The organism is Enterocloster clostridioformis (genome assembly GCF_020297485.1).
Taxonomy (GTDB): domain Bacteria; phylum Bacillota; class Clostridia; order Lachnospirales; family Lachnospiraceae; genus Enterocloster; species Enterocloster clostridioformis.
Genome location: NZ_JAIWZC010000001.1, coordinates 1 through 230,686, shown reverse-complemented (window position 1 = coordinate 230,686; position 230,686 = coordinate 1). Strand labels below are relative to the sequence as shown.

General features: G+C 51.4%; 185 protein-coding genes, 1 tRNA gene, 1 other RNA gene, 16 pseudogenes, 3 riboswitches and 1 other annotated feature (1 of these 207 cut by a window edge). Of the genes and pseudogenes, 49 read left to right on the top strand and 154 right to left on the bottom strand.

Going from position 1 to position 230,686, the window contains the following annotated elements; genetic code table 11:
* From LA360_RS01015 to pheS, 21 genes are all read right to left on the bottom strand, one after another.
* A protein-coding gene (locus tag LA360_RS01015; protein ID WP_112481860.1) for a cache domain-containing sensor histidine kinase crosses the window boundary here: on the bottom strand, positions 1–980 show its 5' portion. It extends 883 nt beyond the left edge of the window; the window shows 980 of its 1,863 coding nt (coding positions 1–980); its start codon is at positions 978–980; the stop codon falls past the left edge of the window.
* The gene (locus LA360_RS01010; protein WP_112481858.1) at positions 970–1,962 is read right to left on the bottom strand and encodes an ABC transporter substrate-binding protein; all 993 of its coding nucleotides are present in this window, start codon (positions 1,960–1,962) and stop codon (positions 970–972) included. Before LA360_RS01010 ends, LA360_RS01015 begins: the two co-directional genes overlap by 11 nt.
* A 142-nt stretch (positions 1,963–2,104) precedes the next feature.
* Entirely contained in the window at positions 2,105–3,394 is a 1,290-nt protein-coding gene (locus tag LA360_RS01005; RefSeq protein ID WP_022201726.1) for a TRAP transporter large permease, read from the bottom strand.
* A gap of 3 nt (positions 3,395–3,397) precedes the next feature.
* Positions 3,398–3,889, bottom strand: coding sequence for a TRAP transporter small permease (locus LA360_RS01000; RefSeq protein ID WP_022201727.1), 492 nt, complete (start codon positions 3,887–3,889; stop codon positions 3,398–3,400).
* 26 nt (positions 3,890–3,915) lie between these two features.
* A complete protein-coding gene (locus LA360_RS00995) occupies positions 3,916–4,944 on the bottom strand; it encodes a C4-dicarboxylate TRAP transporter substrate-binding protein (RefSeq protein WP_002587690.1) in 1,029 nt (342 codons plus the stop codon).
* Complete coding sequence (locus tag LA360_RS00990; RefSeq protein WP_112481856.1) at positions 4,941–5,171, bottom strand: hypothetical protein; 231 nt, start codon at positions 5,169–5,171, stop codon at positions 4,941–4,943. The genes LA360_RS00995 and LA360_RS00990 overlap by 4 nt, the downstream gene beginning before the upstream one ends.
* A gap of 22 nt (positions 5,172–5,193) precedes the next feature.
* Complete coding sequence (locus LA360_RS00985) at positions 5,194–6,846, bottom strand: nucleoside kinase (RefSeq protein ID WP_022201728.1); 1,653 nt, start codon at positions 6,844–6,846, stop codon at positions 5,194–5,196.
* Positions 6,847–6,886: 40 nt separating this feature from the next.
* Complete coding sequence (locus LA360_RS00980; protein ID WP_022201729.1) at positions 6,887–7,696, bottom strand: Nif3-like dinuclear metal center hexameric protein; 810 nt, start codon at positions 7,694–7,696, stop codon at positions 6,887–6,889.
* On the bottom strand, positions 7,683–8,468 hold the full coding sequence (locus LA360_RS00975) for a tRNA (adenine(22)-N(1))-methyltransferase (RefSeq protein ID WP_089776500.1): 786 nt from the start codon (positions 8,466–8,468) through the stop codon (positions 7,683–7,685). Before LA360_RS00975 ends, LA360_RS00980 begins: the two co-directional genes overlap by 14 nt.
* On the bottom strand, positions 8,461–9,585 hold the full coding sequence (gene rpoD, locus LA360_RS00970) for an RNA polymerase sigma factor RpoD (protein WP_002587686.1): 1,125 nt from the start codon (positions 9,583–9,585) through the stop codon (positions 8,461–8,463). Before rpoD (LA360_RS00970) ends, LA360_RS00975 begins: the two co-directional genes overlap by 8 nt.
* Positions 9,586–9,615: 30 nt before the next feature.
* Positions 9,616–11,442 carry a DNA primase gene (dnaG, locus tag LA360_RS00965; RefSeq protein WP_022202728.1) on the bottom strand — a complete coding sequence of 609 codons (1,827 nt, stop codon included), beginning with the start codon at positions 11,440–11,442 and terminating at the stop codon, positions 9,616–9,618.
* A 56-nt stretch (positions 11,443–11,498) separates the two neighbouring features.
* Entirely contained in the window at positions 11,499–12,509 is a 1,011-nt protein-coding gene (locus LA360_RS00960) for a deoxyguanosinetriphosphate triphosphohydrolase (protein ID WP_002575001.1), read from the bottom strand.
* A gap of 201 nt (positions 12,510–12,710) precedes the next feature.
* Positions 12,711–14,468 carry a S8 family peptidase gene (locus LA360_RS00955; RefSeq protein ID WP_022202729.1) on the bottom strand — a complete coding sequence of 586 codons (1,758 nt, stop codon included), beginning with the start codon at positions 14,466–14,468 and terminating at the stop codon, positions 12,711–12,713.
* A gap of 33 nt (positions 14,469–14,501) precedes the next feature.
* Positions 14,502–15,830 (bottom strand): sodium-dependent transporter, encoded by a 1,329-nt coding sequence (locus tag LA360_RS00950; RefSeq protein ID WP_022202730.1) that lies wholly within the window; start codon positions 15,828–15,830, stop codon positions 14,502–14,504.
* Complete coding sequence (locus LA360_RS00945; RefSeq protein ID WP_057571849.1) at positions 15,827–17,122, bottom strand: Na+/H+ antiporter NhaC family protein; 1,296 nt, start codon at positions 17,120–17,122, stop codon at positions 15,827–15,829. The genes LA360_RS00950 and LA360_RS00945 overlap by 4 nt, the downstream gene beginning before the upstream one ends.
* Before the next feature lie 117 nt (positions 17,123–17,239).
* Positions 17,240–18,160 carry a SufB/SufD family protein gene (locus LA360_RS00940; RefSeq protein ID WP_022202732.1) on the bottom strand — a complete coding sequence of 307 codons (921 nt, stop codon included), beginning with the start codon at positions 18,158–18,160 and terminating at the stop codon, positions 17,240–17,242.
* Positions 18,161–18,177: 17 nt separating this feature from the next.
* Positions 18,178–18,915 (bottom strand): ABC transporter ATP-binding protein, encoded by a 738-nt coding sequence (locus LA360_RS00935; RefSeq protein ID WP_022202733.1) that lies wholly within the window; start codon positions 18,913–18,915, stop codon positions 18,178–18,180.
* 214 nt (positions 18,916–19,129) lie between these two features.
* Positions 19,130–19,213: transfer RNA gene (locus tag LA360_RS00930), tRNA-Leu, on the bottom strand.
* Positions 19,214–19,305: 92 nt separating this feature from the next.
* Positions 19,306–19,608 (bottom strand): EAL domain-containing protein, encoded by a 303-nt coding sequence (locus LA360_RS31765; RefSeq protein ID WP_225537254.1) that lies wholly within the window; start codon positions 19,606–19,608, stop codon positions 19,306–19,308.
* A 16-nt stretch (positions 19,609–19,624) separates the two neighbouring features.
* On the bottom strand, positions 19,625–22,057 hold the full coding sequence (pheT, locus tag LA360_RS00920) for a phenylalanine--tRNA ligase subunit beta (protein ID WP_057571840.1): 2,433 nt from the start codon (positions 22,055–22,057) through the stop codon (positions 19,625–19,627).
* A 48-nt stretch (positions 22,058–22,105) separates the two neighbouring features.
* Positions 22,106–23,125: a phenylalanine--tRNA ligase subunit alpha gene (pheS, locus tag LA360_RS00915; RefSeq protein WP_002587676.1), complete on the bottom strand. Its 1,020-nt coding sequence runs from the start codon at positions 23,123–23,125 to the stop codon at positions 22,106–22,108.
* A 151-nt stretch (positions 23,126–23,276) separates the two neighbouring features.
* Positions 23,277–23,548 (bottom strand) — a binding site (T-box leader).
* A 163-nt stretch (positions 23,549–23,711) separates the two neighbouring features.
* Between pheS and LA360_RS00910 the strand changes: the two genes are divergently transcribed.
* Complete coding sequence (locus tag LA360_RS00910) at positions 23,712–24,659, top strand: DNA-3-methyladenine glycosylase family protein (protein ID WP_022202738.1); 948 nt, start codon at positions 23,712–23,714, stop codon at positions 24,657–24,659.
* A gap of 6 nt (positions 24,660–24,665) precedes the next feature.
* Here the strand turns inward: LA360_RS00910 and LA360_RS00905 are convergent, their stop codons facing one another.
* The 8 genes from LA360_RS00905 to hrcA form a co-directional block, all read right to left on the bottom strand.
* Positions 24,666–25,277, bottom strand: coding sequence for a biotin transporter BioY (locus tag LA360_RS00905; protein WP_022202739.1), 612 nt, complete (start codon positions 25,275–25,277; stop codon positions 24,666–24,668).
* A 45-nt stretch (positions 25,278–25,322) separates the two neighbouring features.
* Entirely contained in the window at positions 25,323–25,913 is a 591-nt protein-coding gene (locus LA360_RS00900; RefSeq protein ID WP_112481872.1) for a hypothetical protein, read from the bottom strand.
* Between the two features lie 23 nt (positions 25,914–25,936).
* Positions 25,937–26,821 carry an SDR family oxidoreductase gene (locus tag LA360_RS00895; RefSeq protein ID WP_022202741.1) on the bottom strand — a complete coding sequence of 295 codons (885 nt, stop codon included), beginning with the start codon at positions 26,819–26,821 and terminating at the stop codon, positions 25,937–25,939.
* 108 nt (positions 26,822–26,929) lie between these two features.
* The gene (locus tag LA360_RS00890) at positions 26,930–28,372 is read right to left on the bottom strand and encodes a transglutaminase-like domain-containing protein (protein ID WP_022202742.1); all 1,443 of its coding nucleotides are present in this window, start codon (positions 28,370–28,372) and stop codon (positions 26,930–26,932) included.
* A gap of 152 nt (positions 28,373–28,524) precedes the next feature.
* Positions 28,525–29,676 carry a molecular chaperone DnaJ gene (gene dnaJ, locus LA360_RS00885; RefSeq protein WP_112481854.1) on the bottom strand — a complete coding sequence of 384 codons (1,152 nt, stop codon included), beginning with the start codon at positions 29,674–29,676 and terminating at the stop codon, positions 28,525–28,527.
* Between the two features lie 150 nt (positions 29,677–29,826).
* Complete coding sequence (gene dnaK, locus LA360_RS00880; RefSeq protein WP_002587668.1) at positions 29,827–31,689, bottom strand: molecular chaperone DnaK; 1,863 nt, start codon at positions 31,687–31,689, stop codon at positions 29,827–29,829.
* A 53-nt stretch (positions 31,690–31,742) separates the two neighbouring features.
* Positions 31,743–32,408, bottom strand: coding sequence for a nucleotide exchange factor GrpE (grpE, locus tag LA360_RS00875; protein ID WP_112481870.1), 666 nt, complete (start codon positions 32,406–32,408; stop codon positions 31,743–31,745).
* Positions 32,409–32,426: 18 nt separating this feature from the next.
* Positions 32,427–33,479, bottom strand: coding sequence for a heat-inducible transcriptional repressor HrcA (gene hrcA, locus LA360_RS00870; protein ID WP_022202745.1), 1,053 nt, complete (start codon positions 33,477–33,479; stop codon positions 32,427–32,429).
* 375 nt (positions 33,480–33,854) lie between these two features.
* On the opposite strand from hrcA, the gene LA360_RS00865 reads away from it, so the two are divergent.
* Both LA360_RS00865 and LA360_RS00860 read left to right on the top strand, forming a co-directional pair.
* On the top strand, positions 33,855–34,433 hold the full coding sequence (locus tag LA360_RS00865; RefSeq protein ID WP_112481852.1) for a 3D domain-containing protein: 579 nt from the start codon (positions 33,855–33,857) through the stop codon (positions 34,431–34,433).
* A gap of 270 nt (positions 34,434–34,703) precedes the next feature.
* Positions 34,704–35,432 (top strand): 3D domain-containing protein, encoded by a 729-nt coding sequence (locus LA360_RS00860; RefSeq protein ID WP_022202747.1) that lies wholly within the window; start codon positions 34,704–34,706, stop codon positions 35,430–35,432.
* Positions 35,433–35,537: 105 nt separating this feature from the next.
* Here the strand turns inward: LA360_RS00860 and LA360_RS00855 are convergent, their stop codons facing one another.
* The 6 genes and pseudogenes from LA360_RS00855 to ybaK form a co-directional block, all read right to left on the bottom strand.
* The gene (locus LA360_RS00855; RefSeq protein ID WP_022202748.1) at positions 35,538–37,811 is read right to left on the bottom strand and encodes a SpoIID/LytB domain-containing protein; all 2,274 of its coding nucleotides are present in this window, start codon (positions 37,809–37,811) and stop codon (positions 35,538–35,540) included.
* 91 nt (positions 37,812–37,902) lie between these two features.
* Positions 37,903–39,295, bottom strand: a pseudogene (gene ltrA, locus LA360_RS00850) (group II intron reverse transcriptase/maturase).
* A 477-nt stretch (positions 39,296–39,772) separates the two neighbouring features.
* Positions 39,773–39,949: non-coding RNA, 6S RNA (ssrS, locus tag LA360_RS00845), on the bottom strand.
* A 74-nt stretch (positions 39,950–40,023) separates the two neighbouring features.
* Positions 40,024–41,367 (bottom strand): pyrimidine-nucleoside phosphorylase, encoded by a 1,344-nt coding sequence (locus LA360_RS00840; RefSeq protein ID WP_112481850.1) that lies wholly within the window; start codon positions 41,365–41,367, stop codon positions 40,024–40,026.
* Position 41,368: 1 nt separating this feature from the next.
* The gene (cdd, locus tag LA360_RS00835) at positions 41,369–41,785 is read right to left on the bottom strand and encodes a cytidine deaminase (protein ID WP_022202750.1); all 417 of its coding nucleotides are present in this window, start codon (positions 41,783–41,785) and stop codon (positions 41,369–41,371) included.
* Between the two features lie 101 nt (positions 41,786–41,886).
* Positions 41,887–42,354 (bottom strand): Cys-tRNA(Pro) deacylase, encoded by a 468-nt coding sequence (gene ybaK / locus LA360_RS00830; protein ID WP_022202751.1) that lies wholly within the window; start codon positions 42,352–42,354, stop codon positions 41,887–41,889.
* A gap of 208 nt (positions 42,355–42,562) precedes the next feature.
* Between ybaK and LA360_RS00825 the strand changes: the two genes are divergently transcribed.
* Entirely contained in the window at positions 42,563–43,657 is a 1,095-nt protein-coding gene (locus tag LA360_RS00825; RefSeq protein WP_057571841.1) for a DUF362 domain-containing protein, read from the top strand.
* A 10-nt stretch (positions 43,658–43,667) separates the two neighbouring features.
* Here LA360_RS00825 and LA360_RS00820 read toward each other — a convergent pair whose 3' ends face one another.
* From LA360_RS00820 to LA360_RS00720, 21 genes and pseudogenes are all read right to left on the bottom strand, one after another.
* Positions 43,668–44,447, bottom strand: a complete 780-nt coding sequence (locus tag LA360_RS00820; protein WP_022202753.1) for an alpha/beta fold hydrolase — start codon at positions 44,445–44,447, stop codon at positions 43,668–43,670.
* Between the two features lie 91 nt (positions 44,448–44,538).
* A complete protein-coding gene (locus tag LA360_RS00815; RefSeq protein ID WP_022202754.1) occupies positions 44,539–46,248 on the bottom strand; it encodes a DEAD/DEAH box helicase in 1,710 nt (569 codons plus the stop codon).
* Between the two features lie 392 nt (positions 46,249–46,640).
* Complete coding sequence (locus LA360_RS00810; RefSeq protein ID WP_022202755.1) at positions 46,641–47,504, bottom strand: patatin-like phospholipase family protein; 864 nt, start codon at positions 47,502–47,504, stop codon at positions 46,641–46,643.
* A 108-nt stretch (positions 47,505–47,612) separates the two neighbouring features.
* On the bottom strand, positions 47,613–48,068 hold the full coding sequence (locus LA360_RS00805; protein WP_022202756.1) for a NanQ anomerase/TabA/YiaL family protein: 456 nt from the start codon (positions 48,066–48,068) through the stop codon (positions 47,613–47,615).
* 1 nt (position 48,069) lies between these two features.
* Positions 48,070–48,846 (bottom strand): hypothetical protein, encoded by a 777-nt coding sequence (locus tag LA360_RS00800; protein WP_022202757.1) that lies wholly within the window; start codon positions 48,844–48,846, stop codon positions 48,070–48,072.
* 34 nt (positions 48,847–48,880) lie between these two features.
* On the bottom strand, positions 48,881–51,010 hold the full coding sequence (locus tag LA360_RS00795) for a hydantoinase/oxoprolinase family protein (protein WP_022202758.1): 2,130 nt from the start codon (positions 51,008–51,010) through the stop codon (positions 48,881–48,883).
* Positions 51,011–51,026: 16 nt separating this feature from the next.
* Positions 51,027–52,370: a citrate transporter gene (locus LA360_RS00790; RefSeq protein WP_112481848.1), complete on the bottom strand. Its 1,344-nt coding sequence runs from the start codon at positions 52,368–52,370 to the stop codon at positions 51,027–51,029.
* A gap of 41 nt (positions 52,371–52,411) precedes the next feature.
* Positions 52,412–53,419 (bottom strand): 3-dehydro-L-gulonate 2-dehydrogenase, encoded by a 1,008-nt coding sequence (yiaK, locus tag LA360_RS00785; protein WP_057571843.1) that lies wholly within the window; start codon positions 53,417–53,419, stop codon positions 52,412–52,414.
* A 462-nt stretch (positions 53,420–53,881) separates the two neighbouring features.
* Positions 53,882–54,872: pseudogene (locus tag LA360_RS00780) on the bottom strand (LacI family DNA-binding transcriptional regulator).
* 304 nt (positions 54,873–55,176) lie between these two features.
* The gene (locus LA360_RS00775) at positions 55,177–56,133 is read right to left on the bottom strand and encodes a TIGR03943 family putative permease subunit (RefSeq protein WP_112481842.1); all 957 of its coding nucleotides are present in this window, start codon (positions 56,131–56,133) and stop codon (positions 55,177–55,179) included.
* Positions 56,134–56,153: 20 nt separating this feature from the next.
* Complete coding sequence (locus LA360_RS00770) at positions 56,154–57,239, bottom strand: CobW family GTP-binding protein (protein ID WP_112481868.1); 1,086 nt, start codon at positions 57,237–57,239, stop codon at positions 56,154–56,156.
* A gap of 324 nt (positions 57,240–57,563) precedes the next feature.
* Positions 57,564–58,703 (bottom strand): annotated as a pseudogene (gene ltrA, locus LA360_RS00765) (group II intron reverse transcriptase/maturase); the annotation flags it as partial.
* 143 nt (positions 58,704–58,846) lie between these two features.
* Positions 58,847–59,095: pseudogene (locus LA360_RS00760) on the bottom strand (group II intron reverse transcriptase/maturase); the annotation flags it as partial.
* A 521-nt stretch (positions 59,096–59,616) separates the two neighbouring features.
* Positions 59,617–60,657 carry an NAD(P)H-dependent amine dehydrogenase family protein gene (locus tag LA360_RS00755; RefSeq protein ID WP_022202764.1) on the bottom strand — a complete coding sequence of 347 codons (1,041 nt, stop codon included), beginning with the start codon at positions 60,655–60,657 and terminating at the stop codon, positions 59,617–59,619.
* Between the two features lie 81 nt (positions 60,658–60,738).
* Positions 60,739–61,581: a MerR family transcriptional regulator gene (locus tag LA360_RS00750; protein ID WP_112481838.1), complete on the bottom strand. Its 843-nt coding sequence runs from the start codon at positions 61,579–61,581 to the stop codon at positions 60,739–60,741.
* 291 nt (positions 61,582–61,872) lie between these two features.
* Positions 61,873–62,538: a potassium channel family protein gene (locus LA360_RS00745; protein WP_022202765.1), complete on the bottom strand. Its 666-nt coding sequence runs from the start codon at positions 62,536–62,538 to the stop codon at positions 61,873–61,875.
* A gap of 15 nt (positions 62,539–62,553) precedes the next feature.
* Complete coding sequence (locus tag LA360_RS00740; RefSeq protein WP_022202766.1) at positions 62,554–63,927, bottom strand: TrkH family potassium uptake protein; 1,374 nt, start codon at positions 63,925–63,927, stop codon at positions 62,554–62,556.
* 152 nt (positions 63,928–64,079) lie between these two features.
* A complete protein-coding gene (locus LA360_RS00735; protein ID WP_002587643.1) occupies positions 64,080–64,901 on the bottom strand; it encodes a metal ABC transporter permease in 822 nt (273 codons plus the stop codon).
* On the bottom strand, positions 64,898–65,674 hold the full coding sequence (locus LA360_RS00730; protein ID WP_022202767.1) for a metal ABC transporter ATP-binding protein: 777 nt from the start codon (positions 65,672–65,674) through the stop codon (positions 64,898–64,900). Before LA360_RS00730 ends, LA360_RS00735 begins: the two co-directional genes overlap by 4 nt.
* A gap of 36 nt (positions 65,675–65,710) precedes the next feature.
* Positions 65,711–66,787: a metal ABC transporter substrate-binding protein gene (locus tag LA360_RS00725; RefSeq protein ID WP_057571567.1), complete on the bottom strand. Its 1,077-nt coding sequence runs from the start codon at positions 66,785–66,787 to the stop codon at positions 65,711–65,713.
* Entirely contained in the window at positions 66,774–67,451 is a 678-nt protein-coding gene (locus tag LA360_RS00720; RefSeq protein WP_002587640.1) for an HAD family hydrolase, read from the bottom strand. The genes LA360_RS00725 and LA360_RS00720 overlap by 14 nt, the downstream gene beginning before the upstream one ends.
* 168 nt (positions 67,452–67,619) lie before the next feature.
* Between LA360_RS00720 and LA360_RS00715 the strand changes: the two genes are divergently transcribed.
* Positions 67,620–68,510 (top strand): DegV family protein, encoded by an 891-nt coding sequence (locus LA360_RS00715; protein WP_022202770.1) that lies wholly within the window; start codon positions 67,620–67,622, stop codon positions 68,508–68,510.
* A 35-nt stretch (positions 68,511–68,545) separates the two neighbouring features.
* On the opposite strand, the gene LA360_RS00710 is transcribed toward LA360_RS00715, so the two are convergent.
* From LA360_RS00710 to ileS, 8 genes are all read right to left on the bottom strand, one after another.
* Positions 68,546–69,364: a DUF368 domain-containing protein gene (locus LA360_RS00710; protein ID WP_022202771.1), complete on the bottom strand. Its 819-nt coding sequence runs from the start codon at positions 69,362–69,364 to the stop codon at positions 68,546–68,548.
* Between the two features lie 232 nt (positions 69,365–69,596).
* The gene (locus tag LA360_RS00705; RefSeq protein WP_022202772.1) at positions 69,597–69,812 is read right to left on the bottom strand and encodes a hypothetical protein; all 216 of its coding nucleotides are present in this window, start codon (positions 69,810–69,812) and stop codon (positions 69,597–69,599) included.
* Positions 69,813–70,141: 329 nt separating this feature from the next.
* Entirely contained in the window at positions 70,142–72,595 is a 2,454-nt protein-coding gene (locus LA360_RS00700) for a homocysteine S-methyltransferase family protein (RefSeq protein WP_057571575.1), read from the bottom strand.
* 21 nt (positions 72,596–72,616) lie between these two features.
* Positions 72,617–73,651: a threonine aldolase family protein gene (locus tag LA360_RS00695; RefSeq protein WP_022202774.1), complete on the bottom strand. Its 1,035-nt coding sequence runs from the start codon at positions 73,649–73,651 to the stop codon at positions 72,617–72,619.
* Between the two features lie 58 nt (positions 73,652–73,709).
* The gene (locus LA360_RS00690; protein WP_022202775.1) at positions 73,710–74,360 is read right to left on the bottom strand and encodes a vitamin B12 dependent-methionine synthase activation domain-containing protein; all 651 of its coding nucleotides are present in this window, start codon (positions 74,358–74,360) and stop codon (positions 73,710–73,712) included.
* An 86-nt stretch (positions 74,361–74,446) separates the two neighbouring features.
* Entirely contained in the window at positions 74,447–75,304 is an 858-nt protein-coding gene (metF, locus tag LA360_RS00685) for a methylenetetrahydrofolate reductase [NAD(P)H] (protein ID WP_057571566.1), read from the bottom strand.
* Between the two features lie 74 nt (positions 75,305–75,378).
* The gene (locus tag LA360_RS00680; protein ID WP_022202777.1) at positions 75,379–77,832 is read right to left on the bottom strand and encodes a glycogen/starch/alpha-glucan phosphorylase; all 2,454 of its coding nucleotides are present in this window, start codon (positions 77,830–77,832) and stop codon (positions 75,379–75,381) included.
* Positions 77,833–77,947: 115 nt separating this feature from the next.
* Positions 77,948–81,082, bottom strand: coding sequence for an isoleucine--tRNA ligase (ileS, locus tag LA360_RS00675; RefSeq protein WP_057571564.1), 3,135 nt, complete (start codon positions 81,080–81,082; stop codon positions 77,948–77,950).
* A 534-nt stretch (positions 81,083–81,616) separates the two neighbouring features.
* Between ileS and LA360_RS00670 the strand changes: the two genes are divergently transcribed.
* Positions 81,617–83,074 carry a nicotinate phosphoribosyltransferase gene (locus tag LA360_RS00670; RefSeq protein WP_022202780.1) on the top strand — a complete coding sequence of 486 codons (1,458 nt, stop codon included), beginning with the start codon at positions 81,617–81,619 and terminating at the stop codon, positions 83,072–83,074.
* 66 nt (positions 83,075–83,140) lie between these two features.
* Here the strand turns inward: LA360_RS00670 and LA360_RS00665 are convergent, their stop codons facing one another.
* Both LA360_RS00665 and LA360_RS00660 read right to left on the bottom strand, forming a co-directional pair.
* Positions 83,141–83,887 carry an SIR2 family NAD-dependent protein deacylase gene (locus tag LA360_RS00665; RefSeq protein ID WP_022202781.1) on the bottom strand — a complete coding sequence of 249 codons (747 nt, stop codon included), beginning with the start codon at positions 83,885–83,887 and terminating at the stop codon, positions 83,141–83,143.
* Positions 83,888–84,055: 168 nt separating this feature from the next.
* Positions 84,056–85,348, bottom strand: coding sequence for a galactokinase (locus LA360_RS00660; protein WP_022202782.1), 1,293 nt, complete (start codon positions 85,346–85,348; stop codon positions 84,056–84,058).
* Positions 85,349–85,523: 175 nt separating this feature from the next.
* Between LA360_RS00660 and mnmL the strand changes: the two genes are divergently transcribed.
* A complete protein-coding gene (gene mnmL / locus LA360_RS00655; RefSeq protein ID WP_022202783.1) occupies positions 85,524–86,525 on the top strand; it encodes a tRNA modification radical SAM protein MnmL/YtqA in 1,002 nt (333 codons plus the stop codon).
* On the opposite strand, the gene LA360_RS00650 is transcribed toward mnmL, so the two are convergent.
* The 6 genes from LA360_RS00650 to LA360_RS32080 all read right to left on the bottom strand — a co-directional run bounded on the left by LA360_RS00650 (position 86,444) and on the right by LA360_RS32080 (position 93,539).
* Positions 86,444–87,727 (bottom strand): CapA family protein, encoded by a 1,284-nt coding sequence (locus LA360_RS00650; protein WP_022202784.1) that lies wholly within the window; start codon positions 87,725–87,727, stop codon positions 86,444–86,446. The genes mnmL and LA360_RS00650 overlap by 82 nt on opposite strands.
* Before the next feature lie 20 nt (positions 87,728–87,747).
* Complete coding sequence (locus LA360_RS00645) at positions 87,748–88,608, bottom strand: DegV family protein (RefSeq protein WP_022202785.1); 861 nt, start codon at positions 88,606–88,608, stop codon at positions 87,748–87,750.
* Between the two features lie 351 nt (positions 88,609–88,959).
* Positions 88,960–90,372, bottom strand: coding sequence for a PspC-like choline-binding domain-containing protein (locus tag LA360_RS00640; protein WP_057571563.1), 1,413 nt, complete (start codon positions 90,370–90,372; stop codon positions 88,960–88,962).
* 161 nt (positions 90,373–90,533) lie between these two features.
* The gene (htpG, locus tag LA360_RS00635) at positions 90,534–92,558 is read right to left on the bottom strand and encodes a molecular chaperone HtpG (protein ID WP_022201590.1); all 2,025 of its coding nucleotides are present in this window, start codon (positions 92,556–92,558) and stop codon (positions 90,534–90,536) included.
* Positions 92,559–92,718: 160 nt separating this feature from the next.
* Positions 92,719–93,195 (bottom strand): MarR family winged helix-turn-helix transcriptional regulator, encoded by a 477-nt coding sequence (locus LA360_RS00630; protein WP_002587620.1) that lies wholly within the window; start codon positions 93,193–93,195, stop codon positions 92,719–92,721.
* 140 nt (positions 93,196–93,335) lie between these two features.
* Positions 93,336–93,539 carry a hypothetical protein gene (locus LA360_RS32080; protein ID WP_330411156.1) on the bottom strand — a complete coding sequence of 68 codons (204 nt, stop codon included), beginning with the start codon at positions 93,537–93,539 and terminating at the stop codon, positions 93,336–93,338.
* A 419-nt stretch (positions 93,540–93,958) separates the two neighbouring features.
* Here LA360_RS32080 and LA360_RS00620 point away from each other — a divergent pair, with 419 nt between their 5' ends.
* The 3 genes from LA360_RS00620 to LA360_RS00610 all read left to right on the top strand — a co-directional run bounded on the left by LA360_RS00620 (position 93,959) and on the right by LA360_RS00610 (position 97,623).
* Positions 93,959–95,143: a MalY/PatB family protein gene (locus LA360_RS00620; protein ID WP_112481615.1), complete on the top strand. Its 1,185-nt coding sequence runs from the start codon at positions 93,959–93,961 to the stop codon at positions 95,141–95,143.
* Positions 95,144–95,206: 63 nt separating this feature from the next.
* Complete coding sequence (locus LA360_RS00615; protein ID WP_225537251.1) at positions 95,207–96,631, top strand: FAD-dependent oxidoreductase; 1,425 nt, start codon at positions 95,207–95,209, stop codon at positions 96,629–96,631.
* Positions 96,604–97,623 (top strand): cation:dicarboxylate symporter family transporter, encoded by a 1,020-nt coding sequence (locus LA360_RS00610; RefSeq protein ID WP_225537249.1) that lies wholly within the window; start codon positions 96,604–96,606, stop codon positions 97,621–97,623. The genes LA360_RS00615 and LA360_RS00610 overlap by 28 nt, the downstream gene beginning before the upstream one ends.
* A gap of 344 nt (positions 97,624–97,967) precedes the next feature.
* Here LA360_RS00610 and LA360_RS00605 read toward each other — a convergent pair whose 3' ends face one another.
* The 16 genes from LA360_RS00605 to LA360_RS00530 all read right to left on the bottom strand — a co-directional run bounded on the left by LA360_RS00605 (position 97,968) and on the right by LA360_RS00530 (position 117,927).
* Positions 97,968–99,191 (bottom strand): sigma-70 family RNA polymerase sigma factor, encoded by a 1,224-nt coding sequence (locus LA360_RS00605; RefSeq protein WP_057571558.1) that lies wholly within the window; start codon positions 99,189–99,191, stop codon positions 97,968–97,970.
* Between the two features lie 116 nt (positions 99,192–99,307).
* Positions 99,308–99,799 (bottom strand): DUF5721 family protein, encoded by a 492-nt coding sequence (locus LA360_RS00600; RefSeq protein ID WP_002594440.1) that lies wholly within the window; start codon positions 99,797–99,799, stop codon positions 99,308–99,310.
* A 637-nt stretch (positions 99,800–100,436) separates the two neighbouring features.
* Positions 100,437–101,924, bottom strand: a complete 1,488-nt coding sequence (locus LA360_RS00595; protein WP_112481614.1) for a glutamate synthase subunit beta — start codon at positions 101,922–101,924, stop codon at positions 100,437–100,439.
* A gap of 15 nt (positions 101,925–101,939) precedes the next feature.
* Positions 101,940–106,481, bottom strand: coding sequence for a glutamate synthase large subunit (gene gltB, locus LA360_RS00590; protein WP_022201597.1), 4,542 nt, complete (start codon positions 106,479–106,481; stop codon positions 101,940–101,942).
* Between the two features lie 133 nt (positions 106,482–106,614).
* Positions 106,615–106,881 carry an HPr family phosphocarrier protein gene (locus LA360_RS00585; RefSeq protein ID WP_002564783.1) on the bottom strand — a complete coding sequence of 89 codons (267 nt, stop codon included), beginning with the start codon at positions 106,879–106,881 and terminating at the stop codon, positions 106,615–106,617.
* A gap of 173 nt (positions 106,882–107,054) precedes the next feature.
* Positions 107,055–107,681, bottom strand: a complete 627-nt coding sequence (locus LA360_RS00580) for an epoxyqueuosine reductase QueH (RefSeq protein ID WP_022201598.1) — start codon at positions 107,679–107,681, stop codon at positions 107,055–107,057.
* 155 nt (positions 107,682–107,836) lie between these two features.
* Positions 107,837–108,982 carry an RNA polymerase sigma factor RpoD gene (rpoD, locus tag LA360_RS00575; RefSeq protein ID WP_112481613.1) on the bottom strand — a complete coding sequence of 382 codons (1,146 nt, stop codon included), beginning with the start codon at positions 108,980–108,982 and terminating at the stop codon, positions 107,837–107,839.
* Between the two features lie 100 nt (positions 108,983–109,082).
* Positions 109,083–110,009: a diacylglycerol/lipid kinase family protein gene (locus LA360_RS00570; protein ID WP_022201599.1), complete on the bottom strand. Its 927-nt coding sequence runs from the start codon at positions 110,007–110,009 to the stop codon at positions 109,083–109,085.
* 40 nt (positions 110,010–110,049) lie between these two features.
* A complete protein-coding gene (gene mutY, locus LA360_RS00565; RefSeq protein ID WP_112481612.1) occupies positions 110,050–111,168 on the bottom strand; it encodes an A/G-specific adenine glycosylase in 1,119 nt (372 codons plus the stop codon).
* Complete coding sequence (locus LA360_RS00560) at positions 111,155–112,135, bottom strand: biotin--[acetyl-CoA-carboxylase] ligase (protein ID WP_112481611.1); 981 nt, start codon at positions 112,133–112,135, stop codon at positions 111,155–111,157. The genes mutY and LA360_RS00560 overlap by 14 nt, the downstream gene beginning before the upstream one ends.
* A gap of 11 nt (positions 112,136–112,146) precedes the next feature.
* The gene (locus tag LA360_RS00555) at positions 112,147–112,449 is read right to left on the bottom strand and encodes a DUF6637 family protein (RefSeq protein WP_022201602.1); all 303 of its coding nucleotides are present in this window, start codon (positions 112,447–112,449) and stop codon (positions 112,147–112,149) included.
* A 3-nt stretch (positions 112,450–112,452) separates the two neighbouring features.
* Positions 112,453–113,445, bottom strand: a complete 993-nt coding sequence (gene argF / locus LA360_RS00550; protein ID WP_002587605.1) for an ornithine carbamoyltransferase — start codon at positions 113,443–113,445, stop codon at positions 112,453–112,455.
* Between the two features lie 128 nt (positions 113,446–113,573).
* The gene (locus LA360_RS00545; protein ID WP_022201604.1) at positions 113,574–114,806 is read right to left on the bottom strand and encodes a patatin-like phospholipase family protein; all 1,233 of its coding nucleotides are present in this window, start codon (positions 114,804–114,806) and stop codon (positions 113,574–113,576) included.
* Positions 114,793–115,035, bottom strand: coding sequence for an NfeD family protein (locus tag LA360_RS00540; RefSeq protein WP_002587603.1), 243 nt, complete (start codon positions 115,033–115,035; stop codon positions 114,793–114,795). Before LA360_RS00540 ends, LA360_RS00545 begins: the two co-directional genes overlap by 14 nt.
* A gap of 90 nt (positions 115,036–115,125) precedes the next feature.
* Complete coding sequence (locus LA360_RS00535; protein ID WP_089775665.1) at positions 115,126–115,923, bottom strand: TrmH family RNA methyltransferase; 798 nt, start codon at positions 115,921–115,923, stop codon at positions 115,126–115,128.
* 24 nt (positions 115,924–115,947) lie between these two features.
* Positions 115,948–117,927, bottom strand: coding sequence for an NAD(+) synthase (locus LA360_RS00530; protein WP_002587601.1), 1,980 nt, complete (start codon positions 117,925–117,927; stop codon positions 115,948–115,950).
* Positions 117,928–118,127: 200 nt separating this feature from the next.
* Between LA360_RS00530 and LA360_RS00525 the strand changes: the two genes are divergently transcribed.
* Positions 118,128–118,868 (top strand): tRNA threonylcarbamoyladenosine dehydratase, encoded by a 741-nt coding sequence (locus tag LA360_RS00525; protein WP_022201607.1) that lies wholly within the window; start codon positions 118,128–118,130, stop codon positions 118,866–118,868.
* Positions 118,869–118,939: 71 nt separating this feature from the next.
* Here LA360_RS00525 and LA360_RS00520 read toward each other — a convergent pair whose 3' ends face one another.
* Entirely contained in the window at positions 118,940–119,839 is a 900-nt protein-coding gene (locus LA360_RS00520; protein WP_002587599.1) for a YitT family protein, read from the bottom strand.
* A gap of 30 nt (positions 119,840–119,869) precedes the next feature.
* On the bottom strand, positions 119,870–120,304 hold the full coding sequence (locus LA360_RS00515; RefSeq protein ID WP_002587598.1) for an RrF2 family transcriptional regulator: 435 nt from the start codon (positions 120,302–120,304) through the stop codon (positions 119,870–119,872).
* A gap of 221 nt (positions 120,305–120,525) precedes the next feature.
* On the opposite strand from LA360_RS00515, the gene LA360_RS00510 reads away from it, so the two are divergent.
* Both LA360_RS00510 and LA360_RS00505 read left to right on the top strand, forming a co-directional pair.
* Positions 120,526–120,918 carry a desulfoferrodoxin family protein gene (locus LA360_RS00510; RefSeq protein ID WP_022201608.1) on the top strand — a complete coding sequence of 131 codons (393 nt, stop codon included), beginning with the start codon at positions 120,526–120,528 and terminating at the stop codon, positions 120,916–120,918.
* A 383-nt stretch (positions 120,919–121,301) separates the two neighbouring features.
* Positions 121,302–122,711, top strand: coding sequence for a spore germination protein (locus LA360_RS00505; protein WP_022201609.1), 1,410 nt, complete (start codon positions 121,302–121,304; stop codon positions 122,709–122,711).
* 143 nt (positions 122,712–122,854) lie between these two features.
* Here LA360_RS00505 and LA360_RS00500 read toward each other — a convergent pair whose 3' ends face one another.
* The 3 genes from LA360_RS00500 to LA360_RS00490 form a co-directional block, all read right to left on the bottom strand.
* The gene (locus LA360_RS00500) at positions 122,855–124,522 is read right to left on the bottom strand and encodes a peptide ABC transporter substrate-binding protein (protein WP_112481610.1); all 1,668 of its coding nucleotides are present in this window, start codon (positions 124,520–124,522) and stop codon (positions 122,855–122,857) included.
* A 165-nt stretch (positions 124,523–124,687) separates the two neighbouring features.
* On the bottom strand, positions 124,688–124,966 hold the full coding sequence (locus LA360_RS00495) for a hypothetical protein (RefSeq protein WP_022201611.1): 279 nt from the start codon (positions 124,964–124,966) through the stop codon (positions 124,688–124,690).
* Complete coding sequence (locus LA360_RS00490) at positions 124,947–125,480, bottom strand: ABC transporter ATP-binding protein (protein WP_022201612.1); 534 nt, start codon at positions 125,478–125,480, stop codon at positions 124,947–124,949. The genes LA360_RS00495 and LA360_RS00490 overlap by 20 nt, the downstream gene beginning before the upstream one ends.
* Positions 125,481–125,550: 70 nt before the next feature.
* Between LA360_RS00490 and LA360_RS00485 the strand changes: the two genes are divergently transcribed.
* Positions 125,551–126,270 carry an AzlC family ABC transporter permease gene (locus LA360_RS00485; protein ID WP_022201613.1) on the top strand — a complete coding sequence of 240 codons (720 nt, stop codon included), beginning with the start codon at positions 125,551–125,553 and terminating at the stop codon, positions 126,268–126,270.
* Complete coding sequence (locus tag LA360_RS00480; protein ID WP_022201614.1) at positions 126,260–126,565, top strand: AzlD domain-containing protein; 306 nt, start codon at positions 126,260–126,262, stop codon at positions 126,563–126,565. The genes LA360_RS00485 and LA360_RS00480 overlap by 11 nt, the downstream gene beginning before the upstream one ends.
* A gap of 27 nt (positions 126,566–126,592) precedes the next feature.
* Here LA360_RS00480 and LA360_RS00475 read toward each other — a convergent pair whose 3' ends face one another.
* The 16 genes and pseudogenes from LA360_RS00475 to LA360_RS00400 all read right to left on the bottom strand — a co-directional run bounded on the left by LA360_RS00475 (position 126,593) and on the right by LA360_RS00400 (position 146,143).
* Entirely contained in the window at positions 126,593–127,891 is a 1,299-nt protein-coding gene (locus tag LA360_RS00475; protein WP_022201615.1) for a DUF1576 domain-containing protein, read from the bottom strand.
* Positions 127,892–128,113: 222 nt separating this feature from the next.
* A complete protein-coding gene (locus tag LA360_RS00470) occupies positions 128,114–128,533 on the bottom strand; it encodes a PqqD family protein (protein ID WP_022201616.1) in 420 nt (139 codons plus the stop codon).
* 35 nt (positions 128,534–128,568) lie between these two features.
* Positions 128,569–130,515, bottom strand: a complete 1,947-nt coding sequence (locus LA360_RS00465) for an OPT family oligopeptide transporter (RefSeq protein ID WP_022201617.1) — start codon at positions 130,513–130,515, stop codon at positions 128,569–128,571.
* Between the two features lie 283 nt (positions 130,516–130,798).
* Entirely contained in the window at positions 130,799–131,056 is a 258-nt protein-coding gene (locus tag LA360_RS00460; RefSeq protein WP_057571552.1) for a hypothetical protein, read from the bottom strand.
* 37 nt (positions 131,057–131,093) lie between these two features.
* Positions 131,094–132,061 (bottom strand): annotated as a pseudogene (locus LA360_RS30995) (GGDEF domain-containing protein).
* Entirely contained in the window at positions 132,039–133,316 is a 1,278-nt protein-coding gene (locus LA360_RS00450; protein ID WP_022201620.1) for an extracellular solute-binding protein, read from the bottom strand. The pseudogene LA360_RS30995 and the gene LA360_RS00450 overlap by 23 nt, the downstream one beginning before the upstream one ends.
* Positions 133,317–133,484: 168 nt before the next feature.
* Positions 133,485–133,691, bottom strand: a complete 207-nt coding sequence (locus tag LA360_RS00445; RefSeq protein ID WP_002564818.1) for a DUF378 domain-containing protein — start codon at positions 133,689–133,691, stop codon at positions 133,485–133,487.
* A 116-nt stretch (positions 133,692–133,807) separates the two neighbouring features.
* Positions 133,808–136,624 carry a translation factor GTPase family protein gene (locus LA360_RS00440; RefSeq protein WP_022201621.1) on the bottom strand — a complete coding sequence of 939 codons (2,817 nt, stop codon included), beginning with the start codon at positions 136,622–136,624 and terminating at the stop codon, positions 133,808–133,810.
* Complete coding sequence (locus LA360_RS00435; protein WP_022201622.1) at positions 136,618–138,630, bottom strand: molybdopterin-containing oxidoreductase family protein; 2,013 nt, start codon at positions 138,628–138,630, stop codon at positions 136,618–136,620. The genes LA360_RS00440 and LA360_RS00435 overlap by 7 nt, the downstream gene beginning before the upstream one ends.
* A gap of 114 nt (positions 138,631–138,744) precedes the next feature.
* Positions 138,745–139,689: a cation diffusion facilitator family transporter gene (locus LA360_RS00430; protein ID WP_022201623.1), complete on the bottom strand. Its 945-nt coding sequence runs from the start codon at positions 139,687–139,689 to the stop codon at positions 138,745–138,747.
* A gap of 90 nt (positions 139,690–139,779) precedes the next feature.
* A riboswitch (NiCo riboswitch) is annotated at positions 139,780–139,871 on the bottom strand.
* Positions 139,872–140,116: 245 nt separating this feature from the next.
* Positions 140,117–141,103 (bottom strand): diaminopimelate dehydrogenase, encoded by a 987-nt coding sequence (locus LA360_RS00425; RefSeq protein WP_022201624.1) that lies wholly within the window; start codon positions 141,101–141,103, stop codon positions 140,117–140,119.
* A gap of 114 nt (positions 141,104–141,217) precedes the next feature.
* The gene (locus tag LA360_RS00420; RefSeq protein WP_022201625.1) at positions 141,218–142,837 is read right to left on the bottom strand and encodes a hypothetical protein; all 1,620 of its coding nucleotides are present in this window, start codon (positions 142,835–142,837) and stop codon (positions 141,218–141,220) included.
* A 33-nt stretch (positions 142,838–142,870) separates the two neighbouring features.
* Positions 142,871–143,053: a hypothetical protein gene (locus LA360_RS00415; protein WP_022201626.1), complete on the bottom strand. Its 183-nt coding sequence runs from the start codon at positions 143,051–143,053 to the stop codon at positions 142,871–142,873.
* Positions 143,054–143,138: 85 nt separating this feature from the next.
* A complete protein-coding gene (locus tag LA360_RS00410; RefSeq protein WP_022201627.1) occupies positions 143,139–144,308 on the bottom strand; it encodes a glycosyl hydrolase family 18 protein in 1,170 nt (389 codons plus the stop codon).
* 52 nt (positions 144,309–144,360) lie between these two features.
* Entirely contained in the window at positions 144,361–145,716 is a 1,356-nt protein-coding gene (locus tag LA360_RS00405; protein ID WP_027643567.1) for an MATE family efflux transporter, read from the bottom strand.
* A complete protein-coding gene (locus LA360_RS00400; protein ID WP_112481609.1) occupies positions 145,697–146,143 on the bottom strand; it encodes a MarR family winged helix-turn-helix transcriptional regulator in 447 nt (148 codons plus the stop codon). The genes LA360_RS00405 and LA360_RS00400 overlap by 20 nt, the downstream gene beginning before the upstream one ends.
* 386 nt (positions 146,144–146,529) lie before the next feature.
* Between LA360_RS00400 and LA360_RS00395 the strand changes: the two genes are divergently transcribed.
* The 3 genes and pseudogenes from LA360_RS00395 to LA360_RS00385 all read left to right on the top strand — a co-directional run.
* Positions 146,530–146,889, top strand: coding sequence for a hypothetical protein (locus LA360_RS00395; protein WP_022201636.1), 360 nt, complete (start codon positions 146,530–146,532; stop codon positions 146,887–146,889).
* 179 nt (positions 146,890–147,068) lie between these two features.
* The gene (locus tag LA360_RS00390; protein WP_022201637.1) at positions 147,069–147,647 is read left to right on the top strand and encodes a TetR/AcrR family transcriptional regulator; all 579 of its coding nucleotides are present in this window, start codon (positions 147,069–147,071) and stop codon (positions 147,645–147,647) included.
* A 95-nt stretch (positions 147,648–147,742) separates the two neighbouring features.
* Positions 147,743–148,009: pseudogene (locus LA360_RS00385) on the top strand (MBL fold metallo-hydrolase); the annotation flags it as partial.
* 172 nt (positions 148,010–148,181) lie between these two features.
* On the opposite strand, the gene iadA reads toward LA360_RS00385, so the two are convergent.
* From iadA to dctP (LA360_RS00360), 5 genes are all read right to left on the bottom strand, one after another.
* Positions 148,182–149,339 carry a beta-aspartyl-peptidase gene (iadA, locus tag LA360_RS00380; RefSeq protein ID WP_057571549.1) on the bottom strand — a complete coding sequence of 386 codons (1,158 nt, stop codon included), beginning with the start codon at positions 149,337–149,339 and terminating at the stop codon, positions 148,182–148,184.
* A 169-nt stretch (positions 149,340–149,508) separates the two neighbouring features.
* Positions 149,509–150,648: a glycoside hydrolase family 88/105 protein gene (locus LA360_RS00375; protein ID WP_057571548.1), complete on the bottom strand. Its 1,140-nt coding sequence runs from the start codon at positions 150,646–150,648 to the stop codon at positions 149,509–149,511.
* A 17-nt stretch (positions 150,649–150,665) separates the two neighbouring features.
* Positions 150,666–151,973 (bottom strand): TRAP transporter large permease, encoded by a 1,308-nt coding sequence (locus LA360_RS00370; RefSeq protein ID WP_057571547.1) that lies wholly within the window; start codon positions 151,971–151,973, stop codon positions 150,666–150,668.
* A 1-nt stretch (position 151,974) separates the two neighbouring features.
* On the bottom strand, positions 151,975–152,445 hold the full coding sequence (locus tag LA360_RS00365) for a TRAP transporter small permease (RefSeq protein ID WP_081031159.1): 471 nt from the start codon (positions 152,443–152,445) through the stop codon (positions 151,975–151,977).
* A 15-nt stretch (positions 152,446–152,460) separates the two neighbouring features.
* Positions 152,461–153,483, bottom strand: a complete 1,023-nt coding sequence (gene dctP, locus LA360_RS00360) for a TRAP transporter substrate-binding protein DctP (RefSeq protein ID WP_112481608.1) — start codon at positions 153,481–153,483, stop codon at positions 152,461–152,463.
* 216 nt (positions 153,484–153,699) lie between these two features.
* Between dctP (LA360_RS00360) and LA360_RS00355 the strand changes: the two genes are divergently transcribed.
* Positions 153,700–154,650, top strand: coding sequence for an AraC family transcriptional regulator (locus LA360_RS00355; RefSeq protein ID WP_057571545.1), 951 nt, complete (start codon positions 153,700–153,702; stop codon positions 154,648–154,650).
* A 100-nt stretch (positions 154,651–154,750) separates the two neighbouring features.
* Here LA360_RS00355 and rhaD read toward each other — a convergent pair whose 3' ends face one another.
* The 13 genes from rhaD to LA360_RS00290 form a co-directional block, all read right to left on the bottom strand.
* Positions 154,751–155,578 (bottom strand): rhamnulose-1-phosphate aldolase, encoded by an 828-nt coding sequence (rhaD, locus tag LA360_RS00350; protein ID WP_022201645.1) that lies wholly within the window; start codon positions 155,576–155,578, stop codon positions 154,751–154,753.
* Positions 155,579–155,668: 90 nt separating this feature from the next.
* Entirely contained in the window at positions 155,669–156,919 is a 1,251-nt protein-coding gene (locus tag LA360_RS00345) for an L-rhamnose isomerase (RefSeq protein ID WP_022201646.1), read from the bottom strand.
* Between the two features lie 48 nt (positions 156,920–156,967).
* Entirely contained in the window at positions 156,968–157,336 is a 369-nt protein-coding gene (gene rhaM, locus LA360_RS00340) for an L-rhamnose mutarotase (protein WP_022201647.1), read from the bottom strand.
* The gene (gene rhaB, locus LA360_RS00335; RefSeq protein WP_022201648.1) at positions 157,337–158,761 is read right to left on the bottom strand and encodes a rhamnulokinase; all 1,425 of its coding nucleotides are present in this window, start codon (positions 158,759–158,761) and stop codon (positions 157,337–157,339) included.
* A 229-nt stretch (positions 158,762–158,990) separates the two neighbouring features.
* Positions 158,991–159,959, bottom strand: coding sequence for an AraC family transcriptional regulator (locus tag LA360_RS00330; protein ID WP_022201649.1), 969 nt, complete (start codon positions 159,957–159,959; stop codon positions 158,991–158,993).
* An 89-nt stretch (positions 159,960–160,048) separates the two neighbouring features.
* On the bottom strand, positions 160,049–160,675 hold the full coding sequence (locus LA360_RS00325) for a hypothetical protein (protein WP_225537247.1): 627 nt from the start codon (positions 160,673–160,675) through the stop codon (positions 160,049–160,051).
* A complete protein-coding gene (locus tag LA360_RS00320; protein WP_057571544.1) occupies positions 160,668–161,948 on the bottom strand; it encodes an AAA family ATPase in 1,281 nt (426 codons plus the stop codon). The genes LA360_RS00325 and LA360_RS00320 overlap by 8 nt, the downstream gene beginning before the upstream one ends.
* 80 nt (positions 161,949–162,028) lie before the next feature.
* Positions 162,029–163,831 (bottom strand): beta-glucuronidase, encoded by a 1,803-nt coding sequence (gene uidA / locus LA360_RS00315; RefSeq protein WP_225537245.1) that lies wholly within the window; start codon positions 163,829–163,831, stop codon positions 162,029–162,031.
* A 17-nt stretch (positions 163,832–163,848) separates the two neighbouring features.
* The gene (locus LA360_RS00310; RefSeq protein WP_225537243.1) at positions 163,849–165,975 is read right to left on the bottom strand and encodes an alginate lyase family protein; all 2,127 of its coding nucleotides are present in this window, start codon (positions 165,973–165,975) and stop codon (positions 163,849–163,851) included.
* A 28-nt stretch (positions 165,976–166,003) separates the two neighbouring features.
* A complete protein-coding gene (locus LA360_RS00305; RefSeq protein ID WP_057571570.1) occupies positions 166,004–167,188 on the bottom strand; it encodes a glycoside hydrolase family 88 protein in 1,185 nt (394 codons plus the stop codon).
* 5 nt (positions 167,189–167,193) lie between these two features.
* Positions 167,194–168,030 carry a carbohydrate ABC transporter permease gene (locus tag LA360_RS00300; protein ID WP_022201655.1) on the bottom strand — a complete coding sequence of 279 codons (837 nt, stop codon included), beginning with the start codon at positions 168,028–168,030 and terminating at the stop codon, positions 167,194–167,196.
* Between the two features lie 14 nt (positions 168,031–168,044).
* Positions 168,045–169,118: a carbohydrate ABC transporter permease gene (locus LA360_RS00295; protein WP_022201656.1), complete on the bottom strand. Its 1,074-nt coding sequence runs from the start codon at positions 169,116–169,118 to the stop codon at positions 168,045–168,047.
* Between the two features lie 98 nt (positions 169,119–169,216).
* Complete coding sequence (locus LA360_RS00290; protein WP_022201657.1) at positions 169,217–170,578, bottom strand: ABC transporter substrate-binding protein; 1,362 nt, start codon at positions 170,576–170,578, stop codon at positions 169,217–169,219.
* A 269-nt stretch (positions 170,579–170,847) separates the two neighbouring features.
* Between LA360_RS00290 and LA360_RS00285 the strand changes: the two genes are divergently transcribed.
* Both LA360_RS00285 and LA360_RS00280 read left to right on the top strand, forming a co-directional pair.
* Positions 170,848–172,701 (top strand): sensor histidine kinase, encoded by a 1,854-nt coding sequence (locus LA360_RS00285; RefSeq protein ID WP_112481607.1) that lies wholly within the window; start codon positions 170,848–170,850, stop codon positions 172,699–172,701.
* 1 nt (position 172,702) lies between these two features.
* Entirely contained in the window at positions 172,703–174,334 is a 1,632-nt protein-coding gene (locus LA360_RS00280) for a response regulator (RefSeq protein WP_112481606.1), read from the top strand.
* Positions 174,335–174,560: 226 nt separating this feature from the next.
* On the opposite strand, the gene LA360_RS00275 is transcribed toward LA360_RS00280, so the two are convergent.
* The gene (locus LA360_RS00275; protein WP_112481605.1) at positions 174,561–176,927 is read right to left on the bottom strand and encodes a family 78 glycoside hydrolase catalytic domain; all 2,367 of its coding nucleotides are present in this window, start codon (positions 176,925–176,927) and stop codon (positions 174,561–174,563) included.
* A gap of 715 nt (positions 176,928–177,642) precedes the next feature.
* Between LA360_RS00275 and LA360_RS00270 the strand changes: the two genes are divergently transcribed.
* Positions 177,643–179,625, top strand: coding sequence for a sodium-translocating pyrophosphatase (locus LA360_RS00270; protein WP_022201661.1), 1,983 nt, complete (start codon positions 177,643–177,645; stop codon positions 179,623–179,625).
* A 144-nt stretch (positions 179,626–179,769) separates the two neighbouring features.
* Here the strand turns inward: LA360_RS00270 and thiC are convergent, their stop codons facing one another.
* The gene (gene thiC, locus LA360_RS00265; RefSeq protein WP_022201662.1) at positions 179,770–181,077 is read right to left on the bottom strand and encodes a phosphomethylpyrimidine synthase ThiC; all 1,308 of its coding nucleotides are present in this window, start codon (positions 181,075–181,077) and stop codon (positions 179,770–179,772) included.
* Between the two features lie 158 nt (positions 181,078–181,235).
* Positions 181,236–181,345: riboswitch (TPP riboswitch) on the bottom strand.
* A gap of 504 nt (positions 181,346–181,849) precedes the next feature.
* Between thiC and dctP (LA360_RS00260) the strand changes: the two are divergent.
* A pseudogene (gene dctP, locus LA360_RS00260) lies at positions 181,850–182,539 on the top strand (TRAP transporter substrate-binding protein DctP); the annotation flags it as partial.
* Positions 182,520–183,032: pseudogene (locus tag LA360_RS00255) on the top strand (TRAP transporter large permease subunit); the annotation flags it as partial. The pseudogenes dctP (LA360_RS00260) and LA360_RS00255, both read left to right, overlap by 20 nt.
* Positions 183,033–183,129: 97 nt before the next feature.
* Here the strand turns inward: LA360_RS00255 and LA360_RS00250 are convergent.
* Positions 183,130–184,338 carry a dicarboxylate/amino acid:cation symporter gene (locus LA360_RS00250; RefSeq protein WP_022201666.1) on the bottom strand — a complete coding sequence of 403 codons (1,209 nt, stop codon included), beginning with the start codon at positions 184,336–184,338 and terminating at the stop codon, positions 183,130–183,132.
* Positions 184,339–184,558: 220 nt separating this feature from the next.
* On the opposite strand from LA360_RS00250, the gene LA360_RS00245 reads away from it, so the two are divergent.
* Positions 184,559–185,056: a CD3324 family protein gene (locus LA360_RS00245; protein WP_225537241.1), complete on the top strand. Its 498-nt coding sequence runs from the start codon at positions 184,559–184,561 to the stop codon at positions 185,054–185,056.
* Here the strand turns inward: LA360_RS00245 and LA360_RS00240 are convergent.
* The 4 genes and pseudogenes from LA360_RS00240 to LA360_RS31760 all read right to left on the bottom strand — a co-directional run.
* Positions 185,034–185,516 (bottom strand): NADH-quinone oxidoreductase subunit NuoE family protein, encoded by a 483-nt coding sequence (locus LA360_RS00240; RefSeq protein WP_022201668.1) that lies wholly within the window; start codon positions 185,514–185,516, stop codon positions 185,034–185,036. The genes LA360_RS00245 and LA360_RS00240 overlap by 23 nt on opposite strands.
* Before the next feature lie 100 nt (positions 185,517–185,616).
* Positions 185,617–187,134, bottom strand: a complete 1,518-nt coding sequence (locus tag LA360_RS00235; RefSeq protein WP_112481604.1) for a DUF4454 domain-containing protein — start codon at positions 187,132–187,134, stop codon at positions 185,617–185,619.
* 161 nt (positions 187,135–187,295) lie between these two features.
* Positions 187,296–187,442: a hypothetical protein gene (locus tag LA360_RS00230; RefSeq protein WP_207737719.1), complete on the bottom strand. Its 147-nt coding sequence runs from the start codon at positions 187,440–187,442 to the stop codon at positions 187,296–187,298.
* A gap of 113 nt (positions 187,443–187,555) precedes the next feature.
* Positions 187,556–187,681, bottom strand: a pseudogene (locus LA360_RS31760) (ATP-binding protein); the annotation flags it as partial.
* A gap of 524 nt (positions 187,682–188,205) precedes the next feature.
* Positions 188,206–188,302, top strand: a riboswitch (purine riboswitch).
* 67 nt (positions 188,303–188,369) lie between these two features.
* Here LA360_RS31760 and xdhA point away from each other — a divergent pair.
* The 7 genes from xdhA (at position 188,370) to ltrA (LA360_RS00190) (ending at position 198,145) form a co-directional block, all read left to right on the top strand.
* The gene (gene xdhA, locus LA360_RS00220) at positions 188,370–190,796 is read left to right on the top strand and encodes a xanthine dehydrogenase subunit XdhA (RefSeq protein WP_022201671.1); all 2,427 of its coding nucleotides are present in this window, start codon (positions 188,370–188,372) and stop codon (positions 190,794–190,796) included.
* A gap of 10 nt (positions 190,797–190,806) precedes the next feature.
* Positions 190,807–191,697: a xanthine dehydrogenase subunit XdhB gene (gene xdhB, locus LA360_RS00215; protein WP_022201672.1), complete on the top strand. Its 891-nt coding sequence runs from the start codon at positions 190,807–190,809 to the stop codon at positions 191,695–191,697.
* Positions 191,690–192,190: a xanthine dehydrogenase subunit XdhC gene (gene xdhC / locus LA360_RS00210; protein ID WP_022201673.1), complete on the top strand. Its 501-nt coding sequence runs from the start codon at positions 191,690–191,692 to the stop codon at positions 192,188–192,190. The genes xdhB and xdhC overlap by 8 nt, the downstream gene beginning before the upstream one ends.
* A 27-nt stretch (positions 192,191–192,217) precedes the next feature.
* Positions 192,218–193,558 carry a uracil-xanthine permease family protein gene (locus LA360_RS00205; protein WP_022201674.1) on the top strand — a complete coding sequence of 447 codons (1,341 nt, stop codon included), beginning with the start codon at positions 192,218–192,220 and terminating at the stop codon, positions 193,556–193,558.
* Positions 193,559–193,903: 345 nt separating this feature from the next.
* Positions 193,904–195,112, top strand: coding sequence for a glucose-1-phosphate adenylyltransferase (locus LA360_RS00200; RefSeq protein ID WP_022201675.1), 1,209 nt, complete (start codon positions 193,904–193,906; stop codon positions 195,110–195,112).
* Positions 195,106–196,251: a glucose-1-phosphate adenylyltransferase subunit GlgD gene (gene glgD / locus LA360_RS00195; RefSeq protein ID WP_022201676.1), complete on the top strand. Its 1,146-nt coding sequence runs from the start codon at positions 195,106–195,108 to the stop codon at positions 196,249–196,251. The genes LA360_RS00200 and glgD overlap by 7 nt, the downstream gene beginning before the upstream one ends.
* Before the next feature lie 502 nt (positions 196,252–196,753).
* Positions 196,754–198,145, top strand: coding sequence for a group II intron reverse transcriptase/maturase (gene ltrA, locus LA360_RS00190; RefSeq protein ID WP_089776622.1), 1,392 nt, complete (start codon positions 196,754–196,756; stop codon positions 198,143–198,145).
* Between the two features lie 98 nt (positions 198,146–198,243).
* On the opposite strand, the gene LA360_RS00185 is transcribed toward ltrA (LA360_RS00190), so the two are convergent.
* The 6 genes and pseudogenes from LA360_RS00185 to LA360_RS00160 form a co-directional block, all read right to left on the bottom strand.
* A complete protein-coding gene (locus tag LA360_RS00185) occupies positions 198,244–198,555 on the bottom strand; it encodes an HAD hydrolase-like protein (RefSeq protein WP_022201677.1) in 312 nt (103 codons plus the stop codon).
* Positions 198,494–198,967 (bottom strand): annotated as a pseudogene (locus LA360_RS00180) (metallophosphoesterase); the annotation flags it as partial. The gene LA360_RS00185 and the pseudogene LA360_RS00180, both read right to left, overlap by 62 nt.
* Positions 198,968–199,004: 37 nt before the next feature.
* Positions 199,005–199,274 carry a helix-turn-helix domain-containing protein gene (locus LA360_RS29895; RefSeq protein WP_225537232.1) on the bottom strand — a complete coding sequence of 90 codons (270 nt, stop codon included), beginning with the start codon at positions 199,272–199,274 and terminating at the stop codon, positions 199,005–199,007.
* Positions 199,275–199,477: 203 nt separating this feature from the next.
* The gene (gene ltrA / locus LA360_RS00170; RefSeq protein WP_089776622.1) at positions 199,478–200,869 is read right to left on the bottom strand and encodes a group II intron reverse transcriptase/maturase; all 1,392 of its coding nucleotides are present in this window, start codon (positions 200,867–200,869) and stop codon (positions 199,478–199,480) included.
* Between the two features lie 711 nt (positions 200,870–201,580).
* Positions 201,581–201,874 (bottom strand): annotated as a pseudogene (locus tag LA360_RS00165) (DUF2500 domain-containing protein); the annotation flags it as partial.
* Positions 201,875–201,979: 105 nt separating this feature from the next.
* On the bottom strand, positions 201,980–202,255 hold the full coding sequence (locus tag LA360_RS00160) for a hypothetical protein (protein WP_022201681.1): 276 nt from the start codon (positions 202,253–202,255) through the stop codon (positions 201,980–201,982).
* A gap of 297 nt (positions 202,256–202,552) precedes the next feature.
* Here LA360_RS00160 and LA360_RS00155 point away from each other — a divergent pair, with 297 nt between their 5' ends.
* On the top strand, positions 202,553–203,326 hold the full coding sequence (locus LA360_RS00155; protein ID WP_002587540.1) for an acyl-CoA dehydratase activase: 774 nt from the start codon (positions 202,553–202,555) through the stop codon (positions 203,324–203,326).
* Between the two features lies 1 nt (position 203,327).
* Positions 203,328–204,476, top strand: a complete 1,149-nt coding sequence (locus LA360_RS00150) for a double-cubane-cluster-containing anaerobic reductase (RefSeq protein ID WP_112481603.1) — start codon at positions 203,328–203,330, stop codon at positions 204,474–204,476.
* 65 nt (positions 204,477–204,541) lie between these two features.
* On the opposite strand, the gene LA360_RS30990 is transcribed toward LA360_RS00150, so the two are convergent.
* Entirely contained in the window at positions 204,542–204,637 is a 96-nt protein-coding gene (locus LA360_RS30990; protein ID WP_225537718.1) for a PF20097 family protein, read from the bottom strand.
* Positions 204,638–204,852: 215 nt separating this feature from the next.
* On the opposite strand from LA360_RS30990, the gene LA360_RS00140 reads away from it, so the two are divergent.
* The 3 genes from LA360_RS00140 (at position 204,853) to LA360_RS00130 (ending at position 207,049) form a co-directional block, all read left to right on the top strand.
* Positions 204,853–205,347: a helix-turn-helix domain-containing protein gene (locus LA360_RS00140; RefSeq protein WP_089776580.1), complete on the top strand. Its 495-nt coding sequence runs from the start codon at positions 204,853–204,855 to the stop codon at positions 205,345–205,347.
* Positions 205,317–206,102, top strand: a complete 786-nt coding sequence (locus tag LA360_RS00135) for a transposase (protein WP_112481403.1) — start codon at positions 205,317–205,319, stop codon at positions 206,100–206,102. Before LA360_RS00140 ends, LA360_RS00135 begins: the two co-directional genes overlap by 31 nt.
* Positions 206,103–206,266: 164 nt before the next feature.
* Entirely contained in the window at positions 206,267–207,049 is a 783-nt protein-coding gene (locus tag LA360_RS00130; RefSeq protein WP_022201683.1) for a nitroreductase family protein, read from the top strand.
* Positions 207,050–207,064: 15 nt separating this feature from the next.
* On the opposite strand, the gene LA360_RS00125 is transcribed toward LA360_RS00130, so the two are convergent.
* From LA360_RS00125 to LA360_RS00110, 4 genes are all read right to left on the bottom strand, one after another.
* Complete coding sequence (locus tag LA360_RS00125; RefSeq protein ID WP_022201684.1) at positions 207,065–207,313, bottom strand: apurinic/apyrimidinic endonuclease family protein; 249 nt, start codon at positions 207,311–207,313, stop codon at positions 207,065–207,067.
* Entirely contained in the window at positions 207,314–208,465 is a 1,152-nt protein-coding gene (locus LA360_RS00120) for a metallophosphoesterase (protein ID WP_057572827.1), read from the bottom strand.
* Between the two features lie 19 nt (positions 208,466–208,484).
* On the bottom strand, positions 208,485–208,778 hold the full coding sequence (locus LA360_RS00115) for a LysR substrate-binding domain-containing protein (protein WP_057572826.1): 294 nt from the start codon (positions 208,776–208,778) through the stop codon (positions 208,485–208,487).
* Positions 208,779–209,000: 222 nt separating this feature from the next.
* Positions 209,001–209,924: a helix-turn-helix domain-containing protein gene (locus LA360_RS00110; RefSeq protein ID WP_057572825.1), complete on the bottom strand. Its 924-nt coding sequence runs from the start codon at positions 209,922–209,924 to the stop codon at positions 209,001–209,003.
* A gap of 135 nt (positions 209,925–210,059) precedes the next feature.
* Between LA360_RS00110 and LA360_RS00105 the strand changes: the two genes are divergently transcribed.
* Positions 210,060–210,419, top strand: a complete 360-nt coding sequence (locus LA360_RS00105; protein WP_225537237.1) for a VOC family protein — start codon at positions 210,060–210,062, stop codon at positions 210,417–210,419.
* Between the two features lie 34 nt (positions 210,420–210,453).
* Here LA360_RS00105 and LA360_RS00100 read toward each other — a convergent pair whose 3' ends face one another.
* From LA360_RS00100 to LA360_RS00085, 4 genes are read right to left on the bottom strand one after another with little or no spacing between them, the layout of a single operon-like run.
* Positions 210,454–211,779 (bottom strand): D-serine ammonia-lyase, encoded by a 1,326-nt coding sequence (locus LA360_RS00100; RefSeq protein ID WP_057572824.1) that lies wholly within the window; start codon positions 211,777–211,779, stop codon positions 210,454–210,456.
* A 52-nt stretch (positions 211,780–211,831) separates the two neighbouring features.
* On the bottom strand, positions 211,832–213,178 hold the full coding sequence (locus LA360_RS00095; protein ID WP_057572823.1) for an alanine/glycine:cation symporter family protein: 1,347 nt from the start codon (positions 213,176–213,178) through the stop codon (positions 211,832–211,834).
* Complete coding sequence (locus LA360_RS00090) at positions 213,178–214,488, bottom strand: alkaline phosphatase family protein (protein WP_022201691.1); 1,311 nt, start codon at positions 214,486–214,488, stop codon at positions 213,178–213,180. Before LA360_RS00090 ends, LA360_RS00095 begins: the two co-directional genes overlap by 1 nt.
* Positions 214,475–215,293 (bottom strand): DeoR/GlpR family DNA-binding transcription regulator, encoded by an 819-nt coding sequence (locus tag LA360_RS00085; protein ID WP_022201692.1) that lies wholly within the window; start codon positions 215,291–215,293, stop codon positions 214,475–214,477. Before LA360_RS00085 ends, LA360_RS00090 begins: the two co-directional genes overlap by 14 nt.
* A 248-nt stretch (positions 215,294–215,541) precedes the next feature.
* Here LA360_RS00085 and LA360_RS00080 point away from each other — a divergent pair, with 248 nt between their 5' ends.
* The 5 genes from LA360_RS00080 (at position 215,542) to yedF (ending at position 221,439) form a co-directional block, all read left to right on the top strand.
* Positions 215,542–216,819 (top strand): MFS transporter, encoded by a 1,278-nt coding sequence (locus tag LA360_RS00080; protein WP_022201693.1) that lies wholly within the window; start codon positions 215,542–215,544, stop codon positions 216,817–216,819.
* A gap of 136 nt (positions 216,820–216,955) precedes the next feature.
* A complete protein-coding gene (locus tag LA360_RS00075; RefSeq protein ID WP_225537236.1) occupies positions 216,956–217,114 on the top strand; it encodes a hypothetical protein in 159 nt (52 codons plus the stop codon).
* Positions 217,115–217,411: 297 nt separating this feature from the next.
* Entirely contained in the window at positions 217,412–219,061 is a 1,650-nt protein-coding gene (locus LA360_RS00070) for a Na/Pi cotransporter family protein (RefSeq protein WP_022201694.1), read from the top strand.
* A 376-nt stretch (positions 219,062–219,437) separates the two neighbouring features.
* Complete coding sequence (locus LA360_RS00065) at positions 219,438–220,478, top strand: LacI family DNA-binding transcriptional regulator (protein WP_057572820.1); 1,041 nt, start codon at positions 219,438–219,440, stop codon at positions 220,476–220,478.
* A 334-nt stretch (positions 220,479–220,812) separates the two neighbouring features.
* Positions 220,813–221,439, top strand: coding sequence for a sulfurtransferase-like selenium metabolism protein YedF (gene yedF, locus LA360_RS00060; RefSeq protein ID WP_022201696.1), 627 nt, complete (start codon positions 220,813–220,815; stop codon positions 221,437–221,439).
* Positions 221,440–221,542: 103 nt separating this feature from the next.
* Here yedF and LA360_RS00055 read toward each other — a convergent pair whose 3' ends face one another.
* Together LA360_RS00055 and LA360_RS00050 are read right to left on the bottom strand one after the other, a co-directional pair.
* On the bottom strand, positions 221,543–221,815 hold the full coding sequence (locus LA360_RS00055; protein WP_044918639.1) for a hypothetical protein: 273 nt from the start codon (positions 221,813–221,815) through the stop codon (positions 221,543–221,545).
* 144 nt (positions 221,816–221,959) lie between these two features.
* Positions 221,960–222,283 (bottom strand): reverse transcriptase domain-containing protein, encoded by a 324-nt coding sequence (locus tag LA360_RS00050; protein ID WP_225537234.1) that lies wholly within the window; start codon positions 222,281–222,283, stop codon positions 221,960–221,962.
* Positions 222,284–222,518: 235 nt separating this feature from the next.
* On the opposite strand from LA360_RS00050, the gene LA360_RS30985 reads away from it, so the two are divergent.
* The gene (locus LA360_RS30985) at positions 222,519–222,653 is read left to right on the top strand and encodes a PF20097 family protein (protein ID WP_318258218.1); all 135 of its coding nucleotides are present in this window, start codon (positions 222,519–222,521) and stop codon (positions 222,651–222,653) included.
* Between the two features lie 61 nt (positions 222,654–222,714).
* On the opposite strand, the pseudogene LA360_RS30980 reads toward LA360_RS30985, so the two are convergent.
* Both LA360_RS30980 and LA360_RS30975 read right to left on the bottom strand, forming a co-directional pair.
* A pseudogene (locus LA360_RS30980) lies at positions 222,715–223,873 on the bottom strand (double-cubane-cluster-containing anaerobic reductase).
* 1 nt (position 223,874) lies between these two features.
* Positions 223,875–224,643: pseudogene (locus tag LA360_RS30975) on the bottom strand (acyl-CoA dehydratase activase).
* A gap of 676 nt (positions 224,644–225,319) precedes the next feature.
* On the opposite strand from LA360_RS30975, the pseudogene LA360_RS00030 reads away from it, so the two are divergent.
* The 5 genes and pseudogenes from LA360_RS00030 to LA360_RS00010 all read left to right on the top strand — a co-directional run.
* Positions 225,320–225,613 (top strand): annotated as a pseudogene (locus tag LA360_RS00030) (DUF2500 domain-containing protein); the annotation flags it as partial.
* Between the two features lie 767 nt (positions 225,614–226,380).
* A pseudogene (gene ltrA / locus LA360_RS30970) lies at positions 226,381–227,707 on the top strand (group II intron reverse transcriptase/maturase).
* 202 nt (positions 227,708–227,909) lie between these two features.
* On the top strand, positions 227,910–228,179 hold the full coding sequence (locus LA360_RS29890; RefSeq protein WP_225537232.1) for a helix-turn-helix domain-containing protein: 270 nt from the start codon (positions 227,910–227,912) through the stop codon (positions 228,177–228,179).
* 37 nt (positions 228,180–228,216) lie between these two features.
* Positions 228,217–228,687, top strand: a pseudogene (locus LA360_RS00015) (metallophosphoesterase); the annotation flags it as partial.
* Entirely contained in the window at positions 228,626–228,913 is a 288-nt protein-coding gene (locus LA360_RS00010; protein WP_225537230.1) for a hypothetical protein, read from the top strand. The pseudogene LA360_RS00015 and the gene LA360_RS00010, both read left to right, overlap by 62 nt.
* Before the next feature lie 120 nt (positions 228,914–229,033).
* Here the strand turns inward: LA360_RS00010 and ltrA (LA360_RS00005) are convergent, their stop codons facing one another.
* Complete coding sequence (gene ltrA, locus LA360_RS00005; protein WP_089776622.1) at positions 229,034–230,425, bottom strand: group II intron reverse transcriptase/maturase; 1,392 nt, start codon at positions 230,423–230,425, stop codon at positions 229,034–229,036.
* Positions 230,426–230,686 lie beyond the last annotated feature (261 nt).

Genomic DNA, 230,686 nt, shown 5'->3' with positions numbered 1-230,686 from the left:
GCCAGGAGCATTATCATGAGCACCTTGATATATTCCGCGGAGCGGGTAATGGATGCTTTTGGTATGACGCCCACGATTTTCCAGTCCGTCTGGTTCAGGGTCTGGTAGACCACCAGCTGTCCTTTGTCCTTCAGCACATGGGAGACGCCGTATTCCGGTATTTCACTTAGGTTTTCCTCCACCGTGCGGCGCGCCTTCTCGACTCCATCCCTGTCCTTCCACGGTCCTTCCCCCGCTGTCAGATTCATGATCCGGTTCCGTTCATCCATCAGAAACACATCTCCTGCGCCGCTGACCGCCCTGGCCGCGATGCCGGACAGCTTGTCGGAATCAATATCCGCCAGAACCACCCCCTTTGTCCGGCCCGTTGCCTTATCAATAAAAGGGATTCCCATGGACACATAGGAGGTATAGGGGGTGCTGACCACATAGGAGTTCTCGTGGGGCGGAAACCACTGGGCCTGTCCCGTGGCATGGATGATCCGATACCAGTCCGTGTCCCTGGGATCCGACACCAGGAAGGAGGAGGAATTGCTCTTATAGCGCCCCCCATTATCCCCCAGCACATATACGCCAAAGATATCCCGGTTATAGGAAGGAAGCACCATCATCTCCATGCTCCCCTCCAGGTCATAGGAATACATCTCCTTTATGGACCGGAACTGGCGTCTTATGAGCTTCTGCATGCTGATATTATCATTCATGGCAGAACATACCTGAAACGTCTGGAGAAACAGTTCATTGATATCCTGGCATGCATTGCCCACCATCTGGACCGTGGTGGCCTCCGCCTCCTTAAGGATCCGGGACGCGGTCATATAATAGTGGAGAACGCCGGTCAACACGACAATACCGGTTGATGTGGCGGCAAATGAAAGAATCATCTTCTCCTTCAGCATAAGACGGGCTCCCAGGTCCCGGCATGCCCTGAAGCCTGTCCATTTATTCATATAAACCTTTATGGTTTCCCTAATATGCATCCTCAAACAATTCCTCCGCGTTATCCATGGTATATTCCCGGTGCCTCACCATGGTCTGCCGGTCCGGTTTTTCGCCCCTCTGGTGCCTGTTTATGATGTCAAATACCACATCTCCGTATTCCGGACTGCTCTTTACCGTGGCCAGGTATTCCCGGGCAATGATGGCCTTAAACACATCCTGTATTCCGCCTATGGACACAATGACCACATCCTTGCCTGTTTCCATTCCCGCCAGCTTAAGGGCTTGGAGAACTCCCAGCCCGTCCTCGTCGCTCTGGGCAAATACCGCGTTAAAAACAACGTCCTGGTCCGCGATCACGGACTCGGTCACCTTCTGGGCCGTGAGCCGGTTCCCACTGCTCTCCACACGCTTGGATACGTATAGGTTGGAGTGCTCCCTTACACCGTGCATAAATCCCATATACCGTTCCCAATCCATGGCCGAGGACTTTTCCCCCTGAATAACCATGGTATGGCAGGGCTCAATACCGAAATGACGGGCCAGGATATCCGCGCAAAGCTCTCCCTCCGCGTAATAGTCCGAAGCAACATAGCCCAGTATGTAGTCTTCCCGGTCATACTCCGGCTCCATCTCCACATCCTGTTCTGCCAGTATCACCGGCACTCCCCTCTGCCTGGCCTCCAGCAGTACCTGGTCATAGCCGTTTCTGGCTCCGGGAATCAGGATAAGATAATCAATATCCGAATCCAGAAGTCCATATATATCCTCAATCTGCCACTCCAGGCTCTCCTCCTCCGGCGCATGGTAAATCAGCTGCGCCCCTCTCCTCCTGGCCGCCTCCTTAAAGCTCTTAATCTGAGCTGTTTTCCAGGGCGTCAGAGGTTCTGCCTGGGATAACCCCACTCTCAGTCCCTCATGCTCTGTATTCTGTGCCGCCGGAAGGGACCACCTGTCCTTTACCAGCCATAAAAGGCATGCAAGCATCACCGCAAGGCATGCCGCAATGATTTTCTTTCTCATATACCAATGCCCCTGTCTCATTTGAATCCAATTATACCAGAAAAGCGCGCCAATAGACAGAAAAGATAATATAAGCGGGAAAAACCCAAGGCTGCCGGGGAATAAACCCTTCGGCAGCCTTCCTTGCCCATATTCTCTTATTTTAATAGAACAGGTTTACCAGTCCTGTGGAGAACACCGGCACATAGGCCATCAGCATCATGCAGATAAACAGCATGACATAGAACGGAATGGATTCCTTGATGAACTCCTTTATTTTACACTTGGTAATGCCGCAGGTGACAAATATCAGCGCTCCCATGGGAGGCGTCACGCCGCCGCAGGCCATTGTGAATATATAGACCATAGCAAAATGGATGGGGTCGATGCCGTATGCCTCGGCCACCGGGGCCAAAAGGGGAACCAGCACGATAAGGGCCGCATTTCCCTCAATAAACATGCCCACCACGATGAGAAACAGGATGATGACAAAGAGGAACAGGTATTTATTGTGGATGGTTCCCAGCACCAGCGCCGTAAACTGCTGGGGAATCTGCTCCCTGGTCAGAATCCAGGCAAAGGCAGAAGCGCCGCCCACAATCAGCATAATAGACGCCGTGGTAGCCACGGTCTCCTTAAGGCCTGTGCCGATGTCCTTAAGCTTCAGCTCCTTGTACACAACGCCCAGCACCAGGGAATAGACAATGGCCACCGCCCCTGCCTCCGTCGGAGTAAAAATTCCCAAACGGATACCGCCGATGATGATGACGGGAAGGCACAGAGGAAGGATAGCGCTGGCAATCTCAGGAGCTGCCTGTTTCATGGTCAGACGATCTGTGCGCATGGGCATATATCCTCTTTTTTTGGAGATAAAGTGCACCAGTATCATCATGGCAACACACAGGAGCAGGCCCGGACCGATACCTGCTATGAACAGCTTACCGATTGAAATATTGGCAATGGAACCATAGAGAATCATGGCAATCCCCGGAGGTATCAAGGGTGTAATCATGGATGACATAGCTGTCACCACAGTAGAGAACTGCTTGGAATAGCCGTGGCGCTCCATCTCCGGCACCAGCATCTTCGCCTCCATGGCAGCGTCTGCCAGATTGCTTCCCGACAGACCGCCCATCAGCGTGGACAAAAGTACATTTACCTGGGCCAGTCCTCCGGTCATACGCCCGGTCATCACATTGCAGAAGCCCATGACACGCTTGGTTACGCCGGAATAATTCATAAACACGCCTGCACAGATAAAAAACGGAATAGCCAGAAGCGGAATGCTCTCTACGCCTGCCAGAACTCTCTGGCCCAATATCTTTGTGAAAGGACCCCCTGTCAGGAAAAAATATGCCATGGAACCGGAAAGAATGGAGATGAACACCGGAACCTTCAGGAACAGCAGCACCAGCAGCACTACAGTCGATATTAAAATAATACTTGTCTCCATTATTTACATTTCCTCCCCTTTTCCTGTTAAATCCCTGTATGTATTCAGACATACCTGCACCGCCATGGTCAGACATCCTATGGGCAGCGGCGCGTAGATAAGGCTGTAGGGTATCTTAAGGATGTTTGTCACACGGTCATAGCGGACCATCTGCATGATATACCGGACTCCCTGATAGCCTACATAGCAGAGGATGATGACTGCCGCCGCCGCAATAAGCACGCTCAGTAATTTCTGAAGCGTTTCCGGAAACATTTCAACAATCACATCAATAGCCGCATGGTTCCCGCATACAAATGCATACCTGCCTCCCAGAAATACCACCCAAATAATAAGAGCCAGCTGCACTTCCTCCTGCCATACAAATGGATCTCCCAGACAATAGCGCATGATGACCCCAAAGAACGTAACTCCTACCAGAAGTATCAGGGCCCCACAGGCTGCCAGCACGTCCGCGTTGCGGAGCAGATTCCCAATCTTGTTATCTGATTTCATAAATATTTACCCCTTTCCCGGTACACTTAATCCTGCCTGCCGATGATGGCCTTCATCTCTTCAATCAATCCCTCGGACCACATGGCCTTAATTTGCGGGTCCTCATAAAATGCCTGGCCTGCTGCCTTGAAATCCTCCGGCGTCAATTCACTTACTGTTACGCCCGCTTCCTTTAAAGCCTCCAGCGCTTCCTCATCCGCCTTTTCCAGCTGCTGGCTGTTGAATACACCGGCCTGGTCTCCGCACTCCATCAGAATATTCTGCTGCTGCTCTGTCAGTGTATGGAAGTAATCCGCTCCCATAATCCAGCAGGTCATATCATATGTATGGGCATCCAGCACCAGATTTTTGGCCACCTCCTGGTATGCGCCGTTTAAAATGACCGGAAGAGGGTTCTCGGCCCCGTCTATGGTTCCCTGCTGCAGCGCCGTGTAGATATCGCTCATAGCCATAGGCGTGGGCGTTGCTCCCAGGGACTCAAACACTTTGATCAGTATGGTCTGATTCGGAACGCGGATTTTCCTGCCCTTTAAATCACTGACCGCATTCACCGGTTTTTTTGTGATGGTATGGCGGATTCCGTATCTCCATGTGGTCAATATCTTCAATCCCACATTCTGTTCCAGTTCCTCTGCCTTGCCGTCAAACCAGTCACTATTCACCACCTTGTCCAGGTCCTCCCATCCCTCAAACAGATATGGGGCAAAGAGAACGCCAAAGTCCTGGATTCCCCTGTCCTGGAAAAACGGACCGTTGGCCAGAGTGACCACGCAGTCCCCGTTCACAGCCTGGTCAATGATATTGTCCTTGCTTCCCAGCTGGCTGGAAGGATACAGTTCCACTCTCATGGTCCCCCCGCTCCGTTCCTCCACCAGTCTCTTCCACTCACGGCAGGCCAGGTCAATGGGTTCCCCCGGATTGTTCTCATAGCCAATCATGATACGGACTTTCTTGCCGCTGTTCTCTGCTGTCTGACCGCTGTCCCTCTGGCTGCCGCAGCCTGCCAGGGATACGGCCAGTGTGCAGCTTACCAGTAATGCCAGTATCTTCTTCATTTCTTCCCCTCCTGAATTTTTATTCCCGTGGCACAGCCACCGGATTCATGTTTCCTCGTCTTTAATACCCTTATTATATCGTTGGGGCAGGTGTTTTGTACATTCACTCTCATTCCTTTTTCTTTTAAAATTTTTCCCCCGCAGAATAAAAATAAAATAGACGAATCAAAATACGCAAAAAAAGACCGTTTCCTGTACCGTGATTGTAAGGAAACGGTCTGTCTCATCTCTGTGCCCTCTCTGCGGGCATCACACGTTCAGGCAGCTCCCGCCGATGAACTCCCTGAGAATGGAATTCTTGGGAATATCCTCGCTGCTGACGCCGATAAAATAATCCAGGAACTTAAGGAGCCGCTTAGCCTCCAGCCACTCCTCGCTGTCCCTTGGAATGGCGAAGAGCAGAGGCTGGGCGTACTGCTTCAGCACGGCCAGCTCATAGACAAGGGCGGAATTGAACATGGCGTCCGCCTCCTCCTGGAAGGGGAAGATGTTCTCCTCCTCGCCCCTGCGCACAGAAGGCCACATGCGGATAGTCTCCCGGGCCGAGGAGCCTCTTGTCCTGGCATCCCGCACCATTCTTCTCAGAAGCCGCCCGTCCGTGGTGGGAATGCGGTTATGCTCATCGATGTTGAGCTGTGTCAGGGCGCTGATGTAAATTTTAAATTTGCTGTCTGCCGGAAGGGTGTAGGAAAGCCTGTCGTTCAGGCAATGGATTCCCTCTATGACCAGTATGTCTCCCTCCCCCAGCTGAAGGAAATTCCCCTTATACTCCCTGACCCCCTTTTTAAAGTTATAGTAGGGAAGCTCCACCCGCTTTCCCTCCAAAAGGCCGGTCATATCCCGGTTAAACAGCTCCACATCCAGACATTCCAGAATCTCATAGTTGTAATTGCCGTGTTCATCCCTGGGGCTGTCCACACGGTTCACAAAATAATTGTCCACCGCAATGGGATGGGGCTTTAAGCCGATGGCCTCCAGCTGGACTGACAGACGATGGGAAAATGTGGTCTTGCCGGATGAGGACGGTCCCGCAATCATGACAAAGCGGGCGTTCTTCCTGGCTGCTATCTGCGCTGCAATCTCTGCAATCTTCTTCTCCTGAAGGGCTTCCTGTATCAAAATCAGGTGGGACATGTCCCCCTTTGCAATCCTGTCATTCAGGGCGCCTACTGTCTCCAGATCCATCCGCCTGCCCCACTCCGTGGATTCAGACAGGGTGGCGAACAGCTTATCGCTGGGCGCGAACTTGTGAAGGATGTCCGGCGTATTCCTGTCAGGCATCACCATCACAAACCCGTAGTGGTAAGGAATCAGGTCAAAATGCTTGATGTAGCCTGTATTCTGCACCATGTACCCGTAATAGTAGTCCTCAAACCCGTCAATGCTGTAGATATTGACCCTGGATACCATGCGGTACCGGAACAGCCTGGCCTTGTCATACATCCCCAGCTTCTCAAAGAGCTCGATGGCATCGTCCGTGGACACGCTGCGCTTCATAATGGGAATCTTCCGCTCCACGTACTCCCTCATCTTAGCCTTTACCGCGTCCAGGAATTCCTGGTCCAGGACAAAATTCCCCCTGGCTTCCACAAAGAATCCCCGTCCGATGGAAAAATCAATCATCAGCTTTTCCACATTGCCAGGTCCCGCCACGCTGTAGAATGCCTTCAGCATCATAAGAGACGCGCTTCTCTGGTAGGCGGACATTCCCGGCTTATCCTTTGCGGTGACAAAGGACAGCTCGCAGTCCTTTACCTGTTTATGCAGCTCCTGGAGCTTTCCGTTTACCCGTACCAGCAGGATGTCATATTCATACCCCTTCTGGTGCTCCCGGACTACCTCCATCCACGTGGTCCCCTCCGGGTATTCCTTTGTGATGCCGTGTATCTTAACCTGTGCCATTCCACTTACCTCCCTCATTTTCAAGAATCCGGTTCTCCTGTCACACAATCACGGCGGGCCACTGAGGCGGCGCCTGCTCCAGTTCAACCCGGCTTCCCAGATTCTTCCTGAGAAACTCAGCCATATACGGGATAAAAATACGCTCCAGCCCATAGTGGCCTCCGTCGATAATGGCCATGTTCCTGGCCGCCGCGTCTATCCCCTGATGGTGGCTGATGTCCCCTGTCACAAGGACCTGGGCTCCCCAGGCCAGCGCCCCCTCAATTTCGCTTCCCCCCGCACCGGGGCATACGGATATACGTGAAACCTTCTGTTCCATAAGCTCATCCCCGTATACAAGGGCAAAGGGAAGGCCGAACACATCCTTTACATGGGCCGCCAGCTCCCTTACGGTCACTTCCTCCTTTAAGACTCCGCTCTTGCCGATGCCGTAGGAAACAGCGCCCTCCGGGCCATCCATCTCCCCCAGCGCCTCCAGAGGAACGCAGTCAGACAGGCCCAGCCGTTTTGCGGCCAAATCAGCCATACAGCCGGGAGCGGCATCAAAGTTGGTATGCATGGCATAATAGGAAATATCTTCCTGTATCAGCTTCACCAGCCTTCTGGTGATAAAGTTCTGGTCATTTACCTTCTTGATGGCCTTGAATATCAGGGGATGATGGGTCAAAAGCATATCCGCCCCTGAAGCCGCAGCAGCCTCCACCACCTTGTCCGTGGCATCCAGGGCAATGTATATCTTTCTTACTTCCTTATCGCTTCTGCCTGCCAGAAGGCCGGGATTATCCCAGTCACAGGCGCAGTCTTCCGGCGCCAGTTTCCTGCATACTTCCATGATTTCACTGCATTTCATCTTGTGCCTCCTTAATCCAGGACAGTTCCTTCTGCCTGCTTATTCTGGCCTCCGCCCTGGTCTCTGTGTCGGTAATCCCCTCTTTTTCCTGAAGGGATTCCAGGATTTTCTCTATTCTGAGCGTCTCCCTGTCCAGATATTCCCTTAAGGTAATGTCCTTCTTACCAATCAGGAGCCTTCCGTAGAGATAATGGGCCTGGCTTTCATATTCCATAAAGCCCCTTTTCACGCTCATCACCGTATAATACTTTCCCTCGTCCTTTACCATGGCTTCGTCCTCAATGGCAAAACCATGTCCGGCCAGATAACGCCTTACCTTATCCAAATCCGACTGGGGCGAAAGGATATACTGTTTTACGCTGTCCCACACATGACGGCCCTCGTCCAGGATTTTTATGATCAGCTCCCCGCCCATGCCTGCTATGATGACCGTGTCGGCCTCGCCGGGCTTAAGCTCCTTCAGGCCGTCGCTGAGCCTTGTCTTGATGGGAACCGCCGGAAAATCCTGTCTGCGGGCCCTCTCCCACGCCTGGTATTCCCTTACATGGGCCTGGGCCCTCTCCAGGGGACCGTATCTTACGTCCATGGCCAGGGCAGAGGAAATCCGTCCTGTCTGAGCCAGGTACACAGGTATATAGCCGTGGTCCGTACCCACATCGGCAATGCGGCTTCCCTGTCTCACAAACCCGGCTACGGTCAAAAGACGGGCCGACAGCTTTACGGTTCCCGCCTGTTCTCTTTTATCTCTTGTCTCTAACTTGTCACTATTCATCCAGATAATCCTTTAACTTTTTACTTCTGCTGGGATGGCGCAGCTTGCGCAGGGCCTTTGCCTCAATCTGGCGTATCCTCTCCCTCGTCACATTAAACTGCTTTCCCACTTCCTCCAGGGTCCTGGGACGTCCGTCGTCCAGGCCGAACCGAAGGCGCAGCACCTTCTGTTCCCGCTCTGTCAGTGTCAGCAGAACTTCCATCAGCTGTTCATGGAGAAGGGTGAAGGCTGCCGCGTCCTGAGGCACCAGCACATTGTCATCCTGTATAAAGTCTCCCAGGTGGCTGTCCTCCTCCTCGCCGATGGGCGTCTCTAAGGACACCGGCTCCTGGGACATCTTCATGATTTCAGATACCCGCTCCACCGGCAGGTCCAGCCTGGCCGCAATCTCCTCTGTGGTGGGCTCCCTTCCCAGCTCCTGCAGAAGCTGGCGGGAGGTGCGCACCAGGCGGTTGATGGTTTCCACCATATGAACCGGAATCCGTATGGTTCTGGCCTGGTCCGCAATAGCCCTGGTAATGGCCTGGCGGATCCACCATGTGGCATAGGTGCTGAACTTATACCCCTTGGTATAATCAAATTTCTCCACTGCCTTGATAAGCCCCAGGTTTCCTTCCTGAATCAGGTCTAAAAACTGCATTCCCCTGCCCACATACCGCTTTGCAATGCTGACCACCAGGCGCAGGTTGGACTCTGCCAGGCGTTTCCTGGCTTCCGGGTCGCCGAGCTCCATCTTCTTGGCCAGCTCCACCTCATCCTCCATGCCCAGGAGAGGAATCTTCCCAATCTCCTTCAGATACATGCGCACAGGATCCTCCAGGCTGACGCCCTCGGGAACCGACAGGTCCAGGTGCTCCATATCTATTTCTTCCTCTTCATCCAGTTCCATTTCCTCCTCGATAAAAAGGTCCGGGTCCAGCTCATCCTCTGTCCCCATGCGGATGACGTCCACCTTATTCTGGTCCAGGAACTCAAACAGCCTGTCCAACTGGTTGGCGGCAGGGGGCTCCTGACCAAAATAATTCATGACCTCCTGGTATTCCAATACATTTTTCTTTTTCTTGGCTTCCTCCAGAAGTCCTGCCAGTTTCTCCTCAAACACGTCCGTCCCTTCCATAATTTGGTCCATCCTTCCTATGAAATGCTGTCAATCCAGGGAGATGTGCAGCTGCTTTAAGGCTGCCTGCTGCCTGATAATCTCCTGTAACTGGGTTATATCCTTTGCATTGCGGCTGGCCACATCCAGGCTGTTCTTTCTGACCTTCATCACAGTCTCCGAAAATGCCTTCTTTTGTTCTTCATTGTTCAGGGATTCCTTTAAACTGGCGTTAAACAGGGCCGCCACCTCCTTGTACTGGTCCTCATCGTTAATGAACCGGCTGAGTATGGCCGCGGGGTTTAAATTTCCCTCCCTGTGTCCGTCAAATACCAACTGTGCCACCTGATGGTACAAATCCTCCACAAAATCATCTGCCGTTATGACGCCCTCTATCTTCTCAAACAGGGCCGGGGTCTCTATAAGCCAGGTAAGAAGCAGTCTCTGGGAACGGCGGATTCCATCCTCCTTATCCGGCCGCCTGGGTTTGCGGCTGCCGCCAGATCCGCTTCTGGGGAATACCTCCTCCTCTGCCTCCTGGGGAACCACCCGGCCGGAATGGCTCAGGCTTTCACCTGCCTTAAGCCCCATGGACATGCCCATACGGTTGACCAGACCTCTCAGCTCGTCCGCCGGAATCATCTGCTCCCTGGCCACTGCCTGGAGATAATTTTCCCGCTCCAGGGCCTCGCCAAACTGGAGAAGCTTTCTCGCTGTCTCCTGGTAGAACCTGGTCTTCTGCTCCGGATCATCCATCTCATACCCCCGCCGCAGTACATCCACCTCAAAGAGAAAGCTGTTTTTGGCCTCCTTAATCCGCTGGCGGAATGCCTCTGCCCCCATGTTCTTGATGAACTCGTCCGGGTCCTTATAGGGTTTCATGTTCAGTACCTTAATGGACATCCCCACTTCCTTTAAAATAGGAATGGCCCTCAACGCCGCCTTCACCCCGGCTCCGTCGCTGTCATAGGTAAGGATTACCTGGTCCGTGTACCGTTTCAGCACATTGGCGTGCTGGCTGGTAAAGGCAGTGCCCAGGGATGCCACCGCGTTGGTAAACCCTGCCTGGTGCAGGGATATGACGTCCAGGTACCCTTCACAAATCAGTAGATATCCTTCCCTGGAAAGCCTGGCATAATTCAGGCCGTAGAGATTGCGGCTCTTGTCAAAGAGTTTTGTCTCCGGGGAATTCAGGTATTTGGGTTCCCCATCCCCCATGACACGGCCTCCAAATCCAATGACGCGGTTGTTCACATCCATAATGGGAAACATGACGCGGTTCCAGAACTTGTCCCTTCCGCCCCGTTCCTCCAGCGTCACCAGGCCGGTATCCTTAAGGAAACTGTCCTCGTAACCCTTTCCCTTCAGGTAGCGGTACAGATCATCGCTGGTCTTATTGGAATAGCCCAGGCCGAAATGGACGATGGTCTCATCCGCCAGTCCCCTCTTAAGGTGGAAATAATCATAGGCCGGCTTTCCCTGGGGCTGTTTCATCTGGTAATAGAAATAATTCGCCGCCAGCTTGTTCACTTCCAGAAGCCTGGCCCTCAGCTCCGCCTGCTCTCTGGCCTCGCGGCCGTACTCCATCTTCGGCAGGTTCACTCCGGCCCTGTCTGCCAGGGACGAAAGCGCCTCCTGGAAGGTATAATTTTCATATTCCATCAGAAAGGTGATGACATTTCCCCCTGCCCCGCAGCCAAAGCAGTAATACATCTGCTTTCCCGGCGATACGGAAAAGGACGGGGATTTCTCATTGTGGAAAGGGCACAGGCCGAAATAGTTAGCCCCCTTTTTCTGCAGTTTCACATATCCTGAAATCACGTCCACGATGTCATTCTTCATTCTCACTTCTTCTATGACTTCATCGGGATAGTACATGCAATAATCTCCCTTCTGTATCTTTTAATGCCGGCTGTCCGAACACAGCCGGATTGTCAGTACACGTTCCACCGCTTTGGAACGAATAATTCCTCAAACTGGTCAATGGCATAGATATCGCTCATACCGGCAATGTAGTCGCACACCACCCGGGACTTCTTCTCCCCCTTGTTGACCATGAGAAGCACATACTCCACCGGCAGCTTATCCACATGTCCCATATAATACTCATAGAGCTGGGTAATCATGTTCTGGGCCTTTCCCTCCTCCGCCTTGGGTATATCGTTCTTGTATACATTGTCAAACATCCATTTGCGCAAACCCTGCATGGCCTCCTCCATCCCCTCCGACATGGTTATGGCAGGTTTGTCCATGCTGTTCAGTATGATGTCGTGAATCATGTTGTTGAGACGTTCCCGGACACTGTGGCCCAGCACATCGGTATACACCCTGGGCAGCTCGTGCTCCGTGAACATCCTGGCCCGGATGGCGTCGTCTATGTCGTGATTAATATAGGCAATCTTATCCGACAGCCGGACAATGGCGCCCTCCAGGGTGGACGGATGGCCGGAGGTCCTGTGGTTGCGTATGCCGTCCCGCACCTCCCAGGTCAGGTTCAGTCCTCTCCCGTCCTTTTCCAGCACCTCCACAATACGGACACTCTGCTCATAGTGGGTGAAGCCGTCCTCGCATATCTTATTCAGTATGTATTCGCCGGAATGGCCGAAGGGCGTGTGCCCCAGATCATGGCCCAGGGCAATGGCCTCTGTCAGGCTCTCATTGAGCCGCAGAGTTTTGGCTATGGTACGGGCTATCTGGGACACCTCCAGGGTGTGGGTGAGCCTGGTCCTGTAATGGTCCCCTTCGGGAGCCAGAAACACCTGTGTCTTATGCTTCAGCCGTCTAAATGCCTTGGAGTGCAGGATGCGGTCCCTGTCCCGCTGGTACTCAGGCCGCATATCGCACAGCTGCTCCGGCTTGTCCCGTCCCCTGGTCCTGCTGCTAAGGGACGCATAGGGGCTCATGTACGATTCTTCCAATGCTTCCAGTGACTCCCTGATATTCATCCATCCACTCCCTATCTCTATTATTATATTGCCGGATTCCTGTTTTTACTACAAAAATTTCAAATATTGCGTAAGCAAAAGAGCATCAGACCGGTAAACAGCTGCCTAATGCTCACATTATATCATAAATTCTAACTATTTCCTAGAGGATGTGACGCAGGTCATGTAAGCCGGGTATCTAAGCTGGTCTTATAAACATCCCTACACCGGCAGACTGTCCCTCACACAAAGAGTCCCATACCCCAGCCTCTCATTGGGCCACACATCATACCCCGGCAGGTGCCTGGCCCCTCTGGTAAAATACGCCTTTACCTTCTCCCCGTAAAGGAAGGGGTCGTTTCCCTGCAAAATTCCCCACTGCATCAGCAGGGCCGCGCTGCCCGTGACAAAGGGGGCTGCAAAGGAGGTTCCCGTCACTGCCTCGTATCCGCCTCCCCGCCTGGCTGTGACAATATCCACTCCCGGAGCTGCCAGATCCGGTTTTACCTGCTGCGTCTGGCGGGTGAAACCGCGGCCGGAAAAATCCGCGTAGGCGCGGTAAGAATCATCGTAAGCCCCCACGGATATCACATTGGCAGCAGTGGAGGGAATGGTCAGGGTGGTCTCCGGCACCGGCCTTAAAAAGCGGGTGGACGGGTTTAAAATCCCCCTGGAAGGCAGCCACATATCGTAGCGCCCGGTCACAATCCGCTCCGGCGTCAGGCGGAAGGTCCAGATTCCGCTGTCCAGATAATCCCTCACAGGCAGGAAATCAAAGTATACCTCCTGGGCCCGGCTGAAGGGACTGGGCTTGCCGTAATAAATCAGGATCCGCGTTCCCCCGTAGCGCAGGGTCTGGGGGCCCAGCCGGCTGTCGATAGGCCCGATGACCTCCCCTGACGGCGTGACCAGGCGGATGGAAAACTGGTCCACATAGGACTTCCACAGCTGCACTCCCATTCCCGTCTCATAGGGCGCGATGGACAGCTGCGCATTTTCCTCCTGTCCCATGACCAGACTTCCTGCCCTGTGTCCTGCCCCGGTTCCCTCGTTTCCTGTGCCGGCCACGATAACGTTTCTGCCAATGTTCGACATGTCGTTGATGAAGGTCTCCAGCAGACTGGTCCCGTCATGGGATCCATAGGTATTTCCAAAGCTTATGTTCACAGCCAGGGGCCGGTTCATATCCCGGGCCCGCCGGACCACCAGGTCCAGAGCCTTCATTAACTGGGTGGTCCGCGGAAAGCTGTCCGTCAGGGGCGTTCCCAGTTTCACCACCATGAGCTCGCTCTCATAGGCCACGCCCCGGTAAACACCGTTTCCCTCCCTGCCGTTTCCGGCCGCAATGGCTGCCACCGCTGTCCCGTGGCCGCTGGGGTCTGTGGAAGGCACCAGCTCCAGGGCAGATGACCGGCTCCCTGTTTCCAGGGCAGCGTTGATCTCCTCCCTGGTATAAATCCGGTCCCTGTCCTGGTCCGCCAGCAGCCCGATGCGGGTGGTTCCGTCCGGGTTCCTGAAATCCGGATGAAAGTAATCAATGCCTGAATCAATGACTGCCACCAGCACGCCTCTTCCCGTGAGACCGGATTCCAGGCCGCTTATAACGCCTGCTCCCGCTCCCACGCCTCCTGTTCCTGACCCGCTGCTGGTCTGAATCGTGCTTAGACAGGAGGCTGCCCTTGCCATGTTGCTGGCAAAGAACAGCCTCTTTGGTTTCTCGATGTATACAATTTGCTCCATGGCGCTGACCTGATCTATCCGGCTCTCCGGCACCACCAGGACCGCGTATCCGGCAGCCAGCTCATCCACCCGGATACCCTCGTTCCGAAGGGCCTCAAGTGAGCCATTGTACCTGACTATGAGCTCCCATGTCTTCTCCTCAGGGTCATACCCCACATTCAGGTTCACTGATTTCAGCCGTTCCTCCTCCGTGGCATCCAGGGCCAGGTTCAGCAGATTTTCCCGTTTCTGATTTTCCATATGGGCGCACCTCCTCTACCTATATGTGTATTCCTATCCCCACACAATAGAATAAATACCGGCAAATCCCGTCAAGGTCACAGACGCAACCAGAATCGGGGTGAGAAAACGAATGCAGAATATCCACAGCTTCTTAAGCTTGAAGGTGACCCCGTTTTTCTCCACCTCGTCCACCAGATACTGGGGTTCCCATTTCCAGCCGATAAAATAGCACATGGCCAGGCCGCCAAAGGGAAGGAGGATGTTGTCCGTCACCATTCCCACAAAGTCGAATACACTGTAATTGAGTATGGTCACATTCCCCAGAGTGCCGAAGGACAGAGCGCTGGGAACCCCTGTCAGGAAAATAAGGAGGCCCAGGATGACCGTAGCCTTTTTCCTTGTCCACTTAAGGCTGTCCACTGCAAAGGAAACCACCACCTCCAGCAGGGCAATGGCGCTGGTCACGGCAGCAAACAGCACCAGTGCAAAGAACAGGATTGCAAAGACCGACCCTCCTTTAATGGAGGCAAACACCTTGGGAAGGGTGCCGAATATAAGGCCCGGCCCCTGTCCCGGCTCCAGCCCAAAGGAAAACACCGCCGGAAAGATGGCTATACCTGCCATCAATGCAATGATGGTGTCCAGTCCCGCCACGCTGGCGCAGCTTTTTGGAATATTTTCCTTATCTCCCAGATAGCTTCCGTAGGTAATGGTAATTCCCATACAGAGGCTCAGGGAATAAAATACCTGACCCAGGGCCGCGCTGACCGCCTTCATGTTAAAGGCCGCGCTGCTGGGAATAAAAATGAATTTGAGGCCCAGGACAGCGTCAGGCAGGGTCACGCTTCTCACAATAATTACAATCAGCAGCACAAACAGCAGGGGCATCATGATTCTGCTGACATTCTCGATACCGCTGATGCCGTGATAGCAGACAGCGGTTGTCATGAAGAGGAAGAGGAAATGCCAGAACACAGGCTCCGCCGGCGCGCTGATAAATGCCTCAAAATCCTCCGGAGCGTGGAAGGTGGTTCCATAGCTTACAATATACTTGATGATCCAGCCTCCGATGACACTGTAGTAGGACAGAATCAGAAATGCCGCCGCCACTCCAAACACCCCTGCAATCCTGGCATTGGGGTGGATATCCCCGTATGCCAGCACGGGATCGTGGCGGGTCTTTCTGCCCAGTGACATCTCCAGCATCATCACCGGTACGCCCAGAATGCAGATAAAGAATAAATATACCGCCAGGAAGGATGCTCCTCCGTTTCGTCCCATGAGATAGGGAAACTTCCACAGATTTCCCAGTCCTATGGCCGCCCCTGCGGTTGCCATGATAAATCCAAGTTTACTTGCCCATTGATTCTTAGTCTTCATACCAGTACCTTTCCATGTCTTTTTTTAATGAATATGAATATCAGCCCGCTGACTCCCATGAGGATGGGATAAAAGCAGTAGGGAATGATTTCAAAGGGAGTCAGGCCTGTCAGGCCGGCCGCGGCCAGAAGCTGGGCGCCGTAAGGAATCAGTCCCTGTCCCATGGAGCTGAACATGTCCAGGAGGGACGCGGAACGCCTGGGCGTCACGCCGAAGTCAGCGCTGATTTCTTTTGCAATGGGGCCAGCCATGACAATGGCCACCGTATTATTGGCCGTACACATGTCCACCAGAAGAGCCAGGGCTGCGATTCCCAGCTCTCCTCCCCTTTCCCCGTTGATTCTTTTTTTGATGAAGGAAAGAATGAAGGCAATCCCTCCGTACTCCTTTACCAGGGCCACGATGCAGGCCACGATCACGGATATCACCGTGATATCATACATTCCCGTGATTCCCTCTCCCACATGGGTGAACATTTCCCCCACCCCGAAGGCGCCTGTAGCCACTCCGGCTATCAGGCTCAGCACCGTGCCGGTCATGAGGACCAGAAATACGTTCACTCCTGCCAGGGCGCCTGCCAGCACCACCAAATAGGGCATCACCCGTAACAGGCTGTAGTCAAGGCTGCCCTGTATCTGGAACGAGGCATCCTTTCCCAGGACCAGGAACAAAAGGATCGTGACAATGGCTGCCGGCAGCACGATGAGAAAATTCTCCCTGAACTTGTCCTTCATCTCACATCCCTGTGTCTTTACCGCTGCTATGGTGGTGTCGGATATCATGGACAGGTTGTCTCCGAACATGGCCCCGCCCACCACGGCGCCTGCGCAGACCGCCATGGAAAATCCGGTTTTCTGGCTGATTCCCACCGCAATGGGAGCCAGGGCTGTGATGGTGCCCACCGAGGTTCCCATGGATATGGATATGAAGCACCCAATGAGAAACAGTCCTGCCACAGCCACGTTGGAGGGCAGGATGGAAAGTCCCAGATTAACTGTGGAGTCCACACCGCCGGCCGCCTTCACAGCTCCTGTAAAGGCGCCTGCTGCCAGGAATATGAGGCACATGGTGATGATATTTTCATCCCCTACGCCCTGTGCGGCCAGCTTTATCTTTTCCGAAAAGCCAAGCTCCCGGTTCTGCACAAGGGCCGCCAGAAGCGCAATCAAAAAGGCCACAATGGCCGGCATACTGTAAAAGTCTCCGGTAATGAACCCGGAGCCCAAGAAAATCAACAGAAATATCAGAATAGGCAGAAGGGCCGCTGCCCTTCCCTCACGATCTTCCCCCATGTTTTTGTCCCCCTGTATCATATGCTGCGTACCGCCCGTATCATATACACCGGTACATACGCAAGCTGCGGCCTGTTGGGCCGCAGCAGCTTTATCCATGTTCAATTGTTCTATATACTATTTTAAGAAGCCGTTGACAATCTGGGCTTCCGCCTCTTCCTCTGTAAGACCCAGGGTCATAAGCTTCACAATCTGCTCCCCCGCAATCTTGCCTATGGCTGCCTCGTGAATCAGGGCCGCGTCAATGTTGTTGGCAATCAGTCCCGGAATGGCAAAAATCTTGGCATCATCCATGATGATGGCGTCACACTCCGTATGTCCGCTGCACTTGGCGTTGCCCACGATTTTGGAATTGAAGGTCTGCTTTGAGGTATCCTTGGCAACGGAACGTGACACCACATCCGCGCTGGAATCCTCTCCGTTCAGATTCACGATGTAAGTACTCTCTGCATTCTGGCTGCCGTGGGTCAAAAGGCGTTCCCGCACTATAAGCTTGGCTCCCGCGGCAAGCTCAGCGGAGTTGGTCCTGTTGGTGGAATCCACACCCTCAATCTGGACCATCTCCATCTCCATGTAGCTGTTTTCCTCCATGTAGACTTCCGTGCCCGGATTCAGGATGCGCTTGCCGTTGCCGTCACCCTCGCCGTAATGCTTCTCCACATATTTGACCTTTGCATTCTTTCCCACAAAGAAGCGGTGGATTCCGTCATGCTCTGAATCCTGGTCCCCGCAGTTATGAATGCCGCAGCCTGCCACGATGACCACATCCGAGTCCTCACCGATGAAGAAATCGTTATAGACCATCTCCTTTAAACCGCTGGCGCTGACCACCACGGGGATGTGTACGCTTTCGTTTCTGGTGCCGGGTTTGATGCGGATGTCGATTCCCGGCTTATCCGTCTTTGTTACAATGTCTATGTTGGCCGTGGTATTGCGGCCGGCTGTCTGGCCGTTGGCCCTTATATTATAGGCCCCTGCCGGAACACCGTGAAGGTCGGCCACTTCCTCTAATATTCTCTCCTGGATGCTGTCTGCCATATCGCTCACTCCTCCCCTCACTGCGCTGTCTCGTAAAATTTACTGCAGGCGTCCACCGCGGACGCAGTTCCCATGATCTGAGGCATGATTTCATCCCTGGTGCCCTGGTTCACCACCTTGCCGTCTGCAATCACCACAATCTCATCCGCAATATTTAGAATCCGTTCCTGATGGGATATAATCAGGATGGAACCATTGGTGTTCTGTCTCATGCGCTCAAACACCTGAATCAGGTTCTGGAAACTCCACAGATCAATGCCTGCCTCAGGCTCGTCAAATACGGAAAGCTTGGAAGCCCTGGCAATGACAGTGGCAATCTCGATTCTCTTGAGCTCACCGCCGGACAGGCTGGCGTTGACCTCACGGTTGATATAGTCCTTGGCGCAGAGCCCCACCTCGGCCAGGTATTGACAGGCTTCCGACACCGTCAGCTTCTTCCTGGCTGCCAGACGGAGCAGATCGATTACCTGCACACCCTTAAAGCGGACAGGCTGCTGGAGCGCAAAGCTGATTCCCAGGTTGGCCCTGTCCGTGATGCTCATATCTGTTATATCCTGCCCGTCAAAGAGGACGCGTCCTCCTGTGGGGCGTTCAATTCCCATGATTAGTTTAGCCGTAGTGGACTTGCCGCCGCCGTTAGGGCCTGTTATGACCACAAACTTGCCGTCGCCCACTGTAAAGCTTATATCTTTGATGATACCTATTTCTCCCTTTTCATCATTTACGTCAAAGGAGAGATTCTCTAATGTAAGCATGATGTTCCTTCCTCTCTTCTTTTCTCTCACACACTGTACTGCTTATTTTAAGCCACAACTTACAGTATATACCATTTTCTACTAAATTACTATCAAAACTTTACCTCTTATGGTGGGATTTGTCTGTTGCAAATGCATCAGAAACAACCGGACTGCAAAAAATACCGGAAACGCAAAAACAGGAAGCCATTCAGCTTCCTGTTCCATGAACCAGTGCAGAAGATGGGAGTCGAACCCACAAGGTATTACTACCACACGGACCTGAACCGTGCGCGTCTGCCAATTCCGCCACTTCTGCGTTACGCTGCTCTCGCAAGCAACGTAGGTTATTATAAAGGATGATTTATGATTTGTCAATCATTTTTCGGCAATATTTTTCAAAAAATACATTCATTGGAAGAGGTCTTGAAAAATAGTGGCCCTGACCCGACTCGCAGCCCATTTTCCAAAGCATCTCAAGCTCCCCGGCGGGATGATTCTTCCGTCCTCATGCTGCCGGCGCACCAGTGCCTCTGCACCGATGAGCCCCAAATCATTCAGTCCCACCTTGGGCTGAAGATAAACCTTGAATTCCCCGTGCTTCAACGCGTACTCCATACGGTTTATGATTTCATTATCCCGGTAGCTGCCGAAGCGGGCAATCAAATCGCCTTCCCGGCAGGGCTGTGGTGCAGGGCGCCGGTTCTGTTTCAAGGTATTATCAGCCGTCTTATGCCCTGAGTTCGATACCCAGCCCGCTTAATCCGTTGAGTATCTTATTCATCACAGACGTGACTTCCTTTTCCTCCAGGGTGTGGTCCTTGGCCCGGAAGGTAATGGAATATGCCACGGACTTGTGGCCTGCCAGTACCTGCGCTCCCTCGTACACATCAAAGAGCTTGTAGCTTTCCAGGACCTTTCCTCCCCTCTGCTCAATCACATCCTCAATCTGTCCCACCAGGATATCCTTCGGCACCACCATACTGATATCCCTGGTCACAGCCGGGAACCTGGCTATACCGGTATACTTGCGGTCAAAGGTGGTGAACTCCATAATGGACGGCATATCAATGACGGCAATGTAAGCCCTGTCGCCAATCTTATAGTTATCAGCCACATCCGGGTGCACCTCGCCCAGGAAGCCTACCACCGTGCCGTCATACAGAATGTCGGCCTTTCTTCCGGGATGAAGGTAAGGATGCTCTGCACCGGGGTCATAATGAGGCTTTTTATGCATTCCGGCCTTTTCAAAGAACTCTTCCACCACGCCCTTCATGGTGAAGAAATCGCCGTCCCCGTACATTCCCAGGGTAAACTGCATGCGCTCGTCAGGAAGCTCTGTCAGAGGCAGGGACTTGGGACGGTACACATTGGCCAGCTCGTACAGGCGCACATTCTTGTTGCGGCGGTTGTAGTTAGTGGACAGTGAGGTCAGCATACCGTTTAAGGATGTGGTGCGCATGACGCTGAAATCCTCTCCCAGTGGATTGGATATCTCCACTGTTTTCCTCAGGGCGCTGTCCTCAGGAATCAGCATCCTGTCAAATACCCTGGGGCTCTCAAAGGAATAGGTCATGCCCTGGGAAAATCCGCAGAACTCTGCTATCTCCCTGGCTACCTCCTCTATCTGAAGCTTGTAGGAAAGCTTTCCTGTGGTGGCTTCGCCGGAGGGCAGTGTGGTGGGGATCTTGTCGTAGCCGTAGAACCTGGCCACCTCCTCAGCCAAATCAGCCATGCGCTCCAGGTCCTGACGCCAGGTAGGCGCAATCACCTCTTTTGTCTCAGGGTCATAGCCCAGTTCAATGGTCTCAAAGTAGGAAAGCATGGTTTCCTCCGGTATTTCCGTGCCTAAAAGCCTGTTGATTTTGACAGAGTCAAAGGGAATCCGCTTGCTAGTTCTCTTCTCAGGATAGAGGTCGATGATGCCGCCCACAACCTCTCCCGCACCCAGCTCCTCTATGAGCTGGCAGGCCCGGTTTACTGCTTCCTCCGCCGTATTGGGATCCAGCCCCTTCTCGTATTTTCCGGAAGCATCCGTGCGCAGCCCCGCCTTTTTGGCTGACAGACGGATATTGGTGCCGTTGAAGCAGGCTGACTCAAATACCATGGTCCGTACATTGTCCGTGATTTTTGAATTCTCTCCGCCCATGATGCCGGCGATTCCCACCTCCTTTTCCCCGTCATTGATCATGAGGATGGTGGAATCCAGCTTTCTCTCCTGTCCATCCAGGGTCTGGAACACATCCCCGTCCTTAGCGCATTTCACCACGATTTCGTGGCCTGCCAGCTGGTCATAGTCAAAGGCGTGCATGGGCTGCCCATACTCTTCCATGACATAGTTGGTGATATCCACAATATTATTGATGGGGCGGATACCACTGGCTGCCAGGCGGCGCTGCATCCACCGGGGAGAAGGGGCAAGCTTTATATTCTTTACCATCCTGGCGCAGTAACGGGGACACAGTTCGCTGTTCTCCACCCGCACATTCAGGTAGTCGTGGATGTCCTCACCGTTGCCCGTTGGCGTGACCACCGGTGCGTGGAAGGACTTTCTAAAGGTGGCCGCGGCCTCTCTGGCTATGCCAATCACACTGTAGCAGTCAACGCGGTTGGATGTGATTTCATACTCGAACACCACGTCCCGCAGACCCATGATTTCCACTGCGTCGGAGCCGGGCACGCTGTCCCCCGGAAGGATGTAAATGCCGCTCTCCGGAGCGTCCGGGTACATATCCCTGCTGGCTCCCAGTTCCTCCACGGAACACATCATGCCGCAGGACTCCACGCCTCTTAACTTGCCCTGCTTAATCCTGATTCCTTCCTCAGGAAGGTCGCCTCCGTCATGGCCTCCTGCCACGCGGCCGCCGTCCAGCACCACTGGCACCTTTTCGCCTATGGATTTCTCCGTGATATTGGGGGCGCCTGTGACAATCTGCACCGGCTCTCCCTCTCCCACGTTAACCTGGCATACCACAAGTTTATCTGCATCCGGATGGCCCTTAACCTCAAGAATCTCTCCGACAACGATTTTTTCCAGGTTCTTATCCAGACATGTATAACCTTCTACCTTTGTTCCTGTGAGCGTCATGGCATCCGTGTATTCCTGGGCCGTGACATCCAAATCAGGGACATATGCTTTTATCCATGATAATGCTGTGTTCATGTGTTCTCTCTCCTTCTATGCTATGAATGTTTATCAGGGCGCATGATCTTAGAACTGTTTCAGGAAACGGATGTCGTTTTCATACAGCAGACGCATGTCGTCAATTTCATACTTAAGCAGGGCAATACGCTCCAGTCCCACGCCAAATGCGAATCCGGAATACGCATCCGGGTCAATACCGCACATCTCCAGTACATGGGGGTGCACCATGCCGCATCCCAGAATCTCTATCCAGCCCGACCCCTTACAGAACCGGCAGCCCGAACCGCCGCATTTGAAACAGGTCACATCCACCTCGGCGCTGGGTTCCGTAAAGGGGAAGTGATGGGGACGGAACTTTACCTTTGTCTCAGGCCCGAACAGCTCTCTGGCGAATTCGGCCAGGGTTCCCTTTAGGTCCGCAAAGGTGATGTTCTTGTCGATCACAAGGCCCTCAATCTGATGGAAGGAGGGGGAATGGGTGGCATCCACCTCGTCGGAACGGAACACGCGGCCCGGCGCAATCATGCGGATGGGAAGCTTGCCCTGCTCCATGGTACGCACCTGTACAGGCGACGTCTGGCTGCGCAGCAGGATGTTTTCATTGATGTAGAAGGTATCCTGCTCGTCCCTGGCCGGATGGCCCTTGGGAATGTTCAGCTTCTCAAAGTTGTACCTGTCGTACTCCACCTCAGGCCCTTCCACTACCTCATATCCCATGCCCACGAAAATGCGCTCCACCTCTTCCAGGGCAATGGTGTTAGGATGGCTGTGGCCCACATTGTTCTTCCTGGCCGGAAGGGTGACGTCGATGACCTCCCTTTTTAACTGCTCCTCTCTGGCCTTCTTGGCCAGGGCAGTCCTGGCCTCCTCCAGCCTTCCCTCGATAAGACCCCTGACATCATTGACCATCTGGCCCACCTTTGGCCGGTCCTCCGGGGCAACATCCTTCATGCTCTTTAACAGGTTCGTCAGTTCTCCCTTCTTACCCAGATAAGATACACGGATGTCATTCAGTTTCTCCAGCGCTTCAGAAGATTCAATCTGCCTCAGCGCTTCTTCTTTGATTTTCTCTAACTGCTCTTTCATGGCTTCTCCTTTTCTTTGTAACAAGATAGAATCCTGCTTCCGGGATGGTCCGCCTGCATCAGACTTTCTTTAACGCCCCAATCCCCGGAAAGCATTATTGTTTCACGGGACCCGCGTTCCAGGAAAGAAAAAAGCCCCGTCTCTTCATTGCTGAAGGGACGAGACTGTAAACTCGCGGTACCACCCTGCTTCCTGTATCATCCCCGGACCTGCACCCGGAATATACAGACACTTGATGCACGTAACGTGTGCCAGCGTCACAGACTACCGGAATCCTTCCACAGATTGGTGAAAGCATCCTTTTGCCTGTACGGCTCCGGTGGGAATTTCAACCGTCTATCTGAACCCGGGCAGGCTTTCAGCCGGCGGCCTCCCCTCTCTGATGGAAAATAAACGTCTACTATGCACCTTCATCGCTTTTGAATTATCAAACCTAACCTACATTCTAGTCACATTTTCTGAAAATGTCAAGCGGAAAGCCAGAAAATCACATTTGACTTTGAAAAAAAGAAGGGGTAAAGTTATATTCAGGGATCATTTTGTGCTGGTCCTTCCAAAATCCCATACAAAAGAAAGGCGTACCCATATGATTCATCGTTATGAAGCTCCCTGCATGGACCTGCAGCAGATTCACCAGTCCGGCCAATGTTTCCGCATGGTTCCCCTGCCGGAGGATACATACCCTTCAGAGGCCAAGAACGGTTACCGGCTTATCAGCGGCCTCCGCGTCCTGCGTGCATGGCAGGACGGCACGTCCATCTGCCTGGACTGTCCCCATGAGGACCTTTCCTTCTGGCTGTCCTATCTGGATATGGACCGGGATTACCAGGCTGTCATTGACTCCATTGACCGGGAAAATTCCTATCTTACGGCCGCCGCCATGAGCGGGGCAGGCATCCGTATCCTGCGCCAGGACCCCTGGGAGATGATCATTACCTTCGTGATCTCCCAGCAAAAGACCATTCCGAACATACGTCAGCTGGTGGAAGCCCTCAGCAGCCGGTACGGCACTGTCCTGGAGGACGGACAAGACCAGGGGAAAGAAGATGACCGGGGGAAAGAAAAGGACCCTGTAAGGTGCCTTCCGCCGGCCTGCTCCTTTCCTGCCCCCAGCCAGCTCTGCCTTGCTTCCCTGGATGATTTAATGGGGCTTAAGCTGGGATACCGGGCCAAGTACATCCACAGGCTCTGCCAGGACGCGGTTTCCGGCAGGCTGGAGCTGTCCCATCTGAGTGCCCTGGACTATGAGGGCGCCATGGAATATCTCACCGGATTTTACGGAATCGGAAAAAAGGTAGCCAACTGCGTATGCCTTTTCGGCCTCCACCACATAGACGCGTTTCCAGTGGACACATGGATTGAAAAAATTCTGATGGAACAGTATTTTGACAGAAAAAAATACCGCTGTATCCCCAAAAACCGTCTCTGCGAAACAATCGTAGAGGATGTGTTCGGGCGATACAGCGGCTGTGCCGGCATCATGCAGCAATACATTTTTTATTATGAGCGCAGCGTCAGGCAAGGAAGGGAATGAGCTGTGTCACTCCATAAGCCGCCCCATGGACGGACGCAGGCGTCCTGCCACCGTCACTGCCAGGATGCAGAGTATATAGTCCGGAATCATGGTGGGCAGGCAGTATACCGCAAAAATGGCGCCCCATCCCACTGTGTCGGGAGTCACCGCCACAAAGTGGGTGATGAAGTAAAAGTAAAGGATTCCCATTCCGTAATAAATCACATAGCCCACCGTGGCGCTAAACAGGCAGGCCCCAGGCTTTACAGCGTGCATCCACTCCACTAGCTTTCCCATCACGTAGGCTGCCAGGGCAAATCCCAGCAGAAATCCAAAGGTGGGGCGTATCAAATAAGAGGGGCCTCCTCCCCGCGCAAAAACAGGGATTCCCATCAGTCCGATCAGAAGATAGGTGGACACGCTGAGAAAGGCCCTTCTGGAGCCCAGCAAAAGGCCTGCCAGAAGCACAAAAAACCACTGGAGGGTGAAATTCATGGTGTCCGCCCCCACCGGTATGACAATTTTAATAAAGGCTCCCACTGCCGTCAATGCCGTAAACAGCCCGCATACCGTCAGGTCTTTTGCTATTCCGTGCCGCTGCACCATTGTACGGCTTCCTGTACTGCTTCCCTGTCTCATCTGTTCCACTCCTTCTGTCTCATCAAAATCTGCCTTCCGGACAAATCACATCATGCCCAGCTCAAATATCTTCCATCTCTCCCGCAGCCCGGCTTCCCGGCCCACCGCAAAAACTCTGGTGAACTCGCCGTCCCCCCACTGAGAAGCCTTCTCAAGGGCCTTGGGAGACCATTTCTGGGAAAAGGAAACCCGGACCACCTTATACTCCTTATATCCGTAGGAGGCCGCCAGCTGGTCATAATGGGCTTTATGTTCCTCATATTCCTCCTGGGGCAGGGTCTTAAATTTGTGGACAATGTACTCCTGTATATAATATCCGTCCTTAAAATCCCTGTCCTCCTGGTCAAAGTTCAGGGCTTCCAGCTGATTTTGGGGGAACAGTCTCCTGCACATATCAAACTGCCCCAGGCCCTTATACTTATAAAACCAGGCGGCTGTCATCTGAGGCATGTCCGCGGGCATGGACTCAAATTTCACATGCCTTGGAAGCGCCTCATCCTGCACCGTATATTCACTTACCAGTTTTTCTCCGCCCCTTGCCCTGTTGGCCGCAGCCACACCGAACATGATGACCAGGCATAGCAGGGTCAGGCCGCAGATTCTGACAGCCTGGGACGATATGTTGCGTCTGCTCATATAATGCGTCCTTTCATAGCCTTTTAACACCAGGCCTGGGACATTTCCCTGTGTTCCAGGCAGCATTTGCGTATTCCCTCGGAGGTATTGAAGAACCGTATCCCATGGGACCTGATCTTGTCCGTATTCATGGTCAGATTCCTGGGACAGGAGGCAAAGCGCTCATCATTGCATTTCAATATGCTGCCGGAATCGCTTCCTGCCAATTCCCTGAGGAACAGCCTGGCCGTGTCAAAGGTGTTGTACCGGTTCTCACTTCCAAAGTTATAAACGCCTCCGGGAAGCCCCATGGCTTCTTCCAGATGGCGCACCACTTCCCACACATAGGTGATTCCCCTGTAATCGTGAACAGGGAACTCCACCTCCCGCCTTTCCTTTAACGCGTCTGTCAGCTTCTGCAAAAGGCCCTGGCCGGCTACCCTGCCCCTGGACGGGGCGTCATACAACCATGTAAGCCTGAGGGCCACCGCATCCGGCAGGTATGTGAGCATGGCTTCCTCCGCCCGTTTCTTATCTCTTCCATACACATTTCCCGGCTTTCCCTCGCTGCCCTCACGGTTGGGCTCCAGGGAATGGGATGTGTTGTAAATCTGGTCTGAACTGGTAAATATCATGCGGCTGCCGGCTTTCCTGCACGCCTTGGCCAGATTGACGGTTCCCCTGACATTGACTTTCTCTGAAAGGACAGGATTCCTTTCACATACACCCGTATTTGAAATTGCCGCGCAGTGCAGGACATAGTCAGGCCGGATGGCCTTTACAAAGGCGGAAACCGCCACAAAATCCTCAATATCCAGTTCCCTGTGTGTCACCCCCACTGCCTCATATCCGTCCCTGCCACTAAAATATTCACAAATCCGGGAACCGAGAAATCCCCCGGCCCCGGTTATTAATAAGCGTCTGTTCATTCTGTTTTTATGCCTTTCTACAGATATGATAACATTATAGCCTACTAATTCTTACATTTCTTTACGGATTTCTTAATATTTTAACAAGCTCTTCTTTAATATGTTATGTCAATATGTTATGTCCTCCAGGGAAATCATCTCATATCCCGTGCTGTATTCCTCTTCCAGAAGGCTTCTGTCCCCATATTCCGCCTCCCCCATCTGGTTATCATAGGGGTCGTTTCTCAAATGGGTCATGGGCGGTTCAAACTCATATCCGAACTCCCTGGCTGCCGGAAGACGGAAGGGATCCAGGTTTCCGAAGTAGAAATCCCATCTCTCTGTGTCCCCCTCCCGGTAGGCCGCACCTCCGAAGGAACAGTCCGCGCAACGCCATCCATGGGCGTTTGTATAGAACTGTGCCCAGTCATGGCAGCTGATTTCAAAGGGCGATGTATAGAGTCCCGCCTGCCATCTGGCCGGAATGCCGGTCTCACGGCACAGGGTGATAAACAAAAGCGCCTGTACGCCGCAGTCTCCCTTCATGGACGAGGCCGCATACTGCGGAATGTCGGTCAGGGTAAAATAGCTGCGCACAAAGGAATACATCACATGGGTGGTGATATAGTCATATATTCTTCTGGCCTTCTTTAAGGGATCCTGTTCCTCCCCCACGATTTCAGCCGCCAGTTCCCGGATCAGGGGAGTGAAGCGGATATGGGGCTGCTGCTGCGCCAGCCAGACATCCGCGGGCTCCGCCAAACCATTTGCTCCTTGTTTCTCTCCGCCGTGCTTCTCTTCGCTGTATTCCAGACCGACATGGGAGAAATCCAGGTATGCTTCCCGGTTCTCAAAGGAAAACTCCACCGAATATTTCTGCCCCTTCCTGTGTTTTGTATGAAAACAGATGGTGCGCTGGAAGGCATCTGCCCTCGCAATGGTATACTCCTGTTTTTCGGCTTCCCTTTCCCCGATTCTTACGCTGTGGATTTTCACATTCTTTATCTGGGCATATTCAATTGGCAGGGGCAGGTAGACCTTGATATCTTCACCTTCCCGCTCCGCTTCCTCCTGGATCCCAAGTGTCCCGCGGATGCAAAACCTGCATCCGGCGCCTCCCTTTTCTTTCATGGAAGCAATGGTTCTGTTAAGCAGCCCGAAGTTTTCCGCCTTAGACCGGACCAGTTCCCGGTCCAGTGCCCGGTTCTCATATTCTTTCCTGGTCTTTAAGACATTTTTCAGGAAGCTGCTCCGGAAGCGTACCTCTCCATCCACGTAAATCCAATCCGCGGCATCCTCCTCCCACAGGGTTTCGAGTTCACTGTCCTTAAAATCCCTTACATTGTCCCGCAGCATATCAAGGGCCTCTGACCATGCATAGGGGTATTGTCCCGGCATGCGCTTAAGAATCTCCTTTTCAATCATAAGACGCTTTCTCAAAGCCTGGGAAATATCCCCTTTCAGCCTGCTGTCAATCCTACGGACAGCCCTGTCAAAATCCCCTCTCCACTTTAACTTTTCTATGTCCTCCGGCAGCGGAACCGCCAGAGTCTCAAAATAACTGTTGTCCATTTGAATTTTCCTCTCCTTATCATGACCATTTTCCCTGTCACCGCCCAATCTCTATCATAACCCTTTTTTGCCTTTTGCACAACCGGGAATAGACGTAAAAAGGCCCGGACAGGCTCTGTGTGCTGCCTGTCCGGGCTCATGCTGTTTCCTATCTATTTGAAAATCCCCTTTTTCTTAGGCTTCTCTTCCTCCTGGGACGTGACGCCGTTCATGGCATCGTCAAACCGCCTTAAGGCTTCCTTCTGCGCCTGGTTCATGCGTTCCGGAACCTGTACCACCAGGGTAACATAGTGATCTCCCCTGACACTGCGGCTGCGCAGCGAGGGAACACCCTTGCCCTTTAAGCGCACCTTGGTATCTGTCTGGGTACCCGGTCTTACATCGTACTCCACTTCGCCGTCCACGGTCTTTATGCGGATGGGGCCTCCCAGGGCTGCCCGCGCAAAGGAAATGGGCACCGTGGAATAAATACTGGTATCCTGGCGCTTGAATATGGGATGCTGGGAAACAACTGCCTCCACCAGCAAATCACCGCGCTCACCGCCGCCTGTGCCGGGTTCACCGCCCCCTGCCAGACGCACACACTGACCATTGTCAATGCCTGCAGGTATGGATACCTTGAATTTTTTGCGGACGGTCTTATAGCCCGTGCCGTAGCAGTCAGGACACTTTTCCTTGATTACCTGTCCTGTACCGTTACAGTCAGGACAGGTCTGCACATTCTGTACGGTTCCGAAGAAGGACTGCTGCGTGTACATGATTTTGCCCTTTCCGTTACACTTTGAACAGGTCTGGGGGGAGGTGCCTGCCTTAGCGCCCGTGCCGTGACAGCTGGCACAGTTTTCTTTAAAGTTAATCTCTATCTCTTTATCACAGCCAAATACAGCTTCCTCAAATGTAATCCTAACAGAAGTCTTTATGTTGGCGCCCCGCGAGGGACCGCTCCTGGCCCTCCCGGACCTGCCGCCGCCAAAAATATCACCAAAAATATCGCCGAAGATATCACCCATATCCCCGCCGAAGTCAAAGCCGCCGAAGCCGCCGCCAAAGCCGCCCGCACCGGCTCCGCCCTGTTCAAACGCAGCATGGCCGAACTGGTCGTACTGCTGACGTTTCTGAGGGTCGCTTAACACGCTGTATGCCTCGGAAGCTTCTTTGAACTTGGCCTCTGCCTCTTTATCGCCTGGATTGGCATCGGGGTGGTATTTCTTGGCAAGTTTCCTGTATGCTTTTTTCAATGCATCCTCATCCGCATCTTTGGGAACGCCCAGAACTTCATAGTAATCTCTCTTACTCTCTGCCATGTTGTTTACCTCTTAATCTATCTGAACGCCGCAAAACTGGCCCTGACAGGCAGTTTCAAAAGCACTCTTTATCAGCCACAAAGGGGGTAGTGGCCGGTTTCCCGGCTCCTAAGCCCCCTGTTTGTTTTATCTGGATTTACTTCCTTGGATTTATACTTCCTTGAAATCAGCGTCCACAACGTCATCGCCGCCTGCTGCATTTCCAGCGCCGCCCATGTCCGGGCCTGCCTGGCCTGCCGCGCCGGAGGCCTGCGCCTGCTCATAAACCTTCGCAAACAGCTTCTGGGCGCTGTTCATCAGCTTCTCTCTGCCGGCCTTGATGTCCTCTACCTGTGCGTCTGTCATCTCCTCAACCGGAGCGCGGTTAATGGCTTCCTTCAATGAATTAAGGTCAGCTTCCACCTCTGCCTTGTCGCCAGGAGCAATCTTGTCTCCAACCTCTTCCAGGGCCTTCTCGGTCTGGAATACCATAGAGTCCGCATCGTTCCTTGCATCGATGGCTTCCTTGCGCTTCTTGTCCTGTGCCTCGTATTCAGCTGCTTCCTTCACTGCCTTATCGATATCATCGTCTGACATGTTGGAGCCGGAAGTAATGGTGATGTGCTGCTCCTTGCCTGTTCCCAAATCCTTTGCGGATACATTTACGATACCGTTGGCATCAATGTCAAAGGTAACCTCAATCTGTGGAATACCCCTTCTTGCTGGCGGAATTCCATCCAGACGGAACTGTCCCAATGTCTTGTTATCCCTTGCAAACTGACGCTCGCCCTGTACCACATGGATATCCACTGCCGTCTGGTTGTCTGCTGCGGTTGAGAAAATCTGGCTCTTCTTGGTTGGAATGGTGGTATTTCTCTCAATCAGTCTGGTAGCCACGCCGCCCATGGTCTCGATGGACAGGGAAAGAGGTGTTACATCCAGAAGAAGGATGTCTCCTGCGCCTGCATCGCCAGCCAGCTTGCCGCCCTGGATAGCAGCGCCGATGGCAACACACTCATCCGGGTTCAGAGACTTGCTTGGCTCCTTGCCTGTCAGCTGTTTTACCTTTTCCTGTGCAGCGATCATACGTGTGGAACCGCCTACCAGCAGCACCTTGCCCAGTTCAGAAGCAGTGATGCCCGCATCCTTAAGCGCGTTCTGTACCGGGATGGCGGTGCGCTCTACCAGGTCATGGGTCAGTTCGTCAAACTTAGCCCTGGTCAGGTTCATATCCAGATGCTTTGGTCCCTCGGCCGTTGCGGTGATGAATGGCAGGTTGATATTGGTGGTGGTAGCTGTGGACAGCTCCTTCTTTGCCTTCTCAGCTGCTTCCTTCAATCTCTGGAGAGCCATCTTGTCATTGGACAGGTCCACACCCTCGGCCTTCTTGAACTCGGAAATCATCCAGTTTGTAATTGCATTGTCAAAATCATCGCCGCCCAGACGGGTGTCGCCGTTGGTGGACAGAACCTCGATTACGCCGTCGCCGATTTCAATAATGGAAACATCAAAGGTACCGCCGCCTAAGTCGTATACCATGATTTTCTGCTCTTTTTCATTGTCAAGTCCGTAAGCCAGGGCTGCCGCCGTAGGCTCGTTGATGATACGTTTTACATCCAGGCCCGCAATCTTGCCTGCATCCTTGGTAGCCTGGCGCTGCGCGTCGTTAAAGTAGGCCGGAACCGTGATGACTGCCTCTGTTACAGTCTCTCCCAGATAGCTCTCTGCGTCTGCTTTCAGCTTCTGCAGAATCATAGCGGAAATCTCCTGTGGAGTGTACTTCTTTCCGTCGATGTCTACTCTGTAGTCCGTTCCCATGTGGCGCTTGATGGAAGAGATGGTTTTATCTGCGTTGGTAACTGCCTGACGCTTTGCGGGCTCGCCAATCAGCCTCTCTCCTGTCTTTGTGAATGCTACAACGGATGGTGTTGTCCTTACGCCCTCCGCGTTGGCAATAACAGTTGGTTTTCCGCCTTCCATAACAGCCACACAGCTGTTTGTCGTACCTAAGTCAATACCGATAATCTTGCTCATAGTCTTTTCCTCCTGATTATTTTTAGTGGAATATATTTCTGTTATTGGGTATGTCAATTTGCCACTTTTACCATACTGTGTCTGACCACGCTGTCCCTGTACATGTAACCCTTCTGCAGTTCCTCCGCCACTATGTTCTCTCCCAGGCTATCATCATCCACATGCATCACCGCGTTGTGGTAGTTGGGGTCAAACTCCCGGCCTACTGCCTCAATGGCTTTCACGCCGGCTTCCTCCAGTGTTTTCCGGAACTGCTTATATATCTTCTCCATGCCCTCCGCAAGAGGTGTTTCCTTTGCATCCTCAGGCACAGTTGCCAGGCCTCTCTCAAAATTGTCGATGACGGGAAGGATTCTCTCTATAATGTCCTTGGCTCCCATCTCATACATGGCGGACTTTTCCTTGTCTGTCCGCTTGCGGAAATTCTCAAATTCCGCCATCTGCCGCTTCACCCGGTCAGTGAGCTCCTCTATCTTTTCATCCCTGGGGTCCTTTTTCTTCTTAAAGAATCCTTTTTTTTCTTCCGTTTCACTGGCAGGCGCCTGCTCTGTGCTCTCCTCTGTTTCCTCTGTTTCCTCCGGGGTGCTTTCCTGTGTCTCCGGGATATCATTAGAAGCTTCCGTCTCCTTTGCCTCCCCGGTCCCAGAAGCCTGGTCTTTTCCCCCTGCCCGCTCTGCCTTCAGGGCCTCGTCTTCCTTTTTTAACTCTTCGTCTTTCATATCTTCACTCACAGCTTATCACCTTTCATCTTTTTTAAATGCTGTATCCAGCTGATTCATCAGATTGCGCAGGGTCCCAAGAACCTTTTCATAATCCATTCGCTTGGGTCCTATGATACCGATGGTTCCCCGCAGGCCTCCTCCCAAATCGTAATTGGCAGTGACCACACTGCAGTCCTTCATGGACTGCACCGGGCTCTCGTCACCGATATAAACCTGAATGCCCGCTTCTTCCTCTGTACCGGAATTGACTTCCGCCACAAATTCCTGCAGCACTTCTTTATGTTCCAGTGTATCAATGAGCTGGCTGGCTTTGTCGCCGTCCGAAAGCTCAGGGTACTTGAATATGTTGGTGGCTCCGCTGGTATAAATCTGCAGATCCTCTTCCCCTGCCTTGATGGCTTCCGCCACCTCGTTCAGGACCAGGTCCACCACCTGGCTGTGATTTCCCGCATCGCCCTTCAGCTTGCTGATGACATCCAGATTGATTTCCTCTATGGTCAGCCCGTTCAGGCTGCTGTTAAGCAGGATGTTCAGATTAAGGAGCTCCTCGTCGCTGAGATTATCCTCAATATCAATCATGGTGTTCTTGATGATATTGCCTTCCACCACCACAACCACCAAAAGCTTATGCTTTTCCATCTTGGAAAGCTGGATGAACTTAAGCTTTGTCTTGTGATAACTGGGGCCGCTGATCATGGTCGCGTAGTTGGTATTGGCAGCCAGCACCTGGGCCATCTTCTTTAGAACCAGTTCCAGCTTATCAACCTTCTGGACCATCATCTCCTTAAACTCGGTTACCTCGCTCTCCTTATCCAGCATAATCTGGTCCACATAGAACCGGTATCCTTTGTCGGAAGGAATCCGCCCTGCCGAGGTATGGGGCTGTATGATATACCCCATCTCTTCCAGGTCTGACATCTCATTGCGGATGGTGGCAGAGCTGAGCTTAAGGTCTGAATATTTGGAAATGGTCCTGGAGCCCACTGGCTCTCCGGTTTCCAGATATGTCTTGATGATGGCCTTTAATATAGTGACCTTCCTGTCGTCCAGGAGCGCATCCAATGGCATCTGCTCACCTTCCTTTCTTCAATTATTAGCACTCGACGTTCGGGAGTGCTAACATCTACATTCCATAATATATTCCTTCTGGAGTCATTTGTCAAGAGATAAATCCAAATTCTTTTCATATTATTTGCGTTTTCCCTTCACCCGCCGGCACATCATGTGCCATTTCCCTTTCATATCAACTAGATAATGGAGTTCTCCCTCCACTTTTTACATAAATATTCCAAATTCGCAGCTTTTTCTCTCCACTTTTTATACTCTTGTAACACTTGCTTAATTATTTTAACTTGACAAGTAACATTTTTGTAATATAATGAAGATACAACTTTATAGGACATATAAAACCATAACAATGTCATAAGATTGCGAGGTCGTTGTATGCATTACTTTAAGAAAACCCTTCTGGCCGCAGCCATGGCTGCATTCAGTCTCACGCCGGCCTTTCCGGCATTTGCCGACGAGCCCGTGGGAACGGATGTGACCGTAGTGGAGGCCGGTACATCAGATACGTCTGAGGACTCAGTCCAGGATGTCCAGGAGTCTCAGGAAACCTCCGGTTCCCGGGAATCCAAAGACCACAGAGCCTCTGTTGTTGATGAAGAGGAATATATATCCCAGGGACCAGGCGTCCAAAAAGAAGAGAAGGAGGAAGCTCCGGCCCCCAGGGAGACATCCCTTGGACGGTTTACCATCACAGGATACTGCGGCTGCGAACAGTGCTCCGGCGGTCATAACCTTACCTACTCCGGCATGGTTCCCACCCCAAACCACACCATTTCCGCTGATTTAAATTATTTTCCTCTTGGAACTAAGCTGAAAATCGACGGAACCGTCTACACGGTGGAGGACAAAGGTTCTTTTGTAAATGGTAATATTCTCGATATTTATTACGGCTCCCACCAGGAAGCCCTGGCCAAAGGTACATACACTACAGAGGTATTCTTAGTGCAGGATTGATTTATGATGTGAGGAATAACTACCAGGCGTATAAGCCTGGTAGTTTTTTGCCCTTCTCCGGGAAATGGTTTCTGGAGCAGAAATTTTTACCAAAATCCTGTCATTTTCAGACGAAAATGGTGCTATTTCCATATTTTTCCTTGACAAGGTAAAAAAAATATGATAAAAACTTGTTTATTGCTCATATATTACAAAAGTATTACATATTATTTATTAATGTGTTAAAAATCTTTTTCTAATTATTACTTGAGCAATAGGAGGTATTACACCATGAAATTAAGACACTTACTGACCGGAGCCATCCTTACCGTCAGCCTGCTTGCGGCTACTGCCATCACAGTCCTTGCAGCAGCGCCAAAGGGAAGGTTCAAAACAGTGAACAGCACCACCATCAGCGGTTGGGCTTACAACAGCAGCACACCTGATGATGCGCTTAACGTACGGATATCCATCAAAGATAAGAATACAGGTGAGGAAGTTTTCTCTCAGAGAATGACAGCCGGGGAATACAGCGACGAGCTGTACGGCAGCGGCAAGGGCAATGGCTGCCACGCCTTTACCCTCAATATGGACTGGAGCACCCTGCCCGATGGCGTCTATCTGGTAGAAGGCTATGTGGGAGACAGTGATTTCTCCAACCCCAGGACCTACACCAACGGCAATCCCGATGCCAGACAGGAAGCCCCTGCTGCCGAGGCCCAGAACCTGATTCCACTGGGCGTATTCAAGACAACGGGGTATTGTCCATGCGGGGCCTGTTCAGAGGGCTGGGGACGCCACACCTGCACCGGCGCCGTGGCCACTGCCGGCCACACCATTGCCGTGGACCCCCGGGTAATTCCCTATGGCTCCAAGGTAATGATAAACGGCGTGGTCTACACAGCGGAGGACCGCGGCGGAGCCGTCAGAGGCAATCACATTGACATCTTCTTCAACACCCATGCCGAGACACGTCAGCACGGCACCCAGAACGCAGAGGTCTATCTGGTCCAGTCATAAGGCATTCTTTTAACCAAAAACATAATTTACAGAAATGAAAAGAACAACCCGGTAAGAGTCTTTAAGGCTTTTTCCGGGTTGTTCTTTTCATTTCCAAAACACGGTCTAGCTCTCACTGCACTCCCGCAGCTCCGTGCCGTGATAGAAAAAGTCTAAGATCTGCTTGTAACCTTTTCCTGTCTTTGCCATGCCCTGAGCCCCATTCTGGCTCATGCCCACTCCGTGGCCGAAGCCGCCTCCATATATATGGAAGGAAACGCCTCCATCCTCCCCCGTCCTCTTCTCAATGGCGATAAAGGCGCTGGGAAGAGTGGCGTTTCCGGTCATGGTCCCCCCGTCCTTCTTGGTGATAATCAGGGACGGATTTCCCAGTGTAGCGCGTATGGAGGACTGTCCTTTGATTGTAACGGTACCGTCAGTGCCCGTGACTGTAAGCTCGCCTGCTATGCCCCCCGGTCCCCTGTCTGTTATGGTCATATCCTGTATCTGGCCCGCTCCGCTTATCTGGGCGGAAGCCACGTCGGCCGGAAGGTCTGTCTGCCAGCGGAACATGGGATAAGAGGTGTCATAGGCAATCACATCCTCCCTCTTAATATAGGATTCAAAGCCATCGTTATCTTCCTTTCCCAGGCTCTTTCCTCCCTCTTTTACCTCCGCGGCCCTCAGATAGGGATATTTTCCGCTGTCAGTACCCCAAACGCCGGCATCCGCCGTACGGCCGCAGGAGGTGGAGAAATAAAACGCCTCAATGGGTTTATCCTCGTAAAACAGCATCTTTCCGTAAGTCTCCTTTACGGCCTGGGTGGATTTATCATCGGCAGAGGTATTATTATAGACCTGGAAATTCGTGCTGTCATCCACATGGGCGCCATACTGGCTGTAAGTATTGCCCTGGATCTGCCGGTAGGCATAGGTCCTGGCACACACGGCCTGGGCCTTCAGGGCCTCCTTTTCATAGGATGGGGGCATCTCGCTGGGCACTACCTTTGTCAGGTAATCCTCCAAATACAAATCATTGACCAGAACCAGCCCTTCCGGCATTCCCTTGATTTCCAGACTCCCGCTGTAAACCGGCGTGCCCTGGCTCCGCTCAATGGAACGGATGGTGATTGCCTCCGGTTCATCCGGCGTGATGATCATGCGTCCAAACTCCAGATAGGGGCTGTCAGGACCAACCGTAAGCTGCGTACCTGCCTCCAGGCGCTCTCCCACCATCTTTCCCTTGGCATTCTCATATTCCAAATCAGCGCCGCTTCCCAACACCAGGTCCGCGGACGCATGGAACACACTCTTAAAGCCCGTGTCCATCAAAAGGACGCGGATGGTCTTGGCGTCAAATTCCCTCTCCAAAAGTGCTGCGCACAATTTTCCGTCTGCCGCCACAAATTCCTGAAGGTTATAGCCCACCAGTATGTCCGACGCCTTCAGCACCTTAAAATCCCCATATACCTTATATACATGGAAATTAGGAGCCAGGGGAATCTCCCCGTAGCCTTCTATCTCAATGGCATCCTCTGTTACGGACAGCACCTTGCCGCTTAACCGGTCCCGTTTCATAGTAATTTTGACCAGCTTGCCGTCCTCCATGTGAAGGTCAGCCAGATTCCCGGCCATTCCGTCTTCCCCGCCAAGTTTGGCGCTCACCGGAAACTCCCGGTAGGCCGTACCCAGATACGCCTTAAAATGTCTGCCGTCACTTTCAGCCAGCCAGACATTCTCATAGACCACATTTCTGGACACGAGACTGGAAGTTATCATCTCCCCGCCCCTGGCCAGAAACCGTATCTCACAGTCCAGGAACGCGTCCAGAGCAAGTCCCTGAAACCCGAAGTTGCCGGCTGTGGTATAGGCAGTCCAGCTCTCGGCCTGTTCAAGATTGGACGGGGTGCCGTAGAGCACGGCCTCCGTCTCCTCCACTTTCCCCTCCGGATCTGTCTCCCTCAATATGGAATCGTACAGTTTCCACCAGTCCTCCTCCGGAAACGCCTGGTCTCTGTTTTTTCTGGTGGAACCGGTCTGAAGCTTCAGCTTGCCGGACACCTGGGCGGCCATGTACGAAGCCTCTGCGTATGTAAGATATCCCTGGGCAGCGGCCAGGGAAGCAGGCGTAAGCTCCGGGTCCAGATAGCCCTCATCATAGAGATAATCCATATATTTGACAAACCAGTTGTCCTTTTCCTTTGCAGAAAAATGGGAGGTTTCCCGTTCCTCTGCCCTCTTTTCACACTCTTCCTTGTCTGTAAGGGCCAGAGCCATGGCCTTCATTGCCTGGGCCCTTATGATTCCGTCCCTGGGCGGCTCCATCTTTACGATTATCACCATAAGTGTGACCACCACCAGTATCACGCCGCTTACCCATGCTATCATCCTGTTCTTCATATTCGGTCCAACTCCTGTAATCGAGTAGGAGGCGGTGATTAACCGCCGTCCTCTCACAGCACCGTACGTACGGTTCTCGTATACGGCGCTTTCAATAGTTGGTGTGCAGAGACTGATAGGCTGCGGCTAAGTCATAAAAGCCCCAGTTTATCAGTCTTTCTTTACTTAATGCCCAGTTGACCGCCTTGTTTCCGGCATTGAACCAGTATCCCTTGCGGTCGTAGGCTATTGTTGCCGCATAATGGCTGTCTACTCCCAGTCCTATGAGTTTCCTCATTCTGGTTTTGGGCAGTTTCCACTGTTTCCAGATACACATCCGTATCCGGCGGTACAACCATCCATTCAGGCTTTCGATGTTTTTTCTTCATGTCCGCTATCCCATAGTAGTTCAGCCATCCTCTCATGTAGACTTTTATCTTTTCCATGGTTCGGATGATACTCCCGCACCTGCTCCGGGAAGTAAGCCTGCGCAGTTTCTCCTTGGCTTTCTTCCATGACGTTCCATGGACACGGATATAGGTCCCTGTTCCGTTCTTCCCAAAACAAAAACCAAGGAACTTAAAATTTTGGATTGCGAACACACTGACCGTTCGGCTCTTTTCCCGATTCACTCTCAGTTTCAGCCTTGCCTCCAGATATTTCGTGCTGGATTCCAGCAGTCGTTCTGCCGCCCGTTCGCTCTTTGCCAGCAGTACGATGTCGTCTGCATAGCGGATACACGGTACGCCCCGTCTGTGGAACTCCCAGTCGAACTCATTCAGATACGCGTTTGCTAAGAGTGGGGATAGATTTCCTCCCTGCGGGGAGCCTTCCTTCGTTTCTGTCACAACACCGTTTTCCATCACTCCACTTTTCAGGTACCGCTTCACCATCTGCACCACTCTTTCGTCTTTTACTTGTTTCCTCAACAGGTTCAGCAGTATCGTATGGTTCAGCGTATCAAAGTATTTCGATAAGTCGAGAACTACTGCCCTCGTGTATCCCTGTTCGATATACTCCTTTATCCTGAGAATGGCGTCTTTTGCTCCTCGTCCCGGACGATAGCCGAAGCTGTCTTTCGAGAACAATGGTTCGTAGATTGGCATGAGCTGTTGAAGCATTGCCTGCTGGATGATACGGTCTATTACGGTGGGGATACCAAGCTTTCGTATCCCTCCCTCCGGCTTCGGAATCTCCACACGCCTGACTGGAGATGGGGTATACTTCCCCTTCCTGATTCTCTCTACCAGTTCATAGTTATTCTCCCTCAGCCATGGTAACGCCGCTTCAATGGTCATTCCATCCACTCCCGGCGCTCCCTTGTTTGCCTTCACTCTTTTGTAAGCCCTGTTCAGATTTTCCTTGTTCAGTATCTTACTTAAGATGTCTGGCTCTGCACTGTCTCTTTCCTTCCATATCCGGTTGAATGAGCGGTGCGCTCTCACATACCCTTTGCGTTCCGCGCTATCTCTTTGCGAGCAGCTTTCTCTGTTTTCTGTACCCATCTGCCCATTCCTCCTTTCCCTGTCGTACTAAAGACTCCTATTGATTCGGTCCTTCACTGAAAACAGCTACTATGACCTCTGCTGACTTCTGTACGCTCAGCATTACCTCTCGGCAATGGTTACTCCTTTCAGAGCATTCCGTACAGACCTCCCTGGGTACCACACGTTTCTTTCCCTCCATCTATCTGCCGCATTTACTGTACACGATTCCGTGTAGCTATCGGGCTTCATCTTGTGTTGCAGACTTACCCTCATGTACAGCCTTCTATACGGTTTCTGTCCGTCAGACCAGAGGTTTGCCCATGGGTTCGTTCCCCACATCCGGCTTCCTTCAGATTTGCAGTCACCTGCAACACCCTTGCCTTCGGCTATATCCTTCCCGCTACCAGGTGGATTCAGGACTTTCACCCGTTAGAAACGTGCGCCGCCAGGCGCACAACGAAGTAAAGCAGCGGGGTAACCGCTGCTTTTATCATGTGTAACCCCAGAATGCCGTCTCTTACTTATTGACGCCTAGCAATGCTAGGTGGGCAACCTCACTTAAACATCTGCCTTCCACTCGACGGAGGCCTGACATCCGCTTAAAAATATTGGAATCCCTTTTGTCTAATGTAGGTTCAAAATTGGTAAGAGTATCGAACACCCCAGGAAATTACAATTCCACTTCTTTTATCTGGTGTTATTATACCCCAAACACTTGGGTTTTTCAAGTTGATTTTTCTGAACATTTATGGAATTTTTTCCTCGATGGTCCCTCTTTCCACACCTGCGTCAGAAACCCTTGCAAATATAAGGGGCTCCGGTTCCGGTTTCTGTTTTCCCAGGGTACAGGAGGCCAGGAATTTTTCCGCTGCCGGTCCAAACAGTTCCTCATGAGAGGCGTAAAGGACTGCCATGGTCTCTCCTGCTTCCACACGGTCCCCATACTTTTTCCGCAGAAGGATGCCTGCGCTGTAATCAATGGTATCCTCCTTCTTATTCCTGCCGGCTCCCAGCATCACGGATGCCACTCCGATTCCCTCTGTATCCATATGAGTGATACAGCCTGCCTCAGGAGCCCTTACCTCCCGGCTCAGGGGCGCCTTCGCAAAAAGATCCGGATGTTCCACGTAACGGCCATCCCCGCCCTGGCTCTCAACCATGGATTTAAGGCACTTAAGGGCACTTCCGTCCTTCATAGCGCCTTTGGCAAGCTTCCTGCACTGCTCCATATCCCCCTTTCCTGCCATGTGAAGCATGTTTGCAGCCAGTTCCAGGGATACACAGGTCAAATCCTCCGGTCCGCGGCCCTTCAGGGTCTCAATGGCTTCCTCCATCTCCAGGGAATTGCCGATGGCATGGCCCAGCGGTACGTCCATATTGGTTATGAGGGCGCAGCAGCGCCGTCCGGCCAGGGTTCCGATGGAAACCATCTCCCGGGCCAGGCTGATGGAATCCTCCAGGGATTTCATGAAAGCGCCGCTTCCCGTCTTTACATCCAGGACAATGCAGTCGCTGCCGGCCGCCAGTTTTTTGCTCATGATGGACGAGGCGATAAGGGGAATGCTGTCCACGGTGGCCGTCACATCCCGCAGGGCATAAAGCTTTTTATCCGCCGGCACCATGTTTCCCGACTGGCCGATAAGGGCCAGGCCGTTTTCATTGACAATACGGAAAAATTCGTCCCTTGGTATGGCAGTCTTAAACCCTGGAATGCTCTCCAGCTTATCCACGGTTCCTCCGGTGTGTCCCAGGCCCCGTCCGCTCATCTTGGCCACCTTGACGCCGCAGGCAGCCACAATGGGGCCTGTCACCAGGGTCGTCTTATCCCCCACGCCGCCGGTGCTGTGTTTATCCGCCTTGATTCCCTCTATGGGCGTCAAATCCACCATGTCCCCGGAATGCGCCATCTCCAGTGTCAGATCTGTTATCTCCCGGTCATCCATGCCCTTAAAATAAACGGCCATCAGCATGGCTGACATCTGATAGTCGGGAATGTCTCCGGCCACGAATTCACGCACCATATAGGCAATCTCCTCCGCGGAAAGAGAACCGCCCCGTTTCTTCTTTTCAATCAGGTCATACATTCTCATGTCACACACCTCCCAAATGGTCCGGTCCAAAGCTCTCCGGAAGCAGCTGGGCCAGAGTATATTCCCGGTATTCCTCCGCGCTTTTAGCCAGGATAATGCAAAATGAATCCGGTTTACAGAACTCCCGCATGACCTGCCGGCACACTCCGCAGGGCGGACAGTAATCCCCGGCCTTTCCATCAGGACCCCCGCATATGACAATGGCCTCAAACTCCCTCTCACCCTCGCTCACTGCCTTCGCAAAGGCGCACCGCTCCGCGCAGATACCGGGACTGTATGCTGCATTCTCTATGTTGTTGCCTGTGTACACCTTCCCATCCCTGCAAAGCAGGGCTGCCGATACATGAAAATGGGAATAAGGCGCATAGGAGCGCCCAAGACCGTCCAGTGCTGTCCGTATCAATGCTTTTCTCTCCAAATTACCCCTCCTTCTGCCCGGACCAGCCGGATCCCCGGACGCTGCCGGCGGTCCGGTCCCTGGCCGGATGTTCTCCTTCTATTATAATATAAGCCAGCCGCTTAAACAAGGGAAACAAACTGCCCCTCCACATAGCTTCTCAAATCCTCCGGCGACAGGGTGACCTGTACGCCTCTCTGTCCCGCGCTGACCATAACGGTGTCGTAAAGCTGGGCCATTTCTTCTATATAAGTGGGGAAATGCTTCTTCATGCCGACAGGAGAACACCCGCCGCGTATGTAGCCGGTGATTCCCAGCATATCCTTTACATGAATCATCTCCACTTTCTTCTCCCCCGCGGCCCTGGCAGCCTTCTTAAGGTCCAGCTCCTCATCCACAGGAATACAGCACACCAGGTATCCCTTTTTTTCCCCCTTCAGCACCAGGGTCTTATACATCCGGTCGTGGTCCACCCCCATAAGATCTGCGGCGTGGCTGCCGGAAAGGTCGTTTTCATCCACCTCATAGGTCCCTGTCTTATACGCTATATGAGCCGCGTCCAACAGACGCATCACATTTGTCTTAACCATATCAAGCACTCCTTTTCACCGGCCCGGGTTTTACCCGCGGACCATGTTTCAGGAATATCATACTCTTTTTTCCACTGCCCGTCAATCAATCCCGGACAGCGTCCCCAAAAAGCCTTCAAAAGAAAGCTGCATGGAGTATTCACAAAACAATATTATACGGTTATAATGGGAAATAAATACACAAAGGACAGGAAAGGAAATCTCATATATGGAAAAGAATGATATCTTCATCATACACGGAACCGATTACAAAAACATGGCTAAGCGGGTCCTGGAACAGGCGGGCGTGGCGGCAGATATTGGTGATACAAATAAAAAGGTGGCATTAAAGCCCAATCTGGTGACTGCCAAGGCGCCCTCCAGCGGAGCCACCACCCACGGCGAACTGCTGGCCGGTGTCATAGAATACCTCCAGGAACACGGCTTTCAAAACATCACCATCATGGAGGGTTCCTGGGTCGGAGACCACACGGAAGACGCCTTCCGGGCCGCAGGATACCATCAGGTGTGCAGCCGGTACGGCGTACCCTTCGTGGATTTGCAGCGCGATACCTGGAAGGAATACGATGCGGGAGGAATAAAAATCAAGCTGTGCGACAAGGCAGCTGCCGTGGATTACATGATAAACATGCCCGTGCTGAAGGGACACTGCCAGACCACCGTGACCTGCGCCCTGAAAAACAACAAGGGCGTGATTCCCAACTCGGAAAAGCGCCGCTTCCACACCCTGGGGCTTCACAAGCCCATTGCCCACCTAAACACCATTGCCCGCAACGACTTCATCCTGGTGGACAATATCTGCGGTGATTTGGATTTTGAGGAGGGAGGCAATCCCGTGGTCATGAACCGTGTGCTGGGCTTTAAAGATCCGGTGCTCTGCGACGCCTTTGTATGCGACTGCATGGGCTACTCGGTGGACGATGTGCCTTACATAACCATGGCCCGGAACCTGGGTGTGGGAAGCACGGACACGGCCCATGCCAACATGATTTATCTGAACAGGGCAACAGAGGCCCACAGCAAATTCCGCATGACCAGGCGCGTACAGCACCTGGCCGCCTACACGGCCCCGGAGAATGCGTGCAGCGCCTGCTACGGTTCCCTTATATATGCCCTGGATCGTCTCAACGACATGGGATATCTGAGAAAGGGCCTGCCTCCTGTGTGCATCGGCCAGGGCTACAAGGGACAGGAGGGCGCCATCGGCGTGGGCCAATGTACCTCCTGCTTTGCCAAAACCCTGGGCGGCTGCCCGCCTAAAGCAGCGGATATCGTGGAGTTTTTGAGCAATCAATGGCAATAGGCCTGTTTTCTTAAAGCCCCCGTTCCCTGAGCCAGGCCATAATGTGGGCCCCATATGCCTTTTCCTTCTTAAGAAGGGTAAAATGGTCCGCTCCCTTGACAAACACCACCTTTGAATCGGGAATCTGTTCCCCCATCCACAGGGAGTGGCGGGGGCGGATCATATCCCCGCGGCCCGTAAGAATCAGGACCGGCGCCTGGATGCAGGACAGCTTCTCCTTGTCCAGCCTGGGCCATCTGGCCATAAGGCCGAACAGCTGGCGGCTTTTAACCGCCTTATCCCTGACGCCCCGCGGCAGCGGTACCTTCTCCAGACCGCGCCACAGGGCGTATTTTAATTTCACCTCCAACAGCGAGGCAGTGCTCATGCCTCTGGGCAGGGCATTTCCGCTGACTGCCACCACGGCGGACACACGTCCCGGATAACAGCTGGCCGTCTCCAGGGCCACGTTTGCCCCGTCGCTGAATCCCAGTATCACTGCCCTGGGCACATGGAGGAATTCCATGACCTGAACCACATCCGCCGCCATATCCGGGATGGTCAGCTCTCCCCTGGCAGCATCTCCCCTCATAAGAGAGGACCCATGGCCCCTGCTGTCCATGAGAATCACCCTGTAATACCGGCTCATAAGCTCTGACAGCCTGGCAAATATCTCGTGGCTCTCACCATTGCCGTGGAGCATGATGAGAGGCATCCCTTGGCCCATTTCCTTATAATAAAGGGAAGCAAAACTGTTGTCCACATATCCTTCCTTCATTGGCTCAGCCTCCTTCCTGTTGACCTTCACCATATCACACCTCCGGAAAAATGTAAATACAGGCACAGCCCGGCAGATAGAAGTCCTGCCGGGCTGTGAGCATACGGGTCTGTAAGACCCGCTCTTATCTTCTGTTAGTATTGGCTTTTTCCACGTGAATATTCTTTCCCTTAATCTTGGCATGGGCCATGGCCTTCAGCACATCATCGGCATAGCGTCCCGGCACATCCACAAAGGTATATCCGTCATACATGTCAATGCTTCCCACCATGCGTCCCGGAATTCCTGATTCCCCGGCAACCGCTCCCAGAATGTCTCCTGGGGTGATTCTCTGGGCCTTGCCGATGTTGATGAACAGTCTTGCCATCTTCTCGTCCCCTTCGCCCAGCACGTAATCCACAGCAGCGCGGTCCGTTGCTCCCTTGCGGCGGTTTCCGTAGGAGCTGCGCTCACGGCCTCTGCCGCGGCTGCTTCCCCGTCCAAAGCTGTCCAGTTCATCGAGAGAACGGGCTGTCTCAAAGCTGTCGATGATGTCTTCGCTCTCGTCTCCCATACTCATCCTGAGAAGGGCCGCGGCCAAATCCATGGAGGTATAATCCTCCTCCATAAGCTTCTTCTCAATGATGTTCACCATCTTGGTCAGATCCGTGTCATTTAACACTTCCTGCACCTGGTCCAGAATCTTCTCCACCTTGATTTCCGTGATATCATTTAAAGACGGAATGGCCTGAGGAATGATTTTAGTCTTGCAGTAACGCTGGATATCCCTGAGCTTATAGACCTCCTTGCCCATAACAAGGCTGAATGCCTTCCCTTCCCTTCCCGCTCTGCCGGTACGGCCGATGCGGTGTACGTAGTACTCGTCATCCTGAGGAATATCATAATTGAACACAGCTTCCACATCCCCTACATCTATGCCCCTCGCAGCCACATCCGTGGCCACCAGAATGTCGGTGCGCCCGTTACGGAAGCTGTCCATGACACGGTCACGCTGGACCTGCTTTAAATCTCCATGAAGTCCTTCCGCAAAATATCCTCTTCCCTGCAGCTCCTGCACCAGGTCATCCACCTGACGCTTTGTATTGCAGAACACAATGGAAAGCTTCGGCGCATACATATCCAGCAGACGGCTCATAACCTCCACCTTGTTCTTCGGCTTAACCTCATAATAGTACTGGGTCACCTTAGGCACGGTCAGCTCCTTCTTAATCACGCGAACCGTCACCGGATCCTTCTGGAACTTCCTGGCAATCTCCGCAATGGCCTGGGGCATGGTGGCTGAGAACATCAGCGTCTGGCGCTCCTCAGGCAGCTGACTTAAGATAGTCTCCATATCCTCCAGGAATCCCATATTCAGCATCTCATCCGCTTCATCCAGCACCACAGTGAGAACATGGTCAGCCTTTATCGTCTTCCTTCTCATATGGTCCATGACACGGCCCGGTGTTCCCACGATAACCTGTGTTCCGTCCTTTAAGGAACGGATCTGCTTTACGATATCCTGGCCGCCGTATATAGGCAGCACCTTCACACCGTGCATGAACTTTGCAAAACGGCGCATCTCCTCCGCCACCTGGATGGCCAGCTCCCTGGTAGGAAGCAACACGATAGCCTGAAGCTTCTTCACCTTCGGGTCCACCTTCTGAAGAAGAGGCAGACCGAAGGCGGCTGTCTTGCCTGTTCCGGTCTGTGCCTGGCCAATCATGTCCCGTCCCTCCATGGCTACCGGAATGGCCTGAGCCTGAATCGGCGATGCCTCTTCAAACCCCATCTCTGTGATGGCGCGGATAATCCGCTCGTCTAATTGTAACTCGTCAAACTTAACTGTCTCCATATAAAGTTAATATCCTTTCTTCCTCTGCCGTTCCATATAAAAGAGCCTCCGGCAGGCCGCCTTGTGCATATCCCCTGACTCCGCTGCCACGCATACGTCATACCATGCACCGCAATTTATTAGTTTCTTCGTGAAACGAAGTCCTCCACGCGAACAAAAAAACGAGGGATAAACAGGCACGTCTCGGGCCTTTCATCCTCTCGCTTCGTACGATTATTAACTATAACAGATATAAAAGTTAGTGTCAATGGAGGCTCTATAGATTTTTATCCTAATTTTAGGGCCGGTTCCCGTGAAAATGCCGGAATGAAGTGATTTTCACGGTCCAATTCCGCTTTTTTCATGAATTTTCCAGACATACAGCCGATTAAAATAGCTATTTTTACACAATTTCACATTCTATTAAGGGCTTTGCGTATCCGGGGAAGCATTTTCCTGGTGTACTCATAGCCCTGTTCCATACATCCTCCCATCTGTTCAAAGGTCAGAAGACCTGCCTTTGGACTTAAGGGAGGCTTCAGCAGCATCTCCCCAGCGGAAGCGCACTCCTTCAGGCGGCCGCTCATGATGGAAAAGGAGTGGGAAGCCACCTCCATGACGGAACGGTCCGAAGGGGCTTCATAGTCCCCTGCGATGTCCACCGCCAGCACATCCTGGATACCGGCTGCCTGCAGAAGATTTACCGGCAGTATATCCGTGACGCCTCCGTCCACCAGAAGATACCGCCCCACCTTCCTGGGAGCGAATATGGCAGGCACACTGGCTCCGGCCATCATGGCTTCACACAGATATCCGTTCCATTCCCATGTCACGCGCTCCATCTCCCGTACCTGGTCGCTGTTTGTAAAGCAGATGGTATTTCCGCTGACCAGGTCCACTGCCGGTATGACCAACGTAAGCACAGTCTCATCCATATGCCTCCGGCCGGTCAGCTGAAAAAAATAATCCAGCAGCTTATCTCCTTTAATAAGGCCGGACAGGCTTACACCCTTTCCGGCCAGCAGCTGAGGCATGAATGCCAGCAGGCCGCTGTAATCCGGGTCCAGATAATCACCTCCGTGTTTCTCAAGGTGAAGCACTGCCTGTTCCATTTGTGACACGGGCATTCCGGAAGCGATCAGCCCTGCCACAATTCCCCCTGCGCTGGCTCCGGCCACTGCATCAGGGCGCAGTCCCGCCTCCACAAGGGCTTTAAACACCCCCACATGGGCCGCTCCTCTGGTTCCGCCGCCTGCCAGTGCCAATCCATATCCCATAACAAATCCCTCCGCCCTATCCCGTATCAACGCCGTACCGGTAATAGGTACATATGCACCGGCACAGCCGAATATGACAGAGGGAAGCAATGAGGCCCGGTATAATTCCTAAACCCTGACCTTCACTACAATCTTACGCACCTTACAGGGCGCGCCTGCAACGCATCTGGGCTTGTGGGCGTCCTCAGGGGCTACCACGGCGCAGTCCCCAGCCTCCAGGAGGATGGTCCCGCCCTGCTCCGGTTCCTTAAAAAACACAATATCGTCCGCCTCATTGTAAGGAGCATCCTCCAAAAGCCCCGCGCGTTTGACGTAGCCCAACTGCTCCTGGCCTTCCACCACATACTGTATATCAAAATACCGGTTGTGGGACTCATACTTGCAGGTATCCGCGGGCATGGTGGTATATTCCTGCACCGAAGCAAAGACCTCATCCCCGTCAATGTCAGCGCGGCCCAGGGGCAGCGCCTTTAAATCCGTTTTTCTTAAGAACTCATAGCCTTTTTTGAATTTTTCTTCCAGGTAATCATATTTCTGGATTAAATCAATACTTGTGGCCAGCATATCAACCTTCCTTTCCTTTACCGTCTCCGGCAAATGCCGCGATCTCTTCATAGAGGGCCGTGGCTGCCTCCTTGTCATAGCCGTACATGAGCAGCACATCCAGGACATATGGAGTATAGGGGATTCCGGTCAGGCGGCGGGCAAACTCCATGCCCCCAATCTCTCCCAGGCATATCATACGGGAACGGTTGGAAAATGGCTTTCTCCACAGCTCCACCTTTTCTGTCCGGGTATATATGGTATCCTTTTTCCTGTACTCCGTCACGTGGAACAGCTCATGGGCCAGCAGTACATCCTCCACCGCCTGTTTACCCAGAAGCCCCTCCAGCCTTTCTCTCCGAATCAGCTCCTGCGCCCGCCTGGCGCTGTCCATATAAATGGTGACGGAATCCGGTTCCCGGTATTGGGCGAAAATCACATGGCCTCCGCCCACCGGCACCTGGGGCGTGGATACCTTAAGGCCCATCCGGGCGGCAATATCCCAGACATTTGCCCCCTTTTTAAGCAGCTCCGCCTCATTCCGCCCGCACTCTGCTGCCCTGGAGCCGTATGCCAGCTTCTGTTCCCTGGTAAACTTTCCTTCCAGAGGATCCCTGGACCAGGCGTAGAGGTGCCAGACCGAATCATCCAGGGACAGAAGGTGTTCCATCATGGAATACAGGGACCGTTCCCTTGTGGGAGCCGCCATCTGTTTCATCATGACCCTTTGCTCTCCTGCCATTTCCCTGCTGTTTCCAAAAAAAGCGTGCAGCAGCTTTCTTCCGTCCTCTCTCTTCACCCCAATACCTCCTCCTCGCCCGTCCTCTTCTATTCTACAACTGATTCTTCGCTCCGACAATCACAATATCTTCCGACGGGTCCACCATCTGCATTTCCACATCCATCAGCATGAGAATCTGCTCCAGCTCGCCTGTGCCGTTAAAGTCCATGACTCTGGCTCCCACGCACAGATAGTAGTCGGGCCGCAGAATGGCATCCGCCTTGAAAATGGCCATTTCCTCCCACATCCCGGAAACAATGCTGCGGTATGAGGACGCCTTGGCAAGGACTGCCTTCCCATCCGTCCTCTGTACCTTGATAAATCCCTTCTTATCCAGAATACGCAACGGTCTGCGTCCTCTGCTGTCCATATTATAGACATAGAAGTTAGGCGTCTGGCCCACCAGGTTCAGTTCTCCCAGTTTTGCCCTTAAATCCTCTGCCGCCAGGTTCCTGGCCTCCTCCTCGGTGCACTCCTTAAGCAGGTCCGTTGTCTTGACCTCCGTGGAACCCATGGCAATGGCAGTGAGCTTGGAGGTCTGGGGGTCAATTTCAATGTGGACCTCCACGGAACCGGGCGCGGCGCCGCTCTCCACCGCCTTTTCCGCAGCCTCCCCCTTAATGCTCCTTATATCCTCAGGCGTGGGATTGGGAACCACCCGCTCCACCACATCCCGGACCATGGCCAGGGCCACGCCGATGGAGGAAATGACCTCTGCATTCTCAGGCACGCTGTACTTAATATTCATCTTATTGGCGCAGAACCCAATCAGGGATGTGGCGCCGCCGCCCACGCCCACAAGGGATATCTGATCGTGCTCCAGGCGGTACTTGTCAGCCAGCTCCATGATAATGGGTTCGATCTTCTCATAGGCCCTGGTGAGAATCTGGGCAGCCACATCCTCCACCGTGGTGTGCAGATAATCGGCAATGGGCTTCATGGCCTTTCTGGCCGCATTCACATTTCCGTAGGAAAAGTCCTTTGGGTTCACCAGGCCCAGCACATTGGCCGCGCAGCTGTTGGTGACGGTGATGCGCTTGCCGCTCTTTAAACGGATGGCCACGTAATCCTCCGGATCCCCCTCCTTCGGGGAGAAGAACTCCAGCCGGGGCTCCGCGATTTCATCCTCATCCGTAAATACGGCGTAATCCAGCCCCGCAATATGGGCGGAACGGGGACCCACATCGTGGACGCCGCTCTTGTTCACCCGAATCATGCTTCCTCCTGCAACGCCCAGCACCCGCACATCCAGGGAACTGATATATGTCCTGTGCCCGCCCACCACAGAGTAATCAATGGCAGGGCGTCCGTTCTTGATAACGCCGATATTGGTGGTGGTGCCCCCCACCTCAAAGTACACGCCGTTGGACGCCCTTAAGTACATGAGAGAGCCCATGACGCTGGCAGCCGGGCCGGAAAGCATGGTCAGTACCGGCCGCTTCTTCATCTCATTGATTTCCATGACGCCGCCGTCTCCGCGCATAATCATGAGAGGCACATCCACGCCGGCCTTCCTGACACTCTCCTCAGTGGAGTTGGCCGTGTTCAGCATCTTTGGCAGGATGCTGGCGTTGATGGCCGCTGTCCTGGTCCGTCTGGTCAGGCCGTAGAGCTTGGTAATGTCCGAGGCAACGGTTGTCTCCATGCCCATCTCATCGTGGGCAATCTCAAACACAAACTGTTCCCCGGCAATGTCGTCCACCCCGTAAGCATCTGATGCCACCAGTACCTGGGCGCCCTCCGCCTTAAGCTCCTTTACCGCCTTCCTGACCGTATCCTCGTCCTCTTCACTGTCGCTCAAATAGCGGTTCTTTATCCGGATGCTTCTGCCGGATCCCAGGTCGATATCCTTAAGGCGGGTCTGGTGCTTTGCCAGAAAGCCCTCCATTCCTCCTGGCCCCATGCCCAGCACGCCCACGCAGGCCACATCCCCTTCTATCAGGGCATTGGTGGCCTGGGTAGTGCTGTGGGCCACGAAAATAACATCCTCAGGGGCAATATCATTTTCCCTTAAGCAGTTCTGGAATGCCTTCACCACGCCGGCCGCCACGCCGTATCTGTCATCGTGTGTGGTCTTGACAGAAGATTTTCCTATGATTTCATGTGTGGCGTTGTCAATCGCAACCGCCTTTGTATGGGTTCCTCCAACATCGATTCCCATTCTCACCAGTCTGTTTCCCATGTTTCTTCTCCTCCCGTTAACCAAACATGATAAATGTAATAACCTGCAGGATGCAGCAGATAATCCAGCCGCACACCACGCTCATCTTTAAGAATTCCTTGGTAGATACCTTTGCGTAGCTGATGCCCCATACAATCCATGACTGGGTGATGCAGCAGGACACGTTCATAACCGTGGTGGCGGCAATCATCAGTGGAGCCAGGAAGGCCACCTCAAAGCCTACCCCCTTTAGGATGCCCAGGGTGGCCGCGCCGCAGCCGTAAAGGGTGAAGGGGCCCCTGAACATTCCAAGCGGCGCCAGCACACAGAAGATAACGGTGATAAATAAGGTGCTGTGTGGAATGATATTGCCCAGCAGCGCATTGAAATAGGGGATGCACAGCTCCGCCGCCTTGTTGAACATAGGGACCACCAGCAGGAACCCTACCAGGGGAGCCGTGTCCACCACGCCGTCAAAGAAGTCCTTGTTAAAGGTCCTGCAGGCAGCCCGGAAGCTTTTTAGTTTTCCGCATACAAACAGCGCATAGAAGCCGCCGATCAGAAAGCCCATGATAATGGGAACCTTGAATACAATCAGAAGGAACACAGGGATAAAGGGTGTCAGCAGGGACGGCGTGGGAGCAAAATCCAGTTTACGCCGGACCGGTCTTCTGGCTGCCCAGGAGTGAACCGATTTCTTTCTCATGCAGAACAGAATCAGGATGATGATAAATACCAGCTGTACTGCCAGCGCAATGCCGCCCCATTTCACATACTGCTCATAGGGGTACAGAACCTTGCCGTCCCCATCCAGAAAGAATGCGGTGTACTGCCCGAAGAGCACCGGGTTCAAAAACATGCCCGCGCCGATGCTCAGCATGAAGGATACAACGGACAGCACCTTGGGAATTCCCAGGGACATAAAGATGGGAAGGATGATAACGCCGATGGCCACCACTGCGCCCGCCCCAAACAGGGAGGAAAATATGGCAGCCGTAACAATGCATAAGAGAATGCAGGTGATGGCCGGCTTGTCACCGCCCAGCTCCGTGGTCTTGCGGATAAGGGTTGCCGCGATGCCTGTTTCTAACAGCACCCGCCCGAACCACGCGCCAAACACTACATTCACAAGCACTGAGCCCCATCCCTCAGGACCGCTCTGGAACACCTTGGAAAATGCCTGTATCCATGTGATCCGGATGCTGTCCCCATTTGCCGCGATAAAATCAGGATTGGACGCCAGAAGGTTGCCGGTCATGGGAAGAATGGTCCAGAGAATGGCCATAACCAGCATTCCCATCATCAGGTTGCCGCCCCTGGCCGCGTAGACGGCCAGGCCAAAGAACGATGCTAAAATCAGTATTCCTATGATATATTCCATGAGTTAAATCTCCCCTCTATATTGCTCTTAAACGTTACCTTCTAGCGCTCAAGGCTGTTAAGCGTTTCCCATACCTCGTCAATGACCGGAATTCCGTCCCTTGTATTGTTTTCCCTGGTGATAAGTTCCAGTTCTCCCGGATAATACACCTCCCCGCCCTCTCTGATTGGCTCTGAGGACTTGATGTCTGCCAGGATTTCATCCACTATGGAGTCCGTTTCCTCCGGAGTGTTGAATCTTAAGGGGTCAATGGCTATCATAATCTGGCTCAGTCCCACCTCGTCTCCAAAGGTGCCAATCCTGCTCACGGAATTGCCGTTTGTCAGAACAGTTGCTATCAGGTCCAGCGCAATGGAGATGCCGCTGCCCTTCCAGTATCCCATGGGAAGCACCCTCCATGTCTTCTCAATCTCAGCCGGGTCTGTGGTCAGGTTGCCCTTTGTATCATAGCCGCCGGGAACCGGAAGCTGCTGTCCCTTCAGCTTTGCTTCCTCAATCTTTCCGTAAGAGAACTGGGATACAGCGCAGTCAATCACGGCATGTTTCCCGCTGCTTCTGGGAATAGACATGATAAATGGATTGTTTCCGATCTTTCTGTCCTTTCCGCCCCAGGCAGGCATGTTGGGCATGGTGTTGGACCAGCAGATACCGATGCATCCCTTGTCCGCTGCCTGCCAGCCGTAGCTGCCGCCGCGCATCCAATGGTTATTATTTCCAAGGGCCACCACGCCCACGCCGTACTCCTTTGCCAGCTCCACGGCCCGGTCCATGGCCAGCTTTGCATTGAGGGGGCCGAAGCCTCTGTGGCCGTTCCATCGCTCAATGGCTCCCATGGAGGATTCACAGGATGCAATGGCTCCGGAATCAATTTCTCCCTTATCCAGATATTCCACCACCCTGGGGAAGCGGTTCACACCGTGGGAATATACGCCGTCCAGGCTATTGTTTGCAAATACGGTGGCCGCGTCCTCTGCATGCTTTCCTGAAAAACCTCTGCTCTCCAAAATCCCCTGAAACTTCTTTAACAAATCCTCATACTGTACTCTCATGGCTCTCTCCTTTTATATTAGCTTTCTTTTTTAAGAAAGCGCTTTCTCATGACACCATTATAACATCAATCAGATTTGTGTCAATATTCAAGTGTGTATCCCCTTTATTTTTATGCATAATGTACTATTTATCCATTGTTTTTTTGTGCATTATAATTGTGTTTTTTATTCTTTATAAAAGCGTTTTCTCATTTTGGCAAAACTAAAAGGAGCCGGAACAAACATAACTTTGTTTTTACCAACTCCAATTATAAAAAAGCGCTTTTCTATATACAGTTATACCGAGCCCTGTACCGCGTTATATGGGCAATTGCATATTACAAAAACAAATCACAAAAGCAGATTCCCCCCTGCCGGCCTCAGCCCACAGCACAGCCGGCTGTATGCCGTGTGGATATACGCAGACCGGGCGTCTGATATCCGCGGGAACCGCCGCAATGCAGCGCCGGCTTATCCGCTCTCTCAAAATGACGCGGACCCCCGCACCACCAGCTCCGGCTGGATGGCCACGCTTGTGGCCGACTCCTTTCCTTCCATCCTGTCCCTGAGAAGGGAAGCGCACATTCCGCCCAAAAGCTCCGGCTTGTTGTCCAGGGTAGCCAGCTCAGGTTCGCATATTCTGGAATCCGGCGAATTATTACAGCCGGTAATGGCTATATCCTCCGGCACCCGGTATCCCCTTTCCTTAAATTCCTTCATGAGGCCGATGGCTGTGATATCCTCACCACATATCACCCCGTTGACCGGCATGCCGGTAGAGAGAATCTTTCCGGCGGCATTTCTTCCGCCCTCCAAACTGCTTTCGTCCACAATCACCACCCGGTCGTTTCCGTCAGGCACATCCCTCAGCTTCATGGCCTCCAAAAAGCCCTGCCGCTTTGCCCTGCCGCTGTCCGTGGCAATGTCAAAGACATAGAACAAATCCATGCGCCCATGGTCAAACATATAATCCGAAGCCATGCGGATTGCCTTTGTATCATCTACCAGAACCGAATAAAAATTAGGCAGCTTCACCTGTCCGTTGGCAATGACTACAGGCGTATCCTTTATCTTGGCAGTAATCTCAGGATATTTTATCAGTTCATTGAATACAGATCCAATAAGCACAATTCCGTCCGTCTGCTTCTCTGACAGTATCTCAAAATACCGGTCGCACTCCTGTACGGAGCCGCCTGTATTGCACACGGAAACATTGTATCCCAGATTGCTGAATTCCTGTTCAATCACGTATATCATCCTTGCATAATGCGTCACCCGCACATCCACCGTCAGGATGGCAATATTCTTCATGGTCTTGGAAACCATGCCCCTGGCTATGGCGCTGGGCTTATAGTCATACTTTTTAAGAACCGCCTCCACCCTGTCCCTTATCTTGGGATTCACATTCCCCTTATTGTTGAGCACCCGTGAAAATGGAAGTCCCCGCCTCGGCCGCAATATCATAAATATTCATCCCTTCACCCCTTTTATGGATTAACGCTTCTGTACTTTCACCCCTTATTCTGCTTCAGTTTTTTGCGAAAGCCCTTTCCTTATATTGTAATGGACTTTCCCGGATTTTGCAAGATAAATGTCCTGCGGTTTCTTGTCGGTTTTAGCCGGTTCTGGCCGGCTTTGAATGCGATATAAAATCGGATATGGAATGGATGTGATGCTAAAAACAGCAGCCGGCCGCATCCCTCCCATACAGGATTCCCCGTTCCGCTGCTGTTTCTCAATGCCCCTAAGGCCAGTACCAAAACTGTAAATTATTATTCCTAAAACTGCACAACGTCCTTTATCTCTTCTGCCCGTTCCACATGTTCGGCATAAAGGACAGGCCCTTCACCGTGATAATCCTTCTGGTATTCAATGCCTATCTTTGCCCGGACCTTTACCCACTGCTTTGTCTTGTAATCCTCCGCTCCGGGCCATTTGCACATGAAGCCCAGAAACGTCATGTCCGCCTCGCAGCATGTCATGGCCATGCGGCCAGGCACAAACTGGCCCTTGGGGAATTTGGGAGACTTAAGAACCATGGCAGTGAATTCCACCACCTTGTCCTTATAGCGCTCTGCCTGGTCCATACAGTCAATATACCAAATACCGTAATCCTCGGGCTTAATTTCAATTACATCCGCGCCAAGGTCATAGGGGAGGTCCTCTTCCAGAGCAGCCTGTTCAATTTCCCCCTCCTTGTCCTCCAGGACAATCTCGCTTTCCCGGCTCATGGCACGTATGGTCCTGCGGTACGCGGTCAGCTTGTCGTCCGGAATTCCGTCGCACCGGTTCACGATGACCAGCTCCGAGCCCCGCAGCATGGCCCCCAGAAGCGGCTTCATATTCTGCACGTAGAGCTCAAAGGTAGAACCGTCAATAATGGTAATCTGCTGATAAATGGTCCAGTCATCCGGCAGCTTTAAATCATCCTGGTTCCACATGCCGTTCCACTCCATCAGCACACGTTCCGGCTGATAGATAACCTCCAGTTCATTGAGATACTGGGGAGTCAGCTTTTTCATGTCATCCACAAACACCGCTGCCGTTTTATTCTTCTTTAACTTTTTCTCGTCATATTCCGTATCACCTTCCTCACACACAATGAGGAGGGTCTTTCCCTCTGTTTTAAAATAGTCCTGCTGCATGGTAAAATCCAGAAACTGGGTCTTACCGGCCTCCAGGAAACCATTGATCAAAAACAAGGGCATGATATCGTCTTCTATCTCATAAGCCATGTCTGTTTCCCCTTATCCAATCAGCCTCTGCCGAATACGCTGTTCAGCTCTTCCTCTTTCAGGCTGGCGCCAATCACGCATACCTTGCCTGTATAATCCGGCTTGCCCTGGCGGATTTCATACTGTTCCGGCACCAGATCAAAATACAGCCACTCGCCGGGATTCTCTGTGGGGAGCATGCCCTTGGCCCTTAACACATCTCCCAACTCCCTGGTGGAGGAAAGGCGCTTCAGGATATCCTCCAGCTGTTCATAGGTCACCGGTACAATGGTTTCCATTCCCCAGCTGGTAAACACCTCGTCCGCATGATGATGGTGATGGTCGTGGTGGTCATGACCGCAGCCGCAGCCATCGTGGTGATGGTCGTGGCATTCCTCACCATGGTCATGGTCGTGGTGCCCGCAGCATTCCCCGTCGTGGTCATGATGGTGATGAGCAAAGCTCTCCTCACCGTGGTCATGGACATGGCGGCTCTCCCGCACCTCTGCCAGCAAATCATCCAGCATGGTATCCTTCTTCTCAATAATTTCCAGAAGCTGGCTTCCGCCAAGCTGGCCCAAAGGAGTGGTGATGATGACAGCATTGGCGTTCTTCTCCCGAATCATTTCCACATCCTTCTGTATCTTAGAAGCATCGGTAATGTCCGTACGGCTCAGTACGATGGTTCCCGCATTCTCTATCTGGTTATTGAAGAACTCTCCGAAATTCTTCATGTACATCTTGCATTTTGCCGCATCCACAATGGTCACAGCGCTGTTTAGCTCCACATCCATGTCAGCCGATACGTCAATGACTGCCTTCATCACATCTGACAGCTTGCCCACGCCGGATGGCTCAATGATGATACGCTCCGGTTTGTATTGTGTCAGCACCTCAGCCAGGGATGTGCCGAAGTCGCCTACCAGGGAGCAGCATATGCAGCCTGAATTCATCTCCCGGATTTCAATGCCTGAATCCTTCAGAAAACCGCCGTCAATTCCAATCTCGCCAAACTCATTCTCAATCAGGACAACCTGTTCTCCGGAAATGGCCTCCTCCAGGAGCTTCTTAATGAACGTGGTCTTGCCAGCTCCCAGGAATCCGGAGATAATATCAATCTTTGTCATTTTATTCTTTCCCTCTTTCTCAATATCAGAAGCCCTGCCAGGCTCTAAAGCAAGCAAAACCATCCGCCGCCCCGTCCTGACAAAGCCCTGGTTGTAAAGCCTGTCAATTGAATATTGTGGCACATTCACTGGATAAAGTCAAGACATATGGCCCTATTCTATTGTCATTCTGTTTCTATTCTGCTGTATCACACTTTCATTTTACCCATATTTTAACCGTTCCAAAGGGTTATGTAAGAGTTTTTGATAAAAATCGAGTAGGAGGCGGTGATTAACCGCCGTCCTCTCACAGCACCGTACGTACGGTTCTCGTATACGGCGCTTTCAATAGTTGGTGTGCAGAGACTGATAGGCTGCGGCTAAGTCATAAAAGCCCCAGTTTATCAGTCTTTCTTTACTTAATGCCCAGTTGACCGCCTTGTTTCCGGCATTGAACCAGTATCCCTTGCGGTCGTAGGCTATTGTTGCCGCATAATGGCTGTCTACTCCCAGTCCTATGAGTTTCCTCATTCTGGTTTTGGGCAGTTTCCACTGTTTCCAGATACACATCCGTATCCGGCGGTACAACCATCCATTCAGGCTTTCGATGTTTTTCTTCATGTCCGCTATCCCATAGTAGTTCAGCCATCCTCTCATGTAGACTTTTATCTTTTCCTTGGTTCGGATGATACTCCCGCACCTGCTCCGGGAAGTAAGCCTGCGCAGTTTCTCCTTGGCTTTCTTCCATGACGTTCCATGGACACGGATATAGGTCCCTGTTCCGTTCTTCCCAAAACAAAAACCAAGGAACTTAAAATTTTGGATTGCGAACACACTGACCGTTCGGCTCTTTTCCCGATTCACTCTCAGTTTCAGCCTTGCCTCCAGATATTTCGTGCTGGATTCCAGCAGTCGTTCTGCCGCCCGTTCGCTCTTTGCCAGCAGTACGATGTCGTCTGCATAGCGGATACACGGTACGCCCCGTCTGTGGAACTCCCAGTCGAACTCATTCAGATACGCGTTTGCTAAGAGTGGGGATAGATTTCCTCCCTGCGGGGAGCCTTCCTTCGTTTCTGTCACAACACCGTTTTCCATCACTCCACTTTTCAGGTACCGCTTCACCATCTGCACCACTCTTTCGTCTTTTACTTGTTTCCTCAACAGGTTCAGCAGTATCGTATGGTTCAGCGTATCAAAGTATTTCGATAAGTCGAGAACTACTGCCCTCGTGTATCCCTGTTCGATATACTCCTTTATCCTGAGAATGGCGTCTTTTGCTCCTCGTCCCGGACGATAGCCGAAGCTGTCTTTCGAGAACAATGGTTCGTAGATTGGCATGAGCTGTTGAAGCATTGCCTGCTGGATGATACGGTCTATTACGGTGGGGATACCAAGCTTTCGTATCCCTCCCTCCGGCTTCGGAATCTCCACACGCCTGACTGGAGATGGGGTATACTTCCCCTTCCTGATTCTCTCTACCAGTTCATAGTATAACTCGATTTAAATAAGCTTACAATTTAAGCATTGGTAGTAATCTGATTTCTTGGCTTACGTGTCCGTGCTTTGGGCGCACGTTTCCCTTGGTTTTCAGGATAATAATGTAAACTTATTAAAATTGAGTTATAATAGTTATTCTCCCTCAGCCATGGTAACGCCGCTTCAATGGTCATTCCATCCACTCCCGGCGCTCCCTTGTTTGCCTTCACTCTTTTGTAAGCCCTGTTCAGATTTTCCTTGTTCAGTATCTTACTTAAGATGTCTGGCTCTGCACTGTCTCTTTCCTTCCATATCCGGTTGAATGAGCGGTGCGCTCTCACATACCCTTTGCGTTCCGCGCTATCTCTTTGCGAGCAGCTTTCTCTGTTTTCTGTACCCATCTGCCCATTCCTCCTTTCCCTGTCGTACTAAAGACTCCTATTGATTCGGTCCTTCACTGAAAACAGCTACTATGACCTCTGCTGACTTCTGTACGCTCAGCATTACCTCTCGGCAATGGTTACTCCTTTCAGAGCATTCCGTACAGACCTCCCTGGGTACCACACGTTTCTTTCCCTCCATCTATCTGCCGCATTTACTGTACACGATTCCGTGTAGCTATCGGGCTTCATCTTGTGTTGCAGACTTACCCTCATGTACAGCCTTCTATACGGTTTCTGTCCGTCAGACCAGAGGTTTGCCCATGGGTTCGTTCCCCACATCCGGCTTCCTTCAGATTTGCAGTCACCTGCAACACCCTTGCCTTCGGCTATATCCTTCCCGCTACCAGGTGGATTCAGGACTTTCACCCGTTAGAAACGTGCGCCGCCAGGCGCACCACAGCAAACAGCCAGGCAGACCCTCATGCCTGCCTGGCTGTTGTCCCGATTCCGCGGGGCTCTAGCCCATTCTTTGCTCCTTCTTAAATATCCAAATACATATGCATCGGATAGGAAAGATACTCCACAACCTCCAGCTTCTCCACCGTAATATAACCTGCCGGCGCGTTTAGGATGGTCGGAATGCGGTTTACAATCGTGGCGCAGGTGTGCTCCACGGTGGCCGGCTTCTGCACAAAGAACGTGGTGTCCGGTTCTCCTATGATTTTCCAGTCGCACAAATCACCGTCATCCGGCCCGTATACCTTACCGATGCACTGAGTCTCAATAACCGGCCCCTGGAAGGTTTCGGTGGTCACCACGGCGCTCATGCCGATGCAGTTTCCCTTTGGTATGGTCGTTCCCATGGTCTCTGAATACAAGTCCGTGGGGTAAAAATAAGGCACGCACTTCTGTGACTGGGACTTGATGGTCCATCCCATCTTATTGCACAGAGCTTCATTGGAATTCCAGACATAACAGGGCTCCAGTGTCTCCGGATGAGCAATCCGGGCCTCAAACTCCTCCGCCGTAAGCCCCACGCCGTGGGCCTTTGCCAGGGCCAGCCCGTAATCCTCAACGTTATAGCTGGTGGCTCCCTCAATCCTGTCTATGCGGTGTACACCTCCTGCCACACAGCCAATCATGTTAATCCAGAAAATGTCCTGCATACCGGCGCCTACAACGGTGCAGCCGTTTTCCTTGGCCAGCTTATCCAGCCTGTTGGTGATGGCTGAGGACGTGGTCCATGGATAGATAGCCTCCTCGCAGGTGGTTACTACATTGATTCCTCTGGACACGCACTTCTCAAAATGGGGATATACGTCCGTCATGAAGCTGAACAGGGTTATAATGGCAATATCAGCGTCGCACTCGTCCAGGACCGCGTCGGCGTCGTCTCTTATCACCACGCCCAGCTTTGTCCCAAGCCCCGCAAAGTCACCTACGTCCATTCCTACCACGGCCGGATTCACATCGATTGCCCCTACAATCTCAGCTCCCTTCTCATAGAGATAGCGCAGAATGTACTTGGCCATCTTGCCGCAGCCATACTGTACCACACGGATTTTCTCGCAATTCATCATGGTTCTTAAACCCCTTTCCTGAAAATAAGTTACGTGTTATTAGCTTCTGTTAATAGTATAAAGCTTATACACGGTATCAGGTCAAGGGTTATTTTTCCTGAAAGATACCGGCACCTGAAGGCGCAGAAACATACCTCTCTCCTGCATATCCATGGGCACCTCCGCCACCACCTCGCAGATGTAGTCGCCTGTCACCTGGTAATCCCTTGTCCTGATTTCCTCCACCAGACGGCCCATATACTCCTTTTCCTTTTCAAAGCCATTGCAGTAAATGCACAGGTATGTACTGGCCGGTATCTCCGTAATCAGGCTGTCTTTTACAAAGCCCCGGTCCACCAGCACAAATATTTCCGTGGAATAATACTTCCTCTCCATCAGATATTCCCTGCGCATCACGGTGCCTGCGTTGTAAAAATAGATGGGGGAGAGCTGGTTTGCAATCAGGTTCTCCTTCAAATCCCTCAGTATCTTTTCATACACATCAATGTCATAATCATAGAAATTCACCCCAGAATCCGTCATATACGTCAGTCTCCCGGGTATGTATTCCAGTACAATGGTTCCGTCCGGCGGCGCGTTTTCATACCATTCATAGCTTTCAAGTGTCCGCTCTATGGCCCTTCTCTGGTACATCAGCTCCCTGGATCTTAACTCCAGCTCCTCCAGGTTCCGGTGCAGGATTGTCTTGAACATGTCAAGTTCAAAATGAGTCAGCTGCTCCCTGATATCCTTCAGCGACATGCCCAGAGCCTTCATGTGCTGAATCATATCCAGCTGGGCGCTCTGGCGGATATCGTAGTAACGGTATCCATTTTCCGCATCCCGGTACATGGGTGAAAACAGCCCTGCCTTGTCATATAGCCTCAATGCCTGCTCTGACAGCCCGTTCAGCCGGGCCATCTGTCCTATTGACAGTTCTTTCACAGTATGCACCACCTTTTCATTATGTATAACTTCCAACTAGCGCGTATTTTTCTAGTTTCATATAGCATAATTATACTAAAAAAACCTTATACCGGCAATAATGTTTCGGATGTATTGTCAAAAATTTGTCTTACAATTAACACTTAAGGAAATCATCCTCCAGTCTTCTTTGGCAGACTTACAACCACCGCGAAAAAAGCCGGAGAAAGAAAAAAGCCGGAGAAAACAGCAGCCTGTCAGCACAGGCAGCCATTCCTCCGGCCAGATTATCCGCTGGACTTGTCATCCTTCTTATACATTCTTGGTGAGATGCTTCACGATTTTCTCCGCATCCTCCTGTTTTCCAATCACCATCAGGTGGGTATCACCTGCTATGACATGGTCGGCGCCGGGCATGAACCTCATGTGTCCGTCCGGACTCTTCACCGCAATGACCGATATGCCGTACAGCCGACGGATATCGGAATCCTTTATGCTCTTTCCCACCCACTGGGGAAGGGGTTTGATTTCGTAGATGGAAATACCGTCTGCCAGTTCCGTATAATCAAACACATTGTTGGCGCTGTAACGCACCGCCACCTTCTCGGCCACATCCCGGTCCGGATAGACCACCTCGTCCGCTCCGTTCTTTAGCAGCAGTCTGGCGTGAATATCTCGGTTAGCCTTGCTGACAACGTACTTTGCCCCTATCTCCTTAATCAGACTGGTAACCTCCAGACTGTTCTGGAAATTATTCCCAATACATATGAAGCAGATATCGAAATTGCCGATTCCCAGGCTCTTAAGCACTGCCTCATTGGTACAGTCTCCAATCTTGGCGCTGACCACATAGGGCAGGACAGGCTCCAGCTTTTCCTCCGATATGTCCACTGCCATGATTTGATTATCATGCTTGGCCAGATTCTCACACAGGTGCTGGCCAAACCTTCCGATTCCGATAACAAGTATTGATTTCATTTCTAATACCCCTCTCTATCCTATGGTAATCCGCTCTGCCGGCAGCTGCACATGGGGCTTGCGGTTGGACCTGGTAAATGCCAGGGCAAAGGACAAGCTTCCGATTCGTCCGCAGTACATAAGCAGTATAATAACAATCCGCGAAAATGAGTTCAGGCTCCTGGTAACTCCCGTGCTCATTCCTGAGGTTCCAATGGCCGAACACGTCTCAAAGAACACATCCGACATGGGCAGGTTCTGGGATACCATAATGGCTATGGTGGCTGCCAGCATCAGCCCCAGGTTGATGGTCAGGATACAGGCTGACTGCCTGATGGACTCGTCCTCCAGCCTTCTTCCGAATATCTCCACCCCGTATGTCTGGCGGATATTGGAATGGACGTAAAGCAGAAGCACTGCCAGGGTACTTGTCTTGATACCGCCGGCCGTGGACCCCGGACTTCCTCCGATAAACATGAGAATGGCTGACAGGAACTTGCTCCCGTCTGTCAGGGCCGCCGTGTCTACATTGTTGAATCCCGCTGTCCTGGGAGTGACCGCGCTGAAGAAACAGGCCAGGAATGTCTCGGAACCATTCAGTCCCACTAGGATATTGCCACGCTCCATCAGGTAAAAGAGTATGGTGCTTGTGATCAGAAGTACCGCCGTTGTAACCAGCACGATTTTGGTGTGAAGCATGTAGTGGCGGAAATCCAGTTTCTTCCTGGACAAATCATCCCAGACAATGAATCCGATGCCGCCCGTGATAATCAGGAAGGATATGGTTCCTATGACCACCCAGTCCCCCTCATAATTGCAGAGGGAAATATATTGGCTGGTGTGTCCCATCAGGTCAAAGCCCGCGTTGCAGAAGGCTGAAACAGAATGAAATATTCCATACCAGGTACCACGGACCAGACCGTACTCCGGAATAAACCGGCAGGACAGTATGACAGCGCCTGCCCCCTCAAATATAGCTGTGCCGATAATGATTTTCTTAGCCAGCTTCACCATGCCGCCAATCTGCAGGGTGTTGACGCTTTCCTGCATAAGCCCCCGCTCCTTAAGCCCGATTTTCCTTCTCAGCACAATGGAAAGGAAAATGCCGATGCTGATAAATCCCAGACCGCCCAGCTGAATCAGCACCAGCAGCACCATCTGGCCGAACAGGCTCCACTGGGTCCAGGTATCCGCCACCACCAGTCCCGTCACGCAGGAAGCGCTGGCGGCCGTAAACAGACAGTTGAGGAAAGGCTCGCTCTGACCATCCCTGCTGGCAATGGGAAGCATCAGAAGCAGGCTGCCTGTCATGATGATCAGGAAAAATCCATAGGCAATGAACTGGGTCTGTGATATATGTTTTTTTAAACGGTAATGTTTTGGTTTTTTTCCAAACAACTTCTCATTCATGTTCCCCTCATTTTAAATCCCACAAGTTATTTTTATGGCGAATCGCTCCGCATAAAGAGCATTTTAGCACTTTAGCCCCGGACTGTCTACTGAAAAACAGGAAATTACCGGCCGGTGAAATAACCGGCCGGTAAAACAGCCGGCCGGAGACATCAGCCTCTCAGGCGGCCCAGTGACTGCCACGCCATAAACAGCAGGAAGGCGCACAGGTTCACCACCACCACGCTGGCCCCGGCCGGTATGGAAAACTGGTAGGATGCCACCATGCCCGCGAAAAAGCAGGCCAGGGACAGGATACCTGAGGACACCATGACGCCTCCGAAGCTTTTGAATACCCGCATGGAGGAAAGGCAGGGAAATATCACGAGGCTGGAGATGAGCATGGCCCCCATCATCCTCATTCCCAGTACAATGGTCACTGCCGTGAGAACGGCTATGATGATATTGTAGCGGCCCACATTGACCCCTGTTGCCTTGGCAAAATTCTCGTCAAAGGTCACCGCAAATATGCGGTTGTAGCATATCACAAACAACCCCAGCACTACCAGGGACAGCACCACGCTGAGCCATACATCCTCCCTGCTCATGGCCAGGATGCTCCCGAACATATAGCTGCTGACGTCCGTGGTCATGCCCGTTGTCAGTGAGGTGACAATGATTCCTAACGCCAGGGCGCTGGCTGATATAAGGGCAATGGCTGCATCGCTTTTAATCCGGCTGTTCTCCGTAATCCGGAGCAGGAAAAAGGCGGCCAGCACCACCACGGGAATGGATATCCTGAGAGGGGACCAGCCCATGGCCAGGGCAATGGACAGGGCTCCAAAGGATACATGGGACAATCCGTCCCCAATCATACTGTACCGCCTGAGCACCAGGCTCACCCCCAGCAGAGAGGCGCACAGGGATACCATCATGCCGCCCGCAAGAGCCCTCACCAGAAACGGATAGGAAAGCATTTCACGTATCAGATTCATGATTTTTCCTCCTTGTGCATATGCAGCTTCACCGCGTGGCATCCGGCTGTTGGCTTGCATCTGCCCTGCTCCTTCTCATGGAAAAAATGACCGGCTGCCTGGCTGTTCATATAGTCATGGGCCGGTCCGTAAAACAGGACCCTTTTTTGCAGGTGAAGTATTTTATTTGCCTCCTCCACCGCGTTTCTCAGGTCATGGGACACCATAAGGATGGCCACCTTATCCTCCCGGTTCAGCCTCCGGATCATGGCGTAAAACTCCTGAATAGCCGTGGGATCTAACCCCGTGATGGGCTCGTCCAATATCAGCAGGGATCTGGTGGCGCACAGGGCCCTGGCTATGAGCACCCGCTGCTGCTGCCCGCCGGACAGCTCCCGGTAGCACTGCTTTCTGAGGGGCGTAATACCCAGCTTCTCCATGTTCCTGTCCGCAATCTCTTTTTCTTTCTTAGAATAAAACGGAAGCATTCCCCTGCGGTTTAAGCAGCCGCTTAATACCACTTCTGAGACAGTGGCAGGAAAATCCTTCTGAGCGGCAGTCTGCTGGGGCAGATAACCGATACCGGTCCTCTTTAGCTCCTCCGCCGTTACAAGCTTCCCGCCGGCAGGCTTGATTAAGCCCAAAAGCCCCTTCATCAGAGTACTCTTGCCGGAGCCGTTCTCACCCACGATACACAGATAATCCCCCGGGTCCACTTCCATATTTACATCGATTACAGCATCCTGGTTATCATATCCGAAATCCACATGCTGGCATTGAATTAATGGTGACATATTTTACCTCTTTTACATTGGTTGTTCCGGCTCAGGTTATTCCAGCCCATACCGCAGGTTCTCCACATTCTGTCTCATGAGCTGGAGATAGGTGACGCCCTCGTCGAACTGCTTCCTGGTCACGTTGTGGCAGGAATGGAGAAGAAGGGGCGCTGCCCCTGTTTCCTCCTGAATGATTTCCGCTGTCCTGTGGCTGGAAAGTTCCAGGTAATAGACGGCCGGAATCCGGTCCTCTTTTACCTTGTCTATCAGATAGGCAATGGTACTGGCGCTGGGCTCCGTGTCCCCGCTGCACCCGGAAAAGGCAGCGCGGTAGGAAAGGCCGTACTCATCCGCGAAATAACGGAAAGGAAACTTGTCCGCCACCACAATCATGTGGAGGCGTCCCTGGTCTGCCACCTGTCTGAACTGGCTGTCCAAGTCCTCAAGCTCCTGCAAATACGCCTGGGTATTGGCCTCAAAGCGGCTTTGCTCCCCAGGGGCCGCCTCCGCCAGGGTCCGGCTTATGATTTTTACGATGGCCTGAGCGTTGACCGGCGAGGTCCATATATGCTCATCGTATTCAATGTGCATCTCATGGCCGTCTTCCTCCTCATGGTCATCCTTCTCATGACCATCCTCCTCATAGACGTCCTCATGGTGGTGTTCGTTCTCCTCCATGCCTTCCACATGCTCTTCCTCCACCACATCCACATAATCCATCATGGTCAAAACCTTCATGTGGCTGGTGTCCAGGGAGCCAAGCACCTTCTTCACCCACTGCTCCATCTCGCCGCCGTTGCAAATCAGCACATCGGCCTCCTGCATGGCGATCATATCTGCGGGCGTAGGTTCAAAGGAATGGCTGTCCATACCCGCGGGCACCACCAGCTTAAGCTTCACCCTGTCCCCCGCAATCTGACGCACAAAATCATAGTAGGGAAAGATGGTAGTCACCACGAGTAGGCGTTCATCCTTGCCCTCCTGGCTGAGGACAGTTGTGTTTTCTGATTCAGGCGGTCTCTGTCCGGCAGCGCATCCCCATATACTTATAACCATGACCACGGCGCCAAGCAGTGCCATGAGCCACGTAATCCCCCTGTATCCCACGGGCATTCTGTCACTCAATTCCATTCACATCCTTTATATACTGAACAACCCGGGACGGATGGTCCGCAATAAGCGCCGGATGAAAGGCCATAAGTTCTTCCCTGGTCCGAAATCCCCAGGTCACGCCCACTGTATCCACCTTTGCATTGTCCCCGGTCTCCATGTCCGTGTTGGTGTCCCCCAGATAGAGGATTTCACTCTTTGAAAGTCCCAGTTCCTCCGCTATGGCCCATACGCCGTCAGGGCAGGGCTTTTTCCTGATTCCCTTATCCTCCCTCTCGCCGTAGACCAGATTAAAATAGCCTTTTCCAAACACGCCCTCCACATTGTCCAGGGTCCTGGGATGTGGCTTGTTGGACAGCACGGCAATCAAAATGCCCTGTGACTTTAAGAACTCCAAAAGCTCCCTGATACCCTCGTATGCCTCCACACGGTACATGCAGCATTTCCGGAATATATCCTGATACCGATCCACCGCTTCATCATAATGGGCCAGCTCCTTATCCCCGCAGGCAATAAGGGACCGCTCCAGCAGCTTCTTATAACCGTCTCCCACATAGAGCCGGCTCTCCTCCACACTGATTTCACGCATGTTCCAATAACTCAGGGTATCATTCACAGACTTCTGGATGGCATAGATAGAATTTACAAGGGTCCCGTCCAGGTCGAATATACAGCATTTATACATTATGGTTACCATTCCTTTCCATGGATATACGTAAATCTGTCTTGACACAACCTACATCATAGCACAGTTCCTTCTGTTTTTCCACTGCATTTGACACCGCACCCCTGGCATGCTATACTTTTTTCAACACAAGACAGCTAAATTTTCCCACATTAGAAGGAGCAAACCATGACGAATTCCTATATGATTACCTGCTGTTCCACAGCCGATCTGCCGGCGTCTTATCTGACGGAGAGAGGCATCCCCTACTCCTGCTTTCATTTCCGTATGAACGGCATGGAATATGACGACGACCTGGGAAAGTCCATTTCCATTGAGAATTTTTACGAGAACATCAGACAGGGCGCCATGCCCACCACGTCCCAGGTGAACCCGGAACAATACGAAGCCATGTTTGAGCCCATATTAAAAGAAGGAAGGGATATCATCCATATGACTCTCTCCTCCGGCATATCGGGCACCTATAATTCGGCGGTCATTGCCAGGGATGAGATGCTGGAGCGTTATCCGGACCGGCGGATTGCCGTCATTGACTCCTGCTGCGCATCCGCGGGCTACGGACTTCTGGTGGACACGGCCTGGGAGAAGATGCAGGCAGGTGCGGAATACGAAGAACTTGTGTTCTGGATTGAGGAGAATAAAAAAAGAGTCCATCATTGGTTCTTCACCTCTGATTTGACCCATTTAAGACGGGGCGGACGCATCTCTGCCTCAGCTGCCTTCTTTGGCAATATGCTCAACATATGTCCCCTGATGAATGTGAATGTGGAGGGCAAACTGATTCCCCGTGACAAGTACCGGGGCAAGAAGCGCGTGATCCGCGAAATGGTGGAGCGGATGAAGGAACACGCACAACAGGGCACTGCCTATAACGGCAAATGCTTCCTGTCCCAATCTTCCTGTCCCGAGGATGCCGGTGCAGTGGCCGGCCTGGTGGAGGAAACCTTCCCCCAATTAAACGGAAAGGTTTTCATCGTGGATATCGGCACTGTCATTGGTTCCCATACCGGTCCCGGCACCGTCTGCCTGGTTTTCTGGGGAGATGAAAGGACCGTGTAGCTTGCGTCTGAAAATCACTTTCTGACACGCTCGCATTAAGCCTTCTGTTCTTTCATGGACATCACATACAAGGCTCCGAAACCGGCAGCTCCGGCCGCAAGACTTGCCGCCAGGTCCACGCCCGCGGGAATGCCGGGAAAAAGTTCAGGCAGGGAACCGAACATGAATCCCAGGATTATCAGATAGGTGGGCTGGGGATGACGGGACATCAGCCGCTCCAGCACCTTTGTGGTCAGGAAAATGCCGCCCAGCACGCCGGCTCCCAGCGGTATCAGGGGAAGGATGTTCAGGGAGCTGATATTTCCTATGATGGTCTCATAGATTCCCAGCATGTAGAGCATCTGTGACACGCTGATTCCGGGCAGGACCAGCCCCACCGCTATGATGAATCCCCCTGCCAGCTGAAGGACCAGGGCGCCGGGCCCGAAACTTCCGTCCGGTGTAAAAATCCCCGGGGGAATCAGGGCCAGGAGCACCACCCCCAGGATGCCTATGACAGGGTAGGCAACCGCCCCCAGGTCCAGCTTTTTCACGCCTGCTTCCCTGTATATCATGGGAACACCTCCGGCCACTGCTCCCAGGAAGAAAAACCGGAGAGGCACATCGGCCCTGGTGGTGAACAGATAGCTGATGAAGCGCGAGAACAGCACCATTCCGATTCCTGCTCCCAGGACGAATTTGAGCAGGAAGGCCATGCTTTCTGCAGGTTCCTTAAAAAAAGAGCTGATGGATGAAATAAGCCTGTCATAGACCCCCATAATCATGGCCATGGAACCTCCGCTTACTCCGGGAACCGTCATGGTTCCCCCAATCCACATTCCTTTTAATATGATATTCATATTGTCACGATTCATTGGATATACTCCTTTTCACCTTCTGTAGCCTTACTGCACACGCGCCCCTTCCGGGACAGCAGTAACGATATTCTACCCCATGCAGCAGGAAAAGTGAATTAATTTTCTGTATATATTTATGACCGGATACGGCTTATTATTGCCCCGGACATGAAAATAATCCCGGAGTACAGGCTGGCACACCTTTCTCCGGGATTTATTTTTTGAGGAATATGATTATGTAATAATACGCTTAATTAATGCCGCACTGGGAATTTCCCGGCATCATGCTGACACCCATCTGTGACAGCATGGAATTCAGGTCCTGGCCGCCCTTCTGGTACTGTACTGCCTGGGGACAATTTCCCGCATTGTAAAGCGCTGCATTGCAGTCATTTATATTTGCCATATTGGTGCCGCATGCAGAGCCCAGCATTGCAGCAAGTGCCATAGATGAAACTGATAACATAGTATGTCCTCGCTTTCTTTATTACAGATGTTACAAATCTGTTTCTTTTTTGTTACAAAACTATATTATCACATTTTAGGCGCTCTGTGTCTGGGAGTTATTGGAAAAACTACGATCTTTGTCTTTTTTGCGGATTTTTCATGACCTTGGTAATATTTTCCTATCCCTCATCCGGGGACCATTTCCACAAGGCGGAGGATGAGCTTGCCATCATACAAATTCTCTGTCTGCCACATTACCCGTCAGCTGAAACAGCTGGGGCAGATGGTTCCTCAGGTGGATGGGGATTCCCGTGTAAGTCCGTGAAAACAGAGGAGCTTCCCGGCGCTCTAAGCGCCAAAGATCTGCTCCGCATAATTTACAGATGCCATGGCATCCCTGCAATAGGCGTCAGCGCCTATGGTCCTGGCATAATCCTCTGTCAGCACAGCGCCTCCCACCATCACCTTCACGGTGGCGGACGCGGCTCTTAACTGGCGGATGGTTTCCTCCATGCTGGGCACGGTGGTGGTCATGAGGGCGCTCAGGCCCACCAGGGCAACCTGGCGCTCCACGGCCTCCTTTACAATGGCCTCCGGAGGCACGTCCCTTCCCAGGTCGATGACCTCATAACTGTAATTTTCCAGCAGAACCTTCACGATATTCTTGCCGATATCATGGATGTCACCTTTCACCGTCGCCAGGATGATGGTCCCTTTCTTTTCCTGGGTCTGTCCGCTTCCATCCATAGCTGCCTTGATGACCTCAAATGCAGCCTTGGCAGCCTCCGCGCTCATAAGAAGCTGGGGCAGGAACACGGTGCCCTTCTCAAATCCTTTTCCCACACGGTCCAGGGCCGGTATCATCTCACTGTTGATGATATCTAACGGTTCCCGCTCCTTTAACAGTGCGCTCACCGCGTTGTGGGCTGCTTCCTTAAGGCCTCTCTCAATGGCTGCTGACAGGGCCGGCCCCTGGCTTTCCCCGGCCTCTCCTGACCCGGATTGATGGTCTGCCTTTGTCCCGTCCTGGCTGCCGCCCCTTCCGATGGTCTGGCCCAGGCCCGCGCTCTGGCCGCTGTACACACTGATATACTGGCCGCACTGGGGATCCCGGTCCATAAGCGCGTTAAAGCTGTAGTAAGCACGCATCATGGCCTCGGAGTTGGGGTTTATGATGGCGGCTCCCAGCCCACATTCCATTGCCATGGTAAAGAACGCGGCATTGATGATTTCCCTCTGGGGCAGTCCGAAGGATATGTTGGATACCCCCAGCACGGTTCCCACTCCCAGCTCGTCCCGGATACGCCGCAGCGTCTCCAGGGTGGTAAGGGCCCCCCTGCTGTCGGAACTGACCGTCATGCAGAGTCCGTCCAGAATGATATCCTCCGGTCCGATTCCGTACTCCGCTGCCCGGTCTATGATTTTCCTTCCCACGGCCAGACGTCCCTCTGCCGTATCAGGAATACCGGACTCGTCCAGACAGAGTCCCACTGCCACCCCGCCGTATTTTGCCATCAGCGGAAAGACGCGGGTCATGGACTCTTCCTTGCCGTTGACAGAGTTAATCAGCGGTTTCCCGTTGTAGATGCGCATGGCCCGTTCCATGGCTTCCATGTCCGAGGTGTCGATTTGAAGGGGCAGGTCGATGATGGCCTGAAGCTCCCTTACAGCCTCCTCCATCATGGATGGCTCGTGGATTTCAGGTAGTCCCACGTTCACATCCAGCACATCCGCTCCGTTGTCCTGCTGGCTGACGCCCTCTTTCAGGATATATTCCAGATTGTGGTCCCGCAGGGCCTGCTTGAATTTGGACTTGCCGGTGGGGTTTATGCGCTCCCCGATGATGATTGTCTTACCACCCACAGTCACTGCCTTTGCATAGGAGGACACCACGGTGCGGTGTTTTTTCTCCGGCCACACCACAGGCATGTCCTTACACCGCTGCGTCATCAGGCGTATATGCTCCGGGGTGGTGCCGCAGCACCCTCCCACTACCACGGCGCCCATGGACACAATCTCCTCCATGACAAGGGCAAAGCCCTCAGCGTCTATATCGTACACCGTCTTTCCGTTTTCGCTTCTCGGAAGGCCCGCATTGGGGTTTACCAGCACAGGAAGGGAGGATACCCTCAGAATTTCCTCCAGGATTCCCTTCATCTGCACAGGCCCCAGGCCGCAGTTGATTCCCAGTGCATCCACCCTCAGTCCCTCCAGCAGGGCCACGGTGGACTCCACGTTTCCGCCGGTCAGAAGCTTTCCCTTTTCATCAAATATGACGGTTGCGAACACAGGCAGGCGTTCCCCTGTATCCGGCCTGAATCCGGCCTCCCTGGCAGCCAGCACCGCGGCCTTCAGCTCATAGCTGTCGCTCATGGTTTCAATCAGGACCAGGTCCGCTCCCGCCCTGGCGCCTATGGACACCACCTCTTTATAAAGCTTCACCGCGGCCTCAAATTCCAGGTCCCCCAGAGGTTTGAGAAGCCGTCCCGTAGGGCCCAGGTCCAGAGCCACGTATCCGTGGCCTGCCTCCTTAACCGCGGTCCTGGCGTTCTCCACCGCGGCTGTCACGATGGGTTCCAGATCCTCCTTAAATTTAAGCCCGTTGGCGCCAAATGTATTGGTGGTCATGATGTCCGCGCCGGCCTCCAGATAGGACCGGTGTATGGATATGAGCACATCCCTGTGGGTCAGGTTCCACCGCTCAGGAAGCTCTCCCGGTTTCAGGCCCCGGGCCTGGAGCAGGCTTCCCATTCCGCCGTCGCAGAACAGGCGGCGCAATTTCATCTCTTCTAATATTCTCATGGTCATTCTCCGCAAGTCCTCTTAACTGTTCAAAATGTCGTTTACCAGGATGTCCACCTGTTCCCCGCTGGTAATCCAGCTGGTGCAGAGGCGGATAGCCGTATGACTTTCATCCACCCTTCCCTGGTTGGTGTAACTGTACTTGTCCTTCCACGACTCCAGCAGGGAATCCGGCATGATGGGAAATACCTGGTTTGTGGTGTTTTCCACCAGGAAGGGGTATCCCTTTTTGGCACAGGCGCAGCGGATCTTGTCTGCCAGCCTGTCCGCGTGGGCTCCCAGCTCAAAATACAGGCCGTCCCGTAAAAGCTCTCCAAACTGTATGCCCAGAAGACGTCCCTTGGCCAGCATACCGCCCCGCTGCTTGATATGGTAGCGGAAATCCGCCTTCAGCTCGTCGTTCAATATGACCACAGCCTCCCCGAAAAGCGCCCCCGCCTTGGTTCCGCCGATATAGAATACGTCACATGCCGCCGCCAGGGACTTAAGGTCCAGGTCATTCCCCTCTGCAGCCAGGCCGTATGCCAGACGGGCGCCGTCCACAAACAGGTACAGCCCGTACTTTCTGCACACCTCATACAGGTTCTCCATCTCAGACCTGGTATAAATAGTGCCCAGCTCCGTGGGGTTGGAGATGTATACCATCTTTGGCTGCACCGTGTGCTCAAAGCTTTCGTCCCGGATATGGGCCTGGTACAGCTCCTCCACCTGCTCCGCAGTAATCTTGCCGTCCTCAGAGGGCAGAGCCAGCACCTTGTGACCGGCGGCCTCTATGGAGCCTGTCTCATGTACATTGATGTGAGCCGTCACAGCACCCGCCACTCCCTGATGGGAACGCAGGGCAGACGCAATGACTGTCATATTGGCCTGGGTGCCTCCCACCAGGAAATGGACCGCTGCGTCCTCCTGGCCGCAGAGGCTGCGGATGATGCCCGCGGCCTCTGCGCAGTAATGGTCCTCCCCGTATCCGGGAGTCTGCTCCAGGTTAGTCTCAGCCAGTTTCCTGAGTATGCGCTCATGGGCGCCTTCGCAGTAATCACAGTTAAAACGAATCATAATATAATTCCCCTTTTTATTTTATTTTTATACCGCCGCCTTAAGGGGCTGTCCCTTGTTATCTCCGGTAGGGGCAGTCCGTCTTGGCACAGGCTTCACAGCCTTTTACGTCACAACGGTATGGTTTCCTGCTGGCTCCCATGACCGCGGAAACAGATTTGGAGGGCAACATGAGAAGACTGTCCGTCAGCTTGATGCCGATGCGCTTTCCCGCCTCCAGGGCCTCCAGAAGCATTCCCTGGCATTCCAGCGGAAAATCCCCGTAACCGGGGCTGAACCTGGGGCGCAGATACCGGCCTTTCGCTTCATATTCCGACTTTATCACGGTACACACCTGATCGCAGTACTCCTCAATCATGGCCGCTGCCGCTGCCTGCATGACCACGGCCCGGCTCATCTGGAGACGGCTGTACTTCTGAATCAGATGGTCGGCCCCGCAGCCAAGGGTGGCCGCAAACACGATTATCTGGTCACAGTCCTTCAGATTTCCCCACAAGTTCCTGCTCCTGGCCTTGAAACACCCCCCGTCAATCCTGTAATCCTCTCCCAGAGACAGAGGATATTCCCGGTACAGATGCCTGGGCGTGGCGGCCTCCCATAATTCCGCCATGGACTGCTCCACCATGGCCGTCACTGCCTCGTCCGCCTCCTGCCCCCTGTATCCCAGATAGCGGAGGACCTCCCTCCTGTCTACGTCATGTATGTCCATATGTTCATTCTCCCGATGTTTTTCTCCCGATGTTTTTTCTCCTGAGATTCATTCTCCCGCTCTGTATCCGGCCCTATAAAATCTCCCTATAAAATCTCCGACAGGTTTTCCTTTATCTTCATGGCCACATCCGGCTTATTCATGGAATATACATGGATGCCGTTGACCCCGTTGGCAATCAGGTCAATGATCTGGTCCGTGGCATAGGCTATTCCGGCCTGCTTCATGGCCGCCGGATTGTCCCCGAACCGGTCCACAATGGACATAAACCTGGATGGCAGGCAGGTCCCCGACATCTGGGTAATCCGCCGTATCTGTTTTGCGTTGGTAACAGGCATGATACCGGCAATCACAGGCACCTGGATTCCCTTTTCACGAATGCGGTACAGGTAACTGTAAAGGATGCTGTTGTCAAAAAACATCTGGGTGGTGACAAAATCGCATCCGGCCTCCACCTTCTGCTTCAGGTAATCCATGTCCACAGACTTGTTGGCTGATTCCACGTGGCCCTCCGGGTAACATGCAGCCCCGATGCAGAAATCACCTGCCTTCTTGATTTCCCGTATCAGCTCGGAGGCATAGTGGTATTCCTTTGGCGTACTGCCATCCTGGGGAATATCCCCCCGCAGGGCAAGTACATTTTCAATACCGCGCTCCTTTAACTCGCCCAGTACATGGTGCACTTTTTCCCTGGTGGATGACACACAGGTCAGATGCGCCAGAGGCGTCACTCCGTACTCCTCCTTGATGGCAGAGGCGATTCCCACCGTATAATCGCTGGTTCCCCCTCCTGCCCCGTATGTAACGCTCATAAACGACGGCTTCAGCTTTGCAATCTTTGCGGCCGCCTTTTCCACGGAATCATATGCATCCTCTGTCTTTGGGGGAAACACCTCAAAGGAGAGGGTGGGCTTTCCTACTGCCAGTATCTCACGTATTTTCAATCTTCTTTCCCTTCCTTCTGCGTCATCCAAAAAAGCTCCGGCACCCCAATAATCAGGATTGCCGGAGCAAGCATTTACATTTCTACGGTCACTTTCTTCAGATGCCAGATATCCTTCACATACTCCTCAATGGTGCGGTCAGATGTGAACTTTCCGCAGTTGGCCATGTTAAGGATGGCTGCCTTAGCCCACCATGCCTGGTCCCTGTAAGCCTTATCCACCCTCTGGTGCGCCTCGGCATAGGAACGGAAGTCCTTGAGGATAAAGTAAGTGTCAGCCCGGTCGCTGCTCTTGGTGTTCAGAAGAGAGTTGTAGATATCCCTGAACAGCTCTGGGTTATCCGGCGCATAGTAGCCGTTAATCAGCTGCATAAGCACACGGCGTATTTCCTGGTCATTGTTAAAGATATCCATGGGGTAATAGCCGCCGTTGTTCTCGTAGTTAATGACCTCGTCGGAGGACATACCGAAGATAAAGGCATTGTCCGCACCCACTTCCTCCACGATTTCCACATTTGCCCCGTCCATGGTTCCCAGGGTAAGGGCTCCGTTGAGCATAAACTTCATGTTGCTGGTACCGGATGCCTCCTTGCTGGCCGTGGATATCTGCTCGCTGACATCGGCTGCCGCAAATATAAGCTCTGCGTTGGATACGCGGTAATCCTCGATGAACACTACCTTAATCTTGCCGTTAATGGACTTGTCATTGTTGATGACATCCGCCACGGAATTGATGAGCTTGATGGTCAGCTTAGCCCGCTTGTAGCCTGCGGCTGCCTTTGCGCCGAAGATAAAGGTTCTGGGAATCATATCCATATCCGGATTATCCTTCAGCTGGTTGTACAGATACATCACATGGAGAATATTCATCAGCTGGCGCTTATACTCGTGAAGCCGCTTGACCTGCACGTCGAAAATGGAGCGCGGATCCACGTCAATGCCGTTATTCTCCTTGATGTATCTGGCAAGACGCAGCTTATTCTGGTACTTGATGTTCATAAACTCAAACTGGCACTTCTCATCCTCTGCAAAGAGTTCCAGCTTCTTGATATGGGGAAGGTCGGTTATCCACTCATCTCCAATCTTGGAGGTGACCCAGTCTGCCAGAAGCGGGTTGCCGTGAAGCAGGAACCGTCTCTGGGTTATTCCGTTGGTCTTGTTGTTGAACTTCTCCGGCATCATCTCATAGAAGTCTTTTAACTCCTGGTGCTTAAGGATTTCCGTGTGAAGCCTCGCAACGCCGTTGACGGAAAAGCTGGCTGCAATTGCCATGTAAGCCATCTTCACCTGGCCGTCGTAGATAATGGACATTTTGCGCAGCTTTTCCTGGTTGCCCGGATACATGGTCTGTATCTGGTTCTGGAACCTGCGGTTGATTTCCTCCACAATCTGGTAGATTCTGGGCAGAAGCCGTGAGAACAGCTCGATGGGCCACTTCTCCAGCGCCTCTGACATGATGGTGTGGTTTGTATAAGCGCAGGTCTTGGTGGTTACCTCCCACGCCTCATCCCATGTGAGTCCCTCCTCGTCCAGAAGAATCCGCATCAATTCAGGGATGGCAACCGTCGGGTGGGTGTCGTTCAGCTGGAACACTACCTTTTCATAGAATTTTCTGATGTCATCGTGCTTCTCTTTATACTTTCTCACCGCCCTCTGTACGCTGGCGGAGATAAAGAAATACTGCTGCTTCAGACGCAGTTCCTTGCCCGCGTAGTGGTTGTCGTTGGGGTAAAGGACCTCCACAATGGTCTTGGCCAGGTTCTCCTGCTCCACGGCCTTCTGGTAGTCTCCCCTGTCAAAGGAATCCAGATTAAAGGTGTTGATGGGTTCCGCGTCCCAGATACGTAGGGTATTCACCACATTATTGCCGTATCCGATGACCGGCAGGTCGTAGGGCACCGCGCGGACAGACTGGTATCCGTCCTGTACGAAATGGTTCACTCCGCCCTGGTTCTCAATGCGCACAAAGCCCCCGAACTTAACCTCGGCTGCATACTCCGGCCTGCGGATTTCAAAGGGGTTGCCGTCCTTCAACCAGTTATCCGGCACCTCTACCTGGTAACCGTTCTCAATCTTCTGCTTGAACATGCCGTAGCGGTAACGGATACCGCAGCCGTAGGCCGGATAACCCAGGGTTGCCAGCGAATCCAGGAAGCAGGCCGCCAGACGTCCCAGGCCTCCGTTTCCCAGGGCAGCGTCCGGCTCCTGATCCTCAATCACATCTAAATCAAAGCCCATCTCATCCAGGGTTTCCTTAATCTCATCCCTGGCGCAGATATTGATGATGTTATTGCCCAGGGCACGGCCCATGAGGAACTCCATGGACAGGTAGTATACTGTCTTAACATCCTTTTTCTCATATTCCTTGTGAGTGGCAATCCACTCGTCAATGATGACATCCTTCACAGCATAGGCCACTGCCTGGAATACCTGATGAGGGGTCGCTTCATCAATGGTCCTTCGGAACATATTCTTTACGTTGTCCACCACGCTGCGCTTGAAGGTTTCCTTATCAAATCCTTTATTCATCGGCCATTATCCTCCTGCTTTCAGTTCCGCTTTTATACAGAACTATTGTATGTAAATCATTCCCAAATTATCAGACGGGGCGGGGTTTTATACGCCCCGCCTCACAATCTTACCATTATTTCATGGTCTTTTCAACACCGAGCATTACATTTTCGCCGTTAATGTTCCACTCTTTGACAAAGCCGGACATGGCTCCAATGCTGATATGGTCTGCCATGACCTCTGTTTTGATCTCGTCCGCATGCTCCTTAATCAACCCGGCAATCCGGTCATTTCCATCCTGGAATACACTGATATGGTCCATGACCTCAAATCCGGCCTCCTTGCGCATGGTCTGAATCTTGCTTATGAGCTCCCTCACAAAGCCCTCCTCAATCAGTTCGGGCGTCAGGTTGGTATCCAGCACAACGGTCACATAGTTGTCTTCCTCTGTCACATAACCGTCCTTCTGGGATACATCGATCAGCAGGTCGTCCTTTGTCAGTACCACTTCCTGGCCGTCATAGTCAAAGGTAAGCTGTCCCTTTTCATTCAGGGTGTCCATGGCGGCGCTGCCGTCAATATCGGTCAGGGTACTCCGGATCCGGTTTAACAGCTTGCCGTACTTTGGTCCCACTGTCTTTAACTGGGGCTTGAAGGTATAGGAGGTGAATTCCCTTACATCGTCTGAGAAAATCACCTGCTTCACATTCAGCTCTTCCTCGATAATCTGCACATAGAACCTTGACAGCTCGTGGTCAGCCTTCACATACATCCGGGCAATGGGCTGTCGGTTCTTGATGTTGGCCGCATTCCTGGCCGCACGTCCCATGACAACCACCTTAAGCACTTCATCCATGTCGGATTCCAGCTCAGTATCAATCCAGGACTCATTCACCCCCGGGAAGTCGCACAGATGTACGCTTTCAGGCGCGTTTCCATCCACCTTTCTCACGATATTCTGGTAAATCTGCTCTGTCATGAACGGAATCATGGGAGCTGCCGCCTTTGCCACGGCCACAAGGGCCGTGTACAGGGTCATGAAGGCATTAATCTTATCCTGCTCCATTCCCTTTGCCCAGAAGCGCTCACGGCTTCTGCGCACATACCAGTTGCTTAAATCATCCACGAACTCCTGGAGGGCTCTGGCAGCCTCAGGAATCTGGTAATTCATCAGACTGTTATCCACTGTCTTTACCATGGAATTCATCTTGGACAACATCCAGCGGTCCATGACGGGAAGCTTGTCGTATTCCAGGGTATATCTGGTGGGGTCAAAATTGTCAATATTGGCATACAGCACCCAGAATGCATAGGTATTCCAAAGGGTACCCATGAATTTGCGCTGTCCCTCGGTCACTGCCTTATCCTGATAGCGCTTAGGAAGCCAGGGCGCGCTGCAGGTGTAGAAGAACCAGCGGATGGCGTCCGCGCCGTGGGCTGCCAGGGTATCGAAGGGATCCACCGCATTGCCCTTGGACTTGCTCATCTTCTGTCCGTTTTCATCCAGCACAAGCCCCATGACAACTACATTTTCATAAGGCGCCTTGTTGAACAGCAGGGTGGACTCCGCAAGAAGGGAATAGAACCATCCTCTGGTCTGGTCCACTGCCTCGGAGATGAACTGGGCCGGGAACTGTGACTCGAACAGCTCCTTGTTCTCAAAGGGGTAATGGTGCTGCGCAAACGGCATGGCGCCGGAGTCAAACCAGCAGTCAATCACCTCAGGCACACGCTTCATTGGCTTCTGGCACTTGGGACACCTGATGTTTACCGCGTCAATGTATGGACGGTGAAGCTCAATTTCATCAGGGCAGTTATCGGATAAGCTTTTTAATTCCTCAATGCTTCCGATGGAATGCTGGTGTCCGCACTCACACTCCCAGATATTGAGCGGGGTGCCCCAGTAGCGGTTTCTGGAAATGCCCCAGTCCTGGATATTCTCCAGCCAGTCACCGAACCGGCCCTTGCCGATGGAATCCGGAATCCAGTTAATGGCATTGTTGTTGCGGATTAAGTCATCCTTCACGGCAGTCATTTTGATGAACCAGGACTCTCTTGCATAGTAAATGAGAGGGGTCCCGCAGCGCCAGCAGTGGGGATAGCTGTGCTCAAAGCTGGGAGCCGAGAAAAGCAGTCCCCTGGACTTAAGGTCCTTTAACACCATGGGGTCCGCATCCTTCACAAAGGTGCCTGCAAAAGGAGTTTCCGCCGTCATATCGCCCTTGGCGTCCACCAGCTGTACAAAGGGAAGGTCGTATTTGCGGCCAACGTTGGCATCATCCTCACCAAATGCAGGTGCAATGTGTACGATGCCGGTACCGTCTGTCAGTGTTACATAGTCAGCGCAGACCACGTAGTAGGCTTTTTTGTGCTGCTTCTCGCACAGGGGCACGGAGCAGTCATAGAGGGGCTCATATTCCTTGAACTCCAGGTCCTTGCCCTTGTAAGTCTCCAATACCTCATAGTCCCCGCCCAGCACGGTATCTGCCAGGGCCTGGGCGATATAGTAGGTATAGCCGTCGCCTGTCTTTACCTTTACATAGTCTTCTTTAGGGTTCACGCACAGGGCCAGGTTGCTGGGAAGGGTCCACGGCGTGGTGGTCCATGCCAGGATATATGCATCTTCTCCCTTTGCCTTGAAGCGGGCAATGGCGGAACGCTCCTTTACATCCTTATAACCCTGAGCCACCTCATGGGAGGACAGCGGGGTGCCGCAGCGCGGGCAGTAGGGAACCACCTTAAAGCCCTTGTACAAAAGGCCCTTGTCCCAAATCTGCTTAAGAGCCCACCACTCGGACTCGATAAAGCTGTTGTCATATGTTACATAGGGATTGTCCATATCGGCCCAGAATCCAACGGTGTTGGAGAAATCCTCCCACATGCCCTTGTACTTCCAGACGCTTTCCTTACATTCCTTAATGAACGGCTCCAGACCGTACTGCTCAATCTGCTCTTTGCCGTCCAGTCCCAGCTTCTTCTCAACCTCCAGCTCCACAGGCAGGCCGTGTGTGTCCCATCCGGCCTTTCTCGGCACCATATATCCCTTCATGGCCCGGTATCTGGGAATCATATCCTTGATTACACGGGTCTCCACATGGCCGATATGAGGCTTGCCGTTGGCAGTTGGCGGTCCGTCATAAAATACATAAGGCCTGCAGCCCTCCCTCATCTTGATGCTCTTTTCAAAGATGTGCTCTGCTTCCCAGAATTTCTCCACTTCTTTTTCCCGTTCCACAAACTTAAGGTCTGTGGGGACTTTGTCATACATAACGTCTTCCTCCGTTCCATTCATGATAGATTTCTATTCTGGTATGTGAAAAAGATTGTATATCCTTCCATGAAGCAAAAAAGGCTTCCGTCCCGAACAGGACGAAAGCCGTAAGCCGCTTCGTTTAACCACCTATTACTGCATACCATCATATGAGTTCCCTTAACGCGGGAAACGCGTCCCGGCCTATCATGCGCTGCTGACGCATCCCTTCAGCCGGACAGCTCCGGAGTGATTTTCAGTTCTGCATTACTTACACCGGTTCCCACCATCTCCGGCTCTCTGTAGCGTTCCTGCAGGCCTACTGTCTCCATCTAAGCCTTTTCCATTTAACCTCTTTATTATAATAACCCGCACGTAAAATGTCAACCGTGTATCTGATTTTCGTTTGGATTGTTAATATTTTATCATTTCGTTTGCCTTTTCCAGAATATGTGTTATACTACTAACCAATATTACTGCACAGCCGTCAATATCCTGCCGCACCGCATACTCTGCGTACAGCACACCGGCTGCGCCCAGGGAGGAACCTATATGGAGCAGAGAAATCTTACCTTACTCACAGACCTGTATGAGCTAACCATGATGCAGGGATATTTCAAAGAAAAAGATGCCAATGAAACCGTTGTATTCGACATGTTTTACAGGACCAATCCCCACGGCAACGGCTTTGCCATCTGTGCAGGATTACAGCAGGTCATTGAGTACATTGAGGACCTGCATTTTGACGACAGCGACATTGAATACCTGAGAAGCCTGGATATGTTTGAGGAGGACTTCCTGAGCTATCTCCACGAATTCCGCTTTACAGGCGATATCTACGCCATTCCGGAGGGAACCGTGGTTTTCCCCAGGGAACCTCTTGTCAAGGTTATTGCTCCCATCATGCAGGCCCAGCTCATCGAGACGGCACTGCTTAACATCATCAATCACCAGAGCCTCATTGCCACCAAGACAGAGCGCATCGTCTATGCGGCCAAGGGCGACGGCGTTATGGAATTCGGACTGCGCAGGGCCCAGGGACCGGATGCCGGCACCTACGGCGCAAGGGCAGCCATGATAGCCGGATGCATCGGCACCTCCAATGTGCTCTGCGGAAAAATGTTCGATGTCCCGGTAAAGGGAACCCATGCCCACAGCTGGATTATGAGCTTTCCGGACGAGCTGACCGCCTTCCGCACCTATGCCAAGCTCTATCCCTCCGCCTGCATCCTGCTGGTGGATACCTATGATACCTTAGGTTCCGGCATCCCCAATGCCATCCAGGTATTTAAGGAGATGAGGGAAGCCGGTATTCCTCTTACCTTCTATGGCATACGTCTGGACAGCGGCGATTTGGCCTACCTGTCCAAAAAGGCCAAAAAGATGCTGAACGAGGCCGGATTCCCGGACGCAGTGATTTCCGCCTCCAACGACCTGGATGAAAACCTGATCAACTCCCTGAAAATGCAGGGCGCCACCATCAATTCCTGGGGCGTGGGCACCAACCTGATTACAGCCAAGGACTGCCCGTCCTTCGGTGGCGTATACAAACTGGCTGCTGTCATGGACAAGGCCACCGGCCAATTTGTACCCAAAATCAAGCTGTCCGAAAACGCCGAGAAAATAACCAATCCCGGCAACAAAACCATACAGAGGATTTACGATAGGGCCACCGGCAAAATCATAGCAGATTTGATTTGTCTGGTGGGCGAGGAATTCGACACCCGCAATTCCCTCCTTCTCTTTGACCCCTTAGAGACATGGAAAAAGACCATGCTGGCACCTGACAGCTATACCATGCGGGAACTGATGATTCCCATTTTCCTGAACGGAAGATGCATGTACCAGTCGCCGAAGGTAATGGATATCCAGGCCTACTGCAAAAAAGAGCTGGATACCCTGTGGGATGAATCCAAGCGTCTCATCAACCCGCACACAGTCCATGTGGACTTGTCCAATGAGCTGTGGCACACAAAAAACCAGCTGCTGGATTCCTTCCACAGGAAATAAACAGGCCGGAACGTGTAAAGGCCGGAACCGCCTCCTCTCAAATTAGGGGATGCGGTCCCGGCCTTCTTATATCTCTCCATCCACCAGAAGGGGAAGGACATTCTGCGGAAGGTCGTATATGACCATATCGGCCTTCTCATCCAGCGGCCTGGGTATCCGGTGGATAATGACCATCTTTCTGCCCTGGAAATATCGTATGTAGTTGCTGTAAACCTCTGACCGCAGGCTGGTTCCCAGTACCAGGAGCACGTCGGCCCTGGCTATCTCCTCCGTGGTGCGGCTCATGATACTGCTGTCCACCATCTCCCCGTAGAGAGAGGTACCGGGACGTATCATAGTCCCGCAGTCCTTACAGCGGGGAACATGGCTGGAATCCCTGATTTCTTCCATGGAATACAGGCGGCTGCAGTGGGGACACCTGTTCTTGTAAATGCTTCCGTGAAGGTAAATCACATTCCTGCAGCCCACCTGTTCCGGCAAATCAAAAATATTGGTGGTGACAATACACTGAAGCTTGCCCTCTTCCTCCATCCTGGCCAGCGCCCTGACAGACGGAGTCATGTTGGGAATCTTTTTCAGTATCTCCTCGCGGTAAAATTCATAGAAACGTTCCGGCCTTCTGGACAGACAGGAAATATGAAACAGTTCCTCCGGTGATTCCGAATATTTCTGTTCGATCTCATATGCCCGTCCTTCCTGCTTAAGTCCCAGAATGCCTCCCTCTTCCATCATCCCGGAACCGCAGATGGCAACCGTATAACTGCTGTCTGCCAGAATCTGCTTCAGGAGTTCCAATGTTTTTTCGCCAATCATACCCGCTCAGTCCTCCTCTTATTCTGATTGTTCCAGAGCGTGTCCAAAACCCACACACTCTGACATCATTATACCGCAAATCCCCCCGCCTTACCACAAGGATCCGCGGGAACTGTAAGCGTCAGCCCCGTAAATCACGGCGTTTTATGTCGAAAAAACAGAACACAGCTAAACCAGGTCATTGAAACAGATGGCCCCGTGGGGGCGAATGCTCATTCTGTAGGCGCTTCCCTCCCCTGTACATTTTTCAATGTAGTGTATGAATTCGTCCACCAGCTCATTGGGCAGCACTGCCATGATGACGCCGGCAAAGCCTCCTCCGTGAATCCTGCATGCCCCCCTCTGCTTTTCTGCTATAAACAGCTCCGTAAGGGCCAGGGTAACTGTGATTCCCTGCTCCTGGTAATTGCTGTTGGTAAAGCAGTTCTGAAGCCATTTCCAGGAGGAATTGCCGGACGCCGTTATATTGGTTAAGAAATCTTGAAAACGGTTCTCCTTAAGGGCAAGCACCTCTGCCTCCACCCTCTTATTCTCCTCAAAGAAATGCAGGGCCCTCAGCACGGATCGGTCCCCGGCAAATTGCCGTACCTCTGCCAGGTTATCTATCACCTGTTCCTCGGATACCTGGGACAATACCTCTTTTCCAAAATACCGGGCCACCTTTTTCATCTCGGCGGGAACCGCGGAATAATCCGCGCTTAAGTCAGCGTGGCCCTTGCCGGTCTGTACAATAATCAGGCTGTGGTCTTGGGAACCAAAGTCAAAGTCTATCTTTTCCACCTCAGGTGTCAGCGGCTCCATGAAATCAATGGTGATAAGACCGCCCACGGCACATGCCATCTGGTCCAGCAGGCCGGACGCCTTGTCCCAGTAATTATTTTCAGCGAACTTGCCGATATGGGCATAAGCCACGGTGCTCATGCGGCTTTCATTGAAAAATGTGTTGAGCATGGAGCACAGCAGCATCTCAAAGGAGGCAGACGAGCTGACCCCGGCTGCGCTTATGACATTGCTGGTGATATATGCGTTGAATCCTCCCACGCTGTAGCCGGAATCCTTAAATCCCTGGAGAAGGCCCTTTACCAGGTCCACGGTTCCCGCTTTTTTCTCGCTGGGTTCCAGATGGTTCAGATCAATGGTAAAATCCTGGTTATATGTCTCGCTGACAATATGTACCTGGTTGGATTCATTCTTTCCGGCCACGCCCACACAGTCCAGGTTAATGCTGCCTGCCAGCACCTTGCCGTGGTTGTGGTCCGTGTGATTGCCGCTGATTTCCGTCCTGCCCGGCGAGGAGAACAGCATCACATCCCCTTCCCCGCCAAACATCTTCTCATATCCGGCCAGCAAATCCTCATAGCGCTTTACATTGGCCTCTACCCCGTCTTCCCCGTAGAGCTGCGCCATAAGAGTCCTGGCGCCGTCACTCTCCAGCAGCTTTACCGTCTCGTTTACCTTCATGATTTACCTCTCCTATCTTTTCTGAAACTTCTGAATTCAGTTTATCACACCCGGGGCAGAAACAACAATACAATATTCTCCTGTCTTTATACTTTTTTTAAATGGGGATGACATAGGGCAGGCTTTGCTGTTATAATCTCTTAAACAGTATCATGTAAGAAAGCAGGTATTCACAATGGAATGGAACGGAAAACCCTATCACTCTCTGGACTATGAGCTGAGGCAGCAGTTCGGCCAAAAAATCTATAAGCTGTCCCTGGACGGAGGCATGACCTGTCCAAACCGGGACGGTACCCTGGGAACAGGGGGCTGTATCTTCTGCAGCGAAGGCGGCTCCGGTGATTTTGCCGCTCCCAGACAGACGGCTGTCTCCCGGCAGATAGAGCAGGCCATGGCACAGGTAAAGAGGAAGATGCCGGACGGCTCACAGGGTTCATATATTGCCTATTTCCAGTCCTACACCAATACGTACGCTCCCCTGCCCTATCTGAAGCAATTGTTTGGGGAAGCAGTCTCCCATCCCGCCATAGCCGCCCTGTCCATCGGCACCAGGCCCGACTGTCTGGAGCCTGAGGTCGCGGGCCTGTTAAAGGATTTAAACCGCGTGAAACCGGTATGGGTGGAGCTGGGTCTCCAGACCATCCATGATTCCACCTCCGCCTTTATCCGCCGGGGCTATGGACTGCCGGTGTTTGAGGACGCCCTCAGACGCCTTAAGGCAGCCGGCCTGACCGTCATCGTCCATGTCATATTAGGCCTGCCCGGCGAGACCAGGGACATGATGGCGGAAACCGTGAATTATCTGGCCCAATGTCCTATAGACGGAATCAAACTCCAGCTTCTCCACATTTTAAAAGGGACCGGTCTGGCAGATTACTTCCAGGCCAATCCCTTTCCCATATTCACAATGGAGGAATACATTGATTTTGTTATAGACTGTGTGGAATGCCTGCCCCCTGAACTGACCATTCACCGCCTGACAGGGGACGGTCCAAAATCCCTTCTCCTGGCTCCTCTGTGGAGCGGAAGCAAACGGCTGGTGTTAAACACCCTCCACCGCCGTTTTAAGGAGAGAAATACCTGGCAGGGAAAATATTATATCCCGGATTCCTCCTGCTCTGCCGCGTTTTCCTCCCCCGGCGCCACAATTCCGTCCTCCCCAACTGTCACGCCGTAGGAAATGGATGTGATATACTGATAAAAACCTGCTTTTTCGCCTTCATCTGTCAGCATCCTGGTATATCCTCCTGAGGATGTGCCGGGCACCAGCCTAAGCAGCGCGTCCTCCCCATCCCATTCCACCTTCAGAAGGGCCGTCTTCGGAATACTGCTGCCGAACACAAAATTACCAAGGCTGTATACAATGGGCTTTCCCTTGTAATATTCCAGCCCCTGCATCACATGGGGATGGCTCCCTACCACAAGGTCAGCCCCTGCATCTATATACTGCTGTCCCAGAATTCTCTGATACTCCTGTGGCCGTTCGTCACGTTCAATCCCCCAGTGCACATATATCACAAGGTAATCGCAGGCTTCCCTGGCCTTTTTGATCTCCTCCAAAAGCTGGGACGGGTCATAAGTGGTAAGCATGCCCGGTCCCTTGGAAGTAGCGTTCCAGGAGTCCTCCGGTATGACTCTGGAAGCGCCCAGGAAGCCGATTTTGCGGCCCTTTGCCTCCATGAATACCGTTTTTTTTGCCTCCTCCAGATTGGCTCCGGCTCCCACCCGCAGGATTCCGGCATCATCCAGAGTGCTGCATGTATCCAGCAAGGCATCCGTACCGAAATCCAGGGCATGATTGTTTGCCAGTGTCACGATATCAATCCCCAGCTCCTGAAACATGGATACCTTTTCCGGGGGAAGCCGGAAGGTAAACTGCTTATCCGCAGCAGCCGTGCCGCGTCTGCTGAATGGAAATTCCTCATTTGCCATGAAAATGTCGCTGGCGTCAATCACCTGGCGGAATCCGCTGTCCACCACTCCCCCTATATTGCCGGCCTTCTGGTATGCGTTCAGCACATGGTCTGACAGGAGGATATCACCCGCAAATACGAATTGCAGAGGCGGGTCCTTATCCTCTGTTCCTGTTTCAGGGTCCTGTTCTTTAACGCCATTTGGAGCATCCGATAGGCCGCCATCCGCTGCATCCGGGCCGTCTGTTCCTTGAACGCTGTCCGGATTTGCGACGCCGCCTGCTCCGCCTGTTTCCTCCTGGACCGGCTCCTCTGCGCCGGCAATGCCCACACCTTCCGAGGCGCCTGCCATCTCAGCCCTGACATATTTGTCCTGTCCTGAGTGCCATATAAAATATCCCGTAATACCGGCCAGCAGCAGCCCTAATAATAAGGCTGCTGCCACAATACATCCTGTTCTCTTCATAAAACCTCTCCTGACAGACATCAGACTGCCAATACAATCCCTCCGTCATTGGCATATACAGTGGCCACGCCTGCCGCGTTGGTAACCACAATCTTCTTGAATCCCACCCTTTTAGCCAGCTCATTCTTTACGTATTCAGCCCGTTCAGGGTTATTCACATGGCAGACAACCGCAATCTTGCCGGCCGCGTCCACCACTTCCTTTACCGCAATGTCGCACATTCTATGAAGCGCCTTGTTCATTCCCCTGGCCTGGTCCAGCTTGATGATGGTTCCTGTATCCGCGCCCATGACAGGCTTGATGTTAAGGGCTGTGGCGAAAAATGCCTGCAGGCCTGACAGACGCCCGTTCTTGCGGAGCGTATCCAGGCTCTCCAGCACAAAATAAGTATTCATGCCGTCCCTGTATGCCAGGGTTTTCTCCACCACCTCATCAAATTCCAGTCCTGAATCGCACAGGTTCTGGATAAAGAGGGCGATGTTAAGCTCTCCTGAGGACGCGGAAAGTGAGTCAATGACAGCCACTTTCTTTGCCTGTTCCGCCATCCCCTTTTCTGCCATTTCCTCCTCATACAGCTTCTTTGCCACTGCCGCTGAATTATAGCTTCCGCTGAGGTGGCTGGACAGGGTGATGACAAACACCGCTTCCGCATCCGCTTCCGCAAATGCAGCCTTAAAAGTCTCCGGCGACGGACACGCTGTCTTTGGGCACTCCGGGCACGCCTTTACCATCTCTATAAACCGCTTCTGGTCAAATGTCTCATCATCCACTACCTGGGCACTGCCTACCTGCAGTGTCAGCGGTATCATCTGAAATCTGGGATCCTTCTTCATATCCTCTGTCAAATCGAGACAACTATCCCCGATAATCTTATAGGTCATAATTATGTCCTCCGGTTTTTCTTATCCATGTGTTTTCACATGTAGTATTCATTACTACTTATTATAACAGTATGGATGGTAAAATGCAATGCTTATGTGTTTCCAGTTTTATGGAGTTTTTTGGGGAGTTTTTTTGGCAGAGGAGGACGAGGACGGTGGTTGTGTCCGTTCGTGGGAACGGGTGAGCGGGGGAGGCATGGACGGGCTGCGGGGCAAGAAGGTCTAAGGCCCTGTAGATGCCCGTCCCCCGCCCGCCCGTCCCTTCCCCGCCCACCCGCTCCCTCCCATGAGGTTTTCTCCGTCCGGTGGCTGGTGTTGGTGTGATTATTTGTGTGAAATTTCAGACACACTCTAGTGCACCTGCTCTATAGCTGATAGTATCTGGTCTATGGTGGCTTGGCGGTCGCCGGTGTATTCGATGGAGATTTCCATGAGCTTGCCGTCTATCTGGCGGAAGTAGGTGTCCTCGTGTTCTGTGGTGCCGTCGCTGTTTTGGCCGGAGGTCTTTACATACTTGTATTCATAGCCGCCCATGTTTACTGTGCCTGTGCTGTCAACGGCGTAATCATAGTAGCCCGCATATTCGATGAGCCATTCCAGGTAACGGTCCAGCTGCTGGGTGGAATCGGTGTAGTCTACGGTGAACAGATAGCCGGTTCCGCCGTCGTACCAGTAGTACATATTCTCGCCGGCCTCCAGGGGATAGCTGTAGTAGCTTCCGTCGCCCAGCATCAGTTCTGCCGCCTCAGGGAACTTCATAAACAGATTGGCCCAGCGGTTGCTGTAGGTCTTTCCTGATATGGCGCCTGTCTCATAGGCCGCGGCCGGCCGCTCGCTTCCCTCTACCATGTAACCCTGGGCATCAAAGGTGTATTGGCTGCCGTCTATGGTCTTGGTCAGATTGGTCACCATGTGGCCGAACTCATCCACGTATTTCCATCTTCCGTTTTCTTCAATCCAGGCTTTGTACATGATTTGGCCGCTGCCGTCCAGACGGTATGTAAGGCCGTTCTCGTCCAGAGCCCATTCGTTGGTCCCGTAGGTGCCGTCTCCGTGGAGATACTGCCAGCCGCCTGCTTCCGTATAGTTCCAGCCGCCTCCTGCGTACGGGCGCATCTGACTCAAGAGCAGGGCCGCCGTTCCTGCCTGATCACCGGAATAGATCTGGACCAGCATGTAGCAGTTTCCGCTAATCTCCCTCATGTAGACATCCAGGAACATGCTGGCGGCCAGCTTACCCATATAGGCGTCATACTTCTGCCTAGCCTCCGGGGTCATGTCGTAACTGCCTATCCAGGCAGACATATACTGTGCCATCAGGGCTCCGTAATTGATCTTGACAGAGTAATAACCAGCCCCTGCTATACCGGCCGTCCCCATGGATACATAGGAACCATAGGATGCGTCCTGGCCCAGCAGCTGCAGCATCTCCTGCATTATTCCCTCCAGGCTCTCACCTTCCAGGTCTGCCACAATGCCGGTCATGGCAAGGAAGCTCTCATTCTCCTCGTCAATGGCAGAGGCGATGAAATCAATCTTCACCCCGTCCTCCTCCATATAGGACAGATAGTCTAACCCCAGGTTTCCTCCATATCTTCCCACCTCATAACCGGCTGGAAATGTGGCCTCAAATCCGGCCATGCTGCTTCTCACCGTGCTTCCCTCAATGGAACTGAGCCCCGTGGGAAGCGCCCAGGCTGTCATTGCGCCTGCGGCTGTAAGCACTGCGCTCAGCAGCGCTGACACGAAACGTTTACCTCTCATACAACTCCTCTCCTTTCTTCATACTAGTAAGATATTTCCAGTATAACCGATTTAGAATGTCCGTGCAACGCAAAAAGAGACCGGTTTCAAAAGTTTCCTCTTGAAACCAGTCTCTTATTCTTTTGTAACGCTCCTGTTACGATTTTATATGTTTCGCAGTATTATTCCGCTTTTTCGGATTCTGTTTTTCCGCCGGCCATAATCATCATGATTTCATTGCTGCGGCTTACAAATGCCGTCATGCGATCCGGAGCCAGAGGGCCGTGGCTTAAGCTTGCCAGGTCATACAGCTGTTCGCAGATTTTGGATGTATTGGCATCATCCTTATGTCCCAATACATACTGCACAAGAGGATGGTTTGCGTTGAGCACCAGTGTCTCACCTGTTCCACCGAACATACCCATATCCATGCCGCCCATGCTGTACATCTTCATCATATCCTGCATACGGCGGGTGTCCTCGGACACGGTAATCATGGAAGCCACGCCCGCATTCTTCATCTTTTCAACCTTGATGTCCAGCTTATCATTGTTCAGGGCTTTTTTGAAGCATTCCGTCAGCTCCTCAGATGTTTTCTTGAACTCCTCGTCGTCTTCCTTTACATCTTCCTTGAACGCGGCGTTAAGGTCCGTATCAATACGCAGGAACTTGAGGCCTTCCTTCTTCTGCTCCACATGTGAGATAAACGGGCTGTCTATGGCAGCGGGCATGATGACAGCGTCGATTCCCTCTTCCTTAAACATGTTGATGTACTGGCTCTGTTCCTTTTCATTGGTCACATAGAAAATAGTATTCTCATGCTTTTCCTTGTTCTCATCCAGACAGTCCTGAAGAGTCAGGTATTTGCCTTCCAGGTTCTTGTACAGGATAAAGTCTCCCATCTTCTCAGCAAACTTCTCATCCTTGATATAGCCGAACTTGATGAAGGGCGCAATGTCGTCCCAGTATTTCTCATAATTTTCCCTGTCTGTCTTGCACATACCGGAAAGCTTGTCTGCTACCTTCTTCGTGATGTAATCAGATATCTTCTTCACGAAGCCATCATTCTGCAGGGCGCTTCTGGATACGTTAAGAGGCAGATCCGGGCAGTCGATAACGCCCTTTAAAAGCATCAGGAACTCAGGAATTACTTCCTTAATGTTATCCGCAATAAAAACCTGGCTGTTGTACAGCTTGATGGTTCCCTCCAGGCTGTCGTACTCCATGTTGATTTTCGGGAAGTACAGGATGCCCTTCAAATTAAATGGATAATCCATGTTCAGGTGTATCCAGAACAGAGGCTCCTTGTAATCCCTGAACACCTTGCGGTAGAAGCTCTTATAATCCTCCTCGCTGCACTCATTGGGATGCCTGTTCCACAGAGGGTTGGTGTCATTTAAGGCCACCGGACGCTTGTTGATTTTATATTTTTCCCTGGAAGGCTCGATTTCCACGACTTCCTTGGTACCGTCTTCTTTTTCCTTTTCCTCGGTTTTGGCCGGCTCAATGACGGTCTCGACCACTGTATCCTTGCCGGTGAGCTCGTCCTTCTCAATGGTCTCATACTGGGGCTCGGCTGTCTCATTGTCCAGGAAAATGTTCACAGGCATGAATGCACAGTACTTCTCAATGACTTCCCTTGCCCTGTACTCGTTGCAGAACTCGGTGCTGTCCTCGTTCAGATATAAGGTGATGGTGGTACCCACCTCAGCCTTATCCCCTTCCTCCATCTCAAAGTCAATGCCGCCCTCTGATTCCCAGTGGACCGGCTTGGCATCCTTCTGGTAGGACAGGGAATCAATGGATACCTTGTCGGCAACCATGAACGCAGAGTAGAAGCCCAGGCCGAAATGACCGATAATCTGGTCCTCATTGGCTTTGTCCTTGTACTTCTCCATGAAATCCTGGACGCCGGAGAATGCAATCTGGTTAATGTACTTGTCAATCTCATCCTCGGTCATGCCAAGTCCGTTGTCTGTGATCTTGATGGTCTTGTCATTTGGGTTCACGGACACCTGGATTTTGTACTCCAAATCCTCCGGTCTTTCATACTCGCCCATGAGTTCCAGCTTCTTAAGCTTGGTAATGGCATCGCTGCCGTTGCTGATCAGCTCCCTGTAGAAAATGTCATGGTCAGAGTACAGCCATTTCTTGATTACCGGGAAAATATTCTCGCTTGTAATTGATAAACTGCCTTTCTTTGCCATCTTTCATCCGCCTCTTTCTTATATAATAATTAGTTCTTCATGTTTTGCAATGTTAACTCACAAACTACATTTTAGTACGAGACGAATAAAATGTCAATAAAAAATTAGCACTCATTTTTGTTGAGTGCTAATAAACAGGGGCGGGGACTCCAAATCCAGGTTACAGTTCCTCTTTGAGAAGTTTGGTGTATTGTTCAACGATTCGATAAAAGGCCTCTAAATCAGCCTCGCTGCATTGTTCGATAAGATAGGCTGTAGTTTGTGTAATATCTGCAATATCATATGCTTTGTGAACACTGGAAAGCCGTTTTCCTTTTTCGGTCACATATAAACGGGCCGTTTTTTCATTGTTTTCCATATAACGCTTTTCTACATATCCGGATTCGATTAGCTTTTTGATGGTCTGTGATATGGCACTCTTGCTTTTGTGCCAAATTTTAGATAACTGGGTAGCTGTAATACCGGGACAATCATCAATAAAGGTAAGAGTGTGTATTTGCATCATATTGCAATTTTCAGCCTCATAGGTGTGTTTTCCATAGATATAATTGTGATATAAAATTACAAACTCATACAGCATATTGGCCCTAGCGGTTATCTTGCGGTATGCATTGTCAATGTCTGTAAAGTGGGTCATATAAACTCCTTTTATTCTTACATATTCATACATTTAAGACATTATCAATAATATCATATTTAAAATTATGTTGCAAGATTTTAAAACAACACCACTTTACAACTTTTATTAATAATTGAACCGCTGCTGATTAAGCCGTTTCAAAGCATTTGAAACAGCTCTGCGTGTCCCAAGTAATAACTACCAATCTTCTCGTTGGAAAGTGTAAAATCGACCTCTGGTGAAAGACGTTTTCCATGTTTTGCCGGTCTTCCTCTTTTCCCTGTTGGCTCAGGGGCAAGATCATACATGACAGAGTCAAATCTTGCATTGCAGCTCACATCCAGATTGGGATATTCATCCACAATGGAGAGCAGACCTTTCTCTGTATACCAGCTGTCTCAGAGGATAATCACATTTTTCATGGAAGAAAAGGCAGGCATCACCTGGCGTACCATAGATGCCGCAAGCTTTAGCTTGGATACTCTTTTTGCCACATACGGTATCCGAGAGGGACAGAAAGATAGACCATCCTATTGCCGTTCCAAACAGGAGCGAAAAAGCATCAGAACGTCCTGTACGATATTTTACGGTGTCCAATGCAAGCCATTCTCTTAAAATAGTTAATTAACAAAACAATATTAAATCAAAACTAGGTTTTCTATGTGTAAAACAGCGAATTATCAACTTATATAACTTGATATATTGACAATAGGCACAATATATAATATAATATTGTTCAGTTTCGAAACTATATTATATGTGTCAGAAAGGTGGTATCTGGATGGACTTTGAAAAGTTCTGTAGAGAAAATTGTGTTGAGCGAAGGGGCACCGGCACTTTAAAGTGGGACTCACTGCAGGAAATCTTCGGAGATGCTGATTTGCTTCCGTTATGGGTCGCTGATATGGAGATTCAATCGCCGGCAGCAGTCCGTGAAGCACTGACAAAGCGTGTGGAACACGGTGTGTTTGGCTATGGTAAAGTAGAAGATTCCTATTATGATGCATTTTTTGCATGGCAAAAGAAACATCATGGTATAGATTTGGTCAAAGAAAATGTACGGTTTGCCACAGGCGTGGTAGGCTCACTGTATACTGCAATAAGAGCATATACTAAGGAAAATGCATCCATAATAATCTGCCCTCCTGTATATTATCCATTCTATGATGCAATACTTAACACCGGAAGAAAGCTGGTAACATGTGACCTGGATAATAACAAGGGCCATTACAGCCTCAATCTTGACAAGTTCGAAAAAGAAATATCAGATAACAATGTAGAGATGTTCATACTGTGTTCACCGCATAACCCTGTGTGCCGCGTATGGTCAGAAGAAGAACTGAATGCTATGTTAGATATCTGCCACAGACATGGAGTGCTGGTAGTATCAGATGAGATTCACCAGGATTTTACATATGGAGAAATTCCTTTCATATCTTCAGCTATTGTTAAGGGCGGAAAATATAGGGATATGCTGATTATCCTAAATTCCGGATCTAAAACTTTCAACTTAGCCGGTTTAATTCACTCTCATGTGATTATTTACGACAGGAAGCTGATGGAAACCTATGATGCCTATATAAAGAGTATAGGCTCTCCGGAAGTTAACTTGTTGGGAGTTACAGGTATGGAAGCCGCATTTCGTAATGGCGAAGAGTGGTTTGAAAACGTAAAATCACTGATTTGTCATAATTATAACTATATGAAGCTGGAATTTGCCAAGGAGCTTCCTGATGTTGTGGTGACACCTCTTGAGGGAACTTACCTTTCATGGCTTGATTTGCGCAGCTATGTGCCTGAAAAAGAAACAGCAAGCTTTATCCAGAATAAATGCCGTCTGGCTTGTGATGTGGGGGAATGGTTCAGCTTTACAGGACATGGTTTTATACGTATTAACCTTGCAACAGATACAAAAAATATCAGGACTGCTGTGGAGAGTATCGTTACAAACATCAAAGCACTATGATTACCATTTTCGTATCTGATAGAAATAACAACAGTATAATTGAATTGTAAAGGAAGTGAAAACATGGGAAAACGTGTGCTGGTTGTAGGGGGAGTTGCTGGCGGCGCCTCTGTGGCAGCCAGAGTTAGGCGTCTGGATGCAGATGCGTGCATAACCATATTTGAGAAAGGAGAGCATGTATCCTTCTCCAACTGTGCCCTTCCCTACTATTTGAGTAGAACTGTGGAGGATAAAGATAATCTCACACTGATGACACCGGAAGACTTTAAGACTTCTTACAATATCGATGTGCGAATCAACAATGAGGTGTGCGGTATAGACCGTGTCCGCAGAAAGATTCAGGTGAACAATCGAATCACGGGTCAGAAATATGAAGAGGCTTATGATGAATTGGTTCTGTCACCTGGTTCCGCCCCTATTTGCCCTAAGCTGATTAAAGGAGTATCTCTTCCACACGTATTCACTGTACGTAATGTAAGCGATATTGTTAAACTAGATCGATATTTAAACCGGGAGAACAGCTGCGATGTGGTTGTAGTTGGCGGAGGCTTTATTGGTCTTGAAGTGGCAGAGAACCTTAAAAAGGCTGGAAAGAATGTTTCTGTAGTAGAAGCAGCCGGTCAGGTTATGAATCCTTTTGATTATGATATGAGCCAAATCCTGCATAAGGAACTCTGTGATAATGACGTGGAATTAATTTTAAGAGATGGTATAAAGGCTATCACAGAAGACAAGGTAATCCTAAACTCTGAGAGGGAACTGCCGGCTGATGTAGTAGTACTTGCAATTGGAGTACTGCCTGAGACTACGCTTGCGAAAGAGGCCGGACTGGAAATTGGTGAAACGGGCGCAATCAAGGTTACACCAGATTTCCGTACCAGCGATCCACATATTTATGCAGTGGGAGATGCCATTGAGGTGTACCAGAGCCTAACACACAAGCCAGTCAGGCTTCCTCTGGCAGGACCAGCTTTGCGCCAGGCGAGGGCTGCCGCTGATGCCATGTATGGTATGCATGGGATTAATAAAGGTGTGATTGGTTCCTGTGCAGTCAGAATTTTTGAACTTAATGCAGCAGCCACGGGGCTAAATGAAAAAAATGCAAAGGCGAATAATATACCTTGCGATTCTGTTTATACCATTGCAATGGATAAAGTAGGACTAATGCCAAATAGTTCTCCTATCCATTTTAAGCTCGTATTTGAAGTGCCTACTGGAAGAATCCTGGGCGCTCAGGCCATTGGAAAAGGTAATGTGGACAAACGGATTGATGTCATCGCCACTTTGATTGCTATGAACGGTACACTGGAGGATTTAAAAGAATTGGAGCTTTGCTATTCCCCTTTGTTTGGCACGGCAAGAGATGTAGTAAATCTGGCTGCACTGGTAGGTCTTAACATTCTGCATGGTGTTTTCAAACAGATACATGTAGGTGAGGTCAGAAACCTATCATCATTACTATGGGCATGGTTTTGGTTGCTTCTGTAACTGGCATTGTGATTGGCATGCTGTTTGGCATTGGTAAGGGAGCCACCTTAGTTGAAGGAGGTGCTGCAACAGCAAAAGAAATCACTCCTGTAGCTACCACAATTAAGAACCTAATTCCAGGAAATATTGTTGGAGCTATGGTAGACAGCAACATCATTGGTCTTGTTATTTTCTCTGCTTTTCTTGGTCTGGCAATCTGGTGGATAAATTATGAGAGCAAGGAGGCCGCAAAACCCTTGTATCATCTGATTAATGCGGCTCACAAAGCGATGATTAATATGGCTTTGCTGATTCTTGATTATATGCCATGGGCAGTCATTGCTTTATTGGCAAATACCATCGCTCAAAGAGGTCTGTCCTCTATCCTTGAGGTTGGTAAATTCATCATCGCACTTTACGTTGCAGCAGCCGTGCAGTTTACGATCCAACTAATCCTGCTGGCAGTGAATGGTTTGAATCCTATGACTTACGTAAAGAAATCTTACGCAACAATGTTAATGGCATTTACCTCTCGTTCTAGCGTTGGCTGCCTTCCAATGACGATTGAAACTCTGACTAAGAAACTGGGGGTAAACCAAGGGACGGCAAGCTTTGTGGCTGGTTTCGGCACGACTGCAGGTATGCAAGGGTGTGCAGGTATCTTTCCATCTCTGTTGATTATCTATGTATGTAACGTAACTGGAACTCCAGTCGATATTACCATGATTGTAATGACAATCTTCGTTGTAACCATCGGTTCATTAGGTATCGCAGGTATTCCAGGTACTGCAACTATGGCGGCTTCCGTAGGCCTGTCTGGCGTGGGTATGGGTGCACAGTTTGCAATGGTAAGTCCGATTCTGGCTATCGACCCAATTATCGATATGCCAAGAACAATGCTTAATGTAACGGGTTCTCTGACCAATGCGCTTGTTGTAGATAAATATATGGAAAGTTTGAATATGACAGCTTACAATGATATGAGTCTGAATCAGCAGGAGAAAAGGTCATAAGATGAAGAGTTATGGAAGGTGATTAAAAAGACATAGGAATAGTGTACGTTTACCCTGGAGAAGCTTGATTTTGTAGGTTCCATAAGGATACCTTCAGATTTGGGATAGCGGTATAGCATGACAGTGTTATACCGCTTTGCCATATATACATTGACCTTTAAGATGGAATGAGCGCACCGCAGAGGTAATAAATAAGCCCGTGAATATGCGATGCAGCTACATACTCATGGACTTATTCAGTTGTACAAATATTCAATTTTCAATCATCATGTCAAGGCTCAATTTTACACCATTTTTTACACCATTTTCCCGTCTGGATACAACGGGCTATAATGAATTCCTTTTTATGGGAGAAAATCCCTGATTTTCTTGCTCTTGGAGGGATTGCGAAGCTTTCTGAGAGCAGCTGTCTCAATCTGGCGGATACGCTCCCTGGTTACGTTGAACCGTTTTCCCACTTCCTCCAGGGTCAGGGGATGTCCGGTCTCCAGGCCAAAACGCAGAATGATGACATCACGCTCCCGGGGATTCAGCCCCTGAAGCATGCTGTCAATCTCCTCCCGCAAAAGAAAGCTCTCCGCCTTGTCCTCTGTGGAAGCATTGGTGTCGTCCGCCACAAAATCCCCCAGATTGGAGCCCTCCTCGTCACCTACCGGTGTTTCCAGGGATACGGTATCACCCGATGCCTGAATCAGCTCCGTCACCCGTTTCTCGGACATGTTCACTTCCTCAGCCACTTCCTCCATGGACGGCTCCCGTCCCAGTTTCACGGACAGGCTGCGCTGGGCACGGCGGATTTTGTTCACCGCCTCCACCATGTGGACCGGAAGCCGGATGGTCCTGGACTGGTCCGCCAGGGACCTGGTAATGGACTGCTTCACCCACCATGTGGCATAGGTGCTGAGACGGTAACCTTTGGCATAGTCAAACTTCTCCACTGCTTTCATAAGCCCCAGGTTTCCCTCCTGAACCAGGTCCAGAAAACTCATTCCCCTGCCGGTATATCGTTTGGCAATGCTTACCACCAGGCGCAGGTTGGCCTCCACCAGCCTGCGGCCCGCTTCCACATCGCCTTCTGACTTGCGTCTTGCCAGGTCTGATTCCTCCTCTGGTGTAAGCAGCGGAATGGAGCCGATTTCTTTTAAGTATTCACGGATTGGATCGGCTGTGGATACACCTTCCAGAAGCCGCTCCTGGCCATATCCGTCGTAGTCCTCCTCTTCCTCTTCTTCGCCTCCGGAACCTATACTGCCCCCGTCCAGCATATCATCCTGGTCCAGTCGGTCTCTTCCCCAGCGGAAATCTTCCTTAACCAGGGACAGCTGTTCCAGCTCGGCATCATCGTCTAAAAGAAACTCCCCCTCCGGCAAATCTTCTTCCGGTTCCTCGGGAGCCTGTATGTGGACACCTTTGCGCTCCAGCTTCAGATAGACTTCCTCCATCTCCTCCGGTGTCATCTGAACATCCCGGAAATGATCCAGCACCTGGGTCATCTCCAGACGTCCTTCCTTGGAGGCCGCCTCACTGACCAGCTGCCCCACTCTCTTAGACAATTCCATTTTATCCATATGTTATCCTCCCCCTTCTCCTGGGACATACTAAATATAGGTACTGTATTGCGTAAATCCCTCTTTGAACAGCGGGGCTTACGCAGCACAGTACCGTTATTGAGTCTGCGGGTACGTTAGGTACATATTATTTCATGGGAACGCATGAACTTTGCCACCGCCTTGTCCCACTCATTTTCCAGGGCCTTGTCCATGGTAAAAAAGTTCAGCGAAGTTCCCGTCACACAATATAATGCTCCGTCTTCGTAACGGATATTCAGATAAAGTCCCTGTATCTGTTCACCGCTTATACCGCTTCCGGAAGCGGAAGCGAATTTTTCTGTGTCCGAAGGAGGAAGCAGCAGGACAATATGGAAGCTCCCCGGCAGCTTTTTTCCTTTAATCAGCGAAAAACATACGGGGCGGAGCACCTTCCAGGAGGAAAAGGACTCAATCCGGTTCTCCTCCAGCTCCTCGTCTGTATAATATCCCTGCCTGATGTGTCCGTCGATGGTAAAATTATTATAGGTGACAATGTTCACTTCCTTAACCAGGAAGCTGTCAAAATCTTCCTTCAGGAAAAGTTTGGATGTAAATGTCTTCACATCCTCTGCTTTTAATGCAATCATATTATTCTCCTGCCCTGGGTTACACCACAGGTTTCCAAATTCTTACTCAATTATACAGTTTTTGACTATTGACGTCAAATAGAAACTGTGTGGATTTTTCTGATAATATCAGGAAGTGTTTTAGCGGTTCTTTGGCGGCGCACGGACGGTTTTCCGGCGTTTTTCCGGCTGCTGTTTTCTGCGGAATGCGTTTGACAGGATTGGTATGCGGAGGGGGAGGTTAGTGTCAGGATACTCTGATATTGTCCGATATGCACTGATATTATCTGAGATGCTCTAATATAGTCTGAGATGCTCTGAGATAATCTGAGGTGTTCTGATTGCTTTACTCTAACATATTCTTCCTCTTTTTCATAGTGTCTGAATATCGACTATATCTCATCCAGCGGACTTCGTTTCAGCACGAAATCCATCATTTTCTTGGCCGCCTTCCCGTGATATCTCAACCTGTGGTATGTGAGATAAATATATCTTCCCTTATCAAGCCGCTCCGGGCGTGCCAGTCCGATTCGGTAAAGGTCCGCTGCGCTCCTTCAAGATGGACGGCTGGCACCGTATGCATAGAGTCACGCAAGGCCGGGAAGGTAAGCGAGCTTGCCTTCCCGGCCTTCCATGCCTCTATGCGCACTGCCTGCAGCTAGGACAGGTTTGTATACCCCATCATATCCCTGTCTACGGCTTTGGCGGCTTCGCGGCCTTCTTGTATGGCCCATACTACCAGGGACTGGCCTCTGTGCATGTCGCCGGCTGTGAATATCTGTTGCGCACTGGTGCGGTAGGCGCCGGGTTCTGCAGCTACGTTAGTCCTGGCGTCCAGCTCTACGCCGAAGGCGTCTGCTACGTAGGCTTGGGTTCCTGTGAAGCCGGCGGCTATGAGTACCAGGTCGGCCGGAATTTCACGCTCGCTGCCTTCCACGGCTGCCATGACGGTGCGGCCGGTTTCCTCGTCTTTCCTGGGTACCAGGTTTGTGATTATGGCCTTGCATACCTTGCCTTCCCCGTCTTTTATGAATTCCTTCACTGTGGTCTGGTACTGCCTTGGATCTGAGCCAAACACGCTTATGGCCTCCTCCTGGCCGTAATCTGTCTTGAGGATTCTGGGCCATTCAGGCCAGGTATTATTCTCCGCCCGCTCCACGGGAGGTTTGGGCATCATTTCCAGTTGGGTGACTGAGGCGCAGCCGTGCCGGATGGATGTGCCTACACAGTCATTTCCAGTGTCTCCGCCTCCGATTACCAGCACATGCTTATCCTTTGCCGATATGCAGCTTCCGTCCTCCAGCCCGGAATCCAGCAGGCTCTTGGTGGCGGCTTTCAGAAAATCTACTGCAAAGTATATGCCTGCGCTGTCCCTGCCCGGCACATCAATATCCCTTGGGTTGGAGGCCCCGCAGGCCAGGATGATGCGGTCAAATTCCTTCCTTATTTTGTTGACCCGGTAATTCCTGCCCACATCCGCTCCCGTCACAAAGGTGACGCCTTCCTTCTTCATCACATCCACTTTGCGGTCAATAACCCATTTTTCCAGCTTCATGTTGGGTATTCCGTACATCAGCAGGCCGCCCACACGATCGTTCCGCTCAAATACAGTGACACTGTGCCCCCGTTTATTCAACTGGTCCGCAGCAGCCAGGCCCGCGGGACCGGATCCGATAACCGCCACCTTTTTGCCGGTGCGGATGGAGGGAGGATTTGGGAGGGCATATCCGCTGTCGTATGCCTTTTCGATGATGGCCCTCTCATTTTCCTTCACGGTCACCGCATCCCCGTACAGGCTGCAGGTACAGGCCGCCTCGCAGGGGGCCGGGCATACCCTGGAGGTGAACTCCGGGAAGCTGTTGGTTTTCTTAAGACGGTTGTAGGCCTGTTTCCAGTTGCCGGTATACACCAGGTCGTTCCATTCCGGCACCAAATTGTGCAGCGGGCATCCGCTGACCATACCGCCAATCGTCATGCCTGACTGGCAGAATGGTACACCGCAGTCCATGCATCTGGCCCCCTGGCGTCTCTGTTCCTCCTCACTTAAGGTTGTGTGAAACTCATTCCAGTTTTTAATCCGTTCCTCAGGAGCTTCGCCCCTTCCCACTTCTCTCTCATATTCTAAGAATCCTGTTGCTTTTCCCATGATTGTTCTGCCTCCTTAACCTCTTAAATTGGCGTAAAATGCCTCAATCTGCGCCTGTTCGCTGTTCAGTCCCTTTTCCTCCATCTGTACAATGGCATTCATCATGCGCCGGTAATCATGGGGAACAACCTTCTTGAACCTGGGCAGATATTCGCTGAAACGCTCCAGGATCCGCCTGCCTTTCAGAGAGTTGGTGCAGGCCACATGTTCTTCAATCAGGCCCTTCAGTTCCAGTACATCGTATTTGTTGGTCACCTCCTCAAAGGATACCAGCTCCTTATTGAGACGCTTGTAAAAGCTGCGGTCCTCATCCAGCACATAGGCAATGCCGCCGCTCATGCCGGCCCCGAAGTTTTTGCCCGTGGTTCCCAGCACAACCACGCAGCCGCCTGTCATATATTCACAGCCGTGGTCTCCCACGCCCTCCACCACGGCGGTTGCTCCTGAATTTCGGACACAGAAGCGCTCCCCCGCGATTCCGTTTATGAACGCCTTTCCGCTGGTAGCTCCGTACAGGGCCACATTGCCGATTATGATATTCTCCTCAGCCTTAAAAAGCACGCCTTTCGGGGGATACACCACCAGCTTGCCGCCGGAAAGTCCCTTGCCGAAATAGTCGTTGGAATCCCCTGACAGCTCCAGAGTCAGTCCCCTTGGGATAAATGCCCCAAAGCTCTGTCCCCCGCTTCCATTGCAGCTGACGGTAAACGTATCATCAGAAAGCCCTTCCGGATATTTCCTGGTTATCTCGGATCCGAATATGGTTCCCAGGGTGCGGTTCACATTGGACACTTCCACCTGAAGACTCTTTTTCTGGCCGCTTCCAAGGGCGCTTTTGAATTTTCTTAAAAGCACCTGCTCATCCATGGTGTCCTCCAGGTGGAAATCAAAGACCTGTTTTCCACTGTAACCTGCCACATCCCGGCCTTCATAGGGGTTATCCAGTATCCTGCTTAAATCCACCTGAGAGGCCCGGCCAAGGGGAAGGTTCTCACGCCTCTTTAAAAGGTCCGTGCGGCCCACCAGCTCATCCACGGTGCGCACCCCCAGCCTTGCCATATACTCGCGCAGCTCCTGGGCTATGAACTGCATAAAGTTCACCACATACTCCGGTTTGCCTCTGAAACGTTTTCTAAGCTCCGGGTTCTGGGTGGCGATGCCCATGGGACATGTGTCCAGGTTGCAGACGCGCATCATCACACAGCCCAGGGTTACTAACGGTGCGGTGGCAAAGCCGAATTCCTCCGCTCCCAGCATACAGGCCATTGCCACATCCCTTCCGGTCATAAGCTTTCCGTCTGTCTCCAGAATCACTTTGTCGCGAAGCCCGTTCATAATCAGGGTCTGATGGGCCTCTGCCACCCCCAGCTCCCATGGAAGCCCTGCATTGTAAATGGAATTCCTTGGGGCTGCCCCGGTTCCTCCGTCGTATGCGGAAATAAGGATTACCTGAGCCCCTGCCTTGGCCACGCCGGCGGCCACAGTGCCCACTCCTGCCTCTGATACCAGCTTGACGGATATCCTGGCCCTGGTGTTGGAATTCTTTAAATCGTATATGAGCTGGGCCAGGTCCTCAATGGAATAGATGTCATGATGGGGCGGGGGCGAGATAAGACTTACTCCCGTAGTGGAATGTCTGGTCTTTGCCACCCACGGATAGACCTTTCCCCCGGGTAGCTGGCCGCCCTCGCCCGGCTTTGCACCCTGTGCCATTTTTATCTGTATCTCCTGTGCGCTTACCAGGTAGCGGCTGGTAACCCCGAAACGGCCGGATGCCACCTGCTTGATGGCGGAACAGCGGTTGTTCCCTGCCGGTCCGGGAATCAGGCGGTCCAGGCTCTCGCCGCCCTCCCCAGTGTTGGATTTGCCGTGAATACGGTTCATCGCTATGGCCAGGCATTCATGAGCCTCCTGGGAGATGGATCCATAGGACATAGCCCCTGTCTTAAACCGCCTGACAATGGATTCCACGGGCTCTACCTGGTCCAGGGAGATGCCTCCGTCCTCTGGAAAGTCAAAATCCATCAGGGAACGCAGATGGTACATCTTATCTTCTCTGTCCACCTGGGCCGTATATTGTTTAAAAATATCATAATTACCTGTCCTGGCCGCCTCCTGAAGGAGGTGGATGGTCAGAGGATTATAAAGGTGATCCTCCTCACCGGAGCGGGACTTGTGACTGCCCACGCTTTCCAGGGTCAAATCCACATCCAGCCCCAGGGGATCAAAGGCAGCGGAGTGAAGGGCATCCACATCCCCTGCAATATCCTTCAATGTAATACCGCCCACACGGCTCACCGTATCCGTAAAATATTTATCCACCACATCCTTTGAAATGCCGATGGCCTCAAATATCTGGGCGCCCTGGTAGGATTGGATGGTGGATATGCCCATCTTGGAGGCAATCTTCACAATGCCGTGGAGCACAGCCAGATCATAGTCGCAGACAGCCGCGTAATAGTCCTTATCCAGCATGCCGGAGGCAATCAGGGAACGAATGGACTCGTGGGCCAGATATGGGTTGACGGCACAGGCCCCGTACCCCAGCAGGGTGGCAAAATGGTGGACCTCCCTGGGCTCACCGCTTTCCAGTATCAGAGCCACGCCGGTGCGTTTCTTGGTCCTCACCAGGTACTGCTGCAGGGCCGACACAGCCAGCAGGGACGGAACGGGCACATGGTTCTCATCTATATCCCGGTCTGAGAGTATGATGATGTTGGCGCCGTCCTTGTGAGCCCGGTCCACCTCCAGGAACAGGCGGTCAATGGCCTTTTCCAGGGATGTGTTCTTGTAGTAGGTAATGGGAATCACCTCCACCTTGAAACCGGACTTCTTCATGTTCTTAATTTTAAGCAAATCCGTCTCTGTCAGGATGGGATTCTCCACTTTTAGGATTTTGCAGTTTTCCGCTGCCTCCTCCAGTATGTTGCCCTCCTCGCCCACATAGACTGTGGTGGAGGTCACGATTTCCTCACGTATGGCGTCAATGGGCGGATTGGTTACCTGGGCAAAGAGCTGCTTAAAATAGTTGAACAGAGGCTGGTGCTTCTTAGAAAGCACGGCCAGGGGAGTGTCCACACCCATGGCGGACACTGCCTCCGCCCCGTTAAGGGCCATGGGAAGAATCATGGTCTTATACTGTTCATAGGTGTAACCGTATGTTTTCTGGAGTCTCAGACGTTCTTCGTCCTTCATGGCGGGAATACATTTGTTGGGAACCGGAAGGTCCTTTATACTGCACAGGTTGGAATCCAGCCACTCCCCGTATGGGTTGCGGGACGCGTAGTAGTGCTTAAGCTCATCGTCATCAATGAGCCTTCCCTGCCTTGTGTCCACCAGCAGCATTTTGCCGGGGCGCAGGCGGTCCTTTTTCACCACCTTTGTCTGGTCAATGTCTATGGCGCCCACCTCGGAGGCCAGTATCATGTAACCGTCCTCTGTTATGTAGTACCGGGAGGGACGAAGCCCGTTTCTGTCCAGCACAGCCCCCACCACGTCGCCGTCCGTGAAAAGGATGGAAGCAGGACCGTCCCACGGCTCCATCATGGTGGCGTAATATCGGTAGAAATCCTTTATTTCGCTGTCCATATACTTGTCATTTTCCCAGGGCGCGGGAATGGTGACCATGACAGCCAGAGGCAGATCCATACCGCTCATAACCATAAATTCCAGGGCATTGTCCAGCATGGCGGAATCAGAGCCTTCCTGGTTTATGATGGGCAGCACCTTGTGCATGTCGTACCTGAAATACTCGGATTCCATGTTCTCCTCCCTGGCCACCATCTTATCCACATTGCCGCGGATGGTATTGATTTCGCCGTTGTGGACAATGAAGCGGTAGGGGTGGGCCCGCATCCAGCTGGGATTGGTGTTGGTGCTGAATCTGGAATGTACAATGGCAATGGCCGACTTATAATCTTCATCCTGGAGATCTGAAAAAAACAGCCTCAGCTCACCCACCAGAAACATGCCTTTATACACAATAGTCCTGCTGCTTAAGGATACCACATAGGTGTCCTCGTTGCTCTGCTCAAATACGCGGCGGGCTATGTAAAGCTTTCTGTCAAAATCCAGTCCTGCCTCCATTCCGGCGGGCTTACCCACAAAGCCCTGGGCAATATAGGGCATCACGTCCAGGGCCTTCTTTCCGAGAATCTCAGGCGCGGTGGGGACCACCCGCCATCCCAGGAATGTCATACCCTCCTTGCGCACAATAATCTCAAACATCTTCATGGCCTGGCTGCGAATCAGTTCATCCTGGGGAAAGAAGAACATGCCCACGCCATACTCCCTCTCGCCTCCTATCTGAAAGCCCAGAGGTTCTGTCACCTTCTTAAAAAATCCGTGGGAAATCTGGAGCATGATTCCCACACCGTCCCCTGTCTTGCCCTCGGCGTCCTTTCCTGCCCTGTGTTCCAGATTTTCAACAATATGAAGGGCCTGGTCCACTGTGTGGTGGCTCCTGATACCCTTAATATTGGCCACGGCGCCGATGCCGCAGTTGTCGTGTTCAAAACGTGGTTCATACAGTCCGGGCTGTTTCTGTTTGGATTCCATAAATATTTCTTCCTTTCTTTGTATAAATGGGGGATTTTATAAACTAAATTCAAAAAAAGACGGCACCTGTCTCTAGGTACCGCCTGCGGTCATTCTCGTGAATTTCATTTAATTATGTTGCTGCAAAAGCAGATTACATCTCGCCCAATCCGCTCTCAATGGCCTCGGTCAGGGTCTTCATGGCCTCTTCCTCGTCCTCGCCGTCACAAATCAGGTTAATCTCAGTGCCGCACTTAATTCCGGCTGCCATAACGTTCAGAACGCTCTTAGCAACAATCTTCTTCTCCCCACATTCAATTGTGATGTCGCTCTTGAACTTCATAGCTGTCTGTGAAAGAACTCCTGCTGGTCTTAAGTGCAATCCGGATGGATTTACAACCGTTAATGTTTTGCTGATCATAATACACTCTCCTTATTCACTATTTTGTACTCTTGGACACTGCCCATGTCCCTTATGAAAGATTCTATTACATCTGACTTCCTATGTCAAGTTAATCGGAAAAATCCTAAGCAACTTTTTCACAATCTCAGGGTCAGAAAAAAGCGCCGGCATTATTCCCGCAGCCGCGATTTTTACGCTTCAGCCCGTGAATAGACACAGCCGCAGTAATCCTGACGGTAAAGTCCGTACAATGCGGATAATTCCACAGAACGCTTATAGCCGTTTTTCTTCTTAAAATCCGAAACCAGATAAGGGATTCCATACTGGCCGGCCAGTCTGCATCCGATGTCATTGAGCCACCGGGCATTCTTTAAGGGACTGATGGATAGGGTGGTCGTGAAAAAATCAAAGTCCCCTGACGCGGCCTCTCTGGCGGCGCGGTCCAGACGCAGTTCATAGCAGCGGTGACACCGCTCCCCTCCCTCCGGATCCTTCTCATGGCCCCTGGCAATAGAGAAAAATTCCTCCGGTTCATAGCTGCCTGCCAGGAACCGGACCGGCCTTGCAGCAGCCATTTCCCGTATCAGCCGCTCCTGTTCCTTCACCCTGGCCTCATACTCCGCCTCAGGAAAAATATTGGGATTGTAATAATACACGGTCACATCAAAGTATTGGCTCAGATATTCCAGCACATAGCTGCTGCAGGGAGCACAGCAGCTGTGCAGCAGCAGCTTAGGGATGCGGCCCTCTCTCTGCAGTCCCTCTATGAGCCTGTCCAATTCCTTCTGGTAGTTGCGTTTTTGTCCCGGCTGTGTCATTTCTTTGCCATCCTTTCCTGAATCCACTGTTATTTTTACCTGCCAAAAAGAGAGGCCGCCCGTTTACGGCCTCTCTTTTGAATTGCTCCCGAATTTTCTGACCATAACAAACACACCAGAAGCCTTTTGAGTCAGAAGCACCTGTATGGTAAGACCTACAGGAAATCCCTGATTCGTTTGCTTCTCACCGGATTGCGCAGCTTTCTGAGAGCCTTGGCCTCAATCTGGCGGATGCGTTCCCTGGTTACATTGAATTCCTTGCCCACCTCCTCCAATGTACGTGGATGGCCGTCCTCCAGTCCGAACCGCAGCACAATCACCTGGCGCTCCCTCTCCTTAAGATCTCCCAAAAGGGCGTCGATGTGTTCCCGCAGCATAACGGATTCCACATTGCCCTCCGGCGTCACCACGTTGTTGTCCGCCACGAAATCACCCAGGTTGGAGTCGTCCTCCTCACCAATGGGCGTTTCAAGGGAAGCCGGCTCCCTGGCAATCTGCATGATTTCCATAACCTTATCTTCCGTCATATCAAGAGCCTCTGCCAGTTCTGTAACGGAAGGCTCATAGCCCAGCTCCAGCGTCAGCTTTCTCTGCATCTTGGACATCTTGTTGATGGTCTCTACCATATGCACCGGTACTCGGATTGTCCTCGCCTGATCTGCCAAAGCCCTTGTAACGGACTGGCGGATCCACCATGTAGCATATGTACTTAGTTTGTAACCCTTTGTATAGTCAAACTTTTCCACGCCCTTGATCAGTCCTAAATTGCCCTCCTGTACCAGGTCCAGAAAGCTCATGCCCCTGCCTGTATAGCGCTTTGCAATGCTGACCACAAGACGCAGGTTAGCCTCGATTAACCTTTCTTTTGCAAACTCATCGCCGTCAGCCTTACGCTGGGCCAATTCAAGTTCTTCGTCTGCCGTAAGAAGGGGCACGGTGCCAATTTCTTTGAGATACATGCGGACCGGGTCCTCTGTTCCGATTCCCTCTAACAGGTCCACTGCATCCAGGTCGATTTCTTCCTCTTCTGCATCTTTAATGAAGCTGTCGTCGTCTAAATCCAGGTCCAAATCAATGTCATCAAGCAGAACAGTGTCCTCGGTAAGCATCGCTTCGTCCAGTACGGGAACCACATCAATGCTGCGGCCCTCCAGGTAACTGTAAATTTGGTCCATCTGTTCCGGTGACAGATTATCCCCGGTAAAAAAATCGTTAATCTCCCCTGCATCCAATGTGTTGTGTTTGGTTTTTGCATGTTCGACCAGCTTTTCCAGCTTCTTTAAAAAATCGTCCTTTTCCACTGATAAACGTCCTTTCGCTTAAAGGTAAATGTGGAAACTCCCACAACTTATCATTATATACTATCGAAAACCTTATTTCAACAATTTTCGACATTATTTTTTATTCTATCTGTTTCCGCCCTGATTCCTCTTCCGGATGATTCCTCAACAGAATCTGTACGTTCTCCCTGATATTTCCAATGGTGACCTCGGTCCTGGAGCCGCCGTATTCGCCGTCCAGCACCCAGTCCACCTCCTGTTCCGAAGTAAGGCGTATGGATGATGTCTTGAACTTATGCACATACTCATTTGGTTCTTCCCTGAGAAACATATAGGAGATAATATTGCTCAAATCCACCGGTGTCCTCGGCATCCGTATGAGCAGCACCTCAAAGAGACCGTCATTGAGAGCCACAGACTGATTCACCAGTCCCTTAAACCCGCCCACACTGATGGTATTGGTCACCATGCCAAAGGCAAAATCCTCCTCCAGCACCTGTCCGTCCCACTCCACCTTCATATGATAGGGCTTCAGTCCTGCCAGACTCTTTACACCTTCCAGCATGTACGCCTGGTGTCCCAGGAGGTTCTTCCTGTCCTGGGATGTCAGATAGGACACTTCCGTAAAAGCCCCAAAGGCCGCTATATACATAAAATTCCTGTCTTCACAAAAGGTTCCGGTGTCAATGGCAAAGGGGGTTCCCTCCACGATATCCCAGGCAGCCAGAGGCATGCGCTTGGGTATTCCCAGGCTGGTGGCAAAGTCATTGGTGGAGCCGGCAGGAATATAGCCCAAAAGCGGCATTTTCTTAAGCTTCATCATCCCGGATATGGTTTCATTGAGGGTGCCGTCTCCGCCGCTGCACACCACCACATCCACCTTTTTGCCCAGCCTGGCCACCACGTCCATGGCATCCTTCTGCTTTTGGGTCACATGGACGCGAAGCTCGTACCCGGCCTTGGTGAAGATGTCCAGTATTTCCATCAGCTGTCCCTTAATCTGTTCCTTACCGGAACGGGGATTGAATACAAACAACATTTTTTTCATCCTGCATTCCTCCCTTTCAGTGTAACCATTTTTGTCAATCTTATCCAATCAGCTTTGTATATGCATTAAATGCATTGGGCAAAGCGTAGGTTTGCTCCAGGTCCTCCCTGGATACCATGAAGCAGGACAGAGGGTTCTCCTCCTTTGAGAGAACCACCCTGTACCCGGTCATGTGCCACTCCACATGGGAAAACACATGCTTTGCCTCCGGCAGCTGCTCCACCGACTCCACTTGCTCCCGGTCAAGTCCCAGCACCTGCGGCACTGCCTCCCCGGAAGCCTTTCCCTCAATGTTGGGAAGCTCGTAGAGGGAAGCCAGCAGCCCCTTGGGAGGGCGCTTGCGTATGGCCACCTTATCCTGGTATTCTATGATAAAAACGGTCCGTTCCTCAATCTTCCTCGCCTTATCCGGAGATTTGTACGGAATCTCCTTCCACCAGCCGTTTTTTCTGGTAAGGCAGATGGATGCCAGGGGACACTGGCTGCATCTGGGTTCGCCGCCCGGTATGCACACCAGGGCTCCGATTTCTATGAGTCCCTGGTTGTAATGGCTGGCCTCATCCCGCGGCATCACGTCCTTAAGCTCTGCCTCGATGCCAGCCTTCACAGAGGCCTTTTTTATATCCTCCCTATCCCCCAGGACCCTGGATATGACGCGGAGCACATTGCCGTCCACAGCCGGCAGCGGAATGCCGTAGGCGATAGAGGCAATGGCCCCCGCTGTATAGCTTCCGATTCCCGGCAGCCGGATCAGTTCATCAAAGGATGCAGGAAGGCAGCCGCCGTATTCTGACATAATCATCCGGGCCGCTGCCTTTAAATTTCTGGCCCGGTTATAATATCCCAGGCCTTCCCACATCTTCATGAGATAATCATCTTCTGCCTGTGCCAGATGTGACACAGTGGGAAACGCTTCCATGAAGCGCTCAAAATAGGGCTTGACCGCCTCTACCCTGGTCTGCTGGAGCATGATTTCCGATATCCATACCCGGTATGGCTCCGGGTCATCCCTCCAGGGAAGGGAACGGGCCCTGGATGAATACCAGGCCAGCAGGGGGCGTTCCATGAAGCTGAGCCGTTCCCTGCGTCCAAGGGGCATCTCCTCCCTCTCCAGTACCTGGAGGCGGTCATACAAATGTCCTGTATCATACATATCCATATATACCTCTTACCGATACCTCTCCTGAAATGACGGCTGATACATTTCCGTCCTCCCGTCTGACCAAAAGGCTGCCTTCACCGTCAATGCCCAGGGCCTTTCCTTTATATTGGCCTCTGGGGTCCAGTACCAGAACCTCCCTGCCCAGATTGACAAGTGACTTATTGTAGTCATCCCTAAGACCTGACATATCGCATGTTTTCATGAAGATATCATAATAATATTCAAAATTATCCGCCACCGCGGCAATGACTAAGCTGCGCTTGATGCTCCTGCCCGCTTCCAGCTTAAGAGAGGTGGCAGTGGCCTTGATTTCCTCCGGAAAACCATCCATATTCACGTTGATTCCGATTCCCGGAATCACATAGCGGATGCATTCCACCTCCGTGCTCATCTCCGTAAGGATTCCGCATATCTTTTTTCCATTCAGCACCGCATCGTTGGGCCATTTAATCATAGCCTCAAGTCCCGTACTCTCCTTCACACCCCTGACCACTGCCAGTCCTGCGATAAGAGTCAGCATGGATGCGCTCATAGGAGACATGGACGGCCTGAGCACCATGCTCATCCATATGCCTGTGCCGGCCGGGGAGACCCAGCTTTTTCCCCTCCGCCCCTTTCCCGCTGTCTGGCGGTCTGCCACCACCAGTGTTCCGTGGGGGGCTCCCTCCTCCGCCAGTTTTCTGGCCCTTGTATTCGTGGAATCCGTCTCATCAAAATATACCAGCCTGGTCCCAATCCACTGCGTATGAAGCATGGATGCAAGCTCAGCCTGGGTTATGACATCAGCACCTTCCACAAGACGGTATCCCCTGTTCCGGACCGCCTCTATTACATATCCTTCTTCCTTCAGTTCACCTACTGCCTTCCAGACAGCAGTGCGGGAAACTCCCAGCATCTCACACAGCCGCTGTCCGGACAGGTAATCCCCGGTGCTTTTAAGCATCCGTAAAATTTCTGTCTTCATATGCCGCTCCTCTATGCCCAGATACTGACGGCGCTTAAAATGCCAAGGACCATAAGTCCTGCCGCCAAAGCCAGCTGCAGGATGCTGGCGCCAAACTTCTTCTTATCCCTTCCTCTGGTCTTAAGCTCAAATATTCCGTTTACCGCGTTTAACAAGGCTGCCAGTAAAAACACCAGAGGGAAAAGCATATGATTTCCCTCCGGGTTAATGAATGACAGCACAGCCAGGATTACAATGGCAATCCCAAGCATCAGGTGTACCATGTCCAGGAATACCCCGGAATGGCGTTCACTCCGTCCTCTCTGTCCCTGCATATATTATGATTCTCCTAACGTTGCCAGCATAACTGCTTTGATGGTATGCATCCGGTTCTCAGCCTCGTCAAACACCACAGACTGGCCGGACTCAAATACTTCGTCTGTTACCTCCAGTTCGGACACATGGAAACGTTCTCCCATCTCCTTGCCAATCTTGGTCTTAAGGTCATGGAATGAGGGCAGGCAGTGCAGGAAAATGGCCTTAGGTCCAGCCAGGTCCATGACAGCCTTTGTCACCTTATATGGAGTCAGGTCCTTAATTCTCTCCTCCCATACCTCGTCAGGCTCGCCCATGGATACCCACACATCCGTATCAATGATATCCGCTCCCTTAACAGCTTCCGCCACATCCTCGGTGAGGGTAACGGAACCGCCGCTGGCCGCCGCATAGGCCTCGCATTCCTTGACCAGGGATGGATCCGGGAAATACTTAGCCGGAGCGCAGGCCACGAAATGCATGCCCATCTTTGTGCAGGCAATCATCAGGGAGTTACCCATATTATAGCGCGCATCTCCCATATACACAAGCTTTAAGCCTTTCAAACATCCCAAATGCTCGCGGATGGTCAGAAGATCCGCTAACATCTGGGTAGGATGGTCCTCATTGGTCAGGCCGTTCCATACAGGCACACCGGCGTACTTTGCCAGCTCTTCCACGATTTCCTGTCCGAAACCACGGTATTCAATACCCTCATACATCCTTCCCAAAACCCTCGCCGTATCTGCAATGCTTTCTTTCTTTCCAATCTGTGACCCTGACGGATCCAGATAGGTGGTACCCATACCCAGATCATGGGCCGCCACCTCAAAGGCGCACCGCGTTCTGGTACTGGTTTTCTCAAAGATAAGGGCCACATTCTTTCCGCGCAGCGAATCTGCCAGCACTCCCTTTTTCTTTTTATCCTTCAGGTCCGCTGCCAAATCCAGCAGGTATGTAATCTCCTCCGGTGTATAATCCTTCAGTGTCAAAAAATGCCTTCCTTTTAAATTCATAGCGTCCTCCCTATTCCGCCACCCATGTCCTGCCATGGATTCGGCTTGTTTTTCTGCAATAAATAAACGTGCATTCCTGTTTAAAAACGCATAGTTATTTATATTTATGCATCTTTATGCATAATATACTACACCTGAGTGCCGCTGTCAAGTACCGGAATCATGGCTTTTAATGCCGCGGTACCGGCTTTTTTGTGAATCAGGCGCAGAAGTTCCTCCACTGTATAAATTTTAAAACGGCTTATGCGGTACTGTTTTGCCAAATCCTCCAGTATGGACAGGTAAAGCTCCTTATAGTCCCACCCCTCCTTCAGTTTCAGTTCCTTTGCCAGCCGCGGAAATATCTGCTCTGTGTATACGCGGTATCCCGCGATGGTTTCCTTCTGCACCTCCCGTCCGGTTTTTACCTCCCCTGCCGCTTCCAGCTCCGGCTTCATGTAAGAGAGGAGGCTTTGTATCTCTGACATCATCTTGTCAAGGTAATATGGTTCACCTTCCGGCGCGTCAATATAATAGACACGTCCCGCCAGACCATAAAGCATACGTTTTCCGTCAAAATATCCCAACAGCATGTTTCTTCTCGCCCGGCGTCTGTCAAACTCCAGAAGGCCGCCCAAATCCCTCCGGGGCGCCACATGGTACAGGTTTACCCCTCCCGGTACCTCCAGCTTCTTTTCCGTATCCACGCCATAACCATATATCCGCAGGACAATCACGTCCTTATATCCTCTGTCCAGCAGCACATCCACCGGCACATTATTGATTCCGCCGCCGTCCATATAATACTTGCCGCCCAGCCGTTCCTGGCGGAAGCCCAGCAGATAGGCGCTGGCCATAAGCAGGTCCGCCACCGTGCCTTCCGGAGCCTCCTTTACATTGGCAATCAGGGGCTGCCGGTCAGAAATGGAGTAGGTTACCACATACAGCTCCCTGTCCGAGTTTCGTATTTTCTCCTCGTCCACCACATCCTCAATCAAAGCCCTGAGGGGAGCGATATCAAATCCGCCGTCCCTCAGGACCCGTATGGCCCCCGTTATGAGTTCCCCCACATTCAGGGATGCCAGACTGGAAATATCCTTAAGGCTGAACTTTCTCAGACGCTCCATAAGCTCGTCGTCCACATCCATGACCCTGGAGTAGCTGATATTCTCCCAAATGCGCTCCGCCTTTTCAAAATCATCCATGCAAATAAGGGCACCGTTCAAGGCGCCAACGGAGGTACCCGCGGCGCCCTTTATCCGGATGCCCGCTTCCCGGAGGGCACGCCAGGCCCCCACCTGATAAGCGCCTTTGGCGCCTCCTCCCTCCAGGACAATTCCATATTCCTTACTCAAGTCCAGCCGCAGCTTAATGATGTCCACCTGCCCTTTCCCGTCTGCCCAGCATAAATGCCACAGGACGTATAAGAATAAGCGTAAGGAATGATACGGCCACAAACACTGCCAGCTGCGCCTCCATAGGCAGCCCGGCCAGGGCTGCCGCAAATCCGCCTATGGCCCCTGCGGCAAACCACAGGGACGTCAGGCAGCCAAAGGCCAGCTCCACTCCCAGAAAAATCAAAAATGATACAAGCCATCCAACTGATAACATATGCACCTTCTCCTTCCTGCGGGCAGATATGGCCGGAAGTCCTTTCCTTACGCTGTTTCCACCGGAACGCTCATTCCTGACGCGGTTCTGTCACTGCCGGCAGCTTCTTCTCTGTCTGGCAGTCTCAAACATAAGAACGGAAGCAGCAACCGCCGCGTTCAGGGATTCCACCTTTCCCTCCATGGGAATCTTCACCAGGCAGTCTGCCAGCGAGGCGGTTTCCTCCGTAAGACCATTGGCCTCATTTCCAATTAAAAAGCCCACATTGTCAGTATAATCCTCCTGGTCATAATTATTCATGCCTTTCAGATGGGCCGCAAAAAGACGCACACCCTTATTTTTCATGAGCAGGCAGGCATCCTGCAGATCATCCGCATACACAAAGGGCATTCTGTATATGGACCCCATCGTAGAGCGTATAACCTTTGGATTATATAAATCTGCCGTAGCATGATTCATAACAATGCCTGTGATACCGGCGCCCTCCCCTGCCCGGATAATGGTTCCAAGGTTTCCGGGGTCCTGAATGGTCTCCAGGACCATGATAGCCAATGGCCTGACGCCTGACGCCGGTCTCACAATGTCATCCATGGTATAGCGCTTCTGCCTCACCACGGCCAGCACTCCCTGGGGCGTCCGCGTATCTGCCATAACATTCATGGCCGCATCGCTGACTGTCTCCGGCCGGAACCGCTCCATCCATTTCCTGTTATCCCGGTTCCCTGCAAAATTCTCCGTAACATACAGGGCATCCACATCCTCCGGGTTCAGCTCCCTGCACATTCTGAGGCCCTCCACCACATACATGCCCTCTTCCCGCCGGGCCTTTGCTTTGCTTCTCAGGCTCACAACACGCTTTACCTGCTTGTTCGATGTACTGTTAATCATCCGTATCCATTCTCCTGACACTGCTTATTTGATGCCTTCCAGTTCCTCCAGCCACAGCCTGCCCGATGCATCGCTGGGCATCCTCAAATCCCCTCTGGGAGAAACCGCCACAGAACCTACCTTAGGCCCGTCCGGAAGGCAGGAACGCTTAAACTGCTGGCTGAAGAAACGTCTGTAGAACACGTTCATCCATTTTAGGATAGTCTCCCTGTCATACTGTGACTTAAACGCCTGGAACGCCAGACGGTAAATCTTGGACGGGGCATATCCGTATCTGAGTATATAATAGAGATAAAAGTCATGAAGCTCGTAAGGCCCCACCAAATCCTCTGTTTTCTGAGAAATCCGGCCGTCCTGCGGGGGCAGAAGTTCAGGACTCACAGGTGTGTCCAGCACATCAAGAAGCACATCCGCCAGCTCCTTTTCCCTGCATGTATCCGCATAGTAGCGGACCAGATGGCGGACCAGGGTCTTGGGAACCGACCCATTGACACCATACATGGACATGTGATCGCCGTTATAGGTAGCCCATCCCAGCGCAAGCTCCGACATGTCACCGGTTCCTATTACCAGACCTCCCACCTCATTGGCAATATCCATGAGGACCTGGGTTCTTTCCCTGGCCTGGCTGTTTTCATAGGTCACATCATGCCTGTCCATATCATGACCGATATCTTCAAAATGGCGTGTCACCGCTTCCCTGATATTAATTTCACGAAGTTCCGCCCCCACCTTTCCCGCCAGAGTGCAGGCATTATTATAAGTCCTGTCCGTGGTCCCGAAGCAGGGCATGGTTATGCAATGTATGCCGGACCTGGGTATCTTAAGACTGTCAAATGCCCTCACGGTCACCAGCAGAGCCAGCGTGGAGTCAAGTCCTCCCGACAATCCTATCACTGCTTCACGGCATCCCGTGTGCTCCAGGCGCTTCTTAAGGCCCATGGCCTGAATGGAAAGAATCTCCTCACAGCGCCTGTTTCTCTGTCTCTCATCCCTGGGCACAAAGGGAGCCGGGTCCACATACCGAAGCACATCACCGCCTGGCTGTGAAGAACCCGCGGCCTGGGCATTCTGGCTCCCGGGGCTGTCCTCCAAAACCGCGTCAAGGTTAAATTCCACAGCCAGATATCCGCCTTCCTCCCTGGCAGCCGCCGGGTCCGGAAATGTGCTCATACGTCTGCGCTCACTGTCCAGACGTTCCAAATCCATGTCAGCACATATACTCTCGTTGATAAACCGTCTGGACTCTACCAGGCATGTCCCGTTTTCAGCTATAATATTCTGGCCTCCAAATACCAAATCCTGGGTGGATTCTCCCTCCCCTGCATTGGCATAGACATAACCGCACACCAGCCTGGCCGACTGACTGCATATCAGATCATGGCGGTACATGTCCTTGCCTGTGGTCTCATCACTGGCAGAGCAGTTCACCACCACTGTGGCCCCGGCCAGCGCGTGTCTGATACTGGGCGGGCATGGCACCCACACGTCCTCGCATATTTCAGCCGCCACCGTAAGTTCCGGCATGTTCTTACACTTAAACAGGAGGTTTGTGCCCATAGGAACCTTTTCTCCATTCCAGTTTGTCATCACTGCCCGCTCATTGCCCGGGCAAAAATTCCTGGCCTCATAAAACTCCGAATAATTAGGCAGGTTTCTCTTTGGCACTATGCCTAGAAGCCTCCCTTTTTGGATGGCTGCCGCTGCATTGTAGAGCTTGCCATCCCGCTCCCAGGGAAGCCCCAAAAACACCAGAATATCCTTTCCGTCCGTAAACCGGACAATACGGTCCAGTTCTTCCCTGGCCTTTCTTAACAGGGCCTTCTGGCCAAACAGGTCCGCACATGTATACGCAGTAAGGCAAAGTTCCGGAAATACCATAAGCTTCACTCCCCTGCTGTATCCCTGGCCAATCAAATCCATAATCTGCTGTGCATTATATTGTGGGTCAGCCACCCTGACCTTTGGCGTGGCAGCTGCTACCCTTAAAAATCCATCTTTCATCTCTGGCCTCCATTGAAAATAATTGTTTTGATTTAATATACCACAGATTGGCAGAAAAATATAGGGAGGAATTGGGCCGGATGGGCACTGGGACCCTGTAAGGTTTCGGTGTATGGTTTTGGGGGAAAATCCCCATTTACATCCCGCCAATTCTATTATACAATCATAAAAACAAATAAAATACAGGAGTTATTTCTATTATGATAAATGAATTTTCCAGAACTGAAATGCTCATAGGCGCCGAAAAAATGAATACCCTTAAGAACTCCACAGTAGCCGTATTCGGGGTGGGCGGAGTTGGATCCCATGCAGTGGAGGCCCTGGCCAGATGCGGCGTGGGCCGCCTGATTCTTGTGGACAATGATACGGTCTCCCTTACAAATATTAACCGGCAGAGTATTGCGCTCCACAGTACCATCGGACAGTTTAAGACCCGGGTCATGAAGGAAAAAATTGCCGACATCTGTCCCGGCACACAGGTTATTACCTTTGAGGAATTCGTACTACCCGATAATATAGAAAGCCTTTTTGAACATATGGAGCTCCAGATGGGGCAGGGCAACTCTGTGGATTATATCCTGGATGCCATCGATACAGTGACCGCAAAGCTGGCCCTGGCAGGCTTTGCCGCCTCCCACGGTATCCCTGTGATTGCTTCCATGGGTACCGGCAACAAGCTTCACCCGGAACTCCTCCGGATATCCGATATCTCCCAGACCTCTGTGTGCCCTCTCTGCAAGGTGATGCGCAAGGAATTAAAAGCCAGGAATATCTCCGGACTGAAGGTCTGCTGGTCACCGGAGCAGCCCCTTACGCCCGGACAGACGGCGGAGGATACCGGGTGCCGCCGCGCCACTCCCGGAAGCATATCTTTTGTGCCGCCTGTGGCAGGACTTGTGATTGCCGGAGCAATCATAAGGGATATCTGCGGGCTGGAATGAATTTTTAAACACATTCTGGCATAGCCGCAGATATCCCTCTGCTCTCTTTTTATAATTATTCATCCCCAGTCCTATTCCAAGGGCGCCCGGTAAAACCTGCCTACAAACTGCTGTGTCCTCAGCACATTGATGATGATATGCTCATCTGCTTCCTGCATGATGTGGATGGCGTTGTTTACCTCATAGGCTGATATGACTGTATTTAACAGGTACATTTTCTTTTTGCTGTACCCTCCCATGGCTTCCACACAGGACATTCCATGGCGGAAATGACTGATATAGGCATCCACCACTTCCTGTCCTTTTATGGTAGTTGCCTGAAGAGTAACCAGCTCATAGCGGTGATGGAAGGCGGAAATCATGCGGGTGGAGATAAACTGGAAAATAATGGAATATCCCGCGTGCTTCCAGCCAAAAATAGCGCCGTAAAAACAGTACATGACAGCATTTCCAAAAAACACATAGGACCAGATGGAAAGCCCGGTGCGGTTGGATACAAAGAGGGCTATAAAATCCGTGCCTCCGGTGGAGGCGTTTCCCCGGAGGGCAATGACGATTGCACTTCCAAAAATGACGCCTCCAAAAATAACATTCAGCACTTCATCTGTAAAGATGGGGCTGAAGTTAAATATCTGCAGGAAAATACTGCTTAAAAATACCTGGACCAGGGAAAATATTGTAAAACGGATGCTGATTCCCTTACAGCACAGGATTGCCACCGGAATATTCAGCAAAAGCATGGTGACCTGCATGGGAATATTAAGCCCTTTCAATTCCCCCAGCCGTTCCACAAGCATGGCCATGCCAGTAAATCCGCCGGATATGATACCGGCCGGCCGCACAAAAACCTGCAGCGCATAAGACTGGATAAGCGCGGATACAAACACCGCAGCCACTGTAATGCAGGTTCTTACCCTCCTGTCTTTCTTCCACTGATTGATAAAAGCTGAAATTCTCAGAATCTGTCCCATAGGAAATTTCGCTCCTGTTTCATTTAGTTATCATATCACATAATTATCCTTCATGCTTTTCTGCCACTGGACCAAATCCTCCAACGTATATTTATCCACCACTCCGCTGATGGCCTCATCCAGCTCGCGCCACAGGCGCAGGGTCACACAGTCCATCTGCCTGGCACAGGGGTTCTCATCCCCGCTTAAGCAGTCCACCGGGGCCAGGCTTCCTTCTGTGATTCTCAAAATAGAACCCACTGTATAGTCCGAAGACGGTCTGGCCAGGTAATATCCTCCCTGATTTCCCCTGATGCTGCGCACAAAGCCGGCCCTGGATAAGATGGAGATAATTTGCTCCAGATATTTGCCGGATATTCCCTGACGGTTGGCTATGTCCTTTATTTTAACAGGCTCGCCGTCTCCGTGAATGGCTAAATCCACCATGGTGCGGAGGGCATAACGGCCTTTTGTCGATACAAGCATATATGTTCACGTCCTTTATCTTACAATTTATCCTGACATGAGTATATCATACTATTCCCGTAGGAAATATGTCAATAGCAAGTTATTGTTCCTGCCAGGTCTGTTGGATTGCTTTATGAATAGAGTGCGCCATTTTCGGGAAAATAATATGGAAACTGAGAAAAATTGCAGGCCTGATTCCATGTAGCCGGCCTGCTAATCATTGAGAACGGAGGATTTTCATGAAGAATGAACCGGTATTCCTGACTGACAAAAACCACAACATAGTGTTGGAGGCCCTTTCACCGGCTCCCAATGCAGCTCTCCCCGATTCCTGCAAACCCTTTGAAATCCTGGAGCCCACAACCGCTGAAGGCGCAGCGGAAAAACATCTTCCGGTAGTGGAGCAGAATGGACTCCGTGTGACAGTCAAGGTTGGAAACATTTTCCATCCCATGGACCAGGAGCACAGCATCGGATGGGTGTGCCTTGTGACGAAAGCCGGCTGTATCATGCGCGTTCCACTGACCCCTGATTGCGAGCCGGTGGCATCCTTCACCCTGGAGGAGGGGGATGCTCCTGCTGCGGCTTACGCTTACTGCAATCTCCATGGGCTGTGGAAAAAATCAGTCTGATTTTGCCCGCCTTTGTTTCCCGGGCAAAGTGCCGGAAACATCCGGACAAAAATGAGAGCCGCCCTTCCCCCACAGAAGGCAGCTCTCAGTCACGATCAAAAACCGTCACACTATTAGTTTATCTGGCATCCCCATACCAAACAAAAACCTGTAAGGCACTCCTTTGTGCTTCTTACATGGACACTATACCACCGCTTCCATGATTTGTCAATCATCTTTGTGCATATTAGTGAATTTCTTTCCCCTATAAACAAGTTTTTATATAAAATTCTTCCATTTTTCCACAGTTCAAAGACAAATGTCTCCTGTATATTTATCTTTCATCGGTACATACTAACTTAAGCCATAATTTTTATCTGAAGTCACACAGAAAGGAAGAAACCATGGAATTTTCCCAAAATTTAAAGGACAACATTACTTACCTTCACAAGAAGCTGAATGTACAGACAAATTTTGACGTGGTATACCGCGTAGTCCACATCGGCGGCCGGGAAGCATGTCTTTATTTCATAGATGGTTTTACAAAGGATGAATCCCTGTTAAAAATTCTGCAGGTATTCTCCACCATCAAGCCGGAGGATATGCCAAAGGACGCCCACGGCTTCTCCAAACAGTATGTTCCTTACGGCGAGATTGGACTGCTTTCCAATGACCAGGATATGACCGTCCAGCTGTTGTCCGGTGTGTCCTGCCTCTTTATTGACGGTTATGATAAATGTATTACGATTGACTGCCGCACCTATCCAGCCCGCGGCGTCAGCGAACCGGAAAAGGATAAAGTCATGCGTGGATCCAGGGATGGCTTTGTGGAGACCCTGATTTTTAATACTGCCCTGATTCGCCGGAGAATCAGGGACCCCAGGCTTACCATGGAAATCACATCCGCCGGAGAGAGCTCCCACACCGACATTGCCATATGTTATATGGAAAACCGGGTGGATAAGCAGCTTCTGGATAAAATCAAGAAACGGATTCAGAATCTGAAGGTAGATGCGCTGACCATGAATCAGGAAAGCCTGGCAGAGTGTATCTTTCCCCATAAATGGTTTAATCCATTCCCCAAATTCAAGTTTTCAGAACGGCCCGATACCGCTGCCGCCTCTATTTTAGAAGGAAATATCATTATCCTGGTAGACAATTCCCCTTCTGCCATGATACTTCCCTCCTCTGTCTTTGATATCATAGAGGAGGCAGATGATTACTACTTTCCTCCTATTACAGGCACGTACCTCCGTCTGTCCAGGATGACCATATCCCTGCTGTCCCTGCTTTTAACCCCTACATGGCTTCTGTTTATGCAGAATACGGAGCTCATACCGGACTGGCTGGCCTTTATCCAGCTGTCAGACCCGCTTAATGTGCCTTTAATCTGGCAGCTTCTTATACTGGAATTTGCCATTGACGGCCTGCGGCTGGCGGCTGTCAATACTCCCAATATGCTGACCACCCCCCTCAGTGTGATTGCCGGTATTGTTCTGGGGGAATACGCGGTAAAATCCGGGTGGTTCAACAGTGAGACCATGCTCTACATGGCCTTTGTTACCATTGCCAATTACTCCCAGGCCAGCTTCGAATTGGGATATGCCATGAAATTCATGCGCATCATCATTCTAATACTGACAGCCATCCTGAATATATGGGGATTTGTCATCGGAATCATCCTGTCGGCCTGCGCTATCATATTCAACAGAACCATTGCCGGCAAAAGCTATATTTATCCGCTGATTCCATTCAGCCTTTCAGAATTAAAAAAACGTTTTCTCAGAGGGAGGCTGCCTCATACAGAAAAGTGATTGTTCTATTCCTATGGTAACACAGTATAGAGAAGCAGCGAACCGGCCTTTTGGCCGGTTCTGCTCCCTATCTTATATTGTTATACATATCAAAATAGGCCCCCGCCTCTTCCAGGTCATCTTTTATAAGGGCTTTAATGCCTTCAAAGTTTATCCGCATTTCTGAACAGGGTATGGCCATTGGCGTTTTTCACCAGACCAGTCACATCAGGCTTTGCCAGGATAACGGCATTCAGATAATATAGAGGTATAATGGGCATCTCATCCATCAGGATGGACTCCGCCTCCTTAAATATCTCCATACGCTTACTGTTATCCGCCAGGTTGCGGCATTCTTCTATCATGCTGTCATACTTCATGGCATTGTCTCCGCTCCAGCGGTTCTGGTTGTAGGCGCGGGCCTGGGTAAAGCAGTTCAGATTGGTGTCCGGATCCAGGTAGTCACCGGTCCATCCGTCAAAGCAGACGTCAAAGTTTCCGGCCTTCTGCTCATCCCAGTACACCTTGGACTCAAAGGTAACAATATCTGCCTGTACTCCAAGGTTATCCTTCCACATAGACTGGATTACCTGGGCAATTTCTTTGTTCTCTTTTGTGTTGGTAACGATGAAGGTCAGAACTGGCAGTCCCTCTCCATTGGGATATCCCGCGTCTGCAAGAAGTTTCTTTGCAGCCTCCACATCCTCTTTAATCAAGTCGCCTGACACGGTGCGGAAGTCGTCAGAGGAGCCTTCATATGGTATCCCATAAGGCACGAATCCGTAGGCTGGCTCAGGCTTAGACGGAACAATGGACTCGCAGATTGTCCTGCGGTCGATAGCCATGGCCAGGGCTCTTCTCACATCCGGATTGGACAGATACTCCCTGGAACAGTTGAAATCATAATACCGGGTTCCAATTTTGTCATATCCCTTCAGTTCTTCCGTGTTCTCATACTGGTCAATGGCCTGGGAAGTTACCAGGTTATCGCCCATTGCGTCAATTTCACCTGCATTATATGCAGACAGGGCTGACTCCGGAGACTGGATGATTACGATTTCCACTCCGTCCAGTTTAACGGAGTCCGCGGCATAGTAATTGGCATTTTTCTTCAGTACATAGCTGCTCTGGGGATTTATCTTCTCAAGGGTAAATGCACCGTTGCACACATAGGTATCCGCGGATTTGGTCCATGGCTCCTGTCCCTCCACCACATCCTGCTTAACAGGGAAAAAGTTGCTGGATGCAGTCAGATAAAGAAAATATGGCGTAGGTGCTTTCAGGGTTACCTCCAGGGTTTTATCGTCCAGAGCCTTTACCCCTACATCCTGGACAGAACCGCCCTGTGTGTTGTACTCTTCCCCGCCCTTCAGATAGTGCAGTTCCCATGCGGCCGGGGAAGCCGTATCTGGATTCAGGACGCGTTTCCAGGAATATTCAAAATCTCCTGCCGTCAAATCGCTTCCATCGGACCATTTAAGTCCGTCTTTCAATGTAAAGGTGTAGGTCAGTCCGTCTTCGCTTACCTCATATGTGTCACACATGGCATTGCTCAGGCTTCCGTCTGCCTCCAGCTGGAACAGACCGCAGAACATATTCTGCAGGAAGGTGGACGATGTGCTGTAGTTATTCAGGGTGGGGTCCAGTGTTTCCGGTTCCTCCATCACCGCATAGGTAAGGATTTTCTCTCCTTCTTTTGACCCGGCAGCCGCATCTGCCGAAACCTCTGTGCCGGCATCTGACCCGGCAGGACCGCTCTGTGTTCCTCCGCAGCCGGCCAGGGTGGTGGCAGCCAGGGCTGCACACAGTAACAGGCTTAATTTTTTCTTCATAGATTTCCTCCTTTTTCCGGATTCCCGTTGAGCAGAATCCAATACAGAAAATTATACCTGTATTCTCCGTGGAAAGTCAATACATGGAAAGCAGTTTGACAGAGCAGGCCTTGTCACCGCCCCGGCCCGGCCGCCGTCCCGCCTCTCCTGTTCAGACCTTCTCACCTACTCCAGCTCCAATCCGCCTGTATACAGCTGGTAATACATTCCCCTCTCCTTTATCAGGCTCTCGTGGTCTCCCGTAAGCATGGTATCATATCCTTCCGGAAGCATCTCTATGAACTGGCCGGCATTGGCCAGCTCCGCGGCATCGCAGATCTCCCTGCCCGCGGCATTTTTATTGCCCCACCGCAGGTTATCACGGATGGTGCCGCTAAACAGGATATTTTTCTGCAGAACCACTGTCACCTGATCTCTCAGGGCCTTAAGCCCATACTCCTTCACATCCCGTCCCTCCCAGGAGACCTATGGTTTCTCCTGATTTAATATGGATATCCACATCCTTAAGGGCCAGCTTCTCCTTATCCCCTATGCAGATGAAGGACACATGTTCAAAGTCAATGCTTCCGCCCGCCACCTCCTGTACCGGGTCGTCCGGGTCTGACAGGCTGCTCTGTTCATCCAGCACCTCCACGATACGCTCTGCCGAGGAACGGGCCATGATGACCATGCCAAACATCATGGAGAGCATCATCAGGCCGGACAATATCTGGACCGCGTAGATAATCATGCTTGTCAGCTCGCCTGTGGTCATGCTGCTTCCCACAATGAGTCTGGCTAAGACGGTGCCGCCCCGTGGCAGCCATAGGCCCTTTCGCTCCATCAGCTTCAGAATCTCCGTGGCTGTGGGGCGGCGATAAGGCGGACGGTTGGATTTAATTGCAACGGCTCCGGCAGCAGACAAGACAGACCCCGGAGGGTTTCTGGGAGTTTCCCCTGGATTTGATAAAATGCGCATTTACAACCTGGATTTTCCTGCTATAATTGGTAGGGGTGTCTTATCCCAATTCATATTCTGAGAGGTTATCATGAAATACAATTCACATCAATTTCATTGCGGACTAAAAGATGGCGTACCCATCGGGCTGGGATACCTGGCCGTTTCCTTTACCTTTGGAATCATGGCAAGGGGAGCCGGCCTAACCACTCTCCAGTCCGTTGTCATGTCCTTTACCAACCTGACAAGTGCGGGGCAATTTGCAGCCCTGGGAATCATACAGGCCGGAGCCCCCTTTATGGAAATGGCAATGGCCCAGCTCATCATCAACCTGCGCTACTGTCTCATGTCCTGCTCCCTGTCCCAGAAGCTGAGCGCAGATATGCCCTTCTTCCACCGTTTCTTCATGTCCTATGGGGTTACGGATGAGATATTTGGCGTGTCCGTATGCCGTCCTGGCTGTCTGAGTCCCTTTTACAGCTATGGGCTTATCTGCGTTGCCGTACCCGGCTGGACCCTTGGCACCCTGCTGGGAGCCGTTTCCGGGGAACTGCTTCCGGCGCGCCTCTTAAGCGCCCTGAACGTGGCGCTGTACGGAATGTTCCTGGCTGTGGTGATTCCGCCGGCCAAGACAAGCAGGATTCACACCGGCGTCATCCTGGCCTCCATGGCTTTAAGCCTTGTGTTTGCTCATGTGCCGTTCCTGGCAGGTCTCTCATCCGGCTTTAAAATTATCCTGTTAACCATCCTGATTGCCGGCGCGGCAGCCATTCTGTTTCCTGTAAAGGAGGATAATGAACATGAATCATAATGTGTACCTATATATCCTTGTGATGGCAGGCGTAACCTACCTGATTCGTCTCCTTCCGCTGACCTTGATTAAGAAGGAGATAAGGAACGTATATATAAAGTCCTTTCTCTATTACGTCCCCTACGTCACCCTGTCCGTCATGACCTTTCCTGCCATCCTCCACGCCACTGCCTCTGTGTGGTCCGGCGCAGCAGCCCTGGCAGTGGCTGTTATCCTGGCCTGGAAGGGCAAGAGCCTGTTCCAGGTGTCCCTGGCCGCATGTGCCATGGTATTCCTGCTGGAACTGTTCCTGTAAGCAAGATCCTTTCATTTCCCAGAACTCCTACAGCGACAATCCGCCTCTTGCCCTTGCCCGCCTGTCCATGACAGACTGGATGACCGGAACCATGAATATTGCAACAATTCCGCCTGCATAACCGTTATTATACAGGTTCATGCCTCCATACACGATTCCCACATTGAGGGCAACGGAGGAATGCAGGTAACCTGCCACGATTCCGGCCACCACGCCAAACTCCCCGGCCACCGGCGCAAGGGTGGTGGAGAATAAAAGGGCCAGCATGGGAGAGGGCTGATAAATGTTCCATGTCTTGGTGAAGCTGGCCAGATATACCCCCATCATCACCGGAGCTATGTTCCTCAGATGTTTTCCCGTGGCCCCAAAGCCCACAACGGTAAAGATACCGCAGATGGTGGGTCCGTTCAGCTCACCTCCCACTGCCAGCACGAAATAGGTGGCGAACAGTCCATTGACTCCCATATTGAACACGGTGCTGGCGCCGCCTTCATCTCTCAGATAATCCGTTCCGCCGATTCCATAGGATTTGATGATTCTTTTGTACGATTCCCAGATACTTCTGCCCCGCACCGCAACCCCAAAGACGATCATTCCGCCAAACAGTACAGACAGCACGATACCAAAAACCTCATTGTTTCCCGTGGACCAGATGAGCCTGGATTCTATCTCCACTCCAAAGGATTTTAGCACTGACACAATGACTGTGGCTATGATGCCCGCGGCAAACCCCACATTGTACAAAGAGTATCCTTTGTGTGCAAAATGCACATGGGTGGAAAGGGGCGGCAAAACAAAGCCTATAACCAGCCCCACGGCCAGAGCTATGGCCAGCCGCATCACCAACGGCAGGTTGCCCACCTGCATCATCTGGGTGATGATTGGCGAAAGACTGGTTCCGTACAGGCCGATGTAGATGTACCTGCGCATGGACGTCTTGTGGTACCTGGCGTACAGGTACACTCCGGCCAAAATGGCCCAGATGTTAAGCAGATTTTTGCCAAACAGTGAGAAGCCGAACATCAGGCAGCTGGATGTGATGGTGTGGCCGTCCATATCCATACCCATAAAGTAGATGATACCAATGCTCATAAGCGTCAGTGCACCGGCGTTAATAAGGGCCGCCCCCACACCGCCCACAACGAAATAATCCGTAATCAGAAAATCGGGCTCTTTTATCAGACGCACGATTCCCGGACCTATTTCCTGGATTGGCTGCAAAAACAGCCCAATGACCATAAAATAAACAGGAAGCAGGGACAGAAGAAAAAACTTCTGCTTCCTGGTCAGGGATTTCAGTTCATGAAAATGTTCCAGATGTTTCATAAATACCTCCCAATCAGCATTCTTTTTCTATCATAACTGATAGACCCCCGGTTGGCAAAGACATTTTTTACTTCTGTTGGAAAATTTATTATTACGGGCCGGGTCCGGCATGTCCCGGTATATTTACGGTTCAGGTACAGAAAGGCAGTCCAGGGATATCTTTCAACCGCCGTCCCAAAACAAAAAGCGCCCGGTCACCCGGGCATCCACATCTCACATTTTCTATTTTCCAAATGTCACAAACCGATTATCCCTTAACATCTTCACAAATTCAGCCAGCCGTTCATACAGCGGCTCGGCCTGGTCTGCGAATTCTTCCCTGACCAGCACTCCGATGTCAATGATATTCCTGTTTCCGTCCATCTGCTTCCAGACAAAGCTTCCGAACCGGTCCAGCTTCACATGGCTCACTTTGGGCGTGACCCACAGCTTCTGGGCCAGCTTATCAAAGATTCCCTTGTGCACCATGTCCACGGTCACTATTCCCTGTCCGTCCTCTTTCCACGAGAACTCGGGGTTTCTGACCGGTACCTTTTCCAGATAATTATGGTCCTTTTTCTTATTGAAGCCCAATGTAATCCTTCCTTCCATCTCCGTCATATCATAAGCATACACAGGGCGCCGGAATACCTGACACCCCATGCACGCGGAACTCACACCATGTTATACCAGTATGCTTATTTCCTGTTCTCTTTATGCCAGATGGTAAATTTGCACATGGTAAGCATCAGCAGAGCAAAGACAATGAGTGATACAATCTTTGCTGCCGGGCTCACAAGGAAAGCGCCCAATCCGTTATCCAGGGCAGACAGGTTGATGAAATCGCCCAGATACCCGCCTCTTGCGCTTGAAAGAGGGATGATGGCAAATACGGCCAGCATGATTCCCACCAGACCTTCTCCCGCAATCATACCTGATGTATAGAGCACGCCCCGGTCAATAGCCTCTTTCTTATCCTCTTCCTTTGCGTATTTACGCTTTTCATACCAGTGGCGAATAAGTCCTCCCACCATGATGGCTGCCGTGGTCCTCAGAGGCAGATATAAACCTACCGCGACCGGCATTACCGGAATCCCAAGGATTTCGATAACAACGGCAATGGCCGCGCCTGCCAGAATCATGTTCCATGGAAGGTTGCCGTCCATAACGCCCTCTACCACGGTCTTCATAATCATGGCCTGGGGAGCAGGAAGCTCTGCCGAGCCATAGCCCCATGCCTGGTTCAGAAGGTACAGTACGCCTCCGATGGCAATGGCGGAAGAAACCACGCCAATCAACTCGCCCATCTGCTGGTTCCTTGGTGTGGAACCTACCAGATAACCTGTCTTTAAATCCTGGGAGGTATCCCCGGCAATGGCCGCAATGACGCAGATGACACCGCCGATGGAGATAACGCCCATCATGCTCTCATGGGTGGCTCCGGACACAGCTTTAAGCACCAGCGCTGATACCAGCAGAGTGGCAATGGCCATACCGGATACCGGGTTATTGGAGGAACCAACCAATCCCACCAGACGTGAGGACACGGCCGCAAACAGGAAACCGAACACGGCAATCAGCAGAGCGCCCACAAAGCTTACAGGAACAGCCGGCACCAGCCATATGATTACCACGGCAATGAGGACGCCTATGAGTACCACATTCATAGGGATATCCCTGTCCGTACGCAGGGTGGAAACCTGACGTCCGCCCTTCAAGTCCCGCATAGCATCCCTGAAGGTATTTACAATCATGGGAAGGGACTTGATCAGGCTTATGATACCTGCCGCTGCCACAGCTCCGGCGCCGATGTAACGGATATAAGAGCCCCACATAGCCTGGCTGCTCATCTCGCTGATCAGCACATCTGCCGGTGCAAAGGGCGTTGTGAGCCCGCCTCCGAACAGCTTAATAATCGGCATCAGAATCAGCCATGATATAATGCCTCCCGAAAACATGTAGGAGGAAATCTTTGGACCGCAGATGTAACCTACTCCCGCAAGGGCGGGGAGTACGGAAATTCCCACGCCGCCGCCGTATTTGCGGATATCATAATCCACATCGCCGGGGAACAGCTTCAGGCCGTCAGCCACAAACTTGTACAAAGCGGCAATTCCCATACCCGCAAATACAACGCCCGCTTTGGAACCGCCCTGCTCTCCTGCAATCAGTACCTCGGCACATGCCTGTCCCTCCGGATAAGGAAGAACCCCATGCTCCTTGACAATCAGCGCCTGGCGCAGCGGAATCATAAACAGCACACCCAACACGCCTCCGCACAGCGCAATCAGCGCAATCTCAACCAGGGAAGGCGCGCCCTCTCCCCAGTCTCTCATCCACATAAACAGAGCCGGCAGGGTAAAGATAGCTCCTGCTGCCACAGATTCACCGGCAGAACCAATGGTCTGCACCATGTTGTTCTCCAGAATGGAATCCCTTCTGAGGATGACCCGGATAACGCCCATGGAGATAACTGCCGCAGGTATGGACGCGGACACGGTCATACCCACGCGAAGGCCCAGATAAGCATTGGCAGCGCCAAAAAGGACGGCCAGAAGGATACCCAGGATCACGGAAACCGCAGTGACTTCCGGAACCACCTTGTCAGCCGGTATAAATGGTTTGAAACCATTTTCATCTTTCATGTATCTATCGCTCCTTTCGTATTGACCACATAAAAACCAAATATTTTGGCTCTTACGTGAGATACAAGCCAACCCTGCCTAAACAGGACGGCTTGTATCTTATCCCCGTAATTATAGCATCCTTCAGAAAAAATTTCCACATTTTTTGCGAAAATGGTATGAATTGCATTAATTTTTTTAATTTTTCCATCATTTTCATTTAATAAAACGGCCACACAGCCTTACAAAACAAAGTATTTTCTCTGTTTTGTGGCTTGTGGCCGAAAAAAAATTCCGAAATCCATTATTTTTCACAATCAAATACAAGTCCCCAGGAGGCCCGTATATCGTCCATGAGCCTCAGGATGTCCAGAGTATCTTCTTTTTTATGTACATCTTTAAGTACATCTCTGGAGGACATGCCCAGCCGGACGCACCGGTTCACCTCCTGTATCTGATACTCAAAGCCGTTTACCTCAAAGGGAAAGTCCAGAACATATTCCTCCCCCTTCATTCCATTTACCGTGTCAGCGAATTTTGCCGCTATGATTCCGGTTGCCAATATTCCAATTTACTATGAAACGCGTCCGAAACACGCTCTAAGTATCCGCTCTGGCCAGCGTGCTCTCCAGGCTCACATCCTTACCCGGGTCAAAGAAGGCATAGCCTGCTGCAATGCCAGCCGGAAATACATTCCCGTCGCTGTATGCCTTCACGGCCCTTTCCATGGCCAGGATTCCACGGAATACCTGATCCTGCCCCAAACCGTCTAACTGTACCACAAACTCATCCCCGCCAATGCGGAACAGGGGCGCCCCCGGAAATGCTTCCCGTATAATGTCCGCGGACCTGCGGATGTATTCGTCCCCCCTGTCATGGCCGAAGCGGTCATTGACCCCCTTTAAGTCATTGAGGTCGCACATGAGGAAACCGCTGCCCGGTATCTCCTCCGTATGGCTGTTCTTGTGCCGCAGCATGTGTTCATAAGCCAGCCGGTTTCCAACACCCGTGAGTCCGTCCCTGTCACGCTCCACCTTCAGCGCCTTGGTCTCAAGGATTTCATCGGTCACATCCTCCACCACACAGCGGATGGGATGGGCCGCTGTTTTACATGTTATTCATTCTGGCTGCTGTTGCGGTCCGGATTGTTATTCCTGAAATACAGGGCGGTCAGAGAGCCGTCCGTCTCCCCTTCGTCCGGCAGTATCAGGAACACGCCTGTGGTCTTTGTGTCGTACAGGGCATCCAGGACCTCGGGTGCCAGCGCCTCCAGCAGGCGGTCCGGCTGTCCCCGGTATTCCAGCCCGTCCGGACTGTCAAAATACCGGCTTATGGTATCTGTATGATGGCTGAAATTAGTCCAGACATTCTTCATCTGGTTCTCCAGATTATTCCTGCGGCCCTTTACCTTTTCCGCAAATATACGGTACTGGTTGGCCTCTGCCTGTTCCATGACTCCCCCTGCCACCATGAAGGACACCAGAAGAACACTCTGCAGTACCAATAATACCACAAATGCTATGCTCAGCTTAAATGCTATGGATTTACTTCTGAATTTTCTGTCCATCTGTCTTACCAGCCATTTCCTTTAGGAGTGTTTCATACCAACGGTTAAGATGCTCCTCGTCCAGCAGCTCCCTTTCCACCGACTCCCTGCTCTCACCTTTTTCCATCCGCTGCTTCAGGGTTTCCAAATCCGCGTTCATACAGTTCTCCAGCGATACGGAAAATATCTGGTCCATGTCATAAGACCCCTGAAAGGTTTCGCGGACATATACATTATGGTTTTCCAGGGCATCAAATGAGGTCCGGATGCTCTTCTCCACTGCCTGGACATTGTCCCGGCTTTCCACATGGGCCACCGGGTCTGATACGGATTCCAGCGTCTTCTCCTGCACTGGCAGATATCCTGTAGCCATTGCAAAGCGTATATTCTGCTCCGGCTCAGTGAACCATTTAAGGAACCGGACCGCGGCCTGCTGGTGACTCTCATCCGTGGAAAACACCGCCATGTTGGCCCCTCTCTGTCCCATATAAGACGTACCGCCCTGAAAAACAGGATAGGCATAGCTGCCGCAGGCGATGGGATGGGACTGTTTTTCATCCTCAATTACCACCTGCGGAAAGAAACCCGCGCCTGCCGAGGAACCGATATAGTGGGCGGCTGTCAGAGAGGCAAAGTCATTGAATGCGTTCATCCCCAGGAACGGACTGCCCCCGGACCATTCATAATACATGCCCGCTGCCTGTGCCAGGCCCTCCCAGGTTTTAAGCATCTCTTTGTCCGCTCCTGTGTCCCCGGCAAACCGTTCCCAATCCGTTTCATTGAGATAGAGAATCTCCGTGGATTTTGCCACCGGAATCATCCGGCAGATGCCGTCCCCCTCCCAGATTCCCTCCTTCAGGAATTCAGGCCGGTAAGCGTCCAGTTCTTCTTCCGAGAAATAGTCATCCAGATGGACCAGGGGCACTATCCCGTCCAGCCTGTGGGCGCTGTCCGGATAGGATGCAAATATATCCGGCAGCGGATCTGAGCCGATGACATGGCTGGCGGACGCGTACAGCACATCATCCAGTTCATTGCCGGAGCCATATCCCACCGGTTCCACTATGATTCCCTGTTCCATGCCCACAGTCTCGTTAAATTCCATCACCAGGTCATCAAACGCGCTCTTGGCCACTGCGTTATGGGCATGCCAGAGCACTACCACCGCAGGTTTTCCCTCATCTTCCTTTTTTCCATCTCCGGCCATGCATCCGCCAAGCCCCAAAACAGCGGCCACGACAGCCGCCAATATGTATACGTATGGTCTGCGATTCATAATGAATTTCCTCCCCGTGCGGTCTTTCCATGGCAGACACAGATGCCGCCACACTCCGAACACGCCACATCTTAAGTATAACACGAGAAACAGCCTGCTGTCTATTCTGGTTTAATAAGGAACATCCCAAAGAAAAAGACAGGACTCCCTGGTCCTGCCTTGTTCTTTTTATGCCTCTCTGCCTGAATGTGAGTAAAATGTAATCAGATACAGACCACACAACCCTACCAGCGCATAGATGATCCTGGTCACCCAGGAGGCTGTTCCGAAAATCCATGAAACCAGGTTGAAATTAAAGAATCCTACCAGCCCCCAGTTCACAGCCCCAATCAGGGCGATTGTCAGAGCGGTATAATCCAATGCCTTATTACCCATTGCATGCTACCTCCTTGTCATGAGCATTTCGTGTCTGCTTTCCAGACACATATGCAGCTTGCTATACGCTGGTAGTATGTACCGGTTTGTGGAATTCCATACATTTTTTGCTTATTTTATCGCGATTCCTGTTTTCCGGCCGATGAAGGCGCTTCTGCCGGCGGATCCTGATTATCCTCCCCGGCCGCCTCTCTCATCTGCCGGATTACCTCCTCCGGAAGTATGTCATACAGACGGTTCCGCTTAAGAGGGGGCTGTTCCAGATATTCTTCCCTCAGCATGCCGTTTACCCGGTCCAGCTCCTCCTTAAGCTCCCTGGCCGATATCAGGCGGCATCCCTGACCCAGTATGATGACTTGTTCCACTCCGTCTGAGGTTGCCACGGACACATCGAATCTGCGGGCATTTTCATGGGCAAACTTCTCTATATACTGGTCCGCTGTCTCTGCTTCCTTTGTGTAGACCACCCGGATATTGTGGTATTCGGAAACCTCTGTGACATGTCCCGCCACGCGGTAGGCGTCAAACACCACCATGAGACAGCACCTGCGTATGGCCTGATAGTTGCAGAGCAGATCCATGAGCCGTCCTCTGGCTCCGTCCATGTTATCCCGGGCCAGCTCCCGCAGCTCCTCCCAGGCAAAGATGATATTGTAACCGTCCACCAGCAGATATTCCTGTCTGGCCTCCTGTTTCTGGTAGGTTCGGGTCACCGGGCCGCTATAGGTTACGGCGTTCCTGCTTTCTCTGCTCCTGCCGGGATATCCTTTGCGCGGTGACTTATCCCGGCTGTTGGAATAAAAGGTGCGCTCCAGTATGGCGTCAATCTCATCCGTGCCCAGCCATGCTTCCACGTGTTCTTCCTGTCCGGCAGAGGATTTTCCCGGATTCCTGCAAAAAGCCAAATCCCCTTTTTCATCCATTTCCTCCCCATCCGGGGATTCTATTACAAGACCGCTGTCCACATGCATATACTCCTTCACCCGGTCCCAGCTCACCACGAATCCGGCCCCGTGGGCGCAGAACACGGAGCCTGTGGGATTTTCCGTATCTCTCTCCGGATCATAGCCGGTCTGCTCAATGATTTCCCGGCTGTTATGGCAGGGCTCGTATCCTTTGAGCGTACATGCCAGCCTCCCCTGTCCCCTGGTGTACGACATGACCTCTGACTGATACCCACGCATGGAGGCAACCGGCGCCTGTCCCGTGAGAACGGCCTGTCCCTGCCTGTTTTCCTCGATGACACAGGTCCCGCACCGCTTCTCAATATCGGTCATGGCGCGCCCGATGGACGCCTCAGGCACTTCCAGACGGAAGGTATACCACGGTTCCAAGAGGATACAGGCCGCCTCCATAAGCCCCTGGCGCAGGGCCCGGTAGGTGGCCTGCCTGAAATCCCCTCCCTCTGTATGCTTGTTATGGGCCCTGCCCGCCACAAGGGTGATTTTCATATCTGTTATGGCTGCTCCGGTCAGAACCCCCCGGTGCACCTTCTCTTCCAGGTGGGTCAGCACCAGGCGCTGCCAGTTCCTGTCCAGGTCATCCTCGCTGCATCTTGCCTCAAACTGGAGTCCGCTTCCGCGTTCTCCCGGTTCCATAAGCAGATGGACCTCCGCATAGTGGCGCAGGGGTTCAAAATGCCCCACCCCCTCCACGGCGCCCGCGATTGTCTCCTTATACACGATGTTCCCTGTGCCAAATTCTGCCCGAACTCCGAAACGTTCTTCAATCAGGCTCTTCAGCACCTCAATCTGCACTTCTCCCATAAGCTGCATGGATATCTCTTTCAGCTCCTCATTCCATACCACCCGCAGCAGTGGATCCTCCTCCTCCAGCTGGCGGAACTTGGGCAGCATCACAGCCCCGTCGCAGCCCTCCGGCAGTTTTACCTGATAATTGAGCACAGGCTCCAGCACCGGGAGCATGGAATCCTCCCCGGCTCCCAGTCCCTGTCCCGGATAGGTCCTGGTAAGGCCGGAAACAGCGCAGATGGTTCCTGCCTCCGCCTCAGGCACAGCCTCATACCGGTCCCCGGAATATACACGGATCTGGTTTACTTTTTCCTGCCATGCCTCGGATGGCTTTTCGGTATTCCCGCCGGATACGGTTCCCTTTACCTTAAGTCTTCCGCCTGTAATCTTTAAGTGGGTCAGACGGTTTCCCTGGTCGTCCCTGGAAATCTTGTACACCTTCGCCTCGAACTCCTGCGGATATTCCGGCATCAGGGCCCATCTGCGGATTCCATCCAACAGCTCCTCCACCCCGGTGAGTTTAAGGGCAGAGCCAAAGAAACATGGAAAAAGCCTGCGTTCCTTAATCAGGCGGCGGATCTCATCATCCTCCACATCCCCGGTCTCCAGATACCGCTCCAAAAGCTTCTCGTCGCACATGGCTGCGTGTTCCATGAATTCTTCTGTCCCCGCACCGGCAAAATCCACACATCCGTCGTCCAGACGCTTCTGCAGCTCCCTCATCCGCTGCTCCCGGTCCGTGCCGGGCTGGTCCATTTTATTGACAAAGAGGAATACTGGTATCCTGTATTTTGCCAGCAGACGCCACAGGGTTATGGTATGGCTCTGTACTCCGTCCGCGCCGCTTATAACCAGAACCGCATAATCCAGTACCTGAAGCGTTCTCTCCATTTCCGCGGAAAAATCCACATGGCCCGGCGTGTCTAACAGCGTCATGGGCATTCCCTCCCATGTCAGGGCCGCCTGCTTTGAGAAAATGGTGATGCCCCTGGCCCTCTCAAGGGCATAGGTATCCAGGAATGCGTCCCTGTTGTCCACCCTTCCCATCTTACGTATGGTTCCCGCCAGATACAAAAGCGCTTCCGATAATGTAGTTTTCCCGGCATCCACATGGGCCAGAATTCCAAGTACTATTGATTTCATATCCTGTCTCTCTTCCTGCTGTCTTGTCTCCCTTAACATGGCCGCACATCCACCGTATTGTCGTTAAGGGTGGTGGCTGCTCCTATATCGGACAGCCGTTCATGGTGGAGGGCGTTGACCAGAAGCCCGTCTTTTGTAAAGGTCCTGTTGTAAACGCCCCCGGCCGCAACCGTTCCTTCCGCCACCACAGGCGTGATTTTCGCGGTAAACTCCACCTTTGCCAGCTCATTGAAGGCTGTAACGTGACTGCCGTCCGCGATTTTTCTCGCCGCCGCGTCTCTTGGATGGAGCATCAGCGTCATGGGGCCTCTGCCTGAGCTTAAGTCCTCCCTGTCCATAAAGACCGAATTCAGCGTATACGCGCTGGGCACTGCCACCAGCCGCAGAGGGTATGCTCCCCCATGGCTTTTCATATATCTGGGCATGGCCTCTTCCAGGTTTTCATTATAAATCATCATTTTACCGGAAGGCGTCCTGAAGCTTCCGTGGTCTGCAAAGGCCGTGGATATGACTCCCCCTTCCCTTAATATGCGCCATTCCTTCTCTGAGATACGGGTTAATCCCTCCATGGGATGGGCCAGCAGCTCCTCAACCATTTCTTCCTCTGTCCTTTTAAAGTATTCCTCCCCGTATCCCATGGCCCGGGCCAGCAGGCGGAAGGTGTTCCAATTGCTCTTACTCTGCCCTGCCGGCTCGACGATTTTTCTGGCTGTCCCAAAGGTACAGTATCCGTATGCCGTGTACACATCGGTCTGCTCCACGGAAAATGTGGCGGGCAGAAGAATGTCCGCGTACATGGCCGTATCTGTCATGAACCGCTCGTGGACCACCGTGAACAAATCAGGGCGCAAAAGGCCCTCCAGGATTCCCTTCTGGCAGCAGACAGAGGCCACCGGATTGCCTCCGTAGACGTAAAAGCTGCGTATGGGCTTCTCTCCCCTGCTTCCTGTAAGGGCGGAGGCAATCTCATTGATATTCACCCTGCGCCCCGGTTTCTTCCTGAAATCCGGCCTGGTGACCAGCCGGTCGTCCACATAAGGACCCGCCCCCGGATTACAGCCGCACAAACCGCCGCCCGGACGCCCCCACGCGCCTGTATAAGCGGACAAAATGGTGATAAGCCGTGTGGTCATTCCCCCGTTGCCATAACGGGAGGGACCGCTTCCCAAAATGATGGCCGGAGCCGGAGCCGAGGCGTATTCCCTTGCCAGGCCAGCAATCACCTCTGCGGGGATGCCCGTCTCCTCTTCCGCCCAGGCAGAGGTATATGGGGCAAGGGTTTTCCTGAACGCCTCATACCCATTTGTCCGATGAGCCAGGAAATCCCTGTCCGCCAGGTTTTCTTCCTCCATCACATGCATCATTGCCAATGCCAGGGCTCCGTCTGTGCCCGGACGAATGAGAATGGTCTGATCGCAGTAGACATCCATATCTGCTGCGCAGGATTCTATGAGCACCACCCGTTTTCCCTGTCTGCGTGCCTGAATCAGCGCCGGCATGGACTGAAGCCTGGTGGCCTTCATATTGCTTCCCCACACCAGGTAGAAACTGCTGTCCTTAAGCTCCCTTGGATCCAGACAGCCGGTCTGGCCCATGACCGCCTCATAGCCCGCTCCCTTTGCTGAAGAACAGAGTGTTCTGACCATGTCACAAGCCCCCATCCGGTTAAAAAAGGCATCCCCGCATTTGCGCTGCAGGACACTCATGACCCCTGAATAATACATGGGCAGGATGGCATCTGCGCCGTCTTCCTCCAGAATACGGCTCCACCTGCCGGCAATCTCCTTTACCGCATCATCCCAGGTCATGGGTACAAACCTTCCCTCTCCCTTGGCGCCCACCCGTTTCATAGGTATAAGGATGCGCTCAGGTGAATGGACAGACTTCTCATAGTGCCGCATCTTCCTGCATATCAGCCCCTTTGCCGCCGGATGGTCCGGATCGCCTTTTACGCCCAGAATCCTGATTCCGTCTGTTTCTGCCAAAAGTCCGCAGGACGTGGGACAGTCGTAGGGACAGATTGTTTTTCTTATATATGATGCCATCTTATGTCACTCCCTCTATTACTGCGCCCGGTACACAGCCCGGCCTGGTTCTTCCCGTATTCCGGACGCTGTTATCTGATATTAAGTATAGCCAGCAATCGCTTTTCCGTCAAACTAATTTTCCTTTCCCTCCAGGCCCGTGCTGCCTTCGGGACTTACCTGCACCGAACAGTGTTTAACCTGGGGAAATCTTTCTTCTATGGTATCGTGGACCTCCTTGGCGATTCCAAAAGCCTGCTCCAGCATAAGGCTTTTATCTGCTTCAATCTCCAGGTCCACATAAATCCTGGAACCGAAAAGTCTGGTTTTCATGGAACCCACCCGTTCCACGCCCCGGGTGTCCAGCACCGCCTGTTCTATGGACCTGACCGTCTCATCGTCACACGCCTTATCCACCATCTTATCCATGGAATCCCTGAACACATCCAGAGCTGCTTTGACTATGAAGATGCAGATGATGAAGCTGGCCAGCGGGTCCATGACCGGCATTCCCATTCTGGCTCCCAGGATACCGATTAAAGCGCCCACTGAGGACAGTGCATCGCTGCGGTGGTGCCATGCGTCCGCCATCAGAGCCCCTGATTTTAATTTTCTGGCAGCAGCCCTGGTATACCAGAACATCCATTCTTTTACCACTATGGATATAACCGCGGCCCCCAAAGCCAGCGTTCCGGGAATCACCCCGCCCTTTTCCGGCCCGGAACCAATGGTTTCCACAGCGCTCACCCCGATGGCGATACCTGTGGCAAATAATACGGCTGACAGCAAAAGGGCCGCCACGCATTCCATCCGCTCATGGCCATAGGGATGTTCCCTGTCTGACTTCCTGGAAGCCATGGTGATTCCCGCCATAACAATCAGTGTGCTGAACACATCCGAGGCTGAATGGATCCCGTCCGATATCATGGCACCTGAATGGGACAGGATGCCCGCACCCACCTTAAAGGCGGAGAGCACTACGTTGATGACGATGCTGACACAGGACACCTGCATGGCCAGACCCGTACCGTGACGTCTTATCGCTTTTTCCAATATATTCTTTTCATTTCCTTCTCCCATCTGCCTTTACCTCCCCTATCTATGGCAATCACCCAATCTTTCATCCTGCCCCAAAACAGAAAAAACGTCTGTGGGCCAATGTAAGTAAACCACTGTCCCACAGACGTTACGGTCTGCTGCCGCTGTTCGCGGCCCGGCTCCCAAGGCTTTTTCCCGCCTCCGGCCTGCTCAGTTTGTACTGTAGATTAGATATGCAGCGCAAAGAGTGTCTTTCTACAGGCTAATATGAAAGTCTGTTACTGATAGGATATGAGGAATGGTTCTGTTTGGTGCGGTAACTATTCTGCATTCACACAAATCAAGCCGTAATAAACCGGCAAAAAAACAGCCCTATGCGCAGAAGGGAGCATATCCGTGCCCCTGCAAGCCTGCCCATGTGGCTGTTTTCCATTATCTGAATACTCAGTATGTATTTTTCAAATACGCTCTAAAGCAGATGTTTCCTAAGCTCTGCCCCATCCGCCGGGCTCAGATAAGCCGGCGCAATGTCGAATACGGTCCTGCACCCGGACTGTCCTTCCCTGCTCAGGCGGTATGCGGCCCTGGCATAGGCCACGATGACAGATGCCGTAAATTCCGGGTTGGAGTCCAGCTTCAGGCTGTATTCAATCACATGGCCGTTCTCATCATTCCATCCGGTGCTGCCGGTGCGGATGACAAAACCGCCATGGGGAATCCCGGCATGGTCACGCATCAGTTCTTCCTGGCTGATGAAATGCACCGTGGTGTCATAATCGGCAAAATAGTTAGGCATGGTGACGATTGCTTCCTCGATGGCCTTTAAATCAGCGCCCTCCTCCGCCACCACAAAACACTCCCTGGTGTGTTTATCCCTGGTGGTAAGCTCTGGCGCTTTTCCACTTCTCACAGCCGTAAGGGCGGCCTCCACCGGAATGGTATACTGCCTTGCGTCCTTCACGCCTTTGATTCTGCGGATTGCATCGGAATGGCCCTGGCTCACGCCCTTGCCCCAGAAGGTATAGTCACTGCCGCCCGGCAGGATGGCATTGGCATAGAGCCTGTTTAGGGAGAACATGCCCGGATCCCAGCCAACGGATATGATTCCCACATGGCCGCTTTCCTTTGCCGCCTTGTCCACTGCCTCAAAATGCCGGGGGATATTGGCGTGGGTGTCAAAGCTGTCTATCACATTGAAATGTGCTGCCATTTCCGGGGTCTGCGCGGGAAGGTCCGTGGCGCTTCCCCCGCAGAGTATCATCACGTCAATCTCGTCCTTCATGGACAAGGCTTCCTCTGCCCGAAAAACCTTTGCCCCCTCTGTCAATATGCTGAGGCTGTCCGGGTTCCTCCTGGTGAACACTGCTTTCAGCTCCATGTCGGGATTGTGCTTAACGGCACACTCCACACCCTTTCCAAGGTTTCCATAGCCTAAAATTCCAACTCTGATTGCCATACTTTTATTCTCCTTTGTAACGTAATAGTGTGGGTTTTTGGTTTTTGTAGATTATACTACAGCCTTCTTTCCTTGGCAAATCATTTTTTATCGCCGCACCTTGACGCCGCGCATTTATTTTCGCTTTCTCCGGCGGAAACAGACAACTCCGCAGCCAATCATCACAGCGCAGAGGACAGCGCCTGCATACCATTTTAATCCCGATATACCAGAATCTTCCCCTTCCCGCACTTCCCCCTGTGACGGGTCCGGCTCCGTATCCATGATTTCATCCTCTTCCCCCGTCTGACCGGCTGTATCTGTATCCTCCCATCCGGCGGCTGGCTGGATTTGCGAATCACTGTCCCCATCCTTTTCGCCCGGGCCGCGGGCCTCCGAAGGCGTGGCCTCTTGAATCATTTCCTCTGTGGTCCGTCCGGCGGCTGTTCCTCCATCCTTATAGCCGGGGACGGAATACGGGGTATAGGAATCCCTCCTGCGGCCTCCCCGGCCTCTCACCGGTCCCTCCGGCGCGTCAGACTCCTCCTGCGTGCCTGGCTGGGTGGAGGAATCTCCCCCTGATGTACTGCCTCCTCCATACCCGCCGAAACCGCTGCCGTAGCCGCCTGCGTATTCTCCTCCATAGCTGTAGCTTCCTCCGCCGTATGAAAAGGTGAGGCCCTGGCCAACGGTCTCCGGTATGGCAATCTTTACTTTGTCCGTCTCATAGCTTCCTCCGGGCCACTCGATGCCGGCCTTCACATAAAAGGAGCTTTCCCCTGACTGGAATCTGTATATGAGATAACCGTCCGCTACAATACTTGTATTCAGCGTGTTTCCTGTCTCCTTCAGGAAATTTTCGTACTCCACTGTCTCCTGTCCGCTTTGTGAGGACGCGGCCGTCACCTTGTTCTTTTCCTTTTTCCAGGAATGTCCGCTTTCACTGCGCAGTATGTAGAGGGCATTGATATCAGAAGGCAGGTTCTTAAATTCCAGTCTGGCAGAGCCGCTGCCGTCAGCTCCAATATTCAAAAGGACCGCCTCTGTCAGCTGGGGCTGTGTGCCGCCATATTCCGGCCCTGTCTGGCTCTCACCGGGCGGAACCGGCTCCGGGGGATCTATGCGCTCGTCACGGATGTCGGTTTTCTTAAGCCCCTTGAAGTCCTTTCCTTCCTCCCATACCAGCGTTCCCTGATTTCTCAGGATGATGGCCGGTTCATCTGACGCGTCCCTCTGTATCTGTCCCCGTTTCAGTGTCAGGCATCCTTCCCCCTCAACCGATATCATGCTTTTAGTTCCCGTTATAAACAGATTCGGATTGTCAATGACAACGCCTGCCTGGGCCAGGTTTTTAGGCGCCAGGATTTTTATGGGTCCCTCAGGTATCCTGATTTCAACAGGGCTGATATTCGTCCGGCCGTCAGGAAGCCCCAGGGTAACAGGTTTGGTAATTACCATGTTCTTTGGCAGGACTCCTATGCTGTCTCCTCCCGTTAAACGTTGGTCGTACCATTGCTTCAGCTGGTCTTCATCGGCAATGTTCACCAGTGTTTCCCCTGTCCCGGCAGATGTATCCGCATTAGAGCCGCGCGCATCGGCCAGGGCTGTAAAGGCAGTGAGTCCTGTCACTCCCGGTTCCCCGCGCGCAGCGTTTACGCCGCTTAACACGCACAGCAGCCACACCACGGCAGCCAGCCTTACGATCTTCCCGCCTTTCTTCCTGCCTCTCCTCTTTCCCCCCGTGTCTCTGTCCATTCTTTTCATCCTTTAAGTTCCTTTCACACTGTATCACAAAGGGAGCAGCTCATCCTCCAGCAAAATTCCAATCCTGCCGTTGGACGACAGGATGTCCGACGGACCGGACAGAGCCGCCGTCCCTTTTACCGTTATCCCGGATGCCCTCTCATGGTCCATGAAAAGGAGCCTGACCGATTTTACCAATTCAATGACTCTGCCTGTATCTGTCTCCATATGTCTTACCTCCTGAAGTCCCATAATCCGGGACATATTTCACTTAATGGCCTGCTACAGAAGGATTATACCACAGAAACAGCTTTTATGACATATCTTCATACTCCATAAGAGGCCAATCCCGCTCAATGTAAAACATATCATCCATCAGCAGCCAGTTGGCCCTGAAAAACCGCATGAGCTGCCAATAACCGGCCCCATACAGATTGAACTCCTTAATAAGGTCAAACTTTGCCCTGATGCTCCTTGCATCCTCATACCATACCTCGTGCTGGATACCGTACTGCCAGTACCGGAAATAGGGCGACATGGCAGTTTCATCAAACCGGATATCCACTCCAAAGTCAACTGCCAGCTTCACCGCCTCCAGGGTTCCCAGGGACCTGGCTCTGGTTACTCCCCGTTCAAAAGGAAGGGGCCAGTCATAGCCGTAGTTAGGGATTCCCAGAATGATTTTCTCAGGCGGAATCTCGCTCACTGCATATTCCACTACCTTTCTCACCATATTGATGGGGGCCACAGCCATGGGAGGCCCCTGACTGTATCCCCACTCGTAGGTCATCAGCATGACATGGTTAGCTGCCTCCCCCAGCAGCCGGTAATCAATACCCTCATAGAGAAGCCCCCTCTGCTGAGCCGAAGTCTTAGGCGCAAGGGCCACCGTAACCGTATAGCCGAAGATGTTAAGGACCCGGGTAGCCCGGCGCACAAAATCAGCATACTCCACCCGGTCTTCTGCCAGCACATACTCAAAGTCAATGTCCAGGCCCTCGTATCCCTTTTCCTGCATCGTACGTCCCAGCTCCCAGATAAGACGCTGCTGGTTTTCCTGGCTTCTCACCAGGGCTGATACCAGATTATTGTTAAAGCGCCCGTCCTCTCCCAGGGGCGTCAGAGTAAGTACCGGGCGGACGCCCCATTGCAGCGCCTTTTCTATCATCCATGTGTCATCCTCCATGGGAAGAACCAGATTTCCGTTCTCTGTAAAACCATAGGAAAATACATTGATGGCGCTCAGATAAGGCAGGGTTTCCTCCAATACCCCACTGTCAATGAAGGGGTATGCATAACCGCTGGAAAACAGTGGCCTTCGTCCCTCCCCAGTCTCCCCGTCAGAAATATAAAGAGCCTGGCCAACGGCCAGGCGGTATGGGTATTCTATCTGATTTGCCCAAACAAGGGTCTCTACGGGAATCCCCTGTGAATCTGCGATGGAGTCAACACTGTCTCCCTGTTTCACTACATATATTTTCATGCATTTCATTCCTCAACCTGAATTTATACAATATATGCAGCACAGTCAATCTTTAATCCACCAGTCTCTTTGCCATCCACTTCCCGCTCCTTACGCGCAGGAAGGAGAACAACGCGCCGATAGCCCATCCTGTAGGTATGGACCACCATATGGCGCTGGAACCGATAAAATGCGCCAGCAGGTAGGCAATGGCCACGCGGGAGAACAGGTTTACCACGGAGCTGAGCATAAACGCCCCCATATCTCCGGCTCCCCGCAGCAGACCGTTGCTTACAAACAGGGCTCCCATCAGTATGTAGAACACGGATACGGTCTTCATGTAACTGAGTCCGTAGCTCATGGCGCTTCCCTCAGACCCCTGTTTCAGGAAAAGTCCCAGAAGCTGCGGCCCGAACAGGAAAATGATACTGGTAATGATAAGTGAAAATATCACCACCATGAACATGCTGGCCTTGTATCCCTGCTTCACACGGTCCATTTTCCTGGCTCCAATGTTCTGGGCCGCATAGCTGGACATAGCATTGGAAAAGTTCATATTGGGCATCATGGCCAGGGTATCAATCTTAGTGGCAGCCGTGTAACCGGCCACAAACACCTTTCCGTAGGAATTTACCAGCCCCTGCATCAGCATCATGCTGACGGAGACAATGGACTGCTGGAGCATGGAAGGCACGCCCACCTTGGCAATACGCTCAGCTGAGGACATGTCGAAAAAGGTAAATGCCTTTCCTCTGGCTTCTTCCTCATTCTCCATCTTCCTCAGGCGGGCAATCAATACAAAAAAGGAAAATACAGCACACATTCCCTGGGAAATAAGGGTTGCCCAGGCCACACCTGCCACACCCATGTTGAATTTAATGACAAACAGCAGGTCCAGGACAATATTGGTCAGGGCGGATACTATGAGGAACTTAAGAGGTGTCTGGCTGTCTCCCAATGCATTGTAGATACCATTCAGTGAATTATACAGGAACAGGAATACGGCTCCCCCGAAATATATCCTCAGATAGGCAAGGGAGTCAGCCATGATATCCGGGTCCGTTCCCAGAAGAGACAGCAGAGGTCCCGCGATGATTTCCCCGATTCCCATGATAATAAGTCCGATGACCCCCAGCGATATGAGGGCCGTTGAAACAGTTATCTTCATTTCAAGTATCTTACCTGCCCCGAAGAACTGGGAAATAACCACGGTACATCCCATGGACAGGCCCGCCGCAATGGCTACGGACAAAAAGACCACAGGGAAGGATGAGCCAACGGCTGCCAGGGCATCCTCCCCCACAAAACGTCCCACCACCATGGAATCCACCATGTTGTAGAGCTGCTGGAACAGATTGCCCACTACCATGGGCATTGCAAAGAAAAACAGCAATTTAAGAGGTTTTCCCTCAGTCAAATTGTTTACCATATGTACATTCTCCTACTCTGTGTTTATATTCAATTGCATTTTCAGCAATCCGCCGCAGATAATCCTGCTGCTGCCTGCGCTCTTCCTCTGTGAATCCCGAAAAACAAATCTCGTCCCATCTGCCGGATATGCGGTGTATCTCTTCCAGGACCTGATTTCCCCTGCAGGTGAGACTTACAAACTTCTGCCTTTTATTCTTCTCGTTGATAAGACGCCGCACCAGTCCCTTTTCCTCCAGCACAGACAGATTTCTGGCAATCCTGCCCTTGTCCAGGTCAAAATGTGCGCCGATATCCTCCTGGGTACACTGGTTGTCCTGAAGAAACATGATGATTTTCCCCTCCAGGGGCTGCAGTCCAAACTGCTCCAACTCCCTCCGGATAAACCAGAGCTCACAGCGCCGGTATATTCCCGTATATTGATTCATTCCGTTCTCCCTGCTATTTCTATTGTATTATACAACTGTTGCATCAGTCAACTATTATACACAGCATCCACGGATTTGTCAACCTGCGGCTTATATCCCGGAACTATCATTCCCGGAACTTTCCCTGAGCTGTCCCAAAGCTGTCCCAAAACTATCCGCGCCCGTCTGATGCAGCAGGCATCCAATGCTCTTTCCTCAGAACTTCTGAACATGAATTTTTTGCGGTGATTCCCCATTGCGGGAATCATTGTTGTCTGAACTGTTACAAAAGAGCGGTCCTGATATATAGGACAAACCTATATGACAAACCATATGTTTAAATTGCAAATGTCGGACATTTATGGTAAAATATAGGTAAATTTCAGAAGAAAGCGGGGCTATCAATTATGGATAAGGTAGTATTAAGTTTCATCGTTGAAAAAACTCACGAATTAATGAATGCAGCATCATGCAGCAAAGAGGCAAAGGCATCAGCCCAGACCTGGCTGGATGCAGTTGGCACTGAGAACGAGGCCGCAGCAACAAAAACATACATTGCTGAGCTGGAAACAGACATCATGCCGGTTGACGGCCTGATTGGTTTTGCTGAATCCGATATGTGCGCCCAGGTCTTCGGGGCAGACAAGGCCAAGGACGTGGCAGCCCATGCAAAGGAACTCAAGGCCGCAGGGGCAAAATACTGTGATTGTCCTGCCTGCGCAGCCGCAGAGGCAATTCTTGAAAAGAAGGATGACATTCTTAAATAAGAATATCGTTTCAGACATGCAGTATATCAAAAGAGCATCCGGCAGAAATGACGGATACTCTTTTTTTGGCTTCGCGGCGATGCAGGAACTTCCTCATTGACTTTCCGACGCATGTGTCGTATATTAAAAACAGACACGAATGTCGGAAATAGGCAGGATAAAAGGCAGGTGGTAGGCCCATGGGCAAAAAAGGGGACAAAACAAAGACAGCCATACGGAAAGCGGCACTGGTTTTATTTGTCCAAAAGGGATTTAAGGATGTTACAATGAAAGATATCTGTGAGGCAGCAGGACTTAGCCGCGGCGGATTATATACGCACTACGGGAGTACCGGTCAGGTATTTGCTGACATCATAAATGAACTTATGTCGGGCCTTAAAAGCCAGGTTGCTGAAAAGATGGAAAGGGACCTGCCGGCAGCCCTCATATTGGATGAATTATTAGAGCGTTACCAGTCCGAGATGCTTGACAGGAGCGGTTCGTTAGGACTTGCTTTCTATGAGTATTACAGCGGCATGCCATTATCAGAGGACAACGCCATGCTGAAGCAGTATTACATTTCAAAGACAATGCTTTGCAGCCTGATTAAATACGGCATTGACAAAGGCGAGTTTAAGCAGGCCAATGTAAACGCGGTTGCGGATTTGCTGCTATTCTCTTATCAGGGCGTACGGATGCTGAGCAGTATCATGCCGCTGGACGACGATAATATACCAAAGGGCATGATCAGCGAAATCAGGGCGATGTTAGTAAAATAAAAAATGACGCCAGGAGGTGAACACGGATGAAGTTGAAGATTGTAGGAAGCGGCGGAATGTTTCTAATTCCCAATCCTTTTTGTAAATGCTCTGTCTGCTATGATGCGGATGTTTTAATAATCGGGCTTGTTTCCGACGACGGCATACTTAAAGACGGGTCAAAACTTGATTCCGCACCTTTCAGAGACGATATGTTCACCTTGGATGAGATGATGGAGATCAAGCGCGCATACAGGATAAAGCGCATTATCATTACTCACATTGATGAGTATTGGGGCAAATCCTATGCTTACTACCGGGAATTTGAAAAAAAACTGGACAATGTATCATTTGCCTATGACGGCATGGAAATTGTCTTATAGCCATCCCAGGTCTGGCAGAAGCCGGCCAAAACCTCCCTGCCTCTTTTTTTCTTGCCGCATGAGGCAGGTGGGAACGGAAAATACATATAAAAATCACGTGCGCCCCTGTCTGGGCTGCATAAGTAAGCCCGGCCATGAATCCGTACCCTGCCGCAGTTAAAGACCAACTTCCCTATTCTTCAAACGTCCCCTTCATAATAACTTCTTTATCCCACACAGCCTTCCTGCCTCCGGCCATGACGTGGAGGATATCCATGGAATCATCGTACACCACAAAGTCAGCGTCCGCGCCTTCTGCCACGGTCCCCTTGACTCCAGTCAGTCCCAGCACTCTGGCAGGGTTCTTCGTCAGAAGGTTCAGCACCTTTTCCAGGCTGGCTCCTCTCTCGCACACCAGCACCTTCAGCTGTTCATGCAGGCTTTTGGGCGACGCGTAGGTAAGGCCGATGCATTCCATCTTTTCATTGAACCTGGGCGCGCTTCCGTATGCGTCGCTGGACATGGTCATGTTAAGCCCCTCCGGGTCCTGCTTAAGATAGCTCAGAATCTGGTCCGCCGTCTCCTCCAACTCCTCCCTTGTAAGTCCGGCCGTCATATCAATGGTTCCGCCGCGCTTCACAAATTCCAGGCCCTGCTCAAACAGCTCCCGGGTGCGCCCCATATGGGTTGGAAGGAATTTCTGAACGGGCACATCGCTGTTGTCGATTGCATAGAACAGAGGATCCAGCCTGGCCTTTCCGCTTCCCATATGGATGGTCACATAGCCGCAGCACCCGGAGAGCATACCGGCCCTTCGGGCCTGGGTTGCCAGTGAAATCAGCTGTTCTCCTGTCAGATTGGAGCTTCTGTGGTCGCTCATGGCGATTTTAACACCCACCATCAGGTCAATAAGAGCTATATCCCGCTCCACGCTCCCTGTGATGGTGGGGGACGGGTATCCGTATGCCCCGGTGAGGATACGGCAGGTGATTCCCTCTTCATTGAAAGCCCTTGCCTTTGCCAGAAGGTTCTCCAGGCTTCTGGTTATCCCGTCTGTGCCCAAAAGTCCCACCACCGTTGTAATGCCGTTTCGGACCAGCACGCTGAGGCTTGCCTCCGGCACCCTGGTGGCGGGTCCGCTCTCGCCGCCTCCGCCTGTTATATGGACATGGATATCCATGTATCCCGGCGTCAGAATGCGCCCGCCCAGGTCCACCTTCTCCACCTCCTCTATCTGGTCGTATTCGTCTATGTGGTCCGCTATCCTGGCTATCCTGCTTCCTTCTATCAGGATATCCTTCCTCCCCAGATGCTCCGGCGCATATATATCTCCCTGTTTCAATACTTTCATGGATTCATTTCCTCTCTTTCAACAAAATCATCACAGCCCGGCCGTAATATACATGTGCCTATTATATTATCAATATAGAAAAAAAGAAAGTGCCTGTTGACGGTTACAGACACTTTTCATGAAACTCATATAACTTTTAATAAGGCTTCCCGCTCACGCCAGGCAAATATCAGTCCAGGTGCAGCAAGGCCTCTGCCAGCGCCAATATGGTCAGCGACTGCCCATAAGCCATGGGTGCAATCAATATATTCTTATAGTGGTCCGCGTCATACCCCATGCCGGTGCCGCCGGACACATTGAGCACAGTGCCGTCCCTGTCAATGCTGTCCAGAATGGCTTCCACTGCCTTCCAGGCGCAGGGCAGATAGGAATCGTCCAGGATTCCGTACCGGATTCCCTTGAGAATTCCCGCGGTGATGGCGGCGCTGCCTGACACTTCCTCATAGCTGTCCCCGTCGGTCAGCACCGTGTGCCACAGGCCGCTTTTGCCCTGAAGTCCCTTAAGGGCCTCCACCTGGGCCTTATATGTATCCACCACAAACTCCTTTACACCGGCATTCATGGTACCCTTAAACATATCGATATAATCCAGTATTCCTAAGGTAAACCAGCTGTTTCCCCTGCACCAGAAGATACCGCCGAAATTATTCCTTTCATTGAAGGTCCATCCATGGTAGAACAGTCCTGTCTCCTTATCCCACAGATACTTGATGTGCATCAGCACCTGGTGGATGGACTCGTCAATCCATGACTGGTTCTGGTATTTCTGCCCCATCCGGTTAAGAAAGAGCACTGTCATGAAAATGGTGTCAATCCACATCTCGTTTTCATTGAGCCTCACTCCCTGACGGTCCCCGTTGGCGCTGGTCACATGCTGGAATCCCCTTTCCATGGTCCTGGGCAGGCAGTTCATGAGCCAGTCCGCCCATTTAAAGCACAGCGCTTCAAATTCCTGGTCGTGATAATACTCGTTAAGCTCTGCCAGGGTGAGAAGGGGCGTGGTGGTATTGATATTTTTTGAGGGAAGGCCTTCCCTCATGTTGTCCTTGAACCACTGGTACAGGAACTCCTTATAATCTTCGTTTTTCCGGGCCTGCATGATTCTTAACAGGCCGTACAGTCCCACGCCCTGGGGCCAGTCCCATTCCCGGATTCCAAAATCCCGTTTGAAAAAGCCAATGGCCTCACCGCCCTCAGCCAGCTCCTCCCCGTTCTCCGGTCCGCCCAGATTCATGAGCTTTTCAATGACAAGGTCCAGCTTTTCCTGCACTCTCTTTTTATCTGCCGTCCTCATTTTTACACTCCTCATTCTGATTTCCTATCCTCCTATTTTAACAATCCCAGGACACCGGGCAGCCACATGCTGAATCCGGGCACAAAGGTTATGAACATCAATGCCGCGACAATCGCTGCAAAGAACGGAAGCAGCTTTTTCATCACGTCCTCCACCTGCAGTCTGGCAACGCTGCAGCCCACAAAGAGTACATTTCCCACCGGAGGCGTGATGGTGCCGATGGACAGGTTCATGACAATCATGACGCCAAACTGGATGGGGTCCATTCCCAGACTCTTTACAATGGGAAGGAAAATAGGCGTAAATATGAGCAGGGCCGGGGCCATGTCCATAAAGGTTCCCACAATCAGCAGCGTTATATTGATGATTAACAGTATGACAATCCGGTTATCGGAGATTCCTAAAAGCAGGCTGCTGATGGCCTGCGGCAGTCCTGTGAAGGACAGAACAAAGGACAGCACAGAGGACGCGCCGATAATCAGCATGACGATGGCAGTCATAACCGCCGTGTCCACCAGTATCTTGGGGATATCCTTAATCTGAATACTCTTATAAACAAATACCGACAAAAGGAAGGCGTACACAACTGCCACGCCCGATGCCTCGGTGGGTGTGAAATAGCCGGAAAGGATGCCGCCAATGATGATGACGATGAGGAACAGGCTGGGAATGGCCTCCCATATGGTCTTTACAATGACGGCCGCGCTCATCTTATCCCGCTTCATCACATATCCGTGCTTTGCGCCATAGACGCAGGCCACTGCCATGCAAAGGGCTGCCCACAAAAGTCCCGGCACCCAGCCCGCCATGAGAAGGGCCGCAACAGAGACGCCGCCGCTGGCAGCTGAATACACGATAAAGGAGGCCGTGGGGGGAATCAGCTGGCCCACAGGCGCGGTGGCTATGTTCACGGCTGCTGAAAAACCCTTGTCGTATCCCTGCTCCTCCTCCAGCGGAAGCATGACGCCTCCGATGGCTGTTGCCGCCGCAATGCCTGAGCCGGATATGGAACCAAACATGGCATTGCCTGCTATGTTGGTCATGGCCAGGGAGCCGGGAACCTTGCCCAGAAAAAGCATGGCCAGGTTAATCAGCCGTTTTGCTATGCCGCCGCTGCTCATAAGCAGTCCTGCCAGCACGAAGAAGGGCACGGCCAAAAGTGTAAAGCTGTCGATGCCGCTGACAATCTTCTGGGCAGAGACAAACATTCCAAACCCGGGAGTCAGAAACATGATGATGGTCAGCAGTGACGCTGAAATGATGCTGAATGATACAGGTACGCTCATGGCAAGCATGAGAAAGAATACCAGAACCAGAACAATGGCTGCCTGAATTTCCATACTATTTTTCCTCCTTTAATTCCTTTGTAAACATGATGAGACGCTGCAGGCAGTATAACACCATCAAAACGCCGCTTATGGGTACGCAGATGTAATATACCTGCATGGGCAGTTCCATGGCCGGTGATATCTGTCCGGCCGAGTTAAGGGTCACCATGATGCCTCCCGCTATCATCACAAAGACGCTGATGAACAGGACCAGAAATTCGATTCCTATTTTTGTCCTGGTCAGGTTCTTTGGCTTAAATGTCCTGGTAATCAGGTTAATGGACAGGTGGCTTTCCTTGCCGTAGGCATAGGGCACCCCCAGCATGGTAAGCCATATGAGCATGTATCTTAACAGTTCTTCCGTATATTTGCTGGGATTGTGCAGCAGGAAGCGGGTGATTACCTGCCAGAAGCACCCCGCTACCATAAGCGCCGCCAGAAAGGCCAGAACGGTTTCCAGGAATCGGTTCAATATTTTCATCATCTTGTTATCCCCCTTTTACTCTGCATACTTCTGGATATCGTCATACAGGGCTTTATAGCTCTCGCCCTTTGCACAGAATTTGTTATGGATGGGCTGTACCGCCTGTATAAACGCAGTCTTGTCAATGTCTCTGTAAACGTGCACGCCGTTGGATTCAGCCTCTTCCATGGCCTGGTCCATCATTCCGTTGTAGAGCCGCTTGAAGTTCTCGTTGGTCTTTTCAAATCCCTTTACCAGGTAGTCCTGCTGCTCCTTCGTCATACGGTTCCAGGTCTTGGTGCTGATGATGTAGATGTCCGGGGAATACTGGTGCTCTGTATATGTATAGGATTTCACCAAATCCTGATGACCGTCCACGGTAAGGGCCAGCTCTGTATTCTCCGCTCCGTCCACGATTCCCTGCTGCAGAGAGGCGTATGTCTCTCCCGCCGCCATGGGCACCGGGGTTCCTCCCATGGCCTCAATCATATCCATGGAGGTGGTGTTGGGCATGGAACGTATCTTCTTGCCCTTTAATGCTGACGGTTCCACACAGGGCCTGTCTTCCTTCAGATAGAAGTTCCTGGCGCCATTGGCATAGTAGCCTACGGCTATGTAGCCATCGTCCTCCGTGGACATAAACAGCTCTTTCACCTTCTCTGATTTCTGCATGGCATCGTAATAATGCTGCTGCCCGTTAAAAAGATATGGTACGGCAAAAATGGAGTACTCTTCTTTAAACTGCCCCAGGGTGTTGGAGCTGACCTTTGCCATGTCCAGGATTCCCGCCTTCACCATCTCGATGATATCCTTCTCTGTCCCAAGGACGCCGCTGGGATAAATCTGCACCTCCATGTTCATGGACGCATCCTCTGCCGTGATATCTGATATCAGGGCAATGGAATCCGCTATCTCGGAGCCGGCCGCCTGGTTGTGGGCCAGTCTGATTACCAGCTTGTCGCTGGCCTTTGCACTTGTCACCCGGAAAAAGGTCACACATATTACGGCTATACTTAAAAGCGCTGCCGCGATACCGATTGTTTTCCTGCAAGATTTCATGTTCTCTCTCCTTTTCATACGTGATTCATACTGAATTTGCTGCTGTGCTTTTGTTTGACTAGATTGTATCACAGGAAGGCGGCTGTTTCTTATTCCCTGTTGCAGTCTTTTTTAATTTTTCAAACTATATTGCTCTCCTCTGTTGACATGTCTGCCCTTATTTATTACAACTATACTATAGATGGATACATGGGAACAGGAGGATATGACCGGCATATGGAAAAAGTTACATTTTACGGAGAGATTGAGGGCATTTCCCTGGAACAGATGGTCCGGTACGGCAAATTTGACATGCGCGTAAAGCATTTCCACAACCAATATGAAATCTTTTATATCATTGAAGGGGAACGCCTTTTCTTTTTCAATAACAGGGAATATGTGGCCCGCTCCGGGGACCTGATTCTGGTGGACACCAACCTTATTCACATGACAAAGTCCGTCACAGCGGAGGATACGGGCCATAACCGCGTCATCCTGTACGTCAGCTATGACAGAATGAAAGCATTTGACGGGCAGTATCCTTCCCTGCAGCTGGTTCGGTTCTTTCATGAACACTACGGAGTCTACCACCTGGACAAGGAGCAGCAGGCCCTGTTTCTCAATTTCTACCGCAACCTGCGCATTGCCATGACTGAAAAAGCCCATAATTACAAAGTTGGCATTGGTCTTGAGACCCTTACGTGGCTCTTTAAGATAACCTCCTATGTGTCAAAGCAGGAGGGCGCCAGCCCCCACTCCTCAGACCATCCCAAATACCGCACAGCCTACGCCATTGCAGACTATCTGTCCGAGAACTGCGAACAGAACATTTCCCTGGAGGAGCTGGCCGCCCACTTTTATCTCAGCAAATATTATGTCTGCCGCACCTTTAAGGAGATTACGGGATACACGGTCACGGAGTACACCAACATACACCGCATCCGCAAGGCCAAACGCCTTCTGGAGGAAACGGACATGAGCATCTCGCAGATTGCCCATGAGCTGGGTTATGAAAGCCTGACCTACTTTGAGCGGATGTTCAAGTCCTTCATGACCATTTCCCCTCTAAAGTACCGCAAGACCCTGAACACAGTGACCTATACCAATGAACAGACCACAGAATTTGAGGAGGACACAGAGCGGCTTTCCTCTCACCGGCAGTCGTATATCCACCACAACTTTGTATGATTTTCTTCATGCACCAAAAGAAGGAGCGTACTCCCCTTTCAGGAACGCTCCCTCTTTCTTTATTGCCTCAGTGCTGCCTCTTTAATCTTCCCGATTCCGCCTATTTCTCGTACAGGAACTTCTCAGGCAGGTTCACATGGAAATCCACTGCCAGATTTCTGAAATCCTGTGGTGTGATGGTCTGGAGCTTGTCCGGACGGATGCTCAGCACCTTTACCAGAATTTCCGCCGACTTCTCAATGGTATGCATCAGGCCAAAGGTCAAATCAAAGTCCTCGCCCGCGCAGAACAGGCCGTGGTGGGCCCATACAGCTGCGTCGTACTCTTCCATCAGCCTGCTGGTGGCCACGGCAATGTCACGGCCGCCCGGCACCATCCAGCCCACCACGCCTATGCCGGCCGGAAATACCACCGGGCATTCCGTGGCCATTTCCCACAGTTCCCTGGTAAACACCTCGTCTGTCAGCGGCAGGACAAAGGTCAGTGCAATGATGTTGGCCGGATGGGCATGGTAAATCACCCTGTATCTTCCCTCTGTTGCCTTCATCTTCACCTCATGGTTCATCAGATGGGTGGGCAGCTCGCTGGTGGGCATTCCTCCCTTTACAAGCCCCCAGCAGATGCGGTAGTTCTCCCCTGTCTGGTCTACTTCTATGATGCAGCAGTTGGTCTCCGGTTCCAGAATCATGTTGCGCATAAACCTGCCGCTTCCCGACACCATGAAATACTCCCCTGACAGGGCAGGAACACTGGCGCCGACGGGCTGCCACTTCCCGTCATAAGAAAGCTCCTCCTTCACGGACTCCACTTCCTCCGGTTTGATGCGGTAGCTTAAGTTGCCGCCGTTCCTCTCATGCCAGTTCTGGTTAAAACCATCATCACATACACGTATGAAGCCTTTTGCAAAGGCTGTGTCCAATACCTTCATTTTCTAATCCTCACTCTCTTTCTTTTGCTGAGATTCATTCTTCTGAATTTATGTTACAGGGCTTAACCGTCTCCGGCTCCTTGAACCGTATTATCCGCGCTTTGAGAGCACTTCCTTCTCGTAGGCTTCGGCTTCCTTAAACCACTGCTCCTTCACCGGAACCTGGTTTATCTGGCAGAAATAATCCCATACGTCCCCAAATGGATATGTTTTAAGCTCTTCCTGCTCCATTATAAGCTCCGTAAACCTGCGCTCCTCCTGAAGCTTTGCAAGCTTCTCATTTGGCATCAGCAGGGCGTATAAAAGGGCCTTCTGCATGTTTCTCATGCCCACCACCCATGCGCAGATTCGGTTGATGCTGGCGTCAAAGAAGTCCAGGGCCAGAAGCACTCTGTCCGGGTCATTCCTGACGATTTCCTTGGCAATCTCCCTTGTCTCGTCGTCAAAGAGCACCACATGGTCGCTGTCCCAGCGCACGGGACGGCTTACATGGAGGGCAACCTTGTCTGAAAACAGCAGCATGGAGGATATCTTATCAGATATCATTTCCGTGGGGTGGAAATGGCCGCTGTCCAGCAGACACATGATTCCCCTGGCGGCCGCATAGTTCATATAAAACTCATGGGAGCCCACGGTACAGCTCTCCATGCCAATGCCGAACACCTTGGATTCCACCGCGATAAGCACCTTGCTCTTGTCGTAATCCATGGACAGAATCTGGTCCAGGGAATCCTTAAGCCTGGCCCTGGGGCTCATGCGGTCAGCCGGAATATCCTTGAAGCCGTCGGGAATCCAGATATTCATGGAGCAGGGACTTCCCAGCTCCTCGGCAAAGTACTGGGAAATGCGCACACAAGCCCTGCAGTGGTCAATCCAGAATTTTCTGATTTCAGGGTCCTCACTGGACAGGGTGGCATTCTCAGCCTTTGGATGGGAGAACATGGTTGGGTTAAAATCCAGTCCCAGTCCTCTCTTCCTGGCAAACTCCACCCACTTTGCAAAATGCTTTGGCTCCAGTGCGTCGCGGTCCGCTTTTTCCCCATCCGTGAAAATGGCGTAGCTGGCATGAAGATTGATTCTGTGCTTGCCCGGAATCAGGCTCAGCGCCTTGTCAATATCCGCCATAAGCTCCTGGGGATTTCTGGCCTTTCCCGGATAGTTGCCCGTTGCCTGGATGCCGCCTGACAGACTGTCCGCGCCCTCAAATCCCATAACGTCATCCCCCTGCCAGCAATGCATGGAGACAGGGATGTTCTTAAGCCGCTCCACTGCAGCGTCCACGTCAACCCCTAATCCGGCGTAAATTTCTTTTGCTGATTCATATCTTTCCTGTATATTCATGGTTCTCTCCTTTTCACCATCAAATCTTACTCAAATATCGGTCAACTGTTAATTCAAATGAAACACTGGTACAAAATCCACGCATACCGGACTGTTGTCTGCACGGGTTTCCATGATGTCAGCCATATAGTCCCACCATCTGCGGTTTATGGGCGTATCTGCTGATTTGGCCCAGAGCTCCTCGTCCTCCACCTCCAGATACCCATAGAGCACATTGGTTTCCCTGTCCAGAAAAATGCTGTAATTATGTCCGCCGTACTGGTGTATCATCTCTTTCATCTCAGGCCACAGCTCATTGTGGCGCTTCTCATATTCCTCTGCCATACCCGGATTGAGGAACATCTTAAATCCCTTCCTTACCATACGGTTCTCTCCCTTCATCGAATCCTTCAGCGTAACAGCCCGGGCTGTTACCATTTAGCAAACCTTCTCAGACGGTTCATAGGTCTTTATTTCAAATGAGCGGAAAATGCTGTCCCTGGCCTCCTCAAGGCTCTCAAACTCCTTCCCCTCTATCATCTGCACCGCCAGATTGCCGATGGCCGTGGCTTCCGTGGGCCCCGCGTATACGGTCTTTCCTGTGGCCTTTGCCGTCAGGCGGTTTAAGTAGTCTGCGTTGGCCCCGCCTCCAACGATATGGATGCAGTCATAGCGCACGCCTGTAAGGGCCTGGATTTCCCGGCAGCAGATGCGGTAGCAGTCCGCCAGGCTGTTGTAAATCACAGCCGCCATCTCCCACTTAGTCTCAGGAACCTGCTGTCCGCTCTCCTCACAGTATGCCTTCACCGCGCCGCACATGCTCTCAGGAGCCAGGAAACGGCTGTCATTGCAGTCCACAATGGAGGAAATGGTTTCGCGGGAAGCCCTCTCGCATATCTCGCCAAAGGAGTAATCCTCCCCTGATTCCTTCCACTCCTTTCTCACGGACTGAATCATCCACAGCCCCATGATGTTCTTAAGGAAACGGTACCTGTACTCATATCCGCCCTCGTTGGTAAAGTTGGCCTCCATGCTCACCTCCCGGCAGTCAGCGTCCTTAAGCTCTGTCCCCATCAGGGACCATGTGCCGGAGCTGATATAGAGTACATGGCCGCGGTTGGACGGTACGGCCGCCACGGCGGAACCAGTGTCGTGTGTGGCCGGAAGCACCACCCGGCAATCCAGACCTGTCTCTTTCCTCACATCCTCACTGAGCCTTCCCACCACGGTTCCCGGCATGGACAGCCCGCCAAAAAGCTTCTGCGGATATCCCAGAGTTTCAATCAGTTCCCTGTCCCAGGTACGTTCAGAGGGATTGACCAGCTGGGTGGTGGTGGCATTGGTGTACTCCTGTTTCTTTACCCCGGTCAGCAGGAAGTTTAAGTAATCCGGTACCATAAGGAAGCTTTCCGCCTTGGAAAGAATATCCGGCTGTTTTTCCTTTACAGCCATAAGCTGGTAAACCGTGTTGAAAATCTGTTTCTGTATACCGGTCCTCCGGAACAGCTCCTCCCTGGAAATCCGTTCATATACCTTTAAATCCATTCCCTCGGTGCGCCTGTCCCTGTAGCCGGCCGTCTTGCCCAGCACTTGTCCCTGTTTGTCCAGAAGTACAAAGTCCACGGCCCAGGTGTCGATGCCCATGCTCTCCGGGTTGATACCCAGTTTTTTACATTCTCTCATTCCAGCCTTGATTTCCTCAAAAAGCCCATTGAGATTCCAGCACAGGGTACCGTCCACCATTTTCATTCCATTGGAAAAACGGTAGATTTCCCGAAGTTTCATCTTTCCATTCTCCATCCGCCCCAGGATATGGCGGCCGCTGGACGCCCCTATATCCACCGCAAGATAATAACGGTTCACTGTCCTACCTCCTCGTTATGAGCACTTAGCGTCTGTCCTTTAGACGCTTACGTGCGATACATGTCACTGGCACTTAGCGAGGTCTTTTACGAGCTTAGTGCAGTGACTCATTGCTTCCATGATATAACAGATAAAGCAAAAAAATAAGAACGTCATTTATGAAAAAATGCGTCCTTATTTGCACATAAACACAATTTGAAACCGAGGGGCATTTCATCCCCGGGATATTCTATCCTGTCTTTCTGTACTCCCTGGGCGACATACCGTAATAGGTCCTGAATATCCTGTAAAAGTAGCTGGTATTGTCATACCCCACAGCAAAGCTCACATCCGCCACCGGCATACGCGTATTGTGCAGGAGAAAAGCGGCCTGGTTCAGCCGCTTAATCTGCAGCAGTTCCTTGTAATTGCGGCCCAGCAGGCGGTTTATGGCCCGGCTGAGCCAGTACACGTCATATCCCGTCAGGGCTGCCAGCTCTGTCAGGCTGCCCTCCCGGTAATGCTCGTCTATGTAACGCAGCACCTGCAGGGTGAGCTGCTGCTCAAAGGATTGTCCGCTGTCGCGGTTTACCCGGATCCGTCCCGTATAATGCATGAGATGGCGCAGCAGCAGGCCCATGGTGGTCTGGTTCATGGCCTGCATTCCCTCCCGCTCATGCATAAGGGACCACACCAGGTTCTCCACCAGGTTCTGGACCGGCAGCACATCCGCTATCTGGAAATGAAGATAGCGTCCATACCTGGTATCATCACAGAGACATCCCACAATAAAATCCCGCAGCAGGTTCTCCTCCTCCCCCATCATACGGAAGGCCGTGTCAAAGAATTCAGGAAGAATGATGAAGTTCACCGAAATGTCCTCCAGCCCGGCAGACTGGATTTCCTGGACCGCGTGCTGGTTTAAAAACAGCAGCTCCCCTTCCTTAAGCTTCAGCTCCCTGCCGTCCACCACATGGGTGGTCTCCCCCCTGCACATGTAGATTACCTCCACATAGTTGTGGGTGTGCTCCGGAAAATGAACGAAACGGGTATGGGGACGGATGGTAATAAGCTGTCCGGCCTCCAGCAGCTTATCGCTGTCAATGACCATGTCCCCGCGGTCCATATACAGGGTTCTGTCAATATCCGAACTGCCTCCCAGTATCTTCTGTTCTTCTTCCGTAATGACACTTAGGCTTTGAATCAGCTCCTGGTTCATGTAAATCCCCTTTCTGTATTGGAGAAAACTGATAAAAAGCAATTTTCAGACACACATTAGTGCCCCCGGCGTAAATACGCCGGGTAACACTAGAACGCGAAGTCCCGCAGAAATGTATGTTCGAACACATCCTCTGTCACTGCATAAGCTTCTTTGTAAATGTATCCCTCAAGACGCTTCATGAATTCAGGAAGATAATGTTCATGTTTCAGTCTGTGGTTCTTTAACTGCATGGCGTGATGAGGGTTTAATGTCCCACGAAAAACCAATATATATCTGACATGGGTCCGAAAGAATTGGATTGGATTACCATAATCAAATGGAGGATATTCTATGTTTTTCTCCTTCATTGCATACAAGACATCCATCACCGCATAAACATTAGAATAAGCCTTTTTTAACACACCTGTTTTAGCGTTAGACATCTTTGCATCCTTGAATTCAACGAAATACCATTCATCACACTTATTAATTAAAAAGGCGTCAGCCGTATTGATTGAATCAGCTTCACTCAAAGAATCCGGTAAAATTATTTTCCGGTATGCCTTTTTTGCAAAGATATCCATATCCATTACCCGGATGTCACTGTCAACCAACGAAACCTTACTCTCGCCGCTATATGATGTTAACCGCATATCCGAACATATTTCTAATGAAAACCCATGATATGACATATATTGATTCATGAGTTTCATAAAATCATCAAATTTACTCATCCTTTGTATCTTCCATCTGAAATTTCAATTTATCAAGTGCAATACTGGCGTCTACTAGTTGAGAAAGCATCTCGGCTGGGTCCTCTGTCACATTCTTAAATCTACACCCCGATTCAGATATTTCAGACAAATAGTAGGTACACTTATCGTCCCTTTCATACTTCTCAGCATAATACTGCAATGCCTCCACAAAATGCGGACTATGGGTTGTAAGTATTATGGTAAGCTCAAATACTTTCTGCAAAAGTACGATAATCTCCGCATAACGAAGCTGCCAATCCGGATGTAAATGAATTTCCGGCTCATCTAAAATAAGTACATCCTTCTGTTTCAGGCTTCCATTTTCCAATAAGGTTTTTATTATTACAAACGATTTCAACCCTGTGGACAGGTTATTTATATTCAACCTCTCACCAATTTCACGCTCCTTATAATAATAGGAATGGCTCTCATCCATTAAAAGGGTTCCCGATGATATCTGGTTGATTTTCTGCAGTACCTCCTGTACTTTATCTTCAATCAGCTCCAGCTGTACAATATCCTCAACCACATCAGACTTTCTTTGCAGTTTTTTAATTGTATTCCTTTCCGTTTCATCCGTTCTAATCAGAATAGTATTCAAAGAATCCAGTACAAAAGGATTATCCAGATAGACTGCCTCGTTCAATATATTCACTTGCTGCCGCAACTCAGTACAATTGTTATTTGAAAATATAATCGAAATAGTCTTATTGCCAATTACCGCATCAATCGCAGCACTGGCTGATGGCTGATAAATATTATTTATCTCCGAATAAAAAATACGATTGAAATAAGCTGACACTACCGATTTTGTCAATCTCTCTATCGGCAAATGTCTGATCCTGTCAATTTCACCGTTAATGTCCTCTAAAGTTTCATCTTCATTTGTTTTTTTATCTTTTAACATACCAGCAAATTCTTTGAGGATTTGTTGCTTTTCTTCCTCCGAATCCAGTATGGCAAGTTCTTCCGCATAGCGTATCATCCGGTTATGAAATCTGGAAGCCGAACCAAAATACCCGTCACTCTGCATTGATATATCTTCCATTTTTCTCTTCAATACCTGATATATTAAATCCCGTTTCTGCTTTACGATTTTTTCTTCTAAGTTTACCAATGAATTAAACAACGAAAATACAATCTTGCCAATCGTACTTTTTCCTGTATTATTATTACCCGCAATGATAGTGATTCCATTTAACTCCAGGTCCGCTTCTTCTATTTTGGCAACATTCCTAATTCTTAATTTCATCTCAATCTCCTTGAACGGCGCTGTCATTTTGCTTACAAATTAGTATAACAAAAGGCAGACACTTTGAAAAGCCTTTCCTTTTATTTATATCCAAAATTCGGAATCCCATTCCACCTGCGCCTGAGGCCATGGGCTGCCAGCTTGGGAGTACGATCCCTGGTAAAGATTCCCTTGCGGTTGCCGCCCACACGCATGGGCCCTTGTACCGTTACAAAGTCAGCGAAATTCCATATCTGTTCTCCTATGAAGAAGGGACGTTTATCATTCTCACAGTTAATCCGCTCATAGTACTGGTCCTGGTATTCCTCACTGAACATTCCCGGCACCATCTGATGGATGCCCGCCACTGCGTCGGCCCCGTATTCCGTCAGCATAACAGGCTTTTCCTGTTCCGCCCAGAAATCCAGTTCCATGTTCCATCCATTACAGGCAGCATCCAGGTCGCCGCCCAGGTTATACCAGCCATAGTAGCGGTTCAGGCATACCACGTCCATGGTCCTGGTGGTGATATCCTTTGTGTAGTCATTCTGGCAGCACACCAGCGTCACAGGACGGTCCTGGGGGTCCTCTCTGTGGGCCAGCTCATAGAGGGGATGCCAGTAGTCATATGCCTCCTGGGGATAGTGCTCCAGATCCGGCTCATTTCCCAGGCTCCACATCACCACGCAGGGATGGTTCTTGTCCCTCTTAATCAAGTCCTTTATAACCTGCTCATGGTGTTCCCCGGTGCCGCAGGCATAGGGATTTCCATTTCCGCCCATGTTCAGCCCCACCGCAGTTGTCTCGTCAATTATCACGATTCCCTCACGGTCGCACAGGTCGTACATCTCCTCCGCATATGGGTAATGGCTGGTGCGGAAGGAATTGGCCCCCAGCCAGTGAATCAGGTTCACGTCCTTTACATTCAGACAGAGGTCCAATCCCCTCCCCCGGAAAAAAGAGTCCTCATGTTTTCCGAATCCCTTGAAATAAAAAGGCTTTCCGTTGAGCAGGAACTGTTTTCCCTTTACCTCCGCAGTGCGCAGGCCAAAGGGCTGTTCATACATATCCGCTCCATCTTCCCCTGTCAGTGTGACGCGGGCAGTATACAGGTAGGGTGTTCCCGGCCATGGCTCCCACAGGCGTGGCTCCCGGATGGTCATGGTTCCTTTACTTCCCCGGGAGCGGGCGGCCACATTCCCCTCCCGGTCAAGGACCTGAACTTCCACATCTCCCTGTCCCTCTGTCTCTATCTCATATTCCACGTTTCCTTCCAGATCAGGCACCAGAGTAATGTCTTTAATGAACTGCCGGGGCGTGGTGTAGAGATACACGGGTCTGAAAATACCTGCATAGTTGAAAAAGTCAAAGTTTGGGCGGTTCTGCAGCTTCTGCTCCCGCTTGGCCTGCTCCACGCTTGGAATGCCCGCATTGTCAGAACCGAAAAACGCTGTCTCTGTGGGGTCATTTCCGGCAGGCAGGGTGGAATGGTCCAGCCGGTTATCCACTGCAACGGTGAGAAGCAGGCTGCTTCCAGGCTCTGCCAAATCCGTTATCTCTGCCTCAAAGGGCAGAAATCCGCCCTTATGGGTACAGAGCAGGGTATCCCCCAGCCACACCATGGCACTGTGGGCCACCGCGCCGAACCGCAGCCACAGTCTCTGCCCCTTAAGCAGAATGGGCACGGTAAGCGTCCTCTGATAATAGGCCCACCCATAATGGTCCCTGTATTCCATTACATCCTTCTGGTCATTGTAGCTGGCCGGCACCGCCACAGGCTCCCCGTCTCTTAAGAGTCCAGGCATGGGGGCCCGTGCCGCAGAAGTCTCCTGGTCCAGCTTAAAATTCCATATTCCTCCCAGTTCAACGGCCATGCGGCTTTCATTCTGTCTCACGCTTAACATGGTGATATCCTCCTTATCTAATAATCCAGGACTGTTCCGGCCAATGTTTCCCTGGTCCGGTCAAATACGATTATGGTTCCAAATCCCATACAGCCCTCTGCCTCCACCATATCCGTAGGGGAATTCACCTCCTGGTGGCAGATTACAGCCACATAATCCCGTCCATTGCCTTTCAGTCTCACTGCTTCCGCCATGGAATCCGGATATGTGATCCCCTTAAGAGCAGACTTTACAGGCACCTTTTCCACCTCGCAGGGCCTGTAGCCATCCCCGGGACCGCCCTGGATGACCGTCAGAAGGGAGGAAAATCCCTTCCTGTCCGCCTTCACCGTGATACAGTCCCTGTCCACGGCCCTGTTATAATCCCTGGCAATACGGCTGGCGCCTTTTTCTGCCTCCAGCCCGCTTCCCAGAAAGGAAAACAGCGCACGGGTATGACTGGTCCAAAACTCTGCTTCCAGAGACGGCCCTGTTCCTGCTCCTGTTTGCGCCGTGTCCGCAGCAGTCCGGCCCTGCCCGCGTTTATCCGCTGCCCGCAGCGTAACCCGGCCTTTTTCACTGAAATGCCAGTACTGTCTGTATTCGTGGCTTCCCCCTGTGTACAGCTCATCCGTCACAATATAGATATCAGGTTTGATATGGATAATCCTGCGGTTTACCGCCACTGCGTCTTCCCTGTCCATGTATCCCAGGTGAGCGCCCTGTACCAGCTCGTATTGTTCCGTAAATCGGTGCTGCCGCTTCACGGGAGCGCAGAGCTTGGAGCACTCCCAGGAATCCCTGCACACGGTAAAAAACCGGTTGTCCACAGTGATGGTATTGTGGGCCGTAGGGTCCTTAAAGGCGAAGCGGTCCGGTCCCGGCACATAGGTAAACCGGCCTGCGTCTGTCAGCACATCCTCCCCGCCTATAACCAGGTCCACATGGAGCTGGTCTGAATGTCCGTGTCCTGCCCCCATGGTCCCGCAGTGGAAGTGAAGCAGGTTTCCCTCCTCTCCCCATCCGTCCCTGAGGTAGTAATTTCCGCTGTCCTCCAGGGCGGCTGACTGAAACTCTGGCATGGCGGTTTCCATGTCCCGGTATTCCTTTGCCGCCCGGATTCCCAGATCCCATGCCATGTCATACTCCAGGCAGGGCGATGCGCCAAATTTCAGTACCGGGTCGTGAAACAGCCATGCTGCCGCTGAAATGGTGTCCCGTATATCCCCATCATCGCTGTCGCCCATCAGGAACTGCCTGTGGTCCGGTTTTTTCCAGGCAAGATTGGCATAGGCCATTTTCCTGACAGCGGACCGGATGGACTCCGGCACATGGATATGGTTTCTCTGAGCCAGAACCAGCACATCCTCGTAGCAGTGCAGCACCTCATTGTGGTAAGAGGGCGACTGTTCCCACTGTACCCCGTCCCCCATAATCTGAATTCTTGCCTCCATCTCCAGATGGGAAAGGGCAGTGTCCACATACCGTTTCCTCAGTGCGTCATCCGGCATGGCAACGCCTATTTCAAAGAGACCATGGTTTTCAATGACACCCCAGTTGCTTATGTAGCGGTATGGGGAATGCATGCGGATAATGTACTCGGCATGCTGAATCAGGCACTTATAAAACGCGTCCATTACCTGGTCTGTCAGCGCCTGGCTGTCCTTAAAATACCAGATGGCCTTGACCCAGAACTCCCCTCTGAAACCAGCCTCCAGGATTCTCCATGTGGTATTTTCCGTCTCCGGCGTCAGCGTCTGTGTGCCGATCCAGTCCATAAGCAGGTTCACAAACGTTCCGGCGTACTTCTCGTCCCCGGTCATCTGGTAAGCCTGACCTAAGCAGATAAAGAACCTGTGACGGTTAAACTGGAAAATGAATTCCTTGTCATCCCCTGGCATATACCCCCAGTCAATCCTTCCCTCCGGAAATTCCACCGGCTCCCAGGTCCTCTCCAGGTCCTGTTTTAAGTCAAAGAGAAAAGAGCTCCGGCACACCTGGTCTGCCACCCTGAGGATGTGGCTGCATTCTCCGGGCCATTCCCTCATGCAGTAATCCGCTATGGCAGCCGGGTCATCCATGAACATGGTCCCCTGTTTTCTGTCAAAAAATATCTGTTTCGTCATCTGTGTCATTCCAATCTGAGCCATTTCAATCTGAGTCATTTCATATACCTCTCTTGCCGCGCCGGATTTACCAGTAGGGATTCCAGTCCCTGCATATCCTGGTCAGGGCCTCCATGTAGAAATAATCCCCCCACAGATTGCACTCATCTACCCCATAGTGATTGCAGGTATTGTAGGGCGAATGATTGGAGTAGGTGCTGTGGAGCACAAGGCCGTTGGACTTGCTGTAATCCTTCACGGCATAATTGTCGGCCAGGGATTTCATCAGCCTTCTTGCCATACCGGTGTATCCGGCCCCCTCGCCCGGCTCCATGTAACGCGCCATCTCCAGGAGACCGCAGGCCGCAATGGAGGCGGCCGAGGAATCCCTTGGCTCCTCATCCCCATCCCCAAATTCCAAATCCCAGAACGGTACCAGGTCCTTTGGAAGGCGCCTGAAAAAATAATCTGTCACGCCTTTGAACAGATTGACGTAAGACGGTTCCATGGTACACCTGTATCCAATGGCCGTACCGTAGATACCCCAGGCCTGGCCTCTGGCCCAGGCAGAGCCGTCCCTGTAGCCCTGGCAGGTGGCGCCATGGTCCGGCTCCCCTGTTTCCCTGTTAAAGAAGAAGGTGTGCCAGGTGGAAAAATCCGGGCGGATTACATTGGCCAGGGCCGTGCGGATATGGGCCTGGGCTATATCCCTGTATACGGACTTCCCTGTCTCCTGAGATGCCCAGTAAAGAAGGGGCAGGTTCAAAAGACAGTCAATTATCAGCCTGTAATTGTCCGGGGCATTTAAAGGACCCCAGGCCTGGATGAACTGCCCCCGTTCATGGAACCGTGTGGTCAGCTGGTCAGCCGCCTTGACGGCAGCCTCCCTTCCCACGCCGCTGCCTGTCAGTTTATAACCGGCCACGCAGGAGGGCGAGTACATGAAGCCCAGATCATGCGTCTCCACATCCGTCCTTTCATTGATTCGCTTCAGAAAGCTTTCCATCTGAATATCACCGGCAGCGCGCAGGCGGCTGTCCCTGGTGTATTCGTATGCCAGCCATATCTCGCCGGTCCAGAATCCGGGCGTCCAGTCCACATTGTCCGCGGGCGGATAAAATCCGTTCTCGCTGTAGGCCCGGGGGAACCGGCTTGTAAACCGGGGCAATACCCGAAGCACCTGCCCGGTTGCCGCTTCGAGCGCCTCCCTGGCCTCTCCTTCCGTTATCTCCGGCATATCAGCCAATTTGTCCATATCAATCCATTTTTTCATCATGTCTACCCCTTCACGCCGGTGGCTGCCACGCCTTCCACAAAATACTTCTGAAGTGAAAGGAACACAATCAGCACAGGAATCAGGCTCAGGACAGATGCGGCCATGATTAATCCGTACTCAGAACCAAACTGGCTGATGAACATGCGCAGTCCCAGCTGCAATGTCTTTTTTGACTCCGTTGTCAGGTAAATGAGCGGTCCAAGGAAATCATTCCATGTATTTACAAAGGTAAATATGGTGAGCGTGGAAAGGGCCGGTTTCGACAACGGCAGCATAATTTTGCTCCAGATGCGGTATTCGCTCATACCGTCGATTCTGGCCGCCTCACACAGTTCCGTGGGGATTCCCTCATAAAACTGCTTCATCATGAACACGCCAAAAGCCGAAAACGCCTGCAGAAAAATGATGGACAAATGGGTATCTGCCAGTCCCATGGAACGCATCATCATGAACTGGGGAACCATATATACCTGCCACGGCACCGCGATGGTGGCAATGTAGGCCATAAACAGCAGTTCCTTTCCCTTAAAGCTCAGCTTGGCAAAGGCATACGCGGCAAAGCTGCTGGTAAGAAGCTGTAAGAAGGTGACAATCAAAGTCAGCTTCACAGTGTTAAGCACAAATTTCCCCAGAGGTATCCTGGTCCAGATATCCAGATAATTCTGCCATCTGGGGTTGGTGGGAATCCACTGGATGGGAAAGATGAATACGTCCTTATCCAGTTTAAAGGAAGCTGAAAGCATCCACACAAAGGGCACCAGCATGATAAGGGCCATGGCTGTCAGCACGATGTAGAGAACCACCTTAAATATCTTTGATTTTGTATTCTGAACTTTCATTCCGGCTCTCCTCCCTAATTCGCATATTTTTTCTCGCCGCAAAACTGGACCAGGGTGATGGCCAGAACGATGAGGAACAGCACCATGGCAACCGCGCTGGCATATCCCAGATTCCAGTTGCGGAACGCCTCTTCGTAGATATGGTACACCAGGACAATGGCGGATTCGTTCAGCACGCCGGTGTTGCCTCCTGCCAGCATATACACAATGTCATACACCTTGAAGCAGTTGATGGTCAGTATGATGGTCACGAAAAATGTGGTGGGCCGAAGCTGCGGCCAGGTTATGTAGCAAAACCTCTGCCATACATTGGCTCCGTCCAGGCTGCATGCCTCATAGAGCTCTGCGTTGATGCCCTGAAGCCCGGCCAGATAAATGACCATATAGTAGCCCATGTTCTTCCACACTGAAAAGGTGATGACCGTAAACATGACCCAGTCCTTGCCCGCCGACCATTTGGGGAGGGATTTGGCGGCAACACCCAGGTTGTATAAAATCATGTTCACAGGGCCGCTTTTTGCCGGGGAAAACAGCATGTTCCAGACAGCTGCCACCGCAACCAGCGACGCCACGTAAGGGAAGAAGCTCACGGTGCGCAAGAAATTCCTTCCCCTTATTTTCTGGTTCAGGACCACGGCCAGCCCCAGGGCGACGGCCAGGGTCAGGGGAACCGTGGCCACGCAATAGATGATTGTATTTCTAAGGGATGCCAGAAAACGCGTATTTCCAATCATCTTGGCGAAATTATCAAGTCCCGCAAACTGGATGGGACTGTTCCCGTCCCACTGCAGAAAAGCCAGAACAAAGGCAAATATAACAGGTCCCAGGGTAAATACCGCAAATCCTAAGAAATTAGGCGCTATGAAGGAATAGGCCACAAAATCCCTCTTGGTCTGACGGCTGAACCGCTCTCCTGTCTTGGCCTGCCTGATTTTATCCTCTGTCTTTTCTATTTTTTTAATCAGCTTTTTCTTCTGCTTCGGATCCTTTGCCTGCTGTACCTTAAGCTCCAGTTCTTCCAGCTGCGGCCTCAGGACAGCCAGTTTCCTTTCGGCCTCTGCCGGGTCGGTTGTTGTTACCTTGGCCATATCGCTCCTCCATTCCTCATGTTCTTCTTTCTTTAAATGAGGCAGACGGTTGATGTCCCGTCTGCCTCCTGGTGAATCCTGTTTGATGTGATATGGGCCTACTGTCCCAGTACAGCCGCCACCTTCTGTTCCATGTCTGCAATACCTTCGTCTACGGTCATGTTGCCGGTCATGATGTTGTCATGAGCCTCATTCAGCACGATTTCCACCTCAGAACTCTTGGCATTGACAGGCATCTCCAGATAGAGATTGGCAGTCTGAAGCGCTTCCCTGCTGGCATCATCTGTGGGGAATCCGCTGGTAGATGCCACGGTACTTACAATGCCATCCGTCATGATGGCAGGGAAATTGCCTGTGGACGCCAGGACCTTTGCCCCCTCTCCACCGCATACGAACCGCATGAACTTCCATGCCGCATCCTTGTTGGGAGCGCTGGCAGGGATGGCCAGGGATGTAATCTGGGCCGCGGTGGAACCCGGCTCCACGCCCTCAGCATGAGGGTACTTCACAATAGCCCAATTTGCGCAGTCCGCGTACTCCCCGCTTCCCACCTTTTCAATCAGGGTGGAAATGAACCATGTGCCCATGTTCATCATTCCGATGTTTCCCTGTGAAAACGCGCCTGAGTAATGGAGATTGGATGTCTTTAAGGTTGCGTAATCCTGGCAGATTCCGTCCTCCTGCTCCTTTAATATGGTTTCATAATACGGTTTCAGGAAATCATATTTCCCATCCAGGATGGTGTGCTTTCCATCCAGCATCGCAAACATCTGGACCGTACTTCTCCATATATGGTAGTGGGAACCATAGACCTCCTGTCCCGGTTCCGTGTTGGCAATCCTTCCGGCCAGCTCATCGTACTGCTCAAAGGTCATGTCATTTGTGGGATATTCCACTCCGGCCTTGTCAAATATATCCTTATTATAATAAATTACCCAGAAATCGCTCTTGAAGGGCAGCTCATACAATTTACCGTCCACCGCAATCTGATCGGTTAAGCCTTTATATCCGCTTAAGTCCACTCCGTCCTTCTCGATATAGGAATCAAGCGGTTCCAGAATTCCCTTGTTCACCAATGTGGTATATCCGGGTGTATCCTTAATGGACACCACGTCAAAGCCGGATCCGCTGCCCGTAAGCTGCGTGGTCAGGACCGTGTTGTAATCAGAACTTCCCAGGTCCACCATTTCCACCTTAATGTCCGGGTTGCCGCTTTCAAATGCCTCAATCAGCGGTTTATAGTAAGCGGTCAGGTCCTTGTCCCACATAGCCCATTTGATGGTGGACTGTCCCGGGGCATCCTGCGCCTGTGTACCTGTCTGTGTACCTTCCGTGGTTCCTGACTCAGCGCCTGAGGCTGTGCCCGGGGCCGTTGTATCTGCTCCCGCTCCCCCTCCGCAGCCTGCCAGGGAACCTGCCATGACTGCTGCCATCATAAGACTGATTAAACGTTTCTTCATCTTCTTCCTCCTGTCTTTATACAGCTTGTTTGTTATGTCTATATTATAGCTGCCGGGCTCTGGATCCTGAATGGAATATCTGTGAAAAAAGATTTATTTTTTATTCACAAATAAGGACATTTTACAGGAACACCTGGATAATATCTGTATTTTTTTACGATAAACAAGTAATATTTTACAATACATTCAAATAGGCCGCCACGTTTTTTGATTCTATTTGACAAATGATTTTCCATTGTCTATAGTATTGGTGAAAGGCAGGTATTCCTATGATAAAACGAATCATGCCATCCAGCATACGCGGCAAAATCATGCTCTGCACCGGGGCCATCACCCTTTTGATTGCAGCGGTCACGGTATCCATCTGCTTTGTGGTCTTTCAGTCTTTCCTTCGCCGCAATCAGATTCAGTCGGCTGAGTATAACCTTCAGGTGGTATCCCACAATGTATCCAATGACATGGATAATATTATCTACTTCAATAAATGGTGCACTTCCAGCACGGATATCATCCAGTATCTGGAGGGCTTCCAGAACCAGGTTAAAATGCCGTCCATCTCATCCGCAAAGGCGCCCCTGCGCTCCATGGCCTTAAATGCCTATAACCGGCTGAAAGAAGAATTCTTTAAAACTTCTTCCTCCCAGTATATCATCCGGGCCATTGTAAGCCCTGAAAACTGCATGAATTACCTCCAGGTCAATGACAGGGCGGCTGCCTCCATTCCCAGAGCCGCGTCCACAGTACAGGACCTGCCTTATTTTCATGAGCTGGTCACTGCCGGCCAGTATGTCTGGATGGGGTTGGAGGACTTTCTCTATCCAGCCTCCGACTCCTCCCTGTGTATCCCCATGGCACGTCCTGTAAAAAACCAGTACAATACGGAAACCGTTGGCTGGACCTACCTGGCTGTTTCCGACCGCATTTTTCTGGACTACCTGAAGGCATTTCCCCTGGAACCGGACAGTCTCCTTTACATAACCATTGGGACACATTCCTACCAGTACAAGGACGGTCTGTTTACAGAGGCCTCCCCTGACTATACCGCTGTCAGGGAAATAAATAAGGATGTTCTGAACAACAGCACCACGGTGCGTTTAATACGCATGGCAGACAACACCACCCGGAGGATGATATCCCGTCCCCTGTGGGACCAGGGCTGGAGCATTTCCCTGGTACTCTCGGAGCAGGACTACAATGCCCAGAACCAGATGTATCTGCTGCTTATCGGCACCATTGTCATCATCATCGGCCTGATGGGACTGATGCTGGCCTATATACTGAACCGCACCATCAGCCAGCCCGTGAACCAGATTCGGGACAAAATCCGCCTTATATCGGAAGGGGACTTTTCCAGGGATCCGTCCATAGAATGGAAGGACGAGCTGGGAGTTATCGGGCGGGGCATTAACCAGATGTCGGAAAACGTGGTCAGCCTCATGGACAGAAAGGTGGAGGATGAGAAGCAGAAAAAGGACCTGGAATACAGAATCCTCCAAAGCCAGATCAATCCTCATTTTCTCTACAACACCCTGAACTCCATCAAATGGATGGCCACCATACAGAATGCCCCCGGCATCGCGGAAATGACCACTGCCCTGGCCCGGCTCATGAAGAACGTATCAAAGGGAACGGATGTGAGAATTTCTCTCAGAGAAGAGCTGGATTTGGTCAGAGATTATTTTCTCATCCAGCAATACAGGTACGGAGGCAGCATTTCCATTGCATACGAGATAACAGATGAAGCTCTGTACCAATGCCAGATTCACCGCTTCACCCTGCAGCCCCTTGTGGAAAATGCCCTGTTCCACGGTATCGAGCCAAAGGGATGCGCGGGAAAAATCGTTATACGGGCTGAAAAGGCTGCCGTAACCGGCTCCCGCCCCGCCCTCGTCATATCCATTACGGATGGCGGCGTGGGCATGAGTCCGGAGACCATCCGCAGCGTATTAAGCGGCGAAGCATCACCCAGCGCTGATTTCTTTAAACAGGTGGGCATTAATAATGTAGATAAACGGATCAAATACAGCTTCGGACCGGAATACGGAATCCGTATAGAAAGTGTAGTGGATGAATACACCACCATGGTAATCACCCTGCCTTATATGATATCGGAGAGGATATGACATGATTAAAATACTGATAGCAGACGACGAACCACTGGTGCAGATTGGCATCAAATCCATGATAAACTGGGAGGAATTTGGCATTGAGGTGTGCGGCGCTGCCATGAATGGACAGGCTGCCCTTAAAATGATTGAGGAATATGCTCCGGAATTAGTCATCACGGACATCAAAATGCCCATTATGAACGGCCTGGAGCTGGCAAAAAAATGCCGGGATACCTATGGACCCATCCCCCTCTTTATTTTCCTTACCAGCTATGAGGAATTTCCTCTCATCAAGCAGGCTCTTTCCTACGGGGCCGTAGACTATCTGATTAAACTGGAATTGGATGCGGAGGGCCTTAAGGACACGGTGAGAAAGGCTCTGGATCGTCTGGAGGAACTGCGGGCCAGCCAGGCCTACCGCCAGGAAGGGGAAGGCAGGCCCCTGCTGCAGAATTATAACGACAAATTTTTTATGCGGCTCCTCCATAACCTGTTTGACAGCAGGGAGCAGTTTGAGATTCAGGCCAGGGATTTAAAGCTGGACTTTTCCGCCCGCTGTTTCCTGGCCGCCCATGGGGAGATGCACAGTCAAAAGGCAGGAGAGATGAACCCGGACCAGCAGATGAAGCTTTATTCCAGCAGCCTTCAAATGATACGGGAAATCCTCACGAAGTATGCCTCCTGCCATGTCATATCCCTGGACAAACAGCATTTTGCCGCCATCTTCTGTTTGGACAGGCAGGAGGAGTTAAATTCCGGCGTGATGGATGATGCCTGGGAAAACACCTGCCATATGGTCCACAATTACTTTTCTGTGGAGCTCGCCGTGGGCCTGGGAACTCCGGTAGAGGACCCCCTTAAAATCAACGAATCCTACCAGGAAGCCCGCCAGGCATCCGCCATGGCGGACGGCAAAACACCAGTGATATCCTTTGCCGGGATAGCGGAGGACTCCATTAAGAATGCCTTCAACATCGCTATTTTCAGGGAAGACCTGACCAAGGCCTTTGAGGAATTTGACACGGATGTGCTCCATGCCGCCATTTCCCAAATCATAGAGCTTTTTTCCTCCCATCCCATGCGCTACATTCAGGCTCTGGATGGCGCCTGCAACATCCTCTACCTGGCCCTTTCCCTTCTCCCGGACGGTGAGGATACCATGGACCAGGTATTTGCGGGATGCACAGACGGCTACCGGTCCATCTATAAAATGCAGCAGGCAGAACAGATCAACGGCTGGCTGGCCCAGTTTAGGGACGGCCTGTGCCAGGTGTTAAAGAGCCGGAGAAAGACCTATAAGGACCATGTGGTCACCAATGTCCAGAAGTACATCCAGAACCATATCGAGGAACGCCTTTCCCTTAACGAGGTGGCTGCCGTATTCGGCTTAAGTCCCAACTACCTAAGCTCTCTTTTTAAGAAGACCTGCACCATTGGGTTCTCCGAATATATCACCCAGAAAAAGATTACACGCGCCAAGTCCCTGCTGCTGGACCAGGACGTGAAGATATATGAAGTGGCTGACCGTCTGGGCTTTGACAGCGCCTTTTATTTCAGCAAGGTGTTTAAGAAGGTGGAAGGAATCTCCCCAAGGGAGTTTATGCAGTCCCATATGCCGGGGAGCATGGAGGATGACGGGGAGAAATAGAAAAGAAGCACACAGGGACCTCCCATCCTGTTGGATTATCCGGTTCTGCCGCATCTAGCGGCGGCACCGCCACGGAGGTATCCTGTATGCTTTTTTTCATCGTCCCTGCCGCTGTGTCATTAGCTTTCATAAGGATGAATGCGGATGATTCCGGTGATAGCCTTGTCTGTTATTATAGCCCTCCTAACTGCCCGTACCCGGCTCTTACTTTCCATTTGTCTTAGCATTACCGGTGCATCTCTTCCATGGACATATCGTCCTTTATCCTGTAAAACTTTATCTTTTCCCTCCCATTGTCCTTCCTGACCGCATACCGTTTTCCTCTGAACGGCACACTCATTGTGAAATGGCTCAGCTTTGCCGGAATATGTGGAAACAGCCCAAACCCCCGCGCCTGGCCGGGGTCCGGCACAAAACCTGCAATCTCCTCAATAAGCACAGGTATGGGAGCACTTGCCCACGGATGGCAGAGGCTGGTGTTCCACTTCTGCTCCTTGCCCCATGCCTCAAAGCAGGTATCTGCCCCCTCTCTCAGCATATTCACCCATCCATGTTCGGATTCATTCACAATAGACCGGAACACATCTTCATACCGGCCAAGTCTGGCCAGGGCCTTCAGATAAAAATAACTTACCAGCACACCGCAGGCCAGTCCCTTTTTTACCAGAAAATCCCCTATCCCGCCGGAGGCTTCCCCGGGCTCTAATCCATAATAAGCAGCATAAACATTGGAGTGCAGGGCACAGTGGCTGCTTGTCTCACTGTCCGCAAAAAGCCCCTTTTTCGGACGGTAAAATGCCTTTATATAGGAATTCCGCAGTTTTTCCCAATCCATGGAGTGAGCCAAACCCAGTATTTCTTCTATCTCTGTCAGATTTTTCGCCGCCCCGGTATACAGAGCGTTTATGACGTTATGACATCCATAGGCCACCACCGGACGGCTCAGCTCAAAATCATATCCATCCCGCAGATTTTCCGGCCAGTCCACCAGATTCCACTTATCCCCTGCCCGAACCAGCAGTCCGTCCTCCCTGGCATATGCTCTGAAATGCCCCAGCACGCCGGCGGCCGTCCGGTAATGGGACCGCAGGAAATCCTTATCCCCTGTAAACCGGTAGTCAATCAGAAGCAGTTCCAGCCACAGCAATGAAAAGTCCGCAATTTCCTGCATAAAAGAACCGGGCGCCACCGCCATAAGACCGGGGCAAATGTATCTGGTAAGAGCAAACTGTCCTATACACTTGCGAAGCATCTCCACGCTTCCCGTAAGCCATACCTGGGAATGGGCCGTCACCACGGCGTCGCCCAGATACTGTCCCTTTTCCCTGGTAGGGCAGTCCAGGTATCCTTCCTGGGTGCCCAGCCTTACCCCATTTTTACAGATGGCAAATATGCGGTCTAAATTTCCGTCACTGCTCTTTACGGTACAGAGACCTGTGTCCATAGGATAATGGCGCACCAGCCCCTTTATATTCTCGATCCTCACTCCGGTATCCGGTATGATTCTGGCGTAGCGGAATCCTTTATAATCATAAGGCTCCAGGGTGCTTACGCCGTTGTCCAGGGTCCATATCTCCTCGTAACGGCAGTTGCAGCGCATATCATAGCGGACATCCCCGTCCCGGCACTCCTGCGCACATCGTATGATGACCCTGTCCCCGGCCTTCCCCGCTGCCCGTATTACCAGGGCCCCGGTTATCTCCTGTCCCATGTCTACGAACCAGGATGAACGGGATGGATTCTCTTTTGACTGTGGGGACCTTTCTTTGTTCGGTGGGAGTTCTTCCTTTGCCGGCGAGGTTTCTTCCTCTGCCGGTATTGGCTCTTCCTTTATCTGCCTCGGCTTAATCTCATATATATCCAGCATCTTCACAGGCTGTTTTGTAAGCCGGTAATCCGCCCATTCTGCCTGTACCATGTATGGCCAGTCCCTGTCCTCGTACTCAGGAAGCTTCCATCCATCATCCCATTTCCGGCTGTCAAAATTCTCCAGAAATTGTGTATCATATCCGATGACATCTCCTGAGTAGGCATGGCAGATTTGGTATCTCCAGCGCAGACCGCAGTCCGGGAAAGCCGCTCCCGCGGGCTCATCCGCCGCGGTCAGCTCCGCCATCCCATCCCCAGCGGTCAGCTCCGCCATCTCATCCCCAGCGGTCAGCTCCGCCATCCCATCCGCCGCAATCAGTTCCGCCGCCACGCCAAAACGGCCGTCCCCGCTGTTCCAAACCCGGTTGAGCAGGCCCTGGTAATAGAGATGGACGGCCACTATGTTCTTTCCCTGATGAAGGAAAGGCGTAATGTCCAGTGTATTGTAATAATAATGTTCCGGGTATGACGGCGCCGGTCCCTGGGCGATGAAGATTCCGTTGATATATAGTTTATAGTAATCGTCTGCTGATATCCGCAGAATAACTCTCTTGATTCCGTCCCATTCCATGCCGGACCTGGCTAACACATGAAGATTGCGCACAGGTTCATTCTTCTGACTCTTTCTGCTGTCAGCTGATTCATTCTCTTTGTGGTATACGCAGACCGGAATCTCTTTTGAGAATTCAGGAATGGTGTACCATATTGGCCGGAATATCTGCATCTGCTTTTACCTCCTTCAGGGCAAATTCATACTGTGCAGTTAAGCATAACACCAGCCAGTCCAATGAACCATGGCAAAATCCAGGTAAATCATGTAATTTTTCCGGATACATTCTGCATTCCGTTCATATTTTCAGAATCTGATACAGACATAATTCATATCTGCCGTCACTGACTGCTCTCCTCTTTCCTCTGGTATGCCTGCTGCAAAATAAGAAATTCCTCCATCTCCCCCACAAACAAAGGCCTGGAATAATAGTATCCCTGTATCTGTTCCACCCCTGTATCCTATTTGGATAGACCGGTCCTATTGGGGAGTGGTTCATACGCATCAGAGACTCCGCATACAGGAACTGCCTGGTTTCCACAGAATATCTGCCCGTCTTGGCCTGTGACACGGCGTATCCAATGTAACTGACCGCTTCCTCCAATATTTTCACATACTCCGAACGCCGTATAATTCCCATCCTTTCTTTGACTTATTTCTTATACCAGTGACTTATTTCTTATACCGGTATTATAAAATGTGCACAGCGCACCCGCAAGAACGCACTTAAAAGTGGGATAGGTACCTGACAGTGCTATAGTATCTTAAAGATATTGTTTGGTTTACAATTATTTTAAGGTATTCTAATATTTTTTGTTGAAAAATCCCAGTAACTCTGCTACAATCCCATTAAGAAGATCTTATCTTAACCAATAATTAGGAGGGTATTATGGAACAAATGTTATTCTTAGTCCCGGTAGTGGGGCTGCTGGGACTCCTGTTTGCTGTCATTCTAAGGCAGCAGATCGTCAAGGAGGATCCAGGCACTGACAGGATGCGTGAGATTGCCGACGCAATCGCAGAGGGCGCCAACGCGTTTCTGGCTTCTGAGTACCGCATACTGGTCGTCTTTGTAGCCGTGTTATTCTTTGTCATCGGTTTTGGAACACGGAACTGGATTACAGCCGGATGTTTCCTTGTGGGAAGCGGTTTTTCCACCATGGCCGGTTATCTGGGCATGAATGCCGCTATCCGCGCCAACAGCCGTACCGCTGACGCTGCCCGTACATCCGGTATGCACCGTGCACTGGCACTTGCATTCTCCGGCGGAAGCGTTATGGGAATGGCCGTGGTAGGCTTGGGCCTGCTGGGCGTAGGCGTCCTCTACATACTTACAAGGGACGTATCCGTTTTATCAGGCTTCAGCCTGGGCGCTTCTTCCATCGCACTCTTTGCCCGTGTGGGCGGAGGCATTTACACCAAGGCAGCTGATGTCGGCGCCGACCTGGTAGGCAAAGTAGAGGCCGGCATCCCCGAGGATGATCCCCGTAATCCTGCCGTAATTGCCGACAACGTAGGCGACAATGTAGGCGATGTGGCCGGTATGGGCGCTGACCTGTTTGAATCCTATGTAGGTTCCCTGATTTCAGCCCTGACACTGGGCCTTGTATTTTATCAGGAAGCCGGCATCGTTTTCCCGCTTATGCTCTCAGCCTGCGGCATTATTGCCGCCATCATAGGCTCCCTGTTAGTCAAGAGCATCGGCAATTCCGATCCGCACAAGGCTTTAAAGACAGGCGAGTACAGCGCAACCGCCCTGGTAGTGGTCTGCTCCCTTGTCCTCAGCCGTATATTCTTCGGTAATTTCATGGCTGCGTTTACCATCATTACAGGCTTGTTGGTAGGCGTTCTGATCGGAGCTGTCACTGAAATATATACATCCGGCGATTATCGTTTTGTCAAGAAAATAGCCGGGCAGTCCGAAACAGGCTCCGCTACCACCATCATCAGCGGAATTGCCGTGGGAATGCAGTCAACCGCGGTCCCCATCCTGCTGGTATGTGTGGGTGTTCTGATTTCCAACAAGCTTATGGGCCTTTACGGAATTGCCCTGGCAGCCGTAGGCATGCTGTCCACCACTGGAATCACCGTTGCCATTGACGCTTACGGTCCTATCGCTGACAACGCAGGCGGAATCGCTGAGATGGCTGGTCTGGATAAAAACGTCAGGGATATAACTGACAAGCTGGACTCAGTGGGCAATACAACCGCTGCCATCGGCAAGGGTTTTGCCATCGGCTCCGCTGCTCTTACGGCTCTGGCCCTGTTTGTATCCTACGCTGAGGCAGTAAAACTCACCACAATTGACATCCTTAACGCGCATGTCATTGTTGGACTTTTCATTGGAGGAATGCTGACTTTCCTCTTCTCCGCCATGACCATGGAATCCGTATCCAAGGCCGCCCATCAGATGATTGAGGAGGTACGCCGCCAGTTCAGGGAAAAACCCGGCATTCTCAAAGGAACGGACCGCCCCGACTACGCTTCCTGCGTATCCATCTCCACCAAAGCCGCCCTTCGGGAGATGTTCCTGCCAGGTCTGATGGCAGTGCTGGCTCCTCTGGCAACCGGTCTCATCCTGGGACCTTCTGCTCTGGGCGGGCTTCTGACCGGCGCTCTGGTAACCGGCGTATTAATGGCCATCTTCATGTCCAACTCCGGCGGCGCATGGGATAATGCAAAGAAGTACATCGAGGAAGGACATCACGGAGGCAAAGGCAGTGATTCACACAAGGCTGCTGTGGTTGGCGATACCGTAGGCGATCCTTTCAAGGATACCTCAGGTCCTTCCATCAACATTCTTATTAAGCTGATGACGATTGTGTCTCTGGTATTTGCTCCTTTGTTCCTGCGGTTTGGTGGATTAATTTAATCTCAAAGCCGAATTCTTTTTACGGCTACACAACAGTTAATGGGAAGGAAAATCCAAAACTCGGATTTTCCTTCCCATTGTTTTATTAAAATGCTGTTGGCAAAGGGCTGTATCCAGGCGGCAGCCTCCTTCCCTCCAACTCCATTACTCATCAAAAATACTCACTATTTCCCCATCCAATATCCGGTTCATGTTCTTCACGGCGCAGAAATTACCGCACATGGAACAGGTGTCCTCCTTTTCGGGTTTGGCCGATTCCCGGTATTTCCTGGCTTTTTCCGGGTCAATAGACAGCTCAAACATGCGCTCCCAATCCAGTTTTTTCCGGGCCGTACTCATCTCGCGGTCCCACTGTGCCGCACCTTTTATGCCTTTTGCAATATCAGCTGCATGGGCGGCAATCTTGGACGCCATGATGCCTTCCTTAACATCGTCCAGGTCCGGCAGTCTCAGATGTTCGGCCGGCGTAACATAGCACAAAAAAGACGCTCCGCTGGCGGCGGCAAGGGCTCCGCCTATGGCTGCGGTAATATGGTCATAACCCGGAGCAATATCTGTCACCAGAGGACCAAGGACATAAAAAGGGGCTCCCTGGCAGATAGTCTGCTGTATCTTCATATTGGACTGAATCTGGTCCAAAGGCATATGTCCCGGTCCTTCTATGATGACCTGCACATTCTTTTCCCACGCCCTTCTGGTCAGCTCCCCCAGCGTCACCAGCTCCTCAATCTGGGATATATCCGATGCATCCTCAATACATCCCGGACGGCAGGCGTCTCCCAGGCTCAGTGTCACATCATAGGCCTGACAGATATCCAGTATCTTCTCAAAATGCTCATAAAACGGATTTTCCTTTCCCGTCATTTCCATCCATGCAAATATAATAGAACCTCCCCTGGACACAATATTGGTAAGGCGCTTCGCCTTCTTGAAGCGCTCCGCTGTCTGCCGGTTGATTCCCACATGGATGGTCATGAAGTCCACCCCATCCTCCGCATGCATCCTTACGATATCCAGCCACTCCTGTGAAGTAATATCCTTCAGCGGTTTGTGGTAATAAACCACCGCATCATAGATGGGAACAGTGCCTATGATTGCAGGACACTGGGCAGTCAGCTTTCTTCTGAATGTGCGGGTATCCCCCCATGAACTCAGGTCCATGATGGACTCTGCCCCCATCCTCACCGCATCATTTACCTTCTGTAATTCCATTTCCAAGTCCTTGCAGTCCCTTGAAGTGCCGAGGTTTACGTTGATTTTCGTCTTAAGCCTGGATCCGATTCCATTTGGTTCCAGACAGGTATGCAGCCGGTTGGCAGGAATGACAGCCTTCCCCTCAGCCACCAGCCGCATCAGTTCAGCTGGTTCAAACAGTTCCTTATCCGCTACCCTTTTCAGCTCCTCTGTCAGGATACCTTTCCTGGCCGCGTCCATCTGCGTGGTATAATCCATATTTTCCTCCTCTTCGCCCGGAGCCCGCATGTGGTTAAAAGTAATTTTCACATGCAATCTATTAAACCGTGTTCGTTTGCCCGCGTCATGCCGGATATACTTCAGGACACAAAAAAGGCCCATACCGGTAAGGAATGGACCATTCATATCATGCAAGCTTGTACATACTCCATATTTCCCTACGTTGGCATTATCCAAATCAGGTTTAATAGGTCGAAGTTCGATTACTTCCTCTCAGCCTGCCCCACAAGCTCCCTGTTGTAATATGACTGAATACGGCAGTTCTCCCGCTGTATCCGAAAGGCATTTTCACCTCACTCTGTCAGTTTATATGGAAAATATCTGCTTGTCAACCATTATTCTCAATTGTTTATCCAATATTATCCTGCCTCCTCCCTACTATCGCACCTACTGCCTTCCTACCACATCCCCCTGTTTGAGAATAACAGTCAAAGAATTCTATCCATTATAACGTGTACGCTGAGTCATTACAAGAAAAAATACGCCCGCATCTGATATCCTCCCAGGAGCACCGCATTCCTCTCCTCCTTTTTCCCATTATACCATTGATTCCGTCTGTCTGCTATCTGTGCCGTTAATATCACGTTAAAAATCCGTTAAATTATTGCTAATACAATTACTGCTTTATGACAATAATTTACTCTCAAATATTAAAATTTTCCAGTGATTATACACAATTTTGTCGATATAATAAAAACCAGTTACATGTTCTGCAGACATTGACATACGCAAATAAAGAGAGGGATTGGAAATGGTGAGTGTTTTAATGAAAAGGCTTGCAATTGCAGCTGTGGCCGGCGCTGTCATGGTTTCGGCTTCCGGATGCAGCTTGGTTTCCTCAGGTAAAAGAATTATCCGCGTGTCGCACGCACAGTCGGAGACCCATCCTGAGCATCTGGGAATGCTGGCATTTAAGGAATATGTGGAAGAACGTCTGGGAGACAAATATGAGGTACAGATATTCCCCAATGAAATACTGGGATCTGCCCAGAAGGCAATCGAGCTGACCCAGACAGGAGCAATTGATTTTGTTATTGCGGGTACGGCAAATCTGGAGACATTTGCGGATGTCTATGAGATTTTCAGCATGCCCTATCTTTTTGACTCCGAAGAAGTCTACCGGTCTGTGATGGAAGACACGGATTATATGGAAAATATATACAAGTCCACGGACGAGGCCGGTTTCAGGGTGGTGACCTGGTACAATGCGGGAACCCGTAATTTCTACGCCAAGACTCCCATCAACACGCCGGATGATTTAAAGGGCAGGAAAATACGTGTACAGCAAAGCCCGGCCAGCGTGGACATGGTCAATGCTTTTGGCACGGCCGCTGCTCCTATGGGGTTCGGTGAGGTGTATACTGCCATTCAGCAGGGCGTTATAGACGGCGCCGAGAACAATGAGCTGGCCCTGACCAACGTCCATCAAGCTGAGGGAGCTGCCTAAAATTTTCCTGGACAGCGCAGAGATGACAGGCATTATCATCTTCCTTATCGGAGTATCCAGCATCATGAGCTGGGTCATGGCCTTCACCGGCATCCCCACCGCTGTATCGGAAGCCATGCTGGGAATCAGCACCAACCGCTATGTAATACTTTTTATCATCAATATTCTGCTGCTGATTGTGGGAACCTTTATGGACATGACGCCTGCCTGCCTTATCTTCACCCCTATTTTCCTTCCCATCTGCCGGGCGCTGGGCATGAATACCATCCACTTTGGAATCATGATGATATTCAACCTGTGTATCGGCACCATCACTCCCCCTGTGGGAACTACACTTTTCGTGGGAGTAAAGGTGGGAAAGACAAAGATAGAACAGGTTATCCGTCCTCTGCTCTACTACTTTGGCGCCATCTTTATCGTGCTGATGCTGGTATCCTATATACCGCAGCTGTCACTGTGGCTTCCGGGTCTAATGGGTTATGTATAAAATAGATTATGTATAAAATATGTGTATCAGGGAAGGGCCGCGCTGTGCGACATCATATCACAGCGCGGCCCTTCTTTTACCTTGATGAAATTCAGGCTTAAGCCTTCTTTAACCTCTTATCCTCCAGATGGGAAACAATCACTGCGCAGGCAGCGTCCCCTGTAATATTCACCGTGGTTCGACCCATGTCAAACAGGCGGTCAATACCGGCCACAAGTGCAATTCCTTCCACAGGAAGCCCTACGCTCTGAAGCACCATAGCCAGCATAATCATACCGGATCCCGGCACACCGGCCGTGCCCACGGAAGCCAGAACAGCTGTCAGTATAATGACAATCTGCTGGGACAGGGTCAGGTTGATTCCATAACAGGAAGCGATAAACACAGCGCACACACCCTGGTAAATGGCGGTTCCATCCATATTGATGGTGGCTCCCAGCGGAAGCACAAAGCTGGCCACCTCCTTTCTGGCCCCCAACTTTTCCGTGCATTCCAGGTTAAGAGGAAGGGCGCCTACAGAGGACGCGCTGGAAAACGCCATTATCATGGCCGGCGCCATGCCCTTGAAAAACTTAAGGGGTCCGATGCCCGCAAGAGACTTTACGGTCAGCGAATACACCAATGAGGCGTGGAGTATGTACCCGATATAAGCCACCAGAAGCACAAAGGCCAGGCTGCCCAGTATCTGGGGTCCGTTGGCAGCCACCACAGGCGTAATCAGACAGAACACACCGATGGGGCTCAGCTTGATGATGAAGGACATAACTGCGATAGACACATCATTGGCGCTCTCCACAAAGTTTCCAAATACCTCTCCCTTCTTTCCCGCCACAATGGTGCCAAAGCCAAAGAGCAAAGCCACCACGATTACCTGAAGCATGGATGCCTCGGCCATGGGCTGTATGATATTGCTTGGGAAAATGCCAATCAGGGTCTGGATAAAACTGGGCGTTTCCGCCGCCGTGTACTCCAGGGAGCTGGTGGACAGCACCGGAAATCCCTTTTTGAACAGATTCGCTATCAAAAGTCCCATGGTAACCGCAAAAAAGGTAGTGCACATATAGTAGATGACTGTCTTACCTCCAATGCTTCCCACCTTCTTAATATCCTTCATGGAAATAACACCGTTCATGATGGAGAACAAGACAATGGGGACTACGATGAATTTCAGCAGGTTCAGAAACAGGGTGCCAAAGGGCTTGATGTAAATTTCCGCAATGTCCGGCCGGCCCATCAACAGCATACCTGCCGCAATACCCAAAGCCAATCCAGTAAAAATCCATAGTGCAAGCGGTTTCTTTTTCATACGCACAATTCCCCTTTTTTAGTATTTTTGCATAAATGCAATTATAATTATAACACAATCTTAACACTATTGCTACCAAATACAAATAAAGGTAAATTTTTAACAATCTTCCTCCTCTGCCCTCATAACGGACAGGCTGCCGCTTATATCCGCCTACAGGCCGGACATAAAGGTCATTCCACGCTCCATAGCCGCCCCGGTGTAGGCCATATGTTCTTTCATGATATCATCCGTCATCCTGCTCCGTGAACTGCTGGAGCAAGTACAGGAATACGTGGACGGCGCGCTGATATATATACCGAAGACTGCCGGGCACAAAAAACGCTGGGGGGAAGGGACCTCCACCCGGCAGGAGCTTCGTTTCCGCAATCAACAGATATACAGTGATTATCTGTCCGGGCTTTTTATATTCCATCTGTATGTCTCAACCTTATTTATCAAACAAGAATTAGGTTGGTATCCGCCTGTCAGGATGTTACAATCTGATTCACCTGCTTCAGCCGAACCGGTTTCCTCCATCGTCCTGTGGATTGATAATCCATACCCGCTTCCCGTAAGGGCACATGCCATATTAAAAAGTAAACTGCACCTGTCCCAGCGCAGTCTGGACCTGCTGACTGACAGCAGCAGGATTCAATGTGCAGATGGCCGGGAATTGAAAAAAAGCAGGACAGGAAACCATATAAAGCTTTACATCATCGGTGTTTTAGTTCCCTGAGTATGGCCTCTGCATCCAGACCGGAGTACATACGTCCGTCCACCATGACATTGGGCGCCTTCCGGCAGTTCTTCAGGCAGTTCCTGGTCCTGAGACACACGGTCCCGTCCTCTGATATGCCGTTTTTACCCACTCCCAGCCTTTTTCTCAGTTCATCCATGACGGTGAGGCTGCCCTTTGCCGCGCAGTTCCTTCCTGTGCAGAGTATAATTTCATGGCTATAGGGTGTTGTCTTTAAACTGGGATACCGCTTACATATGGCCTGTACCATGGAATCCCGTACCCCGGCCGCCTCTGCTGCCTGCTCCAGCACATAAGGGCTGATGCAGCCATGAACGCCCTGCAGTTCCCTCAGCATCTCCACAATGGCCTCCTGCGAAGAACGCTCCGGCAGCCCGCGGTAGTAGTCCAGAATTTCCCTCGTCTGCTCATCCAGGACTTCATTTTCATTTATCTGCATATGCAAAACCTCGCTTCCAGTATAGCTTTGGGCTTACAGGGCGTTTTTTATTCACAAAATCCGGTTTTTACCGCATCCATTTTTCGCTGCCTCTTTTATATCAATCCCCCAGATAGTATATGGCGGTAAAGTGTCCCCTGGAATTGTAGAAGAGCCGGTTCCCCGTCAACTGGCTGCAGATAACCTGGCCTGTTTCCGGGTCCACCGGACCGGGTAAAATCTCCCGCTGATACTGCGATGCCCTCAAAAGCCCGGTATCCGCGCCAGAGACAGCTCCCTTCATGATATAGATATCTCCTCTGTAGACCGTCTTCATCAACGTATCCCAGCTGGTCTGCCACAGGTGGTATTCATCCGTATTGTAATCCGGCCTGATTCCTGTCTCGTATCCCTGGCCTGCCGGTTCTTCCCCCGCATCATGAAGCAGGAAGCCGTAAGGCGTATCTTCCTGGCCGGGATTCAGCGACAGCATCCGGCTCTCGCCTGTAAGCTCGTCCAGAGTCACTTTTGCCTGGCCGCCCTCCATAACCGTCTGAAGCTGCTCTCTGGTAATGGAAGCCGGAACCGATATCTCTCCCGGCACAGCGTAGTATGCCCCCATATCCCTGGCCTGAGTCAGGTCACCTCTCAGTCCGGTTTCATCATACCTGCCCAGATATGGCAGATAGGACGCCGGTGGAAGGTCCTCCAGGCCATACTGGTTCCGCCCGTCCAGCTTGTCTCTGTCCGTATCATTTTCCATTTTCTGTATTAAGGAAATGTTTCCGGATTCCACATCCGACAGAATGGAATCTGAAAAGGAATCCGGTGCTATGATACCCCTGTACCACCTTTTTTCCGAAAAATACTGGCTCAGCACATCGGATTTAAACTGCCGTCCGTTGGCCGCATAAATTTCATTCCGAAGAAGCCACAAATTCTCCGTGGGCCACAGACAGAGATCTGCCCTGGACAGATAGCGCGAAAACACATCCGGAAAGGTCAGACTGTCCTCAAACAGATAATAGTCGCCGGCCAGTCCTCCCTCACCCTTCACTGAAATATGAGGATCAGCTTCATCATCCATGGCAAATTTAATGGTATATGTAAGCGCCGGGACCCGCGGAACCTCTTCCATGGTCTCCGGTGTTATCTTGTATGTCTTTTTGCCCCTCTCAGTCAGGATTTCCGCGCTTCTCATGCTGTCATAATAGCTGGTATGCATCTCATCCGGAAGGGTAAAGACACATTTCAGCCGCTCTGACTCCCAGCCTTCTCCGGTGAGTTCAAAGGACAGGCCGCACCGTATATCCCCCGCCTTAAAGAACCTGCCTGTTATAAGCTGGTTGCGGGCTCCCAGGTTTTGTACTGCCCTGACAGCGGTTCCCGGCTCTTCCAGTCCGGCGCCTCCGGCTGCTTTGGCATTCCCGGGTGTCCCGGCCCTTCCCGATGCCCCGGCCCTTCCGGGTGCCCCGGCATTCCCGGCCGCGGACTCCCGTGGCAGCCCCTGTTCCGCTTCCGGGTCCTCATGTTTTCCGGACTGGCTGACAGCCTGCTGCTGTTGCGCGGTGCCTTCATCCTCCGGATATGCCTGCCTCGTATCCTTCAGCCGGCAGGATGTCAAAACCAGCAGGACCATGGCGGTCCATCCAGCCCTGTATATCTGTTTCCTAATCACTGTAACCCCATCCCTTCCATTAATTCGGACCGGATATATCCATCATTTCATCCCACCTGTTCTGCCTCTTGAAATCCAAGCAGCCGGACAGGCGGGTCCTCTTTATATCCTCCGCAAAGGCGTCAGCCGTCATGGCGATAATGGACTGTTTCCAGCTCAAATTCAATCAGATCGTCAAAGCGGTCCTCCGGCTCCGGTGCTTTCACCGGAAACCGCTGGTATTTCACCATGTGATAAGTATTCTGTGTCAGGTTAACCGCAATCAGCATCTGGTATGCGGCCTTAGCTGCCGTGGCCAGCCGGCTGATCTACACATTCCGCTCCCGCTCCGGCAGAAGTTCATCCTGGACATCCCGATATACCAGAACGAACCAGCACTTGGTGCATCATTCTTGGTCTTTCTGCGCTGGGAGGCCGAAAAGGCGACCTTACCTCCCTCCTTGGTAAACTTGATGGTATTGCTCAGGATATTGATGAGCACCTGCTGGAGCTTCACGGCTTTCCCTATGGACTGGGACGCTATGGTACTCATGACGATGTCCAGTAAAATAAGAAAAACCATCTCTCCATATTCCCTAAGGAGACAGTGCTTCCAGACAATTGCCGGCTTCCAGCACCTTATATTTGGATGACAGAATTTTCCTTAATATCATTCGGTTTTTTCATTGTCTTCCACGACCAACATTTTCTTCTGTAAAATCATCGCTTCATACTCTTGCCCGGCGTTTATCCGCCGGTGAAACCGCTTATCCCGCGGCAAAACCAGGCTTCCTCTTCATTTCCTTCTTACATATATATCGTGGTTTCACCAAAATAGACGTTCTTTTGACAAATTTCCAATGGTTTAAATATAACAAAAACAGGTAGAAAATGCAATAGGACGCCAAAGAAACCACATTATATAAGTATTCACCTTTTTATTATCCCGGCACCGTTTTGTGCAAATTGCACAACATTGTGTCAGTAATTTTCTCAATTATTGCCGTAGACTAAAACTTTTTTAGGTACTATAATTCTTTTTAAGATAACAATTTAACATTTCTTTTGCCAATATGTATATCCTGGGGATTGGCCCAGAGTCTCTACCAACTACCGCAAAGAGTTGGCTACATATCTTAATGTAGCCAGCTCTTTTTTTCTATTTGTGTAAAGATTCGTACTGAAATTGGCAGGAAAAGTAAGGAGGAAATCAAAAAATGAATATTGTAGGGCAGCAAGTAAAACGTGTAGATGCTTACGGGAAGGTGACCGGGGAGGCCAAGTACACCGCGGACCTGGAACCAAGAGACATCCTGCACGGTAAGGTCGTGCACTCTACCATCGCCAACGGCCTGGTCAAAAGCTTTGACTTGACAGAGGCCTATCAGGTACCTGGTGTGGTGAAGATTGTCACATGCTTCGATGTTCCCGACTGCCAGTTTCCTACGGCAGGCCATCCATGGAGCGTGGAAAAAAAGCATCAGGATATCTGTGACAGGAAAATACTGAACCAGAGGGTCCGTCTGTACGGGGATGACATAGCGGCTGTCATCGCGGAAGATGAGGTGGCCGCAGCCAGGGCAGCCCGCCTGATTAAAGTGGAATATGAAGAATATACTCCCATTGTTACAGTGGAGGCAGCCATGGCAGAGGACGCCACTCCCCTGCATCCGGATCTCAGGAAGGACAATGTAATCGTACACTCCCACATGACCATGGGTGACAGTGATTTCACCTATGAGGACGGACTTAAGAAAGCCGGGTCCTGTTACGGACCGGAGGAAATCATTTCCCTGGAAAAGGAATACGATACCCCAAGGATTTCCCACTGCCACATAGAGCTGCCGGTTTCATGGGCCTATGTGGACACCAACGGCAAGATAACCGTGGTATCCTCCACCCAGATTCCCCACATCGTCAGGCGCTGTACGGCACAGGCCCTGGGGGTTCCAATCGGAAGGGTGCGCATCATAAAGCCTTACATCGGAGGCGGCTTCGGCAACAAGCAGGACGTGCTCTATGAACCCTTAAACGCATTCCTGACCATGTCCGTGGGGGGACGGCCTGTCAGGCTGGAAATCAGCCGGGAGGAAACCATCTCCGGCACCCGCACCCGCCACGCCATCAAGGGAAAATGTAAAGGCCTGGTGACAAAGGACGGACGTATTCTTGCCAGGAAGCTGGATGCCTATGCCAACAACGGCGCCTACGCCTCCCACGGCCATGCCATCTGCGCCAACTGCGGCAATGTGTTCAAGGATCTTTACAGAGATGAGCTTGGCACCGAGGTGGACTGCTTCACCGTATACACCTCCTCTCCCACAGCCGGCGCCATGAGGGCCTACGGCATTCCCCAGGCAGCATGGTTTGCGGAATGTCTCACCGATGACCTGGCAGACGCCATTGGCATGGACCCCTGTGAATTCAGGCTGAAGAACTGCATGGAGGACGGTTTCGTGGATCCGGCCAACGGCATCACCTTCCATTCCTACGGTCTGAAGAAATGCATCGAGGAAGGACGCAGGCACATCCGCTGGGACGAGAAGTGGAGCTCCTACCGGAATCAGACCGGCCCGGTCCGAAAGGGTGTGGGCATGGCTATCTTTTGTTATAAGACAGGCGTGCACCCCATCTCCCTGGAAACAGCTTCCGCCCGCATGATACTCAACCAGGACGGCTCCATGCAGCTGTGCATGGGCGCTACGGAAATCGGCCAGGGAGCCGACACCGTATTCACCCAGATGGCTTCCCAGACAACCGGCATCGCCTTTGACAAGGTCTACATCGTATCCACCCAGGACACGGACGTGACTCCCTTTGACACCGGGGCCTATGCATCCCGCCAGACCTATGTGTCCGGCATGGCCTGCAAGAAATGCGGCGAGGAATTCCGCCTTAAGATACTGGAGTATGCCGCCTACATGCTGAGCCATGATGTAAGCGATCTCTCCAAAACCGTGTACGCGGACGAGGTAAAGGCTGCCTCTGCCCTGCTCCGGGAGACTCTTGGACTTAAGGAAGGGGAACTGGTGTCGGCGGATATGCTGGACATAGAAAACAGCAAAATCGTGGTAAGCGGAGGGGAGCCGGTGCTCTTCGACCTGTCCGTGGTAGCTGACACTGCCTTTTATTCCCTGGACCGCTCCGTACATATCACAGCCGAGGTCACTAACCAGTGCAAAGACAACACATTTTCCTCCGGCTGCTGCTTTGTGGAAATCGAGGTGGACATTCCCCTTGGACTGGTGACGGTGAAGGATATCATCAATGTCCATGACTCAGGAGTACTCATCAATCCTATGACCGCGCGGGCCCAGGTCCACGGCGGCATGAGCATGGGACTGGGATACGGGCTTTCGGAGGAGCTGCTGGTGGATGAAAAGACAGGCAGGCCCTTAAATAATAACCTGCTGGATTACAAGATTCCCACTGCCATGGATACGCCGGACTTAAACGTGGCGTTCATTGAGCTGGAGGACCCAACCGGCCCTTACGGAAACAAATCCCTGGGCGAGCCTCCTGCCATCCCGGTGGCCCCAGCCATCCGCAACGCCATCTTAAACGCCACCGGAGTCCACATGGATGTGACTCCCATGACCGCCCAGCGGCTCATAGAAAAATTCAAAGAAAAAGGTCTGATATAAGGAGAAGGTTATGTTTGATATCAAATCATTTTATGAGGCCAAGGATGTGGCTGATGCCATAAATGCCCTGGTGAAAAATCCTGACGCCGAAATCATAAGCGGCGGCACAGACGTTCTGATTCGTGTCAGGGAAGGAAAGGATGCCGGAAGGTCCGTTGTATCCATCCATAATATAGAAGCATTAAAGGGAGTCCGCCTCCTTGATAACGGCGGCCTGTGGATAGGAGCAGGAACTGCATTTTCCCATATCACCAACGACGCCCTGATCCAGAAATACATACCCATGCTGGGGGACGCCGTGGACATGGTGGGCGGACCACAGATACGCAACACCGGAACCATCGGCGGCAATATCTGCAACGGCGCCACCTCGGCCGACTCCGCTTCCACCATGTGGACACTGGAGGCAGATGTTCTGTTGGAGGGCCCGGAGGGCAAACGCACCGTGCCGGTCTGCGAATTCTATACAGGCCCCGGCCGGACCGTCCGCCAGCGGACCGAGGTCTGTACCGGTTTCCTGGTACACAAAAGCAGCATCGAGGGCTGGAGCGGTCATTACATCAAGTACGGCAAGAGAAAGGCCATGGAGATAGCCACCCTGGGCTGTGCGGTGCGCGTAAAGCTGAGCCGGGATAAAGAACGGATTGAGGATGTCAGGCTGGGATACGGCGTGGCCGGTCCCACTCCTCTGCGCTGCCGTGAGGCGGAGAATGGTTTAAAAGGGCGCGCGGTCAATGACAGGGAAGCAATCCTGGCCTTCGGCAAGGCTGCCCTGAAAGAAGTGAACCCCCGTTCCTCATGGAGGGCGTCAAAGGAATTCCGTCTGCAGCTCATCGAAGAACTGTCCAAACGGGCCCTGGCAGAAGCAATAAAAAAAGCAGGAGGTGCTGTCAATGCTTAAGATTGTACACATGAAAGTAAATGGCAGGGAAGTGGAGCTGGCTGTGGATGAGAGGGAATCCCTGTTGGATACCCTGCGCCAGCGTCTGGGGCTTACATCCGTGAAAAAGGGCTGCGAGGTCGGGGAATGCGGCGCCTGCACCGTACTGGTAAACGGAGAAGCCATAGACAGCTGTATCTACATGACCCTGTGGGCCGAGGGGAAAAGCATCATGACAGTGGAAGGTTTAAAGGGGCCCAATGGGGAATTGTCACCGATTCAGAAGGCATTTATCGAGGAGGCAGCCGTACAGTGCGGCTTCTGTACTCCCGGTCTTATCATGAGCGCGGTGGAAATCGTGGGAACCGGAAAAAAATACAACCGTGAAGAGCTTAAGAAGCTGATATCCGGGCATCTGTGCAGATGCACCGGCTATGAGAACATCCTCAACGCCATGGAGCGCATCGTGGAGGAGGTATACCAGGTCAGCCGCAAAACCAGCGGGGCTGATTAACTATCATTATAACAGGGGGAACCAATTATGAACAGAAATACGAATTGCAGCATCAACAACATATACAGACTGGAGGGCAGGGTGCCCATCGCCAAGGCCATCCCCTTCGGCCTCCAGCACATCCTGGCCATGTTCGTCTCCAACCTTGCGCCTATTACCATCATAGCGGGCGCTGCCCAGCCGGCCCTAAGCCAGGCCCAGACAGCCATCCTGCTCCAGAACGCAATGTTTGTGGCAGGAATCGCCACCATGATTCAGCTGTATCCCATCTGGCGGATAGGATCCAAGCTTCCCGTTGTCATGGGCGTCAGCTTTACCTTCGTCACAGTCCTCAGTACCATTGCCGCCAACTTCGGTTATCCAGCCGTGGTGGGAGCCGTGCTCATAGGCGGTATCTTTGAAGGAACCCTGGGACTTCTGGCCAAATACTGGCGCAGAATCATTACCCCAGTGGTGGCTGCCTCTGTGGTTACAGCCATCGGATTTTCCCTTTTTACGGTGGGCGCCAGGTCCTTTGGCGGCGGATACGCAGACGACTTCGGTTCCGCCCAGAACCTGATTCTGGGTACCATCACCCTGCTGACCTGTCTTTTGTGGAACATCTTTGCCAAAGGATACTTAAAACAGCTGTCCGTACTGGCCGGCCTGATAGTGGGGTATGTCATCGCCATTTTCCTCGGAAAAGTGGATTTAAGCCTGATTATGTCCGGCGGAATCATCTCCTTCCCCCATCTGCTGCCCTTTATGCCTGAGTTCCACGCAGGGGCCATCATCTCTGCCTGCATCATCTTCCTGGTATCCGCGGCAGAGACCATAGGCGACACCTCTGCCCTGGTTTCAGGCGGTTTAAACCGCGAAATCACGGGAAAGGAAATATCCGGATCCCTGGCCTGCGACGGCTACGCGTCCGCCCTCTCCACCGTATTCGGATGTCCGCCCGTAACCTCATTCTCCCAGAACGTGGGCCTGGTGGCCATGACAAAGGTGGTCAACCGTTTCACTATCATGACAGGGGCTGCCTGTATGATTCTGGCCGGACTCCTTCCGCCTGTGGGAAACTTTTTTGCTTCCCTGCCCCAGGCAGTGCTTGGCGGATGCACCATTATGATGTTCGGCACCATCCTTACCTCCGGCGTACAGATGATTGCCAAATGCGGATTTTCCCAGAGAAACATAGTCATTGTCTCCCTCTCCCTGGCAGTGGGAATCGGCTTTACAACAGCCAGTGAAATTGGGATCTGGAACATCTTCCCTGAATTGGTCCAGTCCGTATTTTCAGCCAATGTGGTGGCAGTTGTATTTGTCGTCTCCGTATTTTTAAGCCTGGTGCTTCCAAAAGATATGGATATCAAAGCCCTGGAAGGGTAAAGATTGGCTGCGGAAGCTGCTGCGAAATAGATGAGTCATCATTTATGGAGCAGCAGCTCCTTTTTTATTTCTGTTTTTTCTTTCAGCCATAGTTTTTTGGTTATCGTTATTCTTTTATGAGTATAACGATATTATACAACACTTTCTATTATATGTCACCTTCTTTTTTATATTTTGTAGCTTTGTACTGTCTCTGTCCTGCCTAGCGGAATATTCTTGGCATTTTTTTATATTATTCTCACTTTTTCATCATTTTCTTAATTATTTTGCATAAATCACTGTTTTTTCATTCCAATATATGGTACAATATGTATAAATATCCAACACCAATCAGGGGGAAATATTATGGCTAAAGAAATGATTGCAATGCTTCTTGCCGGCGGCCAGGGCTCCCGTCTCTACGCACTGACCCAAAAACTGGCAAAACCCGCGGTTCCTTTTGGCGGTAAATACCGCATCATCGATTTTCCGCTTTCAAACTGCGTGAATTCCGGAATCGATACAGTGGGCATCCTGACCCAGTACCAGCCTCTAGTCCTGAACGAGTATATCGGCAACGGACAGCCCTGGGATCTGGACCGCCTCTACGGCGGTGTCCATGTACTCCCGCCCTACCAGAAGGCATCCGGTTCAGACTGGTACAAAGGCACGGCCAATGCCATCTATCAGAATATCTCCTTTATTGAACGGTACGACCCGCAGTATGTAATCATCCTTTCAGGAGACCAGATTTGCAAACAGGACTACAGCGACTTTCTTAAATTCCACAAGGAAAAGGGAGCCGAATTCAGCGTGGCTGTCATGGAAGTACCGTGGGAGGACGCGTCCCGCTTCGGACTCATGGTGGCTGACGGAGATGACCGCATCACCGAATTCCAGGAAAAGCCAAAGAATCCAAAGTCCAACCTGGCTTCCATGGGCATCTACATATTCAACTGGGACATCCTCAGACAGTATCTCATAGAGGATGAGGCTGACCCGGACTCTGAAAATGACTTTGGCAACAACATCATTCCCAACCTGCTGCGTGACGGACGAAGGATGTATGCTTATCACTTCAACGGATACTGGAAGGACGTAGGGACCATTTCCTCCCTCTGGGAGGCCAACATGGAGGTCCTGGACCCGGAGCACAGCGGCATCAATCTCTTTGATGAAAACTGGAAGATTTACAGCCGAAACAGCGGCATGACCGGACACAGGATAAGCGGCGATGCCCTGGTGGAGAATTCCATGATTACCGACGGATGCCGTATCAACGGACAGGTCAGGCACTCCATCCTTTTCTCAGGCGTAAAGGTGGAGGCCGGGGCACAGGTGGAGGACGCCGTGGTTATGGGCGGCACCACCATCAAGGCAGGCGCCATGGTAAAACATTGTATTGTGGCCGAAAACGTGGTAATTGGAGAAAACGCAGTGGTTGGAGCCATGCCCTCTGACGGCGAAAAAGGTGTGGCCACCATCGGGCCCGGCATTGAAATCGGACCCGATGCCAAGATTGGTCCCAGTGCCATGGTAAAGAATAATGTAAAAGGCGGTGAAGAACAATGGTAAATTCCAATGCAAATGCCCTTGGCATCCTTTTTCCCAACAGCTATGATTCCCTGGTTCCCGACCTGGTCAGCGAGCGCCTGATGGCCTCCATTCCTTTTGCCAGCCGTTACCGTCTGGTGGATTTCATCCTTTCCAGCATGGCGAACTGCGGAATTGATAATATTTCCCTGATTGTCCGCAGGAATTATCACTCCCTGATGGACCATCTGGGCTCAGGCCGTGAATGGGACCTGACCCGTAAGAACGGCGGCCTTAACCTGGTCCCGCCCTTTGCAGAAAAAACAGTGAGCATCTACAATGGACGCGTGGAAGCGCTGGCCAGCATCCTGGATTTCCTGAAGGAGCAGAAAGAAAAGTATGTGGTCATGGCCGATACAAACCTGGCTGTCAACTTTGATTTCAACGCATTGATTCAGGCCCATATGGACAGTCAGGCCGATGTTACCGTTGCCTACAGGGAGGAACCCCTTCCCGGCGATCTCACCGGACACCGGGACATCGGAAAAAGTCTCTACTATACCCTGGCCATTGACAATGGCCGTGTTACCAAGATGTACATGAACTCCAAAGAACCAGGAGTGCAGAATTTCTCCATGAACATCTACATCATTGACCGGGAGCTCCTGATTGACCAGATAAACACTGCCTATGTGCGCGGACAGGTATTCTTTGAGCGCGATATCCTGGCGCCCCAGATAGGAAGGCTGAACGTGCAGGCATTCCGCTACGACGGATATGTGGCGCGAATCAGCAGCATGAAGAGCTATTTTGACGAGAATATGAAGATGCTGGACGATGCCAATGTTAACGCGCTCTTCTCCGCCGGCAATCCCATCTATACCAAGATTCGCGACGACAATCCCGCCCGGTATATCAACGGTTCAAAGGCCGCCAACATCATGGCTGCCGATGGATGCATCATTGAGGGCGAGGTGGAAAACAGCATCCTGTTCCGCGGTGTGAAGATAGGAATGGGCGCCAGGGTAAAGAACTGTGTGCTCATGCAGGATACGGTGATAGAAGCTGGGGCCAGCGTAGAATATGCCGTGACTGATAAGAATGTGACCATCACAAAAGGCAAGGATATAAAAGGTACTGATACGTTCCCGGTGTACGTGGCAAAGTATCAGATTGTATAGGAAGCAGCTGAATCCGCTCAAAAAGGAGGATGTCCGCTCTGATGGACATCCTCTCTTTATCTGTTGTGCGCCTGGCGGCGCACGTTTCTAACGGGTGAAAGTCCTGAATCCACCTGGTAGCGGGAAGGATATAGCCGAAGGCAAGGGTGTTGCAGGTGACTGCAAATCTGAAGGAAGCCGGATGTGGGGAACGAACCCATGGGCAAACCTCTGGTCTGACGGACAGAAACCGTATAGAAGGCTGTACATGAGGGTAAGTCTGCAACACAAGATGAAGCCCGATAGCTACACGGAATCGTGTACAGTAAATGCGGCAGATAGATGGAGGGAAAGAAACGTGTGGTACCCAGGGAGGTCTGTACGGAATGCTCTGAAAGGAGTAACCATTGCCGAGAGGTAATGCTGAGCGTACAGAAGTCAGCAGAGGTCATAGTAGCTGTTTTCAGTGAAGGACCGAATCAATAGGAGTCTTTAGTACGACAGGGAAAGGAGGAATGGGCAGATGGGTACAGAAAACAGAGAAAGCTGCTCGCAAAGAGATAGCGCGGAACGCAAAGGGTATGTGAGAGCGCACCGCTCATTCAACCGGATATGGAAGGAAAGAGACAGTGCAGAGCCAGACATCTTAAGTAAGATACTGAACAAGGAAAATCTGAACAGGGCTTACAAAAGAGTGAAGGCAAACAAGGGAGCGCCGGGAGTGGATGGAATGACCATTGAAGCGGCGTTACCATGGCTGAGGGAGAATAACTATGAACTGGTAGAGAGAATCAGGAAGGGGAAGTATACCCCATCTCCAGTCAGGCGTGTGGAGATTCCGAAGCCGGAGGGAGGGATACGAAAGCTTGGTATCCCCACCGTAATAGACCGTATCATCCAGCAGGCAATGCTTCAACAGCTCATGCCAATCTACGAACCATTGTTCTCGAAAGACAGCTTCGGCTATCGTCCGGGACGAGGAGCAAAAGACGCCATTCTCAGGATAAAGGAGTATATCGAACAGGGATACACGAGGGCAGTAGTTCTCGACTTATCGAAATACTTTGATACGCTGAACCATACGATACTGCTGAACCTGTTGAGGAAACAAGTAAAAGACGAAAGAGTGGTGCAGATGGTGAAGCGGTACCTGAAAAGTGGAGTGATGGAAAACGGTGTTGTGACAGAAACGAAGGAAGGCTCCCCGCAGGGAGGAAATCTATCCCCACTCTTAGCAAACGCGTATCTGAATGAGTTCGACTGGGAGTTCCACAGACGGGGCGTACCGTGTATCCGCTATGCAGACGACATCGTACTGCTGGCAAAGAGCGAACGGGCGGCAGAACGACTGCTGGAATCCAGCACGAAATATCTGGAGGCAAGGCTGAAACTGAGAGTGAATCGGGAAAAGAGCCGAACGGTCAGTGTGTTCGCAATCCAAAATTTTAAGTTCCTTGGTTTTTGTTTTGGGAAGAACGGAACAGGGACCTATATCCGTGTCCATGGAACGTCATGGAAGAAAGCCAAGGAGAAACTGCGCAGGCTTACTTCCCGGAGCAGGTGCGGGAGTATCATCCGAACCAAGGAAAAGATAAAAGTCTACATGAGAGGATGGCTGAACTACTATGGGATAGCGGACATGAAGAAAAACATCGAAAGCCTGAATGGATGGTTGTACCGCCGGATACGGATGTGTATCTGGAAACAGTGGAAACTGCCCAAAACCAGAATGAGGAAACTCATAGGACTGGGAGTAGACAGCCATTATGCGGCAACAATAGCCTACGACCGCAAGGGATACTGGTTCAATGCCGGAAACAAGGCGGTCAACTGGGCATTAAGTAAAGAAAGACTGATAAACTGGGGCTTTTATGACTTAGCCGCAGCCTATCAGTCTCTGCACACCAACTATTGAAAGCGCCGTATACGAGAACCGTACGTACGGTGCTGTGAGAGGACGGCGGTTAATCACCGCCTCCTACTCGATTATACGCAGACAACTCCCTGTTTCTCTTATTTCTCCTGCTTCAAAGCTTTCAGCAGCTCCTCCAAATCCCAGGCAATACATACATGATCAAAGGGTTCAAAATCCCGGGACGACTTTGTTCCTGTCAACACACCGGCAAAATCCGCACCGGCTCCTGCCGCTGTCTTTGCGTCCACCACGCTGTCCCCTGTGTACAGGACTTCTTTCTGGTCCGTCCCCGGCTGCTTTATGGCAATACAGAACCGCCGCGCCTCCTCCTGGTCCCTGCTTTGTACTTCACGCTGCTCCTCTCTCCGGCCGGAACCTGAGATAATCCGATGAAACCAGCTTATACCCAATTCCGTCCACCTCCCCCAGTAAGAACATAATGAATTGGCTGTAGCCGTCCGCAGCAGCCAGCTCAAAGGAGATACGGAGCCGGTCCAGCTCCCTCCTCACCAGCTCCTCAAAATGTTCCGGGGAATCCTTTCCCTCATAGCAGTACCCCTTTGTCCCCACCAGGGCGTACTCCCTGTAGGCATAAAAATTATTCTGGAGAAAGGACAGACGCCCCCGGAACATCTCATTCAGACGATAGGTTTTCTTGGCATCCCAGAACATGTCGTGATTTCCTCTCAGCAGGATTTTGCGTCCCGGCAGGGACTGGATGAAATCCAAATCAGCCAGGGCTTCCTCCAGATTCAGCCCCCATGAATGGTCTCCTGTGATGACCACCGTATCCTACCCGTGAATCCTTCCCCTCCAGTTTTTCATAAAACATCCGTATCCGGCCGGAGGATGAGCCGGTTTAAATCAGCTCCTCCAGTTTTTCCTTATCCCAATCCTGCATCTCCCGTCCCGTAATCCTGAAATAGCCCTCCTTCTCCATCAGCTTCAGCTCTTGGTTCAGGGAGGACCTGCTGACATGGAGCATATTGTCCAGCATCAGCTGGGAGCCGGGCATGCGGATGGTCTCCGCGGGAGCGATGTCGTGCATTCCCACAATCCAGTAAGCAATCCGCTCACGGATGGTCTGGTAATTGAGGCAGTAATCTTTGTACCCTGGGGATGAATGCACTGGGAAGTCTCGTAGGTCTTTCTTATAAAATAGGTCCTGAACTCACTGTTTCTCCTGCAAAGGTCTGCAAAGGGGACCCTGCAGGACGCTCCGGGAATTGAAAAATGCTTATACATATGACGCCTCCAAAAATCGAGTAGGAGGCGGTGATTAACCGCCGTCCTCTCACAGCACCGTACGTACGGTTCTCGTATACGGCGCTTTCAATAGTTGGTGTGCAGAGACTGATAGGCTGCGGCTAAGTCATAAAAGCCCCAGTTTATCAGTCTTTCTTTACTTAATGCCCAGTTGACCGCCTTGTTTCCGGCATTGAACCAGTATCCCTTGCGGTCGTAGGCTATTGTTGCCGCATAATGGCTGTCTACTCCCAGTCCTATGAGTTTCCTCATTCTGGTTTTGGGCAGTTTCCACTGTTTCCAGATACACATCCGTATCCGGCGGTACAACCATCCATTCAGGCTTTCGATGTTTTTCTTCATGTCCGCTATCCCATAGTAGTTCAGCCATCCTCTCATGTAGACTTTTATCTTTTCCTTGGTTCGGATGATACTCCCGCACCTGCTCCGGGAAGTAAGCCTGCGCAGTTTCTCCTTGGCTTTCTTCCATGACGTTCCATGGACACGGATATAGGTCCCTGTTCCGTTCTTCCCAAAACAAAAACCAAGGAACTTAAAATTTTGGATTGCGAACACACTGACCGTTCGGCTCTTTTCCCGATTCACTCTCAGTTTCAGCCTTGCCTCCAGATATTTCGTGCTGGATTCCAGCAGTCGTTCTGCCGCCCGTTCGCTCTTTGCCAGCAGTACGATGTCGTCTGCATAGCGGATACACGGTACGCCCCGTCTGTGGAACTCCCAGTCGAACTCATTCAGATACGCGTTTGCTAAGAGTGGGGATAGATTTCCTCCCTGCGGGGAGCCTTCCTTCGTTTCTGTCACAACACCGTTTTCCATCACTCCACTTTTCAGGTACCGCTTCACCATCTGCACCACTCTTTCGTCTTTTACTTGTTTCCTCAACAGGTTCAGCAGTATCGTATGGTTCAGCGTATCAAAGTATTTCGATAAGTCGAGAACTACTGCCCTCGTGTATCCCTGTTCGATATACTCCTTTATCCTGAGAATGGCGTCTTTTGCTCCTCGTCCCGGACGATAGCCGAAGCTGTCTTTCGAGAACAATGGTTCGTAGATTGGCATGAGCTGTTGAAGCATTGCCTGCTGGATGATACGGTCTATTACGGTGGGGATACCAAGCTTTCGTATCCCTCCCTCCGGCTTCGGAATCTCCACACGCCTGACTGGAGATGGGGTATACTTCCCCTTCCTGATTCTCTCTACCAGTTCATAGTTATTCTCCCTCAGCCATGGTAACGCCGCTTCAATGGTCATTCCATCCACTCCCGGCGCTCCCTTGTTTGCCTTCACTCTTTTGTAAGCCCTGTTCAGATTTTCCTTGTTCAGTATCTTACTTAAGATGTCTGGCTCTGCACTGTCTCTTTCCTTCCATATCCGGTTGAATGAGCGGTGCGCTCTCACATACCCTTTGCGTTCCGCGCTATCTCTTTGCGAGCAGCTTTCTCTGTTTTCTGTACCCATCTGCCCATTCCTCCTTTCCCTGTCGTACTAAAGACTCCTATTGATTCGGTCCTTCACTGAAAACAGCTACTATGACCTCTGCTGACTTCTGTACGCTCAGCATTACCTCTCGGCAATGGTTACTCCTTTCAGAGCATTCCGTACAGACCTCCCTGGGTACCACACGTTTCTTTCCCTCCATCTATCTGCCGCATTTACTGTACACGATTCCGTGTAGCTATCGGGCTTCATCTTGTGTTGCAGACTTACCCTCATGTACAGCCTTCTATACGGTTTCTGTCCGTCAGACCAGAGGTTTGCCCATGGGTTCGTTCCCCACATCCGGCTTCCTTCAGATTTGCAGTCACCTGCAACACCCTTGCCTTCGGCTATATCCTTCCCGCTACCAGGTGGATTCAGGACTTTCACCCGTTAGAAACGTGCGCCGCCAGGCGCACAACATGAAAGAGGGGCTGCGAAAAACAGCTCCTCTTTTCTCCAATTGTCTGAAGTGACAGGGCGGAAGAACTCAATATCTACCTCGAATATTTTTTCGCTGTTTACGACATCCGTCTCATCATCCGTGGCCACACAGAGTGCTATATCATCATAATAAGGCTAAGTCCCGGCAGCATCAACCACTTTTTTGCCCCGAAGGCACCGGCTCCCGGCACACGGAAGGTCACATTACGATTTCATGGTCCGGCGTTACCTCTATCAGCCTTCCGTCCGCTCCCTCCGGTCACCGCTCTCCACCTGGAACGTCGCGTAATAGCTGGTGGACGTGGTGGAATGGTAGCCATGGGTTCCTGTGGCATCTCCTGCATTGGGATGGCTGTGATGGCTGACATTGGTCCTTTTGGAGACCACGGAAGCTGTTACCGACAGCCTGGGGGACTGATTGTTCTTGTTCCACTGGCTCAATCCCTTTACTGCTGTAACCACAAATACTCCAATGATAATCACAAATACCAGGGTAAACATGATTTCAAAACCGCCTCCCCAGAAAAAGGAATCCATGTACATAAATACCCGCCTCTCTTTTCCGTTGTATATCCCAATATTATCACAGATGCAGCCTTATTTATGGATATTCATACCGGCTTCCCACAGACAGCAGCCGCCCTTTTTTCAGCCTTGGCACGTTACAGGGCCTGGTCCGCATGCTACTGTCAATGGCCGTATCCAGATAGGTCCGGGGCATGTAATAATCGCAGCCCAGTTAATCTGTTCCATTATACGCTTCAGGCGTACCTTAATACAATCTCTTACAAAGGGCGTCTCCCAAAACTCATCCGCCGCCTCAAATTCTTCCGATGGAAATGTACCGATGCGCTGACGGCTGCCACAGAATATAAGCGCGGCATCCTTACTGAAAACAGCTATCTTCATCCTGCATCGGTACATATGATTTCCTCCCCGCAAAACATCAGCTTTTCCCAAATATATATTATTTAATTGTAGCATAAGCAAAATCTTTAATCAACAATATTTACCAAATAGAGCGGCAATTAAAAGGCTGGCGCAAGGCAGGGAAAGGCAATCCAAATTTCCCGGTTCAAATCCTCCTATCCAGGCAGCCCCAAATTCCCCTATATGTTTTTTCAATTTCAAATCAAATCTCATTCAGAATATCAATTGGACTATTTTTTCTCAGTTATTTATACTCAAATAGGTATAAAAGCGAAAAATAAGGGAGTTTCTATGTTTAGTTTAGGGATTGATTCAGGCTCAACCATGACCAAGGGAGTCCTGTTTGACGGAATGAATGTGGTGGGATGCCACATGCTTCCCACTTCCATACGTCCGGGCGAGATTCTAAGGGACATTTACGACCGGCTTTACACGGAGGACACCGGGTTCGTGGTGAGTACCGGATATGGCCGGGAGCTTTTAAAGGAGGCAGACGCAAAAATCACGGAAATCACCTGCCACGGCGCAGGCGCCTCTTATCTGGCCCCCGGCTGTGATACAGTCATTGACATCGGGGGACAGGACTGTAAGGTCATCACTCTTGACAGCCACGGACAGGTAAATGACTTTTTAATGAACGACAAGTGTGCGGCCGGCACCGGACGGTTCATGGAAATGATTATGGCCCGGGTAGGAAGCGACATCTCACATCTGGACGAGTTCGTCCATGGATGCCGGCCCGTACCCATTAACAGCATGTGCGCCGTCTTCGCGGAAAGCGAGATTGTAGGGCTGATGGCCCAGGAGACACCTCCGGGCGACATCGTACTTGGATGTGTCCACTCCATCTGCCACAGGACCGCCATCTTTGCGCAGCGTCTGACAGGCGGACATCCTGATATTTTCTTCTCAGGAGGCCTGGCACAGTCAGAAGTCATGCGGTCCGTACTGGGAGAATATATGAAAACTTCCCATATAACCACTCACCCCCTCTCTCAGTATACCGGCGCCATAGGGGCTGCCGTTCTGGGATATGGAAAACTAAAGAAAAGGAGCCGAAGCTGACATGGAACTGAAAAAAGAACTGCCTGAAATTTTTGAAGAATTTGCGGACGCAAGGAAGAATTCATTTCTTGCAATAAAAGAATTAAAGGAGGAAGGCATACCTGTAGTCGGTGTCTTCTGCACCTATCTTCCCAGGGAAATCCCCAATGCCATGGGCGCCTCTGTTGTGGGACTCTGCTCTGTTACTGACGAAACCATACCTGACGCTGAAAAGGATTTGCCCAGAAACCTCTGTCCCCTCATAAAATCCAGCTACGGCTTTGCCAAGACGGATAAATGCCCCTTCTTTTATTTCTCCGACCTGATTGTAGGCGAGACAACCTGCGACGGCAAAAAGAAAATGTATGAGATTCTGGCTGAGTTTAAGCCCGTTCATGTCATTGAGCTGCCAAACTGCCAGACAGAGGCCGGAATAGGTCTTTACCGCCAGGAACTGATACGTTTTAAGGAGGTGCTGGAAAAGAAATTCGGCACTGTCATCACAGAAGATGCCATCCGCCGCCAGATACATAACAGAAACCAGATTCTCGCGGCCCTTAACCGTCTCCAGTATGTGATGGCCCTGGATCCGGCCCCTGCCCTGGGTCTGGATATCGTCAACATTGTTTACGGCACAGGATTTAAGATGAAAATTGATACATTGGCGGAGGAAGTCAATGCCATCACGGATAAGATTGAGGCTGAGTATGCCCAGGGAAAAAATATTGGAAAAAGGGCCAGAATCCTTGTGACCGGTTCTCCATCCGGCGGTGCCGCCCTCAAGGTGGTGCGCGCCATTGAGGATAACGGCGGCGTGGTGGTCTGTTTTGAAAACTGCTCCGGCATGAAACCCCTGGACCCCATTGATGAGGATAACCCGGACGTATATGACGCCCTGGCCAGGAAGTACCTGAACATCGGCTGTTCCTGCATGTCCCCTAACCCCAGGCGTATGGAACTGTTAGACAGGCTTATTGACGATTTCCATGTGGACGGCGTGGTGGATTTGGTTCTGCAGGCATGCCACACCTACAATGTGGAGACTTCCCTGGTCCGCAAGCTGGTAAAGGAGAAAAAAGGACTTCCCTATACCGTTGTGGAGACAGACTATTCCCAGGCCGACGTGGGACAGCTGAACACCAGGATGGCGGCTTTCATTGAGATGCTGTAATAGCTGTAATGTAAGAAAAATTAAATTTAAAAGGACAGCCTCAGGAAAAGTGAGACTGTCCTTTTTCACATATCATGTTTCTTCCGTCTCAATGCAGTGCAGCGGGCATCTGATGTGAGGAATCCTGATTCCATCTCATTACCACAATAGGGACATTTCATTTCTTCCACTGCCTCCTTGTCTTTCTTTCCATTGAGCATAACACAGATAGAAGAAAAATACAACAAACATCCGCATGGGCCGAAGGATGTGCCGGAGGGAGCAGGGACCGCAGGAATGCCTAGTACAGCATTGCCAAAATAATAATGAATAGACGTTGCTTTTTTATTGTAGTCGGTGCATAATAATTCTATCACTAAAGAATGGATGTGTTATTATGCGAAGGAAAACAATTGATACTATCCCGGTTTTATCTGATGCCATGAAAAACATATTATCTGCTTTTTCAAAAAGCCGCTCCCTTCCGTCAGGACTGGTCAAAAGAGCCAGCATTGTCCTGCTTGCGTCACAGGGGGAACTCAACCAGAATATTGCACCACAGGTCGGGCTTCATTATAATAATGTTGCCACCTGGCGCAGTCGGTTCCTCGCGGCGCTCCCAGCCTTGCGGAGGATTGAAATGGACGACCCGAAAAAGCTTGAAGATGAGATACGGGCAGTCCTGTCCGATAAAAAACGCCCCGGTGCCCCGTCTGTTTTTACGCCGGACCAGATCATGCGGATCATCGACCTTGCCTGCAGCAGCCCAAATGATTTTGGGTACGAAGTAAGCCAGTGGAGTCTCCCGCTGTTAGTGGCAGAAATTAAAAAGCAGGGGATCGCTGAACAGATTTCTGAGAAATCTGTCAGCCGTTTTTTAAAAATGAGGTAGATTTACATCCCCACAAAATCCGTTACTGGCTTCATTCTTCGGAAAAGACGGAAGCCCCGGAATCTTTTGCGCGGAAAGTAAACGAAATCTGCGGCCTGTACCAGAGTGCCCAGGAACAAAGCCGGGAAGGTGCACACATTGTTTCCACGGATGAAATGACCGGGGTACAAGCGCTGGAACATAAATATCCTGACAAGCTCCCATTACCCGGCCAGTGCGCCAAAATGGAGTTTGAGTATATCCGCCATGGCACGACCAGCCTCATCGGGTTCTTTGATGTTGCAACGGGCCGTATGGAAATGCCGTATTTAAACTCCACACGCACAGAAGAGGATTTTGTGGAAGCCGTGAAAGCATTGGTAGGGACAGACCCGCAAGCCCCATGGACATTTATATGCGATGGCCTAAACACCCATAAATCGGAAGCCCTTGTCCGCTTTGTGGCAGAAGCCTGTGCCCTTGGCGTGGAACTGGGCAAAAAAGGGAAAACAGGGATCCTTAAAAGTATGGAAAGCCGAGCGGATTTCCTGCATGACCCTTCCCACCGGATCCGCTTTGTCTATACTCCGAAACACAGTTCCTGGATGAACCAGATTGAGATATGGTTTGGCATCATTAACCGGAAGCTGCTGAAGCGGAAAAGCTACCTATCAATAGAAGAACTGGAAGCAAGCATCCTGCGCTTTATTGAACAATACAATCTTACAGCACACCCATTTAAGTGGACATATGCCGGGATACCATTAGTAATTTAATCACTGATATTTAAGCAATGCTGTACTAGTATTGCAGGGTTTCCCAGGGGTGCAGGGTATCCCAGGTATTAACCGGCTGGTTTCAGGAACCGGTGTTGCAGTGTGATTTTCCCTGGGTTATAATATTTAGTATGCAGAACAAAGAATCAAAGGAGGATATACATATGGTAGAAATTAACAGAGGCGCCTGCACCGGCTGCGGGCAGTGTACCAGGGACTGTATCGCAAAAAACCTGTCTCTGAGAGAAGGAAAAGCAGAGGTTTCCGGGACCTGTATTCTCTGCGGCCACTGCGTTGCTGTCTGTCCTGTAAACGCCGTATCCATCCCGGAATATGATATGGCCGATGTGGAGGAGCTGAGTCAGGAACAGGCCAGGCTGGATTCAGACCGTCTTCTTAAGGCAATCAAATTCCGCCGCAGCGTACGCAATTTTAAGCAGAAGCCTGTCCGCACCGGTGACCTGAATATGCTGGTGCAGGCCGGACGGTATACTGCTACAGCCAAAAACATGCAGGACTGCCGCTTCATCTTTGTCCAGGAGGAGCTGGAAACCTTAAAAGCCCTTATCTGGGACGGAATCGGCCGTATTCTGGACAGTCCTGTCCCGGGGCCGGCCCAGCCATACAGAGGCTTCTATAAGGCTCATATGGCTGATGCAAAACAGGATTATCTTTTCCGCAACGCGCCTGCCGTGCTGTTTATCGCGTCTGAGTCCAATATAGACGCTGGACTGGCTGCCCAGAACATGGAACTGATGGGAGTGTCACTGGGGCTTGGATTCCTCTATAATGGCTATCTGCGCAGGGCTGCCGAAATGAACCACGAGGTGATGGAATGGCTGGGCGTGGGAAAAAAAAGGATAGAGGCCTGTGCCCTTCTGGGTTATCCGGATATCACATATAAAAGGACGGCGCCCAGAAGGACGGCGGATGTGATTCTCCTGTAGCCTCATGGTCTTCCTCTACAGCCGCTTCATAAACTCAATATCCTTCCTGGCGGCTGCCGGATTCATTTCCTCCCGGAGCAGATACATATCCGGTTTATTTTCATGGAGCCATCGGCTGATTTCCTTATACCCCAGGATGCCTTCTCCCAGCTGTTCCGGCTGATATGCACGGTCCTTTCCCAGACTGTAGTCTTTAATATGCATCACGTCGATATACGCTCCGATGCCCTCAAGCCACTGGTTCCAGTAAGTATCCTGGTCCACTTACGGTCCGGCTGGAAGCATGACCAGAATTTCCGCCACCTCATTATCCGTGGCAACCCGCTGGGGCGGTCCCCAGGTTCCTGCGCCTGAGGTAACGATGACCTGGGGCGAATCATCCGATGCCCGGTAATATCCGTAATCCACATCAAATACAGCGTTGGTAATCAGATTAAAAGGAAACATTTGTCCCTGGTGGGTATGTCCGCAGAGAATCAAATCCGTCTCTTCCCCATAGTCCCGGATATTTCCCGGCTGATGGTCCATTACAATGACAGGCAGCTCCCCTGCCTTTGCAGGCAGCGTGAGCTTTTCCCGCTTATCCCCCTGCCCGCCAATGGGAAAGGAATCCTTCCTGCCCGCCAGCACAAAACGGCCGTCTATGACAACCGCCTCATCCCGCAGCACATGAACGCCTGCTTCTGAGAGAAATTCCAGCATGCGGCCATAGCTTGGGCCTGCATCATGGTTTCCAAGGCAGGCGTAAACAGCGTAAACCGTATCCATTTTCAGAAACAATGCCTTAAGAGCTTCAGGGTCAGCCGGGACAGCGGCATCGCCGTCAAATATATCTCCGGCAATACAGACAATATCCGGCTTTGTGGAATTTACCGCGTCAATGACCTTTTCAAGATGGTGTTCTCCTATGACATACCCCAGATGCAGGTCGCTGATTAGGGCAATCCGGAGCGGAGCCTTTTCTGCATCCTTGCCGCCCATCTGAACTTCGTAGGGTTTTATCTGTATTACCGCCCCATGGACAGTACCATATACGGACAGGGCAGCTGAAAGAAACAGCGGTATGGTTCCCGCTGCAATGCCTGCCCGGAAGGACAGGGGTGACGGAAGAATACGCAGCAGTCCTGCCAGGAACACCAGAAATCCTGCCAGATTAACGAACATCACCATGTAGACAATGAATCCAAGGAGATAGTGGTCAGCATAGAAAACAGGCGCAGGTATATGGTTGTTTGGAATACGGCTGACAACAAACGCTCCCAAAATCCCGGTAACTGCCAGACCATAGACAATTCCATACGCCAGGGAACCCATGCCCGGAAAAAGCGGTCCAAGCCACTGGTACAATTTCCGCCCCGCATTGGCAAACAATCCAATTGTGACCGCAAGCGCGGTAAACAGACTTATCAGTTTCATTCTTTACTCCATTTCAGGCCTAATCCCCTGTCCTTTCATGATAGTTCACTTCTTCACACAAATCCATGAACAGCCGCATCAATGGGCTGACCCACTTGTTCCTATGGTATGCGCACACCGCCGAGAGGACCGGACGCCCCAAATCTGTCCTGACTATCTCCAGTTCTCCCTGTTCCAGTTCTTCCCTCACCGTAAATTCAGGCAGAAAGGAAATCCCTACCTCACTTTTTACCAGATTTTTTATGGCAGGGATGCTCCACAGCTCAATGGTATGGTCCAGACGGATGGGACTTTTTAACCTGGGGCGAGGCAACTAAAACAACAGGATATTCTCCCATGGACCTGGTACAGAGTCCTGTGCCAAAGCCTCCTACCGTTTCATAAAACACCCCCAAATCCAGCGTTCCCTTCGACTGACCACCATCCTGAAAATGTGGCTGCGGAACGGATGCCGGGAAACACCGGAAGATATATGCGAAATCATTAAAAGTGAATACGGCAGGTCCATGGAGTAAAACCGCATGGATTTACCTTCTTATTGTCCGCTGCCAGAACTTCCTGCCGTACGTTCTCTTTTCCTGTAATAAAGAGGTGTATATCCCATATATCCGGAAAATGTGTTGGAAAAATGGCTGCTGCCAGAAAACCCGGCTGCCAATGCAATTTCCAGGATACTCTTGTCCGTGTGGGTCAGCAGATACTCTCCCATGCGTACCCGGTAGGAAATAAGATAATCCACAGGGGACTGCCCCAGTATTTCCTTAAAATCCCGGCAGCATTCGCTGGCGCTGACACTGGCTGCCTTTGCAATATCCTCCAGCCGGATTTTTCCGGCATACTCCTGGTGAATGAATTCCAGGCAGGAACGGACCCGCCTGTACTGGACATCGGAAAAGGCCGGCTGCTGCTTATTTCTTAAATCCAGATTTTCATACAGCGTAAGCCCCATCTGCTGCAGCAGAATCTGAAGGCGCCACAGATATCCCCTGGGCCGCCTGCAGTCACACTGATACATGTCATGGATGCAGGACAATGCCTCCCCATGCCATGGACAGGTATTGTCAAACAGAAAGAAATCCCTCTCTGTTTCTGTAATAAGGGAAACATACTGCGTTTCCACCAGTCCCCCGGAAAGGCCGTGGAGCAGATAAGGGGCAGCCAGCACAGCGCAGTAAACGCTGCCGTGCTGCTGGTGGTAGGGCGTGACCATGTGCAGCATATTAGGCGGCAGGAGCCCGCCCTGCCCGGCAGAGAGCACATAGGAACAGCCGCCTGTCTGAAACTCAATGTCCCCCTTCAGCACATAAACCAGCTCCAATTCCTTATGCCAATGCCAGGGTATGACCCGGTTTGGATACAAATCCAGATCATCCAGATATACTTCCATTGGAAAAGCAGGCGTGCCATGACAGGTGACTTCCTCCAGGTTTCCGTTTACCTCCAGATAGTTTAACTGCATATCGAAATCTCCTTTACAGGCAAGACAGGATTCTGTTATTTTAAGCCGTGATTTTATTACAAATATCTCTACAATTCCATTATAATAAAAAAAGGACATATGCAAGGTATTTTGTTCAAAGGAGTGATGATGGAAATGAAATTGACTTATATTACCATCCATACCATGGAACCGGAGATAATGAAAGATTTTTATATAAAATATTTAGGAGCGGTCGTGGATGATGCACGTCCCTTTGACAGGGACGGTTCAGGAAAGGATAACCGTGTGGCGTCCCCCTCGTCATACGGGACCGTATACAGCCTGTCTTTTGACGGAGGAGTAAAATCAAGCTCATACCGGAACAGCCCGGCTCATTGGGAGTCCCATCCGCTGTTTCGCCCGCCGTTCCATCCGTCATACCATCCTTCCCGGAAACCCGGCCTCCTTATGCGGTGCGGCTCACCTTCAGAGCAGGCAGCAGGAAACGTGTCAACGAACGCACCGGCCAACTGATACTGGAAGGCCACGAAGTAATATGTGAACCCCATTAAGCCTGTTTCCATGTATTCAGATACTCTTCCGCCATGTCCTGGGGAACCATGCTACCGCCTGTTGCCCAGGCTATATGGGCGGCCTGTCCCATGCAGTCACAGAGTCCCTTTTTCCTGATGTATCCTTCCATCTCATCCGGATGGAAGAATGCTGCAAAGGAAGCGCATGCAGACGGTTCTATGAATATATTCTCCGTTTTCATAAGCGCGCGCATCAGCTCATACAGTTTTCTGTCCTCAATTGTGCAGATACCTGCAAGGCGCTTTTCAATCACCTTTCCCACAAACGCGGACGGCCTTCCCACTGCAAGCCCGTCGGCATCCGTCCTGCCGCTGATTCCAAAATCCCTGACACTGACCCTGTCGTGCTCGCCTGTGGCCATTCCCACCAGCATGCAGCATGCCTGGGTGGGTTCCATGAAAAAGCAGTGGACATTATCGCCGTAAACCTCTTTCAGGCCATAGGCCACGCCTCCCGGCGCCCCGCCAATTCCGCAGGGCAGATATACAAACAACGGATGACGGCTGTCCACCTGGATTTCCTGTTCCTCCAGCTGGCTTTTCAGGCGCTCTCCCGCGACTGCATAGCCCAGAAACAGGTTGACGGAATTCTCATCGTCCACAAAATAGCTCATTGGGTCCTGGCTGGAACTCTTTCTTCCCTCTTCCACGGCCGCACAGTAGTCGGATTCATACTCCATAACCGTGACTCCCTTGCTTCTCAGCAAATCCTTTTTCCACTGTTTGGCATCCGCCGACATGTGCACAATTACCTGAAATCCCAGTTTGGCACTCATGATGCCGATGCTGAGTCCCAGGTTGCCGGTAGACCCCACCTGAACCTTATACCGTCCAAAAAACTCTTTCATTTCACAGGAAGCCAGTTTCTGGTAATCCTCCTTTTCCGTGAGAAGCCCTGCCTCGAAAGCCAGGTCCTCCGCATGTTTTAACACCTCGTAGATACCTCCCCTGGCTTTTATGGAGCCGGATATGGGAAGATGGCTGTCCATTTTTAAAAACAGTCTCCCGGAGATTCCCGCTCTCCACTCCTGGTTCAGTTCCTGTCTCATGGCCCGGATTTCCCGAAGCTCCGATTCTATCATGCCATTCCGGCCGGCAGTCTCAGGGAAAACCTCCGCCAGATAAGGCGCAAAGCGGGCCAGCCTCCCTGCCGCGTCTTCAATCTGCTCCCCGGATACTGTTTTTTCTCCCTGTCCGTTCTCCGGGCACTCCCTGTCATTTATCCACAGCATTTCTTTTCCGGCAGCAGCCTCAGCCAATGCCGGTATCTGTCTGATGTATGTTTCTATTCTTGAATCCATGATATCATTTCCTTCCTGTTTGTAAATGTAAATGAAATATATATTTGCACCGTTATGTATGATTCTCCTTAAAAAATTCCCTGGTCAGCCTCATGACTACCGGAGACAGCTTAAAAAGGGCCAGCACATTGGGAATGATTAAAAGCCCCAGCATACAGTCCTGGATAGACCACACGATTCCTGCCGTGCTCAGGCTTCCTGCCAAAATCAATACAGGAAACAGCATACGGTAAAACCAGTCCCCCTTCAAGCTCTTTATGTACATCAGACTCACATGTCCAAAATACCACTGGCTCATGATGGAGGTGGAAGCGAATAAAATCAGGCTGACAGAAACCACATATTTCAAAAAAGGAAATATGGTTCCGAATGCCTCCGCTGCCAGGGATGCCGCATTTGCCCCTTCCAGGGGCACACCGCTTGCCAGGATGGAAAAGCCAGTGGTACTGCATATAACCATGGTATCCACCAGCACCTCCGCCACACCGTAAAAGCCCTGTCTGGCCGGATGGTCTACCTGGGCCGCGGAATGGATGACGGCCGCAGAACCTTCGCCTGCCTCGTTGGAATACAGTCCCCTGGCCACGCCGAACCGCATGGCCTCCTTCATTGTCAGCCCTGCCGCGGCCCCCATCCCCGCCTTCATGGAACATGCTTCCCGGAAAATGCGGTTCAGCATGGGCAGAATGGATTCCAGATTGGCAAACACCACCACAGCGCCTCCCACAATATACAGCGACGCCATGATTGGCACGACTTTCTGGGCTGTATCCGCCAGACGTTTCAACCCTCCGCCAATGATAAAAATCATGGCAGCCGCCAATACAACACCGGTACACAGCTTCGGGACCCCGAACACCTGATAGGCTGCGCCTGATATGGTATTGGACTGAATCAGGGTTCCGCCTGCATTCTGGAAAAACAGAAGGACAGCCGCGGCCACGCCCAGACACCGTGTATGGAGTCCCTTTTCAATATAATACATGGGACCGCCGTAATAGCTTCCGTCCACGCCTTTTTGACGGAACACCAGACCCAGTACGATTTCCGCATATTTGGTGGCCATTCCTAAAAATGCAGCCGCCCACATCCAGAACAGGGCGCCCGGACCTCCACCAATCAATGCAGTGGCAACCCCCACGATATTCCCGCTTCCCACACAGCTTGCGATTGCCATATAAAGAGCCTGGACGGAGGACACGGTTCCCTTATGGTTCCGGGATGGTTCTGTTCTATCTTCTTTTTTGCAGAATTCCTTTATAATCCAGGGGATGGACCTGAACTGGATGCAGCCCGTGGCAATGGTATAAAACACGCCCAGCCCCAGCAATACAAACAGCATCCAGTTTCCCCACAGCAGGCCGGCCAGATTCCCCAGAACTGCCTCTGCTGTTTTCATCACTCCAACCGGTTCCTTCCCTCTGCCTGCGGCATATGAAATCCCATGACAGCTGCCAGAGTAGGCGCTATGTCAATCAGCTTCATGGAGCCTATATCGTGTTTCCGTTCTATCCCGCATCCTTCTATCATGAAAGACGCCCTCATTTCCTCGAAGTTTTCACAGTAGCCATGCTGGGCTTTCTGGTGCAGTTTTTCCGTACAGTAATCCCCCTGCACATCGTCCCGTATTTCATATCCCTTTTGAGAGACCAGCACATAGTCAGCCAGAGGGAAACCGCCTCGTTCTATGGCCTGTTTCCGGTCCAGTACCTCCAGAATGCCCAAATACGGATTGGATGACAGCTCCTTCATTACCTGCTCCAGCTTTTTTCCGGCATCTTCATCCTGCCCGTCCTTCAGCCGGATTTCAGACATGCCCCCTGCACGCTGGGACCAGGCTTTCCAGTCCGTTACCCTGCCATTTTCATCTGTAGTGATAAGCCCTGCTTCCCTCAGCTTCACATTAGGCCGGATATTATACCGATTGTCCAGTGTCCCATGGTCGGAAACAACGCAGACAACCGCCTGGTCATCCGTTATTCCATGTACCTTCTCAACCAAGTCTCCCAGCATTCTGTCAATGGCCTCAACCGCATGGGCAGCCTCTTTGCTGTATACCCCATACTCATGGGCCATCTCGTCAAAGGACGCAAAGTAGGCTGACATGAAAAAAGGCTGTTCCTTTACCCTGGGCGCCAGCTTATGGTCCAATACCCACATGGCTGCCTTGTACCGCTGCCTGTCCCCGGCTTCCGTCAGGTCCAGGCCTCCTGCATACCTTCCAATTTCCTCCTCCATCTCCAGAACCATGCCCTGCGGCACGGACATGGCGTCGATAAACCGGCTGTCCAGCTCTGTTCCATCCCACCAGAATTCCGGCGCCATAAAATCTCCCCCGGCAGCCACTGATGTGGGAAATGCCACGCTGGCAGACAGATATCCGTGTTTTCCGGCAGCCTCCCACAGATTTTCCACTTTTCTGCTGGTAAACCAATGCCATGCTCCCATATGCTCCTCCATGGGGTCAAATATTCCATTGTTATATATGCCGTGGACAGCGGGATTGGTACCTGTGATGATGCTCTGGTGGCAGGGATAGGTAAAGGTAGGAAACACACTCTGCACGCCCTGGCCTGCAAAGGTACCATTCTCCACAAAATATTTACTTATATTAGGAAGGCTGATTCCCAGACGTTCCTGTTCAAAAACAAACTCCGGCTTCAATGCGTCCACCGATACCAGCAATACACTTACCTTATTTTGCTCCATGACCTTTATCCCCCTGTTTTTCCGGTTTCTCGACCCTGATGCCTGCCTGTTCAAAGGGCTGTATCTGCTCCTTTGCTGCCTCGGAATCCGTAATAATCATCCCCACCCGGTCGATGTCGCACATCTTTACCAGTGAATTCACGCCCAGCTTGGTACTGTCCGCAATGACAATGGTCTGGTCTGAGGCCTCCATCATCTTTTCCTGCACAATGATTTCATCCATACGCTGGTAGGTGATTCCCCGGTCAACCGAAATGCCGCAGGTGGTCAGAAAAAATAAGTTGATGCTTAATTTGGAAAATATCATGCCTGCAATATCAGACACAAAGGCCAGCTCCTCAGGGCGGTATACGCCGCCCGTTGCAATGAGTGTGATTCCCTTTGCATCAGCCAGTTCATTTAAAATAGCAATGGAATTGGTGACCACGGTCAGTGAACGGAATGTCCTCTTTATGGCGCGGGCCAGCTCATAGGAAGTGGTTCCGGAGTCCAGGGCTATGGACTGACCCTCCTTAATAAAACGGACCGCAAATTCTGCAATCTCCACCTTGCTCTCCAGGTTTTCCCTTTCCCTGGCTGAAAAATTCTGGTATTGGATGTTCTGCTCCCCAGGCATATTTTCCCTATCCGCCAGAAAAGCCCCTCCCCTTGTACGGCGTATCAGTCCAAGGGCTTCCATGTTCTCCAGGTCCCTGCGGACTGTTTCAGGAGAGACTCCCATCTTCTTTTTTAAATCCGCGACCCTGACGCTTCCGTCTGTCTGCATCAGGCTTATTATCTTTTGATACCGTTGTTCTGCCAGCATCCGCAAACGCTCCTTTCTGTTTTGTTTCCCTGCTCACCTCTGGTTTTGCTTAGTTTAACTTATTTTAGCACATGTAAGCACATCATTCAACTATTTTTCTCCGCAAAACGCCACAAATTAACTTATTTATTTTCGTATATATTCCACAAAACAGCTCGTTTTAACTCATCTTAGCTTGACTCAGCTCATTTCGTCACATATACTAAGAGTACGGAAACAAATGGTAAATATAATGAGGAGATGAAAAAATGAAAACAAATGCAGACAACAGTCAATCAAAGAAATGGATTTCATTTGGTACATTGGTATTGGGCGCCGGGACCATTTATAAGCTGGGATGCTTAAAGGACGCGTTCTATGTTCCCATGCAGGAATTCATGGGGCTGTCCCACACACAGATTGGTACGGCCATGAGCGTGGCAGGGCTGATTTCCACCTTCGGATTCCTGATTTCCATCTATCTTACGGACCGGGTATCTAAAAAAATCATGATTCCCATGTCCCTGCTGGGTATCGGATTACTGGGCATCGGTCTTTCCGCCTTCCCGCCGTACTGGCTCTTTCTGTTAATCAACTGCGGTCTTGCCGTCTGCGCGGACATGCTCTACTGGCCCACCATGTTGAAGGCGGTCCGGCTTCTGGGAACAGAGGAAGAGCAGGGGCGCATGTTCGGAATCATGGAAGCCGGACGCGGGCTTGTGGATACCATCATTGCCTTTGGCGCACTGGGTGTCTTCGCATTAATAGGGAGCAATGCCGCCAGCCTGAAGGCAGCCATTCTCTTTTACTCAGCCGTTCCCATGGTAATCGGCATCATCGCCTATTTCCTTCTTGAACCGGATGAGATTAAGGCTGTCAATGCTGCCGGTGAAAAGGTAAGCAAAAACAAGGCTGCCATGGATAATGTCATGCTCGCCCTTAAGAACAGGAACATCTGGCTGGTATCATTTAATGTATTTGCCGTCTACTGTGTTTACTGCGGACTTACATATTTCATTCCCTTCCTCAAGGACCTTTATGCCATGCCCGCTGTCCTGGCAGGCGCCTACGGAATCATCAACCAATATGCCCTTAAAATGCTGGGAGGCCCTGTCGGCGGCTATCTCACCGACAAGGTCTTCCATTCAGCAACCAGATATCTTCGGGTCGTATTCGTAATTACAGGGGCGGCCCTGACTGTCTTCGCTTTCCTGCCTCACAGCAGCATGAACGTATACTTCGGCATGCTCATGACCCTCAGCATCGGCGCCTGTGTATTCAGCATGCGCGCCATATTCTTCGCACCCATGGACGAAATCAATGTTCCCAGGGAGATAACCGGCTCCGCCATGTCGCTGGGTTCCTTCATCGGTTATCTGCCGGGCGCATTTCTGTACTCCGTCTACGGAAACATTCTGGACCGCAATCCGGGTATCAGCGGCTACCGCATTGTATTTCTCATCATGGCTGTGTGCGCCGGCGCCGGTTTCCTGCTGAGCAGTTACATCCTGGGTGTGATTGGAACGAATAAAGCCATCAATAATTAATGCCTTTTACAGCCAGCACTCCGTCGGATACCCCGAATATAATGTTAGGGGTTTCGGATTTCCATTTTCATTCATATAAAACTTGGTTTCATCCGTGATTCCTGCAAATCCGCCCTGGGACCGGGACCAGAATTCGATGCCCCTTCTTCAGCAGATATCCGTGATTCATCACAAGGACCGTTACCTCTCCACCTATACACAGTATTTTCAGGAATTAATACTGAAATATTTCCATGAGGTTGAGCAGATTCCGATTGATGAGCTGGTGAACTCGTCCTCTGTTTCTCTGCAGTGAAAAGCACCAGGCGTAATTATATTGCATTAAAGTATCGTTAATATTCCTCCCATCCCGTTGACATTGTCCCTTTATCCTCATATAATTCCAGCAGGACAGGATATTTCCATATATAAAACACCGGAAGGAAAATGACATACATATGGACGCCACCGTCAACGACGATGACCAAATTTTCACCATAACCACACTTCATATGTTCAAAAAAAGGCATGACCCGCATTCATTCACATGGATGCGGGTCATGCCTTTTTCTTTCCGCACAACACTGTCAAACATGTAAAAGGAGGAGTCATTGTGAGTATTCAATCGTTTTTCAGTCTGCTGGGAGGGCTGGCGTTATTTCTGTACGGGATGCAGATGATGAGCACCAATCTGGAGGCCGCAGCCGGCAGCCGCATGAAGCAGATACTGGAGCGCCTGACTGCCAATCGGTTTTTAGGCGTGTTCGTGGGGGCCGGAATCACGGCAATCATCCAGTCCTCATCCGCCACAACCGTCATGGTGGTGGGCTTCGTCAACTCCCAGCTCATGACGCTTAAGCAGGCTGTCTGGATCATCATGGGTGCCAATATCGGAACCACCGTGACCGGGCAGCTCATAGCCCTGGACATCGGGGCCGTCGCGCCGTTGATTGCATTTGCAGGTGTTGCTCTGATTCTTTTTGTCAAGCAAAAAAAGGTCCAGTTTGCCGGAGGGATTATTGCGGGTCTGGGTATCCTCTTTCTTGGCATGGAAATGATGAGCGCCGCAATGATACCGCTGCGTGATTCCCGGCATTTTGTCAATTTGATGACAAAGTTTTCCAATCCCTTTCTGGGGATTCTGGCAGGAGCTGCTTTTACTGCTGTCATCCAGTCTTCTTCTGCATCCGTTGGTATTCTTCAGGCCCTGGCCGTAAGCGGATTAATCGGACTGGACAGCGCGGTCTTTGTGCTGTTCGGTCAGAATATCGGCACCTGCATCACGGCTGTCCTGGCCTCTATCGGGGCAAACCGCGACGCCAAACGGACCACCCTGATTCACCTGATATTCAATGTCATTGGCACAGCTGTGTTTACTTTGGTCTGTCTGGTGTCACCCTTTACCCAGTGGATGGCCTCGTTCACGCCGGATAATCCCGCGGCACAGATTGCCAATGTGCATACCCTGTTCAACATTGTTACAACCCTGCTTCTGCTGCCCTTCGGCACGCAGCTTGCACGGATTTCCGAAAAGCTTCTGCCGGACAAGCCACAGAATACAACGGATGATGAGCGCTGGTTTGAGGATTTGCTGGCCTCTGAACATGTACTTGGCGTATCTGTCATAGCAAGGAAGCAGCTGAATGAGGACATCGGTCAGATGCTTGCTCTGGCTGCCGCCAATGTTGAAACCAGTTTTCTGGCGTTCGTGCATAGGGATGAGGACGAATTGGAGCAGATTCAAAAACGCGAGGAAGAGATTGACCTTTACAATGCCCGGCTGTCCAGGAGGATTTCCAGGGTACTTGCCGTGGAAAATTCCCCGTCCGAGGTAAATGCGCTTAACCGCATGTTCTCCATCATCGGAAATGTGGAACGCATTGGCGACCACGCAACAAATATCGCGGGCTATGCCCGGACCATGATGGAGCGCAGGCTGGAGCTTTCTTCCCAGGCATCTGCTGAGCTGGCCGATATGAGGACCTCATGCATGGGCGCCGTACGCCTGATTTGCAGCGCCTGCATCGCTGAGTCCAAACCCCGGCCAGAGCAGGACTCCCTTCCGGAACAGGCTCTGCTTCTGGAACAGGACATTGACAGGCGGACAGCCCGGTACCGTTCCAACCAGATTGAGCGCATGAGAAAGGGGAAATGTCATGTGGAAACTTCCATCCTGTATTCGGAAATCCTGACCGATTATGAGCGCATCGGCGACCATGCGTTCAACATTGCCCAGGCGCTTGACAAGCTGGATGAAAATTAACATGTGGATTCTCCTCCTCACGGCAGTCCCCCAGCTTCAGGCATCAATACCTGCTTCTTCCCGGAACCTTATCGCCTTTATTTCAACCGTAAAAGAAAACCGGGTAAACACTCCCGGTCTTTCCATTGACAAATCATATAAGGCTCTATATACTTAAATCAATCATTGTCACGAAGACCATGTCCTTCTCCAAGAGAAGTCTGTTTACGATTTGAAATGAACGCAGCAACATTAAAATAAAATGGATAAAACGCCACGAAGACGCACCGGACTGTTGAAACAGTCTGCTTCTTCCGGCGTTTTTTATGTTCCTGGAGGTTATTATGATTAAACGTACGCCGCTGTTGGCAGATAAGGGCATCTGGAGGCAGATTCCATGACACTGAAAGAAATCGCTGCCGAAGCCGGAGTTTCCGTATCCACGGTCTCCCGCGTAATCAATAAAAGCGGAAAGTCCCCCGCAGGCAAGGAAGTCCGGAAAAGAATACTGGAAATCGCGCAGAGGACCGGCTATACCCCCAATGCTCATGCGCGGAATTTAAAAATGCATTCCGTCCGCGAGAACGGTAATGCATGCCGCTCCATCGCATGCCTGTTCGCCCAGGCTGCCGACATTGGCAGCGAGCTGGCGCGCGCCGTCCTGGTGAAAGGCATGGAGGAGGAAGCACGCATACATGATTACAGCTTGAAATACAGCCTGTCTTCCCTTGACGGCTTCCTTCCCCCGGCTTTTGACATGATGGCAAATTCCAGCGTGGACGGAATCGCCATAATCGGCAGCAGCCTTGCGGACACGGATTCCACCGGGCAATACCTTTCCCAACGGACTCCCCGGCATATCATCTACACGGGCTTTGAATATCTGGACGCCGGCCTGGACCAGATTGTCTGTGACGGACAACGGGCTGCCTCCGATGCAGCAGACCGCCTGATCCTGTCAGGCCACAGGCAAATTGCCTATATAGGCGGCCGCGGATATAGCGTCCCTTTCCTGGGGTACTGCGCGTCCCTGAAGGAGCATGGCATTCCCTGCCGTGAATCCTGTGTAAAGCTTGTCCCCATTTCCATGGAAGGCGGGTATCTGGGGGCAGGCGAACTTCTGAAATCCGGATTAAGCCCCACGGCATGTTTATGCTCCAATGATGTTATCGCAATCGGAGCCATGCGCGCAATCAGGGAATTCGGGCTGACTGTCCCCGGAGATATATCCATTATCAGCATGGACGATATCAATGTGGGGCAATACTTAGACCCGACGCTGACTACCATTCATCTTCCCCTGGCTGAAATGGGACGGATGACCGCAAAAATCCTGATCGACAGGATTGAAGGAGGACATCATCTTCCTATGAAAATCGTACTTCCATACCATATGGTGGAACGCGAGAGCTGCCTCAGCTCCGATGCCCCCGATTAATAACCGTTTGCGGATTTTTAGCGGATTTTCCCGTTAAGTGGGAGTCAACAACCGGCTGCCCTGAATTATTTTTACACGGTTCCGGACGGGGCGGCTCCCGTGCAGACTTACCGGAATAAACTGTACGGAAAACAGGAAACAGAACCGCATCCGTATAGATAAAAAATATAGTTATCTTTTCACTATAGAAAAAATAAATGCAGGCCCTGTAAAGGGGCAAAAGCGTTTGCATACACTTCCAAACCTGCTATAATTAGAGACATGTGATGATAATTTCAAAGCACACTTCCGGGAATAGGAAGAATCAGATACATATTTAAGGAGGATACGAATCATGAAATTAGATGAACGCGGAAAGCAGTGCCCAAGACCTGTCATTGACACTAAGAAGGCATTGGAATCCTGCAATCCGGGAGAGACGGTTGAGGTATTGGTAGACAACGAGATTGCAGTCCAGAACCTGAGCAAGATGGCTGCCAGCAAAGGCCTTTCGGCTGTTTCCGAGAAAATAAGCGATAATGAATTTTCCGTAAAAATCGCAGTTGGCCAGGGAGTAACCCCTGTCTCCGGTGCGGCGGATGATTCAGGTGAGGAACCAGTGGCCTGCCAGCCGGACAGCCGCAAAAAGGGCATGACAGTGGTTCTGTCCTCCAACCTTATGGGTCACGGCGACCCTGAACTTGGAAAGGCTCTGATGAAGGGGTTTGTCTACGCGCTTACCCAGCAGGACGCTCTGCCGGAAACGATTCTTCTGTATAACAGCGGCGCCTATCTTTCCTGCGAAGGTTCCGACAACCTGGAGGATTTGAAATCCCTGGAATCCCAGGGAGTGGAGATTCTCACCTGCGGAACCTGCCTGAATTTCTATGGATTAAGCGAAAAGCTTCAGGTTGGCAGCGTCACCAACATGTATGAGATTGTGGAACGCATGACGGCCGCCAAACTTTTGGTGCGTCCTTAAGCTTCCTGACGTCCAGACTGGCAAAATGATTATAATAATCGGATAGGGGAGATTTTAACCTCCCCTTCCACACCACGTAGCGTACCGTTCGGTACTACGCGGTTCAATAGTTTACTCGGACTTTCAGATAGTGGGCAGTCATATCGGGATAACCAAGTCTGTCCACTATGATTCTTTTGGTGAGTGCCGAGTTGAGCATTCCCGCCGCTCTCCACACTCCCTTTCGGCAGTTCGCCATCTCATGCACCTTCCACTCCGGTAAATGTAACGCCCGCAACATTTTATATCTTGTGCGTACCTTCTTCCATTGTTTCCAGTACACCGCTCGGATTCTGTGGCGCAGCCACTCATCCGTCTGTTCCATCAGGCTTTTCATGTCTGCATATCGATAATAGTTAATCCATCCCCTTGCATAGCTTCGGCGTTTTTTCTTCCCTCTCCTGATTGCTCCATTTGTTCCCTCTGGTTGTCAGCTCCCGTATCCGGTTCTTCATTTTTGCCACCGACTTCGGGTGTATCCTCATGCGCGGCATTTCCCTTTATGCCGGTAAAAGCCGTAGCCCAGGTATTTTATCTTGCTGACGTGGCTCTCTGTCGTTTTCTGGAGATTGACTTTCAGAAACAGTTTTCCTGTGATGAATGGCACAATGTTTTCCATCGTCCTCTCTGCGCTTTTCCTGCTTTTGCACAGAATCAGGCAGTCATCCGCATACCTCACATACTTGTGTCCCCTGCTCTCCAGTTCCTTGTCCAACTCATTCAGCATGACATTTCCACACGAGGGACTTAGCGGGCCTCCCTGCGGCACGCCCTCGGTCGCTGCGTGAAATCCTCCGTCCTCCATTACTCCGGCTTTATTGGCTCACGTAAAACCGGGATAGTATCAATGTTTTCCTTCGCATAATAACACATCCATTCTGTTAGTGATAGGATTATTATGTCACCGACTACAATAAAAAAGCAACGTCTATTCATTATTATTTTGGCAATGCGTACTAGGCATTCCTGCGGTCCCTGCTCCCTCCGGCACATCCTTCGGCCCATGCGGATGTTTGTTGTATTTTTCTTCTATCTGTGTTATGCTCAATGGAAAGAAAGACAAGGAGGCAGTGGAAGAAATGAAATGTCCCTATTGTGGTAATGAGATGGAATCAGGATTCCTCACATCAGATGCCCGCTGCACTGCATTGAGACGGAAGAAACATGATATGTGAAAAAGGACAGTCTCACTTTTCCTGAGGCTGTCCTTTTAAATTTAATTTTCTTACATTACAGCTATGACAGCATACTCAATGAAATAGCCGCCATCCTGGTGTTCAGCTGTCCACCCGTCGGCCTGGGAAAGTCTGTCTCCACAACGTTCTAGGGAAGGTCCTTTTTCTCCTTTACCAGCTTGCGGACCAGGGAAGTCCTCCACCATTGTAGGTGTGCATGCCTGCAGAACCAAATCCACCACGCCGTTCCTACATGGAAATCGTCAATAAGCCTGTCTAACAGTTCCATACGCCTGGGGTTAGGGGACATGCAGGAACAGCAGATGTGTCAGGTACTTCCTGGCACAGGGCGTCATATACGTCCCCGGGTTATCTCATCAATGGGGTCCAGGTTTCATGCCGGAGCAGTTTTCAAAACAGACCACCACGCCGCCGTTATCCTCAATGGCGCGCACCACCTTGAGGGCGGCACCGCCGGATGGAGAACCGGTCACAAGGATTCTGGCCCTTTTTCCCATATTTTTTCCCTGGGCATACTCAGCCTCAATCTTATCCGTGATGGCATTGACTTCCTCCGCCAATGTATCAATTTTCATCTTAAATCCTGTGCCGTAAACAATGTTGACGATATCCAGACCCAGGGCAGGGGCCGGATCCAGGGCCATCACATACTGGAGACGGTTAGGGCCGCGAGAATCTGGTTTCTGTTATGTATCTGGCGGCGGATGGCATCTTCTGTGATGACAGTGCCGAATTTCTTTTCCAGCACCTCCTTAAAACGTATCAGTTCCTGGCGGTAAAGACCTATTCCGGCCTCTGTCTGGCAGTTTGGCAGCTCAATGACATGAACGGGCTTAAACTCAGCCAGAATCTCATACATTTTCTTTTTGCCGTCGCAGGTTGTCTCGCCTACAATCAGGTCGGAGAAATAAAAGAAGGGGCATTTATCCGTCTTGGCAAAGCCGTAGCTGGATTTTATGAGGGGACAGAGGTTTCTGGGCAAATCCTTTTCAGCGTCAGGTATGGTTTCGTCAGTAACAGAGCAGAGTCCCACAACAGAGGCGCCCATGGCATTGGGATTTCCCTGGGAAGATAGGTGCAGAAGACACCGACTACAGGTGTATGCCTTCCTCCTTTAATTCTTTTATTGCAAGAAATGAATTCTTCCTTGCGTCCGCAAATTCTTCAAAAATTTCAGGCAGTTCTTTTTTCAGTTCCATGTCAGCTTCGGCTCCTTTTCTTTAGTTTTCCATATCCCAGAACGGCAGCCCCTATGGCGCCGGTATACTGAGAGAGGGGTGAGTGGTTATATGGGAAGTTTTCATATATTCTCCCAGTACGGACCGCATGACTTCTGACTGTGCCAGGCCTCCTGAGAAGAAAATATCAGGATGTCCGCCTGTCAGACGCTGCGCAAAGATGGCGGTCCTGTGGCAGATGGAGTGGACACATCCAAGTACGATGTCGCCCGGAGGTGTCTCCTGGCCATCAGCCCTACAATCTCGCTTTCCGCGAAGACGGCGCACATGCTGTTAATGGGTACGGGCCGGCATCCATGGACGAACTCGTCCAGATGTGAGATGTCGCTTCCTACCCGGGCCATAATCATTTCCATGAACCGTCCGGTGCCGGCCGCACACTTGTCGTTCATTAAAAGTCATTTACCTGTCCGTGGCTGTCAAGAGTGATGACCTTACAGTCCTGTCCCCCGATGTCAATGACTGTATCACAGCCGGGGGCCTAAGAGATGCGCCTGCGCCGTGGCAGGTGATTTCCGTGATTTTTGCGTCTGCCTCCTTTAAAAGCTCCCGGCCATATCCGGTACTCACCACGAACCCGTGTCCTCCGTGTAAAGCCGGTCGTAAATGTCCCTTAGAATCTCGCCCGGACGTATGGAAGTGGGAAGCATGTGGCATCCCACCACATTCATTCCGTCAAACAGGACTCCCTTGGTCATGGTTGAGCCTGAATCAATCCCTAAACTAAACATAGAAACTCCCTTATTTTTCGCTTTTATACCTATTTGAGTATAAATAACTGAGAAAAATAGTCCCAATTGATATTCTGAATGAGATTTGATTTGAAATTGAAAAAACATATAGGGGATTTGGGGCTGCCTGGATAGGAGGATTTGAACCGGGAAATTTGGATTGCCTTTCCCTGCCTTGCGCCAGCCTTTTAATTGCCGCTCTATTTGGTAAATATTGTTGATTAAAGATTTTGCTTATGCTACAATTAAATAATATATATTTGGGAAAAGCTGATGTTTTGCGGGAGGAAATCATATGTACCGATGCAGGATGAAGATAGCTGTTTTTCAGTAAGGATGCCGCGCTTATATTCTGTGGCAGCCGTCAGCGCATCGGTACATTTCCATCGGAAGAATTTGAGGCGGCGGATGAGTTTTGGGAGACGCCCTTTGTAAGAGATTGTATTAAGGTACGCCTGAAGCGTATAATGGAACAGATTAACTGGGCTGCGATTATTACATGCCCCGGACCTATCTGGATACGGCCATTGACAGTAGCATGCGGACCAGGCCCTGTAACGTGCCAAGGCTGAAAAAGGGCGGCTGCTGTCTGTGGGAAGCCGGTATGAATATCCATAAATAAGGCTGCATCTGTGATAATATTGGGATATACAACGGAAAAGAGAGGCGGGTATTTATGTACATGGATTCCTTTTTCTGGGGAGGCGGTTTTGAAATCATGTTTACCCTGGTATTTGTGATTATCATTGGAGTATTTGTGGTTACAGCAGTAAAGGGATTGAGCCAGTGGAACAAGAACAATCAGTCCCCCAGGCTGTCGGTAACAGCTTCCGTGGTCTCCAAAAGGACCAATGTCAGCCATCACAGCCATCCCAATGCAGGAGATGCCACAGGAACCCATGGCTACCATTCCACCACGTCCACCAGCTATTACGCGACGTTCCAGGTGGAGAGCGGTGACCGGAGGGAGCGGACGGAAGGCTGATAGAGGTAACGCCGGACCATGAAATCGTAATGTGACCTTCCGTGTGCCGGGAGCCGGTGCCTTCGGGGCAAAAAAGTGGTTGATGCTGCCGGGACTTAGCCTTATTATGATGATATAGCACTCTGTGTGGCCACGGATGATGAGACGGATGTCGTAAACAGCGAAAAAATATTCGAGGTAGATATTGAGTTCTTCCGCCCTGTCACTTCAGACAATTGGAGAAAAGGGAGCTGTTTTTCGCAGCCCTCTTTCATGTTGTGCGCCTGGCGGCGCACGTTTCTAACGGGTGAAAGTCCTGAATCCACCTGGTAGCGGGAAGGATATAGCCGAAGGCAAGGGTGTTGCAGGTGACTGCAAATCTGAAGGAAGCCGGATGTGGGGAACGAACCCATGGGCAAACCTCTGGTCTGACGGACAGAAACCGTATAGAAGGCTGTACATGAGGGTAAGTCTGCAACACAAGATGAAGCCCGATAGCTACACGGAATCGTGTACAGTAAATGCGGCAGATAGATGGAGGGAAGAAACGTGTGGTAACCCAGGGAGGTCTGTACGGAATGCTCTGAAAGGAGTAACCATTGCCGAGAGGTAATGCTGAGCGTACAGAAGTCAGCAGAGGTCATAGTAGCTGTTTTCAGTGAAGGACCGAATCAATAGGAGTCTTTAGTACGACAGGAAAGGAGGAATGGGCAGATGGGTACAGAAACAGAGAAAGCTGCTCGCAAAGAGATAGCGCGGAACGCAAAGGGTATGTGAGAGCGCACCGCTCATTCAACCGGATATGGAAGGAAAGAGACAGTGCAGAGCCAGACATCTTAAGTAAGATACTGAACAAGGAAAATCTGAACAGGGCTTACAAAGAGTGAAGGCAAACAAGGGAGCGCCGGGAGTGGATGGAATGACCATTGAAGCGGCGTTACCATGGCTGAGGGAGAATAACTATGAACTGGTAGAGAGAATCAGGAGGGGAAGTATACCCCATCTCCAGTCAGGCGTGTGGAGATTCCGAAGCCGGAGGGAGGGATACGAAAGCTTGGTATCCCCACCGTAATAGACCGTATCATCCAGCAGGCAATGCTTCAACAGCTCATGCCAATCTACGAACCATTGTTCTCGAAAGACAGCTTCGGCTATCGTCCGGGACGAGGAGCAAAAAGACGCCATTCTCAGGATAAAGGAGTATATCGAACAGGGATACACGAGGGCAGTAGTTCTCGACTTATCGAAATACTTTGATACGCTGAACCATACGATACTGCTGAACCTGTTGAGGAAACAAGTAAAAGACGAAAGAGTGGTGCAGATGGTGAAGCGGTACCTGAAAAGTGGAGTGATGGAAAACGGTGTTGTGACAGAAACGAAGGAAGGCTCCCCGCAGGGAGGAAATCTATCCCCACTCTTAGCAAACGCGTATCTGAATGAGTTCGACTGGGAGTTCCACAGACGGGGCGTACCGTGTATCCGCTATGCAGACGACATCGTACTGCTGGCAAAGAGCGAACGGGCGGCAGAACGACTGCTGGAATCCAGCACGAAATATCTGGAGGCAAGGCTGAAACTGAGAGTGAATCGGGAAAAGAGCCGAACGGTCAGTGTGTTCGCAATCCAAAATTTTAAGTTCCTTGGTTTTTGTTTTGGAAGAACGGAACAGGGACCTATATCCGTGTCCATGGAACGTCATGGAAGAAAGCCAAGGAGAAACTGCGCAGGCTTACTTCCCGGAGCAGGTGCGGGAGTATCATCCGAACCAAGGAAAAGATAAAAGTCTACATGAGAGGATGGCTGAACTACTATGGGATAGCGGACATGAAAAAACATCGAAAGCCTGAATGGATGGTTGTACCGCCGGATACGGATGTGTATCTGGAAACAGTGGAAACTGCCCAAAACCAGAATGAGGAAACTCATAGGACTGGGAGTAGACAGCCATTATGCGGCAACAATAGCCTACGACCGCAAGGGATACTGGTTCAATGCCGGAAACAAGGCGGTCAACTGGGCATTAAGTAAAGAAGACTGATAAACTGGGGCTTTTATGACTTAGCCGCAGCCTATCAGTCTCTGCACACCAACTATTGAAAGCGCCGTATACGAGAACCGTACGTACGGTGCTGTGAGAGGACGGCGGTTAATCACCGCCTCCTACTCGATTTTTGAGGCGTCATATGTATAAGCATTTTTCAATTCCCGGAGCGTCCTGCAGGGTCCCCTTTGCAGACCTTTGCAGGAGAAACAGTGAGTTCAGGACCTATTTTATAAGAAAGACCTACGAGACTTCCCAGTGCATTCATCCCCAGGGTACAAAGATTACTGCCTCAATTACCAGACCATCCGTGAGCGGATTGCTTACTGGATTGTGGGAATGCACGACATCGCTCCCGCGGAGACCATCCGCATGCCCGGCTCCCAGCTGATGCTGGACAATATGCTCCATGTCAGCAGGTCCTCCCTGAACCAAGAGCTGAAGCTGATGGAGAAGGAGGGCTATTTCAGGATTACGGGACGGGAGATGCAGGATTGGGATAAGGAAAAACTGGAGGAGCTGATTTAAACCGGCTCATCCTCCGGCCGGATACGGATGTTTTATGAAAAACTGGAGGGGAAGGATCACGGGTAGGATACGGTGGTCATCACAGGAGACCATTCATGGGGCTGAATCTGGAGGAAGCCCTGGCTGATTTGGATTTCATCCAGTCCCTGCCGGACGCAAAATCCTGCTGAGAGGAAATCACGACATGTTCTGGGATGCCAAGAAAACCTATCGTCTGAATGAGATGTTCCGGGGGCGTCTGTCCTTTCTCCAGAATAATTTTTATGCCTACAGGGAGTACGCCCTGGTGGGGACAAAGGGGTACTGCTATGAGGGAAAGGATTCCCCGGAACATTTTGAGGAGCTGGTGAGGAGGGAGCTGGACCGGCTCCGTATCTCCTTTGAGCTGGCTGCTGCGGACGGCTACAGCCAATTCATTATGTTCTTACTGGGGGAGGTGGACGGAATTGGGTATAAGCTGGTTTCATCGGATTATCTCAGGTTCCGGCCGGAGAGAGGAGCAGCGTGAAGTACAAAGCAGGGACCAGGAGGAGGCGCGGCGGTTCTGTATTGCCATAAAGCAGCCGGGGACGGACCAGAAAGAAGTCCTGTACACAGGGGACAGCGTGGTGGACGCAAAGACAGCGGCAGGAGCCGGTGCGGATTTTGCCGGTGTGTTGACAGGAACAAAGTCGTCCCGGGATTTTGAACCCTTTGATCATGTATGTATTGCCTGGGATTTGGAGAGCTGCTGAAAGCTTTGAAGCAGGAGAAATAAGAGAAACAGGAGTTGTCTGCGTATAATCGAGTAGGAGGCGGTGATTAACCGCCGTCCTCTCACAGCACCGTACGTACGGTTCTCGTATACGGCGCTTTCAATAGTTGGTGTGCAGAGACTGATAGGCTGCGGCTAAGTCATAAAAGCCCCAGTTTATCAGTCTTTCTTTACTTAATGCCCAGTTGACCGCCTTGTTTCCGGCATTGAACCAGTATCCCTTGCGGTCGTAGGCTATTGTTGCCGCATAATGGCTGTCTACTCCCAGTCCTATGAGTTTCCTCATTCTGGTTTTGGGCAGTTTCCACTGTTTCCAGATACACATCCGTATCCGGCGGTACAACCATCCATTCAGGCTTTCGATGTTTTTCTTCATGTCCGCTATCCCATAGTAGTTCAGCCATCCTCTCATGTAGACTTTTATCTTTTCCTTGGTTCGGATGATACTCCCGCACCTGCTCCGGGAAGTAAGCCTGCGCAGTTTCTCCTTGGCTTTCTTCCATGACGTTCCATGGACACGGATATAGGTCCCTGTTCCGTTCTTCCCAAAACAAAAACCAAGGAACTTAAAATTTTGGATTGCGAACACACTGACCGTTCGGCTCTTTTCCCGATTCACTCTCAGTTTCAGCCTTGCCTCCAGATATTTCGTGCTGGATTCCAGCAGTCGTTCTGCCGCCCGTTCGCTCTTTGCCAGCAGTACGATGTCGTCTGCATAGCGGATACACGGTACGCCCCGTCTGTGGAACTCCCAGTCGAACTCATTCAGATACGCGTTTGCTAAGAGTGGGGATAGATTTCCTCCCTGCGGGGAGCCTTCCTTCGTTTCTGTCACAACACCGTTTTCCATCACTCCACTTTTCAGGTACCGCTTCACCATCTGCACCACTCTTTCGTCTTTTACTTGTTTCCTCAACAGGTTCAGCAGTATCGTATGGTTCAGCGTATCAAAGTATTTCGATAAGTCGAGAACTACTGCCCTCGTGTATCCCTGTTCGATATACTCCTTTATCCTGAGAATGGCGTCTTTTGCTCCTCGTCCCGGACGATAGCCGAAGCTGTCTTTCGAGAACAATGGTTCGTAGATTGGCATGAGCTGTTGAAGCATTGCCTGCTGGATGATACGGTCTATTACGGTGGGGATACCAAGCTTTCGTATCCCTCCCTCCGGCTTCGGAATCTCCACACGCCTGACTGGAGATGGGGTATACTTCCCCTTCCTGATTCTCTCTACCAGTTCATAGTTATTCTCCCTCAGCCATGGTAACGCCGCTTCAATGGTCATTCCATCCACTCCCGGCGCTCCCTTGTTTGCCTTCACTCTTTTGTAAGCCCTGTTCAGATTTTCCTTGTTCAGTATCTTACTTAAGATGTCTGGCTCTGCACTGTCTCTTTCCTTCCATATCCGGTTGAATGAGCGGTGCGCTCTCACATACCCTTTGCGTTCCGCGCTATCTCTTTGCGAGCAGCTTTCTCTGTTTTCTGTACCCATCTGCCCATTCCTCCTTTCCCTGTCGTACTAAAGACTCCTATTGATTCGGTCCTTCACTGAAAACAGCTACTATGACCTCTGCTGACTTCTGTACGCTCAGCATTACCTCTCGGCAATGGTTACTCCTTTCAGAGCATTCCGTACAGACCTCCCTGGGTACCACACGTTTCTTTCCCTCCATCTATCTGCCGCATTTACTGTACACGATTCCGTGTAGCTATCGGGCTTCATCTTGTGTTTGCAGACTTACCCTCATGTACA

Bases quoted from the DNA above. Each gene is read 5' to 3' on its own strand.
- LA360_RS00560 (WP_112481611.1), bottom strand. From the start codon at position 112,135: ATGAAGACAGAAATTTTACGGATGCTTAAAAGCACCGGGGATTACCTG.
- LA360_RS00465 (WP_022201617.1), bottom strand. From the start codon at position 130,515: ATGAAAGATGAAAATGGTTTCAAACCATTTATACCGGCTGACAAGGTG.
- LA360_RS00540 (WP_002587603.1), bottom strand. From the start codon at position 115,035: ATGTTATCAGTTGGATGGCTTGTATCATTTTTGATTTTTCTGGGAGTG.
- LA360_RS00250 (WP_022201666.1), bottom strand. From the start codon at position 184,338: ATGAAAAAGAAACCGCTTGCACTATGGATTTTTACTGGATTGGCTTTG.
- LA360_RS00660 (WP_022202782.1), bottom strand. From the start codon at position 85,348: ATGAAGGTAAACGAGACGGTAAAGCTGCTGGAGAGTGACGGCGCCAGG.
- LA360_RS00960 (WP_002575001.1), bottom strand. From the start codon at position 12,509: ATGAATATCAGGGAGTCACTGGAAGCATTGGAAGAATCGTACATGAGC.
- LA360_RS00310 (WP_225537243.1), bottom strand. From the start codon at position 165,975: ATGACTCAGATTGAAATGGCTCAGATTGGAATGACACAGATGACGAAA.
- LA360_RS00630 (WP_002587620.1), bottom strand. From the start codon at position 93,195: ATGACCCACTTTACAGACATTGACAATGCATACCGCAAGATAACCGCT.
- LA360_RS00700 (WP_057571575.1), bottom strand. From the start codon at position 72,595: ATGAGAATATTAGAAGAGATGAAATTGCGCCGCCTGTTCTGCGACGGC.
- pheT (WP_057571840.1), bottom strand. From the start codon at position 22,057: ATGAACACAGCATTATCATGGATAAAAGCATATGTCCCTGATTTGGAT.
- LA360_RS00300 (WP_022201655.1), bottom strand. From the start codon at position 168,030: ATGAAAGTTCAGAATACAAAATCAAAGATATTTAAGGTGGTTCTCTAC.
- dctP (WP_112481608.1), bottom strand. From the start codon at position 153,483: ATGAAATCTTGCAGGAAAACAATCGGTATCGCGGCAGCGCTTTTAAGT.
- LA360_RS00640 (WP_057571563.1), bottom strand. From the start codon at position 90,372: ATGAGAGGTAAACGTTTCGTGTCAGCGCTGCTGAGCGCAGTGCTTACA.
- LA360_RS00325 (WP_225537247.1), bottom strand. From the start codon at position 160,675: ATGAGTAAATTTGATGATTTTATGAAACTCATGAATCAATATATGTCA.
- LA360_RS30990 (WP_225537718.1), bottom strand. From the start codon at position 204,637: ATGAAATGTCCCTATTGTGGTAATGAGATGGAATCAGGATTCCTCACA.
- LA360_RS00295 (WP_022201656.1), bottom strand. From the start codon at position 169,118: ATGGCCAAGGTAACAACAACCGACCCGGCAGAGGCCGAAAGGAAACTG.
- LA360_RS00980 (WP_022201729.1), bottom strand. From the start codon at position 7,696: ATGAAATGCAGTGAAATCATGGAAGTATGCAGGAAACTGGCGCCGGAA.
- LA360_RS00890 (WP_022202742.1), bottom strand. From the start codon at position 28,372: ATGGACAACAGTTATTTTGAGACTCTGGCGGTTCCGCTGCCGGAGGAC.
- LA360_RS00130 (WP_022201683.1), top strand. From the start codon at position 206,267: ATGGTAGAAATTAACAGAGGCGCCTGCACCGGCTGCGGGCAGTGTACC.
- ltrA (WP_089776622.1), top strand. From the start codon at position 196,754: ATGGGTACAGAAAACAGAGAAAGCTGCTCGCAAAGAGATAGCGCGGAA.
- LA360_RS00235 (WP_112481604.1), bottom strand. From the start codon at position 187,134: ATGGTCCTGCTGGTTTTGACATCCTGCCGGCTGAAGGATACGAGGCAG.
- LA360_RS00120 (WP_057572827.1), bottom strand. From the start codon at position 208,465: ATGAAACTGATAAGTCTGTTTACCGCGCTTGCGGTCACAATTGGATTG.
- mnmL (WP_022202783.1), top strand. From the start codon at position 85,524: ATGGAATGGAACGGAAAACCCTATCACTCTCTGGACTATGAGCTGAGG.
- LA360_RS00415 (WP_022201626.1), bottom strand. From the start codon at position 143,053: ATGGAGACAGATACAGGCAGAGTCATTGAATTGGTAAAATCGGTCAGG.
- xdhC (WP_022201673.1), top strand. From the start codon at position 191,690: ATGCTTAAGATTGTACACATGAAAGTAAATGGCAGGGAAGTGGAGCTG.
- LA360_RS00065 (WP_057572820.1), top strand. From the start codon at position 219,438: ATGACACTGAAAGAAATCGCTGCCGAAGCCGGAGTTTCCGTATCCACG.
- LA360_RS00405 (WP_027643567.1), bottom strand. From the start codon at position 145,716: ATGGTAAACAATTTGACTGAGGGAAAACCTCTTAAATTGCTGTTTTTC.
- LA360_RS00100 (WP_057572824.1), bottom strand. From the start codon at position 211,779: ATGGATTCAAGAATAGAAACATACATCAGACAGATACCGGCATTGGCT.
- LA360_RS00730 (WP_022202767.1), bottom strand. From the start codon at position 65,674: ATGTCACCATTAATTCAATGCCAGCATGTGGATTTCGGATATGATAAC.
- LA360_RS00395 (WP_022201636.1), top strand. From the start codon at position 146,530: ATGGATAAGGTAGTATTAAGTTTCATCGTTGAAAAAACTCACGAATTA.
- LA360_RS00275 (WP_112481605.1), bottom strand. From the start codon at position 176,927: ATGCAGATATTCCGGCCAATATGGTACACCATTCCTGAATTCTCAAAA.
- yedF (WP_022201696.1), top strand. From the start codon at position 220,813: ATGAAATTAGATGAACGCGGAAAGCAGTGCCCAAGACCTGTCATTGAC.
- LA360_RS00445 (WP_002564818.1), bottom strand. From the start codon at position 133,691: ATGGGTAATAAGGCATTGGATTATACCGCTCTGACAATCGCCCTGATT.
- LA360_RS00475 (WP_022201615.1), bottom strand. From the start codon at position 127,891: ATGAAACATCTGGAACATTTTCATGAACTGAAATCCCTGACCAGGAAG.
- LA360_RS00080 (WP_022201693.1), top strand. From the start codon at position 215,542: ATGAAAACAAATGCAGACAACAGTCAATCAAAGAAATGGATTTCATTT.
- LA360_RS00825 (WP_057571841.1), top strand. From the start codon at position 42,563: ATGGAAAAGAATGATATCTTCATCATACACGGAACCGATTACAAAAAC.
- rhaD (WP_022201645.1), bottom strand. From the start codon at position 155,578: ATGAAGGTATTGGACACAGCCTTTGCAAAAGGCTTCATACGTGTATGT.
- LA360_RS00650 (WP_022202784.1), bottom strand. From the start codon at position 87,727: ATGAAGAGAACAGGATGTATTGTGGCAGCAGCCTTATTATTAGGGCTG.
- xdhA (WP_022201671.1), top strand. From the start codon at position 188,370: ATGAATATTGTAGGGCAGCAAGTAAAACGTGTAGATGCTTACGGGAAG.
- LA360_RS00050 (WP_225537234.1), bottom strand. From the start codon at position 222,283: ATGGAGGACGGAGGATTTCACGCAGCGACCGAGGGCGTGCCGCAGGGA.
- LA360_RS00470 (WP_022201616.1), bottom strand. From the start codon at position 128,533: ATGGGGTGTCAGGTATTCCGGCGCCCTGTGTATGCTTATGATATGACG.
- LA360_RS00345 (WP_022201646.1), bottom strand. From the start codon at position 156,919: ATGAATATACAGGAAAGATATGAATCAGCAAAAGAAATTTACGCCGGA.
- LA360_RS00570 (WP_022201599.1), bottom strand. From the start codon at position 110,009: ATGAAAAAAATGTTGTTTGTATTCAATCCCCGTTCCGGTAAGGAACAG.
- LA360_RS00450 (WP_022201620.1), bottom strand. From the start codon at position 133,316: ATGAATCGCAGACCATACGTATACATATTGGCGGCTGTCGTGGCCGCT.
- xdhB (WP_022201672.1), top strand. From the start codon at position 190,807: ATGTTTGATATCAAATCATTTTATGAGGCCAAGGATGTGGCTGATGCC.
- hrcA (WP_022202745.1), bottom strand. From the start codon at position 33,479: ATGCCATTGGATGCGCTCCTGGACGACAGGAAGGTCACTATATTAAAG.
- LA360_RS00710 (WP_022202771.1), bottom strand. From the start codon at position 69,364: ATGAATCGTGACAATATGAATATCATATTAAAAGGAATGTGGATTGGG.
- LA360_RS00940 (WP_022202732.1), bottom strand. From the start codon at position 18,160: ATGGCAGACAGCATCCAGGAGAGAATATTAGAGGAAGTGGCCGACCTT.
- LA360_RS00490 (WP_022201612.1), bottom strand. From the start codon at position 125,480: ATGCGCATTTTATCAAATCCAGGGGAAACTCCCAGAAACCCTCCGGGG.
- LA360_RS00370 (WP_057571547.1), bottom strand. From the start codon at position 151,973: ATGGAAATTCAGGCAGCCATTGTTCTGGTTCTGGTATTCTTTCTCATG.
- LA360_RS00105 (WP_225537237.1), top strand. From the start codon at position 210,060: ATGAAATTGACTTATATTACCATCCATACCATGGAACCGGAGATAATG.
- LA360_RS00815 (WP_022202754.1), bottom strand. From the start codon at position 46,248: ATGGAGACAGTTAAGTTTGACGAGTTACAATTAGACGAGCGGATTATC.
- LA360_RS00505 (WP_022201609.1), top strand. From the start codon at position 121,302: ATGGAATTTTCCCAAAATTTAAAGGACAACATTACTTACCTTCACAAG.
- LA360_RS00950 (WP_022202730.1), bottom strand. From the start codon at position 15,830: ATGAAGACTAAGAATCAATGGGCAAGTAAACTTGGATTTATCATGGCA.
- LA360_RS00285 (WP_112481607.1), top strand. From the start codon at position 170,848: ATGATAAAACGAATCATGCCATCCAGCATACGCGGCAAAATCATGCTC.
- rhaM (WP_022201647.1), bottom strand. From the start codon at position 157,336: ATGGTAACAGCCCGGGCTGTTACGCTGAAGGATTCGATGAAGGGAGAG.
- LA360_RS00945 (WP_057571849.1), bottom strand. From the start codon at position 17,122: ATGGGGGAAGATCGTGAGGGAAGGGCAGCGGCCCTTCTGCCTATTCTG.
- LA360_RS00585 (WP_002564783.1), bottom strand. From the start codon at position 106,881: ATGATCAGCAAAACATTAACGGTTGTAAATCCATCCGGATTGCACTTA.
- LA360_RS00320 (WP_057571544.1), bottom strand. From the start codon at position 161,948: ATGAAATTAAGAATTAGGAATGTTGCCAAAATAGAAGAAGCGGACCTG.
- LA360_RS00665 (WP_022202781.1), bottom strand. From the start codon at position 83,887: ATGATTGGCGAAAAAACATTGGAACTCCTGAAGCAGATTCTGGCAGAC.
- LA360_RS00735 (WP_002587643.1), bottom strand. From the start codon at position 64,901: ATGAATCTGATACGTGAAATGCTTTCCTATCCGTTTCTGGTGAGGGCT.
- LA360_RS00480 (WP_022201614.1), top strand. From the start codon at position 126,260: ATGAATCATAATGTGTACCTATATATCCTTGTGATGGCAGGCGTAACC.
- LA360_RS00525 (WP_022201607.1), top strand. From the start codon at position 118,128: ATGATAAATGAATTTTCCAGAACTGAAATGCTCATAGGCGCCGAAAAA.
- LA360_RS00840 (WP_112481850.1), bottom strand. From the start codon at position 41,367: ATGAGAATGTATGACCTGATTGAAAAGAAGAAACGGGGCGGTTCTCTT.
- LA360_RS00595 (WP_112481614.1), bottom strand. From the start codon at position 101,924: ATGGGAAAAGCAACAGGATTCTTAGAATATGAGAGAGAAGTGGGAAGG.
- LA360_RS00140 (WP_089776580.1), top strand. From the start codon at position 204,853: ATGCGAAGGAAAACAATTGATACTATCCCGGTTTTATCTGATGCCATG.
- LA360_RS00605 (WP_057571558.1), bottom strand. From the start codon at position 99,191: ATGGATAAAATGGAATTGTCTAAGAGAGTGGGGCAGCTGGTCAGTGAG.
- LA360_RS00365 (WP_081031159.1), bottom strand. From the start codon at position 152,445: ATGATGAAAATATTGAACCGATTCCTGGAAACCGTTCTGGCCTTTCTG.
- LA360_RS00580 (WP_022201598.1), bottom strand. From the start codon at position 107,681: ATGACACAGCCGGGACAAAAACGCAACTACCAGAAGGAATTGGACAGG.
- LA360_RS00075 (WP_225537236.1), top strand. From the start codon at position 216,956: ATGCCCCTTCTTCAGCAGATATCCGTGATTCATCACAAGGACCGTTAC.
- LA360_RS00440 (WP_022201621.1), bottom strand. From the start codon at position 136,624: ATGTTAAGGGAGACAAGACAGCAGGAAGAGAGACAGGATATGAAATCA.
- iadA (WP_057571549.1), bottom strand. From the start codon at position 149,339: ATGAAAGTATTGAAACAGGGAGATATATATGCGCCGGAGCATCTGGGG.
- LA360_RS00645 (WP_022202785.1), bottom strand. From the start codon at position 88,608: ATGACCTATAAGATTATCGGGGATAGTTGTCTCGATTTGACAGAGGAT.
- LA360_RS00510 (WP_022201608.1), top strand. From the start codon at position 120,526: ATGAAGAATGAACCGGTATTCCTGACTGACAAAAACCACAACATAGTG.
- dnaK (WP_002587668.1), bottom strand. From the start codon at position 31,689: ATGAGCAAGATTATCGGTATTGACTTAGGTACGACAAACAGCTGTGTG.
- LA360_RS00795 (WP_022202758.1), bottom strand. From the start codon at position 51,010: ATGGGAAACAGACTGGTGAGAATGGGAATCGATGTTGGAGGAACCCAT.
- LA360_RS00725 (WP_057571567.1), bottom strand. From the start codon at position 66,787: ATGGAATTGAGTGACAGAATGCCCGTGGGATACAGGGGGATTACGTGG.
- LA360_RS00245 (WP_225537241.1), top strand. From the start codon at position 184,559: ATGATATCATCCGTCATCCTGCTCCGTGAACTGCTGGAGCAAGTACAG.
- LA360_RS00810 (WP_022202755.1), bottom strand. From the start codon at position 47,504: ATGGGATATGGATTGGCACTGGCAGGCGGCGGAACCAGAGGAGCGGCC.
- LA360_RS01010 (WP_112481858.1), bottom strand. From the start codon at position 1,962: ATGAGAAAGAAAATCATTGCGGCATGCCTTGCGGTGATGCTTGCATGC.
- ybaK (WP_022202751.1), bottom strand. From the start codon at position 42,354: ATGGTTAAGACAAATGTGATGCGTCTGTTGGACGCGGCTCATATAGCG.
- LA360_RS00680 (WP_022202777.1), bottom strand. From the start codon at position 77,832: ATGAATAAAGGATTTGATAAGGAAACCTTCAAGCGCAGCGTGGTGGAC.
- ltrA (WP_089776622.1), bottom strand. From the start codon at position 200,869: ATGGGTACAGAAAACAGAGAAAGCTGCTCGCAAAGAGATAGCGCGGAA.
- LA360_RS00770 (WP_112481868.1), bottom strand. From the start codon at position 57,239: ATGACAAAGATTGATATTATCTCCGGATTCCTGGGAGCTGGCAAGACC.
- LA360_RS00110 (WP_057572825.1), bottom strand. From the start codon at position 209,924: ATGCAGTTAAACTATCTGGAGGTAAACGGAAACCTGGAGGAAGTCACC.
- LA360_RS00055 (WP_044918639.1), bottom strand. From the start codon at position 221,815: ATGAAAAGCCTGATGGAACAGACGGATGAGTGGCTGCGCCACAGAATC.
- LA360_RS00865 (WP_112481852.1), top strand. From the start codon at position 33,855: ATGCATTACTTTAAGAAAACCCTTCTGGCCGCAGCCATGGCTGCATTC.
- LA360_RS00425 (WP_022201624.1), bottom strand. From the start codon at position 141,103: ATGGCAATCAGAGTTGGAATTTTAGGCTATGGAAACCTTGGAAAGGGT.
- LA360_RS00895 (WP_022202741.1), bottom strand. From the start codon at position 26,821: ATGAACAGACGCTTATTAATAACCGGGGCCGGGGGATTTCTCGGTTCC.
- LA360_RS00160 (WP_022201681.1), bottom strand. From the start codon at position 202,255: ATGTACCGATGCAGGATGAAGATAGCTGTTTTCAGTAAGGATGCCGCG.
- dnaG (WP_022202728.1), bottom strand. From the start codon at position 11,442: ATGTACTATCCCGATGAAGTCATAGAAGAAGTGAGAATGAAGAATGAC.
- argF (WP_002587605.1), bottom strand. From the start codon at position 113,445: ATGAATTTAAAAGGAAGGCATTTTTTGACACTGAAGGATTATACACCG.
- LA360_RS00670 (WP_022202780.1), top strand. From the start codon at position 81,617: ATGGAGCAGAGAAATCTTACCTTACTCACAGACCTGTATGAGCTAACC.
- LA360_RS00305 (WP_057571570.1), bottom strand. From the start codon at position 167,188: ATGAAAAAATGGATTGATATGGACAAATTGGCTGATATGCCGGAGATA.
- LA360_RS00720 (WP_002587640.1), bottom strand. From the start codon at position 67,451: ATGTATAAATGCTGTATATTCGACCTGGACGGGACCCTTGTAAATTCT.
- LA360_RS00330 (WP_022201649.1), bottom strand. From the start codon at position 159,959: ATGAACCAGGAGCTGATTCAAAGCCTAAGTGTCATTACGGAAGAAGAA.
- LA360_RS00280 (WP_112481606.1), top strand. From the start codon at position 172,703: ATGATTAAAATACTGATAGCAGACGACGAACCACTGGTGCAGATTGGC.
- dnaJ (WP_112481854.1), bottom strand. From the start codon at position 29,676: ATGGCAGAGAGTAAGAGAGATTACTATGAAGTTCTGGGCGTTCCCAAA.
- rpoD (WP_002587686.1), bottom strand. From the start codon at position 9,585: ATGGAAGGGACGGACGTGTTTGAGGAGAAACTGGCAGGACTTCTGGAG.
- ltrA (WP_089776622.1), bottom strand. From the start codon at position 230,425: ATGGGTACAGAAAACAGAGAAAGCTGCTCGCAAAGAGATAGCGCGGAA.
- mutY (WP_112481612.1), bottom strand. From the start codon at position 111,168: ATGGATATGTATGATACAGGACATTTGTATGACCGCCTCCAGGTACTG.
- thiC (WP_022201662.1), bottom strand. From the start codon at position 181,077: ATGGATTATACCACGCAGATGGACGCGGCCAGGAAAGGTATCCTGACA.
- LA360_RS00270 (WP_022201661.1), top strand. From the start codon at position 177,643: ATGGAACAAATGTTATTCTTAGTCCCGGTAGTGGGGCTGCTGGGACTC.
- LA360_RS00995 (WP_002587690.1), bottom strand. From the start codon at position 4,944: ATGAAGAAGATACTGGCATTACTGGTAAGCTGCACACTGGCCGTATCC.
- LA360_RS00860 (WP_022202747.1), top strand. From the start codon at position 34,704: ATGAAATTAAGACACTTACTGACCGGAGCCATCCTTACCGTCAGCCTG.
- LA360_RS00745 (WP_022202765.1), bottom strand. From the start codon at position 62,538: ATGAAATCAATACTTGTTATCGGAATCGGAAGGTTTGGCCAGCACCTG.
- LA360_RS00905 (WP_022202739.1), bottom strand. From the start codon at position 25,277: ATGAGACAGGGAAGCAGTACAGGAAGCCGTACAATGGTGCAGCGGCAC.
- LA360_RS00435 (WP_022201622.1), bottom strand. From the start codon at position 138,630: ATGGCATCATATATAAGAAAAACAATCTGTCCCTACGACTGTCCCACG.
- LA360_RS00935 (WP_022202733.1), bottom strand. From the start codon at position 18,915: ATGCTTACATTAGAGAATCTCTCCTTTGACGTAAATGATGAAAAGGGA.
- LA360_RS00620 (WP_112481615.1), top strand. From the start codon at position 93,959: ATGGACTTTGAAAAGTTCTGTAGAGAAAATTGTGTTGAGCGAAGGGGC.
- LA360_RS00500 (WP_112481610.1), bottom strand. From the start codon at position 124,522: ATGAAGAAAAAATTAAGCCTGTTACTGTGTGCAGCCCTGGCTGCCACC.
- LA360_RS00855 (WP_022202748.1), bottom strand. From the start codon at position 37,811: ATGAAGAACAGGATGATAGCATGGGTAAGCGGCGTGATACTGGTGGTG.
- LA360_RS00520 (WP_002587599.1), bottom strand. From the start codon at position 119,839: ATGGGACAGATTCTGAGAATTTCAGCTTTTATCAATCAGTGGAAGAAA.
- LA360_RS30985 (WP_318258218.1), top strand. From the start codon at position 222,519: ATGCTCAATGGAAAGAAAGACAAGGAGGCAGTGGAAGAAATGAAATGT.
- pheS (WP_002587676.1), bottom strand. From the start codon at position 23,125: ATGAAAGAGCAGTTAGAGAAAATCAAAGAAGAAGCGCTGAGGCAGATT.
- LA360_RS00715 (WP_022202770.1), top strand. From the start codon at position 67,620: ATGACGAATTCCTATATGATTACCTGCTGTTCCACAGCCGATCTGCCG.
- LA360_RS00990 (WP_112481856.1), bottom strand. From the start codon at position 5,171: ATGAGACAGACCGTTTCCTTACAATCACGGTACAGGAAACGGTCTTTT.
- LA360_RS00610 (WP_225537249.1), top strand. From the start codon at position 96,604: ATGGGCATGGTTTTGGTTGCTTCTGTAACTGGCATTGTGATTGGCATG.
- LA360_RS00355 (WP_057571545.1), top strand. From the start codon at position 153,700: ATGGAAAAAGTTACATTTTACGGAGAGATTGAGGGCATTTCCCTGGAA.
- LA360_RS00090 (WP_022201691.1), bottom strand. From the start codon at position 214,488: ATGGAGCAAAATAAGGTAAGTGTATTGCTGGTATCGGTGGACGCATTG.
- LA360_RS00690 (WP_022202775.1), bottom strand. From the start codon at position 74,360: ATGGACATACATGACGTAGACAGGAGGGAGGTCCTCCGCTATCTGGGA.
- LA360_RS00200 (WP_022201675.1), top strand. From the start codon at position 193,904: ATGGCTAAAGAAATGATTGCAATGCTTCTTGCCGGCGGCCAGGGCTCC.
- LA360_RS00205 (WP_022201674.1), top strand. From the start codon at position 192,218: ATGAACAGAAATACGAATTGCAGCATCAACAACATATACAGACTGGAG.
- LA360_RS00790 (WP_112481848.1), bottom strand. From the start codon at position 52,370: ATGGAATATATCATAGGAATACTGATTTTAGCATCGTTCTTTGGCCTG.
- LA360_RS00555 (WP_022201602.1), bottom strand. From the start codon at position 112,449: ATGCAGGGACAGAGAGGACGGAGTGAACGCCATTCCGGGGTATTCCTG.
- LA360_RS00095 (WP_057572823.1), bottom strand. From the start codon at position 213,178: ATGAAAACAGCAGAGGCAGTTCTGGGGAATCTGGCCGGCCTGCTGTGG.
- LA360_RS00985 (WP_022201728.1), bottom strand. From the start codon at position 6,846: ATGGCACAGGTTAAGATACACGGCATCACAAAGGAATACCCGGAGGGG.
- LA360_RS00290 (WP_022201657.1), bottom strand. From the start codon at position 170,578: ATGAAGAAACGTTTAATCAGTCTTATGATGGCAGCAGTCATGGCAGGT.
- LA360_RS00805 (WP_022202756.1), bottom strand. From the start codon at position 48,068: ATGCTGGCCACAAGTATTGATTTAATCCAGAAATATGATTACCTGGAA.
- LA360_RS00535 (WP_089775665.1), bottom strand. From the start codon at position 115,923: ATGATTAACAGTACATCGAACAAGCAGGTAAAGCGTGTTGTGAGCCTG.
- LA360_RS01005 (WP_022201726.1), bottom strand. From the start codon at position 3,394: ATGGAGACAAGTATTATTTTAATATCGACTGTAGTGCTGCTGGTGCTG.
- LA360_RS00400 (WP_112481609.1), bottom strand. From the start codon at position 146,143: ATGAATCAATATACGGGAATATACCGGCGCTGTGAGCTCTGGTTTATC.
- LA360_RS00740 (WP_022202766.1), bottom strand. From the start codon at position 63,927: ATGAATGAGAAGTTGTTTGGAAAAAAACCAAAACATTACCGTTTAAAA.
- htpG (WP_022201590.1), bottom strand. From the start codon at position 92,558: ATGGCAAAGAAAGGCAGTTTATCAATTACAAGCGAGAATATTTTCCCG.
- LA360_RS00705 (WP_022202772.1), bottom strand. From the start codon at position 69,812: ATGTTATCAGTTTCATCTATGGCACTTGCTGCAATGCTGGGCTCTGCA.
- LA360_RS00155 (WP_002587540.1), top strand. From the start codon at position 202,553: ATGTTTAGTTTAGGGATTGATTCAGGCTCAACCATGACCAAGGGAGTC.
- LA360_RS01000 (WP_022201727.1), bottom strand. From the start codon at position 3,889: ATGAAATCAGATAACAAGATTGGGAATCTGCTCCGCAACGCGGACGTG.
- LA360_RS00600 (WP_002594440.1), bottom strand. From the start codon at position 99,799: ATGATTGCATTAAAAGCAGAGGATGTGAAGACATTTACATCCAAACTT.
- LA360_RS00515 (WP_002587598.1), bottom strand. From the start codon at position 120,304: ATGCTTGTATCGACAAAAGGCCGTTATGCCCTCCGCACCATGGTGGAT.
- LA360_RS00910 (WP_022202738.1), top strand. From the start codon at position 23,712: ATGATTCATCGTTATGAAGCTCCCTGCATGGACCTGCAGCAGATTCAC.
- LA360_RS00755 (WP_022202764.1), bottom strand. From the start codon at position 60,657: ATGATGAATTGCGAGAAAATCCGTGTGGTACAGTATGGCTGCGGCAAG.
- uidA (WP_225537245.1), bottom strand. From the start codon at position 163,831: ATGTTAAGCGTGAGACAGAATGAAAGCCGCATGGCCGTTGAACTGGGA.
- yiaK (WP_057571843.1), bottom strand. From the start codon at position 53,419: ATGAGAGTACAGTATGAGGATTTGTTAAAGAAGTTTCAGGGGATTTTG.
- LA360_RS00695 (WP_022202774.1), bottom strand. From the start codon at position 73,651: ATGATTCGTTTTAACTGTGATTACTGCGAAGGCGCCCATGAGCGCATA.
- LA360_RS00240 (WP_022201668.1), bottom strand. From the start codon at position 185,516: ATGCAGATAAATGAAAATGAAGTCCTGGATGAGCAGACGAGGGAAATT.
- LA360_RS00085 (WP_022201692.1), bottom strand. From the start codon at position 215,293: ATGCTGGCAGAACAACGGTATCAAAAGATAATAAGCCTGATGCAGACA.
- LA360_RS00375 (WP_057571548.1), bottom strand. From the start codon at position 150,648: ATGAGGAGTGTAAAAATGAGGACGGCAGATAAAAAGAGAGTGCAGGAA.
- LA360_RS00430 (WP_022201623.1), bottom strand. From the start codon at position 139,689: ATGGGAGAAGGAAATGAAAAGAATATATTGGAAAAAGCGATAAGACGT.
- LA360_RS00900 (WP_112481872.1), bottom strand. From the start codon at position 25,913: ATGAGCAGACGCAACATATCGTCCCAGGCTGTCAGAATCTGCGGCCTG.
- LA360_RS00820 (WP_022202753.1), bottom strand. From the start codon at position 44,447: ATGGTGAAGGTCAACAGGAAGGAGGCTGAGCCAATGAAGGAAGGATAT.
- LA360_RS00775 (WP_112481842.1), bottom strand. From the start codon at position 56,133: ATGGCTTATGAGATAGAAGACGATATCATGCCCTTGTTTTTGATCAAT.
- LA360_RS00955 (WP_022202729.1), bottom strand. From the start codon at position 14,468: ATGGAAAATCAGAAACGGGAAAATCTGCTGAACCTGGCCCTGGATGCC.
- LA360_RS00390 (WP_022201637.1), top strand. From the start codon at position 147,069: ATGGGCAAAAAAGGGGACAAAACAAAGACAGCCATACGGAAAGCGGCA.
- LA360_RS00410 (WP_022201627.1), bottom strand. From the start codon at position 144,308: ATGAAAATATATGTAGTGAAACAGGGAGACAGTGTTGACTCCATCGCA.
- glgD (WP_022201676.1), top strand. From the start codon at position 195,106: ATGGTAAATTCCAATGCAAATGCCCTTGGCATCCTTTTTCCCAACAGC.
- grpE (WP_112481870.1), bottom strand. From the start codon at position 32,408: ATGAAAGACGAAGAGTTAAAAAAGGAAGACGAGGCCCTGAAGGCAGAG.
- LA360_RS00615 (WP_225537251.1), top strand. From the start codon at position 95,207: ATGGGAAAACGTGTGCTGGTTGTAGGGGGAGTTGCTGGCGGCGCCTCT.
- LA360_RS00530 (WP_002587601.1), bottom strand. From the start codon at position 117,927: ATGAAAGATGGATTTTTAAGGGTAGCAGCTGCCACGCCAAAGGTCAGG.
- LA360_RS00230 (WP_207737719.1), bottom strand. From the start codon at position 187,442: ATGCTGATTGCGGTTAACCTGACACAGAATACTTATCACATGGTGAAA.
- LA360_RS00150 (WP_112481603.1), top strand. From the start codon at position 203,328: ATGGAACTGAAAAAAGAACTGCCTGAAATTTTTGAAGAATTTGCGGAC.
- gltB (WP_022201597.1), bottom strand. From the start codon at position 106,481: ATGGAATCCAAACAGAAACAGCCCGGACTGTATGAACCACGTTTTGAA.
- LA360_RS00975 (WP_089776500.1), bottom strand. From the start codon at position 8,468: ATGAATAGTGACAAGTTAGAGACAAGAGATAAAAGAGAACAGGCGGGA.
- LA360_RS00485 (WP_022201613.1), top strand. From the start codon at position 125,551: ATGAAATACAATTCACATCAATTTCATTGCGGACTAAAAGATGGCGTA.
- ileS (WP_057571564.1), bottom strand. From the start codon at position 81,082: ATGTATGACAAAGTCCCCACAGACCTTAAGTTTGTGGAACGGGAAAAA.
- LA360_RS00420 (WP_022201625.1), bottom strand. From the start codon at position 142,837: ATGGACAGAGACACGGGGGGAAAGAGGAGAGGCAGGAAGAAAGGCGGG.